Below are 224,910 nucleotides of genomic sequence, written 5' to 3' on the forward strand. Positions count from 1 at the left end.
CCTCGTCATCCGCCGCCCCTCCTCGCGGGTCGCCTCGATGTCGTCGATCCATCCCTCATCGAGGCCGGTCGCCAGCAGCTCGACGCGGACGAGCAGGGCGTTGAGCGGATTGCGGAGCTCATGCGAGGCGTTCAGGGCGAACTCCCGCTGGCGGGAGAGCGCCCGCTCGATCTCCTCGGCCATACTGTTGAAGATCAGGATCATCCGGCGCAGCTCCGGTGGCCCGGTGTCGTCGGCGATCCGCGCTTCCATGTCGCCCTTCTCGATCGCCTCCATCGCCAGATCCACCCGCTGCACGGGCCTGAGCACCCAGCCCGCCAGCCGGTTGACGACGAAGAGGCCGAGAAGGGCGGCGAGGCCGGCGATCACCACGAGCAGCACCCAGTGCCGGATGATCGCGACGCGCGGGGCCTCCACGCTCGCCGAGATGATCACCGCGCCGATGACGTCGCCGTCGTCGAAGACGGGTTCGACCAGTACCGCATCGGTGAACAGCCACGGCAGCGCCGCCGGCGGCAGCTCGCTGCGCCGGCCTGACAGCGCGAGCGCCGCCTGCGCGGAGACGGCCTCTTCGAGGACGACCGGAGGCTCTCCGCCGTGCGCCCAGGGCTCGCCCGAGCGATCGACGACGACGACCCGGATGTCGTAGAGCTGCTCGAAACGCGCCGCCTCGCTGTCGACGACGGCGGGATTGCCCGCTCGCAGCGCCTGCCGGGCGCTCGTGACGAAGTAGCTGAGATCCCCGAGCTGCTCGGCGTAGAACTCCTGCTGGATGCTGCGTGCCGCCGACCATGCGTAGGCACCCCCGAGGACGACGAGAACCCCGACGAGCGGCACCAGGAAGACGATCATCAGGCGTGTGCGCATGCCTCAGGCTCCCGCCAGCCGATAGCCGACACCTCGCACCGTCTCGATGGGCGCACCGGGGCCGATCTTGCGGCGGATCGAGCCCACATGCACTTCCAGGGAGCGGCTGAACGAATGCCAGTCGGAGTTCCACACCTCGCGGATGATGCGCTCCCGCGGCACGACGACGCCCGGGTAGCGCACCAGCACCGCGACGATGTCGAACTCCTTGCGCGTCAGCTCCACCGCGACCCCGTCGACCAGCACCTGCCGGGCGACCAGATCGAACCGGACACCGCCGATGTCGACGCTCTGCTCACGCTCGACGTCGGTGGGCATGGTGCGCGAACGCCGCGTGACGGCCTCGATGCGGGCGACCAGCTCCCGGACGTCGTAGGGCTTGACGAGGAAGTCGTCGGCGCCCGCCCGCAGGCCTGTGATCCGGTCCCGCACCTCGTTGCGCGCGGTCGCGATGATGATCGGCACGCCCGTGCGCGCCCTGATCCGTCGGCAGAGATCGATCCCGTCGATGTCGGGCAGACCGAGATCGAGCAGGACGACCTCGGTGTCCGAGCCGAGCGCCTCCAGTGCGCCGGCCCGTGCGCGGCCCGTGCCGTCGCGTAGCCGGACTTCCGCAGGAACGCACCGAGCGCGTCGGCGACGCGATCGTCGTCTTCCACAATCAGAATCTTCATCGAGCCTGTTCCTCGGGTGAACGGCGCTGCCAGGGGCACAGCCCATACAAACTACCAGTGAAGCCGCGCGGTGCCGCGCCGCGCCGTCAGCCTCGACGGGCGGCGTGCTGGGCGAAGGCGCTCTCGTAGAGGCATACACTCGCGGCCGTGGCGAGGTTCAGCGACTCGGCCCGCCCGAAGATCGGCAGCTTCAGCACGTGATCGGCGAGGTTCAGCGACCACTCCTCCAGTCCGTGCGCCTCATTGCCGAACAGCCAGGCGGTCGGCCCCTCCAGAGTTCCGGAGGAGCGCGCCTCGATGAAGTCGTCGCCCTTCACGTCCGCGGCGAGCACGGTGAGCCCGGCCTCGCGGGCCCCCTCGAGCACGAGCGGGAGCTCCCCGCCTACCGCGATCGGCAGGTGGAAGAGCGATCCGGTCGTGGAACGGACGACCTTGGGGTTGTAGGGGTCGACCGTGCGACCGGTGAGGATGACGGCGTCGGCCCCCGCGGCATCCGATGCCCGGATGATCGTGCCGAGATTGCCGGGATCGCGGATCTCCTGACAGATCGTCACGAGCATGGGCGAGCTCGCCAGGATGTCCTTCACCGCGGTGGGCGTCTGCCGTGCCACCGCGAGCAGGCCCTGCGGGGTCACGGTGTCGGCCATCGCCGCCAGCACGCCCTCGGAGACGTACTGCACCTCGACCTGCGCCTCGACGGCCGCCGCGCGGATGTCGGCGTGCTTCTCCCAGCCGGTGGGCGTCGCGAACAGCTCGGCGATCGCATCGGGCTTGTAGGCCAGTGCCTCGCGCACCGCCTGCGGCCCCTCCAGGAGGAAGAGGCCGGTGTCGCTGCGGGCGCTGCGCTTGGTGAGCTTGGCCACCGCGCGGACGCGAGGGGATCGGGGATTCTCCAGCACGCTCTCAGTCTAGAGAGATCGGATGCCGCACCGCCTCCCGAAAACGCAGAACGGGCGCTCCCCCGCAGGGAAGCGCCCGTTCGACGAAGAAGTCGCTCAGGCGGCGGTCTTCGGTGCGTTCACGTCCGAGGGCAGCGCCTTCTTCGCAGTCTCGACGAGCGAGGCGAAGGTGGCGGGCTCGTTCACGGCGAGCTCGGCGAGCATGCGGCGGTCGACCTGAACGCCGGCAAGACCCAGACCCTGGATGAAGCGGTTGTAGGTGAGGCCGTTCTGGCGGCTCGCCGCGTTGATGCGCTGGATCCACAGACGACGGAAGTCGCCCTTGCGCTTGCGACGGTCGCGGTACGCGTAGACGAGCGAGTGCGTGACCTGCTCCTTGGCCTTCCGGTACAGGCGCGAACGCTGCCCGCGGTAACCGGAGGCGCGCTCGAGGATGACGCGACGCTTCTTGTGGGCGTTGACAGCCCGCTTGACTCTAGCCATTTCTCTGTATTCCTATCGTGCGATCGGGCGCGTCAGCCGCGGCCGAGGAGCTTGTTGGCGACCTTGGTGTCGGCCTTGGAGAGCACCTGGTCCTGGTTCAGGCGGCGGGTGCGACGGCTCGACTTGTGCTCGAGGTTGTGACGCATGCCGGCCTGCTGCTTCTTCAGCTTTCCGGAACCGGTGATCTTGAAGCGCTTCTTGGCACCCGAGTGGGTCTTCTGCTTCGGCATCTTCTCTTCTTTCGTGTGGCGCCTTCTCAGGCGACGGTGTCAGCCCGCCGGAGCGGGAGGTCGGGGCGGGAGTTACTCCGCGGTGTCCTTCGCGGCCGTCTTCGCCTCGCGGGCGGCCTGCTTGTTGGCGGCGCGCTGAGCGTTCTGCTCGGCCTTGGCGTCGGACTTGTTCTTCAGTGGTGCGATGACCATCACCATGTTGCGGCCGTCGATCGTCGGGTTCGACTCGACCGTGCCGAACTCGGCCACGTCTTCGGCGAACTTGCGCAGCAGACGCACACCCTGCTCGGGACGCGATTGCTCGCGACCGCGGAACAGGATCATCGCCTTGACCTTGTCGCCGGCCTTCAGGAAGCCCTCGGCGCGCTTGAGCTTGGTCGTGTAGTCGTGCGCCTCGATCTTCAGGCGGAAGCGCACCTCTTTGAGGATCGTGTTCGCCTGATTGCGGCGGGCTTCCTTCGCCTTCTGCGCGGCCTCGTACTTGAACTTGCCGTAGTCCATGATCTTGACCACGGGCGGCTTCGAGTTCGGTGCGACCTCGACGAGGTCGAGATCTGCCTCCTGCGCGAGGCGCAGCGCGGCCTCGATGCGGACAACGCCGATCTGCTCACCCGCGGGGCCGACGAGGCGGACCTCGGGCACGCGGATGCGCTCATTGGTGCGGGGATCGCTGATGCGGAACTCCTTCAGTGGGTGAATAGGTCTTCTCGAGACACTCATCCCCACCCGGCCGACTTACAGACGTCGGCGCCCCCTGTCTACCGACGTGAATCGGCGGAGTGCAAGACCCGGTAGCCTGGAACGGCAAGCGCGGGTGGGAAGTGAATCCTCTTTCGTGCCGGAGCGCAATGCTCCGGAGCCAATCAAGTCTAACAGAAGGCATGCCACAGTGACGATTCCGGGTCAGGACGAGCAGGAACACGAGCGCCAGGAGCGCTGGGAGCAGCAGGAGGAGGCCGCGGCATCCGCCACCCGGGACATCGCCGACGTCCCCGCCGTCGAGGTCATCACCACGACCGCCGTGCACCTCATGAGCGCCGCCGCCGTCAAGGTGGGCCTGGCCCACGATCCGGATGCCGAGCAGGACCTCGACGAGGCCCGCAAGCTCATCAACGCCCTCGCCGGTCTCATCACCGCCGGCGCCCCCGAGATCAGCGACATGCATGCGCGCTCGCTGCGCGACGGCCTGCGCTCCCTGCAGCTGGCCTTCCGCGAGGCCTCGGTCATCCCCGATCCGATCGGCAAGGGTCCGGGCGAGAAGTGGACGGGTCCGGTCACGTAGGTGCTGGGCAGGCTCCGGACTGCTCTGGTCGGGCTCCAGGAGACCCCCGTTTCGCGCAGAGCGGGCTCCTTCCCCGCTGCGCGGGGCCCCTCCCGATGCGCGAAACGGGGGTCTCCCTGCGCCCTCGGCAGAACACTCCTGCGCCCTGGTCGTTCCATGAATGCCGGGGAGGGTAAGAGAGCGAGAGGCGTTGCGCGATTCTCGCTGACTCTCACTCGGAGGCGCGGAGCTTCACCGTGAGGGAGTCGACGAGGACGGCGATGCGGTCGTCGGCGGACCATCGCTGAGCGAGGCGGGTCAGGACCGCGTCCAGTGCCTCACGCTCCAGCCCCTGCACGAGCTCGAGTTCGACGATGAGCTCCGGTCCGCGCAAGCGCGCATCGGGATCACCCGGGGCCACGGCGACGTCGATCACGGCGAGCTCGGTCGCCACCGACTCCTGGAGTCCGGTGAACACCTCGTGCGAGAGGAAGCTCGGATCCCACGGCTCCCCCTGCGCGACCGCCCAGACCGCGGGGCGACGCAGGATGAACTCCGTCTCGGATGCCGGGTCCAGCACGATCAGGTCGGTGTCGTCGGCGGATGCCGCCAGCGCCGCACGCACGGCCTCCACCGGGATCGGACGCGCCGTGGCATCCCACCGCCGCATCGCGTCGACCGAGCTGAACACCGGCTGCACGCGGCGCCCGTCGGGAGCGGCGACCGTGACGATCGACAGCTCCTGGGTCTTGTCGACGGACAGGCCGGTCGGGCCGATCCCCTCGTCGCCCTTCTCGGCGATCAGCGGGATGAGCACTCGGGCGGAGCGGAACGCATCGACGACCTCGCTCTGGGAGCCCTCCCCGCCCGGAACCGCAGGAGTGCGGCCAGCAGCGCGGGATCGGCCGTTCCGTCATCGGCCGCGTGCGGATTCTCCTGGAAGCTGCGACCCTCCCACGGGACCCGGCGGAGTCGGCGTGGTTGCAGGAGTCCTGCGGGTCAGTGCCCTGCGACATCCAGTGCCTCGACGAGGGTGAAGGCACCGGCGTACAGGGCTTTGCCCACGATCGCGCCCTCGACGCCCAGCGGCACGAGCTCGCGCAGGGCCGCGATGTCGTCGAGGCTCGAGACGCCGCCCGAGGCGATCACCGGCTTGGGCGTGCGCGAGGCGACCTCGCGCAGCAGGTCGAGGTTCGGACCGCGCAACGTGCCGTCCTTGGTGACGTCGGTGACGACGTAGCGGCTGCATCCGGCATCCTCGAGACGCTGGAGCACCTCCCAGAGATCCCCGCCGTCCTCGGTCCAGCCGCGGGCGGCCAAGGTCGTGCCGCGCACATCGAGTCCGACCGCGACGGCCTCGCCGTAGCGGGCGATGACGTCGGCGGCCCACTCGGGTTCTCCAGGGCGGCGGTGCCGAGGTTGACCCGGGTCGCGCCGCTCTCCAGCGCCGCCTCCAGGCTCGCGTCGTCACGGATGCCGCCGGACAGCTCGATGCTGACGTTGCGGTACTGCTTGATGACGCGGCGCAGGATGGCGGTGTTGCTGCCACGCCCGAAGGCGGCGTCGAGATCGACCAGGTGGATCCACTCGGCGCCCTGATCGACCCATTCGCCGGCGGCGTCGACCGGATCCCCATAACTGGTCTCGGTGCCGGCCTCGCCCTGGGTGAGGCGCACGGCCTGTCCGCCGGCGACGTCCACGGCGGGCAGCAGGATGAGTTCGGGCGTGGATGCGAAATCGTTCATGGTTCCTCGTTGGTGGCGATCGCCTCGGGTGGGCACGATCTCAGAGCGTATCGGCGCGGAGAGAGCCGATCCAATTCGACAGGAGCCGGATGCCGGCCTCCCCGACTTCTCGGGATGGAACTGGGTCGCCGACAGCGGCCCGTTCTCGACCGCTGCCAGGAAGGGCGCACCGTATTCGGTCCAGGTCAGCCGTGGTTTCGGGAACGGCGGGATGACGTCGAGCTCCCAGGTGTGGGCGGCGTAGGAGTGCACGAAGTAGAAGCGCTCGTCCTCGATCCCGTGGAAGAGCACGCTGCCGTCATCCGGCGTCACAGTGTTCCAGCCCATGTGCGGCAGGATCGGGGCATCGAGCTCGGTGACGGCCCCCGGCCATTCGCCGAGCCCCTCGGTCGCGTGTCCGCCTTCGACGCCGTGCGCGAAGAGCACCTGCATGCCGACGCAGATGCCGAGCACCGGTCGGCCCCCGGCCAGGCGCCGGTCGATGATCTCGTCGCCGCCGCGGGCGCGCAGCGCCTCCCGCACCGCGGCGAAGGCGCCGACGCCGGGCACGACGAGGCCGTCGGACTCGAGGGCGGTCTTCCGGTCGGAGGTGAGGACGGCATCCGCCCCGCCGCGATGAGCGCCTTGACGGCCGAGTGGACGTTGCCCGACTCGTAGTCGAAGACCGCGACGCGAGGACGGCTCGTCACAGAGCACCCTTCGTGGACGGGATACCGACCACGAGCGGGTCGAGACTCTTGGCCTGACGGAACGCGCGGGCGAACGCCTTGTACTCCGCCTCGGCGATGTGGTGCGGGTCGCGCCCGCCGAGCACGCGCACGTGCACGGTGAGGCCGGCGTGGAAGGTGATCGCCTCGAAGGAGTGGCGCACGAGCGAGCCGGTGAAGTGGCCGCCGATGAGGTGGTGCTCGAAGCCGGCGGGTTCGCCGTCGTGCACGAGATAGGGGCGGCCCGAGATGTCGACGACGGCCTGCGCGAGCGCCTCGTCGAGGGCACGAGCGCGTCGCCGTAGCGGGAGATGCCCGCCTTGTCGCCGAGCGCCTCGGCGATCGCCTGGCCGAGCACGATCGAGACGTCTTCGACGGTGTGGTGCGCGTCGATGTGCGTGTCGCCGGAGGCGCGGACGGTCAGGTCGGTCAGCGAGTGCTTCGCGAAGGCGGTGAGCATGTGATCGAAGAACGGCACCGAGGTGTCGATGTGGCTCGCGCCCGTGCCGTCGAGGTTCAGTTCGAGCTCGACGGTCGATTCGGAGGTCGAACGGGTGCGGCGCGCGGTGCGATCGGTCATGAGGCCGATTCTATCGACGCCAGGGCGTCGAGGAACGCCGTGGTCTCCTCCTCGGTGCCTGCCGTGACCCGGAGGTGTCCGGGAATGCCCACGTCGCGGATCAGGATGCCGCGGTCGTGGAGCGCCCGCCAGGTCGCCGCGGGATCGTCGACCCCGCCGAAGAGCACGAAGTTGGCCGCCGACTCGTGCGGCTCGTAGCCGAGGGCCTCCAGCGTCGCCGAGATGCGATCGCGCTGTGTGACGATCTCGTCGACCATCGCGAGCATGGTCGGGGCGTACCGCAGCGCCGCGGTCGCCGCTGCCTGCGTGAGCGCGCTCAGGTGGTAGGGCAGACGCACCAGGCGCAGGGCGTCGGTGAAGGCGGGGTCGGCCGCGAGGTAGCCGACGCGTGCGCCGGCGAAGGCGAAGGCCTTGCTCATGGTCCGGGAGACGGCCAGGCGCGGGCGTCCGTCGAGCAGCGTCAGCGCGGAGGGAGACTCCTTCGGCGCGAACTCCTGGTAGGCCTCGTCGACGACGACCACGCCGCGAGCGGCGTCGTACACGGCTTCGACAACGTCGAGGCCGAGCGCGGTGCCGGTCGGGTTGTTCGGGGAGCAGAGCAGGACGACATCGGGATCGGCCTCGGCGACCTGGCGCGCAGCGCTCTCTGCGGTCACGGTGTAGTCGGGCTCGCGCGTGCCGGCGACCCACGTGGCACCCGTGCCCTGAGTGAGCAGCGGGTACATCGAGTAGGTCGGCGCGAAGCCGAAGACCGTGCGGCCCGGCCCGGCGAAGGCCTGGAGGATCTGCTGGAGCACCTCGTTGGAGCCGTTTCCGGCCCAGATGTTCTCCGGGCGCAGCCCGTGGCCGAGATAGTCGGCGAAGCCCTCGCGGAGCGCGGTGAACTCCCGGTCGGGGTAGCGGTTGACCTGCTGCAGCGCGACGGCGATGTCGTCGAGGATGCTGCTTCCGACCTCATCGGGGACCGGATGCGTGTTCTCGTTGACGTTCAGCGCCACCGGCAGCGCCGCCTGCGGCGCGCCATAAGGGGTGAGTCCGCGCAGATCGTCACGGAGAGGGAGGTCTTCGAGAGAAGCAGTCACATGTTCCATGCTAGAGCGCGCGCGAGCTGTTGACGCGATGCGGGGAAGGCGAGGTGCGGGCGTCGTCGGGTCACCGACCGAGGGCTCAGGGGGCGGGGTCGCGTACTCCAGCGGGATCGCGAGCTCCTGACCAGCGAAGATCTCGCCCCCGCCAAGCATGTTCAGCCGGATGATCGCGTCGACGACATCGCGGGGGTCGGATGCCGGCGCGATCTCGCCCGCGAGGGACCACAGCGTGTCACCGGGAAGCACCGTCACGGTGGTGAAGGTCACCGACTCGGACGCGTCGGAGGAGGCGATCGCCGCCGCACCATTGAGGGCGGCGACGGCGAGGAACGCGGCCAGCGGCAGCGCGACGAGTGCAGCGAGGGCCCGACGGCCCCGAGCGGTGATGCGCAGGCGCGTGGCCGGGCCTACGGCGGGGAACGCCGGTGCGGTCGTGACGCTGATGCTGCTCATCTCTGCCTCCTGTGTGGTGGAGCTTTCGCATCCGGCCCTCGGCCGGGAGAGCCGAATGCGAAGCTTCGTACCGAAGATATCTTCGATCTCGAATATTTGTCAAGCTTTCTTCGAGAACCGATTCGACGCCTTGGGAGACACGCTCGAACAAATCTTCCGTTTCGCCCTGATTATCGGATACGGTTTCGATATCGGAAGCTCATCATGAACCTCCGACATTCGAAGACGAGAGCCCAGGAGCACCATGAGCGACACCGCCGCACCAGAGCCCGAGGCCCCGCGCACCCGGCGTCGGAAGAGCCTGAGTCCCAAGCAGATGGCGATCCTGGAGGTCATCCAGACGTCCATCGCACAGCAGGGCTATCCGCCGAGCATGCGCGAGATCGGCGATGCCGTCGGCCTGAAGTCGCTCTCCAGCGTCACCCACCAGCTCGGCCAGCTCGAGCTCAGCGGCTACCTGCGGCGCGACCCGGGCAAGACCCGGGCGATGGAGGTCCTCATCGACCTCCCGGGCCAGAGCACCGAGAACCCTGCCGACACGCAGACGCCCGTCGGCGATGCCGCTCTCGTGCCGCTGGTCGGTCAGATCGCCGCCGGTGTGCCGATCACCGCCGATCAGCAGGTGGAGGAGATCTTCCCGCTCCCCGCCAGCTCGTCGGCAAGGGCGAGCTGTTCATGCTCAAGGTGTCGGGCGACTCCATGATCGATGCGGCCATCTGCGACGGCGACTGGGTCGTCGTGCGCACGCAGAACACCGCCGAGAACGGCGAGATCGTCGCGGCGATGCTCGACGGCGAGGCGACGGTCAAGACCTTCCGCCAGCGCGACGGTCACACCTGGCTGCTCCCCGCAACTCCGCCTTCGAGCCGATCCCCGGCGACGACGCCACGGTGCTGGGCAAGGTCGTCGCCGTGCTCCGCGCCGTCTGAAACACGACGAAAGCGCCGGTCCTCCCCTTCGACAGGCTCAGGGAGCGGATCGGCGCTTTCGCGTTCTTGGCATCGGGTGAGAAGCCTCAGGCGCCGACGGAGATGTCCTCCCGCACCCGCTGCGTGGCCTCGACGATGTTGCGCAGCGACGCGACCGTCTCGTCGTAGCCGCGGGTCTTCAGACCGCAGTCGGGGTTGACCCACAGCTGTCGGTTCGGGATCTCCTCCGCGGCGCGGCGCAGGAGGCCCTCGACCTCCGCGGCCGTGGGCACCCGCGGCGAATGGATGTCGTAGACACCCGGGCCGATCCCGTGATCGAAGCCGGAGGCGGAGATGTCGGCGACGACCTCCATCCGGCTGCGCGCCGCCTCGATCGAGGTGACGTCGGCATCCAGCGCCCGGATCGCATCGATGACGACGCCGAACTCCGAGTAACACAGGTGCGTGTGCACCTGCGTGGCGGATGCCGCACCGCCGGTGGCCAGGCGGAAGGAGTTCACCGACCATTCCAAGTATGCGGGCTGATCGGCCTTCTTGAGCGGGAGGAGTTCCCGCAGCGCCGGCTCGTCGACCTGGATGACGCCGATGCCGGCCGCCTCGAGGTCGGCGATCTCATCGCGCAGGGCCAGGGCGACCTGGTCGGCCGTCTCGCCCAGCGGCTGGTCATCGCGGACGAACGACCAGGCGAGGATCGTGACGGGACCGGTGAGCATGCCCTTGACGGGCTTGACCGTCAGCGACTGCGCATAGGTCGACCAGGGCACCGTGATCGGTGCCGGGCGCGAGACGTCGCCCCAGAGGATCGAGGGGCGCGTGGCGCGCGAGCCGTAGGATTGCACCCACCCGTGCTCAGTCACCGCGAAACCGTCGAGGTTCTCGGCGAAGTACTGCACCATGTCGTTGCGCTCCGGCTCGCCGTGCACGAGCACGTCCAGGCCCAGGTCCTCCTGGAGGACGATCACGCGGTCGATCTCGGCGCGGAGGAAGTCCTCGTAGTCGGATGCCGGGATCACGCCCTTCGTGAACTGCGCACGGGCGCGACGGATGTCACCGGTCTGCGGGAAGGAGCCGATCGTCGTGAGCGGCAGCGCGGGAAGGCGCAACGCCTCCGCCTGTGCCGATTCGCGCTCCGCATAGGGCGCGCGGGAGAAGTCGGCCTCGCCGAGGGCTGCGGCGCGGGCGCGCACCGCGCCGTCCTGGACCCCGGGCGCCGAGAGGCGGTCGGCGAGGGCGTCGGATGCCGCCGACAACTCCTCTTCGATCGCGACGCGTCCTTCGGCGAGGCCGCGGGCGAGGGTCACGATCTGTCCGACCTTCTGGTCGGCGAAGGCGAGCCAGGAGACCAGACGCGCGTCGAGCGTCGACTCGTCCTCGACATCGTGCGGCACGTGCAGCAGCGAGGTCGAGGTGGTCGCGGCGACCGCGCGGGCGCCGAGTCCCCGCAGCGCTTCGAGGTTGGCGAACGCGCCGGCGAGGTCGCCGCGCCAGATGTTGTGGCCGTCGATCACGCCGCCGACGAGCACCTTGTCCGCGAGACCCGTAGCCGCGGCGGGCACGTCGCCGCGCACGAGATCCACCGCGATCGCCTCGATGGGCGCGGCGGCGAGCACCGGGAAGGCGGCGCCCAGCGAGGCGTAGGGCGCGGCGACGAGGATCGCGGGGCGATCGGCGGTGTCCCGAGCACCGCGAGGGCCCGCTCCGCGGCGGCGGCGAGCTCCGCCGCATCCGTCGGCAGCGACTCGCTCACCAGAGCCGGCTCGTCCAGCTGCACCCACTCCGCACCGGCGGACTTCAGCCGAGCGAGCAGGTCGACGTAGACGGGCAGCAGATCCTCGAGACGGCTGAGCGGCGAGAAGCCCTCGAGCGCGGCATCCGATGCCTTGGCCAGAGCGAGGAGCGTGACCGGGCCCACGATGACCGGGCGCGTGCGGAAGCCGGCGGCGACGGACTCCTCGGTCTCGCGCACGAGCCGGTCGCTCGCGAGCGAGAACGACGTCTCGGGGCCGATCTCGGGCACGAGGTAGTGATAGTTCGAGTCGAACCACTTGGTCATCTCCAGCGGGGCGCGGTCGCCCTCGCCGCGCGCGATCGTGAAGTAGGCGGGAGCCGCACCGTGCCATCGGCCTCGCGAAGGTCCTCGAAGCGCTCCGGGATCGCGCCGACCGTGACGGCGGCGTCGAGCACCTGGTCGTAGTAGGAGAAGGACTCGGGGATCGAGGAGTCGTCGCGTCCGAGACCGAGCTCCGCGAGACGTTCGCGGTTCGCAGCCCGCAGCGCGGCGGCCGCGGCCTCGAGCTCCGTCTCATCGATGCGTCCGGCCCAGAACGACTCGACGGCGCGCTTGAGCTCGCGCCGGCGGCCGATGCGGGGTATCCGAGAATCGTGCCCTCGGGGAATGCGGTCATGATCGGTCCTTTCGTGCGGGTGCGGTCAGCCGCGCAGGGACGGCGCGGGAAGGATTCCGGCCTCGGCGAGGACGGAGAGGACGGTGCGGTGCTGGTTGAAGGCGTAGAGGTGCACGCCGGGCGCACCGCCGGCGACGACCTCACGCGAGAGGCGCGCGGCCCACTCGATGCCGATCTCCTCGCGACCCTCGGGGTCGGCTCGACCTCGAGCGCCACGGCGAGCTCGTTCGGCAGCTCTTCGCCGGTGAGCTCGAGCACCCGGCGCAGTCGTGCCGGTGAGGTGATGGGCATGATGCCCGGGTGGATCGGGATCGTCACCCCCGCCTGGCGGGCGCGTTCGACGAAGACGAGATAGTCGTCGGCGTGGAAGAAGAGCTGTGTGAGCGCGAAGGTGGCACCGGCCGCCTGCTTGGCCAGCAGCGCCTCGATGTCCTGGTTCCGATGCGCCGCGCGGGGGTGCCCCTTGGGGAAGGCCGCGACGGCGATGTTCGTCTTGCGCCGCCGGACGACGCGCACGGCACCGGGAATGCCCGGAACCGGCTCCTCCCCGTAGGGTGCCCGCTCGGCCTGGACCCGGTCGATGAGCTGCACGAGCTGGGCCGCGCTCTCCAGGTCGCCGAGGAACGGCGAGCTGCCGTCTGCGGGAGGGTCGCCGCGGAGGGCGAGGAAGCTCAGGATGCCGGCATCCAGGAACTCCCGGATGAGCGCGGCCGCGCCGGCATAGGTGTTTCCGACGCAGGTGAGGTGCGCGAGCGGCTCGACATCCGTCTGCTCACGGATGAACCGCAGAACCTCGAGGGAACGGCCTCCCGTGGAGCCCCGGCTCCGTAGGTGACGGAGAGGAAGCTCGGCCCCGCCGCGGCGAGACGCCGCACGGTCTCGTGCAGGGCGGCCTCCGAGGCCGAGGTGCGCGGCGGATACAGCTCGAAGGAGAAGGGAACGGCGGGCAGGGCGCGACAGTCCTCGTCCGAGGTCTGAGGAGTGTCGTGGGACATCGTGCTCCCTGGTGGATAGTCGTTCTGCCGGGCATCCGCGCACGACGCACAGGCGTCGTCTGCGGGCGGGTGCCGGGCTCGGCTGTCGCACCACGCCCGGGACGAACCGGGCGTTCCCTTCACGGTAGGACAGGCCGGCGCCGCATGCCAGAGCCCTCGTCATCCGGTGTCACATTCCCCGGGCTAGGCTCGAAGAGAACCGACCGCAGAAGGAGACCCATGCCCCTGCCCTACGGCTCCTGGCCCTCGCCGCTGACCGCCTCGTCGATCGCCTCCGACTCGCCCCGCATCGAGGGGGCGCGCTTCGTCGGCGACGAGGTCTGGTGGGGAGAGTCGGTTCCCGCCGAGGGCGGCCGGATCGCGGTCCGCCGCTCGGGCGGCCCCGAGACGCCGGTGCTGCCGGATCCGTGGAACGCGCGCTCGCGCGTGCACGAGTACGGCGGAGGGTCCTGGACGACGGACCCTTCGACCGGGCTCAGGGGAACTGCCGCGGGCACGCTGTACTTCGTCGAGAACGCCGACCAACGCGTCTACCGTCTGAGCCCGGGCGGGCAGCCGCAGCCGCTCACCGCCGAAGGCCCCGGCACGGCGGCCTGACCTTCCAGCATGGGCGGCTGCTCGCGGTGCGCGAGACGCACGACGGCGACGGCATCACCCGCTCGATCGTGGAGGTGCCGACGGACGGCTCCGCGGCATCCGATCTCGGCGCCGTGCGCACGCTCGCCGACAGCAGCACCTTCCTCGCCCACCCCGCACTCTCCCCGACGGCGCCCATCTCGCGTGGGTCGCGTGGGATCACCCCCACATGCCCTGGGAGAAGGCGGCTCTGCGCATCGCGCGGACCGACGGCACCGGCGAGGTCGTCGAGATCGCCACCACCGCCGCGCTGCAGCCCGAGTGGACCGGAACCGGCGAGCTGCTCTTCGCCGACGATCCGAGCGGCCGCTGGAACCTCTTCCGTCTGCGCCTGGGCGAGGGGAACCCGATTCCGGTGGCCCCGGCCGACGCCGACACGGGCGGCGGGCTGTGGGTCCTCGGCAACCGCTGGTACCGCCCGCTCGAGGACGGCCGCATCGTCGCGGTGCGCACGAACGGCACCGATGAGCTCGTCGTGATCGAACCGGACGGCACGGAGCGCACCCTGGATCTGCCGCTGAGCGCCGGGCTCAGCATCGACGACGCCCGCGGCAGCCGGGTGCTCGTCTCCGGGCCGGGGCGACGCGCCCGGCCGGCCTGTGGCTCATCGACATCGACGGCGACGCCCAGCTCCTCCGCGGCGGGGTGGCCGCCGCGTCCGGCTGGACGCCGGCCGTACGACAGATCACCGTCGACGGCCCGCACGGCCCCGTACACGCCTTCGACTACCCGCCGACGCATCCCGAGGCGGCCGCCCCGACGACGAGCTGCCGCCGTACCTCGTCCTCGTCCACGGCGGCCCCACCGCGCATGTCTCGGGACAGGCATCCGCCGCGATCACCTACTTCACGAGCCGCGGCATCGGCGTGCTCGACGTCAACTACGGCGGTTCCAGCGGCTACGGCCGCGCCTACCGCGAGCGCCTGGCCGGGCAGTGGGGCATCGTCGATGTCGACGACGTGCTCGCGGCGGCCGCGGGGCTGGCGGATGCCGGACTCGCCGACCCCGCACGCCTCGCGATCCGAGGCGGCTCGGCGGGCGGCTGGACGGTGCTGTCGTGCCTCGTGCGCGGCGGCGTGTTCGGTGCCGGCATCAGCCGCTACGGCGTGAGCGATCTGCGCGCGCTGGCCGCCGACACGCACGACTTCGAGAAGCACTACCTCGACGGGCTCGTCGGCCCGCTTCCCGAGACAGAGAGCGTCTACATCCAGCGCTCACCGCTGACGCACGCCGACCGGATCGACGTACCGGTGCTGCTGCTGCAGGGCGCGGAGGACGCGGTCGTGCCGCCCTCGCAGTCCGAGAGCATCCGTGACGCTCTCGCCGCCCGCGGCGTACCCCACGAGTACGTCCTCTTCGAGGGCGAGGGGCACGGCTTCCGGCGCGCCGAGACGATCGTGCAGGCGCTGGAGACCGAGCTCGCCTTCCTCGGACGCGTCTTCGGCTTCGAGCCGCGGTTCTGACTCACTGCTCCCAGGTGTGCACGGGCTCGCCCTCGTGCATGAGCACGAGGTAGTCGCGCATCATGCCCCGCAGCGCCGCGCGACGCCGCTCGCCGGCGCGTTCACGGGCCGCGACGGCCTCGCGCTGCCAGGTGGCGCCGTTGCGCCCGGCGAGGCAGCGCGCCTCGATCACTCCGAGGTAGCGATCGCGCACCTCGGCGGCAACGCCGTAGTCGGCGAGACCTTCCTCCGCCAGCGGCAGCAGGCGGCGCAGCACGAGCTCCCGCGGCCCCACCCAGCCGACCTCCGGCCAGTACAATCGCGCCTCGAGGCCGTCGCGGGCGGCGGCGTGCAGGTTCTCCTCCGCCGCATCGAAGGTCATCTGCGTCCACAGCGGCCGCTCGGAGCGCGCCAGGGCATGCACGAGCCCGTAGTAGAACGCGGCATCCGCCAGCACGTCGACGATGCTCGGCCCCGCCGGGAGCACGCGGTTCTCCAGGCGCAGGTGGTATCCGCCGTCGGCGCAGTCGTAGATCGGACGATTCCAGCGATACACGGTGCCGTTGTGCATGGTCAGCTCCGAGAGCAGCGGGGGCCGACCGCTCTCCAGCGCCTCTCGCGGATCCTCCTCGGAGCACACCGGGAGCAGCGAGGGAAGTAGCGGGAGTTCTCCTCGAAGAGATCGAAGATCGAGGTGATCCACCGCTCCCCGAACCAGACCCGGGCCGCACGCCCTGGTTCTGCATCTCCGGCGATCGCGTGTCGGTCGCCTGCTCGAACAGCGGGATGCGGGTCTCGTGCCAGAGCGCCCGGCCCGCGAAGAACGGCGAGTTCGCCGCGAGCGCCACCTGCACGCCGGAGATCGTCTGGGCGGCGTTCCAGTAGACGGCGAACTCCTCGGGCACGACCTGCAGATGCAGCTGCACAGAGGTGCAGGCCGCTTCGGGGAGGATCGTGTCGGTGATGATGCCGAGCCGCTCCCGCCGGATCTTGCCGGGGAGGGCGACGCCGTCGATGCGCAGCTCGATGTCCTCTCCGCGCGCCGCGAGGATCTGCTGGCTGAGCAGATCGTAGCGGGGATCCTCGGAGAGCCACTTGGCGTCGAAGTGATGCTCGGTGAGGGTCGGCAGCATCCCGATCATGGCGAGGCCGCTGCCGACCGAGCGGGCCTGCGCATCCGCCTCGTTCAGCGCACTGCGCAGCGCCTCCTCGAGCTCGGCGACATGCGTTCCGCGCAGCGGCCTCGGTGCGACGTTGATCTCGACGTTGAACTGCCCGAGCTCGGTCTGGAATGCCGGGTCGGCGACGGCGTCGAGCACCTCGGCGTTGGACATCGCCGGGTCGCCGTTCTCGTCGACGAGGTTCAGTTCGATCTCCAGGCCGAGCCGGGGCTCGGACACCTGGAAGTGGCCGTCGGCCAGGAGCCTGGCCAGCACGTCCAGGCAGTCGGTGACCTTGGCACGGAACCGCTGCCGGTCCTGCCGGGTGAACGTGCGCTGTTCGACCTGTGCTCCCATGGCCAGACGCTACCGCGTGATGGCCCGGAAGGGAACTACTCCCCAACCGGTTGCGGGTGCGCATGGCGCGCTCGGCCTCGCGCTTGTCCTCGCGCTCGCGGATCGTCTGCCGCTTCTCGTACTCGCGCTTTCCCTTCGCGACGGCGATCTCGACCTTCGCACGCCCGTCGGAGAAGTAGAGCTTGAGCGGCACGAGCGTGTACCCGCCGGCGGAGATCGCGTGCGAGAGCTTGACGATCTCGTCCTTGTGCAGGAGGAGCTTGCGGATGCGCTTGGCGGAGTGGTTCGTCCAGTGCCCCTGCGAGTACTCGGGATGTGCACGGCGTCGAGGAAGGCTTCGCCGTCCTTGATGTAGGCGTAGCCGTCGGAGAGGTTAGCCCGGCCCTGACGGAGCGACTTCACCTCGGTCCCGGTCAGCACCAGCCCGCCTCGTACGTCTTCTCGATCGAGTATTCGTGACGAGCGCGTCGGTTGGTCGCGACGACCGTCTCCCGCGTTCCCTGGGCATGGTGCTCTCCTGTGCGATGAATGCTCGGGGCCGGATGCCGTCGAGCAGCCCGCCAGCTTATCAGGCCCGCAGCCACCGCCGGATCGCGAAGCCGGCCGAGAGCGCGGCCAGCAGCACGCCGATCCCGATGAGCACGGGACGACCACATAGGCGTCTTCGACGCCCACCCAGGTCACGATGAACGGCACCCGCTGAGCGAGGTACTGCTTGACGCCGAAGTGCACGCCGGCGATGACGGCGCCGCTGGCCAGGAGCGAGCCGATGAACGCGGCGAAGACCCCTCCAGCACGAAGGGTGTCTGGATGAACCTGTTCGACGCGCCCACGAGGCGCATGATGCCGATCTCGCGTCTGCGGGCGTAGGCGGACAGCCGGATGGTCGTGGCGATCAGCAGCACGGCGGCGATGAGCATGAGCACCGCGATCCCCACCGCGATGTAGGTGGCGATCGTCAGCGCGGAGAAGAGGGGGTCGAGATACTGCATCTCGTCCTTGACCTGTTCGACTCCGGCGACCCCGCCGAAGGCCTCGGCGATGACGTCGACGTCGCCCGGGTCGGTGAGACTGACCCAGAACACCTCGTACATCTGGTCGACCGTGAGGATGTCGCCGAGGTCTTCGCCCGCCACCTCGAGGACCTTGGCGTAGGTCTCCTCCTTGGTGTCGAAGTTCACGTTCGTGATGAGGGGGGAGAGCGTCGGGCCCTCCAGCTCGGCGCGCACGGCCTCGACCTGATCCTCGGTGGCGGCGCCGTCGGCGCAGGTCTCGGTGACGGCGAGCGCCGAGCACATGTAGATCCCCACCTGGGCGCGATCGACCCAGAAGGCGCGCATCGTGCTGATCTGCGCCTGCATGAGGATCGCCGCGCCCACGAAGGTGAGCGAGACGAAGGTGACGAGCACGACGGAGATGACCATGGAGGCGTTGCGGCGCAGGCCCGTGAGCGCCTCGCCGAGGATGAGGCCGAATCTCATGAGGTCGGCCCCACTTCGTCGTCTTCGTCGGTATGGGACAGTCCGAGGCTGTCGGCGAGTCCGAGCTCGGCGACGTCCACCTCCGGCAGCACGATCGGATGCGTGCGCGGCGCGGGCGGGTCCGCGGGAACGGATGCCGGCGCCTCCTGTTCGCCCGGATCGGCCTGCTCGACGACGTCGCCCGGCTCCGCGGCGTCCGCGTCGCCCGGCTCGCTCAGCTGTTCCTGCGCTTCGGGTGCGTCGGGCTCGCCCGCATCCGCGCTCTCGATCGTCTCGCGGTGCACCTCCTGCACGGCGGTGAGGGCCGCGGCCGCGGCCGCCCCGCGCACCGCCTCGGGCGTCAGTCGCGGAAGACTCGAGGTGTCGCCGTAGCCGCCGTGCACCTCGTCGCGGACGAGCTCGCCGTCGCGCAGTTCGATCACGCGACGCTGCATCTGGTCGACGAAGGCGGCCTCGTGCGTGGCCATGACCACGGTCGTGCCGCCCGCGTTGATGCGGGCCAGCAGCTGCATGATGTCGATGGAGGTCGCGGGTCCAGGTTGCCGGTCGGCTCATCGGCCAGCAGCACCTGCGGGCGGTTGACGAGCGCACGGGCGATCGCGACGCGCTGCTGCTCGCCGCCGGAGAGCTCGTGCGGCATCCGCTTCTGCTTGCCGTCCAGGCCCACGAGAGCCAGCACCTCGGGCACGGCCTGCTGGATGAACGCCCGTGAGGATCCGGTCACCTGCAGCGTGAAGGCGACGTTCTGGGAGACGGTCTTCGACGGCAGCAGCCGGAAGTCCTGGAACACCGAGCCGATGTGCCGGCGGAAATAGGGCACCTTGCGGTTCGCGAGGGTGCGCAGGTCGCGGCCGAGAACGGCGATGCGCCCCGAGGAGGGGACGTCTTCGCGAAGGATCAGCCGGAGGCACGAGGATTTGCCCGAGCCGGACGCCCCACGAGGAACACGAACTCACCGCGGGCGATCTCGAAGTCGACACCCGAGAGCGCGGGTCTCTGGGTGCCCCGGTAGCGTTTGGTGACGTTCTCGAACCGAATCATGGCGCATCGAGCCTATGCGCGGGCCGCCGCCCTCACGTCGAGCGACACCCAGCGGTCTCTGAATGACGTTTACAGGGCGAGCGTGCCGACCGTCTCGCCGAAGAGCTCGCCGGTCTTCTCGAAGCCCGCCTTGAGATAGAACCCTTCGGGGCCGTCCTCGGCCGGATCCCAGAGCACGGTGATCTGCGAGTATCCGCGGCGCCGTGCCTCGTGCACCACCTGCTCGACGGCGAAGCGGCCGACCCCTCGTCCCTTCGCCTCGTCGGCGACGTTGAGGCGCCAGATTCCGCCGCGGAACTCCGGGATCTCGTTCTCGGGGTCCCAGTTGGCCATCACGAATCCCACGACCTCGTCATCCTCGAGGATGACGCGCGGCCATGCGGTGGGTGTCACATACGCCTCGGCGATCGAGACCAGGACCGGGGCGACGTAGGCCTTCTCCCCATCGCCGGCGGGATGCGGATGACCGCGGGCAGGTTCTCGGGGTCAGCTCGGCCAGTCTGAGTTCGCTCATGCGGCGAGGTTAGTGCGAGCTTCCGACATCCGCTCAGTCCTCGTCGCTGCGCTTGCGCCAGCGGATGCCGGCCGAGATGAAGCCGTCGAGGTCGCCGTCGAAGACGGACTGCGGGTTGCCGGACTCGTAGCCGGTGCGCAGATCCTTGACGAGCTGCTGGCCGTAGAGGAAGTAGGAGCGCATCTGGTCGCCCCAGCTCGCGGTGATGTTGCCGGCGAGCTCCTTCTTCTTCGCGGCCTCCTCCTCCTTCTGCAGCAGGAGGAGGCGGGTCTGGAGGACGCGCATGGCGGCGGCGCGGTTCTGGATCTGCGACTTCTCGTTCTGCATCGAGACGACGATCCCGGTCGGCAGGTGCGTGATGCGCACGGCCGAGTCGGTCGTGTTGACCGACTGCCCGCCGGGGCCCGAGGAGCGGAAGACGTCGACGCGGATGTCGTTCTCCGGGATCTCGACCTCGGTGGCCTCCTCCATCAGAGGGATGACCTCGACGGCGGCGAAGCTCGTCTGGCGCTTGTCGGCGGAGCCGAAGGGGCTGATGCGGGCGAGGCGGTGCGTGCCCGCCTCGACGCTCAGCGTGCCGAAGGCGTAGGGGGCGTCGATCTCGAACGTGGCCGACTTGATGCCCGCGCCCTCGGCGTAGGAGGTGTCCATGACCTTGACCGGGTACTTGTGCTGCTCGGCCCAGCGCAGGTACATGCGCATGAGCATCTCGGCGAAGTCGGTGGCGTCGTCGCCGCCGGCGCCGGAGCGGATGGTGATGATGGCGGGCCGGTCGTCGTACTCGCCGTCCAGCAGCGTCTGCACCTCGAGCTGGCTGATGACCTCGGTGAGGGCGGCGAGCTCGGCACGGGCCTCGTTCGCGGAATCCTCATCGTCCATCTCCTGGGCGAGCTCGACGAGCACCTCCAGGTCGTCGAGGCGGCGGGCGACGCCCTCGATGCGGGCGAGCTCGGACTGGCGGTGGCTGAGCGCGCTCGTCACCTTCTGGGCATTCTCGGTGTCGTCCCACAGGTCGGGGGCGCCGGCGGCCTCGCTGAGGCGGGCGATGTCCGCGCGCACGGCGTCGACGTCGACGACCGCGCTGATGTCGCCAAAGGTCTGGCGGAGGGCGGCGATTTCTGCGGAGATATCCAGTTCGAGCATGACACTTCAGCCTAACGTGCCCGCCGCTCCCTGCCGACCGGGTGCGACGCGCTCCCGGCAGGGAGGCAGCGGTAGCGTGGAGGGATGGCAGTGAACGCGGCGACCGTCCTCCGGCAGTTCGGGCCGATGGTGTACGCCCCACCGTCCTCTTCGCGCTCGGCGAGGGCGCCGTGATCCCGCTCATCCCGGTCATCGCCGTCGGCATGGGGGCGAGCCTGGCCACGGCCGCCCTCGTCGCCTCGGCGCTCGTGGTCGGGCAACTCTGCGGCAACCTCCCGGCCGGGTGGGCTGTGGCGAGGTTCGGCGAGCGCGCGACGATGATCATCGCCGGATGCGTCGCACTGCTCTCGGCGGTGGCGATCCTGCTCTCCCCCACGCTCGCGGCGCTGGCGGCATCCGTCTTCCTGCTCGGCTTCTGTGCCGCCGCCTTCGGGCTCGCCCGTCACGCGTTCATGACCACGCGCGTGCCGCTGGAGATCCGCGCCCGCTCGCTCGCGCTGCTGGGCGGTTCGTTCCGCCTCGGGATCTTCGTAGGCCCCTTCGTCTCGGCGGCGCTGCTGCAGTTCTTCCACGACGAGAGCGCGGCGATCTGGTTCTTCCTCGGGTGCCTGGTGGCGATGATCCTGCTCGTCGCCTTCGGACCGGACCCGGAGAAGACGCATCCGATCGTGCGCAACGGCGCGGCTGCACGGTTGGTGGAGGACACGGGTGAGCCGGTCACCGGCTCCATTCCCACGCATGAGCGCTTGGGTGTGTTCCGCACGATGTGGCGGTATCGCGACGTCCTCTCGCGCCTGGGACTGGCCGCGGCATCCTTGTCGGCGCTGCGCTCGGCCCGTCAGGTCGTCCTGCCGCTGTGGGGTGTGTCGCTCGGCCTCGACGCCCAGTCGATCGCGCTGGTCGTCGGCGTCTCGGGCGCGATCGACTTCGCCCTCTTCTACGCGAGCGGCCAGGTGATGGACCGCTTCGGCAGGCTCTGGGCAGCGATGCCGGCGATGCTCCTGATGGGCGGGGCCTTCTTCGTGCTCGCCTTCACCCACGATGGCGACGCCGCGCTGCTCTGGTACGGGATGCTGGCGGCGGTGCTGGGTGTCGGCAACGGGCTCTCCAGCGGCATCCTGATGACCCTGGGCGCCGACACCGCACCGCAGCATGATCCGGCGCCGTTCCTCGGCTCGTGGCGCACGCTCAACGATGCCGGCGGGGCTGCGGCACCGCTCATCGTCTCGGGCATCGCGGCGGCCGCCTCGCTCTCGGTGGCGACCGGCGCCCTGGGCGTGATCGGCTTGCTCGGCGCCGCCGCGTTCCTCCGCTGGATCCCGAGATTCGTCCCCCGTCCCGACAAGTGACCACCCGAGGAAAGGTCTCGCGCCGATGAAGACGCATGAGGTGACCAACCAGCCGCCCGCACGCACCGGGCTCGACGAGTACGGCACGAACACCGCCCTCGTCGAGGGCGTGGAGCGGCACGACGCCGCGTGGGCGCACGAGCGCCTGCACGCGACCGGGCAGCGCGTGGGCACCGCGGAGTTCCAGGCGGATGCCGCGGCGGCGAACACTCGCGAGCCGGTCCTGCGCACACACGACCGCTACGGGAACCGCATCGACGAGGTCGACTACGACGAGTCGTACCACCGCATCATCGCCGCGGCGGTCTCCGATGGCGCCCATACCTCCGCCTACGTCGATCCGCGCCCGGGAGCGAACGTCGCGCGGGCGGCGACCTTCATGCTGTACGCGCAGGTGGAGCCGGGGCACGCCTGCCCGGTATCGATGACGCACTCGGTCGTCCCCGTGCTGCAGCAGCATCCGGATGCCGGTGCCGACTGGCTGCCGCGCGTGCTCAGCACCTCCTACGACCCCGCGCTGCGTCCCGGAAAGGGCAGCGCCCTGTTCGGCATGGCGATGACCGAGAAGCAGGGCGGCTCGGATGTGCGTGCGAACACGACGAGCGCCCAGCCCTTGGGCGAGGGCCGCTACGCGCTCACCGGGCACAAGTGGTTCTGCTCGGCGCCGATGTCGGATGCCTTCCTCGTGCTCGCGCAGGCGCCGGCGGGATTGAGCTGCTTCCTGCTCCCCGGCTGCGCGAGGGCGGTGAACGCAACGGCATCCGCATCCAGCGCCTCAAGGACAAGCTCGGCAACCGGGCCAACGCCTCCAGCGAGGTCGAGTATGAGGGCGCCGAGGCGGTGCTCGTCGGCGAGGAGGGGCGCGGGGTGCGCACGATCATCGACATGGTTGCCCGCACGCGCCTGGACTGCATCTACGGCTCGACCGCGGGCATGCGGCAGGCCGTCGCCGAGGCCGCCTGGCATGCCCGGCACCGTTCGGCGTTCGGTGCGCTGCTGGTCGATCAGCCGGCGATGACCGCCGTGCTCGCCGACCTGCAGTTGGAGACGGAGGCCGCGACCGCCACGGCGCTCAGACTCGCCCGCGCCCACGACGACGACGCCTCGGATGCCGACCGCGCCTTCGCGCGCCTGGGCACCGCCGTGGCCAAATACTGGATCTGCAAGCGCGGTCCCGGCCATGCTTACGAGGCGCTGGAGTGCCTGGGCGGCAACGGGTATACCGAGGCGTTCCCGCTGGCGATGCGCTATTGCGAGCAGCCGGTGATGGCCGTCTGGGAGGGCTCGGGCAACGTGATCGCGCTCGATGTGCTGCGGGCGCTGCAGCGCGAACCGGACTCGCTGGAGGCCTTCGACGCGGAGATCTCGCGCGCTTTGGGCGCCGACCGGCATCTCGATGCGCACTGGGAGCGCACACGCAGGCTCGCCGGCGAGATCCTCAGGTCTCCGGACGCCGCGGCCCGCGCCCGGGAGCTCACGGCCTCCCTCGCGCTCGCGCTGCAGGCCGCGCTCCTTTTGCAGCATGCTCCGGCATCCGTCGCCGACGCCTTCGCCGCCAGCCGTCTCGGTGACGACTGGCGCGGGGGTGCGCTCTACGGCGCGCTTCCGGCTGGAACGGATGCCGCGGCGATCGTGGCACGGATCTGACTGCAGGGCCTCTGAACGGCGAGGGCTGCTCCTCGTTTCGTGCCTACTCCGCCTGTTCGGCCTTTTTCGAGCCCGCGACTCGTTCCGCACAGCTGTGGGTTACGGCGATGTTGTTCACAATCGGCCCGTTTGGCCGATACACGCCTCTCCGCCGCTGGCACCCTGAGTGCACCCCAGGAGACAATGGAGGCATGGAGCCCATGAACGACCCGCAGATCTGGACGCTGATCGGCATCTTCACCGCGATCATGCTCGGCGGCATGACGCTCATGACCACGCTCACCCAGCGCACGATGAAAGCGGGCTTTGACGGCCTCCGCGGCGAGATGACCGCCCGCTTCGAGGCCGTCGATGCCCGCTTCGAAGCCGTTGACGCGCGCTTCGAAGTCGTCGATGCCAAGTTCGAGACCCTCGAAGCGCGCCTGGGCGCCAAGATCGAACTCCTCGACAAAGACGTCCAGGCACTCACCCGCCACGTCTTCGGCCAAGACCGCAGCTGAACCCTGCGTCTCCTTGCCGCCGGTCTGATCCGGCGAACAACAGCTGCGGCTGAGACACCGATCGGCGAGACTAGGCGAATGAGCCGAGACCTCGCGCGTCGCCTGTTCGTCACCCTCAGCCAGGCGCTGTGCCTGTGGGGCTTCCTCATTGGGTCTGGGTTTCTCGGGGATCCAGTCGAGGAGCAGGCCGGTGGGAGCTTCAGCGCCGAGGCGACGGTGCTCGCGCCGGCGGGGCCCGCCTTCTCGATCTGGAGCGTCGTCTACCTGGGCCTGCTCGCCTACACCGTCTGGCAGTGGTTCCCCTCGCAGGCGCGACAGCCCCGGCACCGCGCGATCGGCTGGCTCGCGGGAGCGTCGATGATCCTGAATGCGCTATGGCTGCTGGTCACTCAGCAGGGGTGGGTGTGGGTCAGCGTGCTCGTGATCACGCTGCTGGTCGTCTGTCTGGGTCTGGTGCTCGTGCGACTCCACGCGACAGCGCCGACCGGCCGCGCCGACATCGTCGTCACGGATGTCACGTTCGGTCTGTATCTGGGCTGGGCGACGGTCGCCACGTGCGCGAACGTCGCCGCCGCCGGCGCCGCCACCGGAGGGGATCTGGGCGCGACGGGCAACCGCTGGGTCGCGGTCGCGGTGATCGCCGTCGCCGCGCTGGTCAATCTCCTCCTCGCGCAGCGATACGGAGCACGGTTGTCGATCGCCCTGGCTGCGGCGTGGGGCCTCGCGTGGATCGCCGTCGGCCGGCTCACCGGCGAACCTCGGGACGCCGTCGTGGGTGTCGCCGCGATCGTGGCTGCGGCCGCGGTGCTCGCAGGAGCCGTCGTCCTCCGCGTGCGGCGCGGGCCCTCAGCCCGAACCATCCGACCGCTTCCGGTCGTTGAGCGAGGACCCGAGACGCGGGACCGAGTCGAAACGTGGCGAGATCACCGGGAAAGGGACGTCATCGCCACCTGCGTCCGCAGGCGCGCTCCGGGTCCGGGAACGGATGCCGTCTCCCGCACCGCCACCGCATGCCCTTCAGCGCATTCGACGACGGCCCGCAGCGGCGCGTCGCAGTCACGGTGGACGACCTCGAGCGCCGGCCCGCGGGGTCGGCACGGTGCTTGTCACCCCACTGCAGGAGCGCGATCAGCACCGGGTACAGGTCGAGGCCCTTCTCGGTGAGCCGGTACTCATACCGGGTGCGCGCGCCCGGCTCCTTATAGGGCACGGCGGCGAGCACCCCCTGATCGACGAGAGTGCGCAGACGCGCGGAGAGCACGGCATCCGACATCCCGGTGTGATCGCGGATCTGATCGAAGCGGCGCACGCCGTTGAAGGCCTCGCGCAGCACGAGGATCGTCCACTTCTCGCCGATCACCTCGAGCGTGCGCTGCACCGAGCAGTTGCCGGTGTCGTAGTCGAGCCATTCCATGGGCCGCTCCCCTGCTTGACGTCTGCGCCTCTGCGAGCTAGCTTCATCTTACATAGCCAGGTGTCCATGCGCGAGAGATCGGACGACGATGACCACCACCTCCCCGACCACGAGAGAGACCACGGTCCGCTGGGCCGACCCGCAGCCGGCACTCGCGCAGCTGCCGAAGCTCCCCGGCATCGAGTACCTGCGCAGGATGATGGCCGGCGAGCTGCCGGGCGCGCCGATCGCCTCGCACGTCAACATGCGCCCGATCGCGGTGGACGAGGGCACCGTGACCTTCGAGAGCCACCCCGACGAGTCGCACTTCAACCCGCTCGGCATGGTGCACGGCGGACTCGTCTGCACGCTGCTGGACTCCGCCCTCGGCTGCGCGGCGCACACGCTGCTGCCCGCCGGCGTCGGCTACACCTCGATCGAGCTGAAGGTGAACTACCTGCGCCCGGTGCATCCCTCCAGCGCTCCCCTGACCGCGGTCGGCCGCGTCGTGAAGGCCGGGCGCCGCGTGAGCTTCGCCGAGGGAGAGGTGACGGATGCCGCGGGCAAGACCGTCGCCACGGCATCCGGTTCGCTGCTGATCTTCCCCGTGGGCGAGTGACCAGGCGCTATCGAGGCGCTGTGCGGCTCGTCGCCGCCGGGGCCCCTGCTCGCGGGATCGGAGCGCCGCCCGGCGCGTGGAACGCCGCCGAGGTCCGCCACCACCGACCGGGAGTTGCGCCGGTGAGAGCCTTGCACTCTCGGACGTAGTGGGACTGGTCGGTGAACTCCCCAGCGAACGATGACGCCCCGCCGTGATGTCCGCTGCCAGCTGCGCGGACAATCGCAGCTGGCGCCGGATGGCCGTGGGAGTCTGGCCGGCATAACGACGACAGAGACGTTCCTCCTGCCGCTGCACGCTGGCCCCTGCGGAGGTCTTCCTGCCCATGAGCGACTGCCACAGCGCATCGAACTGACTCTCGTCGCCGGTGACATCCACCGACCCGCGGAGGTCGTCCAGCAGCATCGGCCACCGCGACGGAGGGCGTTCCTCGAAGGTGCGCAGGAGGGGGACGTCGCCGGTCGAGACGAGGTCGCCCACGAAGAGTCGCGGGTGCCCCGCGAAGGCCTTGATCACGCTCGGAGTGCAGGACATCAGCGCGTCGACCCCGCGGAGACGACGCATCCCGTTGTGAGGCCCGAGGAGCCGCACCGCGCCGTCGACCCGCAGCAGCGTCGCGTAGGGCGACGGCAGCAGCAGGCGCTCATCATCCGGCGCGCAGTCGATCAGTCGGTGCAGATAGTTCATTCGCGGAGAGAGTGCTGGGGCGGTCGCTTCGGTGTCTCCCGGAGGTCGAGGACGTGGCGGAAACGTGTCGGCGGCATCCTATCGGGCGCGATCACCGCATGCCTACGCTGGAGCGAGCATATCCCGGATCGGTGAGGAGACGACATGGCACTGGGGCCGAAGGCGATGGGTGAGGCCATCGCCCACAACCTGAAGACGAAGACCGGCAAGACGCTCGAGGAATGGCTGGCCGCGCTCGACGGCGCCGGTGCCGCGGACCGCGCCACCTCGCTGGCATGGCTCAAGGAACAGGGACTGGGGCACTTCCAGGCGCAGCTCGTCGTCGACCGACGCGAAGGTCAGCCGCTCTACGACGATCGAGACGGCCTCGTCGACAGTCTGTTCGCCCGACATCCTGAACAGCGAGCCCTCTACGAGCAGGTCGCCGCCGAAGCACAGGAGCAGCACGACCTCACCGCGAACCCCTGCAAGGGCTATGTGCCGCTCTACTCGCCCCGCAAACGCATCGTGGTCTCGTTCACCCCACGGACGAGGGGCTCTACATCGGCCTCATCGGCGACACCTTCACATTTCCGGTCATCGCCCACAGGAAGGCCCTCGGCGGCTCGGAGCGCATGACCCGCGGCGTCTACGTGCAGGATGCGCAGACCGCTCTCACCGCCATCTCACAGTCCGCCGCACACGACGCGGAGGTCGCGAAGGCGTGAAGATGCGGCGCAGCCGGGGAACCGACACCGGCCGCTACCGGAACGCCGTCCGGCTCGTGGCGGTCGACTCCAGCCGGACCCCGTCGGGGACGAACGGGGAGAACAGCGGCGGATGCCACGTTGCCGCGACCGTGATTCGGGCCGAGACACCATCGGGGGTGCGCGCCGAGACCAGCACAGCGGTCGTGCGCGAGGCGTCGATGATCGTCTCCGCCTGTTCAGCGATGGCCACGTCGCTGAGTTCGGCGCGGACGTTCCCGCCGCTGGCCGAGAGCGTGAACCCGTCGGCCCCGGCGAGCGCTGCGGCATCCGCCAGCGAGTCCAGGCGCTTCTGCGCGATGTGGAGGTCGGTCGCGCAGACACAGACGAAGATCACCGCGAGCGCGAGCACGGCATAGCCGAGGGTGAGCAGCAGAGTACTGCCGTCCTCGTCGTGCATGGATCGGATGCCGCGCCTCATCCGTCGCTCCACACCCGGGAGATTTTCTGCACGGCCGCGGCCTCGATGGGGATCGTCGCGAGCTCGTTCAGGCCGAACAGCGCGGGCACGAAGGGCAGGGCGACGCGCGTGGTGACCGTGACGTGCACCGTGGCGCCGGCGGCGGGGCAGACCGAGCCCGCCGGCGTGCAGGCGAGGGCGACGCCGACGGCGTCCGGCGGCATCCGATACTCGCGGACGACCGCGGCGAGCACGGCGTCGGCGCGGGCCGTGGCCGACGCGGCATCCGATGCCTGGGAGATCGCCCGCGCAGTGTGGCGGGCGGCGGCTTCGGCACCCAGGGTCTGCTGCTGGATCGCGCCGAGGGCGATCACGAGGTAGACGAGCGGGACGAGCAGGATGAGGCCGACACCGATGAACTCCAGCGGCGCCGAGCCGCGCTCGTCGCGGGCGCTTTCCGACATCATGCGTTCAGTCATCGAAGGACTCCTGCGGGGCATGGGCGCTCACCTCCAGCGCGCCGGGAACTCCGAGAAGACCGAGGAGGGGCAGCGTCGTGCGCACCCGGATCTCGACCGTCGGATGTCCGAGTGCGGTCGAGGCACGCGCCGTCACGTCCTCGGCGTACTGCGCACCGATCGCGCGGGTGATCACGAGACCTGCGCGTTCCGCGCCATCGGCCAGAGTGGTGTCGGCGAGCGCCGCATGGTGTGCGCCCTCGACGGCGGCGTCGTGGACGATGTTGCGCACGTACACCACGAACCCGAGCTGCAGCACGCCGAGCGTGAGCGCCGTCAGGAGCGTGCCGACGAGCACGAAGTCCACCGTGCTCGAGCCTCTCTCCTCGGCGAGCACGCGCGGCCGGCGCACGTCAGAGTCCGGTCACGCTCTGCAGGGCCTGCTCGAACAGGCCCACCAGCGCGGGGCCCGCGAAGGCCCAGAGAACGACGACGAGGCCGGCGGTCATCAAGGTGACGAGCACCCAGCCCGGGACATCGCCCTGCTCGTCCCGGGCGAGGTCCACGGCGAAGGCGCGGGAGCGCTGGAGTGCGGTGCGAAGGTGATTCATGATGGGTCCTTTCATCGACGGTCAGCTCAGATCAGCGCAGGCCGACCTGGAGGAGGAAGAGGCCGGGGAAGACGGCGAAGAGCACGGACAGCGGCAGGATCAGGAAGACGAGCGGGAGCATCATCGCGATCTCCTTGCGCCCGGCCTGCTCGATCAGCACGCGCTTGGCGTCTTCACGGGCATCGTGCGCCTGCGACTGGAGCACCCCGGCCAGGGGCGCGCCGCGCTCGAGAGCGGCGACGATCTGGTCGATCGCGCGAGCGACGGCCGGCGACTCCAGGCGGGACGACAGCGCGGTCAGCGCCTGCGCCAGCGGCTCGCCGGTGTTGACCGCGAGCACGACGCGCTGGATCTCACGGGTGAGCTCGCCGGAGCCGACGGAGGCCACGCGTCGCAGGCTGTCGAAGAGGCCCTCCCCGCGGACAGGCACAGCGCGAGGAACTCGAGCGTCGTCGGCAGCTCGTCATGGAGCCGTTGCACGCGCGCCCGAGCGCGGGCGGTCAGATGCGCATCGACGGCGAGCGCGCCCCCGACCGCGCCGAGGAAGGGCAGGATCACGACCGGCGCGCTCAGCCGCGAACCCAGCGCGAGCAGAACGACCAGTGCGGCGCCCGCGAGGAGGCCGAGCAGGGCCGCGAGGAGCTGACGCCCGCGGAACGCCGTCACGTCCGCCTCCTGACCCGCCTGGCTCAGCCGGAGGGCGATCGTGCCATCGCCGCCGAGGATCCGACCCAGCAGTTCCGGCATCCGACGCCATCCCGAACGGGCGCGAGCAGGAAGGGTGCCGACCACCGGGAGCACACCGGCCGGAAGCAGCTCGTCCAGCACCACCGAACGCACGTACGGCGCGATGCGCACGCTCAGCGAGGCGGTGCGCCAGCGCGGCAGCGACGCCAGGACGAGCAGCATGCCGCCGGAGATGCCACCGCCGAGCAGGACCGCGATCGCGACATCGGTGAGGGCCGTCATCCGAACCACCGCCGCGGCTCCGGAAGTCGCCCGATGCGGAGCATGATGCGGAACGCCACGACCGAGACGGCGGCTCCCACGCAGATCACGACGAATCCGCCCGGAGTCGCGTAGGCGTGCGCACCCTCCGGACGCATGGCGAGAAGGGCGAGGATCACCCAGGGCGCCACGACCCCCAGCACGGCCGCGCCGCGCACCCAGGACTGCCGCGCCTCGACCTCGGCGCGCAGGAGGGCGTCGGCACGCACCGACTGCGACAGGGCCCGCAGCACCCCGCTGAGCTCGGTGCCCCCGACCTGCCGCGCCATCCGCAGCGTCTCGACGATGCGGTCGGCGATCGGATCGGCGAGCGTGCCCTTGAGCCGATCGAGACTGTGCTCGAAGCGCCCGGTGGCCCGGACGTCCTGCGCGAACGCGGCGAAGGCCGGACGCACCATCGGCGGCGCCGATCCGCCCAGGCTCGCCACGGCATCCGGCAACGACATCCCGACGCGGATCGACGCGATCAGCAGCTCGCACACATCCGGCCAGAGCTGGCGACGCTGGGCGCGAAGGCGCAGCCTCCGTCCGCGCAGCATCGCGATCGGCGCCCATCCCGCGGCGACCGCCGCCAGCACGGCGAGCGTCGGCAACTGTGTGAGGAGCCAGACGAGTGCGGCAGCCACGAGTGCCGCCGCGACGATGATGCTGCGCAGGGCGCGCGGTGCCACGTGGGCGTACCCCGCCTCCTCCAGGAGCCGCACGAGGACGCCACGGCGCGACGGCGTCGACCGCTGCTCACCGGCGGGCCACAACCACGGTGACACGGTCAGGAGCACGCCTGCGGCGAGCATCGCACCGATCAGGAGAGTCATCGGATGCCGACGCCTCCTCCGCCCGAACCGGCCGCGCGATACACCGGCCGGGTGCTGATCCGGCCGCCGGCGACCTCCCCGGTCGACGCCAGAACCTCCTCGACGCGACGCGCACCGCCCTGATCGCGCGCGCAATGGACGACATAGGACACGGACATCGCGATCGCGGGGGCGATGAACGCGCGGTCGATGTTGCGCCCCGCCAGGAGCGGAAGCATGGAGAGCTTGTCGAGCGCCTCGGCCGCGGAGTTGGCGTGGATCGTGGCAGCCCCGGGACGCCGGTGTTCAACGCCAGCACCAGATCGAGCGCCTCGGCATCGCGCACCTCACCGATGACGAGGCGGTCCGGGCGCATCCGCAGCGCCTCCTTCACCAGCCGGCGCAGGGTGATCTCGCCCGTGCCCTCCAGGCTCGCCTGGCGCCCTTGCAGCGCGACGAGGTCGGCGGCCTCGAAGGCCAGCTCGAAGGTCTCCTCGGCGGTCACGATGCGCTGCGTCGCCGCACAACTGGCCAGAAGTGCGCTCAGCATCGTCGTCTTGCCGGCGTGGGTCGCTCCGGAGACGAGGATGCTCTTCCCTTCTCGCATCGCCTCGGCGAGCGTGTGTGCGAGATCGGCGGGCAGCGCACCCTGGGCCACGAGGGCGTCGAGGGTTCGATACTGCGGAAGGAACTTCCGGATGTTGACCGCCCACGAGCCACGCACGACGTCCGCGATCGCGACGTGCAGACGCGACCCGTCGGGCAAGGACGCGTCGACGAAGGGCTGGCTGAGATCGACGCGACGGCCGGAGGAGTGCAGCATCCGCTCGACGAGGTCGCGCACCACGGCTTCGGTGAGGCGCAGCCCCGTGCGCTCGGCCACGCCGCCGCGGGCGACGAAGACGTGCTCCGGGGAGTTCAGCCAGATCTCCTCGATCGTGGGGTCGTCGAGCAAGGGCTGGAGCGCGCCGAAACCGCTCACGGCGGCGAGCACGTCGCGCACGCAACCGGCTTCGTCGTCGATCATCGCGCCGCCCCGTGCGAGCGTCACGTCGTTGTGGCGCCGCACCTCGTCCTGAGCGATGCGCAGCGACTCGCCGGGAGCGGCGGCCGGATCGATCTGCTCGAGGCGCAGCCGGTGCCGGACGCGCTCTGCGACGAGAAGGGAGGGCTGGGTCACGCAACGATCCTGCCAAGGCGCCGCGAAACGGTCCGAAAGTTATCCACAACACGACGGATGACCCCCGCCGAGATGTCGGGATAACCCGCATCCGCGGGCCTGTTCCCGGCCGATAGACTGAGACCTCCCGCGGGAGTGGTGAAATTGGCAGACACGCAGGATTTAGGTTCCTGTGCCTTCGGGCGTGGGGTTCAAGTCCCCCTTCCGCACGAGGGACGAGGGGTCGGTCCGTAGGATCGGCCGCGTCGTCGCTCATCCGGACGGTTGGCCCTTGTACGCCTGGGCCCCACCGGCCAGAGGCTCCATGCGCCGCGCAGCGGCGGGTGGAGGGGCCGGAGGGACTCAAGTCCCCCTTCCGCACACGGTTCCCGAACCCATCGACAGGCTCACATGCACCCGCTCAACCTCATCCCCTGGCTGGATCCGCAGAACATCATCGACGCGGCCGGCCCGTGGGCCCTGCTCGTCGTGTGCGGCATCGTCTTCGCCGAGACGGGTCTGCTCGTGGGCTTCCTCTTCCCCGGAGACACCCTGCTGGTGATCTCGGGCCTGCTCACCCACACGAGCAACGTTTTCGGGGTGAACGTCTGGATCGTCGCGAGCCTCATCGCCCTCTCCGCGATCGTCGGCGGTGAGGTCGGCTATCAGATCGGGCACAAGGGCGGCCCGGCGATCTTCGAGCGCAAGGATTCCGGGATCTTCAGCACCGAGAACGTGCGGCGCACGAATGCGTTCTTCGAGCGCTTCGGCGGCATCACGATCATCCTGGCGCGCTTCGTGCCGATCGTGCGCACCTTCGCTCCGGTCGCGGCGGGCATCGGTCATATGCCTCGTCGCACATACTCCTTCTACAACATCGTCGGTGCGGTGATCTGGGTTACGGGTTGACCCTGCTCGGTTATGTCATCGCGTACATCCCTGGATCCGCGATCTCGTCACCGCCTACATCGACCTCATCCTCCTCGCGGCCGTCGGCGGCACGGCACTGTTCGTGCTGATCCACTACCTGCAGGAGCGCCGCAAGGTCAAGCGCGCCCAGGCAGCGGCGCACGAGGGCGAAACGCCTCTCGCCTGACGCCGGCTCAGGACGCCGTCTTCTTCGCGGCCTTCTTCTTCGTACCTCCCTCGCGCTGGGCGCGCGATCGTTCGACGCTGGCGCGGAGCGCCTCCATGAGGTCGATGACCTCGCCGCCGGCATCCGCCTCCTGCTCGCCGAAGGTCTCCACCGTGTCGACCGCATCGCCCTTCTCGAGCTTCGCCTCGATGAGGGTGCGCAGCTCCTGCTGGTACTCGTCGACGTAGTTCTCGGGGTCGAAGTCGCTCGCGAAACTCTCCACGAGCGCCGCCGACAGCTCGAGCTCCTTGGCCGAGACCCGCACCGGCTCCTCCAGCGCCGGGAAGGTCGCCTCGCGCACCTCGTCGGCCCACAGCAGCGTCTGCAGCACCAGCACGTCGTCGCGGACGCGCAGGGCGGCGAGCCTCGTCTTCTGCCGCAGCGAGAACCGCACGATCGCGGTGCGCTCGGTCTGCTCGAGGGTCTTGCGCAGTAGCACGTAGGCCTTGGGCGAGGTGGAGTCCGGCTCCAGATAGTAGGCGCGGTCGAGGGTGAGCAGATCCACCTGCTCGCTCGGCACGAACTCGACGACCTCGATCTCTCGGCTGCGCTCGGAGGGCAGCGACTTCAGGTCGTCCTTCGTGAGGATCACGGTCCGTTCGCCGTCGTCGTAGGCCCGATCGATCTCCTTGTAGGGCACGACCTCGCCGTCGAGCTCGCACACGCGCTGGTAGCGGATGCGGCCGCCGTCCTTCTCGTGCACCTGGTGCAGCGGCACGTCGTGGTCCTCGGTCGCCGAGTACACCTTCACGGGCACGTTCACGAGACCGAACGTGAGCGCCCCCTTCCAGATCGCTCTCATAGCGTTAGCAGACACCATTTCGCGCCCGATTTCCAGGGGGATGTACGGCGCGCGCCCGCCATGGTAGGGATGGGCTATGCCGAAGGAGCAGACGGTGCGGGTCGCGGGCGGATGCTGCGCGTCACGAATCTCGACAAGGTGCTGTACCCGGCGACCGGCACCACCAAGGGCGAGGTGATCGACTACGTCACCCGCATCGCCTCTGTCATGATCCCTCACCTCACCGGGCGCCCGGTCACCCGCAAGCGCTGGCCCGACGGCGTCGGCACGGCCGAGAACCCGGGAAAGTCCTTCTTCACGAAGGACCTCGAGCGCGGCACCCCTGAATGGATCCATCGGATGCCGATCGAGCACGCCACCGGCGTCAAGGAGTATCCGCTCGCCGATGATCTCCCCACTCTCGTGCACCTCGCGCAGATGGCAGCGCTGGAGTTGCACGTGCCACAATGGCGTTTCCAGGCCGACGGCGGTAGGCGCCCGCCCGACCGTCTCGTGCTCGACCTCGATCCCGGGCCGGGCGCCGGGCTCACCGAGTGCGCCGAGGTGGCTCGCCTGGTTCGCGAGATCCTCGCCGGCATGGGCCTGGATCCGGTACCGGTGACCAGCGGCAGCAAGGGCATCCACCTGTACGCGGCGCTCCCAGGCACGCAGACGAGCGAAGAGGTCGCCGCCGTCGCCAAGGCGCTCGCGCAGGCGCTGGAGGCCGATCACCCCGATCTCGTCGTGAGTTCGATGAAACGGGCGCTGCGGGAGGGCAAGGTGCTCCTCGACTGGAGCCAGAACAACGGCTCCAAGACGACGGTGGCCCCCTACTCGCTGCGCGGGCGCCTGGAGCCGTGGGTCGCCGCGCCGCGCACCTGGGAGGAGCTGGACGACCCCGATCTGCGCCAGCTGCTTTTCGCCGAGGTGCTCGAGCGGGTCGAGGACAGCGGCGACCCCATGGCCGCGCTGGGCTTCCATGCCGGAGGGCGCGGTGCCGACAGCGGACCGCTGGCCGCCTACATCGCCAAGCGCACGGCGGGCAGGACTCCGGAACCGGTCCCCGCGGATGCCCATCCCGAGGTGGCCCTGCCTCCCGGCGAGCTCCCGCGGTTCGTCGTCCAGGAGCACCACGCGACCCGCCTGCACTGGGATCTGCGCCTCGAACGCGACGGCGTGCTGGTCAGCTGGGCGGTGCCGCGGGGCATCCCCGAGACCGCGACGCGCAACAACCTCGCGATCATGACCGAGGATCACCCCCTGGAGTACGCCGAGTTCGCCGGCACCATCCCGAAGGGCCAGTACGGCGCGGGCACCATGACGATCTGGGACGAGGGCCGCTACGAACTCGAGAAGTGGCGCGACGACGAGGTCATCTTCACGCTCGAAGGGCAGCCCGGCGGGCCGCTGGGCCGGGTGCGGCTCGCCCTCATCCGCACGCAGGGCGAGGGCGAGAAGTCGCAGTGGCTGCTGCACCGGATGAAGTCGGACCCTTCGACCCGGCTCAGGGGACTGCCGCGGGCGCCCCCAGCGCGACGGCGGGCCCGTCGCGGCATCCGTGCAGGCCGATGGACCGCCGCTTCTGCCGATGCTCAGCACACCCGCGACTCCGGGCCTGGCGCGTGCAGCCTCGAAGCGTTGGGCGGACGATGGCGCGGCCTGGGCGGAGATGAAGTGGGACGGTATGCGTGCGCTCGGCGTCTGGGACGGCTCCCGGCTGCGGTTGCGGGCGCGCACCGGAAGCGACGTCACCGCGAAGTACCCTGAGCTGACGGCAGTCCCCCTCAGCCGGGTCGAAGGGTCCGACCCGGGATTCGGTGAGCCCTGCATCGTCGATGGCGAGATCGTCGCGCTCGACGCCCGCGGGCGGCCGAGCTTCCCGCTGCTGCAGAAACGGATGAACCTCACCAAGAAGGAGGAGATCGCACGCGAGATGCCGCAGACACCCGTGCGTTATCTCCTCTTCGACGCGCTCTCCCGCAATGGCGAGGATCTCCGCCCGCTCCCCCTTGCCGAGCGGCGCGTGGCCCTGGAGGAGATCGGTGCGCACCTGGGGCCGCCGTTCGCCGTTCCCCCGGTCTTCGAAGACGTGGACGATGCGATCGAGGAGAGCCGTCGCCTCGGCCTGGAGGGCGTCGTCGTGAAGGATCCGCGCTCCGCCTATGCCGACGGCGAGCGCAGTGAGAACTGGCTCAAGGTGAAGTTCCTGCAGACGCAGGAGGTCGTCGTGGGCGGAATGCGGCCGGGCAAGGAGAGCCGGGCGTCGACCTTCGGCTCCCTCCTGCTCGGCATCCCCGACGACGGCGGCCTGCGGTATGTCGGGCGGGTCGGCACCGGTTTCTCCGACCGAGCGCTCGCCGACCTCCACACACGCCTGGACGCCCGTCGGCGGAAGACGAGCCCCTTCGTCGAGGTGCCGGACGACGTCGCCCGCGACGCGGTGTGGGTCCGTCCCGATCTCGTCGGCGAGGTCGAGTTCGCCGAGTTCACCCCGGACGGCGTCCTGCGGCACGCCCGCTGGCGCGGCATCCGCTCCGACAAGCGACCCGAGGATGTGCGACGCGAGACCACGTGACGATCACACCCGCGTGAGGATCCCCCCGACAGCGTCTCGGAGGATCGCGTCGGCCTCGTCGTGCGTGAGGCGTTCCTCGCCCGGCGACATGAGACCGATCCCCACACCGTCGATCAGCGCCAGCAGCAGACGGACGTGTCGCGGGACGCGAGCGCGCTCCACGACCCCTCCTCGGCGAGTTGCTCTAACCAGAGGGTGGCCCGATGCCTTCCGCGACTCACGAGCAGCGCCCAGACATGCAGGACCTCTGGGGAGGCGTCGGGCTGCAGCACGGCCGTGACTTGGGCGACCCACTGGGCGAGGGAGAGTTCGTCCGCACCGCGCGGGGAAGAAACTGCCACAGGCACTCGACGAGCCGGTCTTCGGCGGAGACCGCGGTCTCGGCGATGCGCAGGTCACGGAGGTTCGCGTCGAACGTGGCGCCGAGCACCGCATCGTGCAGCTCCTGCTGCGTCGGGAAGTAGTGCCGCAGCGTGCTCGCCCCGATGCCGGCCCGCGTCGCGACGGATCGCACGCTCACCGCGGCCAGACCCCCGGTTGCGGCGAGCTCACGTGCGGCGGCGAGAATCTGCTTGCGTCGATCGACCACTGCCCCGTCCTTTCGATTAGCACATCGTACTAGTACGGTGTGCTAACATCAATCCTGCCCATTGGCACAGTGTACGAGAACGTGAGATCCAGATGACCGAGGCCCTCCAGAGCTTCACCGAGTCCCTCCCGACAGCGCTCCAGTGGCTGGGGCTCATCCTGCTGGGGGCGATCCCCTTCGTCGAGTCCTACCTCGGCTCGATCATCGGTGTCTTCGCCGGCGTGCCGCCGGTCATCGCGATCGCCGCGGCGGTCATCGGCAACGTCCTCTCGATGCTCGTCTTCGTGCTGGCCGCCCACGGCATCCGCTCCCGCGCCACCCGCGACCGCGATCCGCAGGAGCTCTCGCCCCGCCGCCAGAAGCTCAAGCAGCGCTTCGACCGCTACGGCGTCGCCGGAGTCAGCCTGCTCGGCCAGCTGGTTCTGGCAAGCCAGCTCACCTCGGTGGCCCTCGTGTCCTTCGGCGCTTCGCGCAACGCGGTGATCTTCTGGCAGACGGTGTCGATCACCCTGTGGGGCATCGCCTGCGGACTGCTCGCGGTCGGCGGCATCAACCTCTTCGCGGGGCGCTGACGTCCGCCTCGGGGGTGACCGCGGTCTCCCCCGGGGCGATGCCGCGCGCTCTCCCGTACCAGACCACGAGAGCGGCCAACGCCGCGATCAGCACCGCGATTCCGACGATGTAGCCGGCGACGCCCAGGTACCCGCCCGGCACCTGGTGCGGATCGAGGAACGGATAGGGATACCACCACGGGTCGCCCGTGAGGGCGCTGTGATGAGCGGGCCGCGGACGAGCGTGTACACAGCCCAGACGATCGGGTAGCCGACGATGATCAGGATCGCTCCCCAGCCCAGCCGCCTGCGGCGAGGAGCGACGAAGAGATCGATCGCGAGGTAGACGGGCGCGATCACGTGCAAGACCTCGTTCGACCAGGGGACGGTAGCGCCCTGCGGCAGCTCGATCCCGCGCAGCAGGGTGTTGTAGACGATCCCCGTCGTGAGCATGTAGGTCGTGGCGGCCGCGAGCAGCACGGCGAACCAGCGCGGCTCGGGCACCGTCAGATCGCGCGTGCGCAGGAGCAGCACGCCGCCGATCAGCAGCGCCGCGCAGGCGATCAGATTCGACTGGATCGTGAAGAAGCTGAAGAAGTTCGCCGCCGCCGTGGGGACCACGGGGGCCGGTCCGCGTAGAAGGCCATCGTGACCTGCAGTTGCGCCCCGATGGCTGCGGCGATGAGCACAGCGGTGCCGAGCCTCATCACAATGAAAACCCCGCGCATTCGGATCCCTCTCTCCTCGGACTCGCCGCTCCCTACGCTAGCGGCTCCCCGCCGCGACCGAGAAGTGATGAGGGCTCAGGCGTGCGCGTCCTCGCATTCGGCGCGGCCGGCGGGTTCGAGTTGGAAGGTCGAGTGCTCGACGTCGAAGTGCTCGGCCAGGCACTCCTGCAACTGCTCGAGGAGTCCGGCGGCACCGCCCTGCGCGAGCACAGCGGGGTCGACGGCGACATGGGCGGTGAAGACGGGCGCACCGCGGGTGAGCTGCCAGACGTGCACATCGTGGACGCTCTCCACGCCCGCAAGGCCCAGGATGTGCTCGCGGATCTCGCCGACGTGCGTGCCCTTCGGCGCCGATTCGGCGAGCACGGAGAAGACCTCGCGCAGCAGCGAGAGCGCGCGGGGATGATGAGCACGGCGATCACGAGCGAGGCGATCGCATCCGCCGGCATCCATCCGGTCGCGACGATGACGACGGCGGCGACGATGACCATCGCCGAGCCGATCAGGTCGCCCAGCACCTCCAGGTAGGCGCCGCGCACGTTGATGCTGCGCTTCTGCGCCGAACTCAGCAGCCACAGCGCGAAGGCATTGGCGAGCAGACCGATCACGGCGACCACGAGCATGGGCCCGCCGAGGACCTCGACCTCTTCGGGGCTCACGAGCCGTCCGATGCCCTCGATACCCACCCATGTCGCGAGCGCGAGCAGGATCGTGCCGTTGATGAGCGCGCCGAACACCTCCGCGCGCTGGTAGCCGAAGGTGCGCCGGTCATCGGCGGGCCGCGAGGCGACCGTGCTCGCGATGAGGGCGATCACCAAGGCCGAGGAGTCGGCGAACATATGCGCGGCATCCGCCAGCAGCGCGAGCGACCCCGTGAGGATCGCCCCGACGACCTGCACGACCATGACAGTCGCCGTGACGGCGAGCGAGATCGCGAGGAGGCGGCGGTTGCCCGCCGATCGGATGCCTGCGGCAGGCGCGTGATCGTGCATGCCACCAGGCTAGGCCGGTTCCGCACGCGAGAGGCCGGTCAGGGGCCGTTTCCGCCTAGTCGGGAAGGGTAACGATTCTCAGTAGCGCGGAAGGTCTTCCAGCAACGGCACGAGCGCCTCGAAAGCGCGGGCGCGGTGCGACTGGGTCTGCTTCTCCTCGGCGGTGAACTCCCCACCGTGCGCTCGGCGGCATCCGTCTGTCCGTCCGGGATGAAGATCGGGTCGTAGCCGAAGCCGCCCTCCCCGGAGCGCTCGGTCGCCAGGCGCCCGGGCCACCTTCCCTCCACCGTGTGCTCGGTGCCGTCGGGGGCCACCAGCGCGATCGTCGAGACGAACTGCGCCGCGCGGTGGGGGTCTGCGATGTCCGAGAGCTGGTCGAGCAGCAGCTCGAGGTTCGCCGTGGCGTCCTTGGCATGGCCCGCCCAGTACGCCGAGAACACACCGGGTGACCCGCCGAGCACGTCGACGCAGATCCCCGAGTCGTCGGCGAGCGCGGGAAGACCGGTGTGAGCGGATGCCGCACGCGCCTTGATCAACGCGTTCTCGGCGAAGGTGACGCCGTCTTCGACCGGCTCGGGGCCGTCGTAGCCGACGACCTCCAGGTCCGGGCGCACCCGTGCGACGATCTGGGCGAACTCGGCGACCTTGTGCGGATTGTGGGTCGCCAGGACGACGCGCGCGCTCACCGAGCGGCCTCCAGTGCCGCCAGTTGGTGCGCACGCAGGTCGGCGCAGCCGTTCACGCCGAGCTCCAGCAGCGCATCGAGCTCGCGCTTGTCGAAGGGCGCGCCCTCAGCGGTGCCCTGCACCTCGACGAAGAGGCCGCGGCCCGTGACGACGACGTTCATGTCGGTCTCGGCGCGCACGTCCTCGACGTAGGCGAGGTCGAGCATGGGCTCGCCGTCGATGATGCCGACCGAGACGGCGGCGACGGAGTCGTGCAGCACCTGCGCCTTCTGGGGATGAACTTCTTCGCCCGGCCCCACTCGATCGCATCCGCGAGTGCGACGTAGGCGCCGGTGATCGCCGCGGTGCGCGTGCCGCCGTCGGCCTGCAGCACATCGCAGTCGATCACGATCGTGTTCTCGCCGAGGCTCTTGGTGTCGACGACGGCGCGCAGCGCGCGGCCGATCAGTCGCGAGATCTCGTGCGTGCGCCCGCCCAGGCGGCCCTTGACGCTCTCGCGGTCGTTGCGGCTGTTCGTGGCCCGCGGCAGCATCGCGTACTCGGCCGTCACCCAGCCCTTGCCCTTGCCGGTGAGCCAGCGCGGCACGCCGTTGGTGAACGACGCCGTGCACAGCACCTTCGTGCCGCCGAAGCTGATGAGCGCCGAGCCCTCGGCGTGCGCGCTCCAGCCGCGCTCGATCGTGATGGGGCGGAGCTGGTCGGTGGTGCGGCCGTCCGCGCGGACGATGTCGGTCATGGGGATCCTTCGGGTGTGTTCAGTCCAGAGCGGGCAGGTCGATGACACCGGTCTGCACGAGCTGCACCTCGCGCACCTCCCCGCCCATGAGGCGGTTGGCGAGACCGGTGAAGTCCGCGGCGGAGTCGCCGGTGGCTTCGTAGACGATCGTGGGCCGGGCATCCGGCGGCGCGAGCAGGCCACCGCGCACGAGCTGACGGTAGACGCTGTTCGCCGTCTCGTCGTCGCTGGAGACGAGGGTGACGCCCTCCCCATGACGTAGCTGATGGCGCCGCGCAGGAAGGGGTAGTGCGTGCAGCCGAGCACGAGCGTGTCGACGCCGGCGTCCTTGAGCGGGGCGAGGTAGCCCTCGGCGGTGGCGAGCACCTCGGGTGTACCGGTGATCCCGGCCTCGACGAACTCGACGAAGCGCGGGCAGGCGGCGGTGAACACCTCGAGCCTCTCGTCGACCTCGAGCATGTCCTGATAGGCGCGGGAGGCGATCGTGCCGACCGTGCCGATGACACCGATGCGGCCGTTGCGGGTCGTGGAGATCGCGCTGCGCACGGCGGGCCCGATCACCTCGACGACGGGAACGCTGTAGCGCTCGCGTGCATCGCGCAGAAGAGCGGCGGATGCCGTGTTGCAGGCGATCACGAGCATCTTCACACCCTGATCGACGAGGGTGTCGAGCACCTCGAGCCCGTAGCGGCGGACGTCGGCGATGGGCTTGGGACCGTAGGGAGAATGGGCGGTGTCGCCGATGTAGACGATCGACTCTCGCGGCAGCTGGGCGCGGATCGCGCGGGCCACCGTGAGCCCGCCGACGCCCGAGTCGAAGATGCCGATCGGTGCGTCGTTCACCTTCCCAGCCTACCCGGCCGGATGCCGGTCGCTCACTAGACTGACGCCATGCGATGCACTGAGCGACGGCAGGAGTCGAAGTGACCGCCTCCACGGCCCTGCTGACCGACCGCTACGAACTGACGATGCTGAGCGCGGCACTGCGCGATGGCACGGCGTCCCGCCCCTGCGTCTTCGAGCTCTTCTCCCGCCGACTCTCCGGCGGACGTCGCTTCGGCGTCGTCGCCGGCACCGGCCGCCTGCTCTCGCTGCTGCGCGACTTTCGCTTCGGCGACGACGAACTGCGGTTCCTGCGCGATGAGGGAGTGGCGGATGCCGAGACCCTCCGCTATCTGGAGGACTACCGCTTCACGGGGTCGATCCAGGGCTACCACGAGGGCGAGATCTACTTCCCCGGTTCCCCGATCCTCACCGTCGAGGGCAGCTTCGGCGATGCCGTCGTGCTCGAGACCCTCGCGCTGAGCGTGCTCAACCACGACTCGGCGGTCGCGACCGCCGCGAGCCGGATGAGCATCGCCGCCGGCGACCGCCCACTGGCCGAGATGGGCTCGCGCCGGGCCGCCGAGCAGTCCGCCGTCGCCGCCGCCCGCGCCGCCTACATCGCCGGCTTCGACGCGACGAGCAACCTGGAGGCGGGCCGCACCTGGGGCATCCCGACCATGGGCACCGCCGCCCACTCCTGGACGCTCCTGCACGACTCCGAGGAAGACGCCTTCCGCGCACAGGTCGCCGAGCTCGGCGTCGACACGACCCTCCTCGTCGACACCTACGACACCGCCGAAGGCGTGCGCACCGCGATCCGGGTCGCCGGCACCGAGCTGGGCGGCGTGCGCATCGACTCGGGCGACCTGCCGCTGGTCGCCGCCGAGGTGCGCGAGCTCCTCGACTCGCTGGGCGCCACAAGCACGAAGATCACGGTGACCAGCGATCTCGACGAGTACGCGATCGCAGCCCTCGCCGCATCCCCCGTCGACTCCTACGGCGTGGGCACCTCGGTCGTCACCGGCTCCGGCTACCCGACCGCCTCGATGGTGTACAAGCTCGTCGCCCGGCAGGATGCCGCAGGTTCCTGGGTCGGCGTCGCCAAGGCCTCCGCCGACAAGGGATCCCAGGGCGGCCGCAAGGCCGCGTTCCGGTCGCTGTCGAACGGGACGGCCACGGCCGAGACGATCACGGTCTCGGACGGCTTCGAGCCGCTGGGCGCGGCAGTTCCCCTGAGCCTGGTCGAAGGGTCCGACTTCCCCGATGCCCGCCCGCTGCAGGTGACGCTCGTCGAGGCCGGCGAGATCGACACCGCGTACGAGGGCGCAGCCGGCACCGAGCGCGCGCGTGCGCACCACCTGCAGGCGCGCGAGGAGCTTCCCGTGCGGGCGCTCGCGCTCAGCAAGTCGGATCCGGCGATCCCGACTGTCTTTCTCGACGTCGAGTGAATCCGCGCGTCACTTCGTGAGCGACTCGTAGATCTCTTTGCACGTCGGGCACACGGGGAACTTCTCGGGGTCGCGCCCCGGCGTCCACTTCTTGCCGCACAGCGCGCGCACGGGCTTTCCCGTGATCGCCGATTCGAGGATCTTGTCCTTCTTCACGTAGTGCGAGAACCGCTCGTGGTCACCGGGCTCGATGGTCTCCTCGCGCAGGAGTTCTTCGAGTTCGCGATCGAGGATGGCGGTGCCGCCCTCTCCGGGGCTGTCCAGCGGAGTACTCATAGCCCAGATTCTAACCGCGCCCCGGCGCTCGCGGGTGGCGTCAGTTGGTTTCGACGAACTCCATGAGCCGCTCGCCGCGGCGGGAGTAGATGAACGAGCCGAGAAGGAGGCCGATCACGAGCACGCCGCCACCGGTCACGATGCCCGTCCAGAAGGTCTGAGTGGCGTGTCCGCCCCGGGTGATCTCCAGATACAGGAACCACAGCGTCGGAAGACTCAGCGCCAGCGCCCCCAGCAGAGCCGTGGCGTGCCCGAAGGCGCCGTGGCCGGAGGAGCGCTGCGGCTGCTGGAAGGGGCTGTCTCCGGGCCGGGAGACCGCATAGGGGGCGCTGACCGACACGATGCTGGACAGACCGAGCCCGCACAGGAACAGGCAGGCGACCGTGGCGATGAGCGACGGCAGCAGGCTCCAGTCCCCCATGATCGTCAGCGTGACCGAGAGCGCGATCGCGAGCGTCGGAACCGAGACCAGCACGATGGGCACGAGCCTGCCCAGCCGATCCGCGACGCCGCCGACGCCGCTGGCGACGTGGATCCAGAAGGCGGTCGAGTCGTAGGCGACGTCGTTGTGCGGCAGCCATCCGAAGAAGAGCGCCATCACCAGCACCGGCACGACCATCACGAGCCGCTCCGGGAAGCCCGCGACCAGAAGGGGCAGCACGGCGAGCACCCCGGCGACTGGGACGACCAACATGTTCACGATGTAGCGACGGTCGCGCAGCCAGTAGATGAGGCTGCGTGCCGCGATCGCGCCGAAGGCGTTCGAGGGCAGCACCGCGAACCAGCCGAGACCCGAGCGCTCCTTGACCGTGGTCGGGCGTTCGGTCGAGGTGAGCAGGAACCGTGCGACCCACGACCACAGCGCCCACAGTGCCCGAGAGTGACGACCGCGATGGTCCCGCTCATCCAGGCGACCACGGGGTCGCCTGCGGCGATGGCGAAGACGGATGCCGCAGCAGGTGCGAGCGGTGTGAAGCCGAGGGCGAGGGTGGCCGCCGCGACGGCGTCCGGGATCCTGCTGCCCCACTCCTGGGAGGCGAGGAAGATCGCGACCGGGAAGGCGATCACCGTCACCCCGAGCGCGAAGAGCGTCGTCAGCTCGCGCGGCCGGCGCTCCGGCAGCAGGATCGCCCCCACGCCCATCCCGATCCGGGCGGCGAGGAGAACCGACGCGGTGCCGATCGCTCCGAGGAGCGCCGCGAGCGGCCAGGGCGTGCCGTGCGCCACGGCAACGATCGACGCGCACACGGCGGTCGCGAGGAGCGCGGCGGCCGGGACGCTGATCAGCCCGGCGAAGGCGAGGAGCAGCGGCATCCGACGCTCGTCGGCGCCGAAGACGATGAAGCGGCGCGGGTCGAGGGGATCGCGTGCGCCGGTGAGGATCGGCACGAGGAAGAACGCGAGGAAGAGGACGACCGACCCGAGGACGATGACCGTGCCCGCCACGGCGGTGGGCGCATCGCGCAGCGAGAGCACGCCGTGGCAGACCGCGACCGTGCCGGCGACGACGGCGATGAGTCCGAAGATCGTGCGCGTGCGTCGTTCGCCGTGCAGCGCGCCGATGAGCAGGTCGAACCTCAGTCGGAGAACGTGTGCAACCACTCGAGCCCTCGACCTCTCCGATTCCGCCGGCCAGTTCCAGGAAGCGCGATTCGAGCGACTGGCCGTCGCTGATCTCCTCGACGGTGCCCTCGGCGAGCAGCTCGCCGTCGACGATCACGGCGATGCGCGAGCACACGCGTTCGACGAGGTCCATGCCGTGACTGGAGAGGATCACCGTGCCGCCGTGGTCGACATAGGCGCGCAGGATGTCGAGGATGACCCCCGAGGCGACCGGGTCGACCGACTCGAAGGGCTCATCGAGGACGAGCACGCGCGGCGAGTGGATCATGGCGCCCGCGAGCATGAGCTTCTTGGTCATGCCCGCCGAGAAGTCGGAGACGATCCGGCCGAGCGAGTCGCTCAGGTCGAAGGCCCGGGCGAGGTCGGCCGTGCGGCGGTCGATGACCTCGGCGTCGAGTCCGCGGAGAAGACCGTAGTAGCGCAGCAGCTGACGCCCCGTGAGACGGTCGAAGGTGCGCAGGCGGTCGGGCAGGATGCCCATGATGCGCTTGGCGCCCTGGGGATCGGTGGCCTGGTCGATGCCGACGACCTCGACGGTGCCGGCATCCGCCCGGAGGAATCCGGAGATGATCGAGAGCGTCGTGGTCTTGCCGGCGCCGTTCGGGCCGACGATGCCGTAGAAGCTGCCCGCCGGGACGGTCAGATCGATGCCGCTGAGCGCGGTGAAGTCGCCGAAGCGCTTGACGAGACCGCGCGCGATGAGCGCGGGGGTGCGTCGGGATCGATGACGGATGCCGCAGCAGATGCCGCAGGCGCCCGAAAGATCTCGGGCTCGGGCTCGGGCTCGGGCTCGGGCTCGGGCTCGGGAGCAGTGTCCGACTCCTCCTCCGCGAGCGGGACTTCGTCGATGAGAGGGACCTCTTCGATGAGAGGTGCCTCCTCTACGGGAGGCGCTTCGTCGACGGGTGCTTCCTCTGCGACCGGCGTCTCGTCGACCACCGGCACCTCATCGATCGGCCCCTCTTCGACGACAACGTCGTCCTCCGCCACGGATTCGAGCACGTCTTCGGCGGCCGGCTCGTCCTTGACGGCCGGAACGGTCGCCGGCAGCGGAGGCGGCACGAGCGCGTCATAGTCGATCGGCCCGGCCGCCGGCGCGGTCGTCGCCTCCGGCTCCTCCGACGGTTCCTCGACGGCCTTCGCCGCGGGCTTGCGTGCGGCGGCGGGCTTGCGTGCAGGGGTCTTCCGGGGCGCGCGCTTGCGCGCCGGCTTCTTCGTCGCCGGCTTCTCAGCCGCGAACGGCTGGTCGATGATCTCGGCGGCGTCAGCCTGGTCCTGCAGCGAATCCGTCACACATCCAAAGGTAGCAACGCCCGGCCTGTTCCTCCCCTGGTCGCCGTGACTATTCGTCATCCTCACAGGAAACGCATTGCGGCATCCGATTCCTGAGTGTTCCCCGTGCACTCGATCACAAAACGGCAACGCCGGCACACCTTCTCCCTGCCCTCCCAGCCTGAATCGCTAACATGGCGACGGCACGATGAGGTGTCCCGCTCATGAATGGGCGGTGAATTCCACCTCTTACAAGGAGCTTCTTCGTGACACTTCAGACCGTGATCCTCGCTGCGGGCATGGGCTCGCGCCTCGGGCGCGCCCTGCCGAAGCCCCTCACCGAACTCAGCGACGGCCGCACGATCATGCAGCAGCAGCACGACAACATCCGTGCCGCCTTCGGCACCGATGCGCGCATCACGACGGTGGTCGGCTACCGCGCCGAGACCATCATCGACGCCTTCCCCAAGGTCTCGTACGTGCACAACGAGCGCTACGACCAGACGAACACCTCGAAGAGCCTGCTGCGTGCGCTGAGCACGACGGGCCGCGGCGGCGTGCTCTGGATGAACGGCGACGTCGTCTTCGACCCGATGATCCTCGGCCGCGCGATCGAGCTCATCGAGCGCGACCAGTCGTTCGTGACGGTCAACACCGCCAAGGTGAGCGACGAAGAGGTCAAGTACACCGTGACCGCCGAGGGCTTCATCGACGAGCTCTCCAAGACCGTCGAAGGCGGGATCGGGGAGGCCGTCGGCATCAACTACATCTCCTCGTCCGACAAGCGGGCGTTCATGCGGCAGCTTCAGCGCGTCGACGACCAGGACTACTTCGAGCGCGGCCTGGAGCTCGCGATCGCCGAGGACGGCCTGCTCGTCGAGCCGATGGACATCTCCGACCTGTACGCGGTCGAGGTCGACTTCGCCGAGGATCTCGAGCGCGCCAACCAGTTCGTCTGAGCGACCCGCGTTCACCGGGCGAGTCGAAGGCGAGTCGGCACGCAGCGCAAGCACGCTGTGGGCAACTTTCCGGCATCCGTCTCTAGACTTCCTCTTGATGGCCAAGAAGGTGCACACGATCCACTCCCTCCCCGGCGACGCGCCGTGGGACAAGGGCGTGCCTCCGCACGGCTCCCCCGAGCATCCGCTGACGATCCGCGGACTCGATCGGGTGCTGGCGATCCAGCGACCGCTCGTGCTGGCGCACATCCGCAGCATCCGTCTCCGGCATCCGGATGCGACACCCGCCCAGATCGTGCGCATCCTCGAGCGTCGCTATCTGGCCGCGGTGACCACGGGCGGTGCCGCGGTCGGCGCCACGGCGGTGATCCCCGGCATCGGCACGGGCGTGACGCTCGCCCTGTCGGGCGTCGAGACGGTCGGCTTCGTCGAATCGACGACGCTGTTCGCGCAGTCGGTCGCCGAGGTGCACGGCATCCCCGTGAACAACCCCGACCGCGCCCGGGCCCTCGTGATGACCCTCATGCTCGGCAAGGAGGGCGTCGACCTCGTCGCGCAGCTCGCGAAGCAGGCCGCCGGCAAGGGCGCGGTGCGCTCCTCCTACTGGGGTGAGATCGTCACCTCATCGCTGCCGCGCGCGGCGGTCGGGCCGCTGGCCGATCAGCTCAAGAAGAGCTTCATCCGCCAGTTCGCCGGCAAGGGCGGGGCCTCCTTCATCGGCAAGGCGCTGCCCTTCGGCGTGGGTGCGGCGATCGGCGGCGCGGGCAACAACATCCTGGGCCGCCGCGTGCTGACGAGTTCGCGGCGCGCGTTCGGACAGGCGCCGGCCGAGCTTCCCGCCGACCTCGAACCGGTGCCGGGCACCCTGCGTCTGGAGTATCGGATGCTGAACGGCGCCCGATTCGTCGGAGGCGCCGTCGCCGGTGCCGCCGGGGTCGCGGCGCGCGGTGTGGGTGCGGCGGCGCGCGGTGTCGGATCCGCAGCGCGGAAGGTCGGCAGGCGCGGTTCGCACGACGAACTCACCGCGGAGGCCGAGGAACACGGGTCCTTCCGGGTGCCCCGCGACGGCACCGATGACCGGGACTCCTCCCGGTCGTCGGACGAGACCACCCGCGACCAGACTCTTCCCGGTCGTTGAGCGAGGACGCCGCAGGCGACCGAGCGGTGTACTGAGCAAGCGCAGCGCGTCGAAGTGACGAAACGCGGTGAGAACGCCGCGAGAGGTCCCGACGTCCTCTCCACCATCGCGGCTTTCGCCGAGTATTCCCCAGGTCCCGGCGGCGGGTCTCCTCTCGCTGTAAGAGCTGTCGGTGCCCGCTCATAGCGTCGCGGCATGCTGAGACCTCTTGACCCCTTCGAGTCCCCCGCTCCCCTCGCCTATCGCGTGCCGTGGCGCGTCGATCGCGGCGACGAAGCGCATCCGATCGTCCACAACGATGGCGCCGAGCCGGCCGATTTCGTGCGCGTCACCTACGACGATGCGCGATGCGTCGGCGACACCGACCTGCTCGGGCAGCTCGCGCCCGGCGAGTCCTTCGAACTGTGTCTCTGCGGCGCCGACCTCGACTCGATCGTGGTGGCGGTCGCGTGGTTCCGGCCGTCGGACGGGCTTGAGTATGTGTGGCGGTTCGTGGTGTGAGATCCAATTGACTTCGTATTTATCTTCGATGAATGTCGGAGGACCCTGTCATCATTGACGCATGGATAAACGAGGCTACTCCGACAGCAGCGGTGGCTGTGCCGCAGAGGTCGAGCGCGACCGGCAGCTGAGCGCGTGGGCCACCAAGCGCGCCGAGATCGCGCGGCTCGAGGCCGAGTGCGCAGAGATCCTCGCCTCCGCGCTCGACGCCGCGATCGACGAGTCGAGCCAGCTCACCGGCGGGTCGGAAGCCCGAGAGATCCCGATCCGCTCGATGACGGCGGAGTTCGCCGCGACCGCCCAGATGCCGCAGCGCACGGTCGAGGCGATGGCCTACGAATCGCACCATCTCGTGAACCGCCTGCCGCAGACGCATCAGGCACTCGCCGACGGCGAGATCTCCATCCAACACGCACGCGAGATCGCGCAGGTGCCCCTGCCGCCTGACGCTCCCGAGCAGAAGGTCGCCGAGTTCGAGGCCTTGGTGCTCGATCGCGCCTCCCTGACAACTGCGCGCCGCACCCGCGCCCACGCACGCGCGCTCGCACAGAAGATGTTCCCCGTCGATCTGCCCACCCGACACCGCAAGGCCCGTGAAGAGCGCGGAGTCCGCATCGTCGACTTCGACGACGGGATGAGCGATCTCACCCTCACGCTGCCCACCCTCCTCGCCCACGCGGCCGTCGACCGCGTCACGCAACTCGCCAAGCACGTCCAGAAGGCCGCGGCCGATGCTTTCGGCACGACAGTCGGCGACGACGGCAACCGCGATCGCGACCGGCGCACGCTCGACCAGATCCGTGCAGACATCGCCGCCGACATCCTGCTCACGGTCGACCCGAGCACGATCGACAGCACGGCGATCGAGGCGATCCGTCCTCGCGTGCAGGTGACGATCCCGATCCGCTCCCTCGCCGGCCTCACGGGCGATGACGAGGTCGCTGTCGCCGAGCTCGACGGCGTGGGGCTCATCGATCCCGAACTCGTCCGCGAACTCGCCGCTCAGGCCACGGGCTGGGATCGGCTCTTCATCGATCCGACCGTGGATGCCGTGGTCAGCACCGATCGCTATCGTCCGACCGAGGAGATGCGAAGACTCCTCCGCGCCCGCGACCAGCACTGCAGATTCCCCGGATGCCGGTTGGCGGCCGTCCGCTGCGAAATCGACCACAATCACGACCACGCACGAGGCGGACCGACAGCGGTATGCAATCTCTGTCACCTCTGCAAAGGGCACCACACGCTCAAGCATCCGGATCTGCCCGACCGACATCGATGGTCGGTTCGACAACTCTCCCACGGCGTGCTCGAGTGGATCAGCCCTGCCGGCAGGATCTACATCGACGAACCGCCCGCGCGCGTCGTCTTCGCCTGAGAGCCGAAGTCATGCTCCGCGCCGACACGTGATTCTGCGTGCCCGGTGGCGGCTTCCCCGTGGTGCGCGGCGCGATCTCGGCGCACGGCGCTATCCCGGCGCGCGCCGGTACAGCACTTCGGGACGCCCCCGCCTGCCGTAGCGATGCGAGATGTCCACGGCACCGATCTGCACGAGGTGGTCGAGGTAGCGACGAGCCGTCGCCCGCGACAGACCCGCACGCGCGGCGAGGTCCAGCACCGTGACCGGGCTCACCGGATCCAGCTGCGCGACCACCTGCGCGAGCGTCACCTCCGACAGTCCCTTCGGCAGCGGGGACCCGGATGCGGCGGACGATTCGGCACCAGACGACGCTGCACCAGACGCCGCCCCAGACCGCGCAGCACCAGACCGAGATATCGCACCACCGACCGCCGATTCCGGAGCGCGTCCCCCGATCAGCCGATCGATCTCCCCCTGTCCCAGGGCAAGATCCCGCTCCTCCTCGGCACGCGACCGCCGCGACTCCCGATACTCCTCCAGACGCGCCAGGAGCGCCTCCCGCGTGAACGGCTTCACGAGGTATCCGAAGACATGCGCCGACGCCACCTGACGTACCGTGACCCGGTCCCGCGCAGAGCTCACCACGATCACGTCCACGGCTCCCCCGCGCACCGCCCGCAGCCTGTTGAGCACCTCCACGCCGCTGTAGTCGGGCAGCTGGATGTCCAGCAGCACCAGGTCCACGTCCGCCCGGGACGCCTCCCGCACCGCCGTCTCACCGCGCCCGGCGGTGCCCACGACCACGAAGCCCTCGGCATCCGACACGAACCGTGAGTGCAGCCGCCGCGCCGCAGGATCGTCGTCGACGATGAGCGTGCGGATCTCCGAGGCATCGTGGACCGCGCTCATGCCGCACCCCAGGCGGCGGCAGCTCGACCGTGAAGCGCGCCCCGCCCAGCGACGACCGCCCCACCTCGATCGTGCCGCCACGCGCCGACACGGCGCTGTGCACGGCATCCAGCCCCACCCGCGACCCATCCCGGTCGCATCGGCCTTGGTGCTCACGCCCCGCTGGAAGATACTCGTGCCGAGCTCCGCCGGCACGCCCGGGCCGTTGTCGTCCACGACGACACGCACGCCGCCCACCGCGCGCTCCAGCGTCACCCGCACGCTGGTCGCCCCGGCCTCTCCCGCATTGCGGCACAGATTCGCAACGACCACCATCCCGTCGTCACCGAGGTCGGCATGCCCAGATCGTCGGGGACATCCGCCTGCATCCGCGCACCCCACTCGGACAGCTCCGTCGCCAACGCCCCGAACAGCGCCCGCAGACGCGCATCCGCGATCGGCAGACTGCGTTCGACGCCGTCATCGATCGGTACAGTAGAGGCGATGTACTCCAGCGCCTCCTCCCGCTCACCTGCGGAGACGAGACCGTGCACGATGTGCATGCGGGTGCGGAATTCATGCGTCTGCTCCCGCAGCGCCTCCGCGATCCGGCGCTGCACCCCCAGCTCCTGCACCTGCCTCTCCAGGCCCGCGATGCGCCGGTTCAGCACCGCGCTCAGGATGCCGCTGAGCAGCGCTCCGAGCAACGCCGAGGCGATCACCCAGGGCATCAGGCTCGACCACGCCTGCGTGAACTGCGCCGCGATCTCCGACTCGAGGATGCCGACGGATGCCGCCCCCACGATCTCCCCGCCGACGACCACCGGCACCTTCGCACGCAGGGTCGGACCGAGCGTCCCCTCCTCGGTGCCGACGAACACCTCGCCGGCCAGCACCTCGGCAGGGTCCGTCGAGACGACCTCTCCGCGCTGCGCGGGAACCGGATGCGTGAGGCGCACCCCCTCGACGTCGGCGATCACGACATAGTCGACGCCCGCCGCCTCCTCGATGAGCGTCGCCAGCGGTTGCAACTGCGCCGTCGCCTCGGCACGCTCGAGACCGATCGCCTCGTGCACCTGATCGAGCTCGGCAAGGCTGTAGGCCACATCGAGCACCCGCTCCGCCGTCGCCGATCGGATGCTGCGCTCCTGCACGTTCACGGCGATCGCGGTCGTGACGCCGACGCAGGCCAGCACGATGAGGCACTGCAGCAGGACGACGACCGCGCTGCGCGTCCGCCCTCGTCGTCCCGACGTCATCGTCTCTCCCGTGAGCATCAAAGAGCACAACTCGGAATCGCATTGCCGCCCTCCGATGTGACTGCAATCCTACTTCGCACACAAGCGGTCACACCGTCGTCCCGCAAGGAGGATCATGACGCGTCGCAGGGTCATCGCCATCAGCACGGCAGTCGCCGCCGCTGCCGTCTTCGCGCTCGCCGCCGTGAACGCGAGCACATCCGGCGGCGCGGAGAGCCCGCGCACCAAGCTCACGCTCATCGCCCCGGCCGCTCCCGGCGGCGGCTGGGACTCCTTCGCGAGAGAGGCCCAGCAGGGTCTCCGTGCGAACGGCATCGTCGGCGGGGCACAGGTCATCAACATCCCCGGCGCCGCCGGCACGATCGGCCTCGCGCAGCTGGCGACCATGGGCGACCGGCACGACGTGATGATGGTCACCGGCGGCGTGATGGTCGGCGGCGTCATCCTCAACGAGTCCGCCGTCACGCTGGACCAGACCGTGCCGATCGCCCGGCTCGCCGACGACTTCAACGTGCTCGTCGTCCCCGGCGACTCTCCGCTCGAGACGCTCGACGACTTCATGGAGGCACTCGCCACCGATCCGGGCGGCACGGCGATCGCCGGCGGTTCGCTCGGCGGCATCGACCAGCTGCTCTCGGGCATGCTCGCCCAGGCCGCCGACATCGACGCCCGCCGGCTCAACTACATCGCCTATCCGGGCGGGGGCGAGGTCGTCACCTCGCTCCTCTCCCACACCGCCAAGGCGGGGATGTCGGGCTACAACGAGTTCCGCGACCAGATCGACTCGGGCAACCTCCGGGCACTGGCGATCTCCGCCGCCGAACCGATCGACGGGATCGACGTGCCCACGTTCATCGAGCAGGGCGTGGATGTGGCCATGTCGAATTGGCGCGGCTACGTCGCCCCTCCCGGGATCAGCGACGAGGTCCGCACCGAGCTCATCGAGATCGTCACCGAACTGCGCGACACCGAGGAATGGCAGGACACGCTCGAGCGCAACAACTGGGTCGACAGCTTCATGACCGGAGACGAGTTCGCCGCGTTCATCGACAGCGAGAACGCCCTCACTGCACAACTGATGAAGGAGCTGGGACTGTGACCGATACGACAGAGCTCTCGACCTCGGCGCTGCGCGTCCAGCGCATGCCCCGGTGGTTCACCGGCCGCAGCGAGCTGATCGTCGCCGGCGGCGTCCTCGCCCTCGCCGCGGTGCTCGCCTACGGCACGATCACGATGCAGGTCCCCGAGGGCACCGCCGCCCCGGGCCCGCAGTTCTTCCCGGCGATCGTGACCGGGTTCCTCGCCCTCGTCGGCATCGCGCTCGTGGTCGAGGTCCTGCGGTCCACACGGCGAGCGCATGTCGCCGACGACCCGACCGAGATCTCGCATGAGCTGCTCGGCGACCTGGGAGCGCTGGATGCCACCGGCGAACTGCGGGTCGTCGGTCCCGAGGCCTCGATCGCCGCCGCCGCGCAGCGCGAGACCGACGGCATCGACTGGAAGACCCTCGCCGTCCTGGTCGCGGGGCTCGCCGGATTCATCGTCCTGCTGCCCTTCCTGGGTGGCTGATCGCCTCGACGGCGCTCTTCTGGGTCGTCGCCCGGGCGTTCGGAAGCACGCGCCCGCTCTTCGACATCGCCGTCTCGGCACTCTTCGCCGGTCTCACGCAGCTGGCGTTCTCGGCGGGCCTGGGCCTGACCCTGCCCTCGGGCATCCTGGAAGGAGCGTTCCCGTGGATCAGCTGAGCAACCTGGCCGAGGGCTTCGCCGTCGCGTTCACCCCGTCCAACCTCCTCTTCCTCGTCATCGGCGCCGTCCTCGGCACCGCCGTCGGGTCCTCCCCGGCCTCGGCTCCGCGATGGCGGTGGCGCTTCTGCTTCCGGTCACCTTCAGCCTCGACCCGACCGGCGCGTTCATCATGTTCGCCAGCATCTACTTCGGCGGCCTGTTCGGAGACTCCACCGCTGGCATCCTGCTGAACACCCCCGGCAACTCCTCCGCGATCGCCACGACCTTCGAGGGCCATCGCATGGCCAAATCGGGGTACGCGGCCAAGGCCCTGGGAACCTCGGCGATCGGCGCCTTCATCGGCGGCATGATCGCCTGCACCCTGGTCGTCTTCTTCTCCCCTACATCGTGGAGCTGGCGAAGATCTTCGGCCCGGCCGAGTACTTCGCCCTCACCGTCTTTGCCTTCGTCGCGATCTCCGCCGTCGTGGCCGAGTCGATCGTGCGCGGCCTCATCGCCCTGGGCATCGGCTTCGCCCTGGCCCTCGTCGGCATCGACGGGATGAGCGGCGCCGAGCGCTTCACCTTCGGCTCGGTGATCCTGTTCGACGGGATCTCGATCATCGTCATCACCGTGGGACTCCTCGCGATCGGCGAGGTGCTGCACGTGGGCACCTACATCCGCCGCCGCGGCGGCGTGGCCGTACCGCTGGACGCGCACGGCTCGCCCTTCCTCACCCGCAGCGACTGGCGCAAGGCCCTGCCCGCGTTCCTCCGCGGCACCGGATACGGCGTGCCGTTCGGGGCGATCCCGGTCGGCGGCTCCGAGGTGCCCACCTTCCTCGCCTACGGCACCGAGAAGCGCCTCGCCCAGCGCCGCAAGGACCCCGACTTCGGCGGACGCGGCGCGATCCAGGGGTGGCCGCCCCAGAAGCGGCCGGCAACGCGACGGCAGGCACGGCGATGGGCGCCCTTCTGGCCCTCGGCCTTCCGACCTCGGCGACCGCGGCCATGATGATCGCCGCCTTCCAGCAGTACGGCATGCAGCCCGGCCCGCTGCTCTTCGAGCGCGGTGCGCACCTGGTCTGGCCGCTCATGGCGAGCTTCTTCCTGGGGCTGGTGATCCTGCTCATCATCAACCTGCCCTTCGCCGCGCTCTGGGCGAAGCTCCTGGTCATCCCGCGCCACTACCTCTACGCGGGGATCACGGTCGTCGCGATGCTCGGCGTCTACGCGATCGCCTCGCGCATCGCCGATCTGTGGATGGCCCTGATCATCGGCGTGGTCGGGCTCGTCATGCGGCACTTCTCGATCCCGCTCGCCCCGTGCTGATCGCGGCGATCCTGGGGCCGGTGGCGGAGACCCAGCTGCGCCGCGCCCTGGCCGTCTCCGAGGGGAACCTGTCGATCCTGGTGTCGTCGCCCGTGCCGGTCGTGCTCTACGTGATCCTCGCGATCGCCGTGACGTTCAGCGTCGTGCAGCACATGCGGCGGGCGCGGGCGAAGCGCCGCGAGCTCGCGCTGCACGTCTGAGGCGGATGACTCAGGGGCGGCGGATGCCTACAGCTCCACGATCGGCACGTCGGACTCCTCCGCGGCCGCCTCGGCGTCGTCGTCCTGATCGATGACGACGGCGGGCATGAGCGCGTACCACTTGTCCCATTCGGCCAGGAGCTGTTCGATCGCCGCATGGAACTTCTCCGTCGCGACGCCCTGCGTCGTGTCGCCGAAGTAGTGCTGCGACCAGGTCGCGAGCCGCTCGGTGGCCGCGGCATCCGTCCGCACGCGCTCGATCTCCGCGAGGGAGTCGCGCGCGGCCTCCGCCGTGAGCCATTCGCACACCGACAGATAGCCGGTCTCGTCGACCGTGGCCTCCGGATCGGCGGGCGGGTCACCATGAGCGGCCTGCCCGTGGCCAGACGGTCGTAGATCATCGCCGAGATGTCGAGGACCGCGACATCGGCCGCGGCGAGCTGCCAGCCCACCTCCGGGCCGTCGTCGTACACATGGTGCGCCGAGGGGTCGGCCGCATTCGCCTCCGCGATCGCGCGGATGATGTCCTTGTTCGCCGCACCGTACTCCGGGTCGATCACGCCGCTGCGCGGATGCGGGCGGTAGATCAGGCGATGACCGGGGCTCGCAAGCACCTGTCGCACGAGCTCGGTGCCGTGCGTGCGGATCGAGCCGTAGCTCATCGAGGCGCGATCGCCCTCCCAGGTCGGCGCGTACAGCACGACCGTGCGGTCGTCGTCGGGATACGGCACCGTCGCGGAGAAGTGGTCGGCCTGCGGCCGCCCGATCTGGATCGTCCGGGTGTCGACGTCGTAGTTCCACAGCGCCTTCGAGAGGCGCGCACGCGCCGCCTCCCCGGCGATGAAGGCGTAGTCGTAGGAGCGGAACTGATTGCTGACCATGTAGACCTTGTCGGACTCGCCATGGTTGATGAAGACGTGCCAGCGATGCCCGTAGCGGAACATCTGGAAGTTGCGGGTGTTCTGGTTCACATACAGGACGATCCGGATGTCCTGGGTGGCGATGTACGCCTCCAGATCACGGATGGTCGGCAGGTGCACGACCGGCAGTTCGCCGTCATCGAGCAGCGCCTCGGCACCCACCGCGGAGCGGGCCAGCACGACGACCTCGTGGGTGTGGGAGAGCTCCTGCAACGGCCGGTACCACTGGCGGATCTGGTACATGTTCACCGAGGAATCGGCGAAGTACACCGCGATCCGGAATCGACCCGGCGCGTGCGGCTCCTGATCGGCGAACCGCTGCCGGATACGCTGCGCCGAAGCCCGCGCTGCGACGGCCCTCTTCAGCAGCCGATAGCCTTTGCGCGCATCCGACACGAATCCCATCCCTCCAGCCTACTCAGGCTGCGAGGCGCTCCACGTGACATGATCGACGGGTGCACGATGGCGAGAATCCCCACCCCGGAGGCGTGTCCTTCGTGATGCCCGTGCTCAACGAGCGCGACTACCTGGAGCACGCGGTCGCCTCCGTGCTCTCGCAGGAGGTCGACGGCCCGACCGAGCTCGTCCTCGCGCTCGGCCCCTCCACCGACGGCACGACCGAGCTCGCCCATGAACTCGCGGAATCGGATGCCCGCATCGTGCTCGTCGACAACCCCGCCGCGCACATCCCGGTCGGGCTCAACGCCGCGATCCGCACCAGCCGTCACCCGACGATCATCCGCGTCGACGCGCACTCCGAGCTGTCGCCCGGCTACGCCCGGCGCGGGCTCGAGACGCTCGCGCGCACGGGCGCCGCCAACGTCGGCGGCATCATGCGCGCCGACGGCAGATCGGCCTTCCAGCGCGCCGTCGCCCGCGCCTACAACTCCCCGCCGGCCTCGGGGCGGCGCCTATCACGGCGGTGCCCGCGAGGGTGAGGCCGAGTCGGCCTATCTCGGCATCATGCGCCGGGAGGTTCTCGACGAGGTCGGGCTCTTCGACGAGACGATCCGCCGCGGTGAGGACTGGGAGCTCAACCTTCGCATCCGACAGGCCGGCCACCGCGTCTGGTTCGACCCGACACTGGCGGTCACCTACTGGCCCGCGAGAGCTGGTGGCGCCTGGCGCGCCAGTTCCGGGCCACCGGCACCTGGCGCGGCGAGCTCGTCCGCCGCTACGGCCGGCGCAACGGCATCCGGTTCTTCGCACCACCCGCCCTCGTGCTGAACCTCGCCGTCGCCCTCGTCATCGCCGTGCTGCAGATCACCGGCGTGCTGAGCGGACTGACCGGAATCCTCACGAGCGCCGCCTATATCCCCTCGTGGCATATGTCGCCCTGGTCCTGGTGATGGCGGCCGTGCCCGCCCGTCGCGGAGACCCGCCGCGCACCCCCTCGAGAGAGCGTGGACACTCGTGGTGCTGCCCACGATGCATCTGGCGTGGGGAGCGGGATTCCTCGTCGGGGTGCTGCGCGGTGCAGACGACACGGTCGACACCTCGCGCCTGGGCACCCGCAACACACCCCTCCCTGAGCAGGTCGGGCGCGTTCCCGACCCGCGCTCTCACGCGGCCGATTCGCTCCTCGTGCAGGAGAACGTCATGCGATACGCGGTCGGGTGGTGCCGAGCACGCGCGCGAAGTTCTGCCGGAGCACCGCGGCCGAGCCGAACCCGCACTCCACCGCGATCGCGTCCAACCCGAGATCGGTCTGCTCCAGCATCCGCTGGGCCTGGATGATGCGCTGACGCGCGAGCCACGCCGCCGGAGTCGCCCCGTGCTCGGCCTTGAACCGACGCGCGAAGGTTCGCGGGACATGTGGGCATGCGCTGCCAGGCTCTCGACGGTCAGATCCTCGCGCAGGTGCTCGATCGCCCAATCGGTGACGACCGAGAGAGAGTCGCCCTGCCCCTCCGGAAGGGGCCGGTCGATGTACTGCGCCTGGCCCCGTCGCGCTGCGGCGGCACGACCATGCGCCGGGCCACACGATTGGTGAGTTCGGCGCCGATCTCCTGGCGCAGCAGGTGCAGGCAGGCGTCGAGGCCGGCCGCCGTACCCGCACTGGTGATGATGCGCCCGTCCTGCACGAAGAGGACGTCGGGATCGACCGCGATCTGCGGATGCATCCTCGCCATCGCGTCGGCGTACTTCCAGTGGGTCGTCGCCCGCCGTCCGTTCAGCACGCCCGCGGCGGCGAGGACGAAGGAGCCGCTGCACACGCTGAGCAGCCAGGCGTCGCGGGCGGCCGCATGCCGGACGACATCGAGGACGCGCGGATCGCTCGACGCCCACTTGGTGCGCGGCAGCGGGCACACCACGACGAGATCGGCCTCGTAGGCGAAGGACAGATCATCCTCGACGTTGACGGAGAAGCCCACGTTCGACGCTACCGCCCCGGGCTCGGCGGTCACGACGCGGAAGTCGAAGTTCGGCACGCCGTCGTCGGAGCGGTCAAGGCCGAACGCCTCGCAGGCGACGCCGAACTCGAACGGGGCGAACCCCTCCTGAAGGATGCACGCGACGGTCTTCATGGTTCCCCGTTCCTCAGTCACCAAGCTGGCAGTTTTCCTACGGACTATGTCCAGTCTGCCACTTTTGGCACGATTTGTTCAAGCGTAGCGTTTCTGCCATGTTCATTGTCATCCTCATCGCCGCCCTCGCACTCTGGGGCGCCATCGCCACCGTCGTCGAGCTGGGACGCGACGGATTCCGTGCCGTGCCGACCGACTGGTCGCGCGTGGCGGAGAAGAGTTAACCCAGCATCCCCTGGTCGATGATCCGATCGACCACGCGCTCCGCCGACCTTCCGTCGTCGTGCGCGTTGAACTGGCGTCGCCAGGCGGCGTAGCGCTCCGCGTACGCGTCTTCCAGCCCTCTCTGACCCAGCGCCTCGACGAGCTCGGACTGCGAGCGAACGAGCGGACCGGGGGCGCGTTCGGCCAGATCGAAGTAGAACCCGCGCAGCTTCCCGCGGTAGTGCTCCAGATCGGGAACGAGGAAGTACATGGGCTTGCCCGTCACACTGAAGTCGAACATGACCGAGGAGTAGTCGGTCACGAGCGCATCGGCCGCGAGCAGCAGCAGGGAGGTCTCGGGGAAGCCGGTCACATCGATCACCCGCGCCCCGTCGCATCCCGCCCGGGCAGGAGCGTCCGCGAGTGCCCGCGCACGAGCACGACGGCGTCGGCCTGCTCGGCGAGCTCCTCCGGATCCACGAAGTCGACGATCTCCTCGCGGTCGTCGCGCCAGGTGGGCGCGTACAGGATCACCCGCTCGTCGGATCGGATGCCGAGAGACGCCCGCACCGCGGCGGCGTCCCCCGTGACGAGCGCATCATTGCGCGGGTACCCTTCGACCCAGATCGGCTTGCTCCCCACGCCGAGCAGTCCGAGGAACGCGTAGGCCCTGCCCAGCACCCGCGCACCGTAGACGTTCTGCGCGAGCAGCACGTCCCAGCGGCGCGACTCCTTCACGACGGCCGCCATCCGGCGCGGATCGAACCCCGGCCGGTGCAGGCCCAGGCGTTTGAGCGGCGTGCCGTGCCAGGTCTGCAGCACCTTCTGGCCGGGCTTGCGCGTGAAACGGCGCCGCAGCCACTCGTTGACGACGAGAAGGCGTGCCGCCCCCGCGCCCGCCACCACTCCGGCGTCCCCTCGACGATCGCGATCGCCCCTCGGGCACCGGAACCGACAGGTCCACGACGCTCCAGTAGCGGGTGACCTCCGGCATCCGCCTAGCGATCTCGCGGTCGATCGCCAGCGGATTGCACCCCACCGAACGCCCGTAGAACGTCTCGAAGAACACCGCGTTCTCCGTACCCCCGGATGCGGCCGCATAGCGCAGCTCGAGCGTGGACTGCCCTTCGGGCGACTCGTACTCGACGGCGATCGGCGGCGCGATCATGACGGCGGCACCCTCGACCGCGACGCGCAGGCCCGTCAGGAGCGTCGGCGGCGCCGAGAGCTCATCCAGCGCCTCGCCCTCGATCGACAGCTCGTAGACGCCTGCCGGCAACGGCAGCTCGGGTCCGCCCCAGCGCGATGCGACGAGAGGGAACGTCGCCTTCCAGGTCTTTCCGCCGCCGGTCACCCGCGCGGTGACGCGGGCCCGCGGCCCGTCGAGCGCCGCCGAGGCCGGCTTGGGCCCGAGGCCGGAGACGACCAGGGTCTCAGCGGTCTCGTCGATGTGAACGGCGGTCATCGTGCTCCCTCCGGTGCGAGGCCGCTGCGGCGCAGCGCCACCTCGTACACCCGCTCAGCGCCTCGTCCATCACGATACGCATGCATCTGTTCGCTGAGCGTACGCGATCGCGCGGAACGGGCCGTGAAGACTTTCGGGTGACCGAGCAGTCGCTCCAGCTCGGCGACGACCTCCGGCCAGGCCCCGCGGCATCCGACCCCGCGACATCCTCGAAACGGCCGTAGAAGCCGCGTGTCCGCGCGTACTCGGCCGCGTCCGGCGCGAGAAGCACGACCGGCATCGCCAGCAGGCCGACATCGAAGACGAGCGAGGAGTAGTCGGTCACGAGCACGTCGATCGCCGGCAGGAGCGGAGCGACATCGGCGACGATGTCCGAGGTGAGCATGCGCACGCGCCGGGTCGGGAACGGCGGCGTGTACGCCCCGGCACCGAGCGGATGCGGCCGCACGAGGAGCACGGCCTCCCGACGCTCCAACAGCGAGACGATCTGCACCCATTCCGCCGCGCTCGGCACCGCCGGATCGGGTGCGCCATCGCGCCAGGTCGGCGCGTACAGGATATGGCGGGTGTTCCTACCCGCGGGCCGGTGTCTCCGAGCACAGCGTGCAGGCGATCGGATGCCGCCTTCCGCCGCTGTGCGGGAGCCCCGGCCGAGAGCACGTCCACGCGCGGCTCCCCGTGACCACGACGCGCCCGGCGGAAGCCCGAACGCCGACTCCAGGCGCCCGCGGGACCGGTGCGAGGCGGCCGGCAGGACCTGGATCCGCTGCGCGGCGCGGCGGTACAGCGCCCGCAGCAGCCGCTCGCCGAAGCGCGACCCCGGGAAGGCGGGGAGCCGCGTGGTCTCGGGCGAATCCAGTCCGATGCGCTTGAGCGGGATGCCGTGCCACAGCTGCACGACGAAGGCATCGGCCGTCGCGTAGCGGTTGACGTCTCCGAAGCCGTGCGTGACCACGACGACCCCGGCACGGGCGGTGGCCCACCAGCCCCGCAGCCCGTTCTTGGGAGGGTCCGGATGCCGAGTGCCGCGGCATCCGACTCCTCCTGATCCGAACCCGTCAACCACACCGCGTCGTGCCCGTGGGCGCGGACGACGTTCCAGAGCGCGAGCGCACCATCACCGATGCCGGCCCGCAGCCGAAGACCCACACACGCCCTCTCGGGACCAGCAGCACACCGATGCGGCCCGCGAGGTACAACGGGATGCGCAGGAGCTTGCCGAGGTTGCCCGCGCCGAAAGAGAAGGACGCCACCCGCGAGCCTATCGCGGAGGGCGCCCTTGCTCAGGGAACGCGGGTGCTCATAGCTCCAGCGTGCCGAGGGTCACCTCGACCTCGAGGCTGCGGCCATCGCGCACATAGGTCACGGTCGCCTCGCTGCCCGCGGCGACGGCCCGCACCTGGGCGGTCAGGTCGTTCGCGCTCGTGATCGGCACGCCGTTGAAGTGCGTCACGATGTCGCCCGTGCGCAGGCCCACCCCTGCCGCAGGACCCTCCGGGTGACATCGGCGATGTAGGCGCCGGCCACGGTCGTGCCGTCGACGGTCGACGCGGACTGCACCACCGCGCCCAGCAGGCCGTGCGTGGCCTGGCCGGTCTCGATGATCTCGGCGGCGACGCGCTGGGCGATGTCGGAGGGGATCGCGAAGCCGAGGCCGATGGAGCCCGCCTCGGTCGAGTTTCCGCTCGCCGTCGCGATCGCCACGTTGATGCCGATGAGCCTGCCCTCGCTGTCCACGAGCGCACCGCCGGAGTTCCCGGGGTTGATGGCGGCATCCGTCTGGATCACGGCGATCGAGATCCGCTCGCCCGAGCTGCCCTGCTGCCCCGGGAAGCGGAACTCGAAGAGGTCGTCCTCCTCCGTCGCGTCGCTCTCGTCCTCCGAGGTGCCGCGGTCGGGAAGCGCCGAGGAGGCGATGGAGATGCTGCGGTTCAGGGCGCTGACGATGCCGGTGGTGACCGAATTGGACAGACCCAGCGGGGCGCCGATGGCCACGGCGGTGGAACCGACGTTGAGCGCGGAGGAGTCGGCGAACTCGATCGGGGTGAGGTCGCTGACGCCCTCGACCTTGATGACGGCGAGGTCGTAGACGGGGTCGGTGCCGACGATCGTCGCCTCGAGGATGCGCCCGTCGGAGGTCGTGACGCGGATGCGGGGGTCGGCCGCGGCGCCGTCGAGGGTCACCACGTGGGTGTTCGTGACGATGTAGCCGTCCTCGCTGAGGATGACGCCCGAACCGCTGCCGCCGGAGGAGCGCCCCGACACCTCGATCGTCACGACCGAGGGCAGCACCCGCGCGGCGATCGCGGTGGTCTCGTTGACCGAGCCGGGGTTGTTGACGGTGACCGTGCCGGGGCCGCTCACCACGCTCGAGCCGGGCGTCGGGTTCAGCGCCTGGCCGAGATAGCTGCCGCCGAGGCCGGCGGCACCGCCGACGAGCGCGGCCGCGACGAGCAGCGCCGTCGCCTTGCCCGCCCGGAGGGCTTCTTCGGCTCGGCCTGAGCAGCAGCGGGCGTGGAGCCGAAGGTCGCCGGGATCCGGTGCCCGGGATACTCGGGATTCAGCGGAACCGTGGGCTGGCTCTGGAAGTCAGGCTGCGGGCTGGTCTCGTTCATGTGTGCTCCTTACGATGCCCTCTCAGACTGACGGGTCAGGCTGTGTGTTTCTTATGCCGGTGGTGAAATTCTCCTATGGCCATACCCTGGATCGCATGAGTGAGATTCCGGGAGCCTGGCGCCGCACCGCCGCGGGAGCAGGACTGCTTTCCGCCGATGGCAGCATCGCGCCCACCATCTTCGCAGAGATGTCCGCCCTCGCGGCCCGCACGGGCGCGATCAATCTCGGGCAGGGGTTCCCCGACGAGGACGGCCCGGCCGAGGTGCTCGAGGCGGCCCGGGAGGCGATCTCACGCGGCGTCAACCAGTACCCGCCCGGGCGCGGCATCCCCGACCTTCTGGACGCCATCAGCGAGCATCAGCGGCGCTTCTACGGCCTGGACGTGGATCCGGCCACCGAGGTCATCGTCACGGCCGGGGCGACCGAGGCGCTGACGGCGACGCTCCTCGCCCTCATCGACTCCCCGACGATGAGATCGTCGTCTTCGAGCCCTACTACGACTCCTACGCCGCGGCCGTCGCCCTGGCCGGCGCGCGGCTGCGGCCCGTGCCGCTGCGGCGTCCGGACTTCCAGCCGGACCTGAACGCGCTGGCGGATGCGGTGACCGACCGCACCCGCATCATCCTCGTCAACGACCCGCACAATCCCACCGGCGTGGTCTTCTCGCCGGAGGCCCGGGCGGAGATCGTGCGCCTGGCCGCGCTCCACGACGCCGTGATCGTCACCGACGAGGTCTACGAGCATCTGACCTTCGCAGAACCTCACGTGCCGATCGCGACGATCCCGGGGGCCGCCGAGCGCACGCTGACGATCTCCTCCGGCGGCAAGACCTTCAACACGACGGGGTGGAAGATCGGCTGGGTGCACGGCCCGGCGGAGCTCATCACCGCGGTGCTGACCGTCAAGCAGTACCTGACCTATGTGAACGGCTCGGCCTTCCAACCGGCCATCGCCGTGGGCCTGCGGCTGGGCGACGAGTACTTCGCAGAGGCCGCCCAGACCCTCGCCCGCAAGCACGAGGTGCTCGGCGAGGGACTGCGGGCGGCCGGATTCGAGGTCGTGCCCCCGCGGGGCGGCTACTTCACCGTCGCCGACGCCTCCGCGGTCGGAGGATCGGATGCCGCCGCATTCTGCCGCACCCTCCCCGAACGGGCGGGCGTCGCGGCCATTCCGCTCACGGCGTTCGTGGGTGCGCCGCGGCAGGCCGAGTACGCCGGACTCGTGCGCTTCGCCGCCTGCAAACGCGTCGAGGTGCTCGAGGACGCGGCCGAGCGACTCGCCGGGCTCAGGGTCGCCCCCGGTCGTTGAGCGAAGCCCGAGAGGGCGTCGTCGAAACGCACGGCAAACGGGTCGCGAAGCGACCTCAAGACCCTCAGCCCGGAACGACCTTGTACCGTCTCAGCCTGAGCGCCGGATTGACCTCCCGCACCCGCTCGATCACCGTCCGATCGAGCGCCGCGACCGCGATCCCCTCCTCGGTCCCCACCGAGGCGGTCTTCACGCCCTGCGGATCCACGACCATCGAGTGCCCCACTCCCACCGGGCCGGGTGATCGGCCGCGACCGCGTACACGGTGTTCTCGATCGCACGCGCGGTGAGCAGCGTCTCCCAGTGGTGCTCCTTGAGCGGACCGCGCACCCACTCGGCCGGCACGACGAGGACGTCGACGCCGGCATCCACGAGCGTCCGTGCCACCTCGGGGAAGCGCAGGTCGTAGCAGGTCATGAGCCCGATGCGGAGCCCGTCGAACTCGAACGTCTCGGGCGCGGTGAGCTCTCCCGGCTCCACCCAGTCCGACTCGGTCTGCCCGAAGGCGTCGTAGAGGTGCTGCTTGCGGTAGGAGGCGCGGATGCCGCTCGCATCGACGGCGACGACGGTGTTGCGCACGCGGCCGACCGCCGCCTCCTCGACGAGGCCGGCGACGATCGTCACGGAGTGCTCGGCGGCCAGCGCCTGCAGCGCCTGCGTGAACGGGCCGTCCACCGGCTCGGCGTTCTCGGCGAGCGTCTCGTCCATGGTCGCGACGAAGTAGCTGGAGTACTCGGGGAAGACCAGGAGCGTCGCCCCACGCGCGGCCGCCTCCGCGGTCAGTTCCGCGATGCGCGCACGGTTCTGGTCCCTCGAGGCGGTGGGCGCGAACTGGCAGACGGCGACGGTGGGCATGGCACCATCCTGCCAACAAAAAGACCCGGCCTCATACGAGACCGGGTCTTTCCCTTGGTTGCGGGGCAGGATTTGAAGCACCACAGCGCCCTCCCCGTGTCGCTTCGCGCCACGCGGAGCCTCTCGGCGCTGCGGGCCCAGCATCCCCAAAGCGACACCCACGAGCCAAAAGGCGAAGGCCCGATCCTTGCGGACCGGGCCTTCGCCTTTTCGTTGCGGGGGCAGGATTTGAACCTACGACCTCCGGGTTATGAGCCCGGCGAGCTACCGAACTGCTCCACCCCGCGGCACAAGAATTAACTCTAGCATGCGAAACGAGATGCAGCATCTCGGGGCCGCTCTCAGCCGAAGAAACCCCACTCTCAGCCGTAGAAGCCGCAGTGCATCCGGATCGGATTCTCCGAGTCCGCCATGAGCTCCTCCGTCTGGAATCCGAAGAACCGCTGCCCGCCGGCCGTCAGGAGAGGCGCCTCGGGCAGTTCGTAGAGCCCGACGGTCTCGCTCGCGTCCACGACCACGGGAGCGGATGCCGCGGCAGCCGCCCGGATGTCGAATCCCTCATCGAGGATGCCGTCGAGCCACTCGCTGCGCGGGCAGACGCCTCCCCAGGCCTCGAGAGGCGCCACCTGGATCGGGTAGGGATCCCCGTCGATCTCGGAGACGACGACGTCACGCGTCTGCTCCCCCGTTCCCCCGCTCGCACAGTCGCGGCCGGCGTCGGTGTGCGGCATCCAGAGCGTCTGCTCGATGCGGAAGCCGACGTCCAGCGCGGTGACCTCGTGCACGGTGTCGCCGCAGCGACTCATGCGTGCGATCGGGTAGACGAGCTGGTCGGCGGGCTGCTCCCCCGAGGCCGCGTCGTCCCGGCCGAGCCAGACGTACCAGAGCACGTGCATGGCGTTGCCGTCGAGCTGGGTGATCGGGATCACGACGTCGACCACGCCGTCGCCATCGGCATCGCCTTCCACGGCCTCGCCGAGCGTGTAGGTGCGCAGGTACTCGTCGTCACCCTCGCCGTCCTGCAGCGCGACCGTCTCGGGCTCCCAGAGGCCGTCGGCGGCGAAAGACCACTCTGCGTTCTCCGCCCATGCGACGATCGTCGCCTTCGTCACGACCGGTTCCTCGACGGGTGCCTCCGGTGCCGCAGTGACGGTGGGTTCCTCGATGGGCGTCTCCGGCACGGATCCGCCGGCACATCCCACGAACAGAAGCGCCAGCGCGCACGTGCCGGCGACCACGGGCGCGACGGCGGCCCGCATCAGCGCGTCTCCGCGGGACCGATCGCGTGTGCGGCGACGGCCGCGCCCACGGCGCCCGCACTCGCCGTCCCCAGCGCCGCGCCCAGCGCCGAGGGGAAGGCCGCCGGCAGAAGCTCCAGAGGCGCCGCCTCCCCGATGCGCATGTGCGTGGCGATCATGGCGTTGCGGCCGATCGTCGTCCCGGAAAGCAGGACCTCGTCGCGGTCCTCGTAAGGACGTGCGGCGAGCGCCTTCAGCCGGTCCGTCGCGTAGGAGACGTCCTGCGGGCCGTAGTTCTGGGTCAGAGTCGGCACCCAGGCGGCCACGACGCCGCCGGAGTGCGTCGCCTGCCCGCCGTAGTACTCCGAGACGGCGGTGATCATCTCTGCCATCCAGTCGCGTACGCCCGGCGCCGACATGGACACGACCCGATAGGTGTCGTTGCCGTCCACCTCGAAGACGGCGAAGAGCGCATCACCCATGAGATTGGCGCGGGTCGTCTGACTGAGGGAGAGATTGGCGATCGTCGTCCCGCTGAGACTGCCCGAGGTCGTCGACACGCTCGTGCCGAAGCTGCGCGCCGTGTCATCGCCTGTCGCATACGTGCTCGACGACGATGCCCCGAAGGAGGTGGCGAACATCCTCATGCTCGTCTCCATCGCTCCGGTGATGGCGCCCTCGGTCTGCTGATCGAAGTGCCGCTCGATCTCGATGATCCGGGCACCGCTGACGCTCACATCATCCGGAACGCTGTACATGACCTGACGCGGAGTCTGCGCGAACTCCACGAGCCGGTGGTGCAGCGCGTTCGCCTGAGCGATGTCGCGGCGATTGAACCGGCTCGCCTTGAGCTCGGCGAAGAACCCGATGAGGAACAGGATGAGCCCGAGCAGGAAGAAGATGAACCCGATCGTCTGACCGAACACGAACCCCGAGAGGAAGTCCGCTCCGGTCTGAACCATCAGCGCGGCGAACCCGAGCGAGCACGCCAGCCAGATGAGGAGGATGATGATCCCCCAGACGAGCATTCCGCGTTTGCGCATGGAGCGCGCCGCCGACGATACCCCCGAGACGATACTGGACATGCTCTCCCCTAGACAGGCTGTCGGCGTTGTCCTTCACACTACAAAAGACACCGCCGACAGGGGAAGTACCGTCCGATCAGTCCGCGAGCTCCAAAAGGATCGTCACCGCCTCCGTCAGGCGCTTGTCGGCCTCGGCGAAGGCTTCCAGGTCTCCCTGGCGCAGGGCCGCGTCGCGGTCCATCATCGCCTGCTGCGCCTGCTGGAGCGCGGCGTCCCAGTCCGTCGCCGGAACCGTCGGCTCCGTCGGCTCGGTGGGGTCGGTGGGTTCGGTCGGCGTCTCGGGATCCGTCGGCTCCTCCGGGTCGGAGGGCTCGATGTCGCCATCGCCGGCCGAGGCTCCCGAGTCTCCGCCGAAGAGCACGTCGAGCGCCTCGGTGAGGGTGTCCTCGAAGGCGATCCTGTCGCCGAAGGCGACGAGGATCTTCTGCAGACGCGGAAGCTGCGTGCCCTCGGAGGACTGCACGTAGACGGGCTGGACGTAGAGCAGTCCGCCGCCGACGGGCAGGGTCAGCAGGTTGCCGTAGAGCACCTCGGACTGGCCGAGCTGGAGGACGTTCAGCTGCTGGGCGATCGCCGTGTCGGAGTCGAAGGTGTTCTGCACCTGACCGGGACCGGGCACGGTCGTGTCGGCGTCGATCTCCAGCATGTGCAGTTGACCATAGCCGTTGGCCTTCTCCCCCGGAGTGGAGCCGGCATCCGAATCCGCCGCGAGGTAGCCCATGAGCACGTTCCGGCTCTGTGCGCCCTGCGACGCCGGAATGAACGTCGAGAACATCGAGAAGCGCGGCGAGTCCTGGCCGGGCATCTGCATCGACAGGTAATACGGCGGCTGCAGATTCTGCTCGCTGCGCGGATCGTTCGGCGTCTGCCAGCGGTTGTCCTGCTGGGCGAAGGAGCGCGCGTCGTCGATGTGGTACACGCCCAGGATGTTGCGCTGCACCTTGAACAGGTCGGTCGGGTAGCGCACGTGGCTCATGAGCTCGCCGGACATCTCCGACATCGGCTTGATCGTGCCGGGGTACACCTTCTGCCAGGCCTGGAGGATCGGGTCCTCGTCGTCCCAGGCGTACAGCGTCACCGCGCCGTCATAGGCGTCGACGGTGGCCTTGACGGAGTTGCGGATGTAGTTGATGTCGTCGATCGTGAAGCTCGGCTGCGGCATGTTCGAGTCCGAGATCGCCTCCGACAGGCTCACGCTCGTCGAGTAGGGGTAGGTCGAGGCCAGCGTGTAGCCGTCGACGATCCAGACGATCCGCCCGTCCACGACGCTCGGGTACGGGTCCTTGTCGAGCTCGAGGTAGGGGGCGACCTTCTGCACACGGGTGAGCGGGTCGCGGTCGTAGAGGATCTGCGACTCCTCGTTGACGAGGTCGGAGAAGAGGATCTGCTCGGACTGGAACTTCAGCGCGTAGAGCATCTTCACGAAGGTGTTGCCGATGCGAGGACCGCCGTCGCCGGTGAAGGTCGTCTTGGTCTCGCTGGCGCCGTCCTGACCGCGCGGGAAGTCGATCTCGACGTGCTCCGAGCCCTCCGGCGCACCGACGATCGAGTAGAGCGGCGAGGCCTCGCCGAAGTAGACGCGCGGCTCGAAGTTCTCGCTCGAGGTGAGGAAGCCCGCGGTCGGGATGCCGCGCTCGAGGAAGACCGGCTCGCCGTCGCTCGTGCGCTGGTTGCCCGCGGCGACGACGAGGCCGTATCCGTGGGTGTACACCGCGGCGCGGTTGTTCCAGCTGTCGCCGTCGCCGAGCTGGTTGAGGTTGAGCTCGCGCACGGCGACGACCGTGTCCTGGATCTCGCCGTCGATCTCGTAGCGGTCGACGTCGAGGTTGTTCTGGAACTGGTAGTAGGCGCGGTACTGCTCGAGCTGGCGCACGGTCGGGCTGATGATCGCCGGGTCGATGATGCGGATCGACGCGGTGGTCTCGGCGTCCTCGCGCAGCTGACCCGCCTCGGCCTCGGTGGCGGCCTGGAACGGGGTCTTGGTCAGCCCGTCGATGCCGTAGGCGTTCTTGGTGCCGTCGATGTTGCGCTGGTAGAACTCCGCCTGCACGCTGTTCTGGTTCGGACGCACCGTGAAGGTGTTGACGACCCAGGGGTAGCCGACGCCGACGACGAGGGCGACGACGATGAGCAGACCCGTCCCGACCAGCGGGAAGCGCCAACGACCGATGACGGCCGTGACGAAGAAGAGGATCGCGACGACGGCGGCCAGGACCGTGAGGATCGCCAGACCCGGAATCGTCGCGTTCACGCTCGTGTACGCGGCACCGGTGATGCGGTCCTCGGGGGTCACGAGGGTCTTGTAGCGGTCGAGCCACAGGCTTGCGGCCTGCACGATCAGGTAGAGACCTGCCAGCACCGCGAGCTGGATGCGGGCGGCCTTGGAGATGCGCAGCTCACCCTGGCCGATGCGCACCGAGCCGTAGAGGTAGGAGACGAAGGCCGTGATCAGCAGGCTCAGCAGGAGCACCGCCGAGATAAAGGCGAGCAGGCTCGAGTAGAAGGGCATCGCGAACAGGTAGAACCCCGTGTCCATGCCGAACTGCGGGTCGAGATCGGATGTCGCGACGCCGTTGAACCAGAGCCACACCGTCTGCCAGTTGCCGGCGGCGGCGAAGCCCGCGAACAGGCCGAAGAAGATCGGCATGCCCCACATCGCCAGGCGCCGCAGCGGCTCGACGACCTCCTGATAGCGGTCCAGCTGCGAGCTCAGACGCGCGTAGACCGGGCGCAGCCGGTAGGCGAGCTGGATCGCGACGAAGAGCGGGATCGCCATTCCGAGGAAGCCGATCACGAACATGACGGCCGTGGCGATCCACTGCGTCGTCAGGACCCGCTCGAAGCCGAGCTGGTCGAACCAGAGGTACTCGGTGAAGAGCGAGGCGAACGTGAAGAACGCCACGATCAGGGCGGCGATGATCGCCAGCGAGATCGTGAGGATACGTCGGGAGGGCTGGGGCGTGGCCGTGTTCGGCGCTGAGGTCGTGGTCACGGTTCCATCCTATGCGTGATCAGTATGCGTCGGCTGTGGAGCAGGAGGGAAGCGCCTCGACGTCGCCGTCGTTCGCGATGACCTCGAGCGCCTCGAGCGCCTCTTCGAGCGTGGCCGTGCGGATCACCTGCAGACCGTCCGGGACGTGCCCGACGACCTCGCCGCAGTTGGATTCGGGGGCGAAGAAGAACTCGGCGCCGGCATCCCGTGCCCCGTAGAGCTTCTGTCGGATGCCGCCGATGGGCCCCACGGCGCCGTCGGAGTCGATCGTGCCGGTCCCGGCGAAGTCCTCGCCTCCGGTGAGCTCGCCCGGGGTCAGCTGATCGATGATGCCCAGGGCGAACATGAGCCCGGCGCTGGGGCCGCCGACGTTGTCGAGCTGGATCGTCACGTCGATCGGGAACTCGTAGTGGGTCAGCGGGTAGACGCCGATGACCCAGGAGGTCTCCCCGGCCTGGGTCGCCTGCTCCGGCACGACCTCGACGGAGATCTCCTCGCCGCCGCGGGCGACCGCGAAGGTCAGGCGCTCTCCCCCGTGCTCCTGGATCTGGGCGCGCAGGTCCGACGACGAGGTCAAGGGGAGGCCGTTGAGCGACCGCAGCAGGTCGCCCTCCTCCAGCAGCCCTCGGACGGCGAACCCTCGGCGAGACCCAGGACCTCGACCTCGGCGGGACCTCGAAGCCCAGCTCGCGCAGCGCCGCGGCGGTCGCCTCGTTCTGCGACTCGTCCATGAGCGCCGCGTTGCGCTCGTTGCGCTGCTCGGAGGTGACGCCCTCCGGGAAGATCGTGTCGATCGGGACGACGGCACGGGAGGAGTCGACCCAGGCGAGCGCGAGCTCGAACCACGACGGCGGCCGCTCGCGGTTGCCGACGACCTCGATCGTCGTCAGGCGCAGGGCGCCGCCGGTCTCGAAGGTCTCGGCGCCGTCGACCTGGATGAGCGGGATCTCGGAACCATCGCTCGCCCTGGCGGCGCCCAGGGTGTCGTACACGGGACCGGGGCGCTGGATCACGTACGGCGTCGGCAGGAAGGTCAGCACGACCAAGCCCACCAAGGCCACGACGAGCGCCCACATGCCGATGCCGAACCGACGGGCGGGGGTTGCGCCAAGAGTCCTCCTCGGATGCCGTTCGCGAGCGGCGTACACGGATCTGCGCACTGTCGGGCCGCACCCAGAAACCTGCAACTAGCGTAGTTCCCACAGCTGTTCGCGTGCTGAGAGGGCGGTCCACATGGCAGAGAACGGTCCGAACCCGGACGATTTCCAGGAGTTCCTGCGGCGCATGCTCGGCGGTGAGGGCGGAGAGCTCCCCGATATGCCCGGCTTCCCGGACATGTCCGACCTCCCCGACATGTCCGGCCTCGGCATCGACCCTCGATGCTCGGCGCGCTCTTCCAGCAGCTCCAGGGCGCCACCGCCGGCGACCCCTGGGAGCAGTCGCTACGTCAGGCCCTGCACGTCGCCAACAAGGACGGCCAGGGCCTCACCGCCGGTTCACGCACCTCGCTGGCCGACGCCTTCGGCCTGGCGAACCTCTGGCTGAGCGAGGCGACGACGATCTCCGAGCTCGCCGAGGTGCCCACGCCGATGACGCGCGGCGAATGGGTGGAGAAGACGATGCCCGCCTGGCAGGAGATCGCCACGCCCGTCTCCACGAGCATCGCCGATGCCCTGCTGAGCTCCCTCGACGGCCACGTCCCCGAAGAGATGCGCGGCGTGGTCGACGGGGCGGGGCGGTTCATGCGGACCCTGAGCACTTCGCTCTTCGCCGCGCAGCTGGGCCAGGTCATCGGCAACCTGTCGCTCGAGGTCGTCACGGGCGGCGACGTGGGTATCCCCGTACTGCCGGCGGGCACCGTCGCCGTCATCCCGCAGAACATCGCGGCCTTCGGCGAAGGGCTCGAGATCCCCGAAGACCAGATCGCGCTGTACCTGGCGGCCCGCGAGCTCGCCTACGCGCGTCTCTACCGGCACGCGAAGTGGCTGCGTCTGCACGTCATGACGCAGATCACCGAGTTCGCCCGGGGCGTCTCCATCGACATGGAGGCGCTCGAAGAGGTCGCCGAGCGCCTCGACCCCTCCAACCCCGAGGAACTGCGCGCCGCCATCGAGGGCGGGGCCCTCCTGCCGGAGCAGAGCGAGACCCAGAAGGAGGCGCTCGCGCGCCTGGAGAATCTCGTGGCGACGATCGACGGCTGGGTCGATGTCGTGACCGCGCAGGCGACCGAGCGGCTTCCGGATGGCATCCGACTCTCCGAGGCGGCCCGGCGCCGTCGTGCGGCGGGAGGCCCGGCGGAGGATGCGCTCGGGCACTGGTCGGGCTGAAACTGCGCCCCAAGCGCCTGCGCGAGGCCGCGGCGATGTGGCAGGCGGTCACGGATGCCGTCGGCGTCGCCGCCCGCGACGCCCTCTGGGACTACCCCGACCTCATGCCGCAGGCCTCCGACATCGACGACCCTTCCGCTCTCGTCGCGCGTCTGCAGGCCCGCGCCCGCGGCGAGGAGCCCCAGCCGGACGAGATCGACGAGGCGCTCGCGCGCCTCCTGGAGGGCGAGGAGGACGCCGGGGAGAACCCGGGAGACAGCCCTCCGGCGGCATGCCCGTCTAGTCCTCCACAGGGGTCGGATCCTGCCGGGTTTTCCACGATCGCGGGATTCCGGCCGCAGAGGGGCGCGCCGGCGACCACAATCGCAGCATGAGACCCGTTCGCTCGGCATCCGTCCTCCGGCTCGATCCCGCGCACCAGCCGCTGTGGCGCGACGATGAGACGCTCCAGTTCGGCCTCGACCGGCGCGCCGAGGTCGCTCTGCGCGAGCCCTGGAGCGAGCCGCTTCTGGCAGAGCTGCGCCGCGGCATCCGCGAGGAGTCCTTCGATGTCGTCGCACATAGGCTCGGTGCACCGCGCGCCTCGGCGCGCGAGTTCCTGGCCGCCCTCGACCCGGTTCTGCACCTGGCGCCACTGCTGCCGCCTCCCGTGCACGTGCAGGCGCAGGACCCTCCGATGGAGCGGGGCGCTGTGGCTGACCGAGCTGCTCCGCGAAGCGGGGTTCCCGATATCGGATGCGCACAGGCCCGAGACGGTGGCGCTCCGTGTCGTCCGCGGCACCGCCGTCTCCGCCCAGTTCGCCGCAGACCTCACCGCCGACCGCGCGCATCTGCCGATCGCCTTCGATGCCGGCGGCGCGGTGATCGGCCCGCTCGTCGTCCCCGGGCGCACCCCTGCCTGGCCTGCCGCGACGCGCAGGAGACGGCGGCCGACGCCGCGTGGCCGCGCCTGCAGGCGCAGCTGATCGGCCGCGCCGGAGGGCGATCTCCTCCGTGCGCGCCGCCCACGCCGCCCCGCTCGTCGCCGAGCTGCTCCGCGAGAAGACCCCCGGATTCCGGTATGTGCGACTCAGCGCGGACGGGACGCGGGCGTGGCACCCGGTCGCGTTTCACGAAGAATGCCGGTGCCGCGGGCGGTGGTCCCGATCTCCGCGAGGAAGCGCGACGGCACCCGATCCCGCGGCCCGAGGTCCGCGACCACGACACCGCGAGAGTGCGCGCTGCCCGCGTGATGCCGACGTAGGCCAGGCGCCGCTCCTCGTCGACCGCCTCGAAGGTCGTCGCGTAGCTGATCGGCAGCGCGCCCTCGTTCCACCCGCCAGGTGGACATGGGGCCACTCGAGGCCCTTCGCGGCGTGCAGCGTCGAGAGCGTCACGGTCTGCAGGGTCGGCTCGTGCTTGTCCTTCGCGCGCGCCATGAGCGCGTCGGCGAAGGAGCGGAGGGTGGCATCCGGGCCCGACTCCTCGGCGAGGGTCAGGATCGCCCGCCGCGCCTCCCAGCCGTCACGGAGCGCGCCGCCGGCATCCGGAGCCTCGTCGGTGTAGCCGATGCTGCGCAGGACGTCGCGCACCGCGTCCAGGAACCCGGCACTCGTCGGTGACACGGCGGCCCCGCGCAGCGCGAGGATCGCCTGGCGCACCTCGGGCATGTCGAAGAAGCGGGTGCCGCCGAGCACGCTCGTGGCGACGCCCTCGGCGGCGAGCGCCTGCTGGATGACCGCGGACTGCGAGTGCGCCCGGTACAGCACGGCGATGTCGGAGGGCGAGACGCCGTCTGCGATGCGCGCGGCGATCGCGGCCGCGATTCCCGCGGCCTCTTCGTGCTCACTCGCATAGGCGGTCACCACGGGGTCTCGGCGTCTGCGGAGTCGGATGCCGGCGAGAGCTCCAGCGCTCCGGGGCGCCCGCGCATGAGCGCGTTGGCGACGGCGAGGATCGGCGCTCGGGAGCGGTAGTTGGTCTCGAGGCGCACGAGCCGGGCTCCCGGATGCCGGCGTTCGAACTCCAGGAGGAAACGCTGATCGGCTCCCGCGAAGGAGTAGATCGTCTGGCTCGCGTCGCCCACGACGCACAGATCGTGGCGCTCCCCCAGCCAGAGCTCGAGGAGACGGTTCTGGAGCGGCGAGACGTCCTGGTACTCGTCGACCGTGAAATGCCGGTACTGCTCGCGGACGGCGGCGGCCACGCGCGGCTCCGCCTCGATCATGCCGGCGCAGGCGAGCAGCACGTCCTCGAAGTCGAGCTGATGCCGCGCGTCCTTGAGCGCCTCGTAGGAGCGCATCAGCGCGGCGAGCTGCTCGGCGCCGACCCGGCCGACGGCACGGCCGAGGGCGGCATGCTGGTCGATCGAGAGCATCGAGACCTTGCGCCACTCGATCTCGGCGGCGATGTCGCGCAGCGTCGCCTTGTCCAGGCGCAGACGCTGGGCATCGGCCGCCTGCCCCAGCAGACGCACCTTGTTGTCGACGATCGAGGGGCAGGAGACCCCGCCAGCGTCGGCCAGAAGAAGTTCAGCTGGGCGAGGGCGGCGGAGTGGAAGGTGCGCGCGGCGACGCCCTCGACGCCGAGGGCGCGCAGCCGGCCGCGCAGCTCACCGGCGGCGCGCGTGGTGAAGGTGAGGGCCATGACGCGCTGCGGCGAGTAGGCGCCCACGTCGACGCCGTGCGCGATGCGGTGGGTGATCACCCGGGTCTTGCCCGTACCCGCACCGGCGAGCACGGCGACGGGACCGCGGAGGACGGATGCCGCCTCACGCTGTCGTTCGTCGAGTCCGTCGAGCGCGCTCACGCCCCGCTCTCCCGTCCGTCCTCGTTCTCCAGCCAGTCCACGATGAGGCGCCGGGCGATCGAGGCGGGACCGGGAAGCCCCACGGGACCCTCGCCGGCGAGCGCCGAGGCGATCTCGGCGCGGGTGAACCAGCGCACCTCGACGATCTCCTCGCCGTCGGGGTGGGCCAGATCATCATCCGTCGCCGTGGCATGGAAGCCGATCATGAGCGAACGGGGGTACGGCCAGGGCTGAGAGCCGAAGAAACGCACCGCGCTCAGACGCACGCCGGCCTCCTCCTCGATCTCGCGATGCACGCTCTGCTCGAGCGACTCGCCCGCCTCGACGAAACCGGCGAAGCAGGAGAACATCCTCCCTTCCAGAGCGCGTTCGCCCCCAGCAGCAGCCGCTCGCCATCGCGGCTGGCGATCGCGACGATCACGGCCGGGTCGGTGCGCGGGAAGTGCTCCCGACCGCAGCCCGTGCAGCAACGGGACCAGCCGGCGGCGCGCAGCTCGGTCGTCGCCCCGCATCGCGGGCAGAAGGGGGCGTCGCGGATCCAGGCGGCAAGGGCCACACCCGAGGTGAGCAGCTCCGCGCTCTCCGCGTCCAGGCTCGTGGCCGCCTCGCGCACCCCTGCCCACTGCCCGCCCTCCCAGTCGGTGTCCTCGGCCTGCTCGGCCACCGCCGCGAGCAGCACGGGCGTCTCGTCCGCGCGCGCGCCGAGGAGCGCCCACGCGGCATCCGACGGCACGTCGTCGGGGCCCACGAGTACGAGCGCGCCGCCGGTGACGCGGGCGCGGCCCTCGTGCACGAGCAGCACGCGCGTGGCGGGATCGGCCCGCAGCGCCTCCAGCAGACCCGGCTCGCTGCGCCGTGCGTTCCAGCGATCGAGCAGTGCAGGCTGTGCGGGGAGGATGGTCATCGACTCCCTCTTTCGGGGCGTGGCGTGGGCGGGAGCATGGAGGACCCACCCTAACCTGGGGTCATGGCACGCTCACCCTTCACTCTAGCGGCGGCGGTCACCGCGGCTCTGCCCGGTGCGGAGGTCGCGGGGGCACGAGCCCTCAGCGCCGGCGGCGACGGCCGTTTCGACTCGGCGGTCGCGACGCTCCGCGACGGCCGCGAGCTCGCGATCCGCGTCGCCGACGAGGACGAGACGGCCCGAGAACTGGCCGCGGAGGCCCTCGCGCTGCGCGCGCTCACCCCCGGCGCCCGCGCCATGCTGCCCTTCCAGGCCCCGAGTACGTGGGAGAGACCACCGTCGGCGAGGGACGTGCCCTCGTGACCGAGCTCGTCCCCGGATTCCAGGTCGAAGCCGCCCACCTGCCCGCGGGGCCGGGCGCCGCCCACTCCGCCGGGGCCGCGATCGCCGCCGTTCACGGGCTGCCCGCCGCGGTCGTGCGCAACGCCGGGCTCCCCGAGCGCACCGCCGCCGAGGCCCGCGCCGAGCTGCGCACCCTCGTCGACCGGGCAGCGGCCACAGGACGCGTGCCCGCCCGGCTCATCGTCCGCTGGCGCGAGGCGCTCGACGAAGAGGCGCTGTGGCGCTTCGAGTCCACCGTGACCCTGGGCGGGACGCAGTCCACGTCCTTCCTCTTCGAGGATGACCCCGCCGCCGGCCCGGTCGTCGTGGGCATCGTCGGCTGGCACGGTCTCTCCATCGGCGACCCCGCCGTCGACTTCTCGTGGCTCTCGAGCGCGCCGGATGCCGCATCCGACGTCCGCAGCGCCTATGCGGTCGCCGCGGACCGCACGCCCGACGAGGCGATCGGCGCCCGCGGCAGGCTCCGCGCCGAGCTGGAGTTCGCCCGATGGCTCGTCCACGGCGAGGATCTGCGCCGGGACGACATCATCGACGACGCCGCCTCCCTGCTGGAGGCCCTCGCCGAATCCGTCCGCGAGAACGACCTCGCCGAGATCGCCGACGACGGAGCGGATGCCGCGCTCCAGTCGGCCCTGGGCGCCGCCGAGCGTCTGCCCACCGGTGAGGCGCCATCGATCGACACGTCCATGCAGACCGACACCTACTCCCCGAGGAGCTGGCCTGGGTCGCGGAGGCCGAGGCGCCGGAGTCGGAGCGGCCGGAACCCGCCCCGTCGGCGGACGGCGAGAAGGCGGGCGAGGTCGACCCCGAGGAGACCGAGGCTCAGCGGGCCGCCCGCGCGGCGCTCCAGCGCTGGACCAGCTCCTCCTCCGAGTAGACCCGATCGTCGCGGATCACCAGATCGTCGGCGACGTAGTACAGGGCGACGTCGATCTCCTCCAGCGGCACCCCGTGACGGCGGTGATAGGCCAGCCGGTAGAGGGCCAGCTGCAGCATCCGTTCCTCGCGCTCGGCGGCGTTCCGCGGCGGACGACCCGTCTTCCAGTCCACGATCTCGAGGCGCCCGCCGCGATCGGTCCGACGGTAGACGGCGTCGAGCTTGCAGATCACGATGTGATCGGGCGCCCCGGCCGCCCGGGGAGGGCGAAGTCGATCTCGGTCTCGACCTCCACCGGGGAGAGCTGTGCCCACTCGCTCCTCTCGAAGATCTCCTGCAGGCGTGAGAGGTCCGCTTCGTCGTCTGCGGAGATCGCGGCCGAGTGATCCGCCGCACTCGGTTCCTCCTCATCGATCTCCCACAGCGCCGCATCCGGCGCGGCGCCCGTCCCACGAGGCCGGAGCGATGCTCCACCCAGGCGTGGAAGAGCGTGCCCAGTCGTGTCTGACGATACGGGCGCTCGGGCATGGGCCGGACGAGGCTGCGCACCGTGCCGGCGTAGTCGGCGACGTAGTCCTTGAAACGAGAGGCCGGCACACGCGTCGGCGCGTCGGCGACGACGCCGGCCCGGCGGGCGGCGCGCTCGGCGAGCAGGCGGGACAGCTCCGGTGTGGCAGCGGCGGCGGGTTCGGCCTGCGCGCGCCGCACGGCCTCCGCCGCCCGGGTGACGACTGCGCGACGCGCGCCCAGCGGGTCCTGCGGCCAGAGCAGGGTCTTCTCGGCGCCCTCGTAGGGGTTCTCTTCGCCGTCGACCTCGGCGATCGGCTCGGCGCCGAGCACGTCGATCGCCTCGAGCAGGAACGGGCTCGCCGAACGGGGCTTCTTCTGCCCGGCCCAGTGCGAGCCTGTGAGCAGAAGATCCTCGCGGGCGCGCGTGACCGCGACATAGGCCAGCCGTCGCTCCTCTTGCTGCTGATAGTCCCGGTAGTCGTTCTTGAACCGCGTGAGTGCGCCCGGGCCGAGGCGCTCCTGCTCGTCAGAGAGGCCACGAAGGCCTTCTGCCGCTTGGCGGGGTCGGTCTCGGTGTCGTCGGGAGGGATCCACTCGAAGGTTGGCAGGGCGTCGCGATCGCCGCGGAGCGGGAAGGGCAGCACGCCGAAGCCGAACCAGCCCGAGGTGTCGGTGGGCCGGGAGGGAAGCTCGTCCGCGACCATCCGTACGACGGCGACCGCGTCCCACTCTAGCCCTTTGGAGCCGTGGATGGTCAGCAGCTGCACGACACCGGGTTCGGGCGGCTCCGCGCGAGGCATGAGCTCGTCGCTGCTCTCGGCCTTCTCCAGCCATGCCAGCAGGCTCCCGATCGTGCCGCGCTCGTCGGCGGCGAGGAAGGCGCGCACCTCGTCGGCGAAGGCACGCAGCTGCGTGGAGGCGACCCGCGCCGGTCCGCGCGTCTCGTTCGCCGCCAGCTCGATGTCCAGGCGCAGTTCGAGCTCGATGAGCCGGATCAGCTCGGGAAGCGGCTGGGTGATCGCATGACGCAGCCGCTCGAGCATCTCTCCCGCCGCCCGGATGCGCGCCCGCCCTCGGGCGTGATGCGCTCGATCAGCCGATAGCCGTCGCGGAGCCCGCGCAGCACGTCGACGGCGTCGATGATCGACACGGCCTCATCGGCGCCGCGCGAGGAACGCACGCGCGCCCGCAGCTCCTCGGGAAGCGGCAGCAGCCCCGCGTCGCGCTTGGAAAGCTCTCGGGCCAGATCGTGCAGCGCCGCCATGTCTGCCACCCCGACGCCGAAGCGCGGGCCGACCAACAGCCGGATCAGCGCCGAGCCCGCGGTCGGATCATGGATCACCCGGAGCGTCGAGACGACGTCGACGACCTCCGGCGTGGCGAGCAGTCCGCCGAGCCCGAGGATGCGGTGCGGGATGCCGCGTGCGGCCAGCGCCGCGGCGAAGGTCTGCATGTGCCGCTTGGAGCGGAACAGGATCGCCCCGTGTGCGGGCGCGGCGCATCGGGGTGCGCCCCTCGTGCGCGGCGCGCCGCTGGGCGAACCACTCTGCGACCGCCTCGGCCTCGTCGTCGACGGTGAGCGCGTAACGGATCTCGGCCCTGCCCTCCCCGGCGCCGGGCCGCGGCTCGAGCGGGGGCACGTCGAGCCCGGGCGCTGCAGCGGCACGAGCAGCCGGTTGGCGACGTCGAGGATGCGCCGCTCGTTGCGCCAGCTCGTCATCAGGTTGTGCGTCTGTGCGGGCAGCGCCTCGGCGAACGACCGGGAGAACGCGTAGAGGTTGTCGGCGCTCGCGCCGCGCCAGCCGTAGATCGACTGATGCGGGTCGCCCACGGCCATCACGGCGCTGTCGCGGAAGAGCTCCGCGAGGAAGCGCGTCTGGATCACCGAGGTGTCCTGGTACTCGTCCAGCAGCACGACCCGGTGCTGCTCGCGCAATTCCTCGCGCACATCCGGCGAGGACTCCACGATGTCGTAGGCGCCGGCGACCTGGTCGGCGAAGTCGAGCACCCCGCGGCGCTGCTTCTCGACGAGGTACTCGCGCACGAGCGCGGTGAGCGCCGGAAGCGCCTGCAGGTTGCCCGCCGCCTTGTCGACGTCGCCGTTGCTGCGCCCGGGGCGAACGCCGCCGCCTGCTCCACGGCGATCCGATCCGCGCGGTCCAGGTCGGCGCGATGATCAAGAGCGTCGCCGGCCAGACGCTGCACCGCATCGACCACAGTGCCCACGGCCAGGTCGATGTCCTCCAGCCCCGGAAGATCCGCCCGGAGCACGACGTCGCGCGCGAGCATCCATGAGGCCGCCTGGCTCAGCATCGCGGCATCCGGATCCCGCCCGATCCGGGCGGCATGCTCGCGCACGATCCCGTCGGCGAAGGCGTTGTACGTCGAGACCCGCGGACGGATCAGCACGTCTTCGGCCGCGGGCGTCGACGCCGGATCCCACCCTGTGTCGAAACGGACCGCGAGCTCATCGAGCACGTGTCGGCGCACAAGGGCGCGCTGGCGACCGGGGGCGGCGTCGTCGACCCTCGTGAGCGCCCCGGATGCCACGATCTCCGGCAGATGGGCGAGGAGCCCTCGCCGCCCGTACTCGTCGATGACCGCCAGCCGCGCCCCGATGCGTTCGGCCAGCTCCCCCGCCGCTTTGCGCGTGAACGTCAGCCCGAGGATCTCATCGCGACGCACGTGCCCGTTCGCGACCAGCCAGACGACCCTCCCCGACATCGTCTCGGTCTTGCCGCTGCCGGCCCCGGCGACGACGAGCGCGGGCGACGGCGGCGCCTCGATCACGCTCTGCTGCGCCGGCGTGGGCGAAGGCAGTCCGAGCGCTGCGGCGACGTCGGTCGCGCTGATCCCCGCGAACCCTCCCAGGCGGTCATGCGCTCACCGCGGGGATCGTGTGGATCCGGCAGGGCTTGCCGCGTCCCTGCATGTCGGCGCAGTGCGCCTCGACGTGCGCGGTGAAGCTGCTCGCGGACATCCCGCGCGCCGCATCCGCGACCCGCCGCAGGAAGGCGGTGCGGGCGTCGTCGTCGAGCCGGTGCTGATGGGCGATGCGGAAGTCGCTCCTGCTGAGCGTCTTGGCGACCAGCAGCAGGCGGGCGCCGGCGAGCGCCGCCGGGTCGGCGCCGTCGATCAGCCCGTGCCGGACGGCGATCTGATAGGCGGCCAACTGCGCGTTCTCGGCGACCTTGGCGTCGGTCTCGGGCTCGTACTTGCCGGTCTTCAGGTCGACGACGACCACGCGCTCCCCGTCGCCGCCCATGCCCGTCCATCCGTTGCCGCGGGCGTCGGGGAACTCGCCGGCCCCGGACGGATAGGCCTCCACCCGGTCGATGAAGCCGTGGATGATCGCCTCCTGCGCCGCGGCGGCGTCACCCTCTCCGATCGCGCGCACGGAGTTCTCCCCCTCGGGGTCCGCCTCTTCGAGCGCCACGGCGAAGCGGAACTCGACCTCGCCGGCGATGAGCCTGCCGCCCTGGCGCGCGGCATCGCCCAGGTAGCCGTGGAGACGGTCGATGTAGGTGTCGGCGCGGCGGCGTTCCTTCCGCCCGATCCACTCGGCCTCGAAGTCGAGCTCGGGCCAGTGCTCGGCGAGGATCGCCCGCATCCGCTCCAGGTCGCCGTCGGGCACCCTCTCCATCGCCTCGTGCACGATCGTGCCGATGCCGGCCGACGGCGGCAGCACGGTGTCTCCGCCGAGGGCGGAGACCGCCCAGTTCAGGCCGCACTCCTCGAAGGACTCCATGCGCGAGGGCGACACATGCGCCGCCTCGGCCGTGAGGTCGCGCAGGGGCGCCTGCGTCGACGGCGCGGCCATGCCGTACCACTCCTCGGGATCCGCGCCGGGCACGCCCTCGCGCGCCAGCACGGCGAGCTGCTGGGCGGCCTCGCTCCTCTCCTGCTCGGACGAGGACGTCGTCAGCGTGCGCCGGTGCCGCATGACGAGCCCGCGCAGCGTCAGCGGATGCTCCGCCGAGGGATGGTCGGATGCCGGAGGCGGCTCGGGCAGGAAGGAGAAGAACGGGCTCGGGCCCGTGTCGTCATCGTCGACGGCGGTGACGACCAAGAGGCGACGCGCCCGCGTCAGCGCGCGGACGAACAGCCGCAGTTCATCGTGCAGCGCGGCCCTGCGACGGTCCAGTAGGGCGGCATCCGGGCCCGACAGTCGCCAGGCCGAGAGCATGCCTCCGCGCAGTCGAACGTTCGGCCACACCCCCTCTTGCACGCCGGCGATGACGACGGCCTCGTACTCCGTGCCGAGCGCCGACGCCGGGGTGAGAAGCGTCACGACGCCGGGCCTGTCGGGGCGGAGAGGCTGTCTTCGGGGACCTCGCTGCCGAGGATGTCGTGGATGAACACCGCCGGGCGCTCGTCGGGCGTGCGCTCCACGAAGCGCTTGGCCGCATCGAACAGCGCCACGAGACTGTCGAGCGCGCGGGCGATCTCCGCGCCCCGGGTTGCTCGGCGGCCGCCCGCCACCTGTTCTGGAGTCCTGACCGCTCCCACACCCGCCACAGCAGGTCATGGGCCGTCTCTCCCGCCGCCGCGGCGGCGGCGGTCTCGGCGAGGGTCGTCGCGAAGCGCCCCGCGACGCGCGCCTCCGGAGCGTCGATCAGGGTGAGATGAGCGGGATGCTCCATGGCCTGGCGCAGCAGTTCCATGGCGGGTGTCGTCCCCCCGTCGGCGAGCTCCCGGTGCCGCAGCCGGGCGCGCAGCCGGCGCAGCCCCACCGCGTCCAGGCCGCCGAAGGGCGAGCACAGCGCCTCGGCGAGCTCCTGCGCCGTGCGCTCCCCCGCGGGCTTCAGCGCGAGGGCCACGATGCGCACGATGTCGCGCACGGCGTTCTCGCTCGCCAGTGGGCGCTGCACGCCGGCGGATCGTGTGGGCACCTCACGCGCCGCCAGCTCCGCCTCCAGTGCGAGGATCTGGCGCGTGTCATGGGCGATGACCGCCATGTCGCCCCAGGCGATGCCGCCGCTGAGGTGCCAGTCGCGCAGGACGCCCGCGACCCGGTCGGCCTCTTCGTAGGTGGAGGCCGCGAGGAAGGTGGAGACGGCCGCATCCTCGTCGTCGGATGCGGGCGCCGGCGGCCTCCGGTGCTCGACCCGGCCGGCGACGCCGATGGCCTGCGTGAGCGTGCGGGTGAGCGCCGTCAGCGCCGGGACCTGACGGTGGGCTCTTCCAGCACGAACACCCGCTCGAGGGAGGTGACGAGCTCGTCGAACAGCTGCGGGCTCGCGCCGCGGAAGGTTCCGGAGGAGATGTCGGGGTCGCCGAAGGCGAGCACCGCGATCCCGCGTGCGCGAAGCGCCCGCACGAGGGACACGCCGCCGGGGGTCAGCTCCTGCGCGTCGTCGATGAGCACGATGCGCAGGTCGGACAGTGGGCCGAGGGTCGCATCGTCGACCCGGCGCAGGAGTGCCGCGGCCTCGCTGACGAGGTCGGGGATGTCGCGGTGCGCGGAGCGCATGTGCTCCTGGACGGCCCGGTACTCGGTGAGGAAGTCACCCACAGAACGCCACGTCTCGTTGTCGGAGGCGCGCAGCTCGGCGGCGGTCACGCCACGCTCCGTGCACTCGGCGAGGAAGGCCCGCAGCTCGGAGCGGAAGCCCGTCGAGGCCCGCACGGCGGGGCTGAGCTGCGCCGGCCAGCGACTCGGCGCGCCGTCGGCCTCGTCGTCGGCATCCCCGGCGAGCAGGTCGGCGATGATGCGATCCTGGTCGGCGCCGGTGAGCAGTGCGGGAGGCTCCTCGCCGGCACGCACCGCCGCCGCGCGCACCACCTGGAACGCGAAGGACGCCAGCGAACGCGCCAACGGCCCCGGCGTCGCCTGGCCGATGCGCACACCGATCGCGTCGCGCAGGTGCGTCGCGGCCTGCCTGCTCGGCGTCAGCACGAGGAGCGCCTCGGGCGGGAGCGCATGGACCTCCAGCAGGGCGATCACCCGCGCGACGAGCGTCGTCGTCTTCCCCGTTCCCGGTGCCCCGATCACGACGCCGGATGCCGAGACGGCCGCATCGATCACGTGTCTCTGCGCGGCATCCGGTGTCATGCTCTCCACGCTATCGGGCGGCGCCGACACTCCCGGACGGGCGGTAGAGTTGGGGCATCCCGATCTACGCGAGGAGCACGAGTGGAAATCCGCATCGGCATCATCAACAGCGGCCGTGAGCTGAACTTCGAGACCGGCGCCACCTCTGCCGAGGTGCAGAAGCAGGTCGCCGACGCTCTCGACCAGAACGCCACGCACATCACGCTGAGCGATGTGAAGGGCAACTCCTACATCGTCCCGACCGCCAACCTCGGCTACATCGAGCTGGGCACCGAAGAGTCCCGCCGCGTCGGCTTCGTCGCCTGATCGCGCATGTACATCCTCATCGCGCTCGTCCTGGCCTGCTCGGTCGGCATCGCCGCGCACTACTCGCTTCCCGGCCGTGATCTGCGCGGGTCGTCGTGAGCCCGGCGATCGCCACGGTCGCCGCCGGGGCGATCTACACGGGCCTGCAGTGGGCCGGCGTCGCCGAGAACAACTTCTGGCTGTGGCTGGCCAGCGTCGGCGGCGGCATCGCGATCGGCGTCGGCGCCACGATCGCCCTCACCCGCTCGCGCGAGCAGCGCGACGCCGCCCGTGCCGAGGAGCTCGGACTCACTCCCCGCTGAGACGGCATGTGGCCCTCCGCGGGCGCGCCGGCGCATCGGTTAGGCTCGCGTCATGAACGCCTCTCGACGCACGCTCGCCCTGCTCGCCGTCGGCCTGCTCGCGCTCTCGAGCTGCGCCTCCGAGCCCGCCAATCCCGTCGCCACCTTCGAGGTCGCGGGCTCTGAGACCTTCAAAGTCGAGCTGGTCACCCCGGAGTTGGTCGAGCACGCCGAGAGGCTCCTTGCCGGCGACGACGTCGCCGCCATCCCCAACGGAATCGTGGTGCGCGGCGAAGCGAGCGTCAACGAACCGTGGTCGTGGCACATCGACCCGCGCAGTTCGAGTTCGCGCGCGCGACGACCGAGGTCTGCGACGGGCTCCCCTCCTTCGTAGAGGACGAGACCGTGACCAGCCCTACTACTGCCCCTGGAGCGCGGTCCTCGTCTCGATCGACTAGCTGGCCAGTCCGAGTCCGTCCATCCGGCGCGCGTGCGCGGACATGAGCTCGGTGTAGACGGGCTCCACGCGCTCCTCGTCCGCGAGGGCGAGCCGCTCTGCCCGCAGCGCGCCCGCGCGACGAGGATCGTGTCGCCGACGAGGCGCCTCGCCCACATCGACAGGAGCGAGCGCCACTCCGGGTCGGAGTCGATCGTCGCGCGCAGGATCCGCACGACGTCCTGGTGGGCATCGTCCTCGCTGAGGATCTCCGCGACCCGCTCCCCCGTGTCGCCGTAGCTGGAGGCCAGGGCGAGATAGAAGTCGTCGAGGATCCCGGCGGTGATGTAGACGGCCAGCAGCGTCTCGCGCTGGCGAGCGCCGATCGTCTTCCGGCGGAAGGCGTCGAGCCCCTCCTGGAAGGGAAGCATGAGCTCGGTCGGATCCGCTCCGCGCTCCCGCATGACCTCCACGATCTGACGGTGCTTGTCCAGGGCCGCCGCGGCGGCACGCGAGATCGATTCCTTCTCGACGAGGTCGGGAGTGGCCCGGATCATGCGCGAGAGCGTCTCGAAGTAGCCCAGCTGGAGATACGCGGCCTGTCCGAGGAAGCGATCCAGCTCCGGGGCGAGCTCGGCGAAATCGACACGGGTCGCGTCGCCCAGCTCGCCGCGCGAACGCAGTTTGAGAGCACGCCGCGGCTTCTTGCGCTGCCAGAACCAGGTGACCACGTGTTCAGACTACTCGGCCACCGGGCGGCCTCGGGTAGGCTTGTCACGCCCTGCCATCGGAGCAGGGCCCCGCGCCTGAGAATCCATGAACGGCGTGGAACTTCATTTCGAGGCGGCGCGGCCGCCGGACAGGCACGTGAACTGCAGTGACAACTTTCGCTGATCTCGGTATCGATCAGGACATCATCGACGCGCTCGCCTCCCGCGGGATCGTGGACGCCTTCCCCATCCAGGAGCAGACCATCCCCCTGGGGCTTCCCGGGCAGGACATCATCGGACAGGCCAAGACCGGCACCGGAAAGACGTTCGGCTTCGGCATCCCGGTCGTCCAGCGTCTGGGTCAGGACCCGGAGCCCGGCGTCAAGGCGCTCATCGTCGTGCCGACCCGTGAACTGGCCGTGCAGGTCTACGAAGACATCGACCTGCTCACGAGCAACCGCTCCACGAGCGTGGTCGCGATCTACGGCGGCAAGGCCTACGAAGGGCAGATCGAGCAGCTCAAGGCCGGCGCGCAGATCGTCGTGGGTACGCCCGGACGACTCATCGACCTGGCCGGTCAGCGCCTGCTCGACCTCTCGAACGCGACCGAGGTCGTCCTCGACGAGGCCGACAAGATGCTCGACCTCGGCTTCCTCGCCGACATCGAGAAGATCTTCCAGAAGGTGCCGGCCATCCGCCACACCCAGCTGTTCTCCGCGACGATGCCCGGCCCGATCGTCGCCCTGGCGCGCCGCTTCATGAGCAACCCGATCCACATCCGGGCCACCGATCCCGATGAGGGTCTGACCCAGGCCAACATCAACCACCTGGTCTACCGGGCCCACTCGCTCGACAAGGACGAGGTGATCGCCCGCATCCTGCAGGCGAACGGCCGCGGCAAGACGGTCATCTTCACGCGCACCAAGCGCGCCGCCCAGCGGCTGGTCGACGAACTGGGCGACCGCGGCTTCAACGTCGGCGGCGTGCACGGAGACATGGGTCAGGAGCAGCGCGAGCGCTCGATGGCCGCGTTCAAGGCCGGCAAGCGCGACGTCCTCGTCGCCACCGACGTCGCCGCCCGCGGCATCGATGTCGACGACGTCACCCACGTGATCAATCACACGATCCCCGACGACGAGAAGACCTACCTGCACCGCGCCGGCCGCACCGGCCGCGCCGGCAAGACCGGCATCGCCGTGACCTTCGTCGACTGGGACGACCTGCACAAGTGGGCTCTCATCAACCGCGCCCTCGAGTTCGGCCAGCCCGAGCCCATCGAGACCTACTCCTCGAGCCCGCACCTGTACACCGACCTCGACATCCCCGAGGGCACCAAGGGCCGCCTGACGACGGCTCCCAAGGCCCAGCGCGACGGTCAGCGAGGCTCGCAGCGTCCGTCCAAGGCATCGGATGCCGCGGAGCAGGGCACCGACGACGGCACGACCCGCCGGCGCCGCCGGCGGCGGCGCGCCTCGGGAACCGGCGACACCTTCGCCCAGGGAACGGATGCCGTCGCCGACACCTCCTCCACCGCCGCTCCTGTGGCGACCGTCGACCGCGACTCCGACGGCGCGGGCACGCACGACGGCGCCGGCAAGGAGCACCACGACGGGCGCCCCGCGCCCTCGCGCCGGCGTCGCCGTCGCCGCGGCGGCTCAGGCGGTGCGGGCGGCGGTGCTCCGGTCCAGAGCGCGTGACGGCGGGTACACCCACGCCACGAGCACGACCGAGATGATCATCAGCAGGAACCACGAGCTCAGCTTCGAGAGCGAGACGAGTTCCCAGCCGTCGGCCTGATTCGGGTACAGCCAGGCCCCGGCCCAGGTGCCGATGTTCTCGGCGAGGTAGATGAACACCGCGACGCCGGCGAACACCGCCAGCAGCGGAAGCCTCAGCACCCGCCGCCAGACGCGCGCGTGCATGACGGTCGGCAGCCACAGGACCACGACGGCGATGAGCAGCACCCACCGCGCATCCCACCAGAAGTGGTGCGTGAAGAAGTTCACGTAGATCAAGGCGGCGACGATCGCGGTCAGCCAGCGCTTCGGATAGCGATCGAAGCGCAGGTCGTGCAGCCGGTAGACGCGCACCATGTACGAGCCGACCGCCGCGTACATGAACCCGCTGAACAGCGGCACGCCGCCGATCCTCAGTATGCCGTCGGCGGCATAGGCCCAGGAGCCGACATCCGTCTTGAAGATCTCCATCACGGTCCCGGTCACGTGGAAGAGCACGATCACCCACAGTTCGCGCCCGGTCTCCAGGCGCCCGGCGATCATCGCGACCTGGATGAGCACGGCCACGATCGTCAGGAAGTCGTTGCGCGCCAGCAGGGCGTCGTCGGGGTACCAGAGCCGCGCGGCGATGATGGCCACAAGCAGTGCGGCCCCGAAGATGCACGCCCACGCCTGTTTGAGCACGAAGACGCCGAACTCGATCAGCCCCGCCCGCACGCCCCGGTCCGAGGCATCGCGCAGGAGGCGATGGGCGACGGCGTCGATGCGTCGCTCAAGGGCGGTGGATTGCTGCACCCCTCGACGCTAGCCGACGACCAGTCGATCACCCTCCCAGGCGACCGGCCGCGGGTCGGTCACGCCGCCGACGAATCGCCCCTCGTCATCGAGATGCCGGAAAGCGATGAACAACCACTTCTCCTCGTCGCGGCGGCGCACGAGACGGCCCACGTAGAGTTCATCGTCCGCAATCGGATGGGCCGCTCCGACGTCGAACGGGCCCGTCAGCGAGTTCGACGGCACCGCCCACACCGCGCCCTTAGGGAATCGTGCCCTCCGGGTCGGCGAGGAGTGCTCGCCGAGGCAGGAGAACAACAGCACGGGCCTGCCGTCGACGATCTCGCTCTGCATGACTTCGAGCTGGCCGAACCCCGCATCCGACGGCGAGCTGAGAGGTTCACGGAGCCTCCAGGTCTCAAGATCGTCCGAAACGGCGTGTCCGACGACACCGCGTCCGTGCACCGGACCTTCGTTCGCGCGCGCGGTCACGAACATGTGCCAGCCTTCGCCGTCCGGATCGGCGAACACCCAGGGATCGCGGAAGGCCTCGTCGTGCCACTGGGAGGAGTCGATGCGCTCGTACCACCGGCCGTCGGCCTCGAGCACGGAATCCGGCGACTTGGTCCAGGTGTGGAGGTCGTGCGAGATCGCGTAGCCGATGCGCTGGACGTTGCGTCCGCCCGACTCCAGTCGCGCGCCCGTATAGAACATGAACCAGCGTCCGTCGGGGTGGCGCACCACCGAGCCGGTCCAGGTGGCGAGCTCGTCGAAGGCGGGGGCGTCTCCCCTGACGAGCGCGTCGGCGACGCGTGTCCACGACACGAGGTCGTCTGACACGGCATGCCCGATCGAGGCGCGATGATGCCGCGCATCCGGATCGTGCAGCGCCCGTGAGGCATAGAGGAAGAAGAGGTGGTACCGCGTCCCGTCGTCGGCGAACCAGAAGTCCCATACCCAGGAGTCGGGGAGGTCGAACACGTCAGAGATGTCCTTTCGATCGAACGAGGTCGGCGAGGTCGGCGCGTCGCGGGGGATCCATCCCGGCCCGCGACACCGTGACGGCCGCGGCGGCCACGCCGCGGGAGAGAAGCCCGTCGAGATCGTCCGCGGTGAATGCCGCGAGCGCCCGCCGGATCTCGTCGGCATCGTCGCCGAGAGCGAGCAGAGCGTCGATGATGGCACCCATGAAGGTGTCGCCCGCACCGACGGTGTCGACCACGTGCACGCGCGAAGCCCTCACGCGCACGATCGCCGAGCCGTGCGCCGCCAGGGCGCCCTCGGCGCCCTCCGTGACGACGACGAGCGTCGCGCCGAGCCCGAGCCACAGGCGCGCGACCCGCTCCGACGTGAGACCGGGATACAGCCATGCTGTGTCGTCCGCGCTCGCCTTGACGACGTCGGCGACGCGCACGAGACGCTCGACCCGTGTGCGCGCAGCGACGAGGTCCTCCGCCAGTGCCGGACGGATATTGGGGTCGAAGGTCACGAGGGTCTCTGCAGCGACCGTCTCGACGACGTCGGCGACGACGTCCGCTCCGGGCGGGAGCGATGCCGCGACGGAGCCCGTGTGCGCGATGCGCGCCGGAGGCAGGGCGAGCGCGGCGGGCAGATTCCACTCGACGTCGAAGGAGTACTCCGCATCCCCCGTCCTGCCGATGAGTGCATCCGCGGTCCCCGTCCTTCCGGGCACCGAGGCCAGCACGGTCTCGACGCCGGATGCCGCGAGCCACTCGCCGACGCGCCTTCCGCGCTCATCGGCGGCGAGGGTCGTGACGAGTACGACGCGGCGATCGAGGCGTCCGAGGGCGACGGCGACGTTCGCGGGGCTCCCGCCGGGGCTCTCGGCCGCCCCGGCGGGAGTTCTGACGATGTCGACGAGTGCTTCTCCGAGCACGACGACATCGAGCATGGTGCCGGTCATCCCTTGACCCCGCTGGCAGCGATACTGCTGACGAAGGCTCGCTGGAAGACCAGGAAGACGATGAGAACGGGGATCGTGATGAGCGAGGTGTAGGCCATGACCTCGCCCCACGCCGTGTTCAGCTGGAAGAAGTACTGCATGCCGACCATCACCGGCCGCAACTCCTCACGCTGCACGACCATGAGCGGCCACAGATACTGGTTCCACGCGGGCAGGAAGGTCAGGATCGCGACCGTCGCGAAGGCCGGTCCCGACAGGGGCACGATGATCCTGCGGTAGATCGCGAACCAGCTCGCGCCGTCGATGCGGGCGGCCTCGTCGAGCGACTTGGGGATCGTCGAGAAGTACTGCGCGAACAGGAAGATCGAGAAGGCGTTCGCGATGAACGGCACGATCTGCACCTCGTAGGTGTTCAGCCAGCCGAAGTCGTACTTGAGCATGCCGCCCTCCAGCACGAGCGTCGGCAACTGGTTGACCCAGTAGACCATCGGCACCGCGATGGTCTCGAAGGGAACGATGAGTGTGGCGATGACGACGGCGAGGACGACGACGCGCCCCTTCCACTCCAGCCGCGACAGGGCGAAGCCGGCCATGGAGTTGACCACGAGCCCCAGCCCCACCGTCAGCACGGTCACGAGCACGGAGTTGAACAGGAACTGCGCGACGGGCACGCGGTCGAAGACGCCGAAGTAGTTGTCGAGACTGATGTCGCCCACCGGCAGGAACGCCGCCGGAGAGCCGATGTCCCGGAGGATCTGGCTGTCGGGTTTGAGACTCGAGACGAACATGAACACGAGCGGGAACAGGAACACGAGCGCGAGCAGCGACATGGCGAGGTAGGTGAGCACCTTGCTGCGCAGGCGCCGCCTGCTCTCTGTGGCGGTGGCCATGGCGGTCATGTCAGTCCTTCTCCCTGGTCAGGCGCCGCTGGACGAGGGCGATGATGAGGACCGCGACGAAGAAGATCAGCGAGATCGCGGCGGCATAGCCGATCTCCTGCTGCGCATAGCCCTTGCGGACCGCGTGGTACACGATCGTCGAGGTCGAGCCCACAGGTCCTCCCTGCGTCATGACGTCGATCTGCACGAACAGCCCGAGTGCGGCGATCGTGATGGTCACGAGCACGAAGACCATCGTCGGGCGCAGTCCCGGCCAGGTGACGTTCGTGAACTGCCGCCAGGGACTGGCTCCGTCCATGCGGGCCGCCTCGTACAGCTCCTCCGGGATCGTCTGCAGGCCCGAGAGCCAGATGATCATGTGGAACCCGACCGCCTGCCAGATCGAGACGACGATGATCGCGCCGAGAGCGGTCCGCGGATCGTTCAACCAGTCCATCCCGCCCCACAGCCCGAAGGTGAGGGTGTCGATCATCGAGTTGATGAGGCCGTCGGCCTGGAACATGAACCGCCACAGGATCGAGACGACGACGATCGAGGTGACGACCGGGACGAAGAAGATGACGCGGAACGCCGTCGTGCCGCGCAGGCGCCTGTTCACCAGGACGGCCAGCACGAGGCCGAGTCCGGCCTGCACCGGCACGACCACGAGCGCGAAGAGGAAGGTGTTCCAGGCCGACTGGAGGAAGATCGGATCCGCGGTGAACGCCCGAAGGAAGTTGTCGAACCCGACGAAGCGGGGCGGGTTGGGCGAGATCAGCCGCGCGTTCGTGAACGAGAGCGTGAACGCGAGGAGCACGGGAATGATCAGGAACAGGATCAGGAGGACGGCGGCCGGGGCGATCATCCCCAGGCCGGCCCACGTCTGCCTGCCCTTCGAGGAGCGGAAGCGACGGAGCGCGCGCCGGGGCTTCTCCGCCGCCACCGTCGGCGGTGTGACTGTCATGGACGTCTGCTTTCTCGGAGGATGGTGGGGGCGTGTGCCCCCACCATCCGGAGGATCACTGGAATCCGTAGCCGTCGTTCGACGCGATGTTCGTGTCGATCTCGGTGACGGCGTTGTCGAGGACCGTCTGGACGTCGGCGCCGTTCATGATGTCCTTCGCGGCCGTCTCGAACGTCGAGGAGATCACGGCGTAGGCGGGCGTCTCCGGCCGCAGCACCGCGAACTGCTGTGAGAACTCCGCGAAGGGGCGCAGCGCGCCGTCTTGACCGAAGTGCTCGGATGCCGCCGCAGCCGCCTCGGTGGCCGGGATCACGACCTGCTTGTCGGCGAACTCGGTGATGTACTCGTCCTTGAACGAGAACTCGAGGTAGGCACGAGCGCCGTCCGCGTCGTTGCAGCCCGAGGAGATGCCCCACTGCCAGGAGCCGCCACCGATCTTGGGACCGTGGCCGAGGTCCGGCGGAGGCAGGATGAGCAGGTCGTCGCCGACCGCGTCGACGGCGTCGAGGCCGTTCCATACGCCCGTGTAACTGAGTGCGACCTCGTCGTCGATGAACTCCTGGTTGCCGATCGTGCCGCTGTTGTTCGCGAATCCCTCGGCGAACAGGCTCTGGAACCACTCGCCCCATGCGACCGCTTCCGGGCCGTTGAGGGCCCCGTCAGCCGACAGCATCGTCGAACGGTCGATGAGATCGCCGCCGAAGCTCTGCAGGAAGGGAGAGTATGCGTAGGGCCACCACTCGCCGGTGTCCTCGGCACCGATGTCGATCGGCGTGTCGTATCCGGCGTCCTGGAGCGTGGACAGCACCGAGGTGAACTCGTCCTCGGTCCAGGGCGCGTCCACCGTCGGGATGCGGATCCCGTTCTCGTCCAGCACCGATTCGCGGGCGAAGATGCCCAGCGCGGCGTCCCAGTAGCCGGCCGAGTAGATCTCACCATCCCAGACGCCGACGGCGGTGGGAAGGAGGGAATCGGTGATCGCCGGCGAGAGGCCGAGCGGCTGCAGATAGCCCGCCCACGCCCAGTTGGGCATGATCGGACCGTCGAGGTCCAGGAGGCAGGGCAGGTCGCCGGATGCTGCGGCGGCGACGATCGCGTCGTTGTACGCGCCCTGCGGGAAGGACTCGTGGACGACCTGATAGGCCTCCTGGGAGGCGTTGAAGTCGGAGATGATCCGTTCGTACACCTCCAGCTCGGCGGGGTTTCCCGCCGAATGGGTCCACATCGAGATGACGGTGCGACCGTCTTCGGTCGTCGTGCCCTGACCGGCCTGACCGCATGCGGTCAGCACCAGCGCGGCAGCCACGCCGGTCGCGGCCAGCGGGATGAAGGAGCGCTTCATCGGTATTCCTTTCGGTGCGGGAGCGACGTCTACGTCGCTCCGGGAGGGGTGACCGCCGGGGCGGTCGTCGTCCGCGGGGCCGGGCCGGGCACGCTGCCGAGGGGTGCCGGTGGACCCACGGAGGCCCGACGGATGATCGGGCAGTCCATGAGGTGGGGTGGGAGTCGGATGCGTCGCGGATGCCGAGGGCGACCTCCATCGCCCAGCGGCCCATCGCGGCGTGCGGAAGCGCGACCGTCGTCAGAGGCGGGTCGAGTTCGGCGGCGATGAGCTGCTGGTCGTCGTAGCCGACGACCGAGAGGTCGTCGGGCACGCGCAGTCCGGCGCGGTTCGCCCAGGAGTACACGCCCGCTGCGATGCGGTCGTTGAAGACGAAGACGCCGGTGGGGCGGCGGTCAGGCGGCAGTGCCCAGAGCGCTTCGGCCGCAGCCCGGCCGCCCGCCGCGGAGGTGGGCACGCTCACGTGTAGATCGGGGTCCGGATCGATGCCGGCTTCGGTGAGCACGTCGACATACGCGCGATAGCGCAGCTCCGCGGCGACGGGGCGCTCCTCGTCCGTGTCGATGAAGGCGACGCGCCGGTGCCCGAACTCCACGAGCTCGCGGACCGCGGCCCGGCCGCCGGCGTAGTCGTGCGGCACGACCGCGGGGAAGCCGCCGTCCTCGGGGCGGCAGTCCAGGAACACCGCGCCGGGGGAAGACCTGCGGGAGCGCGGAGCACACGATGCCACATGCTCGCGTAGATGATGCCGTCCACCTGATGGTTCACGAGCGTCCGGATCGCGTCGGCCTCCACCTCGGGATGGCCGTCGGTGTCGACGAGGATGACGAGGTGGCCGTGCTCGCGAGCCACTTCCTGGGCCCCCGCCAGCATGCGTCCGGCGAAGGGGGTCGTCGCGATGCGGTCGGAGACGAGACCGATGGTGCGCGTGCTACGCGTGCGCAGACTCCGGGCGATGGGATTGGGCACATAGCCGATCTCTTCGGCTATGCGTCGCACGCGCTCACGGGTGTCGGGAGAGATCCGCGCCTCGGCACCGTTGAGCACGAGCGACACTGTCGCCGAGGATACGCCCGCCGCCTTCGCGACGTCTGCGATCCGCACTCTCGCCATTCTTCTGCTCCATTGCGTCGGATGAGATGACTAATCGATTTATCTAGATGCTTAATCGATTTATCATTGTGTGTGAGATTCTGCCGGACCGCCGGAGCGATTGTCAACCCCGGCTTCTGCAGGAGAGAGCCGGCAGCCCTAGGGGAAGGAGGGCGCGTTCCCCGTCGCCCGCTCCACGATCCGCGCGAGCGCGGCATCCGTCGTCGTGTTCTCCCCCGGCCGATTGGGCTTGCCGGCGCCGTGATAGTCGCTCGAACCGGTGACGATCAGATCGCGCCGGTCGGCGATCTTCTGCAGCGCCTTCTTGCCGCGCTCGGTGTTCTCGCGATGCCCGATCTCCAGCCCCGCGAGCCCCGCGTCGACGAGCTCGTCGATCACGGCGACCGGCAGCATGTGGTCGCGGCTGACGGTCGCGGGATGCGCCATGACCGGCACCCCGCCCGCGCCCAGGATCAGCTCGATCGCGGTGAAGGGGTCGGGCGCATAGTGCGGCTCGTAGTAGCCGGTGCGCGGATGCAGGATGCCCTCGAACGCCTCGGTGCGGTCGCGCACGATCCCCTGCGCGATGAGCGCATCGGCGATGTGCGGGCGCCCGACGGTCGCATCCCCGGTGGTCTGGGCGAGCACGTGATCCCAGTGCAGATCGAAGTCGCGGGCGATGTTGCGCACGATCCTCTCGGCGCGCCCGATCCGGTCGTCGCGGATACGCGCGCACTCGGCCAGGAGCGCGGCATCCGACGGGTCCACGAGGTAGGCAAGCATGTGGACGCTGCGCCAGCCGTGCTTGGCCGACAGCTCCATGCCCGGGACGAAGGTCATGCCCAGATCGGATGCCGCCTCCGCCGCCTCCGCCCAGCCCGAAGTCGTGTCGTGGTCGGTGAGGGCCGCGGTGCGCACCCCGTACGCGTGCGCCTGCCGCATGACCTCTGCGGGTGCCTCGGTGCCGTCGGAGTGGTTCGAATGCAGGTGGAGGTCGATCGGCCCCGTGAATCGCGCCATGCTTCCTCCTCGACTCTCGAGCCTACCGACAGCCCGCGCACAGCAGGCTCGCCTAGGCTCGTGGTGTGTTCCGACTCCTGGGTGTTCTGCTGACGGTCCTGTTCGCGATCGCCACCGCGATCGTCGTCTGGCCGCAGTTCTTCCGGGTCGAGCAGCTCTTCCCCGTCGCCCAGCTCGTGGCGATGCGGGGCGTGCTCATCGCGGGCTATCTCGCTCTCGCCGTCCTCATGCTGCTGCTCCTGCTCGCCCGCCCGCTGCGCGGCTTCGCGGCATCCATCCTCGTCGTCGCCCTCCTCGGCGCCCTCGCCCACGGCACCGTGCTGTACCTGCGGGGCGTCGGCCCGGGCGCGCTGCCGGAGAAGTCGGACGGCAGCATCCGGGTCATGACTTGGAACACCAACGGCGAGGCGGTCTCTGCCGCCGAGATCGCCGCGACCATCGTGGAGCAGGACGCCGACGTGGTCGCCCTGCCGGAGACGGCCGACTCGGTCGGACGCGAGATCGCCCTCATGCTGCGCGAGAGCGGCCACCGGATGTGGGTGCACCACGTCGACTTCTATCCGGATGTCGTCAACGGCCCTCAGGCCTGGCAGACGACGATCCTCATCTCGCCGGACCTGGGCGACTACTCGGTCATCGACTCCTCGCTCGACCGCACGAGCAACACCGGGCAGGTGCCCAGCGCCGTCGTCATGCCGGTCGACGGCACGGGTCCGACGATCGTCGCCGTGCACGCCGTCGCACCCCGGCAGTCGGCCATGGATCAGTGGCGGGCCGACCTGCAGTGGGTCGCCGATCAGTGCCCGTCGGGCGATGTGATCCTCGCAGGCGACTTCAACGCGACGATCGACCACACCGCCTCGCTCGGCACGCGCGGCGGCGACATGGGTGCCTGCTTCGACGTCGCCGCACGCACCGGCACCGGGCAGGCCGGCACCTGGCCCACGACGCTCCCCTCGCTCCTGGGCGCCCCCATCGACCGGATCCTCGCGACCGCGAACTGGCATCCGGAGGGCTCGCTGGTCCTGGGAGACGACGGCGGCAGCGACCACCGCGCCCTGGTCGTGCAGCTCTCCCCCGCCGAATGATCCGGAGGCGTGGAAGAATCGAAGGATGAGCACCGCAGAGCACGACACCGCCACCGAAGAGGCCCCCGCCGAGGTCACGAACCGCAAGCAGCCCTTCCCCCGCGGCTTTCTCGACACGATCTCCGAAGGGTGGGCCGAGCGCCCCGAGTCGCTGCCGACTCCCCGCGCCCAGGCTCCCTTCGCCGCCGCGCGCCGCGCGACGGTCTCCGAGGCGTTCCCAGGCAAGCGCCTGGTGATCCCGGCCGGATCCCTCAAGCAGCGCAGCAACGACACCGACTACCCGTTCCGCGCGCACTCGGCCTTCGCGCATCTCACCGGCTGGGCGAGCGATGCCGAGCCCGACTCGATGCTCGTCTTCGAGCCGACGGATGCCGGACACGACGTCACCCTGTACTTCCGCGAGCGCGCCGACCGCACCACGAGCGAGTTCTACTCCGACGCCACGATCGGCGAGTTCTGGATCGGACCGCGTCCGTCGCTGGCCGGGGTCGCGGCCGACCTGGGCGTGGCGACCGCGCACCTGGAGGAGTTCGCGGCATCCGATGAGGATGTGACCCTCGACGCCGACGAGGATCTCACCCGCTTCGTCTCGGAGCTGCGCCTGGTCAAGGACGAGTACGAGATCGCCGAGCTGCGCCACGCGGTCGAGGTCACCGCGCGCGGCTTCGACGACATCGTGCGGGCGCTGCCGGATGCCGTCGCCCACTCCCGCGGCGAGCGCGTCGTGGAGGGCGTCTTCCACCGCCGCGCCCGCGAGGACGGCAACGGCGAGGGCTACGACACGATCTCGGCATCCGGACCCCACGCCTGCTACCTGCACTGGACCCGCAACGACGGCGCGGTCGTCCCCGGCGACCTGATCCTCGTCGACGCCGGTGTCGAGGCCGACAGCCTCTACACCGCCGACATCACCCGCACGCTCCCGGTCACGGGCACCTTCACCGAGGTGCAGCGCCGGGTGTACGAGACCGTGCGCGAGGCGGCGGACGCGGCCTTCGCGGCCGCTCGTCCCGGGGTGAAGTTCCGCGCCGTGCACGAGGCGGCCATGGAGGTCATCGCCGCGCGCACCGCCGAGTGGGGGCTGTTGCCGGTCACCGCCGAGGAGGCGCTCGACGCCGACCACGGCGGCCAGCACCGCCGCTACATGGTGCACGGCACCTCGCACCACCTCGGCATCGACGTGCACGACTGCGCGCAGGCGCGGCGCGAGATGTACTACGACGGCGTCCTGGAGGCCGGCATGGTCTTCACGATCGAGCCCGGCCTGTACTTCCAGATCGACGATCTGACCGTCCCCGAGGAGTACCGCGGCATCGGCGTGCGCATCGAGGACGACATCCTCATGACCGAGGACGGGCCGGTGAACCTCTCGGCCGACATCCCGCGGACGGCGGACGAGGTCGAGGCCTGGATCGCACGACTGCAGGGCTGAGCGCGGCGAGACGACGCGCAGCATGGCGGAGAAGAAGGTCACGCCGGGCGATGGGAGCGCTCTGAGGCCCTACCGCCGATGGCACTCGCTGTGGCGCAGCCTCTTCCGGATCGAGCTGTGCCGCCCCGAAGGCGGCACAGACACCTACGCCGTCGACGTCGACTTCTTCGCCTGGGAGGAGGAGCTGCGGCTGTACCGCAACGGGGAGCAGGTGGCCAGGGCGGGCTCGCCCGCGTCCTTCCCGATCCCCGGCGGCGCGATCGAAGCGGCGACGAGCACCTACGGGGTGCGGCGGATGCACGCGGTGCGCGATGACGGCGCCGAGCGACAGCTGACGCCGCATCCGCTGACCGGAGAGGCGTGGCGCGCGCGGCTGGCGCAGAGGCGTCCGATGCTCAGCCGTGTCCTCGCCGGGGCGTCGTTCACGGTGCTCGCCGTGTCGCTGGTGGTGCTCGCACCGCAGGTCGCCGAGTGGGTCAGCCGGTTGCCGATCATCGCCGACAGCATCGGAACCTTCACTTCGCCCATCGCCCTGCCTCCGGAGGCGAACATCGCGCTCACCGTGGCGGGAGTGCTCGCCGGGATCGAGCGCGCCCAGCGCCTGCGCCACCACTGGCTGCTCGACATGGACACCTGGTGGATGGGTGAGTGATGTCGGATCCTCTGGATAGACCCCGGCGACGCCGAGCACACGTGATCATTCCGTGATCTTCTTTCATCTCGCAGCCTTCGTATTTCTGTTCGAATGTCGGAGGTCGGTGCCAGAGTAGAAGTATGGCGATCATCACCGAACTTCACGAGCAGCTCACCGCTGTGGCTGCCGTGCTCGGCGATGATGTCACGACCACCACACTCGCGCAGGCGATCGAATCCTTCGACGACGAGCAGGTCCTCGCGCTGCTGTCGTCCTCCGATGCGCTCGCCCGGGGCGCCGAGCGGCTGCGCATCGCCGCCGCGGGGTCGTGGCGGCCCGATCGACGAGAGACGCGGGCACACAGGGCTCGCCCAGTCGCGCGGGCACAGCACGCCCCTCTCGCTCCTGCAGGAGATGACGGGCGTGACCCGCGCCGAGGCGCAAAAGCAGCTTCGGATCGGGGAGGCGATGCACGAGGCGCCGGCCCTGACCGCCGACACGCCCTCCGCAGACACCTCCTCCGCGGTTGCCGACGCACCGGCAGAGGCCGGCGCAGAGCGCCCTGGCATGCGCCGCTCTCCGACGCCCTGCTGCACGGGACCCTCACCGCCGCGCAACACGATGCGATCCTGCGCGGGCTCGGCGAACCCCCTGTCGTGAGAGATCCGGAAGCGCCGGATGCGACCGAGGCAGACGCCGCCGAAGCCGCCCGCGTCTGCCGCGAGGCCTGGTCACTGGCCGCGATCGAGCTGATCGCAGAAGCCCCCGACCTGAAGGTCGAGGCACTCGGAAAGCTTGCCCGCACGGTGCGCGATCGACTCGATCCCGAGGGCGCCGAGCGCCGCTTCGACCCGCGGTTCGAGGCGCGATCATTCCAGATGTGGACCGATGGCGACGGGATCCACCACGGCCATCTCGTCTTCGACGACCACGGCGCCGCCTGGGTGCGGTCGATCATCGACGCCACCCTGCGTCCACGCCGCGGCGGACCGCGCTTCGTCGATCCTGAAGAGAAGGAGCGAGCCGACGAACTCGCTGAGGATCCCCGCACCAACAAGCAGCTCAGCTACGACCTCATCCTGGACGTGCTGCGGGCAGGGTCGCTCGCCGAGACCGAGAAGGTCTTCGGAGCGCGACAGCCCGGTGTTCGCCTCGTGCAGGTGGTGGATGCCGAGAGCACCACCGCCGGCCCGGCGCACACAGAAGACGGCCTCCACGCGCTCCCCGGCTGGATCGCCGAGCAGCACCGTTGCGAGAGCGGCACCCTGCCGTGCCGACTCGACGCCTTCGGCAATCCGCTCGACGTCGGCCGCGAACATCGCCTCTTCACCCCGCGCCAGCGCATCGCCCTGGCCCTTCGCGACGGCGGCTGCCGCTGGCGCGGCTGTGACAGGCCCGCGTCCTACTGCGAGGCGCATCACATCGACCCCTACTCCGAAGGCGGTCGCACCGATATCGATCGCGGGATCCTGCTGTGCCGCTACCACCACATGGCCCTCCACAACGGCGGCTGGCGAATCACCCGCGAGGGCAGGGCGAGTTCCTGCTGCATCCGCCCGGCGGCAGGGAGCCCCTACCGCTCAGACCTCCCTCGCCCTCACCTACGCCTGGGCCGGGATCGATCCACCTCCGCGAAGATTCTTCTTGGCGGCGTAGGCGTCGAGTCGACGTTCCTCACGGATGCGCAGATACCGCGCGTCGGTCGCTGCGGCCCACATCACAGTGAGCCTTCCGGAAGGGCGGACTCAAGGTGCGTTCAAGGAACGCCTGGTCCGCGTGAAGGTGTGAACCTCGCCCGCCATCATGCCGGAGGCGTGTCCGACCCCGGCTGTCGCGTATAGGCGGCCGGGTCGGCGCCCGGCGGGATCCGCTCGCCGAACTGCGGCGGCTCGTCGAGGTTCACCGGCGGCGGTGCCGGAGCCCGGTTCTGGCCGAGCACACCACGAGCCTTGCCCAGCGAAGACGACTGCACCCGCACCTCGTAGTGATCGGCCGCCAGCTGCATGACGCTGGCGAAGTCACGGCGACGACGCAGGATCGTGTAGCTGATCAGGGCGAAGCACATGCCGATCGCGATTCCGATGAAGAGGAAGCCGACGAACAGCTGCATCGGCGCCTCGGGCATGGTCAGCACGAGGATCGCCGAGAGGAAGAGCCCGATGAGGATGCCGTTGATCGCGCCGGTGCGCGCCGCCGTCGCATAGCCGAGCCGGCCGGTGACCTTCTCGATCGTGCGCACGCCGAGACCGACGATCGCGATCTCCTTGGCGGGCACCTCGCCGGCGATGAGCTTCGAGACCGCCTTCTGCGCCGCCTCGTACTCGGTCACCGACAGCACGGTCTCGCCCGTGTCGGCGGCGCCCATCGGCCTGTTCATCATGCTCATCACCCCATTGTCCCACGCACCTCCCGGACGAGCGGGGACTACGCTGAGAGCGTGAGCACACAACGGGTATTCGTCGCGCGCCTGACCGGCTGCGCCGTCTTCGACCCGGCTGGCGACCGGCTGGGCAGAGTCCGCGATGTCGTCGTCGTGTTCCGAAGTAGCGGCTCGCCCCGGGTCATCGGGCTCGTGTGCGAGATTCCCGGGCGTCGACAGGTGTTCCTCTCCATCGGGCGCGTCACCTCGATCCGGTCCGGCCAGGTCATCACCACCGGACTCATGAACGTGCGCCGCTTCCAGCCGCGCGCGGGCGAGGTGCGCGTGATCGCCGAGCTCCTCGGCCGCAAGGTCGAACTCACCGACGGCAGCGGCTCGGCGATCATCGAGGACGTGTCCATCGAGCCCAACCGCCTGGGCGAATGGTCGATCTCGCAGCTGTTCCTGCGCAAGCCCAAGACGAGCGCCTCACCGTTCGCGAAGGGTCCGACCGCCTTCGCCAACTGGAACGAGGTGCGCCAGCAACACACGCCCGGAGAGGCGCAGTCGGCAGAGCAGCTCGTGGCGAGCATGTCGGAGATGCATCCGGCCGACCTCGCCAACACCCTCCTCGATCTCCCCCAGCAGCGGATGATCGAGGTCGCCGCAGAGCTTCCCGACGAGCGCCTCGCCGACGCGCTCGAGGAGATGCCCGAAGACGACCAGGCGCACATCCTCGAGCGCCTGGGCGACGAGCGCGCCGCCGACATCCTCGACCAGATGGATCCGGACGACGCCGCCGACCTGCTGGCACAGCTCCCGAAGAACCGCCTCGAGCACCTGCTGGACCTCATGGAGCCCGAAGAGGCCGACGACGTGCGCAACCTGCTGCGCTACGACCCCGACACCGCGGGCGGACTCATGACGCCCGAACCCATCATCCTGTCGGCGGATGCGACGGTCGCCGAGGCCCTCGCGCTGATCCGGCGGCATGAGCTGCATCCGGCGCTCGCGGCATCCGTCTTCGTGACCCTCCCCCGTTCGAGACGCCCACCGGACGTCTGCTGGGCGTGGTGCACTTCCAGCGCATGCTGCGCTACCCCCGCACGAACGCCTGGGGCGATCATCGACGAGACGCTCGAACCGGTGCCCGTCAACGCCTCGGCCGCCGAGGTCTCGCGGCTGCTGGCCAGCTACGACCTCGTCTCGCTCCCGGTCGTGGACCAGGCCCATCGCCTGGTCGGCGCGGTGAGCGTCGACGACGTTCTCGACTACCTGCTGCCCGAGGACTGGCGCTCCCTCGACAATCCGACGACCGCGACCGGTGCGATCCCGACCATTCCCACGATCGCATCCCCCAGGGAGGTGAGCGCTGATGGCCCGCCGCGACAATTTCGACGCGCCGCGCACCGGCACCCGCCCGAAGAGGCAGGACGACAGCGACCGCTTCGGCCGCTTCACCGAGTGGATCGCCCGCGCCATGGGCACGCCGATGTTCCTCGGGATCCTGACGGTCTTCTGCGTCGCCTGGCTCAGCTGGAACACCTGGGGCCCGGAGGAATGGCGCTTCGACTCGGCCGCCTTCGGTTTCACCGCGCTGACCCTCATGCTGTCCCTGCAGGCGTCCTACGCGGCGCCCCTCATCCTGCTCGCGCAGAACCGTCAGGACGACCGCGACCGCGTCCAGATCGAGCAGGACCGCCAACGCGCCGAGCGCAACCTCGCCGACACCGAGTACCTGGCACGCGAGATCGTCGCCCTGCGCATGGCGCTGGAGGAGCGCAACACCCAGCAGCTGACCCGCGACACCCTCCGCGAGGAGCTGAAGGCGCTGCTGGTCGAGATGACGCCGCCCGAGGGCGACGACACGAAGGAGACCGCGGAGAGGCCATGACCCTGTCGGATGCCGTGCGCTCCGCGGTCGGCGCCGTCACCGACCCGGAGTTGCGTCGACCGCTGTCCGAGCTCGACATGGTGCGCGACGTCTCGGTCGAGGGCGCCACGGCGCACGTCGCGATCGCCCTGACGATCGTGGGATGCCCCGCCGCGGACAGGATCGAACGCGATGTGCGGGCGGCCGCGGCATCCGTCGAGGGGATCTCCGAGGTCGCGCTGAGGATCGGCGTCATGACGCCCGCGGAGCGGAAGGCTCTCACCGAGCGCCTGCGCGGCGGACGCGCAGGCCGGCAGATGCCCTTCGGCCCAGACTCACTCACCCGTGTCATCCTCGTCTCCAGCGGCAAGGGCGGTGTCGGCAAGTCGACCGTGACGGCGAACCTCGCCGTGGCCCTGGCCGCGCAAGGGCTGGCCGTGGGCCTGGTCGACGCCGACGTGCACGGCTTCTCGATCCCGGGACTGCTCGGCATCCCCGCCGGCACGCAGCCGACCCGCGTCGACGACCTCATGCTCCCGCCGGTCGCCCACGAGGTCAAGACCATCTCGATCGGGATGTTCCTGGAAGACCCGGAGGCCGCGGTCGCCTGGCGCGGCCCGATGCTGCACCGGACCGTGCAACAGTTCCTCACGGACGTCTTCTTCGGCGACCTGGACGTCCTCCTCATCGACATGCCGCCCGGCACCGGCGACATCGCCATCTCGATCGGGCAGCTCCTCCCCACGCCGAGGTGCTCGTCATCACGACGCCGCAGCCGGCGGCATCCGATGTCGCGATCCGCAGCGGCAAGGTCGCCCGCCAGACCGGGCAGCGCGTGATCGGCGTCGTCGAGAACATGGCGGCGTTCGCGCTGCCCGACGGCACCGTCATGGATCTGTTCGGCTCGGGCGGCGGCGCGCGCGTCGCCGAGGCGCTGTCCTCAAGCGGCGACGAGGTGCCACTTCTGGCGTCGATCCCGCTGAGCCCGGCGCTGCGCACCGGCGGCGACACCGGCGTCCCGGTCGTGATCGGAGAGCCGTCGGATGCCGCGGCCCAGGCGATCGCGCAGTTGGCCACTCACCTCGCCGCCCGAGGTCGCGGGCTCGCCGGCAGGTCGCTTCCGGTCACCCTGCGATGAGGACAGCTCCTGCTACGTCGCCTCGTCGTCGTAGGGTGGGGGCTCCTCGGCGCTGAACTCCTGCGGACCGCGCGGAACCGCGTGCTTCGACATGCGCTCCGCCGCCCCGGCGCGGATGCGGCTGCCGCAGCGGCGACACCGGCAGCAGCGCCCCGGCGCCGGCCGGCGCGATGGTCGGCTCCTCGAAGAGCGCATCGCGGATGATCCGCCGCGGATCGTACTGACGCGGATCGAGCTTGCGCCAGTCGACCTCGTCGATCTCCGGCCCATCTCCTCACGCATCCGGTCGCGCGCACCCCGCAGATACTGACCGCCGCGATGCACGATCCTCGCGAAGGACTCCGCCATGCGCGGAAGCCGCTCGGGGCCGATGATGACGGCGGCGAGCAGACCGATGAGGAGCAGCTTCTCCCACGTCAGCCCGAAGATCATGTCTCCAGGCTACCCGCCGCGCCTTGCTCCGACGGGCGGCGCGAGCGCTTACCCTGGAAAGCAGCACTTCAGGAGGAACCGTGAGCGAGCAGGCCGCAGACGAGAGGTACGTCCGCGAGGCGACCGTGGAGCCCGACGCGATCGTCCGGGCGCGCGCCCACGCGGTAGAGATCGGCGCCCAGCCGGTGAGCCCGGCGATCGGTGCCCAGCTCGCCGTCCTCGCCGCCGCCGTCGAGGCGAAGTCCATCGTCGAGATCGGCACGGGCGCCGGCGTCTCGGGCCTGTGGCTGCTGCGCGGCGCCCCGGCGCCGTGCTCACGAGCATCGACAAGGAGCCCGAGCATCTCGCCGCGGCGCGCAAGGCCTTCGCCGAGGCGAAGATCCCCTCGACCCGCGCCCGCTTCATCACGGGCCGCGCCACCGAGGTGCTCCCGCGCATGAACGAGGCCGCCTACGACATCGTGCTCGTCGACGCCGATCCCGAGAACGTCATCGAGTACGTCGAGCACGGGCTGCGCCTGGCCCGCACCGGCGGCCTCGTGCTTGTGCCGCGCATCCTCGGCGGGGGAAAGGTCGCCGACCCCGTCCAGCGCGACGACGTCACCAAGGCCTACCGCTCGCTCATCCAGGAGACCCAGCAGTCCCCCGCCGTCCTGGCGTCCCTGTCGAACACGGGCGAAGGACTGCTGCAGCTGGTCAGCATCGCGGCATCCGACTGAGTCTCTCCGGATACGCGAGAGGGCGGCGGATCCGAAGATCGCGCCGCCCTCTCGGTGTCGTTGCTCAGGCTGCGTTCACCACGGCGTCGAGCACGCTGTGAAGCTCCTTCGCCTCGTCGTCGTTCACCGACACGACCAGTCGACCGCCGCCTTCGAGCGGAACTCGCACGATGATGAGTCGCCCCTCTTTCACAGCCTCCATGGGTCCGTCTCCGGTCCTCGGCTTCATCGCTGCCATCGTGGCTCCTTTTCCTCGGTAGTATGCAACCAGTTTATCGGTTCGGAGAGGGCGGCCGCCGTTTCGTGTGGATGAAGGGTCTGCTACGGCACCTGCCAGAAGGTGTTGCCGAGGCCGTACATCTGGTGGATCCACACCCACTGCCCGAGCAGGCACAGCCCCAGCACGCACAGCCGGTACACGCGCGATCGCGGCACGGCGACCGCGCCCCACAGCGGCGACAGCGGCACGAGAAGCCGGAACGTGCTCGACTGCGGGAAGAAGACCGCCAGCAGGTACAGCAGGTAGGAGGCGCTCCACAGCCTCACCTCGCGCCCCAGCACCTTCACCTGCGGCAGGAACAGCAGCGCGGATGCCGCGGCTCCCACGAGCACCGCCAGCGCCACGAATCCGAGCCAGACCGGAAGCCCCCAGAACGCGAACCAGAACTCCCCCGCACGCACCCAGCCGTCGAAGGGCACGAAGCCCTCGTGCGCGATCCCCCAGTTGCGCCGCCAGGCGAGCTCGGTCGCGAGATAGGCGTCGGGCTGCCCGGTCACGGCGCCGGCGATGACCTGCCAGCCGAAGCCGCTCACGGTGCACAGCGCGCCGAGGGCGATGATGTGGACGACATCGGATGCCGGCAGCTCCTCTTCGCGCCTGCGCACCCATCGCGCGATCCCGTAGAGGCCCAGGAGCAGCGCGAAGGCGAGGATGCCCGGACGGGTGAACGCCATGACGGTCAGCAACGGGTACAGCAGCCAGAACCGGCGCCGGGCGAGCGCGTCGAGCGCGAGGAAGAGCAGCAGCAGGAAGAGCGACTCGGCGTAGCCGATCTGGAAGAGGGCGGCCAGCGGGCCCGAGGAGAAGAAGATCACGGCCCAGAGCGCGGCATCCGACCCGATCCTCGGGCGGAGGAGGCGATGCAGCGCGAGGCAGGCCAGGTACCCCGACACGAGCGAGACGACGAGCGCCCCGGCGCCCCAGGCGCCGAGGGCAGGCCCACCCACTCGGCGAGATATGCGTACACCGGCATGAAGGCCCAGGCGTTCTCGGCGACGTGCCCAGCATCCGTCAGAGGGAGTTCGCGCGGATAGCCGGCGAACGCGACGAGCCAGTACCACTGGGCGTCCCATCCCAGTACGAAGTCGGCGAGATCGGGGTGGCGCCGAAGCGCGACGCTGGCGTCGACAGCTGCGCCGCCAGCAGGAAGAACCCGGTGGTGACGATGCGCGCGACGAGGTAGATCACGCCGATGCGCACGACCAGGGGACGCGCCCCCGCGGCGCGAGACGCGCGTCAGGCGCGCGTCAGCCACGCCCGCAGTCCGTGCTCGACGGCCTCGATCTGGGCGAGCGGCACACGCTCCTCGTCATGGTGGGCCAGGTGCGGGTCGCCGGGGCCGTAGTTGACCGCCGGGATGCCGAGCGCCGAGAAGCGGGCGACATCGGTCCACCCGTACTTCGGGCGCGGCTCGGCGCCGACCGCCTCGACGAAGTGCTTCGCGATCGGGGCGTCCAGGCCCGGGCGGGCACCGGGGCGGCATCCGTGATCTCGACGTCGAAACCGGCGAACACCGAGCGCACGTGGGCCTCGGCCTCCTCGGGCGACTTGCTCGGCGCGAAGCGGTAGTTGACCTCGATCTCGCAGGCGTCGGGGATGACGTTGCCGGCCACTCCTCCGCTGATGAAGACCGCGTTGAGACCCTCGCGATAGGCGAGCCCTTCGACGACGACCTCCGCGGGCGGTACTCGGCCAGCCGCTGCAGCACGGGGCCGGCGGCATGGATCGCGTTCTCGCCGATCCAGGAGCGCGCGCTGTGCGCCCGGACACCTGTCGTCCGCACGACCGCACGCAGGGTGCCGTTGCATCCGCCCTCGACCTCGCCGTTCGAGGGCTCTCCGAGGATCGCGAAGTCGCCGACGAAGAGATCCGGGCGGGCCGCGGCCAAGAGGGTCAGCCCGTTGAGCGCCGCCTCGACCTCTTCGTTGTCGTACCACATCCAGGTGATGTCGATCGCGGGGTCGGTGAGCTCGGCGGCGAGTTTGAGCTGCACGGCGACACCGGCCTTCATGTCGACGGTGCCCCGTCCCCACAGATAGTCGTCACCGTCGATCTCGACGGGGCGCGTGGGCACGTTGCCGTTGATCGGGACCGTGTCGATGTGCCCGGCGATGACCACGCGCTGCGCGCGGCCGAGGTCGGTGCGGGCGACGACGGTGTTCCCGTGCCGGATCACCTCGAGGTGAGGCAGGCCCGCCAGCGAATCCTCGATCAGATCGGCCAGCACCTGCTCGTCACCCGACACGCTGGGATGTCGCAGATGATGCGCGTGAGTTCGGCCGAGGACTGGGACAGATCGATCGTCATCCTGTCAGCTTAGAACGACTTCTCCTCGGTTCCTGAGCTTGTCGAAGGACGGTACCGTTGAGGGCATGGACGCGCGATGGATCACCGGCGACGGGCTCACGACGATCACGACCGACGGCACGGTGCTCGATGCCTGGTTCCCCGAGCCGGTGCCCGGGAAGGACGTCGAGGTCGACCCGTCGCCGACCTGGCTCGACGCCGCCGGCGTCGACGAGATCCGCGATGTGCGCGTCGAGCGGGTCACGCTCCGCATCGATGCGGATGCCGCGCCCGCCTCCACCGCAGACGCCTACCTGCGCCTGCACGCGCTCTCGCACCTGCTCGTGCGCCCCAACGAGATCAACCTGGACGGCATCTTCGGCCTTCTGCCGACGGTCGCCTGGACCGACACCGGCCCCATGGATCCCGCCACCGCGGCGATCCGGCGTCCGTTCCTCAAGCGCGCCGGCATCCAGGTGCAGGGCGTCGACAAGTTCCCGCGCCTGACCGACTACGTCACCCCGTGGGCGTGCGGATCGCGGATGCCGCGCGCGTGCGCCTGGGCGCACATCTCGCCCCCGGCACGACCGTGATGCACGAGGGCTTCGTGAACTTCAACGCCGGCACCCTCGGCGCCTCCATGGTCGAGGGCCGCATCTCGCAGGGGGTCGTCGTCGGCGACGGCAGCGACATCGGCGGCGGGCCTCGATCATGGGCACCCTCTCCGGCGGCGGCACGCACAAGGTGTCGATCGGCGCCCGCTGCCTGCTCGGCGCGAACTCCGGCATCGGCATCTCCCTCGGCGACGACTGCATCGTCGAGGCGGGCCTCTACGTGACCGCGGGCTCGAAGGTGCGCCTGGCCGACAACCCGCAGACCGCCGACGCCGCCAAGCGCACCGTCAAGGGCGGCGAGCTCTCCGGGCGCGACGGCCTGCTGTTCCGCCGCAACTCGCTCTCCGGCGCCATCGAGGCCGTGCCGAGGGAGGGCGTCGGCGTGACCCTCAACGAGGCGCTGCACGCCTAAACACGCCCGGTACGGCTGCGCATTCAGCTTCCGGCATACGCGGCGTGCTAGTCTCGATCGACGCCACACTCCTGTGATGCGTCTGCGTCGTCGATACGCTCTTGCACCGGCATCCGGTTCTTTATCTTCTCGAACGGCGAAACGATGCGGGATCCCCCGCCGTCGCCCACCTTCCCGCTCTCGCACGCCTGTCGTGCTGTGCGCCCACGGAGAACATCCATGACTTCATTCACCGACCTCGGTGTGCCCTCTGCCCTCGCTTCCGTCCTCGCCGCCTCCGGCAAGACGGAGCCCTTCCCGATCCAGCGCGACACGCTGCCCGACTCCCTCGCGGGACGCGACCTCCTCGGTCGTGGCCGCACGGGCAGCGGCAAGACCATCGCCTTCTCCGTGCCGCTCGTGGCCCGCCTCGCGGCCACGCCCAAGCGCACGCGTCCCGGCCACCCCGCGCACTCGTGCTCGCTCCCACCCGTGAGCTGGCCACCCAGATCTCCGAGGTCCTCGCGCCGCTGGCCGGTGCCGTGGGCATGAAGGTCACGACGATCTTCGGCGGCGTGAGCCAGCGCCCCCAGGAGCGCGCGCTGCACTCCGGCGTCGACATCGTCGTCGCCTGCCCCGGCCGGCTCGAAGACCTCATGAAGCAGCAGATCGCGCACCTCGACGCGATCGAGGTCACGGTGCTCGACGAGGCCGACCACATGGCCGATCTCGGGTTCCTCCCCGGTGTCACCCGCATCCTCAACGCCACGCCCGGCACCGGCCAGCGCCTGCTGTTCAGCGCGACGCTCGACCGCGGTGTCGACACGCTCGTGCGCCGCTTCCTGAAGGACCCGGTCAGCCACGAGGTCGATGAGGCGAGCGTCCCCGTCGGCGAGATGACCCACCGTGTGCTCACGGTCGACTCCCCCGCCGGCAAGACCACGCTCGTGCGCGAGCTCGCCTCCGGAACCGGGCGCCGCATCCTCTTCACCCGCACGAAGCACCAGGCCAAGAAGCTCGCCAAGCAGCTCACCGCCGCGGGGATCCCCGCCGTCGACCTGCACGGCAACCTCTCGCAGAACGCCCGTGAGCGCAACCTCAGCGCCTTCTCCGCCGACCCCGCCGACGGCGGCGTGCGCGTCCTCGTGGCGACCGACGTCGCCGCCCGTGGCGTGCACGTGGACGCGGTCGACCTCGTCGTGCACGTGGACCCGCCCTCGAGCACAAGGCCTACCTGCACCGCTCGGGCCGTACGGCCCGTGCCGGCGCAGCCGGGACGGTCGTCACGATCGTCCTCCCGAGCAGCGTCAGGACGTGAAGGGACTGCTCCGCAAGGCGCAGATCACCGCGTCGCTGGAGCCTTCGACATCGGATGCCGTGAGCACCCTCGTCGGCGAGCGCGCCCCGCACGTGAAGCCGGCTCCGCCCACGCAGCCGGCGCAGCGTCAGCAGGCGAAGCAGCGCCCCTCGGGCGGCCGTACGAGCGGCTCCGGCAACGGCTCGGCGTCGAACAACCGTCGCCGTCGCCGCCCGCGCCCCAGGGCGCACGCGCCGCAACCCGCTGAACGACCGGCTCCAGTCGCTGACCGGGCCGCTCGGTCTCACTGACCGGGCGGCTCCTCGGTCGGCACCGAGAGCGGGTCGCCGTGCGCCTGTGCTCCCGCCCGAGAACGACGCGCGGACCAGACGACGAGGACCGCGATCACGGCCGCCACGGCGACCCCGATGACGATGAGAACGATCAGCATCAGGCCCGAGAGCAGGCCGAAGAGGATTGCCATGGGGTAGACGCTACCCTCTGCGCGCCCTCTGCGCGGCAGTGTTCAGGCTCCCGGGTAGCGACGCTCGTCGGGACCGACGTAGAGCTGCTGCGGGCGCCCGATCTTCGTCTGGGGGTCGTTCACGGCCTCACGCCACTGCGCGAGCCACCCGGGCAGGCGGCCGATCGCGAAGAGCACCGTGAACATACGCGTGGGGAAGCCCATCGCCTTGTAGATGACGCCGGTGTAGAAGTCGACGTTCGGGTAGAGGCGGCGCTGGATGAAGTAGTCGTCGGCCAGGGCGATCTCTTCGAGCTCCTTGGCGAGGTCGAGAAGCGGGTCGTGCACACCGAGCTCGGAGAGCACCTCATCGGCCGACTCCTTCACGAGCTTGGCGCGCGGGTCGTAGTTCTTGTAGACGCGGTGACCGAAGCCCATGAGCTTCACGCCGTCTTCCTTGTTCTTGACCCGCTCGACGAAGCGTGCGACCGACTCACCCGACTCGCGGATGCGGCCGAGCATGTCGAGCACGGCCTCGTTGGCTCCGCCGTGCAGCGGGCCGTAGAGCGCGTTGATGCCCGCCGAGATCGAGGAGAACTGGTTGGCCCCGGTGGAACCGACCAGCCGCACGGTCGAGGTCGAGGCGTTCTGCTCGTGGTCCTCGTGGAGGATGAGCAGTCGCTCGAGCGCTCGCACGACGACCGGGTTGATCTCGTAGTCCTCGCTCATGACGCCGAAGTTGAGCTTGAGGAAGTTCTCGACGAAGCCCAGCGAGTTGTCGGGGTACAGGAAGGCCTGCCCGATCGACTTCTTGTGCGCGTAGGCGGCGATCACGGGGAGCTTGGCCAGCATCCGCACCGTGTTCAGCTCGACGTGCTCGGGGTTGTGCGGGTCGGACTGGTCTTCGTAATAGGTCGACAGCGCCGAGACCGCCGACGACAGCACCGACATGGGGTGCGCGGTGGGGGGAAGCGCCGAGAAGAAGCGCTTGAGGTCCTCGTGCAGGAGCGTGTGACGGCGGACGCGCTCGTCGAAGGCGGCAAGTTCGACGGCGGTGGGCAGCTCGCCGTAGATGAGGAGCCAGGCGACCTCGAGATAGGAGCTGTGGGAGGCGAGCTGCTCAATGGGATACCCGCGATAGCGGAGGATGCCCTTGTCGCCGTCGATGAACGTGATCTCCGACTTCGTCGACGCGGTGTTCACGAAGCCGTAGTCGAGTCCGGTCAGACCCGTCTGGCGGGTCAAGGTCGAGAAGTCGATGCTGCTGGCGCCGTCGACGCTCCGCAGCACCGGGAACTCTGCGGCCTGGCCGTTGATCGTCAGAGTCGCCTTGGTCGGCTGGTCTCCCGCTGCGCTCACGCGGACCTCCTTGCACCGTAGTTGAGTCGGGGGGCGATGTGCCTGCGCAGAGCGCGGGAGCCATACGGCCGGATCGCCCTTACAGCCTACTGGCCACACAGGCCTACTGTGACAACCACCAAGGGATCGCGGGTTTTCCTCGTCGGATGCTACAGAACCTGCGCATCGAGCCGACGGGCGGCTTCCGCGATCCGCTCGCTCGGCGCGGTCAGGGCGAGGCGCACGTGGCGGGCGCCGGACTCACCGTAGAAGGGCCCGGCCCGGCCAGGATCCCGATCTCGGCCAGTCGTCCGATCGAGTCCCAAGCGTCGCGCCCCTCGGTCGCCCACAGGTAGAGCCCCGCCTCGGAGCGGTCGACGGAGAACCCCGCGTTCTGCACCGCGGGGAGCAGGACCCGTCGCCGCTGCCGGTACAGCTCCTTCTGCTCCTCGACGTGCGCGTCGTCGCCGAGAGCGGCGACCATGGCCGCCTGGACGGGCGTGGGCGTCATGAGGCCGAAGTGCTTGCGGGCGTTGCCGATCGACGCGATCAGCTGCTCGTCACCGGCGAGGAAAGCCGCGCGATAGCCGGCGAGATTGGATTGCTTGCTGAGCGAGTAGGCCGCGAGGACACCGGTGGCGTCGCCGCCGGTCACGCGCGGGTCCAGCAGCGAGGGGATCGGCTCGGCGTCCCAGGGCGCCTCCCAACCGAGCTCGGCGTAGCACTCGTCGCCGGCGATCACCGCGCCGAGCTCTCGCGCCCGGGCGACGGCGCGGGCCAGCTCCTCGGCGCTCCACACCCGTCCGTCGGGGTTGCCGGGCGAGTTGATCCAGACGAGCCGGGTGCCCTCCGGCCATTCGGCGGGGTCGTCGCTCGCGAAGGGGGTGGCGTCGACCATGCGCGCGCCCACCTCATAGGTCGGGTAGGCCGTGCGCGGGAAGACGACCGTGTCGCCCTCGCCGATGCCGAGGAGGAACGGCAGGAGCGCGACGAGCTCCTTCGATCCGATCGTCGGCACGACCTGGGCGGGACAAGGCCCGGGACGCCGCGGCGGCGGGCGAACCACGCCACGATGGCCTCGCGCAGCGCGGGGGTGCCGATCGTGGCGGGATAGGAGTGTGCGTCCGTCGCCGCGGCGAGCGCCTCGCGCACGAGCTTCGGGGTGGGATCGACGGGAGAGCCGACGGAGAGGTCGACGATGCCGTCCGGATGCCGACGGGCCTGTTCCGCGAACGGTGCCAGCGCATCCCACGGGTAGGGCGGGAGGTCGGTGACACCCATCACTCGGCCTGCGGCGGAAGCTCGGCGACGATCGGGTGATCGTGGTGGATCACCCCGACCTTCGCCGCACCGCCGGGAGAGCCGACCTCTTCGAAGAACTCGACGTTGGCCTTGTAGTAGTCGGCCCATTCCTCGGGCAGATCGTCCTCGTAGTAGATCGCCTCGACCGGGCACACCGGCTCGCAGGCTCCGCAGTCGACGCACTCGTCGGGGTGGATGTACAGCATCCGATCCCCCTCGTAGATGCAGTCGACGGGGCACTCGTCGATGCAGGCGCGATCCTTGACATCGACGCACGGCAGGGCAATCACATACGTCACGGGTTCAGTCTACTTCCGCCCGCGGCGTCGTCGGCTCCGGATGCGGGCGGTTCGGTCGACGGCGGCGCGACGGCCGGCGGCGCGAATCTCGACACGGCGGGCCACGCTACCACGAGCAGCACGGAGCCGGCGACCACCCACAGCCACACCTGCGCGAGCGGGGTGTCGGGAACGATCACCGAGCCGCCGGGTCCGGGACCGGAGATCAGGATCAGCATGCCCATCATGCCCAGCCCCGTGGCCAGCGTCGCGCCCCGGTCGTGCGTGAGCGCGCGGATCGCCACCAGGAGTGCGAGGCAGGCGGTCCCGGCGACGATGAGCCCGATCGGCACAGGACCCCACATCACGCTGTGCGCGACCGTGCCGGCGACGCCGTAGAACCCGCCGACGAGCATCGCGGCGATCCAGGAGAGGCCGCGGATGAGCCAGCCAGAGCGCATCGCGTTCCTCATCTCACGGGCAGTCGAACATGGAGCCGGCCCGTCCGGAATCGAGCCGTCCGCCAATTCTAGACGTGTGAGACCGACGCTCTTCGTGGGCGAAACTGAGATTCACGAGTAATGAATCTCAGTTTCATCACGAAACCTCGACAGCGCCGTTCTTGTGGATAGGTTTGTCGCACGTGATCACAGTGCAGTGACCAGTCGAAGGGGACCCATGACCCTCGCCGTACACAACGTCGAAGTCGTCTACGAAGACGTCATGCTCGTCGTCAAGGGCGCCAGCATCCGCATCCCGCGCGACTCGATCGTCGCGCTCCTCGGCGCCAACGGCGCGGGGAAGACCTCTCTGCTACGCGCGATGTCCGGTCTGCTCGACGTGCACCGCGGCCGCATCACCCGCGGGCACATCTCGATCGACGAGGCGCCGTTGAACACGAAGCGCGCCGCCGACGTCGTGCGCGCCGGGGTCTCCCAGGTCATGGAGGGCCGACGCGTCTTCGTCGAGTTCACCGTCGACGAGAATCTCCGTGTCGGCGCCTACACGCGCACGCGCGCCGACCTCGCCGAGAAGCTCGATCGCATCTACACGATGTTCCCGTGCTCGGGGAGCGCCGGGGCCAGCGGGCGGGCTACCTCTCCGGCGGCGAGCAGCAGATGCTCGCCATCGGCCGCGCCCTCATGGCCGAGCCGAAGTACATCCTCCTCGACGAACCGAGCCTCGGACTGGCCCCGCAGATCGTCGAGCAGATCCGCGATCTCATCGTCGACATCCGTCGGAGCGGCACCGGAGTGCTGCTGGTCGAGCAGAACGCCGCGATGGCGCTGTCCATCGCCGATCACGGCTACGTCATGGAGAACGGGAAGGTCGTGATGGACGCCCCGCCCAGGCGCTGCGCGACGACGAGGACATCCGGGAGTTCTACCTCGGCACGGGTGCGGCGGCGACGAGCCTGCGCGACGTCAAACACTACAAGCGACGGAAGAGGTGGCTGTCATGACCGCGCTCCTGGAGGCCCAGGGACTCACGCTGCGTTTCGGCGGGGCGACCACGCTCGACGGCATCTCCTTCGACGTGCAGCGCGGCGAGCTGTTCGCGATCATCGGTCCGAACGGCGCGGGGAAGACCTCGACCTTCAACTGCATCTCCGGCGTCTACCGCCCGCAGGAGGGGAGCCTGGCGCTGGAGGGGAGTCCCTGCTCGGCCACTCCCCGACGAGATCGCCCGCCGCGGTGTCGCCCGCACATTCCAGAACGTCGAGCTCTTCGACAACCTGTCGGTGCTCGACAACCTCCTCCTCGGCCGCCATCAGAAGACCTCCTACTCCTGGCCCGAGGCGCTGCTGTGGATCGGCCGCTCCCGGAAGCAGGAGCTGGCCGCCCGCCGGCACATCGAGGACCTCATCGAGTTCCTCGGCCTCGCCTCGGTCCGGCACCTCCCGGTCGGCATCCTCCCCTACGGGATGAAGAAGCGCGTCGAGCTCGGTCGCGCGCTGGCCATGGACCCGCTCCTGCTCCTGCTGGACGAGCCGGTCGCGGGGATGAACTCCGAGGAGACCGAGGACATGGCCCGGTTCATCCTCGACATCCGCACCGAGCTCGGCACCTCGATGATCATGGTCGAGCACGACATGCGCCTGGTGATGGACCTCGCCGACCGCATCATGGTCATCGACTTCGGCAAGCGCATCGCCCTGGGAACGCCCGAGGAGGTGCAGCGCGACCCCGCTGTCATCGCCGCCTACCTGGGCGGAGCCAGCGAGAGCGTGACCGCCGAGGTCGCCGCCGACCTCGACGTGGCCGTCGAAGACCTGGAGATCGGGGTGGAGGAGAAGTGAGCGAGACCACCTACCTGACCCGCCTCCTGCGCGCCTCCGCCGCCGAGGTCCCGAACGACACCGCCTGCGGGTCAAGCAGTCCGGGATCTGGCAGGACATCACCTGGAGCGAGTACCTGGCCTCCGTGGAGGCCGTCGCCTTCGGCCTGGCGGCGCTGGGCGTCACGCCCGGCGACCGCGTGGCCATCCAGTCGGAGAACCGGCCGGAGTGGCTCTTCGCCGACCTCGCCGCGACAAGCCTGCGTGCGGCCATCGTGGGCTTCTACCCGACCAACCCGGTCTCCGAGATCACCTACCTGCTCACCGACAGCGGCGCGCGCGTGCTCATCGCGGAGGATCAGGAGCAGGTCGACAAGGCGCTCGAGGCGCAGGCCGCAGCGCCGCATCTGGACTGGATCGTCTACCTCGACGGCAGAGGGATGGCCTCCTACGACGATCCGAAGCTGCTCTCCATCGACGAGCTGATCGATCGGGGCGCCGCCCACCGCCAAGCCCACCCGCGACTCCTCGAAGAGCTCGACGCCGAGCGCAGCCCGGACGACATCGTCACGCTCATCTACACCTCGGGCACCACCGGCCCACCCAAGGGCGTCATGCTCAGCGCCCGCAACGTCTCCTTCGCCTCGGAGATCCTCGCGATCGACGACGGGATCCTCGGCACGCGCCCGAGCCCGCAGGACACCCTGCTGAGCTATCTGCCCCTCTCCCACGTCGTCGAACGCGGCATCTCGATCTGGGCGAACCTCGCCACGCGCACCGTCGTGCACTTCGCCGAGTCGATCGACACCGTCTCGGCCGACCTCGCCGAGGTGCAGCCGACGATCCTGTTCGCCGTGCCCCGCATCTGGGAGAAGATCCAGGCGACGGTCGCGATCAAGATGGCCGGCGCCTCGCGCCTGAAGCGGGGCGTCTTCGCCCTCGGGATGCGGTGGAGCCAGCGCATCAGCGCCGACCGCATCGCCAACGCCGGACGATTCACGCCGCGGGCGCGCCTCCTCTACGCCCTGGGGTACCTGCCGCTGTACCGCCCGCTGCGCAAGCGCCTGGGTCTCCTCCACGTGCGCCACGCGGTCTCGGGGGCGGCGCCCATCGCCCGGAGGTGCTGTCGTTCTTCCTGGGGATCGGCGTCTCGCTCTTCGAGGCCTACGGCATGACCGAGAACTCGGCGATCGCGACCACGAACCGTCGCGGAAGGATGATCGTCGGCACCGTGGGCGAGCCCCAGCCCCACGCCGAGGTGCGCCTCGACGAGCAGACCGGAGAGGTGCTCACCCGGCATCCGGGAGTCTTCGCCGGTTACTGGGACAAGCCCGAGGCCACCGCCGACACGATGCTCGATGACGGCTGGCTGCGCACCGGCGACGTCGGCGAATGGGTCGAGGGCACGCATCTGCGCATCATCGACCGCATCAAGGACATCATCATCACCGCCGGAGGCAAGAACATCTCCCCAGCGAGATCGAGAACGCCCTGAAGGCCTCGCCCTATGTGAAAGAGGCGGTCGTCATCGGCGACAAGCGCCCGTACCTCACCGCGCTCATCGGCATCGAGTACGACACCGTCGCCGACTGGGCCTCCCGGAAGAAGATCGAGTTCACCACCTACCGCGACCTGTCGACCAAAGACGAGGTGATCGCCCTCGTGAAGGGCATCGTGCACGAGGTGAACACCCGATTCGCCCGGGTCGAGTCGATCCGCAAGTTCCGGATGTTGACGAAGGAGCTCGATCATGAGGACGGTGAGCTGACGGCCACGCAGAAGCTCAAGAGAGCGGCCTTCGCGGCGACGGTGCCGCACCTGGTCGACGACATGTACGCCGATACCACCGCCTACGCCGGCGCCGACCTCGGGAGGAACGGATGACGACGCTGCTCTCGTCCCTCATCACCGGCCTCGGCCAGGGCGCCGTGTACGCCCTGATCGCCGTGAGCTTCGTGATCATCTATCGCGCCACGGGCGTGCTCAACTTCGCCCAGCCGGCGCTGATGATCCTCGGCGCCTTCGCGACGAGCGTCTTCGCCACGCAGGTCGGGCTCCCCTTCTTCGCCGCGGTGCTGCTGGCGATGCTCGTGATCGCCGCGCTGGCGGTGGGCATCGAGCGCGTCGCGATCCGCCCGATGGTCGGCCGTCCTCCCTTCGCCGCGGCGATCGTCACGGTGGGCCTGTTCATCATCCTGCTCATCCTCGCCTTCCGTCTGTTCAACTCCCAGCCGCGCACGGTCGCCGACCCCTGGCAGCTGAGCAGCTTCTGCCTCGGCGGCGAGGCGGGCGAGTTCGGCGGATGCGGCGGCGGCATCCAGGTGTACGAGAACGCGGTCGCACGCTTCGTCATCGCCCTCGCGGTCATCGGGCTCCTCGGCTGGTGGCTGGCCCGCTCCAAGCTCGGCCTCGCCATGCGGGCGACGGCGCTCGACCAGGAGACGGCGCTCGCGCAGGGCATCGACGTCGGCCGGATGTTCTCGGCGGCCTGGGGCATCTCGGGGGCGATGGTCGCCCTCGCCGGGGCGCTCATGGCCGCGAACGGCTCGGTCATCCAGGCCACCGATGCCCTCTTCGCCCTCGTCGCGCTGCCGGCGATCATCATCGGCGGTCTCGACTCGCTCAAGGGCGCGGTCGTCGGCGGGCTCATCGTCGGCGTCTCGATGGCCCTGACCAAGAGCTATCAGCCTCTGTTCGCGCCGTGGCTCGGCACGAACTTCGATCTGGTCGTCCCCTACGTGATCATGGTGGTCGTGCTGCTGATCAGGCCCTATGGGATCTTCGGCACACGGGAGGTGCAGCGAGTATGAGCCTCATCGACAAGCCGCAGCAGGCGGCGCGACTGACCGGCCAGTCCCGGCGATTGAACTTCGAGGACGTCCGCGGGCACGTGCACCGCAAGGTCCGGCGCGGCCGGGCCGGCCTCTACACCAGCTATGCCGCAGACCAGGCGATCTGGAACACGCCGGCCAAGCGCTGGTGGGCGGGCGTGCTGGTGGTGACGGCCGTGGCCGCACCCTTCCTCATCGCCGCCGATCTGACCTACCTGCTGACGATGGCGGTGGTCTACGCGATCGGCGGGATCGGCCTCAACCTGCTGACCGGTTACGCCGGCCAGGTGTCGCTCGGCCATGCCTTCTTCCTGGGGATCGGCGCGTACACCGCCGCGATCGTCGGCGGCAACGCCGGGCCGACCACCTGGGGACTGGGGCTGGACCTGGCCCTCGCCCTCCCCGCCGCCGCGATCGTGGCCGGACTCATCGGCCTCATCGTCGCGCCCCTGGCCACGCGGGTGCGCGGCCTGTACCTGGCGGTGCTGACGCTGGGCCTGCTGATCCTCGGCGAGCACCTCTTCAAGACGCTCACCCCGATCACCGGCGGTCAGGGCGTGGGGCGCAGCGTCGCGAACCGCACGCTCTTCGGCGTCGATCTCACCGCGACCTATGCGATCGGCCCGCTGCACGTGCCGCCGCACATCTCGCTCTACCTGCTCGCCCTCGCTCTGCTGGTGGTCCTCGGGATCGGAGCCCGCAACCTCGTCCGCGGACGCTACGGGCGCGCCTTCGCGGCTGTGCGCGACCGCGACATCGCCGCCGAGGTCATGGGCGTCAACCTTCTGCGGACCAAGACGCTCGCCTTCACGCTGTCGTCGGCCTACGCCGGGATCGCCGGTGCGCTCTTCTCGATCCTGGTGGGCCGGATCAACCCCGAGGCATGGAACCTGTTCCTGTCGATCGACTTCCTCGCCGTCGTCGTCATCGGCGGCATCGCGACGATCTCCGGCACGATCATCGGCGCCTGCTTCGTGGTACTGCTCCCCGGCTCCTGGAGCAGCTGACCGACGTGATCCCTGGATCAGCGTCTCCAGCGGTGGGATCCTGAACGTCTTCCAGCTGCAGACCATCATCTTCGGCGTGCTGATCATCCTGTTCATCACGCTGGAACCCCGAGGACTGTACGGGCTGTGGGTGCGCGTGCGCAACTACTTCAAGGCCTGGCCGTTCTCGTACTGACCGAAAAACTGAACACCGACACACCGATCCAAGGAGCACGAAATGACTCTGCGTCGACGAAGCCGCGCGGCCATCGCGCTATCCGCGGCAGCCCTGCTGGCACTCACCGCGTGCAGCACAGTGGAACCCACCGAACCCGGCGATCCAGCGGATCCCGGTGACGACACGATCACGACCGGTGCCGGCGTGACCAGCGACCCTGCCCGGATGCCGTCAACGCCGACAACGGCTGCATCTACCTGGGGGTCCTCTCCGATCTCACCGAGGGGCCGTTCGCGGCGCTCGCGGTGCCGATCACCGACGGCCAGCGCGCCTTCTGGCAGCAGGTCAACGAGTCAGGCGGCATCGGCGGCTTCGACATCGACATCGACACCTACACCCGCGACACGAAGTACCAGGCGGCCGAGCACGCCGCCCAGTACCAGCAGATCGCCGGCAACATCGCCGGCATCGCGCAGTCGCTGGGAACGGTCAACACCGAGTCGGTGCTTCCGGACATGATCCAGCGGAGCCTGGTGACCGTGCCCGCCTCGTGGTGGTCGGGCTACGCCTTCGACGACTACGACAACGGCATCGTCATGGAGACGGGCTACTCCTACTGCACCGAGGCGCTCGTGGGTCTGGACTGGTTCGCGATCGAGCACGGCGAGCCCGCCACTGTGCAGGCGGTCGGCTACCCCGGCGACTACGGCGGGGACTCCGCCGAGGGCGTGCGGCGCTGGGCCGAGGTCAACGGCGCCACGGCGCTCGACGCGATCGGCACCGGCCCGAACCAGGTGGTCGGCAACCAGGACGCCGTGGTCGCGGCCGTCCTCTCCGGCGGGGCCGACGTCGTCGTGCTCGCGGTCGGTCCCGCCGAGACGGCGGAGATCGTCGGCAAGCTCGCCGCGGGCGGCTTCCAGGGCCGGTTCCTCGGATCGCTCCCGACGTGGAACCCCGCTCTGCTGGGCTCGGCGGCGGCTCCGGCGCTCATCGGCCTCTACAACCACCTGAGCCCCTATGAGAACTGGGACGGCTCGAGCGCCGCGATCGAGAACCTCAAAGCCTCGCTCGGCGGCGGGCTGCCCGACAACGGCGGCTACATCATCGGCTGGGCGCTCAACTACCCGCTGAAGGCGGCGCTGGAGGCCGCGGCCGCCAGTGGCGACCTCACCCCGCAGGGCATCGCCGCCGTGGTCGACGGCCTGACCGTCGACTTCGAGGGCATGCTGCAGCCGCACACCTACGGCGGCGACCCGCAGGCGAACGCCAACCAGTCCGTCAACGTCGGATCGCCCGATCCCGATGTCGAGCTCGGCATGCGCACGATCGAGAGCTTCTTCACCGGCTCCTCCTTCGACCAGACCGACTACTCCTCGGCCTGCGTCGCATCCGGCTGATCGGCTCTGAACGGTGAGAAGGGGCGTCCGCGAGGGCGCCCCTTCTTCGTGCCCCGCTTCCGCGCCTCAGACCGCCCAGCCGAGCAGCCGCAGAAGCGCCGCGACGAGGGCGGCGGCGAAGACCACCACGAGGAACGACTGCCGCAGCCAGAGAAGTCCGGCGGCGACGAGGACGGCCGGGACCCGGGCGTCGACCGTCACGGCCTGTCCGTCACCGAGCGACTGCACCGCGACGAGAGCCGCCAGCAGCGCCACGGTGAGCAGATCGGCGATGCGCGCCGGGCGCGGCGCCTCCAGCAGGCTCGGGGGCACGAGGTACCCGAAGGCCTTCCAGGCGACGCAGATGGTCGCGGCGAGGAGGATCGCCGTCCAGAGGCTCATGCGCCGGCCTCCGCTTCCCGCAGCCGCTCGTCGCGCCCGAACCAGTTGAACCAGCCGACGATCAGGGCGACGGATGCCGCGATCAGCACCGGCATGCCGGGCATCACGAGGGGCATGACCGCCGTGGCCACGACCGCGGCGGCGATGCCCACGACGATCGCCTGGCGCTGCTTCAGGCGCGGCCACAGCAGCGCGAGGAAGGCGGCGGCCGCGGCGGCATCCAGTCCGTAGGTCTTCGGGTCGCCGAGGACGTCGCCGAGGAGCGCCCCAGGAGCGTGGTGAGATTCCACCCCAGGAACACGCCGAGCCCCGTCACCCAGAAGCCCAGCCGCTTCAGGTGCAGTTCGGGCTGGGCGAGCGCGACGGCGGTGGATTCGTCGATCGTGAGGTGGGCGGCTGCGGCGCGGCGGGCGATGCCGCGCCCGATGATCGGCGACATCCGGATGCCGTAGGCCATGTTCCGCACCCCCAGCAGCGCCGCCGAGGTGACGGCGGCCGGGAGCGCCGCCAGTCCCCGGAGCCGAGCACGCCGATGAAGGCGAACTGCGAGCCGCCGGTGAACATGAGCAGGCTCAGCACGCAGGTCTGCCAGATGTCGAGTCCGGATGCGACGGCGAGGGCGCCGAAGGAGACGCCGTAGGCGCTCGTGGCGAAGGCGACGGCGAGGCCCTCCTTCCAGACCGCACGGCGGGCGGGGTCGGGAGCGGACGCGGCATCCGTTCGTTGTACTGAACGCATGCTGATCAGTCTGAACACTGCACGAGTGTTTGTCAAAGTGAACATATGTTTGCGAGAATGAACGAATGGACGATCTCGGCGCACACATCGCCCGTTCGCTGCGTCGCGAACGGGAGTCGGCGGGGCTGTCGGTCTCCGAACTCGCGCGGCGTGCCGGCATCTCGAAGGCGACCGTCTCCCAGCTCGAGAACGGCTCGGGCAATCCCAGCGTCGAGACGCTGTGGGCCCTGGGCGTGGCGCTGGGCATCCCCTTCTCCGCGCTCGTGGATCAGCCCGCGAGCGGCCCGACGCTCATCCGCCTCGAGGACCTGCCCTCGGTGCCCGCCGCGGCCGCGCCCTACAGCGCCACGCTGCTCTCGGCCAGCCCTCCCGGAGCCCGCCGCGACCTCTACCTCATCCAGGCCGATCCCGGCAGCCCGCGCCTCTCCGACCCGCATCACCCCGGAACCACCGAGCACATCGTGCTCCTCAGCGGTGGGGCGCTCGTCGGCCCGGTCGACACGCCCGTGGCGCTCCGGCCCGGCGACTACCTCTCCTACCCCGGCGACGCCCCGCACACCTTCGAGGCGACCGAGCCCGGCACGCGGGCGGTGCTCATCTCCGAGCTGCGCTGACAGACGCGCTGCGGCGCGAGGTCACGCCGTGCTCAGGCGTTGGCGTCCTGACGCTTCAGGCGCGAGGTCTCGCGGGCGCGGATCGTCTGATCGAGGATGACCTTGCGGATGCGCACCTTCTCGGGGTCACCTCGACGCACTCGTCCTCACGGGCGAACTCGAGGCTCTCCTCGAGCGAGAGCTGACGCGGCGGCGTCATCGACTCGAAGGCATCGGCCGTGGAGGAGCGCATGTTGGTGAGCTTCTTCTCCTTGGTGATGTTCACGTCCATGTCCTCGCCGCGCGAGTTCTCGCCGATGACCATGCCCTCGTAGACCTCTTCGGTCGGCTGGACGAAGAAGCTCATGCGCTCCTGCAGCGCGATCATCGCGAAGGGCGTGGCGACGCCCGCACGGTCGGCGACGATCGACCCGGATGCGCGGGCGACGATCTGCCCGGCCCAGTCGTCGTAGCCGTGCGAGATCGCGTTCGCGATGCCCGTACCGCGGGTCACCGACATGAACTCGGTGCGGAAGCCGATGAGACCGCGCGAGGGCACGACGAACTCCATGCGCACCCAGCCGGTGCCGTGGTTGGTCATGCCGTCCATGCGGCCCTTGCGGGCGGCGAGCAGCTGCGTGATCGCGCCCAGGTACTCCTCGGGGGCATCGATCGTCAGGTGCTCGAAGGGCTCCTTGACCTTGCCGTCCTCGCCCTTGCGCGTGACGACCTGCGGCTTGCCGACGGTCAGCTCGAAGCCCTCGCGGCGCATGTTCTCCACGAGGATCGCCAGGGCCAGCTCGCCGCGGCCCTGCACCTCCCAGGCGTCCGGACGCCCGATGTCGACGACCTTGAGCGAGACGTTTCCGATGAGCTCGCGGTCCAGGCGGTCCTTCACCATGCGCGCGGTGAGCTTGTGCCCCTTGACCTTGCCGACCAGCGGCGAGGTGTTCGTGCCGATGGTCATCGAGATCGCGGGCTCGTCGACCGTGATGGCCGGAAGCGGACGCACGTCCTCGGGGTCGGCGATGGTCTCGCCGATGGTGATCTCCTCGATGCCGGCGATCGCGACGATGTCGCCGGGGCCGGCGGACTCGGCCGGATAGCGCTCGAGGGCGCGGGTCTTGAGCAGCTCGGTGATCCGGGCGTTGGAGTGCGAGCCGTCGTGGCGCACCCAGGCGACGGTCTGGCCCTTCTTGAGCGTGCCGTTGAAGACGCGAAGGAGCGCGAGGCGACCGAGGAACGGGCTCGAGTCGAGGTTGGTGACCCAGGCCTGCAGCGGCGCCTCGTCGTCGTAGGAGGGCGCCGGCACGTGCGTGAGGATCGCGTCGAAGAGCGGCTCGAGGTCGTCGTTGTCGGGCAGCTCGCCGTTGGCGGGGCGGTTGCGCGAGGCAGCGCCGGCGCGGCCGGAGGCGTAGACGACGGGGACGTCGAGGAGCGCGTCCACATCGAGGTCGGGAACGTCGTCGACGAGGTCGGAGGCCAGACCCAGCAGCAGGTCGTGCGCCTCCTCCTCGACCTCGGGGATGCGGGCGTCCGGACGGTCGGTCTTGTTGACCGCGAGGATGACGGGGAGCTTGGCCTCCAGCGCCTTGCGCAGCACGAAGCGGGTCTGCGGCAGCGGCCCCTCGGACGCGTCGACGAGCAGGACGACGCCGTCGACCATCGACAGGCCGCGCTCGACCTCGCCGCCGAAGTCGGCGTGGCCGGGGGTGTCGATCACGTTGATCGTGACCGGGACGTCGGTGTGGGCGCCGTTGTAGGTGATCGCGGTGTTCTTCGCGAGGATCGTGATGCCCTTCTCGCGCTCCAGGTCGTTGGAGTCCATCGCGCGCTCCTCGACGTGCGAGTGCTCGCCGAAGGAGCCGGTCTGGCGGAGCATCGCATCGACGAGCGTGGTCTTGCCGTGATCGACGTGGGCGACGATTGCGACGTTGCGGAGGTCAGAGCGAAGGGCGTGCGCCATGGAGGGTGTCCTCGAGGGATTGTGGGGAAAAGGGACTGTGGTCCCTGAGCTCGTCGAAGGGCCGACGTTCCATTCTACAAGTGCAGCGCCGTCGCTCTCTCAGCGGCTACGCAGGTGCGCGTTCGGAGAGGTGGCCGTCGTGGATCTCCAGCACTCGATCGGCCCGCTCCAGGATCGACGGATCGTGCGTCGACAGCAGCACCGCCAGTCCGTCCTCATGGGCGAGCTGGGCGATCAGGTCGGTCATCGCCGCCGCCGTCGCCGAGTCGAGCTGGCCCGTCGGTTCATCGGCGAGGAGGATTCGCGGGCTCCCCGCGAGCGCCCGCGCGATGCCGACGCGCTGCTGCTGCCCGCCCGAGAGCTCGCCCGGCCGCTGCGAGGCGTGATCGCCCAGGCCCACGCGCTCGAGCAGATGCGTGACCTTTTCGTCGCGCTCGGCGGGCGTCGCCCCTGGATCCGCAACGGGATCTCGACGTTCTCCCGGGCCGAGAGGGCACTGATGAGGCCGAAGGACTGGAAGACGTATCCGATCCGATCGCGGCGCACCACGTCGATCTCGCTCTCCTTCGCGGTCGTGAGCTCGGTCCCGCCCACGCGCACGGTTCCGGTCGTCGGCGGCTGGATGCCGCCGAGCACATGCAGAAGGGTCGTCTTGCCGGCGCCCGAAGGGCCGACCAGCACCACGAACTCCCCCGGCCGCAGCGACAGGGTCGCCTCGGCGAGGGCGGTGACCTCTCCCGCCGGCGTCTTGTGCACGACCGAGAGGCCGGTCGCCTCCAGAACCGTGTCCACCGTGGTCTCGGTCACTGTCCCATCTCCCTCAACTGGCGGCGGGTGAGCGGTTGCCCGTCGGCATCCGTCTCGGTCGCCGGGGCATCGGATGCCGGTGCGGCACCCGGTTCCGGCGCAGCACCTGCTTCCGGCGCCTTCTGCCGCGTCGCCCGGTCGCCCGGCCACACGCCCACATGGTCCTCTTCGAGGCGCAGACGCACCCGCTCGCGGAGCGAGAGCTGGTCCATGTACTCGGTGGGCAGCTGCAGGCGGCCGACGCGATCGAGCACCGCGAACTCCTCGGCCATCGCGTGCTCGCGGCCCTCGTCGTCGGTGTGGGTCCACCGCAGCACCTCGGTCGAGGTGCGCCCGTCACGGATCTGCACCGTGCGCTGGACGTGCTCGGAGACCGTGGGGTCGTGCGTGACGATGAGCGCCGTCGTGCCGAGCTCGCGGTTGGCGGCCTCGAAGGTGCGCAGCACCTCCTCGGAGGCGTGCTCGTCCAGGTCGCCCGTCGGCTCATCCGCCAGGAGCACCCGCGGGTTGTTGGCCAGCGCCACCGCGATCGCGACGCGCTGCTGCTGGCCGCCGGAGAGCTCCGCGGGCCGGCGGTCGGCGAAGTCGGCCGCACCGACGAGATCGAGGAGCTCCGTCGCCCGCTCGGGGTGGGTGCGATCACCGCCGATCGCCCGAGCCAGCTGCACGTTCTCCAGCGCCGACAGGTAGGGCAGGAGATTGCGGCCGGTCTGCTGCCAGACGAAGCCCACGACCTCACGACGGTAGGTCACCCGCTCCCGGGAGGACAGCGCCGGCAGGTCACGGCCGGCCACGGTCGCCTGGCCCGCCGTGGGCACGTCCAGCGCCGACAGGATCGACAGCAGTGTGGACTTGCCCGAGCCCGAGGCGCCGATGAGGGCGACGAGCTCCCCCTGCTCGACGACGAGGTCGAGGCCCTGCAGCGCCTGCACCTCGATGTCGGCGACGGTGAAGATGCGCACGAGGCCGCGGCATTCGATGTCGGGGCCCGTGTCCGCCCGCGCGTGCGCGGGGGCGGGGGTGGCTGTGGTGTTCATCGGTCCTCCTCTGTGCGGAGCACGGTCACGAGGGATGTCGTTCTGGCCGTCAGCACGCCGCCGATCACCGCGATCACGAGCGCGATCACGACAGCGGCGATGAGCCCGGCCGTGAGGACGGGGTCGACGGTGAGCCCCGGTTGTCGGATGCCGCCGGTGAACGGCCGCAGGTCGATCGAGACGAGCACGAGAAGCGGCAGCACGACGCCCAGGATGAGCCCGCCCACGAGGGCGGAGAGTCCGAGCGGCGCGAACTCCCACGCCACGATCCCGCGACCCTGGCGCCTGCTCATGCCCATCGTGCGCAGCAGCGCGATCACACGCGAGCGCGCGTCGCGCGAGACGCCGGCGACGAGCAGCACCGCGACGACCGACAGCGCGACGGCGAGCACCAGGGCGATCAGCAGCGCTGTGCGCAGGGCGCTCACCGCCGGCGAGGACTGGATCGCCGCGGTACGGGCGTCCAGGCTCTGCACCGTGTGCGGTCCGCCGACCTGCGCGCTGACGGCCTCGGAGACGTCGGCGATGTCGGCATCCGACGCGACATCGATCACGAGCGTACGGGGGAAGAAGCCCTTGTCGGTGAGCGCGGCGTAGTCGGCGGCGTCCATCACGATGTAGCTCGCCCCGCGGTCGCGCCGGGAAGCGAGGCGATCTCGCCGACGATCTCGACACCGGAGTAGGGCTCGGATGCCGCGCCCAGTCCGACCGCCTCGACGACGTCCGGCGAGGCGAGCACCTGCGGCGGGTCCTGATCGGTGGCCAACGCCCCGGCGGAGAAGCCCTCTGCCAGCCCGGACTGGATCGCGGCGAGTTCGTCCACGTCCGTCACCAGGAGTGCCGCGACGACACGACCCTGCGCGGTCGCCACGGAGACGCGATCGGCGACGAAGAAGCCGGTGACATGATCGACGCCGTCGAGGTCGCCGATCGCCTCGATCGTCTCGGCGTCGAAGAACGGGCCGGACACGCTGAGGTCGCCTCCCACCGAGCGCTCCGCCGCGGCGACCGCGCCGCGATCCACGGTCGCCAGCACAAGGGACGAGAACACGGCGATCGCGACGGCGACGAGCATCGCCAGCACGGCGGTGGTCCCGGCGGCGGGGTCGCGCAGGCTCCGTGCGGAGCCGACGAGGCTCACCAGCCCCTTGCCCTTCTGGGATCCGCGCAGCACGAGGGCCAGCCACAGCGGGTGCAGGCGCACCGCCAACAGTCCCAGGGCGACGGTGGCGAGCATGGGGGCGACGATGACGAGCGGATCGGCGGATGCCGAGGCACGCCCGATGCCGCGGAAGACGAGCAGCCCCACGGCGATGCCGGCGAGCACGAGGACGAGCAGCTCCGCCAGGCGTGCCCAGCGGTTGCGCACCGGCGCATCGAGATCGGCGCGCCCGCCCGCGAGCGTCTGCGGGCGGAGCACGAGGGCGAGCGCGAGGGCGGGGACGAGCCCCACGGCGACGGCGAGCACCGTCGGCAGCGCTCCGGCGCTCTGCGGAACGAGCGCGATCGCGGCGGCGGTCGCCACGACCGCCGGGATGGCGCCCAGCAACAGCCCCTCGAGGAGCAGGAGCCCGCGCAGTCGGGCGAGGGACGTGCCGCGCGCGGACAGCAGCAGCAGGTCGCCACGACGCCGTCGGATGATGAGGCTCGCGGCCAGCACGATGAGCGCGACGCTCACCGCGATCGGACCGACGGCCGCGACCGCGAGCGTCGCGCTGGTCGAGTTCGAGCGCGCGAGCGCCGTGCTGAGCACCGCGGTCACCTCCGTGCCGAAGCGGGCGCGGGTGTCGAACTCGCTGTTGACGGACAGCGACTGCGCCGTGACCTCGCGCAGGCCCGCGAGCAGTTCGTCGGGATCCTGGGTGGATGCGGCCTGCGCGTCGATCGGGTACCAGATCAGCATCTCCGCAGAGACGTCCTGCGCGCGCCCGCCGCCGTCCGGGTCACGCGGATTCGGATACTGGAGGAATGCCGTCGCTGAACGGATCGCCGGCCAGGATCCGGGATCGACATAGGCACCGCCCGTGGCGCTCGGGCGCCTGTTGCCGTCGTCGAAGAACGTGCCCGTCAGCGTGGAGGGGACGTGGTGGCTCCAGCGGTCGTCCTCCGGATCCGTCGCCTCGACGAGCCCCACGAGGACGACGTCGTGCTCGGTGCCCGCCGCGCGCACCTCCCGACCTCCCAGGCGATGAGCTCTGCGGACTGCCGGGTCAGTACGAGCTCGATCGGCTCGCCGTCATCCCCTGCCACGGCGCGGGCCAGTCTCCCTCGACCAGGGTGAGGTGCTGCTGATAGACGGGGTCCGCGAGCAACTGGACCTGCCCGGTCGGCGATGTGGGCGGAAACTCCTCCGGAACGACCTCGAAGGCATCCGTGTAGGCGTAGAAGGACGGGGGCGAGGTGATCGCCTGCACCGCGTCACTCGCGTCCGAGCGGATGTCGCCCAGCCGCTTCTCCAGCGCTCCGAAGACCTCGTCCGCGCCCTCCGTCCAGCCCTCGGTGAGCGACGGATCGGGACTCGGGCCGAAACTCGGCGGCGCGTTGCGCACCGGTGCGGTCAGGTCACGCGACGGAGTCGAGAGCTGATCGATCTGGAAGGCCACCTCGTCCTGGACGACGCCGGCGAGCACCCGCGGCGGCGGCGATGAGGAAGGCCGCGAGCAGGGTCAGCACGATGATGACCAGCGCGGCGCTGCGCGGGGTCGCCACGCGTCGGCGCGTCAGCGCGACAAGGCCCGGAGAGCGGCTCATTCCGCCTCCCTCATCACGGCTGCCAGAAGTCGCGGCGCGCGCACGCTCGCCGCGATCGCGATGAAGGCGGCCGCAGCGACCAGGACGGCTGCGGTCAAGAGCACCGGCGGCACGACGAGCGCGATCGGATACGTCTCGGCCATGCCCGCATAGGCGGCACGCGCCAGGCTCGGCACGATGAGCCAGGCCGTCAGGAGCCCGGCGAGGACACCCCCAGGACGCCGAGCGCGATCGCGAAGGCGTCCTCGGTCGCACGCACGCGCACCGCTCCCCGACGGCCGGTGCCGAGGACCGCCAGGATTCCCAGCTCCCGGGCGGACCCGTCACCCCGGGAGCGACGCAGCACCAGCACGACGATGGCGAGGAGCACCGCTCCCGCGGCGGCGAGGAGGAAGGCCAGGGCCGTCTCGAAGGCCTTGGCGGCTGCCCGCGGATCGGTGATCGCCACCCGGACGCCGCCGATGGCGGCATCCGCCTCCTCCGCCACCAGGACGGGGTCGACCGTCGCCAGCCACAGCTCGTTGTCGAGGAACGCCTCGGCGGTGCTGAGAGCGACGGAGGTGAGGTCGGCGAGGATGCCCGAGCCGTTCGGTGCGCCGGGGAGCATCGGGACGACCTCGACGATCTCGACGTCGAGGGTGAAGGCGAAGGAAGACATGCGGAGGGAGACGTGCGATCCTTCCTGGACGTTCATCGACGCGGCCACGGACTCCGTGATCACCGCGGGCGTGCGGGCGGGCACGTCACCGGCGACAGCGCGTGTGGCATCCGGCTTGGTGGCGTTCCACGCGGGTGCCCGTGTCTCCATTCTCAGACCTTCCTCGGTCTGCTCGATCGCGCCGCCCATGCCGCGGAAGCCGTCGAAGTCGAGCCGCTCGCCGGAGGCCGCCACGCCGACATCCACGGTGCTGTCGTACCATCCCCGGTCGACATCGATGGCGGCGTCCACGGCGACGACCCGCCAGGGCCCGCGCCGGGGAGCTCGACCTCGACGGTCCGCTCGGAGTACGTCTCGTAACTGACGAAGACGTCGCCGCCCTCTTCGTCCCGGTCCAGGATCTCGAGGTTCGTCGCCTGTGCGCGGACGAGTGCTCCGTCACCCGCGACCAGGTGCACCGTCGCCGTCACCGCTTGTGCCGGCTCCTGCCAGACGTTCCCTCCTCATCCTCGTACGTTCCGCCCTCGGGAACACGGAGCATGATCTCCAGAGAGGTGGCGTCATCCGGGAGGGCTACCCCCGCGGCGGGGAAGGCCAGCCGTTCGCCGAGCGCCGCGGGATCGATGAGCCCGTCTCCGTCCAGCATCGTCGCACCGAGCTGAGACGACTGCGCGGCGAGGATCGGTATCTGGCCGTCGGCGCCGCGTGCCATCACCGTCCGGACGCGCATCGAGGCGTCGACGCCCTCCACCCCGTGATCGCGCTCCGATCCGCGTCCTCGGGCACCGAGGTCACCCGCACGTCCGCCCCCACCCGGATCTCCTCGGGGGTGTCGCCCAGAGCGCTGAGGCTGCCGAAGTACGCCAGCGACAGCGCGATCGTCGCGGCGGCGAAGGCCACCGTCCCCGTCGTCAGCGCGTGCCGTCCCGTGCGCCGGGCGGCAAGGCGCAGCGGCAGTACGGGATGAGTCCGCGGCTGCGGGAGGTCAGCGCGGCGGCGAGGGCGGCCAGCGGCCCGGCCAGCACGACGGCGATCAACGCGAACAGCGCCAGGACGAGCGCGGGCGCCACGGCGATGAGCGGATCGATCGCGCTCTGCCCGTTGCCCTGGACGATCACGGGGTGCCCGCCTGCCAGAACTGCCAGGCCGCCAGGCCCGTCACGATCGTCAGGAACAGCACCGCCGAGATCCCCGTCAGCACGTCCCCGCGCACCGAGCGGCGATCGACGCCGCGCAGGGTCGAGATCGTGATCGTGAGCAGCCCCACGAGCGCGAGCGCCGCGGCGGCCGCGGCGACCGTGAGCAGCGGCATGATCGTGCCGCTCCACAGCCAGGTCAGCAGCATCCCCGCCGCCGCGCCCACGGCGCTGCCCGCCACCAGCACGGGAAGCGCCTCGGCCACGGCGATCCGCGTCAGACGACCCTTGGACATCCCGCGCGCACGAAGCAGCGCCCGCTCCTCCAGCCGGGTGCGGACGGGCTCGACGGATGCCGCGGCGACGACCACGAGCGCCAGCAGCCCGACCACCCCGATCGCCACGGATGTCGGCCCTCGCCGCGTCTCGATGCCCTCGCTGAGCGCGCGCAGCGTCGTGCGCAGCCCACCGGAGACCTGCACCGTCTCGCCCGACGCCGCCCGCACCTCCCGCGGCAGATCGGGAAGCGTCGCGGACAGGACGGCGGCCGAGTCGCCCGAGAACCGCGCCGGATCCGGCCGGAGGACGAACACGCCCTCGCCCTCGTCCTCGGCGCGAAGCGCCCCCGCGGCCCCATCTCGGCCAGGGCACGGTCGATCGCGGCGAGGCGTTCCGCGGAGTCACCCGCTCCCGACTCGAAGCGCACCACGACCCGGTCCCGATCGCCGGATGCCTCGTCGATCGCCTCCAGCGCTGCCGCCGACTCGAAAGCGCGCACGGCGCCGACGATGCCGGTCACGAGCATCGCCGCGATCGCCGCGATCAGCGCAAGGGCCAGCAGCGAACCGGCGCCGGAGCGCGCCCGCTCGCGAAGAAAGCCGAGCCGCTGCGTCATCAGCGCGACGAGGAGGGAGGTCTCGGTGTCATATGGTCAGAGGCCGAGGGTTTCCTGCCGCAGGCGACGGCGTTCGCGCTGCTCCGACGGATCCGGCACCGGAACGGCGGAGATCAGTCGCTGAGTGTAAGGATGCTGCGGGTTGCGCAGGATCTGGTCGCGCGTTCCCGTCTCGACGAGCTTGCCGTTGTGCATCACCGAGATCCGGTCGGCGAGCTGGTCCACGACCGCGAGGTCGTGCGTGACGAAGAGGCAGCCGAACCCGAGATCGCGCTGCAGCTCCTTGAAGATGTCCAGCACGCGGGCCTGCACCGACACGTCCAGGGCGCTCGTGGGCTCGTCGGCGACGAGCAGCTTCGGCTTGAGGGCCAGTGCGCGGGCGATGCCGACGCGCTGGCGCTGACCGCCGGAGAGCTCATGCGGATAGCGGTTGCGCATCGAGCGGTGCAGCTCCACGGCATCCAGCAGCTCCTCGACCCGCGTGTTCATCTCCTTCTGCGAGTACTCCCCCGCCAGCAGCAGCGGCTCGGCGATCGACTCGCCGATCGGGATGCGCGGGTTCAGCGACGACCCCGGGTCCTGGAAGACGATGCCGATGTCGCGGCGGATCTTGCGCAGGTCGCCCGCGGAGACGCCGACCATGTTGCGGCCGGCGACCTCCAGAGTCCCCGAGTGCGCCGGGAGCAGGCCGATCGCCGCCCGGCCGATCGTCGTCTTGCCCGAGCCCGATTCGCCCACCAGGCCCATGACCTCGCCGCTGCGGATCTCCAGGTCGACGCCGTCGACGGCACGGAACGCCGGAACCCGGCCGCGCTTGGGGTACTCGATGACCAGATCGGTCATCTTCAGCACCGCATCGGACTCGATGCGCTCGGCGGCCTCTGCGGCATCCGTCACCCCGGTGCCCAGGTGCGGCACCGCCGCCAGCAGCGCCTGCGTGTAGGGGTGCGTGGGTGCGGTGAAGATGTCGTTGACGCTGCCGTGCTCGACGACCGCGCCGTCCTTCATGACGATGACCTGGTCGGCGAGGTCGGCCACGACGCCCATGTCGTGCGTGATCAGGACGATCGCCGAACCCATCTCGGTGTGCAGACGCCGCATGAGATCGAGGATCTCGGCCTGCACCGTCACGTCGAGCGCCGTGGTCGGCTCGTCCGCGATGAGCAGCTTCGGGTCGTTCGCCATCGACTGCGCGATCATCGCGCGCTGGCGCTGTCCGCCCGAGAGCTGATGCGGGAAGGAGTCGAACGCCTTTCGCGGGTTGGGCATCTCGACCTGCGTGAGCAGCTCGATCGCCCGCTCGGTCGCCTGTTTGCGACGCATGTTCGGGTGGTGCACCTGCAGCGCCTCGACGATCTGGAACCCGATCGTGTAGACGGGGTTCAGCGCCGTCATCGGCTCCTGGAAGATCACCGAGATGCCCTGGCCCCGCACCTTGCGCAGCTTGCTGACGGGCGCGCCGATGAGCTCGTCGCCACTGAGCTTCGCGCTGCCGGTCGCCCGGCCGTTGGCGGGGAGCAGCCCCAGGATGCCCATCGAGCTCGTGCTCTTGCCCGATCCCGACTCGCCCACGACGGCGAGCACGTCTCCCGGGTTGAGCGTGTAGTTGATGCCGCGCGCGGCGGAGACCCATTCGCCGTCGACCCAGAAGTCGACCGCGAGATCGCGCACTTCGAGGACCGGTGCGGTACCCGTCTGTGTGTTCGTCACTGGCTTCGGCCTTTCAGAAAAGTTCACGCCGCGTCTGCGACGATGGGGGATGTCCGATGCTCTCGTACTCCGTCCCCGGTTCGGTCGTATTCTGGCGGTCGTCGTCGGCGCGCTGTGCGCCGTGGCCGCGGTGATGATCGTCGTGCAGTCGCCCGCTGACGCGTGGCGCGTGCTGCCGCTGCCCGCCCTGTTCGCCTTCGTGACGTGGGCGGCGTACTGGCAGCCCAGCGTCCGCGTCGCCGACGACGGCGTGACGGTCGGAAACGTCTTCCACACCGAGCACGTGCCGTGGGGGCAGATCGCCCGCATCGACACGCGCTACGCGCTGACGCTGTACACCTCGAACGGCCGTGTGACCGCGTGGGCGGCTCCGGCGCCCGGCCGCCACTCGATCCTCTTCGCCGACCGCAAGCAGGGCGAGCACCTGCCCGAATCCAGCTACGTCGCCGGATCCGTCCGTCCGGGAGATCTCGTGAACAGCGAGTCGGGCGCCGCCGCCTACGTCGTGCGCCGGCAGTGGGAGAAGCTGCGCGACGCCGACCGGCTGGTCGACGACGGCTCGCCCCGTCGGATCCGCGTGCACACCCTGACGATCGCGATCACCGTGGTGCTCGTGACCGCCGTCGCGCTGGGAGCGTTGCTCTAGCCGCATCCGGATCACGTCCTGCTGGGTGTCTCTGACGCAGCAGTCGAGTCGGCCGTGCCGCGGCCGGCCTTGCGGTTCTGCCACCAGGTGCGCAGCTCCTGCATCGGGCCGTCGAAGTTCGGCACGCGCTTCTGGCGCGGGTCGAAGGCATCTCGTAGACCGTCGCCGACGAAGTTGATGCACAGCGCGATGACGACGATGAAGATGCCCGGCCACCAGAACAGCCACGGCCGCGTGGAGAACGCGCCCTGGTACTCGTTGATGAGCTGCCCCAGGGAGATGTCCGGCGTGCGGATGCCGAAGCCCAGGAAGCTCAGCGACACCTCGATGATGATCGCCGCACTCATCAGCAGCGTCGAGTTCACGACGATCACGCCGACCGCGTTGGGGAGGATGTGCTTGAAGATGATGCGCGCATCACTGGCTCCGGCCACCCTCGCCGCATCGACGAACTCGCGTTCTCGCAGCGCGAGGAACTCGGCACGCACAAGACGGGCCAGACCCGTCCATGCCAGTGCCCCCAGGAGCACGCCGATCGTGAAGGCGTTGCCGCCGAAGGTGAGAGCGAGCACCGCGGCGAGGACGAGGATCGGGATGATGATGACGACATCGGTGAAGCGCATGAGCGCCGAGTCGATGAAGCCGCGGTAGAAGCCCGAGATCGCGCCGATCACGGTGCCCAGCACCGTGGCGATGATGCCCGCGAGGAACAGAACCAGCAGGGACTGCTGTGCACCGCGCATCGTGCGGGCGAACATGTCTCGACCCAGGTCGTCCTGACCGAAGGGGTGCTCCCCGCCGACAGCGGCCACAGCGTCATCGTGGGCTGGCGTCCGTTGACGATGTCGTAGCGCGACCACCAGTCCTTGGGCCACCAACCGTGGATGCGGAAGCCGTCCATGACCAGGACGCCCGCGGCCGGATCGACCACGAGTCGCCCGTCGCCACCGATGACGACTCCGACGGAGGTGTAGGCCAGGAGCACCACCAATCCGAAGACGATCAGGGAGACGATCGCCGCACGGTGGCCGAAGAAACGTTTGCGGACGATCTTGCCCTGGCTCAGGCCCGCGACCTGCCGCTGCTCGATCGACAGCTCACTGCCGCGTGACTCGTGTACGTCCTCGCCGGGAAGCGTGCCGATCGGGTTCGGGTCGAACTCTGGTTCGTTGTTCGGTTCAGTAGGAGTGCTCATGTCAGCTCACCCGGATTCGCGGATCGAGTGCCGAGTACAGCAGGTCGGCGATGATGTTGAAGATGACGGCGAGGGCACCGGTGACGAGGAAGAAGCCCATCATCAGGTTGACGTCGGTTCTGCCCAGGGCGTCGGTGAAGACCGCACCCATGCCCTTCCAGGCGAAGACCGTCTCGGTGATCACCGCCCCGCCGATGAGTCCGCCGAAGTCGAAGGCGACGATCGTCGCGATCGGGATCATGGCGTTGCGGAAGGCGTGGCGCATGACCACGACGCGCTCGGAGAGGCCCTTGGCCCGCGCCGTGCGCACGTAGTCCTGGTTCATGACCTCCAGCAGGCTCGCCCGCGAGTAGCGCGTGTAGGCGGCCAGCGAGATGATCATCAGCGTCAGCGTCGGCAGGATCAGGTGCGTCGCCGAGTCCAACATCTGCAGCCAGTAGTCGTCGCGTCGGTCGATCGCCGGCGTCGTCGCGCCGATCGTGGAGATCACTCCGCTGGAGAGCGGGATGATTGAAGTGAACGTCGACCAGCGCTGGAACATCTGATCCAGCACGAGCGGCAGGACGCCGAGTGCGCCGGCGAAGGCGGCGAGGCGGGCCAGATTCATCTTCCGGTCGCCGCCCAGGGCGAAGCCGATGACCCCTCCGATGACGGCGAGGATGAGGGCGGCCACGGCGATCGTCCACCACGCGTTGCCGAGGAAGAACAGGTACTGGAACGGGAAGTACAGCGCGAGCGGCGCCACCACGCCGGCCAGCCCGAAGGCGACCAGCGCAGGACGATCGCGCAGCCCTGTGGTCAGGCTCGCCACGATCAGCGAGGCCGCGATCGCGAACAGCGCGATGCCCACCAGCCCCATCGAGGGCTCCTTGAACCAGTTCGTCAGGTCCAGCAGCAGGAGGAGGAGTCCGGCGCCGATGCCGGTGAAGATGAACGTGCGGATCCGGGTTTCCAGCCCCCGCCGACGATCGACATGAAGACGAAGCCGGAGGCGAGTGCTATGACGATGAACATCCACCAGGGGATGTAGGGGTCGCCGAGGAACTGGTTGAAGGCGATCGCCCCGTACTGCTTGAGCAGCACCGCGACCCAGAACACGGGAAGCGAGTAGAAGACGAAGGTCGCGAAGGTGACTGTGTAGTCGTAGCCGCTGTACTGGCGAAGCGCCGTGGTCATGCCGATGGCCACACCGAAGAGGATGGCGAGGACGGTCGCGGCGGTGACCAGCTGGAGCGTGGAGCCCATCGCGGTCGCGATGACGGCGGTGACGGGAAGTTCACCGCGGGCGACGGAGATCCCGAGATCGCACTGCCCGATGAAGCACCCGGCAGCGCCGCCGAGCCACGAGAAGTAGCGAAGTACAGGAGGGGTTTCGAGTTGAAGCTTTTCGGTCAGGTCGGCGATGAGGAACTGCGCGTTCGGATCGCGACTCTGTCGGAGTTCGAGAAGTGGGTCGCCCGAATTGGCCGTCAGCACGTACACGATGAACGATGCGACGAACAGGACGATGAGGGTGGCGACGAGTCGCCGTGCGACGAAGGAGAGCACCTGGGGTCCTTAGAACAAGAGCTACCGGCATGGCCGGTGGGCCGGATGCAGGGGCATCCGACCCACCGGTGTGATGCAGGATCCGCCTTACTCGGTGGCCGCTCCGGCGACCGGAGCCCACTCCCAGAAGTTCCAGAAGTAGTACGGCGACAGCGGTGCCGGGGAGATGCCCTCGACGCCCTTGTCCCACGCGGTCAGGCCCGGGAACTGGAAGATGGTGATGCCGTAGGCGTCGGCCCACAGGTGCTGCTCCACCTCCAGCTGGATCTGGGTCTGGTTCGCCGGGTCGAGCTCGGTCTCCAGGTCGGCCAGCAGACGGTCGACCTCGGTGTTCGAGTAGCCACCGAAGTTCGACGGCTTGTCGGTGCCGAACATCTGGTCGCTGCCGGTGAGGGCGAGGCTCGTCGAGGCCCAGGCGAAGATCACGGCGTCGTGCGGGTTGATCGGGTTGGCCGCGGTGTCGGTGAACTCCCAGTTGGGCTCGGAGTCGTCGATCACGTTGAAGCCGGCGAGGGCGGCAGACGTCGCGATGAGCTCGTACTGAGCGGCGCGACGGGCGTTGCCCTCGGGGTACCAGAATCGAACGTCGATCGGACCCTCGACACCGGCCTCCTCGAGGAGGGCCTTGGCGCCGTCGATGTCGACCTCGGCGAACTCGGCCGAGCCGTTCTCCGCGACGATCGGCGCGTAGGAGGGCGAGCCCGGGATCGTGAGGAGCGAGTTGCGCACCTCGGCGTTCGGGTTCAGCGGCTGGATGAGCTTCTCGACGATCTCGTCGCGCGGGATCGTCTTGAGGAACGCGGTGCGAACGGCGAGAGCCGTGGCCTCGTCGCCACCGTAGGTGGCCGGGTCGAAGGGACCGCCGTTGTTGAACGTCAGGTCGACGTGCTCGTAGGTGGCCTCGTCACCGGTGTGGTAGTCGGCGCTGGCGGTGCCCTGAACGAGCTCGAGAACGTCGGGCGTCGGCTGGCCGGAGGCGACCTGGACGTCCTGGTTCTGCAGCGCCTGGACCTGAGCGGTCGGGTCGGCGATCTGACGCACCGTGATGCGCTCGTACTTGGGCGACTCGCCCCAGGCGAAGGCGTCGTTCGCGACGAGGGTGACGTAGTCCTCCTCGACGAGCTCCTCGACGATGTACGGGCCGTAGGAGAGCGTCACCAGCGGGTTCTCCGGGGTGTTCGCGTGCTGGAAGTCGGCCTCCCATGCCGCGGCGACCGGGGTCAGCCACTCGATGTCGCCGTTCTGGATGGCCTCGACCAGCTGGTCCTTGGCCTCCTGCGGGTCCTCGATCTCGGGGTAGGCCAGCTGCACGACCGCGTGTGCCGCGTTGCTGCCGACGCCGAACTGGATCTCCCAGTCGACGTATGCCTTGTCGTAGACGAGGGTCAGCTTCTTGTCGTCGATCTCCGGCAGGGCCGAGGCCAGGTCGGGACGCGGGTTCGCGTAGTTGAACAGCGGAGCGCCGTCGGCGTTCTTGACGCCGGCGAAGATGTACGCCCACGACAGCAGCATGTCGGCCTCGTCGACGGGGACACCGTCCGACCAGACGACCTCGTCGTTGATCGTGTACTCGACGGTGAGCGGCTCGTCGCTCGTCTTCTCGTAAGAGCCGAAAGCGGTGTTCTGGATGAGAGCCGGCGAGTCGTCGTAGTAGTTGAAGCCGCTGGTCGTCATGTGGGTGATGATGCCGTTGGCGACGTTGTTACCCGACGTGCTGTTCGAGTTGAAGTTGTCGATGATGTCGTTCCAGGACACCGTGATCTCGGTGTTCTCGATGACTTCCGACTCATACGGGTTCGAGCATCCGGCGAGGACCAAGGCCCCAGCCGCAACGATGCCCACGCCCGCAGTCAGACGTGTGATTTTCACGCTATTTCCTCCTGTGCAGGGTGGTGCGCCCACGCATCTGGATAGAGTGCGTCGGCGCGGATAGACACACCTTATGCACGCTGGCCGCCCTGATCCAACACCCTGTGGAAAACGTTACAGAGCCTTAACTCGGAGCAACAAGAGTGTGACATTCTGACAAGATGCACGCGTCGGATGCCGCCAACATGCCCCCTCTGCCCCGGTTCGGGGAAGGTTCGGCATCCGACGGTCTGCGCCGTCGGCGGCGCCTGTGGTGGGAGATCGCGATCGTCCTCGCGCTGTCTGTGGGGCGCTCTGCGGTGTACTCGGTGCTCGCTCTCGTGCAAGCGCTTACGCGGGAGGAGTCTCTCGGATCGCAGTCGACGGCGCTGAACCCGGGCGCGAACGCGCAGGAGTTCTGGGACGTGCTCTACCAGTTCCTCGGGCACTTCTTCGCGCTGGCGCCGATCGCACTGGCGGTCTACCTGCTGTGGGAGCCCGGCCGCAACGCCTTCCGCGCGATCGGGCTGGACTTCCGCCGCTTCGGGCGCAACCTCGGCGGCGGCGTGCTGCTCGTGCTCGTGATCGGCATCCCCGGCCTGGGGCTGTACGCGGCAGGGCGCGCGCTCGGGCTCACCGTGCAGGTGAGCGCCTCGCCGCTGGACCCCTCCTGGTGGACGATCCCGCTGCTGGTGATCGCCGCCCTCCGCGCCGGCCTGACCGAAGAGGTCATCATGATCGGCTACCTCTTCGACCGCCTCCGCCGGCTCGGCTGGAGCTGGTGGTCGATCATCCTTGCCTCCGCGGCGCTGCGCGCCGGCTACCACGCGTACCAGGGCATCGGCCCGATCATCGGCAACTTCGCGATGGGCATCGTCTTCGGGTGGGTATACAAGAGGTGGGGTCGGGTGATGCCGCTCGTGATCGCGCACGCGCTCATCGACATCGTCGCCTTCGTCGGCTACCCGCTGGCCGCCGGCTGGTGGCCCGCCCTCTTCGGCCTCCCCGGTTGACGCGGCGCTAGGCCGTGTTGATCAAGAGGTTTCGGCTTTCGGTGGGCGAGTCTTGAGCGGTGACGCGACACGAGATCTCTGACGCTGTGTGGGCGGTGATGGAGCCGTTGATGCCGACGGTGTCGGGCCGTTCGCGGCCGTGGACGGATCACCGGCTCGCTGTCGAGGGGATGGCGTGGAAGTACCGCACCGGCGCACCTTGGCGTGACGTGCCGGAGCGGTTCGGGAAGTGGAACTCGATCTACAAGCGGTTCAATCGGTGGGCTGAGGACGGCACGTGGGAGAAACTGCTCGCCGAGGTGCAGAAGCAGGCTGATGCGGCGGGGAAGATCGACTGGGTCGTCTCGATCGACTCCACGATCGCGCGTGTTCATCAGCACGGCGCGACCCTCAGCCGGGACACAGGGGCTCTGTCGAATCACAAGAATTCGCGGGTCGAGCCGCCTGACCACGCGATCGGACGCTCCCGCGGCGGGCTGACAACCAAGCTGCACCTGGTTGCCGATGGGCGAGGCAGACCGCTGGGCATGATGATCACCGGCGGCAACGTGAACGACACCACGATGATGACCGCCGTCCTTGAGGACATCCGCGTCCCACGCGTGGGGAAGGGTCGGCCGCGGACTCGCCCGGACAGGGTGCTCGCCGACAAGGGCTATCCGTCGAGGGCGAACCGGGCGTGGCTGCGCGAGCGCGGGATCGCCGCGACCATCCCCGAACGTGACGACCAGATCGCGCACCGCCGCAAGAAGCCGGGCCGGCCGATCGACTTCGGTGACCAGCAGCAGGAACGATACAAGGGCCGCAACGTCGTCGAGCGTTGCTTCAACCGACTCAAGCAGTGGCGCGGGATCGCGATGCGATCAGACAAGCTCGCTCGCAACTACCGTGCCGCGATCTGCCTCGCCGCCACCCTGATCTGGATCAAGACCGACTTGATCAACACGGCCTAGGACGCGAACGCCTCGGGCGGCGGGCAGGCGCAGACGAGGTTGCGGTCGCCGTAGGCCTGGTCGATGCGTCGCACGGGCGGCCAGTACTTGCCCGCGATCAGCGAGGGCACCGGATACGCCGCCTGCTCGCGCGTGTACGCGTGCGACCACTCCCCGCGAAGGAGCGAGGCCGCGGTGTGCGGCGCGTTCACGAGCGGGTTGTCGTGGGCCGGCCAGGTACCGGATGCGACGGCATCCGCCTCCGCCTTGATCTGGATCATGGCCTCGATGAAGCGCTCGATCTCGCCGAGGTCCTCCGACTCGGTGGGCTCGACCATGAGCGTCCCCGGCACGGGGAACGACATCGTCGGCGCGTGGAAGCCGTAGTCGATGAGCCGCTTGGCGACATCGTCGACGGTCACGCCGGTGGCCTCCTTGAGCGGCCTCAGGTCCAGGATGCACTCATGCGCCACCCGCCCCGACTCCCCCGTGTACAGCACCGGATAGTGATCGCCCAGGCGCGCGGCGATGTAATTCGCCGAGAGCACCGCCGCGGCGGTGGCGTCGCGCAGGCCCGCGGCGCCCATCATGCGCACATAGGCCCAGGAGATCGGCAGGATGCTCGCCGAGCCGTAGGGCGCGGCCGAGATCGGCCCGCCCGCGAACTCGAACCCGCCCGCGTGCTCCGAGCGCTGCGCCAGCGGATGCGAGGGAAGATAGGGCGCGAGATGCGCCTTCGCCGCGACGGGGCCCACACCCGGGCCGCCGCCGCCGTGCGGGATCGCGAACGTCTTGTGCAGGTTCAGGTGCGAGACGTCGCCGCCGAGATCGCCGAAGCGCGCATAGCCGAGCAGCGCGTTGAGGTTCGCGCCGTCGACGTACACCTGCCCGCCGGCCCCATGGACGGCGGCGGTGATCTCGACCACGTCCTGCTCGTAGACGCCGTGCGTCGACGGGTAGGTGATCATGAGCGCCGCGAGCGCAGCGGCATGCTGCGCGACCTTGGCCCGCAGATCGTCGAGATCGACGTTGCCGAGCTCGTCGCAGGCGACGACGACGACCTTCATGCCCGCGAGGACGGCCGACGCCGCGTTCGTCCCGTGCGCGGACGAGGGGATCAGGCACACATCGCGACCGGTGTCGCCGTTCGCGCGATGGTAGCCGCGGATCGCGAGGAGCCCGGCGAGCTCGCCCTGCGAGCCGGCGTTCGGCTGCAGCGAGACGGCGTCGTACCCGGTGACCTCCGCCAGCCAGGTCTCGAGCTGCTCGATCAGATCGAGGTAGCCGGCGACGTCGGATGCCGGTGCGAACGGGTGGATCTGCGCGAACTCGGGCCACGTGACCGCTGCCATCTCGGTCGCGGCGTTGAGCTTCATCGTGCAGGAGCCGAGCGGGATCATGCCGCGGTCGAGGGCGTAGTCGCGATCGGCGAGCGTCTTCAGATACCGCATCATGGCGGTCTCGGAGCGGTGGCTGTGGAAGACCGGATGGGTGAGGTACTCGTCGGTGCGGAGCAGGTCAGCGGGAAGCGCGTTCCCCGCGCCGGCGACGAAGCCGAAGGCGCGCTCGGACGGCCCGCCGAAGAGCTGCGCGACGCGGTGCAGATCGGTGACCGTGGTCGTCTCGTCGACCGCGATGCCGACCGTCTCGTCGTCTGCGAGGTGCAGCAGGATGCCGGCATCGTCATGGGCGCGGGAGACGAGGGTCGCGGCATCCGGGGTCCGCACGCGCAGCGTGTCGAAGAAGGCGTCGTGGACGACATCCGCCCCCGCCTCGACGAGCCAGTCGCGCAGCAGCGAGGCCTTCGAGGCGACCTGCGCGGCGATCGCGCGCAGCCCGTCGGGCCCGTGATACACCGCGTACATCGAGGCCATGACCGCCAGCAGCACCTGGGCGGTGCAGATGTTCGACGTCGCCTTCTCCCGGCGGATGTGCTGCTCGCGCGTCTGCAGCGCGAGACGGTAGGCGGGGTAGCCCTCGGCGTCCTGGGAGACGCCGACGAGGCGCCCGGGGAGCTGACGCTCGAGCCCGGCGCGCACTGCCATGTAGCCGGCGTGCGGGCCGCCGAAGCCCATCGGCACGCCGAAGCGCTGCGTGGTGCCGACCGCGACGTCGGCGCCGAGCGACCCCGGCGAGCGCAGCAGCGTGAGGGCGAGCAGGTCTGCGGCGACGACGGCGAGGCCGCCCTGCTCCTTGACCGCGGCGATGACCTCGGAAGGATCCCAGACGCGCCCTGAAGCGCCGGGGTACTGGATGAAGGCGCCGAACGCCTCGACGTCGGATGCCGCGGAGTAGTCGGTCTCGTGCAGCTCGATGCCCAGCGCCTCGGCCCGGTGCGCGAGCAGCGCCTTGGTCTGCGGCAGTGCGTCGGCGTCGACGAGGAACACGGTGCTCTTCGATTTCGAGGCGCGGCGGGCGACCAGCATGCCCTCGACCACCGCGGTGGACTCGTCGAGCATCGAGGAGTTCGCCGTCTCGAGCCCGGTGAGGTCGGAGACCATCGTCTGGAAGTTGATGAGCGCCTCCAGGCGGCCCTGGGAGATCTCGGGCTGGTACGGGGTGTACGCGGTGTACCAGGAGGGTTCTCCAGGACATTGCGCTGGATCACCGAGGGGTGATCGTGCCGTAGTAGCCGAGGCCGAGCATCGTCGTGTTCACCCGGTTGCGCGAGGCGAGCAGGCGCAGCTCCGCCAGCGCCTCCGACTCGGATGCCGCGGGGGAATGCTCGAGGCCGACGAAGGGGCGGTGAAGATCGAGCCGGGCACGGCCTGGCGCATGAGCGCCTCGACGGGCCGCTCGGCCGTCGAGGTCTCGATGCCCAGCGCGTCGAGCATCTGACGCTGGGTCTGGTCCGTGGTCCCGATGTGACGATCGGCGAACCCTTCGACGGGCTCAGGGCGGCGTGCGGAACTCAACTCCTAGCCCTCCGTGTGCGCGATGTAGGCGTCGCGGTCGAGCAGGCCGTCGGTCGCACCCTCGGCGACGGCGACCTTGATGAGCCAGGCGTCCTCGAACGGCGAGGAGTTCACCAGGGCGGGGTCGTCGACGACGGCGTCGTTGATCTCGGTGACGGTCCCGGCGACGGGAGCGTAGAGCTCGGAGACCGACTTCGTCGACTCGATCTCGCCGAAGATCGCCCCCTTCTCGACCTCGGTGCCGACGGCGGGGAGCTCGACGAAGACGATGTCGCCCAGCTCGTCAGCGGCGAAGTCGGTGATGCCGACGGTCGCGATCGCCGTGGCCCCGCGGTCCCTGAGCCTGTCGAAGGGCCCGCGGGCGCCACGGCGACCCACTCGTGCTCCTCGCTGTAGTGCAGCGCGTTCAGATCAGTCATTTCTTCCTCCGGTAGAAAGGCAGTGCGGTCACGGTCGCGGGGATCTTCGTTCCGCGTACATCAAGGAATACCGAGGTTCCGACCTCGGCAGAAGAGGGTGCGAGGTAGGCCATCGCGATGGGGTGGCCGAGTGTCGGGCTGAGTGCGCCGCTGGTGATCATGCCGAGCGCGTGCCCGTCGGCGTCGACGACGGCGTAGCCGGCGCGCCCGGCACGGCGACCCTCGGCCTCCAGGCCCACGAGCACGGGAGCGTCGGACCCTTCGCCCGGTTGCTGAGCCTGTCGAAGCACAGGGACCGAAGACTTGCCGACGAACTCCTCCTTGTCAGATGCCACGACCCGCCCCAGTCCTGCCTGCGCCGGACGGGTGTCGACCGAGAGCTCGTTGCCGTAAAGCGGCATGCCCGCCTCCAGGCGCAGCGTGTCGCGGGCGGCCAGGCCCGCCGGGACGAGTCCGTGCGGCTCGCCGGCGGCGAGGAGGGCGTCCCAGAGGGCGCCGGCATCCGCTGTCCGCACGAGAAGCTCGAATCCGTCCTCACCGGTGTAGCCGGTGCGGGCGAGGAGCAGGGCGTTGCCGGCGAACGTCGCGGAGGCCCAGGCGTAGTACTTCTGCTCGGCCCAGGGGATGCTGACGTCCTCGATGCCGGCGGTGGCGGCCACGATCGCCTCGGCCGCCGGGCCCTGAACGGCCAGGAGCGCGTAGTCGTCGGAGACATCGGAGACGACGACATCGACGTCCCGGGTGCGCGAGGCGAGCGCGGCGGAGGCGGCGTCGCGGTTGCCTGCGTTCGCGATGATCAGGTAGCGCTCCTCGCCGAGTCGATAGACGATGACGTCGTCGACGATGCCGCCGGCCTCGGTGAGGATCAGCGAGTACTTCGCCTTGCCCACCGCCATGGTCGACAGGCGTCCGGCGAGGGCGTAGTCGAGGTAGGCGGCGGCATCCGCTCCCTCGATCCGGAACTCGGCCATGTGCGAGATGTCGAAGAGACCGGCGGCCTGACGCACGGCATGGTGCTCGGCGAGATCGGAGGAGTAGCGGACGGGCATCTGCCAGCCGCCGAAGTCGGTGAAGGAGGCGCCGAGGGCCTCGTGGCGCTCGCGCAGCACGGTGTAGCGCGGTGCGGCGGACGGATCTGACATGGAGTTCTCCCGGATGGAATCGGGTGGGATCACGCGCTGGACAGCACGCTACCCGTGGAACTCCCCCTCTGTCATCGGCCTGAGAGTTTCACCCCAAGAGGTTTTCACCGTCGGCAGATCTTCGCTCGAAGATCGTTTTTCAGAGCGGCCGGGGTGGGCGGTACGCGGTACCTGAGAGATTGGCGGGGAGGCTTGCTCCTTCGGTGCCCGGCTGCGATCGCCGAGGCTCTCCCGCACACACCATGCGGCCTGTCTTGAATTGTCGGATCCATCCTACCGCTTCATCCGTCACACGATTTCCCCTTCTGGTCAGTTGCACCCTAAGATGGTCCGGAGGTTAGAGTCATGATGACACGAACTGAGGAGATCCGCGTCGCGGTGTCGACGGTGATCCTCACCCTGCGCCGCAGGGGTGCCGGTGAGCTCCCGGTGCTGCACCTCCCCTCGTGCGCCGCACGCGCGACCCCTTCAAAGACCAGTGGGCGCTGCCGGGCGGCTGGCTCACGGCGACCGAGAGCCTGGAGGACGCCTCCGCGCGCACGCTCGCCGAGACGACCGGCCTCGCCCCAGCTACCTCGAGCAGCTCTACGCGTTCGGCGCCGTCGACCGCTCCCCACCCGCGTCGTCTCGATCGTGAACTGGGCGCTGCTGCGCTCAGACGAGGTCGACGCACAGATCGCCGTCCACCGGGCCTCCGGGCAGGCACCCGAGAACGTGCAGTGGTTCGATGCGGCCGACCTCCCCGCGCTCGCCTTCGACCACAACCAGATCATCGACTACGCCCTGTGGCGCCTGCGCAACAAAGTCGGCTACAGCCGCGTCGCCCACGGCTTCCTTCCCGCCGAGTTCACGCTCGCCGACCTCCGCGAGGCCTACGAGGCGATCCTCGCCCGGCGCCTGGATCCGGCGAACTTCCGGCGCCAGGTGGAGGCCTCCGGCACGGTGCTGCCCACCGACCACTTCCGCACCGGCAGCCACCGCCCCGCACGCCTGTACCGCTACAACACCGCCGTCGAGCTCGCCGACCACGGCCCGCTCTCCCGCCCGGAAACGAGGACGCCATGACCCCTCTCACTCTCACCGACCCCTCGGTCGACCACGCCATCCAGGCGATCGTCTCGGGGACGTCGACGGATGCCACGTGCAGCACCGATCTGGCCGCCGGCCCTGGACCTTCGACGCGCGCCCCGGCTACGGCCCCGGCTCGTCGATGGGAGACGTGATCCCGACCGGCGCGCCGCGCCAGGGCGAGCTTCCGGCCGAGTACCGCGAGGCGGGCGAGGAGGAGCTGCACACCCGCATCCGCACGGCGAAGGAGACGCTCGCGGGCCGCGTGGTCGTCCTCGGGCACTTCTACCAGCGCGAAGAGGTCGTGCAGCACGCCGACTACGTGGGCGACTCCTTCCAGCTCGCCAACGCCGCGCTGGAGCACCCCGATGCCGAGGCGATCGTCTTCTGCGGCGTGCACTTCATGGCCGAGACCGCCGACCTCCTCTCGCAGCCGGAGCAGTCGGTCATCCTGCCCAACCTCGCCGCGGGCTGTTCGATGGCCGACATGGCCGACATCGACCAGGTCGAGGAGTGCTGGGAGCAGCTCGCGGAGGTCTACGGCGACCTCTCCGCGAAGGACGCCGAGGGGCGCGTTCCCGTCATCCCCGTCACCTACATGAACTCCTCCGCCGCGATCAAGGGGTTCGTCGGCCGCCACGGCGGGATCGTCTGCACCTCGTCGAACGCGCAGACGGTGCTGGAGTGGGCCTTCGAGCGCGGGCGGCGCGTGCTGTTCTTCCCCGACCAGCACCTCGGCCGCAACACGGCCAAGGCCATGGGCGTGCCGCTCGAACAGATGCCGATGTGGAATCCGCGCCGGCCGCTGGGCGGCTCCTCCGAGGCCGAGCTGGCCGAGGCCCGCGTCATCCTCTGGCACGGCTTCTGCTCGGTGCACCGCCGCTTCACGGTCGCCCAGATCGACCAGGCGCGCGCCGAGCAGCCGGGAGTGCGCGTGATCGTGCACCCGGAGTGCCCGATGGAGGTCGTCGACGCCGCCGATGAGGCGGGTTCCACCGACTACATCCGCCGCGCGATCGACGCCGCGACCGAGCCCACGACCTTCGCGATCGGCACCGAGATCAACCTCGTACGGCGCCTCGCCGCCCAGTACCCGCAGCACGAGATCTTCTGCCTCGACCCCGTCGTGTGCCCCTGCTCGACGATGTACCGGATCCACCCGGGCTACCTCGCCTGGGTGCTCGAGGAGCTCGTCGCCGGGCGCACGCCGAACCGGATCCAGGTGACATCGGATGTCGCCGAGCCCGCCCGTGTCGCCCTGGAGCGGATGCTGGCGGCGAAGCCCCGGTGGCCGGCTGATGAGCATCCTCGTCGTCGGCAGCGGCATCGCGGGCCTCACCGCGGCGCTGCACGCGCACGAGGCGGGCCACGAGGTCACGCTCGTGACCAAGGGGGCGCTCGGCGAGGGCTGCACGCCTCTCGCGCAGGGCGGGGTGGCCGGCATCTACGGCCCCGGCGACTCGCCGGAGAGCCATGCCGCCGACACGCTGGTCGCCGGTTCCGGGCTCTCCGATCCCGCCACCGTCGAGGTCCTCGTCGCAGAGGGCGCCACCCGCATCGCCGAGCTCATCGCTCGCGGGGTCGCCTTCGACCGCGACGCCGACGGCACCCTCCTCCTCGGCCGCGAGGCCGCGCACAGCCACGCCCGGATCGTGCATGCCGGCGGCGACCAGACGGGTGCCGCGATCTCCTCGGCGCTGATCGCGGCGGTCCGCGCCTCGGGCGTGGTGCTTCGCGAACACGCCTTCCTCAGCGACCTGCTCGTCACGGACGGGGTGGTGCACGGCATCCGCCTGCTCATCGATGGACGCGCGGAGGTCTGGGAGGCGGATGCCGTGATCCTCGCCACCGGCGGCGCCGGCCGGCTCCACGCGCGCACGACGAACCCGGATGGCGCCACGGGCGACGGCATCGCCGCGGCGCTGCGGGCGGGGCCGAGGTCGCGGATCTGGAGTTCCTGCAGTTCCATCCGACCATCCTCGCGGCCCCCGGAGCACCTTTCCTGGTCTCGGAGGCCGTGCGCGGCGAAGGCGCCGTACTGCGCGATGCCGAGGGACGCCGCTTCATGCTCGACAAGCACCCGGACGCCGAGCTCGCTCCCCGCGACGTCGTCGCCCGCGCGATCGCCCGGAAGGCCGCGGCGCAGGGCGCGCCGGTGCTGCTGGATGCGACCGCGCTGGGCGCGGAGCGCCTGGCCGCACGCTTCCCGGAGATCTCCCGTGTCACCCGCGAGCGCGGCTTCGACTGGGCCCGCGAGCCGATCCCGGTGACGCCCGCCGCGCACTACCTCATGGGCGGAGTCGTCACCGACCTCGACGGACGCACGTCGCTTCCGGCCCTCTTCGCCGTCGGCGAGTGCGCCCGCACCGGCGTGCACGGCGCCAACCGCCTCGCGTCGAACTCACTGCTGGAGGCGGCCGTCTTCGGGGCGCGCGCCGCGGCGGCCCTGGGGAGTCGCCCCGACGTGGCGTCGGTCCGTGCGAACGCCCACCCCCGGTCGCCCCGCGAGGAGCGCAGCGACGAGACGAAACGTGGTGACCTTTCCGGTCAGCGCAACCGCGTTTCGACTCGCTTCGTTCGCGAGGCGACCGGAAGGGGTGCCCTCCAGCACCTCATGTGGGAGAACGTCGGCCTGCTCCGCACGGATGACGGGCTGTCTGCCGCCGTGGCGCAGCTCGACGCCTGGCAGGCGGAGGCGCGGCATCCGCTCACCGTCCGCGAGCACGAGGATGCGAACCTGCTGCTGCTCGCGGCGGCGTCCGCCCGGGCGGCCCTCGCCCGCACGGAATCGGCGGGGGCGCACTACCGCGCCCTTCACCCGGCTGCTGAGCCCGTCGAAGCACAGGGACCGACTCCTCACGAATCGCAACTGATCGGAGCCCGATGATGCTGACTCCCGCCACCATCGACCGCGTCGTCGCGGCGGCCCTGGAAGAGGACGCGCCCTGGGGCGACATCACGAGCGAGTACCTCATCCCGGAGAACGCCACCGCCGAGGCCGAGCTCGTCGCGCGCGAGGCGGGCGTCTTCAGCGGCGGCGCGGTGTTCACCGCCGCCTTCCGGCTGACCGATCCCGCGGTGAAGGTCGATGTGCTCGCCGAGGACGGCGAGTTCTTCCGGCCGGGTGCCGTGCTCGCCGTCGTGACCGGCCCTGCCCGACCGGTGCTGACCGCCGAGCGCATCGGGCTGAACTTCGTCCAGCGCATGAGCGGGATCGCGACCCTGACGAACCTCTACGTCGCCGAGGTCGCACACACCGGCGCCCGCATCGCCGACACGCGCAAGACCACGCCGGGTCTGCGCGCCTTCGAGCGCCATGCCGTCGCGAACGGGGGCGGACACAACCACCGCTTCTCGCTGTCGGATGCTGTGATGGCCAAGGACAACCACCTCGCCGTGCTCGCGCAGAAGGGCGTCTCGGTGACGGCGGCGCTGCAGGCCGCGATCGCGCGCCTCCCCCACACCACGCATGTCGAGGTGGAGGTCGACCGGCTCGATCAGCTCGAGGCCGTGCTCGCCGCCGGCGTGGGCACCGTGATGCTCGACAACTTCTCTCTGGAGGATCTGCGCCGCGGCGTCGAGCAGGTCGCTGGCCGTGCGACGGTGGAGGCCTCCGGCGGCGTGACGCTCGAGACCGTCCGCGACATCGCCGAGACCGGGGTCGACGTGATCTCGGTCGGGGCGCTGACCCACTCGGTGCGCAGCATCGACCTGGGCCTGGACGTGCGCATCACCCGGCGGGACTGAGCGTGCTCTATCTCGACAACGCCGCGACGACCCCGGTGCGCCCGGAGGTCCTGGCGGCGATGGCACCGTTCCTCGGGCGCGCCTTCGGCAATCCCTCGAGCCACCACACCGTGGGCGAGGAGGCCCTGGCCGCGCTGGAGGATGCGCGCTCGCGCGTCGCCCGGGTGCTCGGCATGCGGGCAGGCGATGTCGTGTTCACCTCCGGAGGCACCGAGGCCAACAACCTCGCGGTCAAGGGCATCCTGCTGGCCTCCGGACGCTCGCACCTGGTCACGACGCCGGTCGAGCACGAGTCGATCCTGCGATCGGCCGACTATCTCCAGCGCCTGCACGGGGTCGCGGTCACCTATATTCCGGTCGACACATACGGTCGGGCGACACCGGATGCCGTGGCCGCCGCGCTCCGGGAGGACACCGCGCTCGTGAGCCTCGGACACGCCAACAACGAGATCGGGACGGTGCAGGACATCGCCGCGATCGCGGCGGTCACCCGGGAGGCGGGAGTGCCGCTGCATGTCGACGCCGTGCAGTCGGCGGGGTGGCTCCCGCTTACAGGGCTCGGCGCCGACGCCCTCTCGCTCGCCGGGCACAAGCTCGGCGCCCCCAAGGGCACGGGCGTGCTCGCCGTGCGCGGGCGTGTGCCGCTCGAACCCCTGTTGCACGGCGGCGGGCAGGAGCGCGGGCGCCGATCCGGCACGCAGGACGTCGCCGGCGCCGTCGGCTTCGCGGTAGCGCTCGAGCTCGCCGAGAGTGAACGCGTCGCGGCATCCGATCACCTCACCGCGGTGCGCGACCGGTTCATCGCCGGCGTGCTCGACGCCGTCCCCCAGGCGACGCTGACCGGGCACCCGAGCGAGCGCCTGCCGGGAACGGCGAGCTTCACCTTCGCGGGCGTCAGCGGCGAGGCCGTGCTGCTGGAGCTGGAGCGGCGCGGGATCATCTCGTCGAGCGGATCGGCATGCGCCGCCGGCAGCGACGAGCCCTCGCACGTGCTCGTGGCGCTCGGCATCGCCCCCGAGATCGCCCAGACCTCGGTGCGCTTCACCTTCGGCCGCACGCCGGTGCCCGACGACCTCGCCGCACACGTCGCGGCGGCCGTCGCCGCCGTCACCGGGGTCTGAGCGCCGTAGACTCGCCCCATGCCCACCGCTCCGCTCGTGACGATAATCGTGCCCGGACGCGATATCGCCGCCTTCGCGCCCGACGCGATCGCGTCCCTGCGGACGCAGACCGAGCCGCGCTGGCGGGCGATCCTGGTCGACGACGGCTCGACGGATGCCACGGGCGCGGTGTTCGCAGACGCCGCGGCATCCGATCCCCGCTTCACCGTGCTCACCCACGAGGCCTCGCGAGGCCTGGGCGCCGCCCGCAATGCCGGGCTCGCCCTCGTCGACACCCCGTTCCTGGGGTTCCTCGACGGAGACGACGAGCTCACGCCCCGGGCCCTCGAACGGCTTCTCACCACGCTGCAGTCCAGTAGCAGCGACTTCGCCGTCGGCGCCTATGTGCGCTCGCGCCTGAACGGCGGCCGCTACGAACCCGGACGCGTCCAGCCCTGGGTGGCCGCGAGCACCGCTCCCGCGCGCCTCGGCACGACCGTCCATGCGCACCCCGCCGCATCCGGGAACATCGTCGCCTGGTCCAAGCTCAGCCGCAGCGACTTCTGGAGGGAACGTCGCTTCCCGGAGGGCGTCGCCTACGAGGACCAGATCGTCGCGCAGGAGATGTACACGCAGGCGCGCGCCTTCGACGTGATCCCGGACGTGGTCGTGCACTGGCGCGTGCGCGAGGACGGCACCTCGATCACCCAGGGCAAGGGCAGGCTCCCCGTGCTGTGCGACTACCTCGCGGCGCTCCGGGGCGGCATCGACGTGCTGCACGAGGCGGGGGCATCGGATGCCGTGGCCGCCCGCATCGCCCTGATCCTCGCGATGGACGTGCCACCGCTGGAGGAGATCGCCGCGGCGCATCCCGACCCCGCCTACGCCCAGACCCTCGAGGCGTTCCTCCAGGACCTGCGCGCGCTCCCCGAGTCCGCCGCCGTACGCCCCGATCCCACCCTGCGCACCGCGCTCAGCTGGTGACAGCCTCCGGAGACCCATGAACGCCTATCTCGAAGAACTCTTCTCGCTCGACGGTCGCACCGCCGTGGTCACCGGCGGCAGTTCGGGCATCGGTCGCGGGATCGCCACGGCGCTCGCTCAGGCGGGCGCGCGCACGGTCGTGCTCGCCCGCGGCGCGGACCGCGTCGGCACAACGGTCCACGAGCTGCGGGCCGTCTCCGGCGAGGCCTCCGGCGTGGTCGGCGATCTCAGTACCCGCGAGGGCATCCGCGCCGCCGCCGAGGCGGTCTGCGAGCCCTACGGCGAGCCGGACATCCTGGTCAACTCCGCGGGCATCAACGTCCGCCCGCCCTTCGCCGAGATCACCGAAGGCGATTGGGACGCCACGATGACCGTCAACGCCCTGGCGCCCTTCCTCCTGGGGCAGCGCTTCGCGCCGCGGATGGCGGCACGCGGCTATGGGCGACTGATCCACATCAGCTCGCAGCAGGCGCACCGGGCCTTCGTCGGCAGCGGCGTCTACGGGGTCTCCAAGGGCGCCCTGGAGTCGCTCATGCGATCGGAGGCGGAGGCCTGGGGCGGGACCGGTGTGACGAGCAACACCCTCGTGCCGGGGTTCGTGCTCACCCCGCTCAACGCGCGCCTCCAGGATGACCCCGAGAAGGTCTCCGCCCTCGCCGCACGCACGATGATCGGGCGCAACGGGGTTCCCGGCGACTTCGCCGCGGCCGCCGTGTTCCTCGCCGGTGCCGGGTCGGCCTACGTCACGGGCCAGTCCCTCTTCGTCGACGGAGGACTCTCCGTCCACTGAGGCGGATGCCGCGGCTCACCCCTCGTCGGGATACACCCGCGCATCGGGCCGCGGCGCGGCGAGGAAGGTCACGGCGGCGGTCATGGTCGACACCGCGTCCTCCACCGCCGAACCGGCCGGCGCCTTGTCCGCGCGGCGATCCGGCAGCGGGGCCGGCTCCTGCCCTTCCTCCATGCCCTCGATGCGCGAGGCGGCCATCTGCTGCGCGGCGAGCTCCGCGTAGAGCCCGCCCGCCGCCAGCAGCTCGGCGTGCGTGCCGGACTCGACGATCTGGCCGGCCTCGATGACGTGGATGGTGTCGGCGCCGATCACCGTCGAGAGCCGGTGGGCGATCGACAGCGTCGTGCGCCCGCGGGCCGCGGCGTCCAGCGCCTCCTGCACGACGCGCTCGGAGACGGTGTCGAGGGCGGAGGTCGCCTCGTCCAGCAGCAGTACCGGCGGATCCTTCAACAGCACCCGCGCGATCGCGATGCGCTGCTTCTCGCCGCCGGAGAGCCGGTATCCGCGCTCGCCCACGATCGTGTCGTAGCCGTCTTCGAAGCCCGCGATGATGTGGTGGATGTTCGCCGAGGTGCACGCCGCGATCATCTCCTCCTCCGTGGCCTCGGGCTTCGCGTACAGCAGGTTCTCCCGGATCGTCGCGTGGAAGAGGTAGGTCTCCTGCGACACGATGCCGACGTGGTCGATGATCGACTCCTGGGTGAGCGTGCGCACATCGGCGCCGGAGAAGAGCACCGCGCCGTCAGAGGCCTCGTACAGCCGCGGCGCGAGATACAGCACCGTGGTCTTGCCCGCACCCGAGGGGCCGACGAAGGCGACGTGCTCCCCGGGCGCGCCACGAACGACACCCCCTGCAGGGTCGCCCGCGCCTCGGGCGAGGCGTCCGGGTACCGGAAGACGACGTCCTGGAACTCGATCTGCCCGACCGGGCCGGGCGCGTCCTGGACCGTGGCGGCATCCGGGGCGTCCTGGATCTCGGGCACCATGTCCAGGTACTCGAAGATGCGGGCGAACAGCGCCGCCGAGGTCTGCAGGTCCAGCGCGACGCGCATGAGCCCCATGAGCGGTTGCAGCAGTCGCGCCTGCACCGTCGTGAAGGCGACGATCGTCCCCGCGGTGATCGCCCCGGCACCCCGGCGATGAGATACCCGGAGACGAGGTAGATGACCGCGGGAACGGATGCCATGAGCACCTGCACGACGGCGAAGAAGCCCTGGCCGCTCATCGCCCGGCGCACCTGGAGCTTGACCTGGTTGCGGTTCTCCTGCTGGTAACGCGCGGACTCGGTGCGCTGCCGGTTGAACGCCTTCGAGAGCAGCATGCCCGAGACGCTCAGGGTCTCCTGCGTGATCGCGGTCAACTCGGACAGCGACTCCTGGGTCTCCCCCGCGATGCGCGCCCGCACCTGACCGACGCGGCGCTGCACGAAGATGAGGAAGGGCATGAGCACGATCGCGATGATCGTCAGACGCCAGTCGATGAGGATCATCGCCACGAGCGAGGCGATGACGGTGACGACGTTGCCGAGGATGCTCGTGACCGTGTTCGTCAGCACGCCCGAGACGCCGCCGACGTCGTTCTGCAGACGCGATTGGATGACTCCGGTCTTCGTGCGGGTGAAGAAGCCGAGCTCCATCGCCTGCAGGTGCTCGAAGAGCTTCACACGCAGATCGCCCGTGACGCTGTTGCCGACCGTGGAGGTCAACCACGTCTGACCGACGCCGAGGATCGCCGAGAAGAGGAAGAGGCCCACCATCGCCAGCACGAGCTGAAGCAGCAGCGTGAGATCGGGCGAGCCCCCGTCGACGGGGAACAGCGCGTCGTCGAAGATGCGCTGGACGATCAGCGGCGGGATCACGGCGACGGCCGCCCCCACCATGACGATGAGACCGGTGAGGATGATGCGGCCCTTATAGGCGGAGAACAGCCCCACGACACGCTTACCGAGGTTCTCGACCTTCGGGGCCTGTGCGTTGGCCTTCCGCTGCGCGGCCTCATCGATGCCGCGCATCCCGCGTCCGCCGCCCATTCCACCCATGCTCATGCCCGCCAGCCTAACGACCGGTGGCATCCGTTTTCCCGGATCCGGGAATCGGACGCCGCATCCGCACGTTATGCTGTGAGGCTTGCCCTCGTGCACTCCGGTCGATGCGCGCTCTCCGATCCGCGCTGCGGTGCTCACCCCGACCACGAACCTGCCGGGCCATCCGCCGACACGACGATCCGCTGAGGAGAACCCATGACCACCGATACCGGATCGACTCCCGTTCAAGGCCGCCCCGCGGCATCCGACGCCCACCCCAGACGGGCTCGACGGGTCTCACCTCCGGCGAGACCCGCGTGATCTGGTTGCTCCTGGCGGCCGCCTTCGTCGCGATCCTCAACGAGACGACGATGGGGATCGCGATCCCGCACCTCATCGGCGACCTCGGGATCACGGCGGACGCCGCGCAGTGGATCACGACCGCGTTCATGCTGACCATGGCGGTGGTCATCCCGATCACGGGATTCCTGCTCAAGCGTTTCACCACGCGGCAGATCTTCATCGCCGCGATGACGCTGTTCTCCGCCGGGACGCTCATCGCGATGCTCGCACCCGGCTTCCCCGTGCTCCTGGTCGCCCGTGTCGTACAGGCCTCGGGCACGGCGATCATGATGCCGCTGCTGATGACGACGCTCATGACGGTCGTGCCTCCGCACGCGCGCGGGCGCATGATGGGACGCGTCAGCATCGTGATGGCGCTCGCCCCGGCGATCGGCCCGACGCTGTCCGGGCTTCTCCTGGACACGGTCGGCTGGCGCTGGATCTTCGGCGTCGTGCTGCCGATCGCCCTCTTCTCGCTCGCGGCCGGGGCGAAGTGGATCCAGAACCTCGGCGAGACGACGCATGCGCCGATCGACGTGCTCTCCGTGATCCTCTCGGCCTTCGGCTTCGGCGGGATCGTGTACGGTCTCAGCCAGATCGGCGGCGCGGCCGCGCACGGTGCTGCGGGTGCCGCGTCGGATGTCGGGAACGGCGCCGTGGTGGGCCTGATCGTCTCGCTCAGCATCGGGCTCGTGGCGCTGGGGCTGTTCCTGTGGCGGCAGGTGCTGCTGCAGCGCGTCGATGACGCCCTGCTGGATCTGCGCGTCTTCCGCTCACGCAACTTCTCGCTGTCGGTCGCGCAGCTGGCGCTCATGTCGCTGGCGTTCTTCGGTGCGATCACCGTGCTGCCGCTCTACATGCAGAACGTCCTGGAGTTCACGGCGCTCGATGCAGGGCTGGCGGTGCTGCCCGGTTCTCTCCTCATGGGTCTGCTCGGCCCCGTGATCGGCCGCATCTACGACGCGCGCGGCACGCAGATCCTGCTCGTGCCGGGCGCGATCATCGTGGTGGGCATGCTGTGGTTCTACACGACCTTCGGCGAGAACACCTCGATCTGGCTCGTCGCCGGAGCGCAGACGATCCTGTCGATCGGGCTCGCCCTGTCGTTCACCCCGCTGTTCACGGCGGCGCTCGGGTCGCTCGAGCCGCGCTTCTACTCCTATGGCAGCGCGGTGGTCGGCACCGTGCAGCAGGTCGCCGGGGCCGCGGGCGTGGCCCTCATGATCACGGTGATGTCGGCGGTGCAGACCCGCGCCGAGGCCTCCGGCGCCTCCGCTCTCACGGCGGGGACCCTGGGCGCCCAGGCGGCGTTCACGATCGCGGCGGTCATCGCCATCCCGCTCATCGTCGGCGCGGTGCTGATCCGCAAGCCCGCCGACAGCATCGGCGCGCCGCCCGCGCACTGACCCGGAAGGAGCAGCCATGCCCGCATCCGATTCCGCCTGGCGTCCGGTGTTCGCCGCGCTCGCGAACGAGGCGACCCGTCGCGTCTATGCCGAGATCGTGCTGGGGTCGGATGCCGCGGGCTCAGACCTCAGCCCGTCGCGCCGCCGGCACGCGCTGGATGCTCTCGCCAAGGCGGGACTCATCGTCGCCGAGAGCGACGGCTGGATCGTCGGCGAGGTGTTCACCGAGGTGCTCGCCTCCGCGCCGAGACCGCCGCGGCGGACGGGCGTGGAGAGATTCCTCACCGCCGAAGGCCGCATCGACCGCTATCCGGCGAACCTCGGCGAGCGCGAAGAACTACTGCGACATGTGGTCGCGCAGGCGCTCGAGCCGGGTGAGGTGCTGGACGAGGCGGAGATCAACGAGCGGCTGTCGCGCTTCAGCGACGACACCGCAGTGCTGCGGCGCTACCTCGTGGACGCCGAACTGCTCGAGAGGACGGCGTCCGGCTCGCAGTATGCGAGGGTCCGGACGCCGTAGGCCGTGGCCGGGGTCAGCCGCAGCTGGTTCCGCCGCAGCAGCTCGCGCCCTCGGCGGGGCGAGGAGGTTCTTGTCGTCGCTGACCGGCTGGAGCGGCTGGACGGGGGTGGTCGAAGTCGAAGTCGTCATGCCCCCATGTTACGCCTGGTCGCTGACGTACGGCGCGCAACCCCCTTTCCCGCACCGCGCATCGCGCGCAGACTCGAAGGCATGAACGACACCGATCATGCGGCCCGCCCTGAAGACGGCCGCGACGAGACTCCGAACGAACGCGCGGACCGCAACTGGGACGAACTCATGCAGGAGCTTCGGGTCATGCAGACGGGCACACAGGTGCTCACAGGATTTCTGCTCGCGGTGGCCTTCCAGCCGCGCTTCGCCGAGATGGACGAACTGCAGCGCACGATCTACATCGTCCTCGTCGTTCTGGCGGCGGTTGCGACCGTCCTGTCGCTGACGCCGGTCGGCCTGCACCGGATGCTCTTCGGCACCCGGCGCAAGCCCGAACTCGTGCGCTTCGCCTCGCGGATCGTGACGATCGCGCTCGTCGCGGTCGGCGTGCTGAGCATCGGGGTGACGACCCTCATCGTCGACTTCACGCTCAGCCGTCCCGCAGCGGTGGTCACGGTCGTCCTCGGCGCGGTGACCGTCGGGGCGCTGTGGGTCGCGCTCCCCCAGATCGTGCGCCGGGTGGGCCGGTGAGGAGGCGTCAGCCCAGCCGCACGAACGACCGCAGCGGCGCGGGTTTCACCTCGTGCACCTCGACGAAGCCGCGCGACTCGTAGAAGGCGCGCTGGCCGCCTTCCGCATCGGTGAGGAGGACCAGCTGGCGGATGCCGGCGGCATCCGAGATCACCCGGTCCAGCAGCGCTCCGCCGACCCCCGACCTCTGCGCGTCGGGGTGGACCAGGATGTCCTGGAGGTAGACGATCGTGTGGCCGTCGGAGATCGTGCGTGCGAGTCCGACGAGCCCACCCGCATCGTCTCGGGCGGTGAAGACCGCGTACGATCCCCGCAGAGAGGCCATCAGGCGATCGGCGTCGTCGGTGTACGCGCCCCAGCCGACCGCCGCGTACAGCGCGAGCACCTCCTCGCGGGAGGGCAGCTCGCCGGCGATCGTCACGGTCACGCCGACGATTCTTTCACGCTCGCGATGGGCGGCGGTTCGGACGCCGCTGGCGGCACGCTCTCGCCCTGCAGCCGCGCCAGACGCCGCTCGAGACGCACATCGCCCCACTTGATGAAGACGATGCCGGCGATGATCACCGCCCCACCGATCAGCTGCCGCGGACCCAGCTCCTCCGAGAGGATGATCCAGGCCGCGATCACTGAGAAGGGCACCTCGAAGAGGTTGACGAACGAGCCGACGGTCGCACCGATGAGGCGCAGCCCCACGATCCCGCACACGTAGGCGCCCACCGTGAAGACGATCAGCAGCACGGTGGGGACGAGCCAGGAGACCCGGATGCCGGCGAAGTCGAGGCCATCGAACACGACCCGGGTCGGCATGACCTGCATCAGATTGATCACCGCGATCGCGAGCGCCCCGATCCCCATCCCCAGGCCCGTCAGCCCGATCGGCGGCAGAGCGATCGTCTGGTTCGCCGACACCAGGAAGTAACCGGCCAGGCATGCCGCCGCGGCGAGCGCCAGGGCGACGCCCCACCAGCTGAGGGTTCCCCGCCCACCCGAGCACGAGGACGACGCCGACCACCGAGATGAGGATCCCGAGGAAGGTCAGCGTCGCCGGTCGGATGCGGGTGCGCCACCACAGCCAGAGGACGATGAGCACCGGCGCCCCCATCATCTCCAGCATGATCGCCACCGCGACGCTGAGATGCTCGACGGCGAGGAAGAAGAACGCCTGCACACCGGCCATCGATACGACGCCGTAGGCGACGACCGTCTTCCAGCCTCGTCGGACCTCGCCCCAGCGACCGCGCAGGGCGATGAGGCTGGGGATCAGCAGGATGAGCGAGGCGCCCGTGAGCCGGACGAGCACGACGGCTCCGGGCGTCCACCCGATCGAGTAGAGCGCCTTGGCGACCGGCCCGGAGACGGCGAAGAAGAACGCCGACAGGACGACGAAGGCGAAGCCGATGACGGCGCCGAAACGTAGTCGCATGCTCTCTCTCCGTACCCTTTCATAGCGAATTAGCTCATGTCTTTGGCAACCGTAAGACATGATTGTCACTGCTTAACGCACTTTAGCCCATGTCTCGCTAGAATGGGAGTCATGGATCTCAGCTACGACGTGCGCACGAACCTGCTCGCTCTGGTCGATCTGCTCAACTCCTCCCCCGACGTGAGCGGCGAGGACTCCTTGGCAAGCCCTCAGGACCTCGTCGATTTCGCCGCCCGCCACGGATTCAGCGGCGACATGCACGCCACGCCGCTCGACGTGGCCGCGATCGGCACCCTGCGGGAGCGCTTCGAGGTCGCTCTGGACGACGAGATTCCCCCCGTCGCCGACGCCATCAATCAGACCTTCGAAGAAATCCGCACCTTCCCCCAGCTCGTGCGGCACGAGCCCTGGGATTGGCACATCCACTTCACGCGCGGCAACGCACCGCTGAGCGAGCGGATCGCCGCCGACATCGTGCTCGTGCTCATCGATCTGATCCGCGCCGGAGACCTCTCCCGACTGCGCCGCTGCGCGGCATCCGACTGCACGGCCGCCCTCGCCGACCTCACCCGCAACCGCTCCAAGCGCTACTGCGATGTGCGCAACTGCGCGAACCGCACCAACGTCGCCGCCTACCGAGCCCGCCGCGACGCCGGAGCCTGACGCGCCGGGGCACTCGGACCGCCGAAGGTGTGAACTCCCTCCGAATCACCCCCTCCGGGTTGAAGCACGCGCACAGGTCGTGAATCGTGGCCCGGACATGTTCCGACCGGGACGTGTCCGCCAGCGAAAGGAGAGCCTCGTGCTCACCCTGACCGACAATGCACGCGCCGTCGTGGCCTCTCTCGTCCACAACGAGGAGAAGGGGTCGGATGCCGGACTCCGCATCGAATCGTCGATGGCCACCGCCCCGAGACCGAGCAGCGATTCGCGGTGAACATCGTCGCCGCTCCCGAGCCCGCCGACGAGGTGATCGAGACGCCGGAGGCGCGGGTGTTCCTGGAGAAGCACGCCGCCGAAGCCCTCACCGACAAGGTGCTCGACGCCGGCGTCGACGATGCGGGCGCGGTGAACTTCACCCTGCTGCCGCAGCCCTGAGCGCTCGGAGCATCACCCCTGCGCCGAGTGGGCCACACGCGCGGCCCACTCGGCCAGCAGCGTCCGGACGACCACGGGCTGGTCGAGATGGACGTTGTGCCCCGCGTGATCAAGCACCGCGAAGGTGGCATGCGGGAAACGGACGGCGAGCGCCCGCTGATCCTCGAATCCGACGACGGCATCCTGCCGCCCGGCGACGATCAGCACGGGGCGGTCGTAGCCGTCGAGCCGTTCGTCGGGGAGCTCCGCCAGCGCGTAGCGCGCGGAAAGACGTTCCGCGGCATCCGGATCACCGGCGCGCAGGCCGGGCAGCACCGCCTCCTGGAACGCGGCCCAGTTCGCCTCGGACTGCACGACCGCGATCTCCTCATAGGCCGCGCGGTCGACCGGATCGAGACGGGCGAGCAGCACCGGGTCTTCGACGAGCACGAGCGGGTCCGGCAGGATGCGATTCTCGCGCACCGAGTCGACGACCGGTGCGAGGAGGGCGAACCCGAGCACCTGAGCGGGGCGGCGTGCGGCGAGGTCGCGTGCGAGCAGCCCGCCGAGCGAGTTTCCGACGATGGCGAACGGCGTCGCCCCCAGCACCTCCTCGACGAGGGCGTCCAGCCAGCCGGCGATCTCGGGCAGTCCTCCCGGGTCGGTGAGGGCGGGAGTCCTGCCGAACCCCGGAAGGTCCGGGTAGATGCGCTCCCATCCGTCGAACAGGTCATCGAGGCCGAGCAGGTACCGGTGGTCGACCGCGTTGCCGTGCACGAACAGCAGCGGGGTACCGGTGCCGCGTCGGAGAATGTGCGCTGTACGCGTGTCCGCCTGCTCGGTCATGTCAACGAGGTTAGCCCCGCGGCCGATCCGTGAGGCGCCCCGGTGAGGGCGTCGTCGCGATGTACAGCCAGGCGCGCCCGGGCGCATAGTCGATATCGCGGACGTCGTGCACCGCGAAGCCCGCGTCCTGCAGCGCCGCCTCGATCGCCTCACGCGAACGGAACCTGAGCGTCGAGACGGAGTCGTATCGTGCACCGTCCTCGTAGAAGACGACCGGCACGGCATGCGTCGTGAGCTCGCCGTCGACGCTTCGCAGTTCGGCCCAGGTCTCCACGAGCCCCGCTCCGGGGACCTCGACGGTTCCGCGCGTCCGTTCGGGCGTCCATCGCTCCCACCCCCGGTCTTCGGGTCGACGCGCCTCGAAGACGATGACCCTCCCGGGCGCAGCGCGGCATGAGCTGCACGGAGGACCTCGCCGAAGGCTTCGTCGGTGAGGAAGACCTGCGCCACGTTCGCCGTCATGGTGACGGCATCCACCTGCATGCGCGGGAGATCCGCCGCGGTGCCGACGATCCAGGTGACGTCGTCGGCTCCCGGCTTGCTGCGCGCGACCTCCACCGAGGCCTCAGCCGGGTCGAGGCCGGTCACACGGAGACCCCGCTCGGCGAGCCGCAGCGCGAACACTCCGGTGCCGCATCCGATGTCGAGGACGGATGCCGCCCCGAACTCGTCCCGGACGACGCGATCGTACATGTCGAGGTCCACGCGTTCCGCGTCCAGCGCGTCGTACACAGCCGCCAGCCGCGGCACGCGGAACTCGCCGTCGATGATCTCGGTCGTCATGTCACCGCTCCTCGCTCCCCCGGTCCCCGTCGATGTCGCCGTCGATATAGAACCAGCGCCCGCCCTCCCGGACGAAGCGCGACCTCTCGTGCAGAATGCCGATGCCCCCGCCGTCCTCGAGATAGGTCGCACGGAACTCGACGACGCCCGCGTGGTCGTCCGGACCGCCATCGACGGTGTCGACGATCTGAAGACCACGCCAGCGCGGATTGTCGGCGAGGTCGAGGTGTGTGGGCCGTGTAGACGGATGCCACGTGCGCAGCAGCCATGCGGCATCCGCTCTCCGGAACGCCTCGAACCGTGAGCGCATGAGCTCTTCTGCGGTCTCGGGTTCGGCGCTCATCGGATCAGTGGTGGATGACGGCCTTGAGCAGCACGATGACCCCGCCGAACGTGGCGGTGATCAGCGCGCTGAGCAGCCGATGCCAGACATTGCGCGTCCAGCGCGCGACCGCGAGCCAGCCGAGAGCACCGAGCAGCACCGTGTCGACGATCAGAGCGGTCCAGATCGCGGTCTCATCGCTGAACACGCGGATGACGCCGAGGAACAGGATCAGCAGCGGGGCGACCGAGGCGAAGAGCATGCCCTGGGAGTGGTGGGCGGCAGCTCGTATGCTGGCGCGCAGGTTGCCGTCGGCGCCGTCCTTCGCCAAGCGTGCGAGTGTGCCCGCGTAGACGTGAGCGGCGAAGAAGACGATGACCGTGACCACCACCGTCAGCAGCGCGTTCATCGAAGTGCCGACGAGGCTGTTGCTGACCACGATCATGCCCGAGACCAGGATGAGGCCGTACACGGCTTCCTCCGTGATCAGGACGCGGCCCACGCGGCGGGCGACGTCTTCGCTCTCGGTCATCCTCCCATGCTAGAGCGAACGCGGGTCGGATCAGGAACGTTCGTCGAGCGCGAGCGCATCGATCGCGGCGACGTACACCCACGCCTCTGCTCCCGATGCGAGCCTCGCCCGCACGCGCACGTAGTCGTCGACCTCGTACTCGTCGGCGCGGGCGAGCTGGGCGTCGTCGAGCACGAGACACGCTCCGGGCACGGCGTCGCCGGGCACACCGGGCCGGAGGATCGGATGCCGGTCAGAGCCGCTCGTGGAGATGACGGCCGGATCCGTGATCGTCACCCAGTCCAGACGCCACCCCGGCAGCGCGTCGTCGGTGGTCGGGACCGGCCCGCCGAACAGCTCGCGCTGCACCTCCGCCTGTCGCAGCGTGCCGTAGGAGAACAGATGATGGGCCACGCCGATCAGTCCCAGTCGAGGTATTCCTCGATGATGACGGCGGCATCGATCGGATGGGTCACCGGGAACAGGTGATCCGCGCCCTCGAGCGTCTTGATGCTCGCGCGTTCGGGTGCGGTCGCCTGGAGACGCTCCGCGTGGCCGGCGGGCGTGACCTCGTCGGCGGTGCCCTGGATGATCAGCACCGGGATGAGCGGCGCGAGTGCGATCTGCTCATCCTCGACGCCGAGCAGCAGGAGCCCGTTGACACGATCGGTGTGGTCTGCGGCGAAGACCCGTGCGGCGGTGCCGCCCGCACCGTGGCCGCCGATCCAGCTGTCGGCAATGCCGAGGTCGTCGATCACCGCGAGCGCGTCGTCGGCGCGTTCCTGAGCGGTGTCGGCGCCCGGACGCGCCCCGACCCGCACGACGCGGAAACCGGCCTCTTCGGCCAGATAGTGCGAGATGACGCCGAGCCCGTCGGCTTCGAGGCTGCGCGCCGAGATCAGCGCCAGAGTGACGGGGCCTTCGCCCTCATCCACATAGGGGATCGCGCGGCCGTCGGGGTCAGAAGTCTGGATCTCTGTCACGGCTTCCAGCCTAACGGGGACTCGTCGTACTCACGGCGAAGATATCTCGGCGCCTGCACCCGCCAGGCCTCGATCACGAGCTCGCGGAGATGGTCGGCGTCGATCGCCGCCATGCGGAAGGCGACCTTGGGCTCGCCCCACCGCGTCGTCGAACGCAGGAAGACTCCTGGCTCCATCTCGACGAGCGCGAGCGCATCGTCGGGTTCGGCGACCTTCACCCCGACGACGAGTTCGCGGGCGATGATCTCTCGCATGTCCTCCGCGATGCTCGGCCACGGGTGACACTCCCAGGCGAAGAGCTTGCGTCGTACGAACCAGGCCGCACCGCCCGTCATCGCGCGCTCCTCGCTGCCGGGCAGCTCTGCGGTGATACGGCGCAGGTCATCGAGGGTGGGCATGACCCGAGACTAAGTCACCCCTCCGACACCGAGTCCCTACGGATGTCAGGAGATCTGACGGATGCCGGATGGCGCGCCGGAGAATCGTCCGACAGACGTAGGGACTCCCGACATCCGTGGCTCACGCGATCTCCGCTTCGATGTAGCGCGCCGCGGCGGCAGCGCCGTCTTCGTCGCGGAACGCCTGCGCCACGCGGGCGGCCGCGGCATGGACGCTCTCGTCGGCGAGGATGCGCTCGACGGCATCCGTCAGATGACGAGTGCCTGCCTGCTTCGGCGAGAGCGCGATCGCATTGCCCTGTGCGACGCACTGGTCGATGTTCCAGACCTGCTCGGGCTGCAGCCCCATCCCCACGAAGGGGATGCCGGTCGCGCATGCCGTCTGGACGGTGCCCTGCCCGCCGTGCAGCACGGCCGCGTCCACGAGACCGCCCAGGCGGTGCGCGGGGAGGAGGTCTGTCACGTGGACGTTCGCGGGCAGCCGGTCTTCGGGATCGAGATAGTGCCGGATCGGCGCCACGACGTTCACCGGCAGCTCACTCAGCCTCCTCGCCGCGGCCAGGGCGAGGTCGCGGTGCGCCGACGAGCCGAGGCCCAGGTAGACGAGCGGCTTCTCCTCGGCCGCGAGCTCCGCGACGACCGACGGGAGCTCGCCGTCGAGGTGCGCGAAGATCGGGCCCACCCGGGCGTAGCCCGGTGGGAGCGAGAAACCCTCCAGCTCCCACGGCATGACCGTGAGCAGGTTGTGGTCGGCCTCGAGCAGCGACACGACGGTGCGCAGCGGGGGCACGCCGTTCGCGGCGGCGACGCGAGCGAAGGCCTTCGGGGCGAGCGGCGCGTGGTTGTACGCCCAGCGCAGCAGGCGTGTTGCCACCGCGTCGGCGGCGCGGGCAACGCCGTTCGTCCCGCGCACGAGGCCGAGCCGGCCGGCCTGTTCCACCTGCGGGCGGGTCAGGGCGAAGGGAACGGGGTAGAACAGGGGCACGCCTTCGGCACGCGCTGAGATCATCGACGTCGGATTCGTGCCGATGACCACGGCCGCGGCATCCACCTCGCGAATCAGGCGCCGCTCGGCGTCGACCCGCGCCGCCACGAGCTCGTCGGTGAAAGGGCTCCGAAGCGTCTTTCCCTGGTCGAAGCGCAGCGCCTGCACACGCTCCGCCTCGGTGAAAGCCGGTTCGCTCGGGCGGTACTCGAAGCCCGCCTCGGTGATGAGATGCGCGAAGTCAAACTCGTAGCCCTGGAACACGGCACGATGCCGGGGGTCCAATGCCCGGGCGACCTCGATCATGCGCGTCACCTCGGCGAGGTTGAACGTGATCGGGCAGAAGACGATCGTGCTCACGACATCTCCTCGCTCCCCTGGGCTCGGATCCGTCCGGTCGCCGGGCCTCGGGTCACGCCTCCGCGGGGCGCCCCGGGTCCAGGTCGTCCAGATCGAGCGGCGGCGGCGGGAATCGGTGCACCTCCTGGGGCCAGTCGAGCGCGACGGCAAGGCGCCCGGCCCAGTACCGGGCGGCCTCATCGTCGGCGACGTCCACGACAGTGAAGCCGCCGAGGTGCTCCTTGGTCTCGACGTACGGACCGTCGGAGAACACCGGTTCGCCCTCTTCCGCCTCGACGCTGCAGATCGCAGTGGACTCGTCGAGTGCTCCGTTGCCGTACACGAAGACGCCGGCGGCCTTCATCTCCTCGATCACGGCCAAGCTGGCCACGGCCTTCTTGCGCAGCAGTTCGAGCGTGTGGGTCGGCACCCACTCGTCGTTGAACGCGATCAGGTATTCCGCCATCGTCGTCTCCCTTCCGTCCTGACCAGGGTCATCACGGCTCCGGACGCGCAGCAGCCCCGGCGGCTCCTGCTCATCCACTCCACGAACGCCGATGCCTTGATACGACATCATCTCGGAGATTCTCTCCAGAATCGAGACGGACTCATCGCCGACGCCGCGGCAGGTCTTGGTCACCCGCGACGGGACATCGCGCACCGCTTCGGCCGCGGCGTCCGCCCAGGTCTTACACGTTGAAACGGAGCTCGACCGAGTTACGTCACGGATAGGCATCACGGCCTCCCGATCGCCCCTTAGAACACGAGCGGGACAGTGAACCCGCCCGAGAAGAGAACTGCCCCCAGACCGACGACCGCCAGTCCAACGAGCACGATGTGCGAGAGAGCGCGCATCCACCCCCACTGCTGCCCGGCGCGCGCCGTGAGAATCAAGACCATCGTCGGCACGATCATCAGACCGCCGAACAGCAAGGCGGGCGAGACACGCACATCAGGAGCAGGGCACGGATTCGCCAGCGCGCATAGCGTCGGAATGCCCTGCGACAGCCACATCAGCAGCCACGTCGCGAGCAGGATGACAATTGCCGGCAGCCACCTCGCTGTCAGTCCCAGACGCTGTGCTTCGACATGCTCCACATCGCCACTCTGGCAGAAGCGAAACGAATGGGCTACACGTTAAATCTGAACTCCACCGTGTCCCGTTGCGAAAGGCATCACGGGCGTCCGTGCTGGTCATGTGGCCGGGTCACACTACTCGCACCGGCTTAGGAGAACTCCGAAACCCGGACGAGCGGGGGCAGTGCCACTCCCCGTGAGAACGCTGGGCTTGGGCGCATAGAGGCGGAGCGTCATACCGAGCAGCCCGAGCGGGGAGGGCAGCCAGTTCGTTTCCTTCCCCGGTCCCGGGTTCCGGTGTTGGATGTAGATGTCGAGCGAACCGTCGGCGTTGTACACGAGCGGATCGCGGTCGCCGATCGCGAAGCGGTTCAGTTCGTTGGCCACCTGGAACCCTTCCGCGTCATACATGGTCAGCGACCAGAACGCATCGACCGGGGGCAGGTGTTCTGCCTCGAAGTGGATGACGTAGTCGTTCTCGCCCACGGGGAGCTCACCCGCGGCGTCCCGCACGTTCACCGGGTACACCGCATCCTCTGGCTGGTTCGCACCGAGCCCGACGAATGCCGTGACGGCGCGCTTGAGGTAGTCGTTGCCGTAGACCCCGATGCCGGTCGTATAGAGTGCCCAGCCGTTGTCCATCTTGCCGAGCAGCGGCACATACTTCGGGTACGACTGCAAGGTCGCGCGCACGCCCTCACCGAGCGCGACGAGCTCGTCCTCGCTGAACCTCGAAGGGTCGAAGTCTTCGCCGGGCGTGATGCCGATCCGGCGGATGCGGGCGAGCACCGAGCCGTCAGTGAGGTGCGGGGGTGGACCTTCAGCAGCCGCATCGCGTAGGCGAAGAAGTCGACCGCACTGAGCGTGTTGACGATCGTGAGCGGCTCCTGCGTCATGTCGATTCCCGAGGGCAGGTCGGCAATGTCTGCGTGCACTCGAGCATCCCCGCCATCGATCCGCTCGATGCGCAGGTCGTCCTGGAAAGCGTTCACCGCGGCGAAGTCCGCCGGCCCATTGGTCTGGGTGCGCCCGATCGCCCAGACATACACCGTCGGTGCGGGGATGTGCACGCATTCGTCGGGGACCTCGCCCGCCCATCCCGGAGGGGTGAGTACGAGCGACTGGGCCCCGGTGCCGGTCGTGCGCGCACCCGGCGCGGAGAAGACGTCGGTCCACATGTCCAGCAGCGGCAGAAGGTAATACCGTCCCCCGAGTCAGGCACGCGGATGATGACAGGCCCATCAGTCAGATCGAACCACGCTGACGAGTACAGCGTGTCGAAATTCGGCCGCACGACATCGCGGAACTCAGCGGCCGGAAACGTCCGCACATGCGCGAACGCGTTCGGGTCACCGTGCATGTCCTTCGGCTGCCCGTCAGTGAGCTGCGCGCGTGTGATGTCCATCGTCACGAGCGGATACAGGTACGTGAATGCCTCGCCGGCGAGAGCGTGGATCTCACTACGGGAAAGGCTGCTGCTCATTCGCGCTGCTCCTAATGTCGATGTGGGTCGTACACAGCATTCTCGCCCACCGGTGGAACATAACACGCCCACCGCCCGCCCCATGTGAGAGCGCCGCACTCCGCCCAGGGCGTCACACGTTGAAGCGGAACTCCACCACGTCGCCGTCCTGCATGACGTAGTCCTTGCCCTCCATGCGGGCCTTGCCCTTCGCACGCGCCTCGGCGACCGAGCCGGTCTCGACGAGATCGTCGAAGGAGATGACCTCGGCCTTGATGAAGCCCTTCTCGAAGTCGGTGTGGATGACGCCGGCGGCCTGCGGGGCCTTCCACCCCTTCCCGATCGTCCAGGCGCGGGCCTCCTTGGGCCCGGCGGTCAGGTAGGTCTGCAGGCCGAGCGTGTCGAAGCCGATGCGGGCGAGCTGATCCAGACCCGATTCGTCCTGGCCGGTCGAGGCCAGCAGCTCCGCGGCATCCTCCGGGTCGAGATCGATGAGCTCGGACTCGATCTTGGCGTCGAGGAAGATCGCCTGCGCCGGGGCGACGAGGGCGGCCAGCTCGGCCTTGCGCTCGGCATCCGTCAGCACCTCCTCGTCGACGTTGAAGACGAAGATCACGGGCTTGAAGGTCAGCAGCCCCAGCTCGCGGATCGGCTCCAGGTCGATGCCCGACACCGAGAGCAGCTCACCGCGCTCGAGCGCCTCCTTCGCGGCGTGCGCCGCGTCAAGCACGGCAGGCTCGAGCTTCTTTCCGCGCACTTCCTTCTCGTAACGCGGCAGGGCCTTCTCGATCGTCTGGAGATCGGCGAGCATGAGCTCGGCGTTGATCGTCTCCATGTCGGATGCCGGATTCACATCGCCGTCGACGTGCACCACGTCGCCGTCGGAGAAGCCGCGCACGACCTGGGCGATCGCATCCGCCTCACGGATGTTCGCCAAGAACTGGTTGCCCAGCCCCTCCCCTCGCTGGCACCGCGCACGATGCCGGCGATGTCGACGAACGACACCGTTGCCGGGAGGATGCGTTCGCTTCCGAAGATCTCGGCGAGCACCTTCAGCCGGGGTCGGGCAGGTTCACCACGCCGACGTTCGGCTCGATCGTCGCGAACGGATAGTTCGCCGCGAGCACGTCGTTCTTGGTGAGTGCGTTGAAGAGGGTGGACTTGCCGACGTTGGGCAGGCCGACGATGCCGATAGTGAGAGCCACGGGATGACAGTCTACCGGCGCGGTGGCGTACGGTTGTCTGATGCTCCGACGCCTCATCGCCCGCATCTACTGGGCCTTCAGCCGCTGGTCGCTCGTCGGCGACGAGGTACCCGCGCGGCCCACGGTGCTCATCGGCGCCCCGCACACCTCGAACTGGGACTTCGTGCTCATGCTCGGCATCGCCTGGCGACTGGGCATCGACGTGCACTGGCTGGGCAAGAAGAGCCTGTTCCGCGGCTGGCGCGGACCGCTCATGCGGCGGCTCGGCGGCATCCCGGTCGACCGCTCCGACCCCAGCCGCGTCGTCGGCGAGGTCATCTCGCAGGTGGAGTCCGGCGACGTCTTCGGGCTCGTGGTCACCCCGACGGCACGCGCGGCGACAACACGCACTGGAAGTCGGGCTTCTACCGCATCGCCCGCGAGACCGGCATGCCCGTCACCCTCGGCTACGTCGACCGCACGACGATGACGACCGGGCTCGGCCCCACCATCGAGCTGACCGGCGACGTCGCCGCCGACATGGATCGCATCCGCGCCTTCTACGCCGACAAGGCGGGCCTGCGGCCGGAGCTGCGCACCGAGCCGCGGCTGCGCGAGGAGTAGCGAGCCGTCTGCAGGAGGGTGACGGCTGTCTGCAGGAGCGATCGATCCACAGAGCCTCCACAGCCGCCGTAGAAGCGCTGAAAGCGGCGACGCTCCTGCATACGGCGACACTGCTCCTGCATACGGCGCGCCTCGGGCGGAAGACGACAGGAGCAGGAGAGGGTGGGAACGTGGCCCTGGACTTCACCGCGATCGACTTCGAGACGGCGAACTCCTCCCGTGCGTCCGCCTGCTCCGTCGGGCTCGTGCGCGTCCGCGCCGGCCAGGTCGTCGCGACCGCGGGCTGGCTGATCAAGCCCCCGCCGGGGCATGACGAGTTCCACACCTGGAACACCCGGATCCACGGCATCCACGCCGAAGACGTCGAGCACGCCGCGACCTGGGAGGAGCAGTTCGACCGGCTGACCTCGTTCGCCGGCGCCGATGTGCTCGTCGCACACAACGCCGGCTTCGACCTGAGCGTCCTGCGCCTCGCCTCGGAGGTCACCGGTCTCGCCTGTCCGCCCTATCGGTCCCTCTGCAGCCTCCAGGTCGCCCGCAAGGCGTACGATCTCGATTCCTACAAGCTGCCGTCCGCCGCGGCCGCCGCCGGCTTCGGTGAGTTCGCACACCATGACGCGCTCGCCGACTCCCGCGCCTGCGCCCAGATCGTCATCGACGCAGCACGCCGTGCCCGGGCGCAGGACGTCGACTCCCTCGCGCTTGCCCTGGGGATCCGGGTGTCGGATGCTGCAACATCCGACAGAATGGTTGCATGACGGCATCCGACCAGGGCTTCAGCGACGAGGTCATCGAGGGAACCTTCGACCTCGCTCGGCAGGGCAGACCGGTCCGCTCGGCGAGATGATCGACGCCGGTGTCCCGGTGGACCTGCGCAACCCGCGCGGCGACACCTTCCTCATCGTGGCGACGTACGCCGAACGCGCCGAGACAGTCACCGAGCTGCTGCGTCGCGGCGCCGACACGGATGCGGTCAACCTCAACGGCCAGACGGCGGTCGCGTGCGCGGTGTTCCGCAAGAACGAGCAGCTGCTGCGGCTGCTTCTGGACGCCGGAGCCGATCCGGATGCCGGAGGCAGCACCGCCGCCCAGATCGCCGATCAGTTCCAGCTCACCGGCATGCGCGCGGTGCTGGACGAGTACGCCGCCCGGTAGACGACCTCGACGGCATCCGTCAGGCGTCGCCGGGAACCCAGCCCAGAAGCAGGATCACGAGCGCGGAGATCACGAAGAAGGCCCCACGCCCACCAGGTACTCGCCTCCTGACCGTGCTCGCGGCGCACGCGGAACAGCACGTCCTTGCGCCGGGCCGGGTCGGCGTGCACGGCCGGAGCGGACTCGGGGATGACGGGTGCGGCGTTCGCGGCATCGACACGCAGAATCCGCCCGGTGTCGGTGGTGACGAAGGTCGGCTTCTTCTTGTCACCTGCTGCCGGTTGCGTCATGCGCTGCGCTCCTCGCGGTCTGCCCCCACGGGATGGGTCGGGGTCCGGCACCTATTGTGCCAGACCTCCCCCGTGAATCCACCGCGACCGGCGGCTCACAGCCACTTCGAGACGAGGTGCTCGGAGGAGATGCGGCGCAGCGTCCCGGAGGCGCCGCGCAGCACGACGCTCTCGGTGAACAGGTATCCGCCCTCGCGGCGCACGCCCTTCACGAGCTGGCCGTCGGTGACCCCGGTCGCCACGAAGATCGTGTTGCTGCCCTTGACCAGGTCGTCGGCCTCGTAGACCTTGTCGATGTCGAGTCCGGCGTCGATGCCGCGCTGACGCTCTTCGTCGTCGCGGGGCCAGAGCCGGCCCTGGATGTGTCCGCCGAGCGCCTTGATCGCGCAGGCGGTGACGATGCCCTCGGGGCTCCCGCCGACGCCGATGCACATGTCGGTGCGTGCCGCGTGGCTGGCCGCGTTGATGCCGCCGGCGACGTCGCCGTCGCTCATGAGGCGGGTCCCGGCGCCGGCCTCCCGGATCTCGGCGATCAGCTTCTCGTGCCGGGCCGGTTGAGCACCGAGACCACCATCTCCTCGACGGGCTTGCCGAGGGCCTTCGCCAGCCGTTCGATGTTCTCCTTGACGGGGAGGCGGATGTCGACGACCCCGACTCCGGCGGGCCCGGTCACGAGCTTGTCCATGTAGAAGACGCTCGAGGCGTCGAGCATCGTGCCGCGATCGGAGACGGCGATGACCGCGAGGGCGTTCTGGCGCCCGGCTGCGGTCAGCGAGGTGCCGTCGATGGGGTCGACGGCGATGTCGCAGAGCGGGCCGCGGCCGGTGCCGACCTCTTCGCCGTTGAACAGCATGGGGGCGTTGTCCTTCTCGCCCTCGCCGATGACGACCTTGCCCTGGAAGTGGACGGTGCCGAGGAACGCGCGCATCGCGTCGACGGCGGCGCCGTCGGCGGCCTCCTTGTCGCCGCGTCCGATGAACGGCACGGCCCGGATCGCGGCGGCCTCGGTCGCGCGCACCAGCTCGAGTGCGAGGTTGCGGTCGGGATGCAGCGGGCTCAATTCGGCCGTCAGACTCACCATGCCCTCAGGCTACTCGGCACGAGTTCAAACCAGGGGCAGTTTCCGTTCGGATACCGCGAAAGATCCGCGATTCTTAACCGTGCGCAAGAGGGCCCTCGCTCTGCGGCGCCCTCCCGTGTCGGCGAGAAGGGCGCCCGGTAGAGTGACTGCGTATCCCCTTCACCCTGAACACCACAGGAGACGCCATGCCCGTTGCCACACCGGATCAGTACGCCGACATGCTCGACCGCGCCAAGGCGGGCGGCTTCGCCTACCCGGCGCTGAACGTCTCGAGCTCGCAGACCATCAACGCCGTGCTGCAGGGACTGACCGAGGCCGGCTCCGACGGCATCATCCAGGTCACCACCGGCGGCGCCGACTACTTCGCCGGCCACACCGTCAAGGGCCGTGCGACCGGTGCGCTCGCCTTCGCCCGCTACGTGCACGAGGTCGCCGCGAACTACCCCATCACCGTGGCGCTGCACACCGACCACTGCCCGAAGGATGCGCTGGAGGGCTTCGTGCTGCCGCTGATCGCGGCATCCGAAGAGGAGGTCAAGGCCGGCCGCGACCCGATCTTCCAGTCGCACATGTGGGACGGCTCGGCCGTGCCGCTCGCCGAGAACATCGAGATCGCCGCCGAGCTGCTCCCCGGATGAAGAACATCAACGCGATCCTCGAGGTCGAGATCGGCGTCGTCGGCGGCGAAGAGGACGGCGTCACGCACGAGGGCTCCAACGACGCGCTCTACACGACGCTGGGCGATGTGACCCAGGCCGTCGAGGCCCTGGGCCTGGGCGAGAAGGGCCGCTACATCTCGGCGCTGACCTTCGGCAACGTCCACGGCGTCTACAAGCCCGGCAACGTCAAGCTCCGCCCGGAGCTGCTCGGCGAGATCCAGGAGGGCATCGCCGCGAAGTACGGCACCGGCCCGAAGCCCCTCGACCTCGTCTTCCACGGCGGCAGCGGCTCGACCGATGAAGAGATCGCCACAGCGGTCGCCAACGGCGTCATCAAGATGAACATCGACACCGACACCCAGTACGCCTTCACCCGCTCGATCGCCGACTACATGTTCCGCAACTACGACGGCGTGCTGAAGGTTGACGGCGAGGTCGGCAACAAGAAGCAGTACGACCCGCGCGCCTGGGGCAAGATCGCCGAGTCGGCGATGGCCGCCCGCGTCGTCGAGGCCACCCGCCAGCTGGGCTCGTACGGCAAGTCGCAGAGCTGACCCGCTCGCACACGCGCACGGCGGCCCCTCACCGGTCACGGTGAGGGCCGCTTCGTCTGGGTCGGATGCCGCGTCAGTACCTGCGGCGCGCACGCGCCCAGAGCACGGCCAGATCTCCGGTCGCGTCGGCGATGAGCGCGATGCCGAGCGCCTTCCATCCGCCGCGCAGCACCGCGGTGAGCACCAGGCCCACGGCGAGCTCGGCCACAGAGATCGCAAGACCCAGAGCGGGGTTCTTCCGCACCGCACGCACGGCGCGCGCAAGCGGACGCTCACGCCGGGTCAGCGGGATCGTCTCGTACAGCCCGCCGACGAGGATGTCGCCGAGCGTGTGCAGCCAGCGCTTCGGGGCGAAACGGCGTGCGTCCGCGAGAACGCTGGTGCCGGCATCCGACATCGCCGCGTCGATCAGCGGCGCCGGCACGCCGAAGGCGCGCAGGAACGCTCGGATGCGGGCATCGGCCCCTTCCACACCGCCCAGTGCCTCCGCGCGCAGCGCCGCGTGCGCGGCGTCCACGTCGAGGGCGCAGCGCTCGGCAAGGGCGATGAGCTCATCGCGGGTGCCGTCGCCCTCGGCGAGAAGCATGCGATAGGTCTCGGCGGCCGCCGGGACCGTGATCGCGTCGATGTCGAGCACGGGCCGGGTGTCACGCTCGGCGTTCGGCCAGAAGTACCCGGAGTTCGCGAGCACTCCGGGAGGCGTGACCTCGACCCAGGGGTCACCGTCCTCGGGCAGATTCAGCACGATGACCGGACCCTCCGCCTTCGCGGGAGGCCACACCGATGTCGACTCGCTCGAGGCGAAGGCGTACAGCGACCACTCTCCGACCTCGGCGTAGTCGACCTCCGCCGCCGCGAGCGTCGCGCGCACGCGCGCCTCCATCGGGCCACGGTGCGAGAACTCGCGCACCCGCACGGGAGTCGGCGCGAACAGCTCCTCGAGGTCGGTCTCGTCGAGCAGCTCGCCGGCATCCGGATCCTCGTCGAACACCGCCTCCTCCTCGAGCAGCGCCTCACTCTCCTGCGCCGCCGCGGCGAGCACCGCGTCCGCGTCGCCGAACAGGGCGTCCTCGCCCCCGTCGGCGGGATCGTCCAGCCACAGCGTCAGCCCTGCCGCGGCGAACCGTTCCCGCAGCTCCGCCACGCGCAGCCCTCGCGTGATCGTGTCGTCCGCGGTCAGCGTGAGCACGCCGCCGTCGTCGCTCACGGCGATGAGTAGAGCGGACTCCTCGTCGGCGTCCGTCCACTCCGCGCTCGCATCGCGCAGTGCCGCCAGCACCCGCAGCTCGCGCAGCAGCGCCAGCGAGTCGGGACGCGGATCAGTGCCGTCGCCGCGATCGACGCCGGCGTAGGAGACGTGAACGGAGAACTCGAGTTCAGGCATCCGACGATGCTACCGGGCTACGGCAGCGCCGCCTGACGGATGTGCTCGAGGAAGGCCGGGTCGCCCAGCAGCGGCACGATCAGGCATGTCGAGGCGACGATCATCGTCACCGCGCCGCCGACGATCGGAACCCACCAGGTGAGCCTCTCAGAACGCAGGCGTCGTACCGACAGGATCGCCGTGAGCGTCCACCCGGTCACGAGCATGATCGTCGCGATCATGCCCCACGTTCGGCCGGCGGCGTAGTTGGTGAACTCGCCCTCGATGCCGGCGATCGCCATCGCCTCGCTCATGACGGGGCGATGTTCATGTACGAGATGCCGGCGGAGATGACAGTGATCAGCCCGTAGGCGAGCAGCGCGAAGGTCAGGAAGCGATCCCAGCGACGGCGGGGCTTCGGCGGAGCGGATGCCGCGCCATCCGACGGCGCGACGGGCTCGGGCGCGAGGGCCGGCGCGGGTGCGACCGTCTCGGGCGGCAGGCCCATCGCCGCACGCTGCTGCTCGGGCGTGGCGTACTCCCCGAACTGCGGACGGGGCCGGGTGTCGCTCATGCGCTTGCTCCCCCGGTGCGGACCCGGCCGCCGAGGCCGCGCGCGTCGCGCTTGCCCGCGGCATCCTGGCGCAGCTCCTTCGGCAGGGAGAACATGAGGTCCTCCTCGGCCGTGCGCACCTCATCGACGTCGTTGTAGCCGGCATGGCCGAGCGCCTCGAGCACCTCCTGCACGAGCACCTCGGGCACCGAGGCGCCGCTGGTGACGCCGACGGTCTGCACGCCGTCGAGCCACTCCTGCTTGACCTCTTCGGCGTAGTCGACGCGGTAGGCCGCCTTCGCCCCGTACTCGAGCGCGACCTCGACCAGGCGCACGCTGTTGGAGCTGTTGGCCGAGCCCACGACGATCACGAGATCGGCGTCCTTCGCGACCTTCTTGATGGCGACCTGGCGGTTCTGGGTCGCGTAGCAGATGTCGTCCGAGGGCGGATTCTGCAGCTCGGAGAACCGCGTGCGCAGCCGGTTCACCGTCTCCATCGTCTCGTCGACCGAGAGCGTCGTCTGCGACAGCCACACGACCTTCGACGGGTCCTTCACCTCGACGGTGTCGGCCTCCTCGGGGTTGTTCACGATCGTCACGCGCTCCGGCGCATGGCCGGCGGTGCCCTCGACCTCTTCGTGGCCGTCGTGGCCGATGAGGAGGATCTCGAAGTCGTCGCGGGCGAAGCGCACCGCCTCGCGATGCACCTTGGTCACGAGCGGACAGGTCGCATCGATCGCGTGGAGTCCGCGGTCATCGGCGGCCTGGACGACCGCCGGAGAGACCCCGTGCGCGCTGAAGACGATATGCGCGCCCTCGGGCACCTCTTCGACCTCCTCGACGAAGATCGCGCCCTTCTGCTCGAGCTCGGTGACCACGTGGATGTTGTGCACGATCTGCTTGCGCACGTACACCGGCGCCCCGTAGCGCTCGAGCGCCTTCTCGACGGCGACGACGGCGCGATCGACGCCGGCGCAGTAGCCGCGGGGAGCCGCCAGCAGCACCCGCTTGGGTCCGCCCACGGGGATATCCTGGAGACGCGCGGCCTCCGAGGTCGCCCGGGATCGAGGGATCCGGGGAGCCGGGAGATGCACGGTCGTGGAAGTCACGTCCTGATTCTACCGGCGCGCACCTCAGCACGGCCTGGGTGCGGCTGCACCCGCCCGACACGACGGAGACCATGGCAGCCTTCGAACCGCCCGCCGGCGACACCCCGCCCGCCGATTCCGTCGCGCCCGGCGAATCGACACCGGATGCGCCGACATCCGTCACCCGCCTGAATGCCACGATCAACGGTGCGATCTCGAAGTGGGGCATGGTGTGGGTCGAGGGCGAGGTCGTCGGGTGGAACGTGCGCGGCGGCAACATCTTCGGACGCCTCAAGGACACGGCATCCGACGCCCACATCTCGATCAACGTGTGGTCGAGCTCGCGCTCGCGCGTGCCCGCCGATATCGCCGTGGGCGACCACGTGATCGCCGGCGTCAAGGCCGACTACTTCACCAAGGCCGGCAGCTTCAGCTTCGTCGTCTCGGCCATGAAGCACGTCGGGCTCGGCGACCAGCTCGCCCGTCTGGAGAAGCTGCGCGCCGACCTCCGCGCCGAGGGGCTCTTCGAGCAGGCGCGCAAGAAGCCCCTGCCGTTCCTCCCCACCTGATCGGTCTGATCACGGGCGAGAGATCGGATGCCGAGAAGGACGTCCATCGCAATGCGGAACTGCGCTGGCCACAGGTGCGGTTCCGGACCGAGAACGTCTCGGTGCAGGGCGAGCGCAGCGTGCCCGAGATCCTCGCCGCCCTCGCCCGGCTCGACGCCGACCCCGAGGTCGACGTCATCATCATCGCCCGCGGCGGCGGCGACCCTCAGACACTCCTCGGCTTCAGCGACGAGCGGCTCGTGCGCGCCGTGGCCGCAGCCACCACACCCGTCGTCAGCGCGATCGGCCACGAGAACGACCACCCGATCCTCGACGACGTCGCCGACCTTCGCGCCTCGACGCCGACGGATGCGGCCAAACGCGTCGTCCCGGATGTCGGCGAGCAGCGCGCGATCGTCGCCCAGTTGCGCTCGCGCGCGACATCGACCGTCACCCGGCGCCTCGCCCACGACATCGCCCAGCTCGAGCAGATGCGCTCGCGCCCGGCGCTGCGCTCCCCCGAGCCGATCATCACCCAGCGGGCGCAGGAGGTGTGGCTGCTCGTCTCGCGCGGGCGCGACACCGTCGACCGCGCCGTGGAGACGGCCGGACGCCGCACCGCCGAGCTGCGCGCCTCGCTGCGTGCCCTGTCGCCGGCGTCGACGCTCGCCCGCGGCTACGCGATCGTGCAGACCGGCGACCGGATCCTCCGCGACGCGGCCGACGCCCCTGCCGGGGCGCGCCTGGCCATCACGGTCGACCGCGGGTCGCTCACGGCGGTCTCCGAGGGCGAGCTCCCGGAAACGACCGAGGGAACGAGCGCCTAGACTGGAGGGGTGACTGTCTCCGGCGAAGCCCCTGCCCCGTCGAGTCGCTCTCCTTCGAAGCCGCCCGCGACGAGCTCGTCCGCGTCGTCGCCGAGCTCGAGCAGGGCGCACCGACCCTGGAGGAGTCCCTCGCCCTCTGGGAGCGCGGCGAAGCCCTCGCCGCCCGCTGCGAGGAGTGGCTGCTGGGCGCCAAGCGCCGCCTGGAGGAAGCGCGACCCGCGGCATCCGACGCCGAGGACGACGCATGAACAAGCACGCCCCCGTCGTCGCCGAACTCGGCCGCCCCGAGACCCCGGAGGAGACCGCCGCCCGCAAGGCCGCGTCCTCCAAGGCCTACCGCTCCAGCCAGACCTTCCGCAACCTCATCGCCGCTCTCGTCGTCACGATCGGCGCCCTCGCCGTGATCATGTTCGCCGTCCCGCGCGGGCAGATCACCGAGCCGCCGCCCGTCGACCTCGCCGGCATCGCCGCCGAGGCCTCCACCGCGATGGACCGCCCGGTCCTCGTCCCCGAGGTCACCGCGCAGTGGATCGTCAACCGCGCCGAGCTCGAGGGCGGCCCCGTCGCCGTCTGGGACGTCACCCTGGCCCGGCCGCGCAGGAGGATCGCGGATTCCTGCGCATCGCCCAGGCCTTCGATGCGGATGCCGCCTGGGCCCCGCTGCGCCTGTCCAGCACCGCCTCCACGGGAACCGTCACGATCGACGGACGCGCCTGGGACGAGTACGTGCTGCGCAACCCCGAGCAGTCCGCCAACATCTCCTATGCGCTGGGGACCCAGGCGGGCCCCGACTACGTGCTCGTCTACGGCGCCCTCACCGCCGAGGAGACCGCCGCCTTCGCCGCCACCCTGGAACCCCAGATCGACGCACTCACGGAGACGCCATGACCGGCAAGGACCTCACGCCCACCCAGGCCTGGCAGCTGATGCTCGCGGGCAACGGCCGCTTCGTCGCCGGTGAGCCGCAGCATCCGAACCAGAACGTCGAGACGCGTCACGATCTGGCCGGCTCGCAGCATCCGGTCGCCACGCTGTTCGGCTGCTCCGACTCGCGCCTGGCCGCCGAGATCATCTTCGACCTCGGGCTCGGCGACCTCTTCGTCGTGCGCAACGCCGGCCAGGTGATCGGCGAGTCGATCGTGGGAAGCCTGGAGTACGCGGTCGAGATCCTCCGCGTGCCGCTCATCGTCGTGCTCGCGCACGACTCCTGCGGTGCCGTGCGCGCGGCGATCGACGGCACCGCGATCGATGCCGCCCCGCTCCCACCGCACATCTGGAAGCTCATCGCCCCCATCATCCCCGCTGCCCGCAAGGTGCTGGCCGCGAACGGCGGCACCTCGCCCGCCGACATCGACGCCGAGCTCGTCGGCCGCGAGCACCTGCGCAACACGGTCGACAACCTGCTGCAGTCGTCCGAGCTCATCAGCGCCGCCGTCGCCGAAGGGCGCCTGGGCATCGTGGGCGCCAACTATCGTCTCGCCGAGGGCACGGCCGTGCCCGTCATCACCGTGGGAATCGACGATGTTCCCGAAGCCGCATCTCAGGAGGGATCGCAGTGACCGACACACACCAGCGCAGCGGCGAAAGCGCGCAGGACTACCGCATCGAGCACGACACCATGGGTGAGGTGCGCGTGCCCAAGAACGCGCTCTACAGCGCCCAGACGCAGCGTGCCGTGGAGAACTTCCCGATCTCGGGCAAGGGGCTGGAGTCAACGCAGATCGCCGCCCTCGCCCGCATCAAGAAGGCCGCCGCCCTCGCCAACAAGGAGCTCGGCACCCTCGACGGCGCCATCGCCGACGCGATCGCCGCCGCGGCCGACGAGGTCGCCTCGGGCGCGCATGACGGCGAGTTCCCCGTCGACACGTACCAGACGGGCTCCGGCACCTCCTCGAACATGAACATGAACGAGGTGCTCGCGACCCTGGCCACGCGCATCCTCGGGGCTCCGGTGCACCCCAACGACCATGTCAACGCCTCGCAGTCGTCGAACGACGTGTTCCCGACCTCCGTGCACATCGCCGTCACGCAGGCGCTCATCGACACGCTCATCCCTCGCTCGACCACCTCGCCGTCTCCCTCGAGTCGAAGGCCGAGCTGTGGAAGGACGCCGTCAAGTCCGGCCGCACCCACCTCATGGACGCCACCCCCGTCACCCTCGGCCAGGAGTTCGGCGGCTACGCCCGCCAGGTGCGCCTGGGCATCGAGCGCGTGCAGTCGGCACTCCCCCGCGTCGCGGAGGTGCCCCTGGGCGGCACCGCCGTCGGCACCGGCATCAACACGCCGCTCGGCTTCCCGCAGAAGGTCATCGCGCTGCTGGCGGCCGAGACCGAGCTGCCGATCACCGAGGCCAAGGACCACTTCGAGGCGCAGGCCAACCGCGACGGTCTCGTCGAGGCATCCGGCGCCCTCCGCACCATCGCCGTGTCGCTCACCAAGATCAACAACGACCTGCGCTGGATGGGCTCGGGCCCCAACACCGGGCTCGGCGAGCTCCACATCCCCGACCTGCAGCCCGGCTCCTCGATCATGCCGGGCAAGGTCAACCCGGTCGTCCCCGAGGCCGTGCTCATGGTGTGCGCGCGCGTCATCGGCAACGACGCGACCGTCGCCTGGGCGGGCGCCTCGGGCTCCTTCGAGCTGAACGTGGCGATCCCGGTCATGGGCACCGCCCTCCTGGAGTCGATCCGCCTGCTGTCGAACGCCTCGCGGGTGCTCGCCGACAAGACGATCGACGGTCTGCAGGCCAACCTCGAGCGGGCCGCCGCCTTCGCGGGCATGTCGCCCTCGATCGTCACGCCGCTGAACAAGGTCATCGGCTACGAGGCCGCCGCGAAGATCGCCAAGCACTCCGTCGCCAAGGGCATCACGGTGCGCGACGCGGTCATCGACCTCGGCTACGTCGAGCGCGGCGAGATCACCCTGGAGCAGCTGGACGAGAAGCTCGACCTGCTCTCCATGACCCACCCCGGATAACCTTTCGACAGGCTCAGGATGCCGCGGGGACGGGTTCCTCGCGGCATCCGTCGTCTCCGGCATCCGGTGTTCGCCCTTTCGCCGGTGACTGTTGCAGATGTCGGACCCATCTGCGGAATCCATCCGACATCTGCAACACTCTCCGACGGATGACGCCACGACTCGTTCTCCACAGTTCCCCCTTTCTCCACAGTCGGATGCAACGACCCCGCCTCACCCTCGGAGTTCCGGCACGCTGAACGCATGCTCGACCCCATACAGACCCTCACCCGTCTCGGCGGCGTCGCCCGCGGATCCCGCCTGCAGAAGCTGGGTTTCACCCGTACCGAGCTTTCCCGCCTGGTCCGGGCCGGCACGATCCGTCGCATCCGTACCGGGGTCTTCGCGATCCCTGAACTGCCTCCCGCGCTCGAAGAAGCGATCGCGCACGGCGGTGCGATCACCTGCGGGTCCGCCCTTCGTGCCCACGGAATCTGGGTTCTGCCCGGTGATGCCGCTCTGCATGTCTGGGTCGGCGCCAAGGGCCGGGTACACGATCATCCCGGTTGCACCTGCGTCACGCACTTCTTCTCCGGCGTCCCGCCGCTCGGCTCCGCAAGCATCGACACGGCGCTCCTGCACCTTCGACGCTGCGCCGGCGATGAGGCCTTCTTCGCCGCGTTCGAATCGGCATGGAACCAGCGGTCGCTCTCGCGAGCGGCGCGTGCGCGGATCCGGGCGCGGCTTCCGGCCTCCGCTCGTTGGCTCGTCGACTTCGCCCGCGGCGATGCCGAGAGCGGTCTGGAATCGCTTCTGCGTCTCAGGCTGCACATTCTGGGCCTCCACCTCGACTGCCAGGTGCGCCTCCCCGGCGTCGGCCGTGTGGACTTCGTGGTGGCAGGCGCCCTCATCCTCGAAGCCGACGGCAAGGAGAACCACGAGGGCGCGGCGAACCGCCACAAAGACCTGAAGCGGGATGCTGCGGCATCCGCCCTCGGATACGAGACGCTCCACTTCGACTATGCACAGATCATCCACGACTGGCCGACCGTGCAGGCCGCCGTCCTCGCCGCGCTGCATCGCCTCGGCGCCCGCCGGTGAGCCGGATGCAGGGCGTTGTTGCATCCGTCGGACTGTCACCCGGAATTCGTCCGACATCTGCAACACTCACCGTCGCGCGGCGCACGGCGAAGGGCGGCCACCCTTTCGGATGGCCGCCCTTCGTGCGGTGTCGTCGCGCTCCCGCTAGGCGAGGACGCGGCGGCGACGGATCAGCAGCGCGCTGCCGGCTGCGAACAGCAGGGCACTCAGCGCGCCGAGCGCGATCAGCGGCGTCGCGTCACCACCCGTCTCGGCGATCTCCTCCACGTAGGTGCCGCTCAGCACACCGGAGACGGGCGTGCCGTCGAGCAGCCAGCCCTCCCAGTTCACCGGGGTGAGATCACCCAGGAAGCAGCCCGCCGGGGTGAAGGTCACCACGCCGGTCTCCGGATCGAGGCGCCACGTGCCCTCTCCGTCGACCACGATCTCGGTGACGTGCTCACCGGCCCCGTCGACGAGCGTCACGCTGCGCGGGTCGAGTCCGTCGACGTCGGCCGCCAGGTCGAACACCATCGGGGTCGTGCAGACGAGGGTCTGGGCGAGATCCTCGTCGCCCACCGGACCGCGGACGAACGGCTGGTACTCCGCCTCGGCGGGAGTTCCGTTGGCGTCGAGCACACGGTACTCCACCGCGGTCGGGATGCCGGTGAACCCACGGTTCGGCGTGAACACGATCAGCGGTGCATCCGGGTCGCTGCGATCGATCGTGTAGACGCCCTCGGGCACCGTCACGGTCTCGACCTCATTGCCCTCGGCATCGAGCAGCGTCAGCGACTCCGGCACGAGCGGCACGTCGGGGTGACCCGGCGCGTCGTTCAGCAGCGGGTTCACCGACTGCGGGGTGTTCCACCACCCGTCGAGGTGTCGTCGTCGGCGACCGGGGTCACCGCGAAGATCGACGGCGTGTACTCGCCGAAGGCCTGCTGACCCCCTCGTCCGAGATCCGGAAGTCGACCGTCGGCGCCTCGCCGATGAAACCGGGCTCCGGCGTGAAGACGATCTCCTGTCCCACCACCTCGTAGCGGCCCACGCCGTCGACGACGATCTCGTCGGTCGGGTCACCCGCGGAGTCCAGCAGCGTCAGCGTGCTCCAGTCGACGGGGAAGTCCTCGCCCGGAACAGGCTCGGGAGTCCACGACTGAGGAAGCCCCTGCGGGCCGGTCGTCGCACCGTCGTTCACCGCGATCGGGTCGGTCACGACGTCGGGCTGGTACTGAGCACCGGTCGGGGTGCCGTTCTCATCCTCGACGGTGTAGTCGACCGGAGTCGGGGTGCCGAAGTAGTTCTCGTTCGGCGTGAACACGATCCGCGGCGCATCGGGATCCGTGCGATCGATCGTGTAGACGCCCTCCGGAACCGTCACCGACTCTGCAGGGTCGCCCGTCTCCGGGTCGACCAGAGCCAGCGACTCCGGCACCAGCGGCACCTCCGGGTGACCCGGCGCGTCGTTCGCGAGCGGATCCACCGACTGCGGCTGGTTCGGGCTGCCGACCGAGAAGTCCGGTGCAGCGGCCGGCTCGACCGGGGTCACCGTCGGAGTGTACTCACCGACCGCGTGCTGACCGGCCTCATCCGAGATCCGGTACTCGACCGTCGGTGCCTCTCCGGTGAAGGTCGGCTCCGGGTGAAGACGATCTCCTCGCCCACCACCTCGTAGCGACCCACGCCGTCGACGACGATCTCGTCGGTCGGGTCACCGGCCGCATCCAGCAGCGTCAGCGTCTCCCCGTCGATCGGGAAGTCGGCGCCGGGTGTCGGCGTCGGCTGCCACTGCTGCGTCTGGCCCTGCAGACCCGTGGTCTCGCCACTGTTGGTCACCGGCGCCTCTGCGGGCACGTCGGGCTGGTACTGAGCGCCCGAGGGGTGCCGTTCTCATCCTCGACCGTGTACTCGACCGGAGTCGGGGTGCCGAAGTAGTTCTCGTTCGGCGTGAACACGATCCGCGGCGCATCGGGATCCGTGCGATCGATCGTGTAGACACCCTCCGGAACCGTCACCGACTCTGCAGGGTCGCCCGTCTCCGGGTCGACCAGAGCCAGCGACTCCGGCACCAGCGGCACCTCCGGGTGACCCGGCTCGTCGTTCGCGAGCGGATCCACCGACTGCGGCGCGTTCGGGCTGCCCGTCGACGCATCGTCCTCGGCGACCGGCTCGACCGGGGTCACCGTCGGCGTGTATTCGCCCGTCGCGTGCTGGCCGGCCTCATCCGAGATCCGGTACTCGACGGTCGGTGCCTCTCCGGTGAAGGTCGGCTCCGGGGTGAAGACGATCTCCTGTCCCACCACTTCGTAGCGGCCCACGCCGTCGACGACGATCTCGTCGGTCGGGTCACCCGCGGAGTCCAGCAGCGTCAGCGTGTCCCAGGCGATCGGGAAGTCCTCACCGGCGACCGGCGTCGGCTCCCAGGACTGCGCCACACCCTGCGGACCGGTGCTGGTGCCGTCGTCGGTCGTCGGCGCCTCAGCGATCACCTCGGGCTGATACTCGGCGCCGGTCGGAGTACCGTTCGCATCCTCGACCGTGTACTCGACCGGGGTCGGCGTGCCGAAGTAGTTCTCGTTCGGCGTGAACACGATCCGCGGCGCATCGGGATCCGTGCGATCGATCGTGTAGACGCCCTCGGGCACCGTCACGGTCTCGGCCTCGTTGCCCTCGGCATCGAGCAGCGTCAGCGACTCCGGCACCAGCGGCACCTCCGGGTCCCCGGCTCGTCGTTCGCGAGCGGGTCCACCGACTGCGGCTGGTTCGGGCCGCCCGTCGACGCGTCGTCCTCGGCGACCGGCTCGACCGCCGTCACCGTCGGCGTGTACTCGCCCGTCGCGTGATGACCGGCCTCGTCCGAGATCCGGTAGCCGACGGTCGGCGCCTCACCCGTGAAGGTCGGCTCCGGCGTGAAGACGATCTCCTCGCCCACCACCTCGTAGCGGCCCACACCGTCGATGACGATCTCCGAGACGGGCTCGCCCGCGGCATCCACGAGCGTCAAGGTGTCCCCGTCGATCGGGAAGGTTCCGGGGGTCGACTCCGGCTGCCAGCGCTGCTGCTGACCCTGCAGACCCGTCGTCGTTCCGCTGTCGGTCACCGGCAGATCGATGGGGTCGCTGTGATGGTGCACTCGACGTCCGTGCCGCTCGTGACCGTCGGGAAGACGACGTTCCACGCCGGCGACGTGCCGGTCACCTCGACGGGCGCGCCCGAGACGTCGACGCATTCGATCGAAGTGATGTAGTTCGACAGATCGGTGCTGCCGGCCGGTGACGTCGAGACTTCGTATGTCCCGCCCGGAGATGCGACCACCGGACCGGCATATTCGTCCTGCACACCCGGTGAGTTCCCGCTCGTCGTGGCTTCGCCGCCGACGAGATCGCCCTCACCGACGAGATCGAAGTCGAACTGATCGCCATCGGCGAATCGGCCTTCGGGAAGGTCGATCCTGATCGTCAGCGTGTTCACGAAGTGACGGCTCGCCAGATCGACGAAGTTGTTGCCATCGGAGCTGATGGTCTGCTGCTGGACGAAGGAGTCGCGCGCCATGTCGTACTCGATGAGATACGTGGTGTTACCGCTCGTCGTCGTGCCGTACACGTTGCCGTTGCCGCCGAAGGCGATGCCGTTCGCACCCTGCGCGGACAGATCGGTGAACGCCGTGACGTCGGCGACCAGCTTCATCGGCCACGCATCAGAGCTCGCGCTGGTCGGCAGAGCCGAGGCCGGCGTCTCGTAGAGGTTCGCTGCGACGAAGGTGTAGAGCGCCCCGTTGCGGCCGAACGCGAAGTCGCCGTTGGACGTGGCATTGCCCGCCGGAAGACTGCCCGCCGCGAAGATCTCATCGGTGGCCGGGTCGAAGGCGTACACCGCGTTGGCACCGGAGAAGTAGAAGATCCCCGTCACCGGCGAGACAGCGCCGCGAAGCGCCGTGACGCCGAACCCTGTGGGCACGGTGAAAGTGTTCGTCTCCCCGGTCTCGGTGTTGTGCTGACGCAGCTGCACGGCGCCTGCGGGCTGCGCAGCCCTGTGAGGCCGTTGTCGACGGTGTACACGTAGACACCGTCGGCCGAGACACCGAGCGCGTTCGAGCTGCGGTTCCCGTTTCGCTGATCTGTGACCTCGGCGGGGTGACCACCTGCATGGTGTCGGTGTCGATACGGAACACCCCGCCGTTCAGGCTCGTGCTCGCCGGTCCCCGAACGCCGTAGATGCTGTTCTCGTTGTCGCTGAGCGGCGCCGCGTGGGCCGCACCCGCTCCGAGACCGCCGACGACGAGTGCGGTGGCGACGATCGACCCCGAGCCGAGGATGCCGGTGAACTTCCTCAGACTTCGGCGAAGCCCTCCCGGTTCTCGAGATCTTCTTTGTGATACGCGGTGCTCTGACATAGTTCCCTCCACTTTTCAGTCGCGTGTTCCGAGGAGGGGCGAGTGCGCGCCGGAGCACCCGGAACCCGGCATGACGGGGAGTCCGATCAGGCCTCCGGTTCCGGGAGAACGACGCTCACGTCGCAGCGCGAGCATCACCTCCCCTAAAGGGAGAGTGCGAGTGGTCTCAGAAGTGACGCGAGAGGAAGGAAATTGTCATGTGCGGTTTGCTGCGAACCGATCGAGAGGATCGGGTCGGATGCCGCAAGCCCCCGCATCCGACCCGATACCCCTCAGCTCAGCTCAGTTCGTGCCCCTCCAGGAGCTCGGTCACCAGTGCCGCGATCGCGGAGCGCTCGGAACGGGTGAGGGTGACATGCGCGAACAGGTCGTGGCCCTTGAGCGTCTCGATGACGGAGGCGATGCCGTCGTGGCGGCCGACGCGGAGGTTGTCGCGCTGGCCGACGTCGTGGGTGAGCACCACCCGGGAGTTCTGGCCCATGCGGCTGAGCACCGTCAGCAGCACGTTGCGCTCAAGCGACTGGGCCTCGTCGACGATGACGAAGGCGTCGTGCAGCGATCGCCGCGGATGTGGGTCAACGGCAGCACCTCCAGGAGGCCGCGCTCGACCACCTCCTCGAGCACATTGCCGGAGACGACCGAGCCGAGCGTGTCGAAGACCGCCTGTCCCCAAGGGTTCATCTTCTCGCCCTGGTCTCCGGGAGGTAACCGAGTTCCTGCCCGCCGACGGCGAACAGCGGACGGAAGACGATGATCTTCTTCTGCTGCTGGCGCTCCAGCACCGCCTCGAGCCCGGCGCAGAGCGCGAGCGCCGACTTGCCGGTGCCGGCCCTGCCGCCGAGGGAGACGATGCCGACATCCGGATCCAGGAGCAGATCGATCGCGATCCGCTGCTCGGCCGAGCGGCCGTGCATGCCGAAGAGCTCACGGTCGCCGCGGACGAGCCGGAACTCACCGTCGCCGGTCGCCCGGCCGAGGGCCGATCCCGCTCGGACTGGATGATCAGCCCGGTGTTCGCGGGGAGCCCCGTACGTCTTCGCTGATCCCGACCTCGGTCTCGTACAGATCGCTCATCTCGTCGCCCGACAGCGCGAGGGTCGTGATCCCGGTCCAGCCCGAGTCCACCGCCTGCTCGGCGAGGTACTCCTCGGCGCGAAGGCCGAGGGAGGCCGCCTTGACCCGCATCGGCAGATCCTTCGAGACGATCGTCACCTCCTGGCCGCCCTCGGCCAGATGCATGGCCACCGAGAGGATCCTGCTGTCGTTGTCGGCGAGTCGGATGCCGGAGGGGAGAATTCCGGTGTCGGTGTTCGCCAGTTCCACCCGGAGCGTGCCGCCCTGGCCGATCGGCACCGGGAAGTCGAGGCGCCCGTGCTCGATGCGCAGTTCGTCGAGATGGCGGAGCGCCTGACGGGCGAAGTAGCCGAGCTCAGGATCATGTCGCTTGCCCTCGAGTTCGGAGATCACCACGACCGGCAGCACGATCGAGTGCTCCGCGAAGCGGAAGAACGCCTGCGGATCCGAGAGGAGGACGGATGTGTCGAGCACGTAGGTGCGAAGGTCCGTCTCCGGCTTCTTCGCGGTGGTGCGACGGGTGGACTGCTGCGTTGTAGGTGAGGTCACGACCCACTCCCGACCCGGGTTGTTCCCGGCTTTACCGCGAGTCGACCAGGGCCACGAGTCGCGATCCAGAAGGCCGACTCGACCGGGCACGGTGCCCGATGCCTCGACGGTACGACGCGTGCCCGGCAGAATCGCGACACGACACGCCACGGGTGTGTTACCCGGAGATGAACGTCTCCTGACCGACGGAGGTGATCGCCTGGTCGAGCATCGCCAACGTCTCGGGCTCGGTGCCCACGTGCGGGGCGACCCGGATCGTCGCGCCCCGCGTCGTGGCCGAGATCCCGACGTTGGCGAGCATCGCCGCCAGCACCGCGGGCTCCGCCGGGGCGAGGGCGACGATTCCCGCCCGCCGCTCGGGCTCGGCCGGAGTCAGCACGGGCACGCCGTGCCGTGCGGCGACCTCGAGGATCGTGTCCACGTGGCCCGGATGGCCTCCTCGATCGCGGGCACGCCCGCGTCGCGGACGTCGCGCAGCGCCGTGGCGAGTCGCGCGACGGCCAGAGAGTCGGGGAAGTTGACCGTGTACGCCTGGGCGGATGCCGCGGGCGGCGCGATCTCGTCGAGCACGAGCTCGCCGCCCTCGACCCCGCCGAATCCGGACAGCACCGGTTCGATGCGCTCGCGCGCCCGCGCCGAGAACCAGGCGAACCCCGTTCCGCGCCCGGCGCGCAGCCACTTGTACCCGTGCCCGGCGACCACGTCGGCGACCAGGTAGTCGGCGTCGACGACCCCGAAGGACTGCGCGGCGTCGACGATGAGCAGCCGGTCCGGGCCCAGCACGTCGCGGAGCGCGGCAAGATCGGTGCGGTAGCCGGTGCGGAAGTCGACATGGCTCACGGCGAGCGCGGTGACCTCGTCATCGAGCGCCTCGGCGACCGCCTCGGGCGTGACGAAGGTGTGCGCGGGCTCGATCCATCGCGGGGTGAGCCCGCCTGCGGAGGCCTTGGCCGCCCGGTCCAGCGTGTGACTCACGCTGGGGAACTCGGCAGGCGACGCGAGCACCGTCCCCCGCAGCCCGTAGAAGGCGTGCATGAGCCCGTGCGTGGTCGATGGCTGCAGGGTCACGTCGTCGAGGCGTGCCGGCGCGCCCAGGAGCTCGGCCACGAGACCCCGTGCCTCCTGGATCCGCTCCCGGCTGAGCGTGAAGGCCGCCGGCCTGCCGGTGCTGAGCATCTCCGCGTCGGCAGCGACCTCGGACAACACCGATGCGGACAACGGGGCGAAGGACGCCCAGTTCAGGAATCCTGGATTGCTGCCGAAGGCGGCGGCATAGTCAGAGAAGCTCCCCATGGCGACATTCTGGCATGGACCGGAGCCGCCCGGACCACGAGTCACGGCCGCCGGCGCTCAGCGACCGAAGCGGCGGTCGCGGTCGGCGTAGTCGCGGATGGCGCGGAGGAAGTCGACGTGACGCAGATCGGGCCCCAGCGCCTCGACGAAGTAGAACTCGCTGTGCGCGCTCTGCCACAGCAGGAAGTCGCTCAGGCGCTGCTCGCCGCTCGTGCGGATGACGAGATCGGGGTCGGGCTGCCCGCCGGTGTAGAGGTGCTCGCCGATCATCTCGGGCGTGAGGTGGGCGGCCAGATCCTCCAGCGAGCCTCCGGAGGCCTCATGCGCCGCGACGATGCTGCGCACCGCGTCGACGATCTCGTTGCGGCCGCCGTAGCCGACGGCGAGGTTCACATGAAGCCCGGTGTTGCCGGCGGTGCGGGCCTCGGCATCCGAGAGCACGCGGGCTAGTTCCGGCGGAAGGATCTCACTGCGCCCACGTGCTTGACCCGCCAGTCGCCCTCGTGGGAGAGCGCGTCGGCGAGCTCGGCGATGATCTCGATGAGGTCGGAGAGCTCCCCGGCCTCACGCTTGAGGAGATTGTCGCTGGAGAGCAGGTAGAGCGAGACGACGCCCACGCCGAGGTCGTCGCACCAGCCGAGGAACTCGCGCATCTTCGCCGCGCCGGCTCGGTGCCCGTCGGCCGCGGAGTCGTAGCCGAGCTGGCGCGCCCAGCGCCGGTTGCCGTCGATCATCATCGCGACGTGATCGGGGACGGAGGCCGCATCGATACGTCGCCGGAGGCGATTGCCGTAGAGGCGGTACAGCAGCCCCCGCCCCGTGCTCGATCGTGCGTTCACACGCATACGCTACCGCGCTGCAGCCAGGAGCTTGCTGAGGCTCCGCCGGGCGGATACGTACGCCGGAGGGAATGCGCGGACGCCTAGAGTGAGACTGTGAGCGCAGAGAACCCGTCCCCGCAGACAGACTCGGTCGAGATGCCGCAGCTGCCGCTGCTGGATGCGGCGCGCCGCGACGCCGAGGTCGAGCTGAAGCCCAGCTGGCGCGGCTGGATCCACGCCGGCACCTTCCCCGTCGCGATCGCCTGCGGCGTGCTGCTGATCGTGTTCGCCGAGGGCGCGGCGGCCAAGTGGGCCGCGGCGGTCTTCATGGCCAGCTCCCTGCTGCTGTTCGGCAACTCGGCCGTGTACCACCGCTTCAACTGGGGCCCGAAGGTCAAGAAGACCCTCAAGCGCATCGATCACGCCAACATCATGTTGCTGATCGCGGGCACCTACACCCCGATCTCGGTGCTGGCGCTGCCGCCGCAGAAGGGCGCGCTGCTGCTCGGCCTGGTGTGGGGCGGCGCGCTGCTGGGCATCCTGTTCCGGGTCTTCTGGCTGAACGCCCCTCGTTGGCTGTACGTCGCGCTGTACCTGCTGCTGGGATGGGCCGCGGTCATGTACCTCGTCGACCTCCTCAACGCGAACGTCGCGATGATGGTGCTCGTCGTCGTCGGCGGACTGCTCTACACGCTGGGCGCGATCATCTATGCGATCAAGAAGCCCAACCCCTGGCCGAACCACTTCGGCTTCCACGAGATCTTCCACGTGTGCACGGTGCTCGCGTTCCTGTGCCACTGGACGGCATGCCTGCTGATCGCGCTGAACCCGCTCTCCCCGTCGCTGGGAGCGTGAACGGGCGCTACGCGCGCGGTGTCGGGTCCCCGGGCTCGTCCTCGGACTCGACCGGACCGTCCTGCGCCTCCTGCGCGGCGATTTCGGCGTCGAGTGCCTCGGCGACCTCGGCCCGGTAGCGGACCCGGCGTACGCGTCGCAGCAGATCCCAGATGAGGAAGACGACGATGACGGCCAGCAGCGCGATCGCCACGAAGCCGACCGGCCCCGGCGTGACGCTCTCGGGGTCGACGGTCATCGTCGGGATCGGCACCGGTGTCGCTTCCGCGAGGATCCAGGGCATGTGTCCGCCTTTCGTGCGCAGAGCGCGTAGCCTTGTAAGACCAGCCTAACGATCGGATGCCGCTGACGTGACCACCCGCAAGAGCTCGACGAGCGCTACGGCCGTCGCGCGCCGCGCCGTTGGATCGCCGTGCTCGGCGGTGCGACGGCCGTCGCGATCGTCGCCGTCGGACTCTGGTGGATGCGCGGCTCCACGATCGAGTCGGTCGACGCGAACGATCTCGGTTACGTCGTCGTCGACGATCACGCGGTGGAACTGCGTTTCGCGGTGACCGCGCCGCGCGGTCGTGAGGTGCACTGCGCGCTCGAAGCCCTCGACGAGGAGTTCGGGATCGTCGGATGGAAGATCATCCGCCTGCCCGCCAGCGACGAGCACACACGAGGGTTCACCGAGCGCATCCCGACGGTCGCACTGGCCACGACAGGTTTGGTGAACACCTGCTGGGTCTCCTAGACTTGTGCGCAGATGACCGACGCCCTGGCCGACTGCCAGGGCGTTTTGACATATCCCCGCGCTGCGGCGCCGGGGTCCGATCCAAGGAGAATCGCCGTGTCCGATGACACCCAGGTTCCGTTCCTCACGCAGGAGGCGCACGATCGCCTCACCGCCGAGCTCGAGCACCTCTCGACCGTGGGCCGTGACGAGATCGCCAAGCGCATCGAGGCCGCTCGCGAAGAGGGCGACCTCAAGGAGAACGGCGGCTACCACGCCGCCAAAGACGAGCAGGGCAAGCAGGAGGCCCGCATCCGGACCCTTCAGGAGCTCCTGAAGAACGCCCGCGTCGGCGAGGCTCCGGAGAGCCGCGGCATCGTCGAGCCCGGCACGGTCGTCACCGCGACCGTCGCCGGCGGCGAGGAGGTCTTCCTCCTCGGCAGCCGCGAGATCGCCGCCGGCTCCGACCTCGACGTGTACAGCGAGGCGAGCCCGCTCGGTCAGGCCATCCTCGGCCTGAAGGTCGGCGGCACGGCCTCCTACGAGGCCCCCAACGGCCGTTCCATCGCCGTCGAGGTCCTCAAGGTCGAGACGTACAAGGGATAGGGTTTCGACTCGCGCGCTGCGCGGGCTCGCTCACCCTGGACACGCCCTCGCGTCAACGCCGCTGCGCGGCATCGACCCGAGTCGTGTCTAATCCGGCACGACCTCCGGGTCGAAGCCCGCGCGGCGGAGCGTGTCGAGCGTGAGCTCGGTGTGCTCGGCCCCGCGCGTCTCGATGCTCAGCTGCAGGATCACCTCGCTGATCTGCAGACCCTGCCCGTGGCGGGTGTGCATGACTTCCATGACGTTGGCGCCGGCCTGCGAGACGAGGGCGGAGACGCGCGCGAGCTGTCCGGGGCGGTCGGGCAGCGGGATGCGCACCGTGAGGTAGCGCCCGGATGCGGCGAGTCCGTGGGCGACGACGCGCTGCAGCAGCAGCGGGTCGATGTTGCCGCCCGAGAGCACGCAGAGGGTGTTGCCGGAGTCCTTCACCTTGCCGGCGAGGATCGCGGCGACGCCGACGGCGCCGGCGGGCTCCACCACGACGCGCGACTGCTCCAGGAGTGTCAGGATCGCCCGGGCGATGTCGTCGTCGGTGACCGTGACGACCTCGTCGACGAGTTCCTTGATCAGGTCGAACGGCACATCGCCGGGGCGGGCGACGAGGATGCCGTCGGCGATCGTCGGCTGGGTCTCGATCTCCACCGGATGCCCGGCCTCGAGCGAGGGCGGGATGGCGGCGGCGTTCTCCGCCTGGACGCCGATGATGCGGATGCGACGTCCGGCGGCCTGGGCTCTGGCCTTCGCCGCGGCGGCGAGACCCGCGATGAGCCCGCCGCCGCCGATCCCGACGAGGATCGTGTCGACATCCGGAGCGTCGTCGATGAGCTCGAGACCGAGCGTGCCCTGCCCCACCACGATGTCGCGGTGGTCGAAGGGTGGATGAGGACGGCGCCGGTGCGCTCGGCGAAGTCGGCGGCGAGCCGCAGCGAGGTGGCGACCGTCTCGCCCTCGAGCACGACCTCGGCACCGTAGTCGCGCGTGGCCAGGAGCTTGGGCACGGGAACCCCGAGCGGCATGAAGATCGTCGCGGGGATGCCGAGGGCCTGCGCGGCCAGCGCGACGCCCTGGGCGTGGTTGCCCGCCGAGGCGGCCACGACGCCGCGGGCGCGCTCCTCCTCGGTCAGACGCGACAGCCGGTGCGCGGCGCCGCGGATCTTGAAGGATCCCGTGCGCTGAAGATTCTCCATCTTCAGCAGCACGGGCGACCCAGAAGATCGGACAGGGCGCGCGAGGGCAGCGTCGGGGTGTGCAGGATCACTCCCGCCAGCCCTCGCGCCGCTTCCTCGAACTCGCCGAGCTCGGGCGCTGTGGTCATGGATGCCTCCGTCGGACCTGGCGGGGAACGGTGCTCCATATGAGCTCCGCATCGGGTTGTCGCCCGGTGCGCCAGGAGCCCGAGGAGAGGGTCGCGGCGACGACGTTGACGAAAGCGGCCAGCGGCACGGCGAAGAGGGCCCAGCGATGCCGGCGACCATCGCGCCGCCGGTCACGACGAGGACGATGGCCAGCGGGTGCACCTTGACGGCCGAGCCCATGATGAGCGGCTGCAGGACCTGCCCTCCAGCTGCTGCACGCCGAGCACGACCACCAGCATCCAGAACGCGATCCAGGGTCCGTTGTAGACGAGGGCGAGGAAGACGGCGAGGGCGCCCGTGACGACGGCACCGACGAAGGGGATGAACGAGCCCAGGAACACCAGCACCGCGATGGGGATGGCCAGCGGGACGCCCAGCAGGAACGCACCGAGCCCGATGCCGATCGCGTCGATCGTGGCGACCAGGAGCTGGGTGCGGGCGTAGTTGATGACCGTGGCCCAGCCGTTCAGGGCTGCCGTGTGGACGGCGGGCCGGGCTGCGCGCGGGAACAGCTTGACCGTCCAGCGCCAGATGCCGGCGCCGTCGGCGAGGAGGCAGATCAGGATGAACAGCGCCAGGAGGGCTCCGGTCGCGATCTGCCCGGCCGTCGAGCCGATCGCCAGTGCGCCGGTCCACAGCAGCTGGGACTGCTCCTGGATGAGCGCCACCATCTCGTCGAGGAAGGCGCTGATCTGCTCGGGCGAGATGTGCAGCGGACCCTCGATGAGGAACGTCCGGAAGTCCTCGTAGGCCTCGATCGAGCGCTCGCGCACGGAGGGCCACTCCACCGCGATCTGCCAGCCGACCAGCCACAGCAGGCCCGTCACGATCGCGATCGTCCCGAGGATCGCCAGCACGACCGCGAGCCAGCGCGGGAAGTGGGCACGCAGCATGAGCTCGAAGATCGGCCAGAGCAGGGCCGTGAGCAGGATCGCCAGCAGCAGCGGAATGACCAGAAGGCTCAGCTGCATCACGATCCAGACGAGGATCGCGGCCGCCGCGGCGATCACGATGAAACGCCAGGCGAAGCTCGCCGTCAACTGCAGCGCGGGGGAACGCCCCGGTCGGTCTCGGCGGTGAAGATGCGGCGTTGGATGAGATCCCGCATCCGGGGTCGCTTCTCGTCGCTCATGACGCAAGTCTACGGGGCGGGCCGGGAGTCTCCTGTGTCGTACCCGCCGGGTACGCTGGCCGTCGTGACCGAATCCCTCAGCGCCGCCGCAGCTCGTCGCATGACGCTCGGCGCGCAGGGGTTCACCCGCCGGCGCCCCGCGCGCGTCGCACCGCGGCACCTGCACGGCATGATGGATCGGCTCGGGGTCCTGCAGATCGACTCGGTGAACGTCTTCGCGCGCTCGCACTACATGCCGGCCTTCGCCCGGCTGGGGGCGTACGACCCGACGCTCCTGGACCGGTCCTTCCTCGCCCGCACCACCCGCTACGTCGAGTACGTCGCACACGAGGCGACCTTCATCCCCGTGGACGACTGGCCGCTGTGGCGCTTCCGCATGGAGCAGTTCCGCAAGAAATGGCTCGCCGACGACCAGTCCTGGTTCGCGCACAACGCCCGCACGATGAACTGGGTGCTCGATGAGCTGCGCGATCGCGGCCCTTTGCGCCCCGCCGAGATCCGGGCCGATGCGCCGCGCGTCCGTGGCACCTGGTGGGACTGGGACGACGTCAAGCTGGCCCTCGAGCATCTCTGGCGCACCGGCGACGTCGCGGTGGCAGGGCGCAACGGATTCGAGCGCCGCTACGGCCTGGCCGAGCACGTGATCCCCGCCGAGATCCTCGCGGCGGAGGTGCCCGAGACGGTTGCCGTGCACGAGCTCGTCCGCCGCGCCACCCGCGCCTACGGCGTGGGCACGGCCTCCGATCTCGCCGACTACCACCGGCTGCGGCACGCGCAGACCAAGCCCGCGATCGCCGCTCTCGTCGAGGAGGGCGAACTCGTGCCGGTGCGCGTGCGCGGCTGGGAGGCCGACGGGCGACCGATTCCGGCCTGGCGGCACCGCGACGCGGCGCGGCCGCGGCGGGTGGAGACGGCGGCGATCCTCTCCCCCTTCGATCCGGTCGTGTGGTTCCGCGAGCGGGCGCTGCGCGCCTTCGACCTCGATTACCGCATCGAGATCTACACGCCGGCCGCGAAGCGCCGCTACGGCTACTACTCGCTCCCCGTGCTCGTGGGCGACCGCATCGCCGCCCGTGTCGACCTCAAGGCCGACCGCGCCTCCTCGACCCTGCTCGTGCAGTCGGCGTGGTGGGAGCCCTCCGCCGCACCCGGCGACGCGGTGCACATCGCCGCCGAGCTCGCCCACGCCGCCGATTGGCAGCAGCTGGAAGACATCTCGGTGTCGGGTTGGGGCACGGCCACGGATGCCGTCGCCGACGCCCTGCGCGCGACTCGTGCGGTCGGTCGCCATGAGCAGGGGCCGGGCGCATGATGAGCGAGACGCGGCAGACGCGAAAGCGATGGTGGGTGCTCGCCGGGGTCTGCGCCGTGGCGATCGGAGCCGGCGCCGCCTGGTGGTCCGCGTCGCGCACCCTGACGGCCGAAGACACCGCTCATGTACTCCTCCTGGCACTGGAGACCGGTGACACCGACCTCCTCGCCGCGACGGGTGTCGAGGTGTCGGATGCCGCGCGCACCGCCTTCGCCCACGCCGACGAGTATCTCTCCTCCTCTGCCGTCACCGGCTCGGAGGCCTCGGACTCGGCCACGATCGTCACGGTCGTCTACGAGCTCGGCGGGCAGGAGCACCGGGCGGACGTGCGGTTCCACCGGGGCGACGACGGGTGGATCGCGGCATCCGACACCCTTCTGGGCACCGTCACCGTCGAGGCCGACTGGGGCGCGGATGCCGCCGTCGGCGCATCGCTCATCCCGCTCGGTGTGCCAACAGCACTCCTGCCTGCGCGCTACGAGGTGCACGCCTCGCCCCGCATGCTGCTCGACGAGGTCCCCACCGTCGCCGTGCTCGCCGGCCGGGCGCACACCGTCACACTCGAGTCGCCGGTGAACGAGACGTTGATCGCGGCGGCCCAGGCCCAGCTGGACGCGCATCTGCAGGCGTGCACGGTGAGCGCCCGGGAGGTCCCCGCGAACTGCGGCATCCGCATCCCCTGGGGCGCGGATCTCGTGGTGGCCGAGCAGTTCCGCCATCGGATCGAGCAGTACCCGGCCGTGGCGCTCGATCCGGAGCGGTTCCATGCGACCGGAGGCACGCTCGTGACGACGGTGTCCGGCATCGATCATGCCGGCGACGCCGCCTCGTTCACCTACCGCGCGAGCGAGTGGGGCGTGCGCGGCGATGTGCTGCTGACCCCGAGGAGGTCGTGCTGCAGGTGTGGTGACCCTTCGACAGGCTCAGGGACCGTCGGACGATGAGGTTTCTCGCCTGCGGCGCGGGAACGGCCTGAGGTTTCGACTCGCCTACGGCTCGCTCAACCTTGACACGCAGAAGCCTCAACGCGCCTGCGGCGCGGGATCGGCCTGAGGTTTCGACTCGCCTACGGCTCGCTCAACCTTGACACGCAGAAGCCTCAACGCGCCTGCGGCGCATTGAGGCTTCTCGTGTCAAAACTGCACGCGGGCGGCTCGGAGATCGCCGCACCATCGGCGACCTCGAAGAACTCGCGTTCGGTGAAACCGAGCCCCCGGGCGAACAGGTTGTTCGGGAACACCTTGATCTTGGTGTTGAGCTCGCGCACGCCGCCGTTGTAGAAACGGCGGGCCGCCTGGATCTTGTCTTCGGCGTCGACGATCGAGTGCTGCAGCTGAAGGAAGTTCTGGCTGGCCTGCAGCTGCGGATACGCCTCGGCGACGGCGAAGAGGCTGCGCAGCGCCTGCTGCAGATGCCCCTCGGCGATGCCGGCCTCAGCCGGTCCGGAGGCGTTCAGCGTCTCGGCCCGGGCGCGCGTCACGTTCTCGAAGACCGACTTTTCGTGCGCCGCGTAGCCCTTGACCGACTCGATGAGGTTCGGAATGAGATCGGCACGACGCTTGAGCTGCACCGTGATGCCGCTCCACGCCTCGTCGACGCGGACGTTCAGCTGCACGAGGGAGTTGTAGGTCGCCCAGAGATAGATTCCGAGCAGGACGAGCACCCCGACGACGATCAGTACCGGTACAAGCCACTCCATGGTCGGAGACCCCCTTCAGCCTTTCGTCCATCCTAGCCGTGCGCCCGACACGCATCGCTGGGCAGTGCCTGCGAATCGGCGTCAGTCGCCGAGCACCCGCTCGAGATAGCGGTTGGCGAACCGTCGCTCGGGGTCGAGGCGGTCGCGCACGGCGAGGAAGTCGTCGAAGCGCGGATGGCGTTCACGCAGATCCTCGGCGGTGAGCGTGTGCATCTTGCCCCAGTGCGGCCGGCCGCCGTGGGCGAGCATGATCTGCTCGACTTCTCGGAAGTACTCCGAGGGATCGACGCGCCAATAGCGATGCACGGCGATGTAGCCGCTCGTCCGCCCGTGCGCAGTGGAGAGCCAGAGATCGTCGGATGCGGCGAAGCGCACCTCGATCGGGAACTCGATGCGCCACCCGCGCCGCTCGATCAGCGCCCGCACTTCGTCGAAGGCGGCGAGGGTGTGCTCGACGGGCAGCGCGTACTCCATCTCCCGGAAGCGCACCGTGCGCGATTGGGTGAACACGCGGTGCGACCGCTCGGTGTATTCACGGTCGCCGGTGAGCGTCACGGCGAGCCGGTTGAACGGCGGCGTGATCGCGGGGATGAATCGCGATGCCCCGCACACGGCCCGGTACACACCGTTGGAGAGCAGCGTCTCGTCGATCCACTTCCCGACCGCCGGGAGGGGCTGCAGGGCCGCATCCGCGGCGAGCCTCTGCTGCCGCTTCGTGAGCGCGACGTCGGTGTGGGCGAACCAGTAGAACTCGAAGTGATCGGATGCCGCCACCCGCTCGTCGAGGCTCTCGCGCAGCTCCTCCAGGGCGACCGGTTCGTCGATCGCGTGCAGGACGAAAGCGGGGACGCACTGCAGCGTCACCTCGACCAGGATGCCCAACGCGCCCAGGCTCAGTGCGACCGCGGGGAGCAGCTCGGGGTTGTTGTCCTCATCGATGCGGAGGAAGTCGCCGGCCGCCGTGATGAGGGTGACCCCGACGACCTGGGCGGCGATGCCGCCGAATCCCGCTCCGGTGCCGTGCGTCCCGGTGGAGATCGCCCCGGAGATCGACTGCCGGTCGATGTCGCCGAGGTTCTCCATCGCGAGTCCGTGGGGCGCGAGGAGTGCGGGGATGCGGTGCAGACGCGTCCCGGCCAGGAGTGTGACCCGGCCGGTGGCGGCATCCGCCGAGACGAGCCCCTGGAGGTCGTCGAGCTCGAGCAGCACGTCGGGTGCCGCGGCGATGCCGGTGAAGCTGTGCCCGGCGCCGACGGCCTTGACCCGCAGCCCTTGCCCGCGGCGGCGCGCACCGCCCGCTGCACGCCTTCGGGACTGCGGGGTCGCTCGACGCGGATCGGGCGGATCGAGGCCGAGCGGGCCCAGTTGCGCCAAGTGCCGCCGGGCCTGGTCACAGGAAGGCCTTCCCTTCGCCGCGATAGGTCGGAAGCTCGTCGACGACCCGGTCACCGGCGACGAGGTGGTAGCTGTTGACCCGTTCGGCGGGCTCCCCGCTCTTCGCGTGGCGGAACCAGACGCGATCGCCTGGCCGGAGCGCCGCGGCGGCCAGGCCCTGCAGCGGCGTCTGCACCTCGCCCGCGCCCTCGCGCGGCAGCGCGCGCAGCCCTGCGGCCAGACCGGCCGCGGCTGACGCGACTGCTCCGCCGGTCCGGAGGCGATCCAGCCGCCGCCGAGCACGGTGGCGATGTCGCCCGTGGGACGGCGGACGACGTCGAAGGCGAAGGCGGACGCCGGGGCCAGCTGGAAGGAGCGGTATCCGTCGAAGAGGTGACCGGCCAGCAGCCCGCTGCCGGCGGTCGCCTCGGTGACCGCTTCGTCGCTGCCGGTGAACTCCAGCGATCCGGTGCCGCCGCCGTTGAGGAACTCCAGCGGGGCGAGGGCGGTCAGCGCGTCGGCGATCTCCGCCCGCCGCACGCGCAGTTCCTCGCGGGAGCGCTTCTGCAGCATCCGGATCACCGGCGCATCGCTGCCCGCGTCGTCGCCGACGCCCGCGAGCTGCGCCTCGTACATCTGCAGGCCCACGAGCCGGAAGCCGTCGCGCTCGTGCACAGAGCGCGCGAAGCGCGCGACATCGGATGCCGTGAACAGCGGCGAGCGGCGCACCCCGACATGTCCGACGATCGGCGCGCGCAGGGAGGCGTCGGCGTCGATCGCGACGCGGATCCTCGGGCGCTTTCCCGGCGGGGCGATCTCGTCGATCAGGTCGAGCTGGGAGTGGTCGTCCACCATGAGGGTGATGCGGGCGGCGGCGACCTCGTCGCGCACGAGCCGCTCCAGGCTCGCGCGATCGACGGTCGGATAGCCGAGCACGATGTCGTCGTAGGTCTCGGCCAGCCACAGGGCCTCGGAGAGCTGGAAGGCCAGGAGGCCGCGGTAGCCGGGGATCTGCAGCACCGCATCGAGGACGGCGCGCACGCGCACCGACTTCGTCGCGACGCGGATCGGCACGCCGCCGGCGCGCACGAGCAGGTCCATCGCGTTGTGCCGGAGGGCGTCGAGGTCGATCACCGCGACCGGCGCGGCGAGGTGCGACGTCGCCGCGGTCAGGCGCGGCCACCACCGTGAGGGGTCGTTCCAGCCCTGATGCGGTGCGGTCGGTTCGGCGATGAGATCGAGCACTCCCCCACCATACGACGGCTACGCTGAAGTTACCTTCGTGGTGCGCCCCTGTAGCCCAACCGGCAGAGGCAGGCGACTTAAAATCGCTTCAGTCGGGGTTCGAATCCCCGCAGGGGCACTGAAGACCTCATCCGGTGGTTGAGCGTTCGCGAAGCGAACCGGTCGAGACCACACCACCCGATGGTTGAGCGTTCGCGAAGCGAACCGGTCGAAACCACGACCGTCAGGTTTCGACCAGGCGGCTGCGCCGCCGCTCAACCAGCAGGGCAGACAGGCGGCTACGCCGCCGCTCAACCAGCGGCCGACCGGCCACCCGGTTATCCACACCCCATCCTGGGCGAGGCGTCGACCGGCTACATTCGCCCGCATGACCACAGCCTGGATGTACATCCTCGAATGCGCCGACGGGAGCTACTACGTCGGCAGCACTCGCGACCTGGAGCGGAGACTTCGCCAGCACGCCGACGGCGAGGGCGCCGCCTATACTCGACGCCGCCGCCCGGTGCGTGTGGTCTTCTCGCAGCCGTTCGAACGCGTCGATGAGGCGTACTACTTCGAGAAGCAGGTCCAGGGATGGTCGCGAGCGAAACGCAAGGCACTCGTCGAAGGACGCTTCTCCTTGCTGCCCGAACTCTCCCGCAACGCACGAAACCGCGACCAGTCATCCGATGGTTGAGCGTTCGCGAAGCGAACCGGTCGAAACCACACCACCCGGTGGTTGAGCGTTCGCGAAGCGAACTGGTCGAAACCACGACCGTCAGGTTTCGACCAGGCGGCTGCGCCGCCGCTCAACCAGCAGGGCGGACAGGCGGCTGCGCCGCCGCTCAACCCGCGGCCGACGACAAAGCGGTGCCGCTCAACCAGCGAGGCGGGCGGGAACGCTAGGAGGCGACGCTCTCCTTGACGGGCTCCTTCTCGGCCTTGGCCGGCTTCGGCGCGGCAGCAGCGGCGCTGGCCGGACGCGGACGCGCCGCGAACTCCTCGAAGACGTACCGCGGGTGCTGCACGCGCTGGAGGTTGACCAGGTCGCGACCCAGCCAGAGGTTGTTCCACCAGCCCCACAGCACGCGCCACTTGCGCTCCCACGTCGGCATGGCCAGGCCGTGGTAGCCGCGGTGGGCGACCCAGGCGATGAAGCCCTTGAGTGCGAGCCTGCCGGACTGGAAGACGCCGTTGTAGAGGCCGAGACCGGCGACGGCACCCATGTTCTTGTGGAAGTACTCCCGGGGCTCCTCGCCGCGGAGCACCGCCACGAGGTTCTTCGCGAGGAGCTTCGCCTGGCGCACGGCGTGCTGCGCGTTGGGCACGCAGTAGCCGCCCACGCCGCCGCCCGAGAGATCGGGAACGGCCGAGACGTCGCCGGCGGCCCAGGCGCCCTCGACGATCTCGTCTTCGGTGCCCACGCGCAGGTCGGCACGGGTCTGGATGCGGCCGCGCTCCTCGACGAGGAGATCGCTGCCGCGCACGACGGTGGGGTTGGCCATGACCCCGGCGGTCCAGATGATCAGGTCGGTCGGGATGACCTCGCCCGTGGAGAGCTCGACGTTGCCGTCGATGGCGCCGGTGACCTGCGTGTCCAGGTGCACGTAGGCACCGCGCTTGGCGAGGTCCTTGAGCACCCACTCGCTCGTCTTGAGTGACACCTCGGGCATGATGCGCCCCATCGCCTCGATGAGGTGGAAGTGGGTGTCGTCGAAGGTCAGCTGCGGGTACTTGCCCACGAGCGCCGAGGCGAGCGAGCGCAGCTCGGCGAAGACCTCGATGCCGGCGAAGCCGCCGCCGACGACCACGACCGACAGCAGGCGGTCGCGCTCGGGACCGGCGGGGAGCGACGCCGCGCGGTCGAAGTTCGACATCAGGCGGTCACGGATCGCGACGGCCTCCTCGATCGTCTTCAGGCCGATCGCGTTGTCGGCGATGCCCGGAATCGGGAAGGTGCGCGAGACCGCACCGGCGGTCACGACGATCTGGTCGTACTCGAGCTCGAAGGGGTCTCCGACCGAAGGGGTGATCGTGGCGACCTTGTTCGCGTGATCGATGCCGGTGACCTTCGCGGTGATGACGTTCGTGCGCTTGAGGTGCCGACGATGCGCGACGACGGAGTGACGCGCCTCGATCGAGCCTGCCGCGACCTCCGGCAGGAACGGCTGGTAGGTCATGTACGGAAGCGGGTCGACCAGCGTCACATCGGCTTCGCCCTTGCGAAGGTGCTTCTCGAGCTTCCATGCGGTGTAGAAGCCGGCGTAGCCGCCACCGACGATCAGGATCTTGGGCACGGGGATAACAACTCCTCAGTTGTCGGTGAGCGAAGGCGTGCGCGAGCGCGCCAGACGAATGCGTCGGGCAGCTGCAGTGACGCCGAGCGCAACTAGAATACCAGGGACGGTGAGCGCAACCAGCGGAAGCGTACCGTACAGCAGCGTCTCTTCGCTCGGCAGCAGCGGAGAAGCAGGCTCCGCCGGGGGTTCTGCCGCCGGCAGCGGAGGCAGTTCGACGGTCGTCTCCTCGGGTTCCATGCTCGGCGGGGTGGCCTCCGCACGCCGATAGAGCCGGATCCACTCCTTCAGATCCCCCATCGGATTCTTCGCGACGGGAGCGACGGATGCCGACACCGCCGCCGCCGCGTCCAGGAGCCCCTGCCCGTAGAGAACGCGGGACCTCGCCCCGCCCGGCACGGGGATCGCGGTCTTCAGGATCCGGTTGATGACGTTGGCCGCGTCCAGCTCCGGGTGGGCGGCGCGCACGAGCGCCGCGGCCCCCGCGACGATGGGTGCCGCACCGCTCGTGCCGCGCCAGGACACCAGCTCGCCGTTGGCGGAGACCCCAGAAGCCCTTCGCTGGGCGCCGAGATGCCGATCGTGATGCCCTGGGTGGAGGCGGCCTCGCTCGCCTGGCCGGTCTGGTCGACGCCGGCGACGGTGAGCACGCCCGGGATCGTGGCGGGGGCGCCGACGATCGTGGTGCCGCTCTCGCGGTTCCCGGCGGCGACGACCACCACGACGTCGTTCTCGAAGGCGTACAGGAAGGCGTCGTCCCAACTGGGATCCCAGTCGAGCGTGTTGGTCGTGAACGAGAGGTTGATGACATCGGCGCCGTTGTCGACGGCCCAGACCATGGCCTCGGCGATCTGGTCCACGAAGGGCACCGCCGCCGAGGCGCCGAAGCCGACCGAGATCGACAGCAGATCCGCCTCGGGGGCCACCCCGATCATCCCGGTCCCGTCAGGGCGACCCCGTGCCGCCGCGAGCGAGGCGACCCAGGAGCCGTGATCGCCGTCGACCGCGCCGAGGGGCGTGCGCCCGTCGGGCGTGCCGATCCCCGACACGTCCGTGCCGCCGATGACGGCGTTGCCGAAGGCTTCAGGGACGTTCCCCACGCCCGTGTCGATGATCGCGATCGTCACGCCCTTGCCGCGCGTGACCTCCCAGGCCTCCGTGATGCGGGCGCCGTCGAGCCAGTACTGCGCCGCGCGGACCGGATCCATGGGCTCTTCGAGCTCCTCGTCCTCCGACGGGGCGGCGGCGGTCAGCAGAACGGATGCCGCGACCGCCGCTGCGGCCACGAACCCCGGAACGCCCCCGACGTGCCGTCATACGTGGCCCGCCCCGGACTCTCCGCGGGACGCAGGGCCGCGCCGGGGTCGTCGCAGGCGCAGCGCTCGGGCGACCAGGCCGATCGCGCCAGTGCGGCGTCGCCGATCGGGTTGACGCCGGCTCCGGCGGCCAGGGCATGTCCGACGAGTGCGTGCAGGCACTTCACGCGGGTGGGCATGCCCCCGCGGAGATCCCCTCGATCTCGGGGACGTCGCCGAACTGCGCGCGATCGGCGAGGAAGGCCTCGTGCGCGCGCAGATACGCCGCCGCAATGTCCTCGTCGTCGAGCGTGGCCGCGAGCTCCGGCATCACCTGGTTCGCCTCGAGCCGGGACATCTCCGCGGTCGCCGCGGGGTGGGTGAGGTAGTAGAAGGTGGGGAAGGGCGTGCCGTCGGGGAGGCGCGGGGTCGTGGCGACCACGGTGGGGTTGCCGCACGTGCACCGGGCGGCGATCCCCACGACGCCGCGCGCGGGGCGTCCGAGCTGTGCGGAGACGACCGCGATGTCAGCGTCGGTGGGCACGGCGAAAGGCGGAGTGGTCACTCATCCAGCGTACCGATCGAGTCTGAGGATCAGCCGTCCTCGGCGGGCACGGCCGTACGCGCCAGGCCCGCCGCGGTGACGCTGCGCAGCAGCTGCGGCATCCACTCCGACGCCTTGGCCTCGAGCTCGTCGCTGACCGGCTCCTGCTCCCTCGGCAGATCCGAGGGGTCCAGGTCGTTCTCGACGAGGTAGACGACCTCGCCCGGCCGCACATAGTACAGCCGCTCCCGCGCCTGCGTCGTGATGTACGCGGGGTCCTGCCAGCGCTCGCGCTCGCGCTCCAGCGCCGCGATCTCCTCGAGGCTGACCTGCACCGACTCCTCCAGCGCCGCGATCTTCTGACGCTGATCGATGTAGGTGCCGAATGTGGGCACGAGCACCCAGGCGGCGAGGATCACCAGCGACAGCATGATCACCGAGAAGGTGGACAGGCGGATGCCGCTGGTCCACTCCCCCACGTCGACCCTGCGCGCCTCGCGCCGCGGCGCCCTCGGGCGGCCTGCGGCATCCGATGTCGACGCCGTCGGGGACGACGAAGGGGGAGCCGGGCGCTTGACCATGACTCCCCTTCTCAGAACTGTGCGTCAGCCGTTGAAGCGCGGGAACGCCGAGCGGCCCGCGAAGACGGCGGCATCGCCGAGTTCCTCTTCGATGCGCAGAAGCTGATTGTACTTCGCGACGCGCTCGCTGCGAGCAGGCGCACCGGCCTTGATCTGGCCCGCGTTGGTGGCCACGACGAGGTCGGCGATCGTGGTGTCCTCGGTCTCGCCCGAGCGGTGCGAGAGCATCGCCGTGTAGCCGGAGCGCTGGGCGAGGCTGACCGCGTCGAAGGTCTCGGTGAGCGTGCCGATCTGGTTGACCTTCACCAGCAGCGAGTTGCCGACGCCGCGGGCGATGCCGTCTGCCAGGCGCTGCGGGTTGGTGACGAACAAATCGTCGCCGACGAGCTGTACCTTCGTGCCGAGCGTGTCGGTGAGGGCCTTCCAGGCGTCCCAGTCGTCCTCGGCGAGCGCGTCCTCGATGGTGACGATCGGGTAGTCGGCGACGAGGCCGGCGTAGTACTCGATGAGCTGGTCGGCCGACCAGTCCTTGTTCTCGAGGCGGTAGACGCCGCCTTCGAAGAACTCGGTCGCGGCGACGTCCAGGCCCAGCGCGATGTCGGTGCCGGGCGTGAAGCCGGCCTTCTCGATCGCGGTGATCAGGAAGTCCAGGCCCTCGCGGTTGCTGGGCAGGTCGGGGGCGAAGCCGCCCTCGTCGCCCAGGCCCGTGGCGTATCCGGCGGCCTTCAGCTCGCTCTTGAGCACGTGGTAGGTCTCGGTGCCCCAGCGCAGCGACTCGGAGTAGGTCTCGGCACCGATCGGCGCGAGGAAGAACTCCTGCATGTCGATGCCGTTGTCGGCGTGCTCGCCGCCGTTGATGACGTTGAACAGCGGAACGGGCAGCAGGTGCGCGTTCGGGCCGCCGAGGTAGCGGAACAGCGGCAGGTCGGCGCTGTCGGCGGCGGCCTTGGCGACGGCGAGGCTGACGCCCAGGATCGCGTTCGCGCCGGCACGGCTCTTGTTCTCGGTGCCGTCGGTGTCGATGAGGATCTCGTCGACGATGCGCTGCTCGCTCGCCTCGACGCCCTCGATGGCCGGGCCGAGCTCGTCGATGACGGCCTCGACCGCCTTGAGCACGCCCTTGCCGCCGTAGCGGCTCTTGTCTCCGTCGCGGAGCTCATACGCCTCGAAGGCACCTGTGGAGGCACCGGAGGGGACAGCGGCGCGCTGGACGATGCCGTCGTCGAGCAGCACCTCCACCTCGACGGTCGGGTTTCCGCGCGAGTCGAGAATCTCGCGCGCGCCTACAGCCTCGATCAATGCCACAGGAGGACTCCTTCTTCAAAGGGGGATGTGGAGTGGAGCGACGTCGGTCCGCCCTCAGTCTAGTCAGGCGCCCCGCTCCGCCACAGGCCGGGCGTCAGCGCACGAGCGCGATCGCGACGCCGTCCCAGCCCTTCACGCCGACCGTCTGGAGGGCGGTCGCCTCGAAGCGCGGGTCCTCCCCAGCATCCGCAGGGCGTTCTGCGTGCCGATGACCATGTCGTCATCGGTGTCGTCTCGGACGATCTCGCCGTCGCGCACGACGTTGTCGAGGACGATCACCGTCCCCGGCCGGCCGAGGCGCGCGGCGTGGTCGAGGTAGATCGTGTTGGACTGCTTGTCGGCATCGATGAAGACCAGGTCGAAGGGCCCGTCCAGCGTCGGCAGCACGTCCGCGCCCCGCCCGACGAGGATCTCCACCCGGTCGCCGAGGCCGGCGGCGTCGATGTTCGCCCGGGCGACGGCGGCGTTGGCCGGCTCCGCCTCGATCGAGGTCACGCCTCCGCCCTCGCCGACGGCGCGGGCGAGCCAGATCGTCGAGTAGCCGCCGAGCGTGCCGATCTCCAGCACGCGGCGCGCCCCGGACATCCGGGCCAGCAGGTGCAGGAGCTTTCCGGCGACGGGGGCGACCTCGATCGCCGGCAGTCCTGCCGCCTCCTGCGCCGCCAGCGCCGCCTGGAGAGCCTCGTCGTTCCCGACGAGCGTCTCCGCCAGGAACGCATCGACGGCTCGCCAGTTCTCACGCGTGGAATCGACCATGCCTTCAGCCAACCCCGCCGGGAGGCGGCCCGTCAAGAGGCGCCGCCGGCGCCGCGAGCCCGGGCTGCCTCCGCAGTTGCCCGGTCAGCGCCAGGACGACGACGATGACGGCGATCACGCCCCAGGAGACGAGACCGAGCGGGCCGGCCAGGGCGAGGTCGATCGCCTCGCCGGGTGCGGCGAACAGCAGCACCATTCCGGCTGCGGCGTTGAGCGCCCCATGCGCGAAGACCGCGGGCCAGACCGAGCCCGTCCGCAGGCGCAGCCATCCGAACAGCACGCCCCAGGCCACGCAGCCGCCGGTCATCAGCAGAACGCCGACGACATCCGTGCGCCCGAAGTTGTAGCCGAGCAGGATGATCGGCGAGTGCCACAGACCCCAGATCGCACCGCTGAGCAGGAGAGCGGGCCAGGTGCCGAGCGGCCGCAGCGCCGGCACGAGCCAGCCGCGCCATCCGATCTCCTCACCGAAGGCGAGGACGCTGTTGAGGATCGCCCCGAACGGGATCAGCAGAAGCTGGAGCGCGACGACGAGCTCGACCGGCGGGAACGGCATGCCCGGGGCCGCGGCTTCGAGTTCGGCGGCGAGGGCGCCGAAAGTGAGATCGAGGGTCACGAGCCCGAGCGCCGCGGCCGCGAACATGGTCGTGGCGACGATCACGGGCGGGCCGAAGATGGCGAGCACGCTCATCCAGACCACGCGCTTGGCCGGACGCAGCGGCCACATCCCCAGGAACCGCAGGCGGCCGTCCGGCGGCGTCCGCAGTGCGAAGACGACGAGCAGAGTGGCCAGCAGCGGCGTGAACATCATCGCCGGGAGGATCAGAGCGGCCCAGGGCTCGGCGAGGCCGTCGCCCAGCCAGAGCGGGAGCACCACGAGCCAGGCCAGCGCGCAGGCGGTGACGATGAAGACGATGACCGCGCGCCAGGGCACGGCGGGTGCGGTGGTCATTCGGCGGGCTCTCCCTTCTTCACGGCGGCGGCGAGGACGGATGCCGCGGTGGCGGCGTCATCGACGGTGACGACGAACACCGTGCCGTTCCGGCGCGTGACCTCCAGCGCCTCGCCCTTGCGGAGCACGACACCGCGACGACCGTCGAGAGCGTAGCGCCAGCCCCATCCGCCGAACTCCGCGAAGGGGTCGATCTCGGTGGCACGGACGGAGGCGACCTCCCCGCCGGGATCCGGGTGCGCGGCCAGCCGACCGCAGAACGAACGAGGAGCCCGTCAGCGGTGATGCGCACACGGAAGACGAGCATGGTCGCCACGAGCACGGCGACGAGGATCAGCACGATCGCCGTGATCCAGCCGGCCTCCCCGCCGGCGGCGAAGGAGAAGACGGTCGCCAGCGCGAGGACGAACAGGCTCACGCCGAGCACGATCATCCCGCTGCGGGCCATCGCCGCGGTGCCGACCCACACCGCGCGCTCCCCGTCGCGGAGCGCGAGCGGGATGGCGTCGACCGCGGTCTCCCGCGGAACGCCCGCCGCCTTCGGCTGCAGGAACCAGCCGAGCACGGTCACTCCGACCAGCAGCGCGAGTCCGCCCAGCGCCCACGGTGTGATGCTCGCGGCGTCGGCGGCGTCGTCGAGGCCCCGTTGGATCCCCACCGCCGCGAGCGTGAGGAACGACAGGTACGCGGAGAGGCCGAGGGCGCTCGCGCCCAGCAGGCGGGCGGTGCCCGACCACTGCGGACGCGCGGCATCCGTCCCCGCGTCGCGCGATGCGCGAGAAGCGTGATGGTCGCGAAGAGCGCGACGATCCCTCCGCCGGCGCCCGCGAGCAGGACGGGGTGCACCCAGGGCGGACCGAAATCGTCGGGATGGCCGCCCGACCAGTGCGTCGCCGAGGGATCGGGGATCTGCGGCAGCCAGGCCAGCACGATCGCGGTCGCGAGCGCGATGACCGCGAGCGGCACGATCACCCCACCCAGAGGAACGCGGTGCGGGCGCGGCGGACGTCGGGGGTCATAGGGAGGTCTCCTTCACGAGGGCGGCGAGAGTGGTCGGTGAGATGCCGAGGGCGGCGGCCTGGGCGACGAGCACGTGGATGTCGCGGGCGAGCTCGGTGACCCTGGCTGCGGAGGCGGTCACGACGGCTCCGCGACCGCGGCGAAGCTCGATGAGACCCTCGTCGCGCAGCGTCTGATAGGCGCGCAGCACCGTATGCAGGTTGATCTCGAGCAGATCGGCGATCTCCCGGGCGGTGGGGAGCCGGTCGCCGGGACCGAGGCGCCCGTCCAGGATCGCGATGTGCACCGAGGCGGCGACCTGCTCGTAGAGCGGATCCGGGCTCTCCGGGTCGATCCTGATGAGCATGGCACCTCCTTCGCGAACACGCTATTCACTAGTTCTAATGAAACTAGAATAATAGAAACACGCGGGGAATGTCACCTGCCGTTCACCTGACGGTGCCACGATCCGGGAATGTCTCTCGCCCGGCGCCTCACGCAGCGCGACGCGGTAGCGATCGGCCTCGGCTCGATGCTCGGCGCCGGCGTCTTCGCCGTGTGGGCTCCGGCGATCGGCGTGGCCGGCTCCGGCATCCTGATCGCGCTCGCCATCGCCGCGCTCGTGGCCTACTGCAACGCGACCGCCTCGGCCCAGCTGGCCGCCGTGCACCCCGTCGCCGGAGGCACCTACGCCTATGCGCGCGCCGAGATCGGGCCCTGGTGGGGCTTCGTCGCCGGGTGGTGCTTCGTGATCGGCAAGCTCGCCAGCTGTGCCGCGATGGCGATGACCTTCGCCGCCTACGCCGCTCCCGCGGGCTGGGAGACCCCGTCGCCGTGGGCGCGGTCGCCGCGCTGGCCCTCGTGAACTGCTTCGGCGTGACACGCACGGCCCTGGCGACCCGTCTCCTCGTGGTCGTGACGCTGCTCGGACTCGCGGTCGTGGTCGCGGCGGGCATGGCGGCGGCCCCGGATGCCGCGGCACCCCCGCTCCCCGACCCGACGGTCTACGGGGTGCTGCAGGGTGCGGGCCTGCTGTTCTTCGCCTTCGCCGGCTACGCGCGCATCGCGACCATGGGCGAGGAGGTGCAGGACCCCGCCCGCACGATCCCCCGCGCGATCGTCTTCGCCCTGGCCGGCACGCTCCTGGTGTACGTCTTCGTCTGCGCGGCGGTCGTCGTGACCCTCGGAGCGGATGCCGCCACCCACCCCGCACCGCTCGTCGGCGTGGTCGAGGCCGCCGGCTGGACGGCGGCGGGCCCGCTCGTGCGGATCGCGGCCGCGGCCGCCTCGCTCGGGGCGCTCCTGGCACTGCTGACCGGCATCGGACGCACGACGCTCGCCATGGCCCGCGAGTCGGATGTGCCGCGCTTCCTCAGCGTGATCGACGAGCGCTGGCAGGTGCCGCGCCGGGCGGAGGTCACGATCGCCGCGATCGTCGTCCTCATCGTCCTCCTGGCGGATCTGCGCGGCGCGATCGGGTTCTCCTCCTTCGGGGTGCTGCTGTACTACTTGATCGCGAACGCGTCGGCGTTCCGGCAGCGGGGCGCGGCACGCCGATACCCACGGCTGCTGCAGATCATCGGCGCCGTCGGATGCCTGGTGCTCGTCAGCACGCTGCCGGCGGTCGCGTCCCTCGTGGGCATCGTCGTGGTGCTCATCGGCATCGGGTATCGGATGCTGCGCCTGCGCCTCCCGCAGCGATAGCCGCACTCCTCGACTCAGCGGTCAGGCGTCCGCAGTGCCGCCACGAGCGCGGGCAGGAGCGCCTCGGCCATGCGCCGGTATCCGAGGGCGCTGGGGTGGAAGCGGTCCATGCTGAACATCTCGTTGGGCTGAGCGAGGAAAAGGGGCCCGACGCTGCGACGGAGGTCGACCGCGGTCGCACCCTCCCGGGCGACGGCGATCGCCTGCGCGGCGGCGAGCTGGCGGGACCACCGTGCCGCGAGGCTCCGGAGGGGCTGCGGCACGGGCCGGAGCGCGCGCAGATCCGGGCAGGTCCCCACCACGACCTCCGTGCCGCGCGAGCGCAGCTGCGCGATCGTCTCCTGCAGGTGCGCCACCGAGGCGGAGAGGGGAACCCGATGGGTGACGTCGTTCCCGCCGACGACGATGACGGCCACATCGGCCGCGTACTCGTCGGCGAGGGTCGCGAGCTGCGCGGGCAGGTCACCGGACTCGGCGCCGACGACCGCGGCCGTGCGCAGGCGCACGGGGCGCCGCATCCGACGGGCGAGCTTGCGCGCCAGCCGGCCGCCCAGGGTGTCCTTGCGGCGCGTGGCCCCAGGCCCGCGGCGAGCGAGTCGCCCAGGAGCAGCAAGTCGATCGGATCCCCTCGAGCGCGCGCCGCCAGATGCGATCGGCGGGGATCGCATCCTCGCCGAGCGGTTTGCCGATGCGACGCCGGGCGATCGCCGCCTGCCGGCCGAGCCCGATCCGCACTCCGAGCAGCAGCACGGCCAGCGCCGCGACCAGGAGAGCGACCGCCCGCGCAAACCTCATGCCTCGATGACACCGTCTCCGCGTGAACGCGGGGTGAACCGCGGTCGGAACGATCAGGACAGCGGCTTGGTCTCCAGGTCTCCGGGGGCGGTGCCCGCAGACAGCGTGGCGAAGGCCGTGTAGCCATCGGATGCCGCGCGCTCCAGTAGCGCCTTCATGTTCTTGGCGCGCCGCTCCAGCCGCACGCGGGCGCCCGGACCGAGCGCGCCCAGCAGCGCCGTCTTGTGCGCAGCGAGCTCCGCGAGGGGCACATCGGCGTCGTGGACGAGGACGACGGCATCCGCCCCGGCATCCTCGCCGAGGGCGACGAGGTCGACGAGACGCTCGAAGCCGAGGGAGAATCCGACCGCGGGCACCCCTGCGCTGAGCGCCGCCGAAGCGTCCTGCCCGAGGAAGCGACCGATCATGCCGTCATAGCGGCCGCCGCCGCCGAGCGAGTAGTCGACGCTCGGGTGGGCGACCTCGAAGATCGTGCCGGTGTAGTAGCCCATCCCCGCACGAGGAAGGGATCGAAGGCGAGCGGGATGTCGAACTCGACCCCGCGCTCGTCGCGGTCCCTGAGCTTGTCGAAGGGCGTGCCGCGCGCACCGCCTCGCCGAGCGCGACCAGGTGCGCGACGATCTCCTCCGGCGCGCCCTCCGGGAGCGCCTTGCGGATCTGACCCTCGCCGTAGGGACGGTACTCGAGGGTCTGCGGGCGGCGCAGGAACGCGCCGAAGGCCTCCACCGCGGATGCCGTGGCCCGCGCTCGGCGAGCTCGGCGACCACGCCGTCGGGGCCGATCTTGTCGAGCTTGTCGATCGTGATGAGCACGCCCGGCCGCTCGGAGGCGGCGAAGCCGAAGGAGTCGAGCATCCAGTCCAGCACCCGCCGGTCGTTGATGCGGATGCTGCCGCCGTCCAGGCCGAGCGCGTCCAACGCGTCCAACGAGGCGACCAACAGCTCGGCCTCGGCGCGCGCCGAGTCGTCGCCGATGATGTCGATGTCGCACTGGACGAACTGGCGGTAACGGCCCTTCTGCGGGCGCTCCGCGCGCCAGACCGGACCGATCTGGATCGCCCGGAAGACGCCCGGCAGCTGCCCGCGGTTGCTCGCGTAGAAGCGCGCCAACGGCACGGTCAGGTCGTAGCGCAGGCCCAGATCGGAGAGGGCGGCCGGGTCGTCGGCCGCCGCGCGGATCTTGTCGGCGTCGAGCCCGCGGCGCAGCACGTTGTAGGCGAGCTTCTCGTTGTCGCCGCCGATCCCCGCGTGCAGACGCGAGTACTCCTCCAGCACGGGCGCCTCGATCTCGTCGAAGCCGTGGGCGCGGTAACGGTCGCGGATGACGGCGAGCACGCGCTCGCGACGGGACTTGTCACCGGGGAGGATGTCGCGCATGCCGCGCGGCGGGTTCACGTTTGCCACGGGTCCATCATTCCAGGTCGGAGCTTCGCTCCGCCGCACGCACCTCGTCCTCCAGGGCGCGCAGGCGCTCGCGGAGGGCGCGCTCGGCGTCCCAGCCCCGGGTGCGCGCCTCGGCGACGAGCGCGAGCAGGGCGTCGCCCAGCTCTGCCTCGGACTGCGGTCCGGCGGCCGGCTCACGAGAGACGCCGACCGACGCCGCCCTGCCCAGCAGCTTCTGCGCGAGGGCGAGTGCCGGCATCCCCCGGGGCACTCCGTCCAGGGCGCTGCGGCGCTCGCGCTTCTCGGCCGCCTTCGCCGCATTCCAGTGCACGAGCACCTCTTCGGGGGTGCGGGCGACCTCGCCGGCGAAGACGTGCGGATGCCGGCGCACCATCTTCTCGGTCAGTGTGCGGGCGACATCGTCGATGTCGAAGGGGTCGTCCGGGTCCTGTGCGGCGACGGCGGCATGGAACAGCACCTGCCACAGCAGGTCGCCGAGCTCCTCGCGCAGATCGGCGCGGGAGCCGTCCTCCACCGCGTCGATGAGCTCGTGCGCCTCCTCGATGAGATAGGGCACGAGGTCGCGATGCGTGATCTGCTGCGACCAGACGCACCTCTCTCTCACAGCCCGCATGGTCTCGGCCGCTTCCCGGAGCGGATCGCGATCCCCGGTCATGAGCTCGCCTCCGCGCGTCGCCGGTAGGAGGCCGCCCGCGCCGAGACGAGCGCGGCGCACAGCATCAGGGCGATGAGGGAGCCGGCGAGGACGCCGAGGATCGCCTGATCGCGCGTGGCGGCATCCGTGGCGAACGCCAGGTTGGCCAGCAGGAGCGAGACGGTGAACCCGATCCCGCCGAGGGCGCCCGCCGCGAGCAGGTCCGGGAACACGAGCGCGGGCGGCGTGCCGCGCGGACGGATGCGCATCGCGATCCAGCCGAAGCCCGCGATCCCGATGATCTTTCCGAGCGGGAGCGCCACGGTGATCGCCCAGAACGCCGGAGACAGATCGCCGAGCGAGACCTGCGGGACCACGACGAAGGCCGCGGAGAAGGCGAAGACCGGCAGGATCGCTCCGTTCACCCAGGGCTCCAGCGCGAATCGCGTGCGCATCGCCGGGGACTGCGCCATCGCCAGGCCCAGGAGCACCCCGGCGATCGTCGCGTGCACGCCGGAGCTCACGATGAGACCCCAGGTCACGACGCCGAGGATGAGCATTGCCGTGACCACGAGCGGCCGGCGCCGCTCCCCCAGCATCCGGCTGAGCACGCCGAAGGCGATTGTGGTCAGCACCCCCAGGCCCAACGCGATCGCGTTCAGATCCTGGGCGAACAGGATCGCGATGAACACGATGCCGACGATGTCGTCGAGGATCGCGAGCGCAAGCAGGAAGATGCGCACGCCCGAGGGAAGACCCTTGCCGAAGACGGCGAGCACGCCGAGGGCGAAGGCGATGTCGGTGGCCGTCGGGATGGGCCAGCCGTGCGCGGTCTCAGCGCCCCCGGCGAGGAAGAGATAGACCGCGATCGGGACGATCACGCCGCCGGCCGCGGCGATCGCCGGCTGCAGGGCCCGGCGCATGCTGTTCAGCTCGCCCCGGGTGAGCTCGTACACGAGCTCCATCGCCACGACGAAGAAGAAGATCGCCAGCAGCCCGTCGGAGATCCAGTGCGCGACCGACAGATCGATCCCGGTGCCGGGGACCGCAATGTGCGCATCGAGGACGCCGGCGATGGGGGCGTGCAGCGGCGTGTTCGCGGCGAGGAGACCGAGCCCGGCGGCCACCAGCAGCAGGATCGCGGGGAACTGCTGCGTGCGAAGAGGGTTCTGCGTAGGGCTCACCCCGCCCATGCTAGGCCGCGCAGGCGTGCGGTAGTGGCATCGGATCCCACTACTCTCGAAGGGTGACCAGCGATCCCACCCCACGGAAGCCATCCGCGTCATCGCCCGCCACGAAGCCGGCCGAGACACCCCCGAGGCCATGCGCGACGATGTGCGCATGCTCGGCGCGCTCCTCGGCCAGGTCCTGCGCGAATCGGGGAGCCCCGGCCTGTTCGACGACGTCGAGCGCCTGCGCCTGGCGACGATCCAGGCCTACGACGTCGAGACGCCGGAAGCCTTCGACCGGGCCGTGCAGATCGCCGAGTCCTTCACGATCGCCCGCGCCGACGAGGTCGCCCGCGCCTTCACCTGCTACTTCCACCTGGCCAACCTCGCCGAGGAGCACCACCGGGTGCGGATCCTGCGCGAGCGCGCCGGCAAGCCCGGCCGCGAGAACGCGACAGACACGGTCGAGGCGGCCTACGCGCAGCTGCGCGCCGAGATCGGCGAGGAGGCGGCCGTCCAGCGCCTGGGCGCACTGCGCTTCCATCCCGTCTTCACCGCGCATCCGACCGAGGCCCGCCGCCGGGCGGTGTCCACGAGCATCCGGCGCCTGTCGGAGCTGCTGACCGAGCACGATGCCGCGAGCGAGGGCGGGGCGGCCGAACGCCGTGCGACGCGACGGATGCTGGAGGAGATCGACACCCTCTGGCGCACCGCGCCTCTCCGCGCGCAGAAACCCTCGCCGACCGATGAGGTCCGCACGGTCATGTCGGTCTTCGACGAGACCCTGTTCACGGCCGTCCCCACGTCTACCGTCGCATCGACGACGCGCTGCGGGGCGAGGAGTCGGGCGCGAGCGCGCCGATCGTGCCCGCGTTCGTCCGCGTCGGCTCATGGGTGGGCGGCGACCGCGACGGGAACCCCTTCGTGACCAGCGACCTCACCCGTGAGGCGGCCGACATCGCCGCCGAGCACGTGCTGCGCGGGCTCGAGCGCGCCCTCGAGCGCATCGGCCGGACGCTCACCCTCGACGAGGAGGCCACGCCTCCGAGCGCCGGGGTGCAGGAGATCTGGGCGCGGTTCTCCGCCGCGGCGCCGGACGCCGCCGGAGAGCTCGCCTCGCGCTCCCCCGGAGAACCGCATCGCCGGGTGGTGCTCGCCGCGGCACAGCGCGTGGCCGCCACACGGCGCGGTGATGCGGCGCTCGCCTACGCCGGCCCCGAGGAGCTGCTCTCCGACCTGCGTCACGTGCAGGACTCCCTGTCGGATGCCGGAGCCCGCCGCCACGCCTTCGGTGGTCTCCAGCACCTGATGTGGCAGGTGGAGACCTACGGGTTCCATCTGACGGAGCTCGAGGTGCGCCAACACTCGCAGGTGCACGCCCGCGCCCTCGCCGAGCTCGAGAACGGCGGCGAGCGCAGCGCCGAGACGGAGGAGGTGCTGGAGGTCTTCCGCGCGATCGCACATATCCAGCGCACCTACGGCCCGCGGGCGGCGGGACGCTACGTCGTCTCCTTCACCCAGTCGGCCGACGATCTCACGACCGTGCACCGCCTCGCCGCCTTCGCCTTCCCCGACGGCGACGGTCCGGTGCTCGACGTCGTCCCCCTGTTCGAGACCTTCGCCGATCTGCAGGCGGCGCCCGCCATCCTCGCCGAGGTCGTCACGCGCCCCGAGTACGCCGTGCGTCTGGAGGCCACGGGCGGGCAGCTGGAGGTCATGCTCGGCTACTCCGACTCCTCCAAGGACGTCGGACCGGTCGCGGCGAACCTCGCGCTGTACGAGGCGCAGGCACAGATCGCGCAGTGGGCGGCGGATGCCGGCATCCGACTGACCCTCTTCCACGGCCGCGGCGGCGCGCTGGGCCGCGGCGGGGGCCCGGCGAACTCGGCGATCCTCGCCCAGCCGCCGCACTCGGTCGACGGCAGGTTCAAGCTCACCGAGCAGGGCGAGGTCATCTTCGCCCGCTACGGCGAGCCTGCCATCGCGATGCGGCACATCGAGCAGGTGGCGGCCGCGACGCTGCTGGCCTCCGCTCCGTCGTCGGAGGCGCGCACGAGTGGCGCCGCCGCGCGGTACGCGGATGTCGCCACCACGATGGACGCGGCCTCCCGCGAACGCTTCTTCTCGCTCGTGAAGGCCGAGGGGTTCGCCCCGTGGTTCGCCACGGTCACCCCCATGGAGGAGCTGGGCATGCTCGCCCTCGGTTCGCGCCCCGCCCGCCGCGGTCTCTCCGTCGAGTCGCTCGAGGACCTCCGCGCCATCCCATGGGTGTTCGCGTGGACGCAGGCGCGCATCAACCTCGCCGGCTGGTTCGGCCTGGGCACCGCGCTCGAGGCGGTCGGCGACGAGGAGCTGCTCAGCGAGGCCTACGCGCAGTGGCCGCTGCTGCGCACCATGGTCGACAACGTCGCGATGAGCCTCGCCAAGACCGACGAGCGCATCGCCGCCCGCTATCTCGCCCTCGGCGACCGCCCCGACCTCGCACAGCTCGTCCTCGACGAGCTCGCGCTCACCCGCACCTGGGTGATCCGTCTCACCGGGGGCGGCGACCTCCTCGGCGACAAGCCCGTCCTGCAGCGGGCCGTGCACCTGCGCAGCCCCTACGTCGACGCGCTCTCGCTGCTGCAGCTGCGCGCCCTGCGCGCGCTCCGTGCCGGCGAGGCAGGGGCGGACGCCGATCCCGAACTGCAGCGGCTCCTGCTGCTGTCGGTCTCCGGCGTCGCGGCGGGCCTTCAGAACACCGGCTGAATCCGCCCTGCGCCGACGACCGGTAGAGTGAAAATCCCCGCCCGAACCGGCGTATCCGCGCGCGACACGATCGCCTCGCACCTCTCCTTCGTCAGAAAGCCGCTTCCGCGTGACCGAGACCACCGCCTTCCCCCGCTCGCCGAAGCCGCCCAGCCGGTCTTCGAATCCGTCCTCGCCCGCAGCCCTCACGAGCCCGAGTTCCATCAGGCCGTGCACGAGGTCCTGCACTCCATCTCGCCGGTGCTCGAGCAGCACCCCGAGTACGTCGAGGGCGGCATCCTGGAGCGCCTGGTGGAGCCCGAGCGTCAGATCATGTTCCGGGTGCCCTGGGTCGACGACGAGGGGCGTCTGCACGTCAATCGCGGCTACCGCATCCAGTTCTCCTCGGTGCTCGGCCCTACAAGGGCGGCCTGCGCTTCCACCCCTCGGTGAACCTGTCGATCATCAAGTTCCTCGGCTTCGAGCAGATCTTCAAGAACGCGCTCACCGGCCAGGGCATCGGCGGCGGCAAGGGCGGCAGCGACTTCGATCCGCACGGACGCTCGGATGCCGAGGTCATGCGCTTCTGCCAGTCGTTCATGAACGAGCTGTACCGCCATCTCGGCGAGCACACCGACGTTCCTGCCGGCGACATCGGCGTCGGCGCCCGTGAGATCGGCTACCTGTTCGGCCAGTACCGCAAGGTCACCAACCGCCACGAGTCCGGCATGTTCACCGGCAAGGGCACCGGGTGGGCGGCGCCGAGGTGCGCACCGAAGCGACCGGGTACGGCGCGGTGTTCTTCGCGCAGGAGATGCTCGCCGTGCACGGCGAGTCGCTCGAGGGGAAGCGGGTCGGCGTCTCCGGCTCCGGAAACGTCGCGATCTACGCGATCGAGAAGGCCACGCAGCTGGGGGCGAAGGCCGTGACGGCATCCGACTCCTCCGGCTACGTCGTCGACGATGCCGGCATCGACCTGGCGCTGCTCCGGCAGATCAAGGAGGTCGAGCGCGCCCGCATCGTCGAGTACGCGAACCGCCGGTCCGGCGCCCGCTTCGTCGAGGGCGGCCGGGTCTGGGAGGTTCCGGTCGACATCGCCGTCCCCTCGGCGACCCAGAACGAGCTCAACGGCGACGATGCCGAGGCGCTCATCGCCGGCGGCGTGCGCGCCGTGTCCGAGGGCGCGAACATGCCCTGCACGCCGGATGCGATCCATGCCTTCCAGAAGGCGGGCGTGCTCTTCGCCCCCGGCAAGGCGGCCAACGCCGGCGGCGTGGCGACCTCCGCGCTGGAGATGAGCCAGAACGCCTCCCGGCAGCGCTGGAGCTTCGCCGACAGCGAGCAGCGCCTGCGCGACATCATGGCCGACGTGCACGAGGCCTCGTTCCAGGCCGCCGAGCGCTTCGGCTCCCCCGGCGACTACGTCGTCGGCGCGAACTGCGCCGGCTTCGAGCGGGTCGCCGCGGCGATGCTCGCCCAGGGCGTCATCTGATCGCACGGCGCATCCGCAGGATCCTGTCACGGATGTCGGAGGAATCCGCGTGATCCCTCCGGCATCTGCAACCGCATCCGACATCTGCAACGGGCCGGATGCCGGATGCGAGCGGTGACTAGTCGATCCGGCGGTCGTCGGCGTGACGGGCCAGCGACTGCGCGTAGCGCTCGGTGAGCTGCACCATGAGATCGGGCGTCTCGCGGTCGACCCCGAAGACGTAGCCGGGGAAGTCGAGCTCGGGCTGTGCCTGGGCGATCTCCTCGGCGCGGTCGGGCGAGAGGAGCTGGACCGGATCCCCACCGCGACCCAGCCGATCGGGACCACGGTCGCCTCCGGCAGTGCGGCGCGCCGGTGCACGATCGCGTTCACGCGGATCTCGCTGCGCGCGCCGACGCGGGCGCCGTTGAAGACGCGGGCGCCGGATGCCAGGAAGCACTCCTCGCCGATGTCGGCGCCGGCGACCGAGGACAGCGTGCCCAGCAGCGAGTTGCGGCCGATGTGCACGGCGTTGGCGGCCGTCGCCCGAACCAGGGCGTTCTCCATGACGATCACATGCTCGCCGAGCACGATCGGCCCGCCTTCGGCGGTGATCACGGCGCCGTGCAGCACCTGGCAGCCCGGTCCGATCTCGACGTCGCCCGAGATGACGGCGGTGGGCGCGACGACGGCGGTGTCGTGGATGCGGGGCCGGGCCCCGAGGTGCTCGAACTGCATGCCGCCAGGCTAGCGCGTCACGCGCCGGAGGTGTCGGATGCCGCGGCGACCGGCTCCGGCCACAGCGCCGTGAAGAGCTGGCCGACCCAGGCGATGAGGTCTGCGTCGGACAGCGGCTCGCCGTGCGGGCGGGGAATCGGCACCACGAGCGCCTCACCGGCGGCGAGCAGCTTCGCGTTCGGATACAGACGCTGCAGGCGCACCTTCATCGAGTCGGGCAGGCGCGCCGGTGCCAGCCGCAGGTTCTGCCCCATCGCGACGACGTCGCTGAGCCCGGCTTTCGCGGCGCGGCGACGCAGCCGGGCGACGGCCACGAGGCCGGCGACCTCGGCCGGCGGTGCCCCGTAGCGGTCGGTCAGCTCTTCGACGACGAGATCGATCGCGTCGTCGGTCGCGGTCGCGGCAGCGGCCGCCGAGAGCTTCTGGTACGCCTCCAGGCGCAGTCTCTCGCTGTCGATGTAGTCCTCGGGGATGCGCGCATCCACCGGAAGCTCGAGCCGGAGCTCCGTGCCGGTCTCGGTCTCCTCGCCGCGGAAGGTCGCCACCGCCTCCCCGATCATCCGGAGATACAGATCGAAGCCGACGCCGGCGATGTGCCCGGCCTGTTCGGCGCCCAGCAGGTTCCCGGCGCCGCGCAGCTCGAGGTCCTTGAGCGCGACCTGCATTCCCGAGCCGAGATCGTTGTTGACGGCGATCGTCTGCAGCCGGTCGGCAGCGGTCTCGCTCAGCGGCTTGACGTCGTCGTAGAGGAAGTACGCATAGGCGCGCTCGCGCCCGCGGCCCACACGTCCGCGCAGCTGGTGGAGCTGGCTGAGTCCGTAGCGGTCGGCACGGTCGATGATGATCGTGTTGGCGTTGGAGATGTCCAGGCCCGTCTCGACGATCGTCGTGCACACCAGCACATCGAACTTGCGCTCCCAGAAGTCGTCGACGACCTGCTCGAGCTGGTGCTCGCCCATCTGCCCGTGCGCGACGGCGACCCGCGCCTCCGGCACGAGCTCGGCGATCTCGCTCGCGACCCGCTGGATCGACTTCACCCGGTTGTGCACGTAGAAGACCTGCCCCTCGCGCAGGATCTCGCGCCGGATCGCCGCGGCGACCTGCTTGTCGTTCTTGGGGCCCACGAAGGAGAGGATCGGATGCCGGTCCTCCGGCGGTGTCGCCAGCGTCGACATCTCGCGGATGCCGGTGACCGCCATCTCCAGCGTCCGCGGGATCGGGGTCGCGCTCATCGCGAGGATGTCGACGTTGGTCTTGAGCTTCTTCAGCGCATCCTTGTGCTCGACGCCGAAGCGCTGCTCCTCGTCGATGATGAGGAGCCCGAGGTCTTTGAACAGGACCTGGTCGGTGAGGATGCGATGCGTGCCGATGACCATGTCGATCGAGCCGTCGAGGAGCCCCTGCAGCGTCAGGCGCGCCTCCTTGTCGGTCTGGAAACGCGAGAGCGGACGCACCTTGACGGGGAATCCGGCGAAGCGCTCGGTGAACGTCTCCAGGTGCTGCTTGACCAGGAGCGTCGTCGGCACGAGCATCGCGACCTGCTTGCCGTCCTGGATCGCCTTGAACGCCGCGCGCACCGCGACCTCGGTCTTGCCGAAGCCGACGTCGCCCGACAGCAGTCGATCCATGGGCACCTGCCGCTCCATGTCGGCCTTGATCTCGTCGATCGTCTGGAGCTGATCCGGGGTCTCGGCGAAGGGGAAGGCCTCCTCGAGCTCACGCTGCCACGGGGTGTCGGGGCCGAAGGCGTGGCCCTTGGCCGCCATCCGCGCCGAGTAGAGCTTCACGAGCTCGACAGCGATGTCGCGCACGGCGCGGCGCGCCTTGCCCTTGGCCGCGGCCCAGTCGCTGCCGCCCATCTTCGACAGCGTCGGCGCCTCACCGCCGACGTACTTCGACAACAGGTCGAGCTGGTCAGTGGGCACGTACAGCTTGTCGCCCGGGTACCCGCGCTTGGAGGGCGAGTACTCGAGCACGAGGTAGTCGCGAGTGGACTTCGTCGCGTTGCGACCGCCCGTGGACACCTCGCGCTGGGTCAGCTCGACGAAGCGTCCGATACCGTGCGTGGCATGGACGACGTGGTCGCCGTTCTTCAGCTGCAGAGGGTCGACGACGTTGCGACGGCGCGAGGCGAGCTTGCGCACGACCCGCTGGTCGCCGCCGATCGTGCGCCCGTAGAACTCGTTCTCGGTGAGCACGGCGAGCCCGGCCTCGTCGAAGCGGAACCCCGACTCGAGCGTGCCGAGGACGAGCGTGGCGATGCCGGCATCCGGAGCCTCATCGAGGGAGTCCACGATCCGCGCCGCCACCTCCCGCTCGGACAGCACGTCGCGCGCACGGTCGACGAGGCCGGTGCCGGATGCGACGACCACGACCCGCCAGCCCTCACGGAGCAGGTCGGCGACGTAGGCGATCGCGCCATCGACGTTGCCGTGGAACGAAGGGATGACTCCCGCGGGGATGCTCGGGGTGTCGTCGTCGCCGGCGTCGAAGGCGCTGAGATTCCACCAGACGCCCTCGCGGCCGTGCACGACCTCGCGCAGCTCCGGGATCGTGAGGAAGTCGCCCGCATCCAGACCCGCGGAGCTCAACGAGTCCCGGTCGATGGGCGCCTCGGCACCGGAGGTGGCCGCGCTCCAGGCGGCGTCGAGGAACTCGCGGTTCGTCTCGCCGAGCGTGGCGGCACGGGCCGTGGACCGCTCCGGGTCCAGGAGCGCGACCGCGGATCGCATGGGGAGATACTCGACCAGCGACACGAGCGGGCCCGCCACGAGGGGCAGGAGCGACTCCATGCCCTCGACCGGGATCCCCTCGGCCATCTTCTCGAGCATCCCGGCGAGGGCGGGGAGCTTCGGGACGAGACCGCGTGCGCGCTCGCGCACCTCGCCGGTCAGCAGCAGCTCCCGGCTCGGCGGCAGGGCGACCTCGGTGACCTCCTCGGGCAGCGAACGCTGATCGGCGACGGAGAAGGCACGGATCTGCTCGACCTCGTCGCCGAAGAACTCCACCCGGGAGGGGTGCTCGGCCACGGGAGGGAAGACGTCCAGGATGCCGCCGCGCAGGGCGAACTCGCCACGCCGGGAGACCATGTCCACCCGCGTGTAGGCGAGCTCGACCAGACGCTCGGCGATCTCGGCGAGGTCGAAGCCTCGTGCGCCCGCGGCCAGTACGATCGGCTCGGCGTCGCCGAGGCCTGCGGCGATCGGCTGCAGCGCCGCGCGCACGGATGCCACGACCACGAGCGGCCTGCTCCGATCCCGTGCCGCGATCCGTCGCAGCGTCTGCAGCCGCTGACCGACCGTGTCGGGGCTCGGGCTCAGTCGTTCATGGGGCAGGGTCTCCCAGGCGGGGAAGGTGAGGATCTCGGCATCCGGGACGATGTCGCCGAGTGCGCCGGCCAGGGACTCGGCCCGGCGACCCGTGGGCACGATGGCGAGCAGCGCGGCGGGAAGACCGGCCTCCGCACGCCGTTCGAGGAGCCCGGCGAGGGTGGGCGCGTCGAGGCCGTCGACGAGTGTGAGATCTCCGTCGGTGCGGGCCCAGGTGAGGGCGTCGCGGAACGAGTCCGCCTCTTTCAGGGCGCGCAGGATCCCGGGCACAGTCACCGCACGAGTCTACTGGGGGACGCCGCGCATAGGATGGGGGCGTGAGCGATCCCCAGCTGCCCCCGCCCGTCCCGCAGGCGCCCTATCCGCCGTTCGGCCAGTCGAGCGCTCCCTCGGGCGGCCAGCACGCGCTGCCGCCGCAGGGCTTCCCGCAGCCGCCGCAAGGACAGCCGCCCGTCTATTCG

At 70.0% G+C, this 224,910-nt stretch carries 199 protein-coding genes, 3 tRNA genes, 67 pseudogenes and 1 riboswitch (2 of these 270 running past the window's edge); of the genes and pseudogenes, 98 read left to right on the forward strand and 171 right to left on the reverse strand.

The window, feature by feature from the left end:
- The 6 genes from KAE78_RS00325 to infC all read right to left on the reverse strand — a co-directional run.
- Window positions 1-867, reverse strand: the 5' portion of a protein-coding gene (locus tag KAE78_RS00325) for a sensor histidine kinase (RefSeq protein ID WP_223171324.1). It extends 510 nt beyond the left edge of the window; 867 of the gene's 1,377 nt are visible here — the first part of the coding sequence; its start codon is at window positions 865-867; its stop codon lies beyond the left edge, outside the window.
- A 3-nt stretch (window positions 868-870) separates the two neighbouring features.
- On the reverse strand, window positions 871-1,587 hold the full coding sequence (locus KAE78_RS00330) for a response regulator transcription factor (protein WP_223171325.1): 717 nt from the start codon (window positions 1,585-1,587) through the stop codon (window positions 871-873).
- A 40-nt stretch (window positions 1,588-1,627) separates the two neighbouring features.
- Complete coding sequence (locus KAE78_RS00335) at window positions 1,628-2,440, reverse strand: TrmH family RNA methyltransferase (RefSeq protein WP_223171326.1); 813 nt, start codon at window positions 2,438-2,440, stop codon at window positions 1,628-1,630.
- A 96-nt stretch (window positions 2,441-2,536) separates the two neighbouring features.
- A complete protein-coding gene (gene rplT, locus KAE78_RS00340; RefSeq protein ID WP_223171327.1) occupies window positions 2,537-2,923 on the reverse strand; it encodes a 50S ribosomal protein L20 in 387 nt (128 codons plus the stop codon).
- A gap of 32 nt (window positions 2,924-2,955) precedes the next feature.
- A complete protein-coding gene (rpmI, locus tag KAE78_RS00345; RefSeq protein ID WP_087133207.1) occupies window positions 2,956-3,153 on the reverse strand; it encodes a 50S ribosomal protein L35 in 198 nt (65 codons plus the stop codon).
- Window positions 3,154-3,225: 72 nt separating this feature from the next.
- Window positions 3,226-3,873 carry a translation initiation factor IF-3 gene (gene infC, locus KAE78_RS00350; protein WP_223172348.1) on the reverse strand — a complete coding sequence of 216 codons (648 nt, stop codon included), beginning with the start codon at window positions 3,871-3,873 and terminating at the stop codon, window positions 3,226-3,228.
- Window positions 3,874-4,048: 175 nt separating this feature from the next.
- Here infC and KAE78_RS00355 point away from each other — a divergent pair, with 175 nt between their 5' ends.
- A complete protein-coding gene (locus KAE78_RS00355; RefSeq protein WP_411156004.1) occupies window positions 4,049-4,435 on the forward strand; it encodes a DUF1844 domain-containing protein in 387 nt (128 codons plus the stop codon).
- Window positions 4,436-4,646: 211 nt separating this feature from the next.
- On the opposite strand, the pseudogene KAE78_RS00360 reads toward KAE78_RS00355, so the two are convergent.
- The 5 genes and pseudogenes from KAE78_RS00360 to KAE78_RS00380 form a co-directional block, all read right to left on the reverse strand.
- Window positions 4,647-5,430: pseudogene (locus tag KAE78_RS00360) on the reverse strand (SseB family protein).
- Window positions 5,414-6,159: pseudogene (gene priA, locus KAE78_RS00365) on the reverse strand (bifunctional 1-(5-phosphoribosyl)-5-((5-phosphoribosylamino)methylideneamino)imidazole-4-carboxamide isomerase/phosphoribosylanthranilate isomerase PriA). The pseudogenes KAE78_RS00360 and priA overlap by 17 nt, the downstream one beginning before the upstream one ends.
- Window positions 6,160-6,199: 40 nt before the next feature.
- Window positions 6,200-6,848 (reverse strand): annotated as a pseudogene (hisH, locus tag KAE78_RS00370) (imidazole glycerol phosphate synthase subunit HisH).
- A pseudogene (gene hisB / locus KAE78_RS00375) lies at window positions 6,845-7,446 on the reverse strand (imidazoleglycerol-phosphate dehydratase HisB). Before hisB ends, hisH begins: the two co-directional pseudogenes overlap by 4 nt.
- Complete coding sequence (locus KAE78_RS00380) at window positions 7,443-8,537, reverse strand: histidinol-phosphate transaminase (protein ID WP_223172349.1); 1,095 nt, start codon at window positions 8,535-8,537, stop codon at window positions 7,443-7,445. The pseudogene hisB and the gene KAE78_RS00380 overlap by 4 nt, the downstream one beginning before the upstream one ends.
- Window positions 8,538-8,967: 430 nt before the next feature.
- Between KAE78_RS00380 and KAE78_RS00390 the strand changes: the two genes are divergently transcribed.
- Window positions 8,968-9,195, forward strand: a complete 228-nt coding sequence (locus KAE78_RS00390; protein ID WP_223171329.1) for a hypothetical protein — start codon at window positions 8,968-8,970, stop codon at window positions 9,193-9,195.
- 36 nt (window positions 9,196-9,231) lie between these two features.
- A pseudogene (gene lexA / locus KAE78_RS00395) lies at window positions 9,232-9,916 on the forward strand (transcriptional repressor LexA).
- Between the two features lie 86 nt (window positions 9,917-10,002).
- On the opposite strand, the pseudogene metE reads toward lexA, so the two are convergent.
- A pseudogene (gene metE / locus KAE78_RS00400) lies at window positions 10,003-12,321 on the reverse strand (5-methyltetrahydropteroyltriglutamate--homocysteine S-methyltransferase).
- On the opposite strand from metE, the gene KAE78_RS17020 reads away from it, so the two are divergent.
- Window positions 12,320-12,676: a hypothetical protein gene (locus KAE78_RS17020; RefSeq protein WP_262927881.1), complete on the forward strand. Its 357-nt coding sequence runs from the start codon at window positions 12,320-12,322 to the stop codon at window positions 12,674-12,676. The pseudogene metE and the gene KAE78_RS17020 overlap by 2 nt on opposite strands.
- On the opposite strand, the pseudogene KAE78_RS17025 reads toward KAE78_RS17020, so the two are convergent.
- A pseudogene (locus KAE78_RS17025) lies at window positions 12,571-13,208 on the reverse strand (methylenetetrahydrofolate reductase); the annotation flags it as partial. The gene KAE78_RS17020 and the pseudogene KAE78_RS17025 sit on opposite strands and share 106 nt — an antisense overlap.
- Here KAE78_RS17025 and KAE78_RS17035 point away from each other — a divergent pair.
- Both KAE78_RS17035 and KAE78_RS18115 read left to right on the forward strand, forming a co-directional pair.
- Window positions 13,153-13,299 (forward strand): hypothetical protein, encoded by a 147-nt coding sequence (locus tag KAE78_RS17035; RefSeq protein WP_262927882.1) that lies wholly within the window; start codon window positions 13,153-13,155, stop codon window positions 13,297-13,299. The pseudogene KAE78_RS17025 and the gene KAE78_RS17035 overlap by 56 nt on opposite strands.
- A gap of 236 nt (window positions 13,300-13,535) precedes the next feature.
- Complete coding sequence (locus KAE78_RS18115) at window positions 13,536-13,913, forward strand: hypothetical protein (protein WP_317451796.1); 378 nt, start codon at window positions 13,536-13,538, stop codon at window positions 13,911-13,913.
- A gap of 198 nt (window positions 13,914-14,111) precedes the next feature.
- Here the strand turns inward: KAE78_RS18115 and KAE78_RS18120 are convergent, their stop codons facing one another.
- Window positions 14,112-14,669 carry a hypothetical protein gene (locus KAE78_RS18120; protein ID WP_317451797.1) on the reverse strand — a complete coding sequence of 186 codons (558 nt, stop codon included), beginning with the start codon at window positions 14,667-14,669 and terminating at the stop codon, window positions 14,112-14,114.
- Between the two features lie 149 nt (window positions 14,670-14,818).
- On the opposite strand from KAE78_RS18120, the gene KAE78_RS18125 reads away from it, so the two are divergent.
- Window positions 14,819-15,415 (forward strand): prolyl oligopeptidase family serine peptidase, encoded by a 597-nt coding sequence (locus KAE78_RS18125; protein WP_317451798.1) that lies wholly within the window; start codon window positions 14,819-14,821, stop codon window positions 15,413-15,415.
- A gap of 1 nt (window position 15,416) precedes the next feature.
- Here KAE78_RS18125 and KAE78_RS18130 read toward each other — a convergent pair whose 3' ends face one another.
- From KAE78_RS18130 to prfB, 7 genes and pseudogenes are all read right to left on the reverse strand, one after another.
- Window positions 15,417-15,965, reverse strand: coding sequence for a hypothetical protein (locus KAE78_RS18130; RefSeq protein ID WP_317451933.1), 549 nt, complete (start codon window positions 15,963-15,965; stop codon window positions 15,417-15,419).
- 235 nt (window positions 15,966-16,200) lie between these two features.
- Window positions 16,201-16,911 (reverse strand): annotated as a pseudogene (locus KAE78_RS18135) (glutamate-cysteine ligase family protein); the annotation flags it as partial.
- A 118-nt stretch (window positions 16,912-17,029) separates the two neighbouring features.
- A pseudogene (smpB, locus tag KAE78_RS19145) lies at window positions 17,030-17,331 on the reverse strand (SsrA-binding protein SmpB); the annotation flags it as partial.
- A 148-nt stretch (window positions 17,332-17,479) separates the two neighbouring features.
- Window positions 17,480-18,392 (reverse strand): annotated as a pseudogene (gene ftsX, locus KAE78_RS00425) (permease-like cell division protein FtsX).
- Window positions 18,389-19,433, reverse strand: a pseudogene (ftsE, locus tag KAE78_RS00430) (cell division ATP-binding protein FtsE). The pseudogenes ftsX and ftsE overlap by 4 nt, the downstream one beginning before the upstream one ends.
- A gap of 69 nt (window positions 19,434-19,502) precedes the next feature.
- Window positions 19,503-19,826, reverse strand: a complete 324-nt coding sequence (locus KAE78_RS00435) for a GNAT family N-acetyltransferase (RefSeq protein ID WP_223171330.1) — start codon at window positions 19,824-19,826, stop codon at window positions 19,503-19,505.
- A gap of 154 nt (window positions 19,827-19,980) precedes the next feature.
- Window positions 19,981-21,090 (reverse strand): peptide chain release factor 2, encoded by a 1,110-nt coding sequence (gene prfB, locus KAE78_RS00440; RefSeq protein ID WP_223171331.1) that lies wholly within the window; start codon window positions 21,088-21,090, stop codon window positions 19,981-19,983.
- An 84-nt stretch (window positions 21,091-21,174) separates the two neighbouring features.
- Here prfB and KAE78_RS00445 point away from each other — a divergent pair.
- The 4 genes and pseudogenes from KAE78_RS00445 to KAE78_RS00460 all read left to right on the forward strand — a co-directional run bounded on the left by KAE78_RS00445 (window position 21,175) and on the right by KAE78_RS00460 (window position 24,586).
- Window positions 21,175-22,439: pseudogene (locus KAE78_RS00445) on the forward strand (MFS transporter).
- A 25-nt stretch (window positions 22,440-22,464) separates the two neighbouring features.
- Window positions 22,465-23,457, forward strand: coding sequence for an acyl-CoA dehydrogenase family protein (locus KAE78_RS00450; RefSeq protein WP_223171332.1), 993 nt, complete (start codon window positions 22,465-22,467; stop codon window positions 23,455-23,457).
- Window positions 23,352-24,086, forward strand: a complete 735-nt coding sequence (locus tag KAE78_RS00455; protein WP_223172350.1) for an acyl-CoA dehydrogenase family protein — start codon at window positions 23,352-23,354, stop codon at window positions 24,084-24,086. The genes KAE78_RS00450 and KAE78_RS00455 overlap by 106 nt, the downstream gene beginning before the upstream one ends.
- A 200-nt stretch (window positions 24,087-24,286) precedes the next feature.
- The gene (locus KAE78_RS00460) at window positions 24,287-24,586 is read left to right on the forward strand and encodes a hypothetical protein (protein WP_223171333.1); all 300 of its coding nucleotides are present in this window, start codon (window positions 24,287-24,289) and stop codon (window positions 24,584-24,586) included.
- 389 nt (window positions 24,587-24,975) lie between these two features.
- On the opposite strand, the gene KAE78_RS00465 is transcribed toward KAE78_RS00460, so the two are convergent.
- Window positions 24,976-25,335, reverse strand: a complete 360-nt coding sequence (locus KAE78_RS00465; protein ID WP_223171334.1) for a hypothetical protein — start codon at window positions 25,333-25,335, stop codon at window positions 24,976-24,978.
- A 191-nt stretch (window positions 25,336-25,526) separates the two neighbouring features.
- Window positions 25,527-26,000: a winged helix-turn-helix transcriptional regulator gene (locus KAE78_RS00470; protein ID WP_223171335.1), complete on the reverse strand. Its 474-nt coding sequence runs from the start codon at window positions 25,998-26,000 to the stop codon at window positions 25,527-25,529.
- Window positions 26,001-26,088: 88 nt separating this feature from the next.
- Here KAE78_RS00470 and KAE78_RS00475 point away from each other — a divergent pair, with 88 nt between their 5' ends.
- Window positions 26,089-26,598 (forward strand): PaaI family thioesterase, encoded by a 510-nt coding sequence (locus KAE78_RS00475; RefSeq protein ID WP_223171336.1) that lies wholly within the window; start codon window positions 26,089-26,091, stop codon window positions 26,596-26,598.
- 831 nt (window positions 26,599-27,429) lie between these two features.
- Window positions 27,430-27,903, forward strand: coding sequence for a DUF4287 domain-containing protein (locus KAE78_RS00480; RefSeq protein ID WP_223171337.1), 474 nt, complete (start codon window positions 27,430-27,432; stop codon window positions 27,901-27,903).
- A gap of 123 nt (window positions 27,904-28,026) precedes the next feature.
- Here KAE78_RS00480 and KAE78_RS00485 read toward each other — a convergent pair whose 3' ends face one another.
- The 8 genes from KAE78_RS00485 to KAE78_RS00520 are packed head-to-tail and all read right to left on the reverse strand — an operon-like array spanning window position 28,027 to window position 32,482.
- On the reverse strand, window positions 28,027-28,452 hold the full coding sequence (locus tag KAE78_RS00485; RefSeq protein ID WP_223171338.1) for a pilus assembly protein TadG-related protein: 426 nt from the start codon (window positions 28,450-28,452) through the stop codon (window positions 28,027-28,029).
- Complete coding sequence (locus tag KAE78_RS00490; RefSeq protein ID WP_223171339.1) at window positions 28,449-28,910, reverse strand: TadE family protein; 462 nt, start codon at window positions 28,908-28,910, stop codon at window positions 28,449-28,451. Before KAE78_RS00490 ends, KAE78_RS00485 begins: the two co-directional genes overlap by 4 nt.
- Window positions 28,903-29,301, reverse strand: a complete 399-nt coding sequence (locus KAE78_RS00495; protein WP_223171340.1) for a TadE family protein — start codon at window positions 29,299-29,301, stop codon at window positions 28,903-28,905. Before KAE78_RS00495 ends, KAE78_RS00490 begins: the two co-directional genes overlap by 8 nt.
- 1 nt (window position 29,302) lies before the next feature.
- On the reverse strand, window positions 29,303-29,500 hold the full coding sequence (locus tag KAE78_RS00500; RefSeq protein WP_223171341.1) for a hypothetical protein: 198 nt from the start codon (window positions 29,498-29,500) through the stop codon (window positions 29,303-29,305).
- 31 nt (window positions 29,501-29,531) lie between these two features.
- Entirely contained in the window at window positions 29,532-29,888 is a 357-nt protein-coding gene (locus KAE78_RS00505) for a type II secretion system F family protein (protein ID WP_262927688.1), read from the reverse strand.
- Window positions 29,798-30,469 carry a hypothetical protein gene (locus KAE78_RS00510; protein ID WP_223171342.1) on the reverse strand — a complete coding sequence of 224 codons (672 nt, stop codon included), beginning with the start codon at window positions 30,467-30,469 and terminating at the stop codon, window positions 29,798-29,800. The genes KAE78_RS00505 and KAE78_RS00510 overlap by 91 nt, the downstream gene beginning before the upstream one ends.
- Window positions 30,466-31,323: a type II secretion system F family protein gene (locus KAE78_RS00515; protein WP_223171343.1), complete on the reverse strand. Its 858-nt coding sequence runs from the start codon at window positions 31,321-31,323 to the stop codon at window positions 30,466-30,468. The genes KAE78_RS00510 and KAE78_RS00515 overlap by 4 nt, the downstream gene beginning before the upstream one ends.
- The gene (locus tag KAE78_RS00520) at window positions 31,247-32,482 is read right to left on the reverse strand and encodes a CpaF family protein (RefSeq protein ID WP_317451799.1); all 1,236 of its coding nucleotides are present in this window, start codon (window positions 32,480-32,482) and stop codon (window positions 31,247-31,249) included. The genes KAE78_RS00515 and KAE78_RS00520 overlap by 77 nt, the downstream gene beginning before the upstream one ends.
- Before the next feature lie 129 nt (window positions 32,483-32,611).
- On the opposite strand from KAE78_RS00520, the gene KAE78_RS00525 reads away from it, so the two are divergent.
- Window positions 32,612-32,691 (forward strand) — tRNA-Leu (locus KAE78_RS00525).
- Window positions 32,692-32,872: 181 nt separating this feature from the next.
- Window positions 32,873-33,557, forward strand: a pseudogene (locus KAE78_RS00530) (DedA family protein).
- Window positions 33,558-33,564: 7 nt separating this feature from the next.
- On the opposite strand, the gene KAE78_RS00535 reads toward KAE78_RS00530, so the two are convergent.
- Entirely contained in the window at window positions 33,565-34,398 is an 834-nt protein-coding gene (locus KAE78_RS00535) for a Ku protein (RefSeq protein WP_223171344.1), read from the reverse strand.
- A gap of 69 nt (window positions 34,399-34,467) precedes the next feature.
- Between KAE78_RS00535 and ligD (KAE78_RS00540) the strand changes: the two genes are divergently transcribed.
- Both ligD (KAE78_RS00540) and ligD (KAE78_RS00545) read left to right on the forward strand, forming a co-directional pair.
- On the forward strand, window positions 34,468-36,144 hold the full coding sequence (gene ligD / locus KAE78_RS00540) for a non-homologous end-joining DNA ligase (RefSeq protein ID WP_411155964.1): 1,677 nt from the start codon (window positions 34,468-34,470) through the stop codon (window positions 36,142-36,144).
- Window positions 36,062-36,952 (forward strand): non-homologous end-joining DNA ligase, encoded by an 891-nt coding sequence (gene ligD / locus KAE78_RS00545; RefSeq protein WP_411155965.1) that lies wholly within the window; start codon window positions 36,062-36,064, stop codon window positions 36,950-36,952. The genes ligD (KAE78_RS00540) and ligD (KAE78_RS00545) overlap by 83 nt, the downstream gene beginning before the upstream one ends.
- Before the next feature lie 3 nt (window positions 36,953-36,955).
- Here the strand turns inward: ligD (KAE78_RS00545) and KAE78_RS00550 are convergent, their stop codons facing one another.
- Together KAE78_RS00550 and KAE78_RS00555 are read right to left on the reverse strand one after the other, a co-directional pair.
- Window positions 36,956-37,114 (reverse strand): hypothetical protein, encoded by a 159-nt coding sequence (locus tag KAE78_RS00550; RefSeq protein WP_223171346.1) that lies wholly within the window; start codon window positions 37,112-37,114, stop codon window positions 36,956-36,958.
- Between the two features lie 55 nt (window positions 37,115-37,169).
- Window positions 37,170-37,541, reverse strand: a complete 372-nt coding sequence (locus tag KAE78_RS00555) for a TetR/AcrR family transcriptional regulator (protein WP_223171347.1) — start codon at window positions 37,539-37,541, stop codon at window positions 37,170-37,172.
- A 92-nt stretch (window positions 37,542-37,633) separates the two neighbouring features.
- Here KAE78_RS00555 and KAE78_RS00560 point away from each other — a divergent pair, with 92 nt between their 5' ends.
- The gene (locus KAE78_RS00560; RefSeq protein WP_223171348.1) at window positions 37,634-38,113 is read left to right on the forward strand and encodes a hypothetical protein; all 480 of its coding nucleotides are present in this window, start codon (window positions 37,634-37,636) and stop codon (window positions 38,111-38,113) included.
- Window positions 38,114-38,200: 87 nt separating this feature from the next.
- On the opposite strand, the gene KAE78_RS00565 is transcribed toward KAE78_RS00560, so the two are convergent.
- From KAE78_RS00565 to murI, 5 genes and pseudogenes are all read right to left on the reverse strand, one after another.
- The gene (locus KAE78_RS00565) at window positions 38,201-38,713 is read right to left on the reverse strand and encodes a Pr6Pr family membrane protein (protein WP_223171349.1); all 513 of its coding nucleotides are present in this window, start codon (window positions 38,711-38,713) and stop codon (window positions 38,201-38,203) included.
- A gap of 182 nt (window positions 38,714-38,895) precedes the next feature.
- A pseudogene (locus KAE78_RS00570) lies at window positions 38,896-39,812 on the reverse strand (cation diffusion facilitator family transporter).
- Window positions 39,813-39,890: 78 nt separating this feature from the next.
- Window positions 39,891-40,498 (reverse strand): annotated as a pseudogene (gene rdgB, locus KAE78_RS00575) (RdgB/HAM1 family non-canonical purine NTP pyrophosphatase).
- Window positions 40,495-41,234, reverse strand: a pseudogene (gene rph / locus KAE78_RS00580) (ribonuclease PH). The pseudogenes rdgB and rph overlap by 4 nt, the downstream one beginning before the upstream one ends.
- A 19-nt stretch (window positions 41,235-41,253) precedes the next feature.
- Window positions 41,254-42,077 (reverse strand): annotated as a pseudogene (gene murI, locus KAE78_RS00585) (glutamate racemase).
- An 80-nt stretch (window positions 42,078-42,157) separates the two neighbouring features.
- On the opposite strand from murI, the gene KAE78_RS00590 reads away from it, so the two are divergent.
- On the forward strand, window positions 42,158-43,507 hold the full coding sequence (locus tag KAE78_RS00590) for a nicotinate phosphoribosyltransferase (protein WP_223171350.1): 1,350 nt from the start codon (window positions 42,158-42,160) through the stop codon (window positions 43,505-43,507).
- A 9-nt stretch (window positions 43,508-43,516) separates the two neighbouring features.
- Here the strand turns inward: KAE78_RS00590 and KAE78_RS00595 are convergent, their stop codons facing one another.
- From KAE78_RS00595 to KAE78_RS00615, 5 genes and pseudogenes are all read right to left on the reverse strand, one after another.
- The gene (locus KAE78_RS00595; RefSeq protein WP_223171351.1) at window positions 43,517-43,783 is read right to left on the reverse strand and encodes a DUF3039 domain-containing protein; all 267 of its coding nucleotides are present in this window, start codon (window positions 43,781-43,783) and stop codon (window positions 43,517-43,519) included.
- Between the two features lie 40 nt (window positions 43,784-43,823).
- Window positions 43,824-44,558 (reverse strand): hypothetical protein, encoded by a 735-nt coding sequence (locus KAE78_RS00600; RefSeq protein WP_223171352.1) that lies wholly within the window; start codon window positions 44,556-44,558, stop codon window positions 43,824-43,826.
- A complete protein-coding gene (locus KAE78_RS00605) occupies window positions 44,480-45,385 on the reverse strand; it encodes a hypothetical protein (RefSeq protein WP_223171353.1) in 906 nt (301 codons plus the stop codon). Before KAE78_RS00605 ends, KAE78_RS00600 begins: the two co-directional genes overlap by 79 nt.
- A gap of 307 nt (window positions 45,386-45,692) precedes the next feature.
- Window positions 45,693-46,151, reverse strand: a pseudogene (locus KAE78_RS00610) (ATP-binding cassette domain-containing protein); the annotation flags it as partial.
- Entirely contained in the window at window positions 46,046-46,699 is a 654-nt protein-coding gene (locus KAE78_RS00615; RefSeq protein ID WP_223171354.1) for a hypothetical protein, read from the reverse strand. The gene KAE78_RS00615 and the pseudogene KAE78_RS00610, both read right to left, overlap by 106 nt.
- A 245-nt stretch (window positions 46,700-46,944) precedes the next feature.
- Between KAE78_RS00615 and KAE78_RS00620 the strand changes: the two genes are divergently transcribed.
- The 4 genes from KAE78_RS00620 (at window position 46,945) to KAE78_RS00635 (ending at window position 50,651) form a co-directional block, all read left to right on the forward strand.
- Window positions 46,945-47,637 (forward strand): NTP transferase domain-containing protein, encoded by a 693-nt coding sequence (locus KAE78_RS00620; protein ID WP_223171355.1) that lies wholly within the window; start codon window positions 46,945-46,947, stop codon window positions 47,635-47,637.
- 97 nt (window positions 47,638-47,734) lie between these two features.
- Entirely contained in the window at window positions 47,735-48,775 is a 1,041-nt protein-coding gene (locus tag KAE78_RS00625) for a hypothetical protein (RefSeq protein ID WP_223171356.1), read from the forward strand.
- Between the two features lie 246 nt (window positions 48,776-49,021).
- Window positions 49,022-49,276, forward strand: coding sequence for a hypothetical protein (locus KAE78_RS00630; protein WP_223171357.1), 255 nt, complete (start codon window positions 49,022-49,024; stop codon window positions 49,274-49,276).
- Window positions 49,277-49,337: 61 nt separating this feature from the next.
- Window positions 49,338-50,651: an HNH endonuclease gene (locus tag KAE78_RS00635; RefSeq protein WP_223171358.1), complete on the forward strand. Its 1,314-nt coding sequence runs from the start codon at window positions 49,338-49,340 to the stop codon at window positions 50,649-50,651.
- 90 nt (window positions 50,652-50,741) lie between these two features.
- Here the strand turns inward: KAE78_RS00635 and KAE78_RS00640 are convergent, their stop codons facing one another.
- On the reverse strand, window positions 50,742-51,857 hold the full coding sequence (locus tag KAE78_RS00640; protein ID WP_223171359.1) for a response regulator: 1,116 nt from the start codon (window positions 51,855-51,857) through the stop codon (window positions 50,742-50,744).
- The gene (locus KAE78_RS00645) at window positions 51,794-52,798 is read right to left on the reverse strand and encodes a histidine kinase (RefSeq protein ID WP_223171360.1); all 1,005 of its coding nucleotides are present in this window, start codon (window positions 52,796-52,798) and stop codon (window positions 51,794-51,796) included. The genes KAE78_RS00640 and KAE78_RS00645 overlap by 64 nt, the downstream gene beginning before the upstream one ends.
- A gap of 97 nt (window positions 52,799-52,895) precedes the next feature.
- On the opposite strand from KAE78_RS00645, the gene KAE78_RS00650 reads away from it, so the two are divergent.
- The 3 genes and pseudogenes from KAE78_RS00650 to KAE78_RS00660 all read left to right on the forward strand — a co-directional run bounded on the left by KAE78_RS00650 (window position 52,896) and on the right by KAE78_RS00660 (window position 56,038).
- Window positions 52,896-53,879, forward strand: a complete 984-nt coding sequence (locus tag KAE78_RS00650; RefSeq protein ID WP_223171361.1) for a Bug family tripartite tricarboxylate transporter substrate binding protein — start codon at window positions 52,896-52,898, stop codon at window positions 53,877-53,879.
- Window positions 53,876-54,349 carry a tripartite tricarboxylate transporter TctB family protein gene (locus tag KAE78_RS00655; RefSeq protein ID WP_223171362.1) on the forward strand — a complete coding sequence of 158 codons (474 nt, stop codon included), beginning with the start codon at window positions 53,876-53,878 and terminating at the stop codon, window positions 54,347-54,349. Before KAE78_RS00650 ends, KAE78_RS00655 begins: the two co-directional genes overlap by 4 nt.
- A 163-nt stretch (window positions 54,350-54,512) precedes the next feature.
- Window positions 54,513-56,038, forward strand: a pseudogene (locus KAE78_RS00660) (tripartite tricarboxylate transporter permease).
- Here KAE78_RS00660 and KAE78_RS00665 read toward each other — a convergent pair.
- Window positions 55,945-57,363, reverse strand: coding sequence for a CDP-glycerol glycerophosphotransferase family protein (locus KAE78_RS00665; RefSeq protein ID WP_317451800.1), 1,419 nt, complete (start codon window positions 57,361-57,363; stop codon window positions 55,945-55,947). The pseudogene KAE78_RS00660 and the gene KAE78_RS00665 sit on opposite strands and share 94 nt — an antisense overlap.
- Before the next feature lie 95 nt (window positions 57,364-57,458).
- Here KAE78_RS00665 and KAE78_RS19150 point away from each other — a divergent pair.
- Window positions 57,459-58,488 (forward strand): annotated as a pseudogene (locus KAE78_RS19150) (glycosyltransferase family 2 protein); the annotation flags it as partial.
- Window positions 58,489-58,520: 32 nt separating this feature from the next.
- On the opposite strand, the pseudogene KAE78_RS00680 reads toward KAE78_RS19150, so the two are convergent.
- Window positions 58,521-59,486, reverse strand: a pseudogene (locus KAE78_RS00680) (GlxA family transcriptional regulator).
- Between the two features lie 98 nt (window positions 59,487-59,584).
- On the opposite strand from KAE78_RS00680, the gene KAE78_RS17045 reads away from it, so the two are divergent.
- A complete protein-coding gene (locus tag KAE78_RS17045) occupies window positions 59,585-59,710 on the forward strand; it encodes a hypothetical protein (RefSeq protein ID WP_262927690.1) in 126 nt (41 codons plus the stop codon).
- Here KAE78_RS17045 and KAE78_RS18140 read toward each other — a convergent pair.
- Together KAE78_RS18140 and KAE78_RS18145 are read right to left on the reverse strand one after the other, a co-directional pair.
- Window positions 59,707-60,072, reverse strand: coding sequence for a CDP-glycerol glycerophosphotransferase family protein (locus KAE78_RS18140; protein WP_317451801.1), 366 nt, complete (start codon window positions 60,070-60,072; stop codon window positions 59,707-59,709). The two genes, KAE78_RS17045 and KAE78_RS18140, sit on opposite strands and share 4 nt — an antisense overlap.
- Window positions 60,069-60,593 carry a CDP-glycerol glycerophosphotransferase family protein gene (locus KAE78_RS18145; protein WP_317451802.1) on the reverse strand — a complete coding sequence of 175 codons (525 nt, stop codon included), beginning with the start codon at window positions 60,591-60,593 and terminating at the stop codon, window positions 60,069-60,071. The genes KAE78_RS18140 and KAE78_RS18145 overlap by 4 nt, the downstream gene beginning before the upstream one ends.
- Window positions 60,594-60,805: 212 nt before the next feature.
- Here KAE78_RS18145 and KAE78_RS18150 point away from each other — a divergent pair, with 212 nt between their 5' ends.
- Complete coding sequence (locus KAE78_RS18150; protein ID WP_317451803.1) at window positions 60,806-60,955, forward strand: hypothetical protein; 150 nt, start codon at window positions 60,806-60,808, stop codon at window positions 60,953-60,955.
- A gap of 168 nt (window positions 60,956-61,123) precedes the next feature.
- On the opposite strand, the gene KAE78_RS00690 is transcribed toward KAE78_RS18150, so the two are convergent.
- Genes KAE78_RS00690 through KAE78_RS00710 form a run of 5 tightly spaced genes read right to left on the reverse strand, consistent with a single transcriptional unit; the run spans window position 61,124 to window position 63,770 of the window.
- The gene (locus tag KAE78_RS00690; RefSeq protein ID WP_223171365.1) at window positions 61,124-62,221 is read right to left on the reverse strand and encodes a CDP-glycerol glycerophosphotransferase family protein; all 1,098 of its coding nucleotides are present in this window, start codon (window positions 62,219-62,221) and stop codon (window positions 61,124-61,126) included.
- Window positions 62,214-62,408 carry a hypothetical protein gene (locus tag KAE78_RS00695; RefSeq protein ID WP_223171366.1) on the reverse strand — a complete coding sequence of 65 codons (195 nt, stop codon included), beginning with the start codon at window positions 62,406-62,408 and terminating at the stop codon, window positions 62,214-62,216. Before KAE78_RS00695 ends, KAE78_RS00690 begins: the two co-directional genes overlap by 8 nt.
- A gap of 47 nt (window positions 62,409-62,455) precedes the next feature.
- Window positions 62,456-62,632: a PDZ domain-containing protein gene (locus KAE78_RS00700; protein WP_223171367.1), complete on the reverse strand. Its 177-nt coding sequence runs from the start codon at window positions 62,630-62,632 to the stop codon at window positions 62,456-62,458.
- Window positions 62,605-63,522 carry a S1C family serine protease gene (locus KAE78_RS00705; protein ID WP_223171368.1) on the reverse strand — a complete coding sequence of 306 codons (918 nt, stop codon included), beginning with the start codon at window positions 63,520-63,522 and terminating at the stop codon, window positions 62,605-62,607. The genes KAE78_RS00700 and KAE78_RS00705 overlap by 28 nt, the downstream gene beginning before the upstream one ends.
- Window positions 63,523-63,542: 20 nt before the next feature.
- The gene (locus tag KAE78_RS00710) at window positions 63,543-63,770 is read right to left on the reverse strand and encodes a hypothetical protein (protein ID WP_223171369.1); all 228 of its coding nucleotides are present in this window, start codon (window positions 63,768-63,770) and stop codon (window positions 63,543-63,545) included.
- Window positions 63,771-63,865: 95 nt separating this feature from the next.
- Between KAE78_RS00710 and KAE78_RS00715 the strand changes: the two are divergent.
- Window positions 63,866-65,079: pseudogene (locus KAE78_RS00715) on the forward strand (aminotransferase class I/II-fold pyridoxal phosphate-dependent enzyme).
- A 64-nt stretch (window positions 65,080-65,143) separates the two neighbouring features.
- On the opposite strand, the pseudogene KAE78_RS00720 reads toward KAE78_RS00715, so the two are convergent.
- From KAE78_RS00720 to KAE78_RS18155, 6 genes and pseudogenes are all read right to left on the reverse strand, one after another.
- Window positions 65,144-65,934 (reverse strand): annotated as a pseudogene (locus KAE78_RS00720) (carbon-nitrogen hydrolase family protein).
- Window positions 65,935-66,147: 213 nt separating this feature from the next.
- A tRNA-Met gene (locus tag KAE78_RS00725) sits at window positions 66,148-66,221 on the reverse strand.
- Between the two features lie 75 nt (window positions 66,222-66,296).
- Window positions 66,297-67,193, reverse strand: coding sequence for a hypothetical protein (locus KAE78_RS00730; protein WP_223171370.1), 897 nt, complete (start codon window positions 67,191-67,193; stop codon window positions 66,297-66,299).
- Window positions 67,193-68,215 (reverse strand): hypothetical protein, encoded by a 1,023-nt coding sequence (locus KAE78_RS00735; RefSeq protein WP_223171371.1) that lies wholly within the window; start codon window positions 68,213-68,215, stop codon window positions 67,193-67,195. The genes KAE78_RS00730 and KAE78_RS00735 overlap by 1 nt, the downstream gene beginning before the upstream one ends.
- Window positions 68,216-68,333: 118 nt before the next feature.
- Complete coding sequence (locus KAE78_RS00740; RefSeq protein WP_223171372.1) at window positions 68,334-71,249, reverse strand: UPF0182 family protein; 2,916 nt, start codon at window positions 71,247-71,249, stop codon at window positions 68,334-68,336.
- Window positions 71,250-71,268: 19 nt separating this feature from the next.
- Entirely contained in the window at window positions 71,269-71,826 is a 558-nt protein-coding gene (locus tag KAE78_RS18155) for a S16 family serine protease (protein ID WP_317451804.1), read from the reverse strand.
- A gap of 152 nt (window positions 71,827-71,978) precedes the next feature.
- On the opposite strand from KAE78_RS18155, the gene KAE78_RS00750 reads away from it, so the two are divergent.
- From KAE78_RS00750 to KAE78_RS00760, 3 genes and pseudogenes are all read left to right on the forward strand, one after another.
- Entirely contained in the window at window positions 71,979-72,440 is a 462-nt protein-coding gene (locus KAE78_RS00750) for a hypothetical protein (RefSeq protein WP_223171373.1), read from the forward strand.
- Window positions 72,441-72,482: 42 nt separating this feature from the next.
- Window positions 72,483-73,950 (forward strand): annotated as a pseudogene (locus KAE78_RS00755) (zinc-dependent metalloprotease).
- 174 nt (window positions 73,951-74,124) lie between these two features.
- Complete coding sequence (locus KAE78_RS00760) at window positions 74,125-74,541, forward strand: hypothetical protein (protein WP_223171374.1); 417 nt, start codon at window positions 74,125-74,127, stop codon at window positions 74,539-74,541.
- A gap of 104 nt (window positions 74,542-74,645) precedes the next feature.
- Here the strand turns inward: KAE78_RS00760 and KAE78_RS00765 are convergent.
- From KAE78_RS00765 to KAE78_RS00775, 3 genes and pseudogenes are all read right to left on the reverse strand, one after another.
- Window positions 74,646-76,363: pseudogene (locus tag KAE78_RS00765) on the reverse strand (ATP-dependent helicase).
- Window positions 76,360-76,713, reverse strand: a complete 354-nt coding sequence (locus KAE78_RS00770; RefSeq protein WP_223171375.1) for an NAD(+) diphosphatase — start codon at window positions 76,711-76,713, stop codon at window positions 76,360-76,362. The pseudogene KAE78_RS00765 and the gene KAE78_RS00770 overlap by 4 nt, the downstream one beginning before the upstream one ends.
- The gene (locus KAE78_RS00775) at window positions 76,620-77,267 is read right to left on the reverse strand and encodes an NADH pyrophosphatase zinc ribbon domain-containing protein (RefSeq protein ID WP_223171376.1); all 648 of its coding nucleotides are present in this window, start codon (window positions 77,265-77,267) and stop codon (window positions 76,620-76,622) included. Before KAE78_RS00775 ends, KAE78_RS00770 begins: the two co-directional genes overlap by 94 nt.
- 63 nt (window positions 77,268-77,330) lie before the next feature.
- Between KAE78_RS00775 and KAE78_RS00780 the strand changes: the two genes are divergently transcribed.
- Complete coding sequence (locus tag KAE78_RS00780) at window positions 77,331-77,630, forward strand: hypothetical protein (protein WP_223171377.1); 300 nt, start codon at window positions 77,331-77,333, stop codon at window positions 77,628-77,630.
- A 445-nt stretch (window positions 77,631-78,075) separates the two neighbouring features.
- Here the strand turns inward: KAE78_RS00780 and KAE78_RS00785 are convergent, their stop codons facing one another.
- The 7 genes and pseudogenes from KAE78_RS00785 to KAE78_RS00820 all read right to left on the reverse strand — a co-directional run bounded on the left by KAE78_RS00785 (window position 78,076) and on the right by KAE78_RS00820 (window position 84,014).
- Window positions 78,076-78,351 (reverse strand): hypothetical protein, encoded by a 276-nt coding sequence (locus tag KAE78_RS00785; protein ID WP_223171378.1) that lies wholly within the window; start codon window positions 78,349-78,351, stop codon window positions 78,076-78,078.
- A 140-nt stretch (window positions 78,352-78,491) separates the two neighbouring features.
- Window positions 78,492-78,860, reverse strand: a complete 369-nt coding sequence (locus KAE78_RS18160) for a PD-(D/E)XK nuclease family protein (protein ID WP_317451805.1) — start codon at window positions 78,858-78,860, stop codon at window positions 78,492-78,494.
- A 93-nt stretch (window positions 78,861-78,953) separates the two neighbouring features.
- Window positions 78,954-80,099, reverse strand: a complete 1,146-nt coding sequence (locus tag KAE78_RS00795) for a 3'-5' exonuclease (RefSeq protein WP_223171380.1) — start codon at window positions 80,097-80,099, stop codon at window positions 78,954-78,956.
- Window positions 80,051-81,052: pseudogene (locus KAE78_RS00800) on the reverse strand (UvrD-helicase domain-containing protein); the annotation flags it as partial. The pseudogene KAE78_RS00800 and the gene KAE78_RS00795, both read right to left, overlap by 49 nt.
- Window positions 80,938-81,927, reverse strand: coding sequence for a UvrD-helicase domain-containing protein (locus KAE78_RS19155; protein ID WP_411156005.1), 990 nt, complete (start codon window positions 81,925-81,927; stop codon window positions 80,938-80,940). The gene KAE78_RS19155 and the pseudogene KAE78_RS00800, both read right to left, overlap by 115 nt.
- A gap of 4 nt (window positions 81,928-81,931) precedes the next feature.
- Complete coding sequence (locus tag KAE78_RS00815) at window positions 81,932-83,242, reverse strand: PD-(D/E)XK nuclease family protein (RefSeq protein ID WP_317451806.1); 1,311 nt, start codon at window positions 83,240-83,242, stop codon at window positions 81,932-81,934.
- Window positions 83,169-84,014, reverse strand: coding sequence for a hypothetical protein (locus KAE78_RS00820; protein WP_223171381.1), 846 nt, complete (start codon window positions 84,012-84,014; stop codon window positions 83,169-83,171). Before KAE78_RS00820 ends, KAE78_RS00815 begins: the two co-directional genes overlap by 74 nt.
- Window positions 84,015-84,105: 91 nt before the next feature.
- On the opposite strand from KAE78_RS00820, the gene KAE78_RS17055 reads away from it, so the two are divergent.
- The gene (locus tag KAE78_RS17055; RefSeq protein WP_262927692.1) at window positions 84,106-84,228 is read left to right on the forward strand and encodes a hypothetical protein; all 123 of its coding nucleotides are present in this window, start codon (window positions 84,106-84,108) and stop codon (window positions 84,226-84,228) included.
- On the opposite strand, the gene KAE78_RS00825 is transcribed toward KAE78_RS17055, so the two are convergent.
- Window positions 84,212-85,111 (reverse strand): UvrD-helicase domain-containing protein, encoded by a 900-nt coding sequence (locus tag KAE78_RS00825; protein ID WP_223172355.1) that lies wholly within the window; start codon window positions 85,109-85,111, stop codon window positions 84,212-84,214. The two genes, KAE78_RS17055 and KAE78_RS00825, sit on opposite strands and share 17 nt — an antisense overlap.
- 81 nt (window positions 85,112-85,192) lie before the next feature.
- On the opposite strand from KAE78_RS00825, the gene KAE78_RS00830 reads away from it, so the two are divergent.
- Both KAE78_RS00830 and KAE78_RS00835 read left to right on the forward strand, forming a co-directional pair.
- Window positions 85,193-85,417, forward strand: coding sequence for a DUF3107 domain-containing protein (locus tag KAE78_RS00830; protein WP_223171382.1), 225 nt, complete (start codon window positions 85,193-85,195; stop codon window positions 85,415-85,417).
- 95 nt (window positions 85,418-85,512) lie between these two features.
- Entirely contained in the window at window positions 85,513-85,719 is a 207-nt protein-coding gene (locus tag KAE78_RS00835; RefSeq protein WP_223171383.1) for a hypothetical protein, read from the forward strand.
- Between the two features lie 39 nt (window positions 85,720-85,758).
- Here the strand turns inward: KAE78_RS00835 and KAE78_RS00840 are convergent, their stop codons facing one another.
- Window positions 85,759-86,865: a ferritin-like fold-containing protein gene (locus KAE78_RS00840; RefSeq protein ID WP_223171384.1), complete on the reverse strand. Its 1,107-nt coding sequence runs from the start codon at window positions 86,863-86,865 to the stop codon at window positions 85,759-85,761.
- Window positions 86,866-87,011: 146 nt separating this feature from the next.
- Here KAE78_RS00840 and KAE78_RS00845 point away from each other — a divergent pair, with 146 nt between their 5' ends.
- A complete protein-coding gene (locus KAE78_RS00845) occupies window positions 87,012-88,541 on the forward strand; it encodes a DEAD/DEAH box helicase (protein ID WP_223171385.1) in 1,530 nt (509 codons plus the stop codon).
- Here KAE78_RS00845 and KAE78_RS00850 read toward each other — a convergent pair.
- The 9 genes and pseudogenes from KAE78_RS00850 to KAE78_RS00885 form a co-directional block, all read right to left on the reverse strand.
- Window positions 88,500-89,375: a DUF817 domain-containing protein gene (locus KAE78_RS00850; RefSeq protein WP_223171386.1), complete on the reverse strand. Its 876-nt coding sequence runs from the start codon at window positions 89,373-89,375 to the stop codon at window positions 88,500-88,502. The two genes, KAE78_RS00845 and KAE78_RS00850, sit on opposite strands and share 42 nt — an antisense overlap.
- Before the next feature lie 9 nt (window positions 89,376-89,384).
- Window positions 89,385-90,335, reverse strand: a complete 951-nt coding sequence (locus KAE78_RS00855; protein ID WP_223171387.1) for a family 43 glycosylhydrolase — start codon at window positions 90,333-90,335, stop codon at window positions 89,385-89,387.
- Window position 90,336: 1 nt separating this feature from the next.
- Window positions 90,337-91,278, reverse strand: a complete 942-nt coding sequence (locus tag KAE78_RS00860) for a PfkB family carbohydrate kinase (protein ID WP_223171388.1) — start codon at window positions 91,276-91,278, stop codon at window positions 90,337-90,339.
- Window positions 91,275-92,177, reverse strand: coding sequence for a carbohydrate ABC transporter permease (locus KAE78_RS00865; RefSeq protein WP_411155966.1), 903 nt, complete (start codon window positions 92,175-92,177; stop codon window positions 91,275-91,277). The genes KAE78_RS00860 and KAE78_RS00865 overlap by 4 nt, the downstream gene beginning before the upstream one ends.
- Before the next feature lies 1 nt (window position 92,178).
- Complete coding sequence (locus KAE78_RS00870) at window positions 92,179-93,120, reverse strand: carbohydrate ABC transporter permease (protein ID WP_223171389.1); 942 nt, start codon at window positions 93,118-93,120, stop codon at window positions 92,179-92,181.
- 55 nt (window positions 93,121-93,175) lie between these two features.
- On the reverse strand, window positions 93,176-94,462 hold the full coding sequence (locus KAE78_RS00875; protein WP_223171390.1) for an extracellular solute-binding protein: 1,287 nt from the start codon (window positions 94,460-94,462) through the stop codon (window positions 93,176-93,178).
- A 238-nt stretch (window positions 94,463-94,700) separates the two neighbouring features.
- Window positions 94,701-95,192 (reverse strand): annotated as a pseudogene (locus KAE78_RS17060) (substrate-binding domain-containing protein); the annotation flags it as partial.
- A 50-nt stretch (window positions 95,193-95,242) separates the two neighbouring features.
- Window positions 95,243-95,575 (reverse strand): annotated as a pseudogene (locus KAE78_RS17065) (LacI family DNA-binding transcriptional regulator); the annotation flags it as partial.
- A 138-nt stretch (window positions 95,576-95,713) separates the two neighbouring features.
- On the reverse strand, window positions 95,714-96,574 hold the full coding sequence (locus KAE78_RS00885; RefSeq protein ID WP_223171391.1) for a PHP domain-containing protein: 861 nt from the start codon (window positions 96,572-96,574) through the stop codon (window positions 95,714-95,716).
- Window positions 96,575-96,639: 65 nt separating this feature from the next.
- On the opposite strand from KAE78_RS00885, the gene KAE78_RS00890 reads away from it, so the two are divergent.
- The 4 genes from KAE78_RS00890 to KAE78_RS00905 all read left to right on the forward strand — a co-directional run bounded on the left by KAE78_RS00890 (window position 96,640) and on the right by KAE78_RS00905 (window position 101,569).
- Window positions 96,640-97,662: an endonuclease/exonuclease/phosphatase family protein gene (locus tag KAE78_RS00890; protein WP_223171392.1), complete on the forward strand. Its 1,023-nt coding sequence runs from the start codon at window positions 96,640-96,642 to the stop codon at window positions 97,660-97,662.
- Window positions 97,663-97,687: 25 nt separating this feature from the next.
- Window positions 97,688-99,094 (forward strand): aminopeptidase P family protein, encoded by a 1,407-nt coding sequence (locus KAE78_RS00895; RefSeq protein ID WP_223171393.1) that lies wholly within the window; start codon window positions 97,688-97,690, stop codon window positions 99,092-99,094.
- 22 nt (window positions 99,095-99,116) lie between these two features.
- On the forward strand, window positions 99,117-99,746 hold the full coding sequence (locus KAE78_RS00900; RefSeq protein ID WP_223171394.1) for a hypothetical protein: 630 nt from the start codon (window positions 99,117-99,119) through the stop codon (window positions 99,744-99,746).
- A 122-nt stretch (window positions 99,747-99,868) separates the two neighbouring features.
- Window positions 99,869-101,569 (forward strand): HNH endonuclease signature motif containing protein, encoded by a 1,701-nt coding sequence (locus KAE78_RS00905; RefSeq protein WP_223171395.1) that lies wholly within the window; start codon window positions 99,869-99,871, stop codon window positions 101,567-101,569.
- Here the strand turns inward: KAE78_RS00905 and KAE78_RS00910 are convergent.
- Entirely contained in the window at window positions 101,530-102,114 is a 585-nt protein-coding gene (locus KAE78_RS00910; protein ID WP_223171396.1) for a general stress protein, read from the reverse strand. The two genes, KAE78_RS00905 and KAE78_RS00910, sit on opposite strands and share 40 nt — an antisense overlap.
- A gap of 51 nt (window positions 102,115-102,165) precedes the next feature.
- Between KAE78_RS00910 and KAE78_RS00915 the strand changes: the two are divergent.
- The 3 genes and pseudogenes from KAE78_RS00915 to KAE78_RS00925 all read left to right on the forward strand — a co-directional run.
- A pseudogene (locus tag KAE78_RS00915) lies at window positions 102,166-103,413 on the forward strand (magnesium transporter); the annotation flags it as partial.
- A gap of 49 nt (window positions 103,414-103,462) precedes the next feature.
- On the forward strand, window positions 103,463-103,981 hold the full coding sequence (locus KAE78_RS00920; RefSeq protein WP_223172357.1) for a DUF1003 domain-containing protein: 519 nt from the start codon (window positions 103,463-103,465) through the stop codon (window positions 103,979-103,981).
- Window positions 103,978-105,098, forward strand: a pseudogene (locus KAE78_RS00925) (Mrp/NBP35 family ATP-binding protein). Before KAE78_RS00920 ends, KAE78_RS00925 begins: the two are co-directional and overlap by 4 nt.
- Before the next feature lie 12 nt (window positions 105,099-105,110).
- On the opposite strand, the gene KAE78_RS00930 reads toward KAE78_RS00925, so the two are convergent.
- On the reverse strand, window positions 105,111-105,530 hold the full coding sequence (locus tag KAE78_RS00930) for a Sec-independent protein translocase TatB (protein WP_223171397.1): 420 nt from the start codon (window positions 105,528-105,530) through the stop codon (window positions 105,111-105,113).
- A gap of 80 nt (window positions 105,531-105,610) precedes the next feature.
- Between KAE78_RS00930 and KAE78_RS00935 the strand changes: the two are divergent.
- Window positions 105,611-106,248 (forward strand): annotated as a pseudogene (locus KAE78_RS00935) (O-methyltransferase).
- A gap of 64 nt (window positions 106,249-106,312) precedes the next feature.
- On the opposite strand, the gene KAE78_RS00940 reads toward KAE78_RS00935, so the two are convergent.
- The 4 genes and pseudogenes from KAE78_RS00940 to dapE all read right to left on the reverse strand — a co-directional run bounded on the left by KAE78_RS00940 (window position 106,313) and on the right by dapE (window position 108,835).
- A complete protein-coding gene (locus tag KAE78_RS00940) occupies window positions 106,313-106,486 on the reverse strand; it encodes a DUF3117 domain-containing protein (protein WP_223171398.1) in 174 nt (57 codons plus the stop codon).
- 83 nt (window positions 106,487-106,569) lie between these two features.
- Window positions 106,570-107,475: a hypothetical protein gene (locus tag KAE78_RS00945; protein ID WP_223171399.1), complete on the reverse strand. Its 906-nt coding sequence runs from the start codon at window positions 107,473-107,475 to the stop codon at window positions 106,570-106,572.
- 64 nt (window positions 107,476-107,539) lie between these two features.
- Entirely contained in the window at window positions 107,540-107,728 is a 189-nt protein-coding gene (locus KAE78_RS00950; protein WP_223171400.1) for a hypothetical protein, read from the reverse strand.
- Between the two features lie 36 nt (window positions 107,729-107,764).
- A pseudogene (dapE, locus tag KAE78_RS00955) lies at window positions 107,765-108,835 on the reverse strand (succinyl-diaminopimelate desuccinylase).
- 65 nt (window positions 108,836-108,900) lie between these two features.
- Here dapE and dapD point away from each other — a divergent pair.
- Window positions 108,901-109,840, forward strand: a pseudogene (gene dapD / locus KAE78_RS00960) (2,3,4,5-tetrahydropyridine-2,6-dicarboxylate N-succinyltransferase).
- Window positions 109,841-110,059: 219 nt separating this feature from the next.
- A pseudogene (locus KAE78_RS00965) lies at window positions 110,060-111,427 on the forward strand (DEAD/DEAH box helicase).
- Here the strand turns inward: KAE78_RS00965 and KAE78_RS00970 are convergent.
- The 5 genes and pseudogenes from KAE78_RS00970 to KAE78_RS00990 all read right to left on the reverse strand — a co-directional run bounded on the left by KAE78_RS00970 (window position 111,421) and on the right by KAE78_RS00990 (window position 114,958).
- The gene (locus KAE78_RS00970) at window positions 111,421-111,600 is read right to left on the reverse strand and encodes a hypothetical protein (RefSeq protein ID WP_223171401.1); all 180 of its coding nucleotides are present in this window, start codon (window positions 111,598-111,600) and stop codon (window positions 111,421-111,423) included. The pseudogene KAE78_RS00965 and the gene KAE78_RS00970 sit on opposite strands and share 7 nt — an antisense overlap.
- 42 nt (window positions 111,601-111,642) lie before the next feature.
- A complete protein-coding gene (locus KAE78_RS00975; RefSeq protein ID WP_223171402.1) occupies window positions 111,643-112,938 on the reverse strand; it encodes a citrate synthase in 1,296 nt (431 codons plus the stop codon).
- A gap of 149 nt (window positions 112,939-113,087) precedes the next feature.
- Window positions 113,088-114,198: pseudogene (gene dapC / locus KAE78_RS00980) on the reverse strand (succinyldiaminopimelate transaminase).
- On the reverse strand, window positions 114,198-114,518 hold the full coding sequence (gene fdxA, locus KAE78_RS00985; RefSeq protein ID WP_223171403.1) for a ferredoxin: 321 nt from the start codon (window positions 114,516-114,518) through the stop codon (window positions 114,198-114,200). The pseudogene dapC and the gene fdxA overlap by 1 nt, the downstream one beginning before the upstream one ends.
- Window positions 114,515-114,958: a histidinol dehydrogenase gene (locus KAE78_RS00990; protein WP_223171404.1), complete on the reverse strand. Its 444-nt coding sequence runs from the start codon at window positions 114,956-114,958 to the stop codon at window positions 114,515-114,517. The genes fdxA and KAE78_RS00990 overlap by 4 nt, the downstream gene beginning before the upstream one ends.
- Window positions 114,959-115,220: 262 nt before the next feature.
- Here KAE78_RS00990 and KAE78_RS19160 point away from each other — a divergent pair.
- The 9 genes and pseudogenes from KAE78_RS19160 to KAE78_RS01030 all read left to right on the forward strand — a co-directional run.
- A pseudogene (locus tag KAE78_RS19160) lies at window positions 115,221-115,448 on the forward strand (ATP-binding cassette domain-containing protein); the annotation flags it as partial.
- Window positions 115,449-115,558: 110 nt separating this feature from the next.
- Window positions 115,559-115,618, forward strand: a pseudogene (locus KAE78_RS19165) (hypothetical protein); the annotation flags it as partial.
- A gap of 337 nt (window positions 115,619-115,955) precedes the next feature.
- Window positions 115,956-116,075 (forward strand): annotated as a pseudogene (locus tag KAE78_RS17070) (ABC transporter ATP-binding protein); the annotation flags it as partial.
- 103 nt (window positions 116,076-116,178) lie between these two features.
- Window positions 116,179-116,796: an ABC transporter ATP-binding protein gene (locus KAE78_RS17075; protein WP_262927816.1), complete on the forward strand. Its 618-nt coding sequence runs from the start codon at window positions 116,179-116,181 to the stop codon at window positions 116,794-116,796.
- A 124-nt stretch (window positions 116,797-116,920) separates the two neighbouring features.
- Window positions 116,921-118,269: pseudogene (locus tag KAE78_RS01010) on the forward strand (AMP-dependent synthetase/ligase).
- Between the two features lie 14 nt (window positions 118,270-118,283).
- Window positions 118,284-118,658 (forward strand): hypothetical protein, encoded by a 375-nt coding sequence (locus KAE78_RS01015; protein ID WP_223171405.1) that lies wholly within the window; start codon window positions 118,284-118,286, stop codon window positions 118,656-118,658.
- Window positions 118,655-119,584, forward strand: coding sequence for a branched-chain amino acid ABC transporter permease (locus KAE78_RS01020; RefSeq protein ID WP_223171406.1), 930 nt, complete (start codon window positions 118,655-118,657; stop codon window positions 119,582-119,584). Before KAE78_RS01015 ends, KAE78_RS01020 begins: the two co-directional genes overlap by 4 nt.
- Window positions 119,581-120,612 carry a branched-chain amino acid ABC transporter permease gene (locus tag KAE78_RS01025; protein WP_223171407.1) on the forward strand — a complete coding sequence of 344 codons (1,032 nt, stop codon included), beginning with the start codon at window positions 119,581-119,583 and terminating at the stop codon, window positions 120,610-120,612. The genes KAE78_RS01020 and KAE78_RS01025 overlap by 4 nt, the downstream gene beginning before the upstream one ends.
- Before the next feature lie 462 nt (window positions 120,613-121,074).
- Window positions 121,075-122,166, forward strand: a complete 1,092-nt coding sequence (locus KAE78_RS01030) for an ABC transporter substrate-binding protein (protein WP_262927696.1) — start codon at window positions 121,075-121,077, stop codon at window positions 122,164-122,166.
- Window positions 122,167-122,232: 66 nt separating this feature from the next.
- Here the strand turns inward: KAE78_RS01030 and KAE78_RS01035 are convergent, their stop codons facing one another.
- Together KAE78_RS01035 and KAE78_RS01040 are read right to left on the reverse strand one after the other, a co-directional pair.
- A complete protein-coding gene (locus tag KAE78_RS01035; protein WP_223171408.1) occupies window positions 122,233-122,547 on the reverse strand; it encodes an AzlD domain-containing protein in 315 nt (104 codons plus the stop codon).
- Window positions 122,544-123,285 (reverse strand): annotated as a pseudogene (locus tag KAE78_RS01040) (AzlC family ABC transporter permease). Before KAE78_RS01040 ends, KAE78_RS01035 begins: the two are co-directional and overlap by 4 nt.
- A gap of 65 nt (window positions 123,286-123,350) precedes the next feature.
- Here KAE78_RS01040 and KAE78_RS01045 point away from each other — a divergent pair.
- Window positions 123,351-123,899, forward strand: a complete 549-nt coding sequence (locus tag KAE78_RS01045; protein ID WP_223171409.1) for a helix-turn-helix domain-containing protein — start codon at window positions 123,351-123,353, stop codon at window positions 123,897-123,899.
- 32 nt (window positions 123,900-123,931) lie between these two features.
- Here the strand turns inward: KAE78_RS01045 and typA are convergent.
- From typA to KAE78_RS01115, 14 genes and pseudogenes are all read right to left on the reverse strand, one after another.
- Window positions 123,932-125,844 (reverse strand): annotated as a pseudogene (typA, locus tag KAE78_RS01050) (translational GTPase TypA).
- 106 nt (window positions 125,845-125,950) lie between these two features.
- Window positions 125,951-126,091 carry a hypothetical protein gene (locus KAE78_RS01055; protein WP_223172528.1) on the reverse strand — a complete coding sequence of 47 codons (141 nt, stop codon included), beginning with the start codon at window positions 126,089-126,091 and terminating at the stop codon, window positions 125,951-125,953.
- 90 nt (window positions 126,092-126,181) lie between these two features.
- Window positions 126,182-126,651 (reverse strand): annotated as a pseudogene (locus KAE78_RS18165) (ABC transporter ATP-binding protein); the annotation flags it as partial.
- Window positions 126,648-127,688: an ABC transporter ATP-binding protein gene (locus tag KAE78_RS01065; protein ID WP_223171410.1), complete on the reverse strand. Its 1,041-nt coding sequence runs from the start codon at window positions 127,686-127,688 to the stop codon at window positions 126,648-126,650. The gene KAE78_RS01065 and the pseudogene KAE78_RS18165, both read right to left, overlap by 4 nt.
- Window positions 127,685-128,299: an FtsX-like permease family protein gene (locus KAE78_RS01070; protein WP_317451902.1), complete on the reverse strand. Its 615-nt coding sequence runs from the start codon at window positions 128,297-128,299 to the stop codon at window positions 127,685-127,687. The genes KAE78_RS01065 and KAE78_RS01070 overlap by 4 nt, the downstream gene beginning before the upstream one ends.
- Window positions 128,299-129,858, reverse strand: coding sequence for a hypothetical protein (locus tag KAE78_RS01075; RefSeq protein WP_223171412.1), 1,560 nt, complete (start codon window positions 129,856-129,858; stop codon window positions 128,299-128,301). The genes KAE78_RS01070 and KAE78_RS01075 overlap by 1 nt, the downstream gene beginning before the upstream one ends.
- 40 nt (window positions 129,859-129,898) lie before the next feature.
- Window positions 129,899-130,318 carry a hypothetical protein gene (locus KAE78_RS01080; RefSeq protein WP_223171413.1) on the reverse strand — a complete coding sequence of 140 codons (420 nt, stop codon included), beginning with the start codon at window positions 130,316-130,318 and terminating at the stop codon, window positions 129,899-129,901.
- A gap of 117 nt (window positions 130,319-130,435) precedes the next feature.
- Window positions 130,436-130,615, reverse strand: a complete 180-nt coding sequence (locus KAE78_RS01085; protein WP_223171414.1) for a hypothetical protein — start codon at window positions 130,613-130,615, stop codon at window positions 130,436-130,438.
- Between the two features lie 14 nt (window positions 130,616-130,629).
- Window positions 130,630-131,388, reverse strand: coding sequence for a hypothetical protein (locus tag KAE78_RS01090; protein WP_223171415.1), 759 nt, complete (start codon window positions 131,386-131,388; stop codon window positions 130,630-130,632).
- Window positions 131,389-131,563: 175 nt separating this feature from the next.
- Window positions 131,564-131,812 carry a hypothetical protein gene (locus KAE78_RS01095; RefSeq protein ID WP_223171416.1) on the reverse strand — a complete coding sequence of 83 codons (249 nt, stop codon included), beginning with the start codon at window positions 131,810-131,812 and terminating at the stop codon, window positions 131,564-131,566.
- The gene (locus KAE78_RS01100; protein WP_223171417.1) at window positions 131,809-131,997 is read right to left on the reverse strand and encodes a hypothetical protein; all 189 of its coding nucleotides are present in this window, start codon (window positions 131,995-131,997) and stop codon (window positions 131,809-131,811) included. The genes KAE78_RS01095 and KAE78_RS01100 overlap by 4 nt, the downstream gene beginning before the upstream one ends.
- 11 nt (window positions 131,998-132,008) lie before the next feature.
- Complete coding sequence (locus tag KAE78_RS01105) at window positions 132,009-132,215, reverse strand: hypothetical protein (RefSeq protein WP_223171418.1); 207 nt, start codon at window positions 132,213-132,215, stop codon at window positions 132,009-132,011.
- Entirely contained in the window at window positions 132,212-132,826 is a 615-nt protein-coding gene (locus KAE78_RS01110) for an FtsX-like permease family protein (RefSeq protein ID WP_223171419.1), read from the reverse strand. Before KAE78_RS01110 ends, KAE78_RS01105 begins: the two co-directional genes overlap by 4 nt.
- 338 nt (window positions 132,827-133,164) lie before the next feature.
- The gene (locus KAE78_RS01115) at window positions 133,165-134,838 is read right to left on the reverse strand and encodes an ABC transporter ATP-binding protein (RefSeq protein ID WP_223171420.1); all 1,674 of its coding nucleotides are present in this window, start codon (window positions 134,836-134,838) and stop codon (window positions 133,165-133,167) included.
- A 49-nt stretch (window positions 134,839-134,887) separates the two neighbouring features.
- Here KAE78_RS01115 and KAE78_RS01120 point away from each other — a divergent pair, with 49 nt between their 5' ends.
- Window positions 134,888-135,484 (forward strand): PH domain-containing protein, encoded by a 597-nt coding sequence (locus KAE78_RS01120; protein ID WP_223171421.1) that lies wholly within the window; start codon window positions 134,888-134,890, stop codon window positions 135,482-135,484.
- 11 nt (window positions 135,485-135,495) lie between these two features.
- Here KAE78_RS01120 and KAE78_RS01125 read toward each other — a convergent pair.
- From KAE78_RS01125 to KAE78_RS01135, 4 genes and pseudogenes are all read right to left on the reverse strand, one after another.
- Window positions 135,496-136,679, reverse strand: a pseudogene (locus KAE78_RS01125) (ABC transporter permease).
- A gap of 1 nt (window position 136,680) precedes the next feature.
- Window positions 136,681-137,538, reverse strand: a complete 858-nt coding sequence (locus tag KAE78_RS18170) for an ABC transporter permease (protein WP_317451807.1) — start codon at window positions 137,536-137,538, stop codon at window positions 136,681-136,683.
- Window positions 137,539-137,561: 23 nt separating this feature from the next.
- Window positions 137,562-138,227 carry an ABC transporter permease gene (locus tag KAE78_RS18175; protein ID WP_317451808.1) on the reverse strand — a complete coding sequence of 222 codons (666 nt, stop codon included), beginning with the start codon at window positions 138,225-138,227 and terminating at the stop codon, window positions 137,562-137,564.
- 87 nt (window positions 138,228-138,314) lie between these two features.
- On the reverse strand, window positions 138,315-140,096 hold the full coding sequence (locus tag KAE78_RS01135; RefSeq protein WP_223171422.1) for an ABC transporter family substrate-binding protein: 1,782 nt from the start codon (window positions 140,094-140,096) through the stop codon (window positions 138,315-138,317).
- Window positions 140,097-140,281: 185 nt separating this feature from the next.
- On the opposite strand from KAE78_RS01135, the gene KAE78_RS01140 reads away from it, so the two are divergent.
- On the forward strand, window positions 140,282-141,088 hold the full coding sequence (locus tag KAE78_RS01140; RefSeq protein WP_223171423.1) for a CPBP family intramembrane glutamic endopeptidase: 807 nt from the start codon (window positions 140,282-140,284) through the stop codon (window positions 141,086-141,088).
- A gap of 110 nt (window positions 141,089-141,198) precedes the next feature.
- On the forward strand, window positions 141,199-142,041 hold the full coding sequence (locus KAE78_RS01145) for an IS5 family transposase (RefSeq protein WP_262927697.1): 843 nt from the start codon (window positions 141,199-141,201) through the stop codon (window positions 142,039-142,041).
- Here KAE78_RS01145 and gcvP read toward each other — a convergent pair.
- The gene (gcvP, locus tag KAE78_RS01150) at window positions 142,038-144,563 is read right to left on the reverse strand and encodes an aminomethyl-transferring glycine dehydrogenase (RefSeq protein WP_411156006.1); all 2,526 of its coding nucleotides are present in this window, start codon (window positions 144,561-144,563) and stop codon (window positions 142,038-142,040) included. The genes KAE78_RS01145 and gcvP overlap by 4 nt on opposite strands.
- On the opposite strand from gcvP, the gene KAE78_RS19170 reads away from it, so the two are divergent.
- Window positions 144,535-144,858 (forward strand): hypothetical protein, encoded by a 324-nt coding sequence (locus KAE78_RS19170; RefSeq protein WP_411155967.1) that lies wholly within the window; start codon window positions 144,535-144,537, stop codon window positions 144,856-144,858. The two genes, gcvP and KAE78_RS19170, sit on opposite strands and share 29 nt — an antisense overlap.
- Window positions 144,859-144,938: 80 nt before the next feature.
- On the opposite strand, the gene gcvH is transcribed toward KAE78_RS19170, so the two are convergent.
- Entirely contained in the window at window positions 144,939-145,313 is a 375-nt protein-coding gene (gene gcvH / locus KAE78_RS01155; protein ID WP_411155968.1) for a glycine cleavage system protein GcvH, read from the reverse strand.
- A 37-nt stretch (window positions 145,314-145,350) separates the two neighbouring features.
- A complete protein-coding gene (gcvT, locus tag KAE78_RS01160; RefSeq protein ID WP_223171425.1) occupies window positions 145,351-146,496 on the reverse strand; it encodes a glycine cleavage system aminomethyltransferase GcvT in 1,146 nt (381 codons plus the stop codon).
- Between the two features lie 148 nt (window positions 146,497-146,644).
- Window positions 146,645-146,740: riboswitch (glycine riboswitch) on the reverse strand.
- A gap of 104 nt (window positions 146,741-146,844) precedes the next feature.
- Between gcvT and KAE78_RS01165 the strand changes: the two are divergent.
- The 8 genes and pseudogenes from KAE78_RS01165 to KAE78_RS01200 all read left to right on the forward strand — a co-directional run bounded on the left by KAE78_RS01165 (window position 146,845) and on the right by KAE78_RS01200 (window position 154,185).
- Window positions 146,845-147,561 (forward strand): annotated as a pseudogene (locus KAE78_RS01165) (NUDIX hydrolase).
- A pseudogene (gene nadA / locus KAE78_RS01170) lies at window positions 147,558-148,849 on the forward strand (quinolinate synthase NadA); the annotation flags it as partial. The pseudogenes KAE78_RS01165 and nadA, both read left to right, overlap by 4 nt.
- Window positions 148,850-148,862: 13 nt before the next feature.
- A pseudogene (locus KAE78_RS18180) lies at window positions 148,863-149,911 on the forward strand (L-aspartate oxidase); the annotation flags it as partial.
- A 267-nt stretch (window positions 149,912-150,178) separates the two neighbouring features.
- Window positions 150,179-150,451 (forward strand): hypothetical protein, encoded by a 273-nt coding sequence (locus KAE78_RS18185; protein ID WP_223172360.1) that lies wholly within the window; start codon window positions 150,179-150,181, stop codon window positions 150,449-150,451.
- A complete protein-coding gene (gene nadC / locus KAE78_RS01185) occupies window positions 150,451-151,311 on the forward strand; it encodes a carboxylating nicotinate-nucleotide diphosphorylase (protein WP_223172361.1) in 861 nt (286 codons plus the stop codon). The genes KAE78_RS18185 and nadC overlap by 1 nt, the downstream gene beginning before the upstream one ends.
- 2 nt (window positions 151,312-151,313) lie before the next feature.
- Window positions 151,314-152,432 carry a cysteine desulfurase family protein gene (locus KAE78_RS01190; protein ID WP_223171426.1) on the forward strand — a complete coding sequence of 373 codons (1,119 nt, stop codon included), beginning with the start codon at window positions 151,314-151,316 and terminating at the stop codon, window positions 152,430-152,432.
- A gap of 18 nt (window positions 152,433-152,450) precedes the next feature.
- Complete coding sequence (locus KAE78_RS01195) at window positions 152,451-153,395, forward strand: glycosyltransferase family 2 protein (RefSeq protein ID WP_223171427.1); 945 nt, start codon at window positions 152,451-152,453, stop codon at window positions 153,393-153,395.
- A gap of 16 nt (window positions 153,396-153,411) precedes the next feature.
- Window positions 153,412-154,185: an SDR family NAD(P)-dependent oxidoreductase gene (locus tag KAE78_RS01200; RefSeq protein WP_223171428.1), complete on the forward strand. Its 774-nt coding sequence runs from the start codon at window positions 153,412-153,414 to the stop codon at window positions 154,183-154,185.
- Window positions 154,186-154,200: 15 nt separating this feature from the next.
- Here the strand turns inward: KAE78_RS01200 and KAE78_RS01205 are convergent.
- Window positions 154,201-156,223: pseudogene (locus KAE78_RS01205) on the reverse strand (ABC transporter ATP-binding protein).
- A 248-nt stretch (window positions 156,224-156,471) separates the two neighbouring features.
- Between KAE78_RS01205 and KAE78_RS01210 the strand changes: the two are divergent.
- The 3 genes from KAE78_RS01210 (at window position 156,472) to KAE78_RS01220 (ending at window position 159,178) form a co-directional block, all read left to right on the forward strand.
- Window positions 156,472-157,956 carry a DHA2 family efflux MFS transporter permease subunit gene (locus KAE78_RS01210; RefSeq protein ID WP_223172362.1) on the forward strand — a complete coding sequence of 495 codons (1,485 nt, stop codon included), beginning with the start codon at window positions 156,472-156,474 and terminating at the stop codon, window positions 157,954-157,956.
- A 16-nt stretch (window positions 157,957-157,972) separates the two neighbouring features.
- Window positions 157,973-158,476: a DUF2087 domain-containing protein gene (locus KAE78_RS01215; protein ID WP_223171429.1), complete on the forward strand. Its 504-nt coding sequence runs from the start codon at window positions 157,973-157,975 to the stop codon at window positions 158,474-158,476.
- Between the two features lie 210 nt (window positions 158,477-158,686).
- Window positions 158,687-159,178 carry a DUF6328 family protein gene (locus tag KAE78_RS01220; protein WP_223171430.1) on the forward strand — a complete coding sequence of 164 codons (492 nt, stop codon included), beginning with the start codon at window positions 158,687-158,689 and terminating at the stop codon, window positions 159,176-159,178.
- A gap of 7 nt (window positions 159,179-159,185) precedes the next feature.
- Here the strand turns inward: KAE78_RS01220 and KAE78_RS01225 are convergent, their stop codons facing one another.
- The 3 genes and pseudogenes from KAE78_RS01225 to KAE78_RS01235 all read right to left on the reverse strand — a co-directional run.
- On the reverse strand, window positions 159,186-159,605 hold the full coding sequence (locus KAE78_RS01225) for a GNAT family N-acetyltransferase (RefSeq protein ID WP_223172363.1): 420 nt from the start codon (window positions 159,603-159,605) through the stop codon (window positions 159,186-159,188).
- The gene (locus tag KAE78_RS01230; protein ID WP_262927698.1) at window positions 159,602-160,087 is read right to left on the reverse strand and encodes an EamA family transporter; all 486 of its coding nucleotides are present in this window, start codon (window positions 160,085-160,087) and stop codon (window positions 159,602-159,604) included. Before KAE78_RS01230 ends, KAE78_RS01225 begins: the two co-directional genes overlap by 4 nt.
- A 139-nt stretch (window positions 160,088-160,226) precedes the next feature.
- A pseudogene (locus KAE78_RS01235) lies at window positions 160,227-160,661 on the reverse strand (EamA family transporter); the annotation flags it as partial.
- Between the two features lie 51 nt (window positions 160,662-160,712).
- On the opposite strand from KAE78_RS01235, the gene KAE78_RS01240 reads away from it, so the two are divergent.
- The 3 genes from KAE78_RS01240 to KAE78_RS01245 all read left to right on the forward strand — a co-directional run bounded on the left by KAE78_RS01240 (window position 160,713) and on the right by KAE78_RS01245 (window position 161,699).
- Complete coding sequence (locus KAE78_RS01240) at window positions 160,713-161,264, forward strand: CGNR zinc finger domain-containing protein (protein WP_223171431.1); 552 nt, start codon at window positions 160,713-160,715, stop codon at window positions 161,262-161,264.
- Between the two features lie 139 nt (window positions 161,265-161,403).
- Complete coding sequence (locus KAE78_RS17095; RefSeq protein ID WP_262927699.1) at window positions 161,404-161,538, forward strand: hypothetical protein; 135 nt, start codon at window positions 161,404-161,406, stop codon at window positions 161,536-161,538.
- On the forward strand, window positions 161,535-161,699 hold the full coding sequence (locus KAE78_RS01245) for a hypothetical protein (RefSeq protein WP_223171432.1): 165 nt from the start codon (window positions 161,535-161,537) through the stop codon (window positions 161,697-161,699). Before KAE78_RS17095 ends, KAE78_RS01245 begins: the two co-directional genes overlap by 4 nt.
- A 12-nt stretch (window positions 161,700-161,711) precedes the next feature.
- Here KAE78_RS01245 and KAE78_RS01250 read toward each other — a convergent pair whose 3' ends face one another.
- The 12 genes and pseudogenes from KAE78_RS01250 to ychF form a co-directional block, all read right to left on the reverse strand.
- Entirely contained in the window at window positions 161,712-163,307 is a 1,596-nt protein-coding gene (locus tag KAE78_RS01250; protein ID WP_223171433.1) for an alpha/beta fold hydrolase, read from the reverse strand.
- Between the two features lies 1 nt (window position 163,308).
- Complete coding sequence (locus KAE78_RS01255) at window positions 163,309-163,650, reverse strand: YchJ family protein (RefSeq protein WP_223171434.1); 342 nt, start codon at window positions 163,648-163,650, stop codon at window positions 163,309-163,311.
- A gap of 4 nt (window positions 163,651-163,654) precedes the next feature.
- Window positions 163,655-164,161 (reverse strand): hypothetical protein, encoded by a 507-nt coding sequence (locus KAE78_RS01260; RefSeq protein ID WP_223171435.1) that lies wholly within the window; start codon window positions 164,159-164,161, stop codon window positions 163,655-163,657.
- 30 nt (window positions 164,162-164,191) lie between these two features.
- The gene (locus KAE78_RS01265; RefSeq protein WP_223171436.1) at window positions 164,192-164,554 is read right to left on the reverse strand and encodes a gamma-glutamylcyclotransferase family protein; all 363 of its coding nucleotides are present in this window, start codon (window positions 164,552-164,554) and stop codon (window positions 164,192-164,194) included.
- A 5-nt stretch (window positions 164,555-164,559) separates the two neighbouring features.
- The gene (locus KAE78_RS01270; RefSeq protein WP_223171437.1) at window positions 164,560-165,123 is read right to left on the reverse strand and encodes an alpha/beta fold hydrolase; all 564 of its coding nucleotides are present in this window, start codon (window positions 165,121-165,123) and stop codon (window positions 164,560-164,562) included.
- A complete protein-coding gene (locus KAE78_RS01275; protein WP_223171438.1) occupies window positions 165,120-165,521 on the reverse strand; it encodes an MmcQ/YjbR family DNA-binding protein in 402 nt (133 codons plus the stop codon). Before KAE78_RS01275 ends, KAE78_RS01270 begins: the two co-directional genes overlap by 4 nt.
- Window positions 165,522-165,642: 121 nt before the next feature.
- A complete protein-coding gene (locus KAE78_RS01280; RefSeq protein ID WP_223171439.1) occupies window positions 165,643-166,866 on the reverse strand; it encodes a glycosyltransferase in 1,224 nt (407 codons plus the stop codon).
- 52 nt (window positions 166,867-166,918) lie between these two features.
- Complete coding sequence (locus KAE78_RS01285) at window positions 166,919-167,311, reverse strand: YciI family protein (protein WP_223171440.1); 393 nt, start codon at window positions 167,309-167,311, stop codon at window positions 166,919-166,921.
- Window positions 167,312-167,601: 290 nt separating this feature from the next.
- Window positions 167,602-167,943, reverse strand: coding sequence for a hypothetical protein (locus tag KAE78_RS01290; protein WP_223171441.1), 342 nt, complete (start codon window positions 167,941-167,943; stop codon window positions 167,602-167,604).
- Window positions 167,944-168,057: 114 nt separating this feature from the next.
- Complete coding sequence (locus KAE78_RS01295) at window positions 168,058-168,711, reverse strand: DUF1214 domain-containing protein (RefSeq protein WP_223171442.1); 654 nt, start codon at window positions 168,709-168,711, stop codon at window positions 168,058-168,060.
- Window positions 168,712-168,941: 230 nt separating this feature from the next.
- Window positions 168,942-169,489, reverse strand: a pseudogene (locus KAE78_RS19175) (DUF1254 domain-containing protein); the annotation flags it as partial.
- A 28-nt stretch (window positions 169,490-169,517) separates the two neighbouring features.
- Window positions 169,518-170,589: pseudogene (gene ychF / locus KAE78_RS01305) on the reverse strand (redox-regulated ATPase YchF).
- A gap of 40 nt (window positions 170,590-170,629) precedes the next feature.
- Between ychF and KAE78_RS01310 the strand changes: the two are divergent.
- The 3 genes and pseudogenes from KAE78_RS01310 to KAE78_RS01320 all read left to right on the forward strand — a co-directional run bounded on the left by KAE78_RS01310 (window position 170,630) and on the right by KAE78_RS01320 (window position 172,347).
- A pseudogene (locus KAE78_RS01310) lies at window positions 170,630-171,192 on the forward strand (1-acyl-sn-glycerol-3-phosphate acyltransferase).
- A gap of 170 nt (window positions 171,193-171,362) precedes the next feature.
- The gene (locus KAE78_RS01315; RefSeq protein ID WP_223171443.1) at window positions 171,363-171,950 is read left to right on the forward strand and encodes a 3'-5' exonuclease; all 588 of its coding nucleotides are present in this window, start codon (window positions 171,363-171,365) and stop codon (window positions 171,948-171,950) included.
- 85 nt (window positions 171,951-172,035) lie between these two features.
- Complete coding sequence (locus KAE78_RS01320) at window positions 172,036-172,347, forward strand: ankyrin repeat domain-containing protein (protein WP_223171444.1); 312 nt, start codon at window positions 172,036-172,038, stop codon at window positions 172,345-172,347.
- Here KAE78_RS01320 and KAE78_RS01325 read toward each other — a convergent pair.
- Window positions 172,293-172,637 (reverse strand): hypothetical protein, encoded by a 345-nt coding sequence (locus tag KAE78_RS01325; RefSeq protein ID WP_223171445.1) that lies wholly within the window; start codon window positions 172,635-172,637, stop codon window positions 172,293-172,295. The two genes, KAE78_RS01320 and KAE78_RS01325, sit on opposite strands and share 55 nt — an antisense overlap.
- Window positions 172,638-172,732: 95 nt before the next feature.
- A pseudogene (gene glpX, locus KAE78_RS01330) lies at window positions 172,733-173,718 on the reverse strand (class II fructose-bisphosphatase).
- Between the two features lie 185 nt (window positions 173,719-173,903).
- On the opposite strand from glpX, the pseudogene fbaA reads away from it, so the two are divergent.
- Window positions 173,904-174,931: pseudogene (gene fbaA, locus KAE78_RS01335) on the forward strand (class II fructose-bisphosphate aldolase).
- Window positions 174,932-175,004: 73 nt separating this feature from the next.
- Here the strand turns inward: fbaA and KAE78_RS01340 are convergent.
- The 3 genes and pseudogenes from KAE78_RS01340 to KAE78_RS01350 all read right to left on the reverse strand — a co-directional run bounded on the left by KAE78_RS01340 (window position 175,005) and on the right by KAE78_RS01350 (window position 177,920).
- Window positions 175,005-176,315, reverse strand: coding sequence for a hypothetical protein (locus tag KAE78_RS01340; protein WP_223171446.1), 1,311 nt, complete (start codon window positions 176,313-176,315; stop codon window positions 175,005-175,007).
- Window positions 176,316-176,332: 17 nt separating this feature from the next.
- Window positions 176,333-176,868: pseudogene (locus tag KAE78_RS19180) on the reverse strand (DUF6264 family protein).
- The gene (locus tag KAE78_RS01350) at window positions 176,865-177,920 is read right to left on the reverse strand and encodes a 4-hydroxy-3-methylbut-2-enyl diphosphate reductase (RefSeq protein ID WP_411156007.1); all 1,056 of its coding nucleotides are present in this window, start codon (window positions 177,918-177,920) and stop codon (window positions 176,865-176,867) included. The pseudogene KAE78_RS19180 and the gene KAE78_RS01350 overlap by 4 nt, the downstream one beginning before the upstream one ends.
- 107 nt (window positions 177,921-178,027) lie before the next feature.
- Between KAE78_RS01350 and xseA the strand changes: the two are divergent.
- The 6 genes and pseudogenes from xseA to KAE78_RS01380 all read left to right on the forward strand — a co-directional run bounded on the left by xseA (window position 178,028) and on the right by KAE78_RS01380 (window position 183,366).
- Window positions 178,028-179,310: pseudogene (gene xseA / locus KAE78_RS01355) on the forward strand (exodeoxyribonuclease VII large subunit).
- 38 nt (window positions 179,311-179,348) lie between these two features.
- A pseudogene (locus KAE78_RS01360) lies at window positions 179,349-179,558 on the forward strand (exodeoxyribonuclease VII small subunit); the annotation flags it as partial.
- Window positions 179,555-180,271: a DUF4245 family protein gene (locus tag KAE78_RS01365; RefSeq protein ID WP_223171447.1), complete on the forward strand. Its 717-nt coding sequence runs from the start codon at window positions 179,555-179,557 to the stop codon at window positions 180,269-180,271. The pseudogene KAE78_RS01360 and the gene KAE78_RS01365, both read left to right, overlap by 4 nt.
- A complete protein-coding gene (locus tag KAE78_RS01370; protein WP_223171448.1) occupies window positions 180,195-180,869 on the forward strand; it encodes a carbonic anhydrase in 675 nt (224 codons plus the stop codon). The genes KAE78_RS01365 and KAE78_RS01370 overlap by 77 nt, the downstream gene beginning before the upstream one ends.
- Before the next feature lie 59 nt (window positions 180,870-180,928).
- Window positions 180,929-182,286 (forward strand): annotated as a pseudogene (locus KAE78_RS01375) (class II fumarate hydratase).
- Window positions 182,287-182,529: 243 nt separating this feature from the next.
- Window positions 182,530-183,366 carry a DUF559 domain-containing protein gene (locus KAE78_RS01380; protein WP_223171449.1) on the forward strand — a complete coding sequence of 279 codons (837 nt, stop codon included), beginning with the start codon at window positions 182,530-182,532 and terminating at the stop codon, window positions 183,364-183,366.
- A 144-nt stretch (window positions 183,367-183,510) separates the two neighbouring features.
- On the opposite strand, the gene KAE78_RS01385 is transcribed toward KAE78_RS01380, so the two are convergent.
- From KAE78_RS01385 to KAE78_RS01430, 10 genes and pseudogenes are all read right to left on the reverse strand, one after another.
- Window positions 183,511-184,197 (reverse strand): LPXTG cell wall anchor domain-containing protein, encoded by a 687-nt coding sequence (locus tag KAE78_RS01385; protein ID WP_223171450.1) that lies wholly within the window; start codon window positions 184,195-184,197, stop codon window positions 183,511-183,513.
- A 52-nt stretch (window positions 184,198-184,249) separates the two neighbouring features.
- On the reverse strand, window positions 184,250-184,897 hold the full coding sequence (locus KAE78_RS01390) for an Ig-like domain-containing protein (protein ID WP_223171451.1): 648 nt from the start codon (window positions 184,895-184,897) through the stop codon (window positions 184,250-184,252).
- Complete coding sequence (locus KAE78_RS01395; RefSeq protein WP_262927702.1) at window positions 184,894-185,184, reverse strand: hypothetical protein; 291 nt, start codon at window positions 185,182-185,184, stop codon at window positions 184,894-184,896. Before KAE78_RS01395 ends, KAE78_RS01390 begins: the two co-directional genes overlap by 4 nt.
- Complete coding sequence (locus KAE78_RS01400; protein WP_262927703.1) at window positions 185,181-186,050, reverse strand: Ig-like domain-containing protein; 870 nt, start codon at window positions 186,048-186,050, stop codon at window positions 185,181-185,183. The genes KAE78_RS01395 and KAE78_RS01400 overlap by 4 nt, the downstream gene beginning before the upstream one ends.
- Complete coding sequence (locus KAE78_RS01405; RefSeq protein WP_262927704.1) at window positions 186,035-186,448, reverse strand: Ig-like domain-containing protein; 414 nt, start codon at window positions 186,446-186,448, stop codon at window positions 186,035-186,037. Before KAE78_RS01405 ends, KAE78_RS01400 begins: the two co-directional genes overlap by 16 nt.
- Window positions 186,445-187,356, reverse strand: coding sequence for a hypothetical protein (locus KAE78_RS01410; RefSeq protein WP_223171455.1), 912 nt, complete (start codon window positions 187,354-187,356; stop codon window positions 186,445-186,447). Before KAE78_RS01410 ends, KAE78_RS01405 begins: the two co-directional genes overlap by 4 nt.
- 662 nt (window positions 187,357-188,018) lie before the next feature.
- Window positions 188,019-189,364: pseudogene (locus tag KAE78_RS01415) on the reverse strand (PhoH family protein).
- A 157-nt stretch (window positions 189,365-189,521) separates the two neighbouring features.
- The gene (locus KAE78_RS01420; protein WP_223171456.1) at window positions 189,522-189,785 is read right to left on the reverse strand and encodes a hypothetical protein; all 264 of its coding nucleotides are present in this window, start codon (window positions 189,783-189,785) and stop codon (window positions 189,522-189,524) included.
- Window positions 189,737-190,657, reverse strand: coding sequence for an aminotransferase class V-fold PLP-dependent enzyme (locus KAE78_RS01425; RefSeq protein ID WP_223171457.1), 921 nt, complete (start codon window positions 190,655-190,657; stop codon window positions 189,737-189,739). Before KAE78_RS01425 ends, KAE78_RS01420 begins: the two co-directional genes overlap by 49 nt.
- Window positions 190,658-190,714: 57 nt before the next feature.
- Window positions 190,715-191,502, reverse strand: a pseudogene (locus KAE78_RS01430) (isoprenyl transferase).
- Window positions 191,503-191,634: 132 nt separating this feature from the next.
- On the opposite strand from KAE78_RS01430, the gene trhA reads away from it, so the two are divergent.
- Window positions 191,635-192,333: a PAQR family membrane homeostasis protein TrhA gene (trhA, locus tag KAE78_RS01435; protein WP_223172366.1), complete on the forward strand. Its 699-nt coding sequence runs from the start codon at window positions 191,635-191,637 to the stop codon at window positions 192,331-192,333.
- A 7-nt stretch (window positions 192,334-192,340) separates the two neighbouring features.
- Here the strand turns inward: trhA and KAE78_RS01440 are convergent, their stop codons facing one another.
- Window positions 192,341-192,616: a hypothetical protein gene (locus KAE78_RS01440; protein WP_223171458.1), complete on the reverse strand. Its 276-nt coding sequence runs from the start codon at window positions 192,614-192,616 to the stop codon at window positions 192,341-192,343.
- A 123-nt stretch (window positions 192,617-192,739) separates the two neighbouring features.
- Between KAE78_RS01440 and KAE78_RS01445 the strand changes: the two genes are divergently transcribed.
- Window positions 192,740-193,069 (forward strand): DUF4307 domain-containing protein, encoded by a 330-nt coding sequence (locus tag KAE78_RS01445; protein WP_262927817.1) that lies wholly within the window; start codon window positions 192,740-192,742, stop codon window positions 193,067-193,069.
- A gap of 96 nt (window positions 193,070-193,165) precedes the next feature.
- Window positions 193,166-193,654, forward strand: a complete 489-nt coding sequence (gene greA / locus KAE78_RS01450) for a transcription elongation factor GreA (RefSeq protein WP_223171460.1) — start codon at window positions 193,166-193,168, stop codon at window positions 193,652-193,654.
- A gap of 87 nt (window positions 193,655-193,741) precedes the next feature.
- Here greA and ilvA read toward each other — a convergent pair.
- From ilvA to KAE78_RS01460, 4 genes and pseudogenes are all read right to left on the reverse strand, one after another.
- Window positions 193,742-194,841, reverse strand: a pseudogene (gene ilvA, locus KAE78_RS01455) (threonine ammonia-lyase).
- A 2-nt stretch (window positions 194,842-194,843) separates the two neighbouring features.
- Window positions 194,844-194,969: a hypothetical protein gene (locus KAE78_RS19185; RefSeq protein WP_411155969.1), complete on the reverse strand. Its 126-nt coding sequence runs from the start codon at window positions 194,967-194,969 to the stop codon at window positions 194,844-194,846.
- Window positions 194,966-195,097, reverse strand: a complete 132-nt coding sequence (locus tag KAE78_RS17110) for a hypothetical protein (RefSeq protein ID WP_262927705.1) — start codon at window positions 195,095-195,097, stop codon at window positions 194,966-194,968. The genes KAE78_RS19185 and KAE78_RS17110 overlap by 4 nt, the downstream gene beginning before the upstream one ends.
- Before the next feature lie 43 nt (window positions 195,098-195,140).
- Window positions 195,141-196,049, reverse strand: a complete 909-nt coding sequence (locus tag KAE78_RS01460) for an AI-2E family transporter (RefSeq protein ID WP_223171461.1) — start codon at window positions 196,047-196,049, stop codon at window positions 195,141-195,143.
- A gap of 156 nt (window positions 196,050-196,205) precedes the next feature.
- On the opposite strand from KAE78_RS01460, the gene KAE78_RS01465 reads away from it, so the two are divergent.
- Window positions 196,206-197,453: a winged helix-turn-helix domain-containing protein gene (locus tag KAE78_RS01465; protein ID WP_223172367.1), complete on the forward strand. Its 1,248-nt coding sequence runs from the start codon at window positions 196,206-196,208 to the stop codon at window positions 197,451-197,453.
- A complete protein-coding gene (locus tag KAE78_RS01470) occupies window positions 197,450-198,397 on the forward strand; it encodes a hypothetical protein (protein ID WP_223171462.1) in 948 nt (315 codons plus the stop codon). The genes KAE78_RS01465 and KAE78_RS01470 overlap by 4 nt, the downstream gene beginning before the upstream one ends.
- A gap of 155 nt (window positions 198,398-198,552) precedes the next feature.
- Here KAE78_RS01470 and KAE78_RS01475 read toward each other — a convergent pair whose 3' ends face one another.
- The 3 genes and pseudogenes from KAE78_RS01475 to KAE78_RS01485 all read right to left on the reverse strand — a co-directional run bounded on the left by KAE78_RS01475 (window position 198,553) and on the right by KAE78_RS01485 (window position 201,771).
- Window positions 198,553-199,152 (reverse strand): LemA family protein, encoded by a 600-nt coding sequence (locus KAE78_RS01475; RefSeq protein ID WP_223171463.1) that lies wholly within the window; start codon window positions 199,150-199,152, stop codon window positions 198,553-198,555.
- A gap of 81 nt (window positions 199,153-199,233) precedes the next feature.
- Window positions 199,234-200,546: pseudogene (locus KAE78_RS01480) on the reverse strand (D-arabinono-1,4-lactone oxidase).
- A pseudogene (locus KAE78_RS01485) lies at window positions 200,543-201,771 on the reverse strand (alanine racemase). Before KAE78_RS01485 ends, KAE78_RS01480 begins: the two co-directional pseudogenes overlap by 4 nt.
- Window positions 201,772-201,815: 44 nt before the next feature.
- Between KAE78_RS01485 and KAE78_RS01490 the strand changes: the two are divergent.
- Window positions 201,816-201,889: transfer RNA gene (locus KAE78_RS01490), tRNA-Leu, on the forward strand.
- A 249-nt stretch (window positions 201,890-202,138) separates the two neighbouring features.
- On the forward strand, window positions 202,139-202,447 hold the full coding sequence (locus KAE78_RS01495) for a GIY-YIG nuclease family protein (RefSeq protein ID WP_223171464.1): 309 nt from the start codon (window positions 202,139-202,141) through the stop codon (window positions 202,445-202,447).
- Between the two features lie 205 nt (window positions 202,448-202,652).
- On the opposite strand, the gene KAE78_RS01500 is transcribed toward KAE78_RS01495, so the two are convergent.
- The 11 genes and pseudogenes from KAE78_RS01500 to KAE78_RS01545 form a co-directional block, all read right to left on the reverse strand.
- Entirely contained in the window at window positions 202,653-204,047 is a 1,395-nt protein-coding gene (locus KAE78_RS01500; protein WP_223171465.1) for an NAD(P)/FAD-dependent oxidoreductase, read from the reverse strand.
- Between the two features lie 15 nt (window positions 204,048-204,062).
- The gene (locus KAE78_RS18190; protein WP_317451813.1) at window positions 204,063-204,572 is read right to left on the reverse strand and encodes a S8 family serine peptidase; all 510 of its coding nucleotides are present in this window, start codon (window positions 204,570-204,572) and stop codon (window positions 204,063-204,065) included.
- On the reverse strand, window positions 204,461-205,333 hold the full coding sequence (locus KAE78_RS18195) for a S8 family peptidase (RefSeq protein ID WP_317451814.1): 873 nt from the start codon (window positions 205,331-205,333) through the stop codon (window positions 204,461-204,463). Before KAE78_RS18195 ends, KAE78_RS18190 begins: the two co-directional genes overlap by 112 nt.
- Before the next feature lie 65 nt (window positions 205,334-205,398).
- Window positions 205,399-205,907 (reverse strand): annotated as a pseudogene (locus KAE78_RS01510) (DUF501 domain-containing protein); the annotation flags it as partial.
- A 29-nt stretch (window positions 205,908-205,936) separates the two neighbouring features.
- Window positions 205,937-206,467: an FtsB family cell division protein gene (locus tag KAE78_RS01515; RefSeq protein WP_223171466.1), complete on the reverse strand. Its 531-nt coding sequence runs from the start codon at window positions 206,465-206,467 to the stop codon at window positions 205,937-205,939.
- 24 nt (window positions 206,468-206,491) lie between these two features.
- A complete protein-coding gene (gene eno, locus KAE78_RS01520) occupies window positions 206,492-207,772 on the reverse strand; it encodes a phosphopyruvate hydratase (RefSeq protein ID WP_223171467.1) in 1,281 nt (426 codons plus the stop codon).
- 94 nt (window positions 207,773-207,866) lie between these two features.
- Window positions 207,867-208,528 (reverse strand): annotated as a pseudogene (locus KAE78_RS01525) (O-methyltransferase).
- Between the two features lie 4 nt (window positions 208,529-208,532).
- The gene (locus KAE78_RS01530) at window positions 208,533-209,480 is read right to left on the reverse strand and encodes a CPBP family intramembrane glutamic endopeptidase (RefSeq protein WP_223171468.1); all 948 of its coding nucleotides are present in this window, start codon (window positions 209,478-209,480) and stop codon (window positions 208,533-208,535) included.
- 19 nt (window positions 209,481-209,499) lie between these two features.
- The gene (locus KAE78_RS01535) at window positions 209,500-210,138 is read right to left on the reverse strand and encodes an EbsA family protein (protein ID WP_223171469.1); all 639 of its coding nucleotides are present in this window, start codon (window positions 210,136-210,138) and stop codon (window positions 209,500-209,502) included.
- On the reverse strand, window positions 210,048-210,452 hold the full coding sequence (locus KAE78_RS01540; protein WP_223171470.1) for a DUF1648 domain-containing protein: 405 nt from the start codon (window positions 210,450-210,452) through the stop codon (window positions 210,048-210,050). The genes KAE78_RS01535 and KAE78_RS01540 overlap by 91 nt, the downstream gene beginning before the upstream one ends.
- 43 nt (window positions 210,453-210,495) lie before the next feature.
- The gene (locus KAE78_RS01545; protein WP_223171471.1) at window positions 210,496-210,846 is read right to left on the reverse strand and encodes a GntR family transcriptional regulator; all 351 of its coding nucleotides are present in this window, start codon (window positions 210,844-210,846) and stop codon (window positions 210,496-210,498) included.
- 108 nt (window positions 210,847-210,954) lie between these two features.
- Here KAE78_RS01545 and KAE78_RS01550 point away from each other — a divergent pair.
- Window positions 210,955-212,183, forward strand: a pseudogene (locus tag KAE78_RS01550) (APC family permease).
- A 14-nt stretch (window positions 212,184-212,197) separates the two neighbouring features.
- Here KAE78_RS01550 and KAE78_RS01555 read toward each other — a convergent pair.
- The 4 genes from KAE78_RS01555 to nhaA form a co-directional block, all read right to left on the reverse strand.
- Window positions 212,198-212,851, reverse strand: coding sequence for an SGNH/GDSL hydrolase family protein (locus tag KAE78_RS01555; RefSeq protein WP_223171472.1), 654 nt, complete (start codon window positions 212,849-212,851; stop codon window positions 212,198-212,200).
- Window positions 212,852-213,031: 180 nt separating this feature from the next.
- Window positions 213,032-214,381 (reverse strand): histidine--tRNA ligase, encoded by a 1,350-nt coding sequence (locus KAE78_RS01560; protein WP_223171473.1) that lies wholly within the window; start codon window positions 214,379-214,381, stop codon window positions 213,032-213,034.
- Window positions 214,382-214,388: 7 nt separating this feature from the next.
- The gene (locus KAE78_RS01565) at window positions 214,389-215,036 is read right to left on the reverse strand and encodes a MazG family protein (RefSeq protein ID WP_317451815.1); all 648 of its coding nucleotides are present in this window, start codon (window positions 215,034-215,036) and stop codon (window positions 214,389-214,391) included.
- The gene (gene nhaA / locus KAE78_RS01570; protein WP_223171475.1) at window positions 215,033-216,208 is read right to left on the reverse strand and encodes a Na+/H+ antiporter NhaA; all 1,176 of its coding nucleotides are present in this window, start codon (window positions 216,206-216,208) and stop codon (window positions 215,033-215,035) included. Before nhaA ends, KAE78_RS01565 begins: the two co-directional genes overlap by 4 nt.
- A gap of 130 nt (window positions 216,209-216,338) precedes the next feature.
- On the opposite strand from nhaA, the pseudogene KAE78_RS01575 reads away from it, so the two are divergent.
- From KAE78_RS01575 to KAE78_RS18200, 3 genes and pseudogenes are all read left to right on the forward strand, one after another.
- Window positions 216,339-218,932, forward strand: a pseudogene (locus tag KAE78_RS01575) (phosphoenolpyruvate carboxylase).
- Between the two features lie 69 nt (window positions 218,933-219,001).
- Window positions 219,002-220,403: pseudogene (gene gdhA, locus KAE78_RS01580) on the forward strand (NADP-specific glutamate dehydrogenase).
- A gap of 142 nt (window positions 220,404-220,545) precedes the next feature.
- The gene (locus KAE78_RS18200; protein ID WP_317451816.1) at window positions 220,546-221,133 is read left to right on the forward strand and encodes a hypothetical protein; all 588 of its coding nucleotides are present in this window, start codon (window positions 220,546-220,548) and stop codon (window positions 221,131-221,133) included.
- Window positions 221,134-221,137: 4 nt separating this feature from the next.
- On the opposite strand, the gene mfd is transcribed toward KAE78_RS18200, so the two are convergent.
- A complete protein-coding gene (gene mfd / locus KAE78_RS01590) occupies window positions 221,138-224,725 on the reverse strand; it encodes a transcription-repair coupling factor (protein ID WP_223171476.1) in 3,588 nt (1,195 codons plus the stop codon).
- Window positions 224,726-224,766: 41 nt separating this feature from the next.
- On the opposite strand from mfd, the gene KAE78_RS01595 reads away from it, so the two are divergent.
- Window positions 224,767-224,910 carry the 5' portion of a hypothetical protein gene (locus KAE78_RS01595; RefSeq protein WP_223171477.1) on the forward strand. Its footprint extends 384 nt past the window's final position, so the window shows 144 of its 528 coding nt (coding positions 1-144); the start codon lies at window positions 224,767-224,769; its stop codon lies off the right edge, out of view.

Source organism: Microbacterium sp. NIBRBAC000506063 (genome assembly GCF_017968845.1).
In the GTDB taxonomy this organism is placed as follows: Bacteria; Actinomycetota; Actinomycetes; order Actinomycetales; family Microbacteriaceae; genus Microbacterium.

Excerpts from the sequence above, each read along its gene's own strand:
- KAE78_RS00330 (WP_223171325.1), bottom strand. The coding sequence starts at position 1,587 with ATGGGCTGTGCCCCTGGCAGCGCCGTTCACCCGAGGAACAGGCTCGAT.
- rplT (WP_223171327.1), bottom strand. The coding sequence starts at position 2,923 with ATGGCTAGAGTCAAGCGGGCTGTCAACGCCCACAAGAAGCGTCGCGTC.
- rpmI (WP_087133207.1), bottom strand. The coding sequence starts at position 3,153 with ATGCCGAAGCAGAAGACCCACTCGGGTGCCAAGAAGCGCTTCAAGATC.
- infC (WP_223172348.1), bottom strand. The coding sequence starts at position 3,873 with ATGAGTGTCTCGAGAAGACCTATTCACCCACTGAAGGAGTTCCGCATC.
- KAE78_RS00380 (WP_223172349.1), bottom strand. The coding sequence starts at position 8,537 with ATGGAACATGTGACTGCTTCTCTCGAAGACCTCCCTCTCCGTGACGAT.
- KAE78_RS17020 (WP_262927881.1), top strand. The coding sequence starts at position 12,320 with ATGATCGGTCCTTTCGTGCGGGTGCGGTCAGCCGCGCAGGGACGGCGC.
- KAE78_RS18115 (WP_317451796.1), top strand. The coding sequence starts at position 13,536 with ATGCCCCTGCCCTACGGCTCCTGGCCCTCGCCGCTGACCGCCTCGTCG.
- KAE78_RS18130 (WP_317451933.1), bottom strand. The coding sequence starts at position 15,965 with ATGCACAACGGCACCGTGTATCGCTGGAATCGTCCGATCTACGACTGC.
- prfB (WP_223171331.1), bottom strand. The coding sequence starts at position 21,090 with ATGCTCGAACTGGATATCTCCGCAGAAATCGCCGCCCTCCGCCAGACC.
- KAE78_RS00450 (WP_223171332.1), top strand. The coding sequence starts at position 22,465 with ATGAAGACGCATGAGGTGACCAACCAGCCGCCCGCACGCACCGGGCTC.
- KAE78_RS00460 (WP_223171333.1), top strand. The coding sequence starts at position 24,287 with ATGAACGACCCGCAGATCTGGACGCTGATCGGCATCTTCACCGCGATC.
- KAE78_RS00470 (WP_223171335.1), bottom strand. The coding sequence starts at position 26,000 with ATGGAATGGCTCGACTACGACACCGGCAACTGCTCGGTGCAGCGCACG.
- KAE78_RS00475 (WP_223171336.1), top strand. The coding sequence starts at position 26,089 with ATGACCACCACCTCCCCGACCACGAGAGAGACCACGGTCCGCTGGGCC.
- KAE78_RS00480 (WP_223171337.1), top strand. The coding sequence starts at position 27,430 with ATGGCACTGGGGCCGAAGGCGATGGGTGAGGCCATCGCCCACAACCTG.
- KAE78_RS00485 (WP_223171338.1), bottom strand. The coding sequence starts at position 28,452 with ATGAGGCGCGGCATCCGATCCATGCACGACGAGGACGGCAGTACTCTG.
- KAE78_RS00490 (WP_223171339.1), bottom strand. The coding sequence starts at position 28,910 with ATGACTGAACGCATGATGTCGGAAAGCGCCCGCGACGAGCGCGGCTCG.
- KAE78_RS00500 (WP_223171341.1), bottom strand. The coding sequence starts at position 29,500 with ATGAATCACCTTCGCACCGCACTCCAGCGCTCCCGCGCCTTCGCCGTG.
- KAE78_RS00510 (WP_223171342.1), bottom strand. The coding sequence starts at position 30,469 with ATGACGGCCCTCACCGATGTCGCGATCGCGGTCCTGCTCGGCGGTGGC.
- KAE78_RS00515 (WP_223171343.1), bottom strand. The coding sequence starts at position 31,323 with ATGACTCTCCTGATCGGTGCGATGCTCGCCGCAGGCGTGCTCCTGACC.
- KAE78_RS00535 (WP_223171344.1), bottom strand. The coding sequence starts at position 34,398 with ATGAGAGCGATCTGGAAGGGGGCGCTCACGTTCGGTCTCGTGAACGTG.
- ligD (WP_411155964.1), top strand. The coding sequence starts at position 34,468 with ATGGGCTATGCCGAAGGAGCAGACGGTGCGGGTCGCGGGCGGATGCTG.
- ligD (WP_411155965.1), top strand. The coding sequence starts at position 36,062 with ATGCGTGCGCTCGGCGTCTGGGACGGCTCCCGGCTGCGGTTGCGGGCG.
- KAE78_RS00560 (WP_223171348.1), top strand. The coding sequence starts at position 37,634 with ATGACCGAGGCCCTCCAGAGCTTCACCGAGTCCCTCCCGACAGCGCTC.
- KAE78_RS00595 (WP_223171351.1), bottom strand. The coding sequence starts at position 43,783 with ATGAGTACTCCGCTGGACAGCCCCGGAGAGGGCGGCACCGCCATCCTC.
- KAE78_RS00625 (WP_223171356.1), top strand. The coding sequence starts at position 47,735 with ATGGCCAAGAAGGTGCACACGATCCACTCCCTCCCCGGCGACGCGCCG.
- KAE78_RS00635 (WP_223171358.1), top strand. The coding sequence starts at position 49,338 with ATGGATAAACGAGGCTACTCCGACAGCAGCGGTGGCTGTGCCGCAGAG.
- KAE78_RS00640 (WP_223171359.1), bottom strand. The coding sequence starts at position 51,857 with ATGGTGGTCGTTGCGAATCTGTGCCGCAATGCGGGAGAGGCCGGGGCG.
- KAE78_RS00645 (WP_223171360.1), bottom strand. The coding sequence starts at position 52,798 with ATGCTCACGGGAGAGACGATGACGTCGGGACGACGAGGGCGGACGCGC.
- KAE78_RS00650 (WP_223171361.1), top strand. The coding sequence starts at position 52,896 with ATGACGCGTCGCAGGGTCATCGCCATCAGCACGGCAGTCGCCGCCGCT.
- KAE78_RS00665 (WP_317451800.1), bottom strand. The coding sequence starts at position 57,363 with ATGGGATTCGTGTCGGATGCGCGCAAAGGCTATCGGCTGCTGAAGAGG.
- KAE78_RS17045 (WP_262927690.1), top strand. The coding sequence starts at position 59,585 with ATGTTCATTGTCATCCTCATCGCCGCCCTCGCACTCTGGGGCGCCATC.
- KAE78_RS00710 (WP_223171369.1), bottom strand. The coding sequence starts at position 63,770 with ATGAACGAGACCAGCCCGCAGCCTGACTTCCAGAGCCAGCCCACGGTT.
- KAE78_RS00730 (WP_223171370.1), bottom strand. The coding sequence starts at position 67,193 with ATGCGGGCCGCCGTCGCGCCCGTGGTCGCCGGCACGTGCGCGCTGGCG.
- KAE78_RS00735 (WP_223171371.1), bottom strand. The coding sequence starts at position 68,215 with ATGCGCAAACGCGGAATGCTCGTCTGGGGGATCATCATCCTCCTCATC.
- KAE78_RS00750 (WP_223171373.1), top strand. The coding sequence starts at position 71,979 with ATGAGCGCCGCGTTGCGCTCGTTGCGCTGCTCGGAGGTGACGCCCTCC.
- KAE78_RS00760 (WP_223171374.1), top strand. The coding sequence starts at position 74,125 with ATGTCGTCGCACATAGGCTCGGTGCACCGCGCGCCTCGGCGCGCGAGT.
- KAE78_RS00770 (WP_223171375.1), bottom strand. The coding sequence starts at position 76,713 with ATGTTCTCCTGCTTCGCCGGTTTCGTCGAGGCGGGCGAGTCGCTCGAG.
- KAE78_RS00775 (WP_223171376.1), bottom strand. The coding sequence starts at position 77,267 with ATGACCATCCTCCCCGCACAGCCTGCACTGCTCGATCGCTGGAACGCA.
- KAE78_RS00780 (WP_223171377.1), top strand. The coding sequence starts at position 77,331 with ATGGCACGCTCACCCTTCACTCTAGCGGCGGCGGTCACCGCGGCTCTG.
- KAE78_RS00795 (WP_223171380.1), bottom strand. The coding sequence starts at position 80,099 with ATGCTCGAGCGGCTGCGTCATGCGATCACCCAGCCGCTTCCCGAGCTG.
- KAE78_RS00815 (WP_317451806.1), bottom strand. The coding sequence starts at position 83,242 with ATGCTCTCGGCCTGGCGACTGTCGGGCCCGGATGCCGCCCTACTGGAC.
- KAE78_RS00820 (WP_223171381.1), bottom strand. The coding sequence starts at position 84,014 with ATGGCGGTCATCGCCCATGACACGCGCCAGATCCTCGCACTGGAGGCG.
- KAE78_RS00825 (WP_223172355.1), bottom strand. The coding sequence starts at position 85,111 with ATGACACCGGATGCCGCGCAGAGACACGTGATCGATGCGGCCGTCTCG.
- KAE78_RS00860 (WP_223171388.1), bottom strand. The coding sequence starts at position 91,278 with ATGACCGGCACCATGCTCGATGTCGTCGTGCTCGGAGAAGCACTCGTC.
- KAE78_RS00865 (WP_411155966.1), bottom strand. The coding sequence starts at position 92,177 with ATGACCGCCATGGCCACCGCCACAGAGAGCAGGCGGCGCCTGCGCAGC.
- KAE78_RS00870 (WP_223171389.1), bottom strand. The coding sequence starts at position 93,120 with ATGACAGTCACACCGCCGACGGTGGCGGCGGAGAAGCCCCGGCGCGCG.
- KAE78_RS00875 (WP_223171390.1), bottom strand. The coding sequence starts at position 94,462 with ATGAAGCGCTCCTTCATCCCGCTGGCCGCGACCGGCGTGGCTGCCGCG.
- KAE78_RS00885 (WP_223171391.1), bottom strand. The coding sequence starts at position 96,574 with ATGGCGCGATTCACGGGGCCGATCGACCTCCACCTGCATTCGAACCAC.
- KAE78_RS00895 (WP_223171393.1), top strand. The coding sequence starts at position 97,688 with ATGAGCACCGCAGAGCACGACACCGCCACCGAAGAGGCCCCCGCCGAG.
- KAE78_RS00900 (WP_223171394.1), top strand. The coding sequence starts at position 99,117 with ATGGCGGAGAAGAAGGTCACGCCGGGCGATGGGAGCGCTCTGAGGCCC.
- KAE78_RS00905 (WP_223171395.1), top strand. The coding sequence starts at position 99,869 with ATGGCGATCATCACCGAACTTCACGAGCAGCTCACCGCTGTGGCTGCC.
- KAE78_RS00910 (WP_223171396.1), bottom strand. The coding sequence starts at position 102,114 with ATGAGCATGATGAACAGGCCGATGGGCGCCGCCGACACGGGCGAGACC.
- KAE78_RS00920 (WP_223172357.1), top strand. The coding sequence starts at position 103,463 with ATGGCCCGCCGCGACAATTTCGACGCGCCGCGCACCGGCACCCGCCCG.
- KAE78_RS00930 (WP_223171397.1), bottom strand. The coding sequence starts at position 105,530 with ATGATCTTCGGGCTGACGTGGGAGAAGCTGCTCCTCATCGGTCTGCTC.
- KAE78_RS00940 (WP_223171398.1), bottom strand. The coding sequence starts at position 106,486 with ATGGCAGCGATGAAGCCGAGGACCGGAGACGGACCCATGGAGGCTGTG.
- KAE78_RS00970 (WP_223171401.1), bottom strand. The coding sequence starts at position 111,600 with ATGGCAATCCTCTTCGGCCTGCTCTCGGGCCTGATGCTGATCGTTCTC.
- KAE78_RS00990 (WP_223171404.1), bottom strand. The coding sequence starts at position 114,958 with ATGCGCTCTGGCTGGCTCATCCGCGGCCTCTCCTGGATCGCCGCGATG.
- KAE78_RS01020 (WP_223171406.1), top strand. The coding sequence starts at position 118,655 with ATGACGACGCTGCTCTCGTCCCTCATCACCGGCCTCGGCCAGGGCGCC.
- KAE78_RS01025 (WP_223171407.1), top strand. The coding sequence starts at position 119,581 with ATGAGCCTCATCGACAAGCCGCAGCAGGCGGCGCGACTGACCGGCCAG.
- KAE78_RS01035 (WP_223171408.1), bottom strand. The coding sequence starts at position 122,547 with ATGAGCCTCTGGACGGCGATCCTCCTCGCCGCGACCATCTGCGTCGCC.
- KAE78_RS01045 (WP_223171409.1), top strand. The coding sequence starts at position 123,351 with ATGGACGATCTCGGCGCACACATCGCCCGTTCGCTGCGTCGCGAACGG.
- KAE78_RS01055 (WP_223172528.1), bottom strand. The coding sequence starts at position 126,091 with ATGACCGACCTGATCGCCCAGCTCGCCCATGAGGACGGACTGGCGGTG.
- KAE78_RS01065 (WP_223171410.1), bottom strand. The coding sequence starts at position 127,688 with ATGAACACCACAGCCACCCCCGCCCCCGCGCACGCGCGGGCGGACACG.
- KAE78_RS01070 (WP_317451902.1), bottom strand. The coding sequence starts at position 128,299 with ATGGACGCCGCCGACTACGCCGCGCTCACCGACAAGGGCTTCTTCCCC.
- KAE78_RS01120 (WP_223171421.1), top strand. The coding sequence starts at position 134,888 with ATGTCCGATGCTCTCGTACTCCGTCCCCGGTTCGGTCGTATTCTGGCG.
- KAE78_RS18170 (WP_317451807.1), bottom strand. The coding sequence starts at position 137,538 with ATGGGGCTGGTGGGCATCGCGCTGTTCGCGATCGCGGCCTCGCTGATC.
- KAE78_RS01140 (WP_223171423.1), top strand. The coding sequence starts at position 140,282 with ATGCCCCCTCTGCCCCGGTTCGGGGAAGGTTCGGCATCCGACGGTCTG.
- KAE78_RS01145 (WP_262927697.1), top strand. The coding sequence starts at position 141,199 with ATGCCGACGGTGTCGGGCCGTTCGCGGCCGTGGACGGATCACCGGCTC.
- KAE78_RS19170 (WP_411155967.1), top strand. The coding sequence starts at position 144,535 with ATGAGCGCCTCCAGGCGGCCCTGGGAGATCTCGGGCTGGTACGGGGTG.
- gcvT (WP_223171425.1), bottom strand. The coding sequence starts at position 146,496 with ATGTCAGATCCGTCCGCCGCACCGCGCTACACCGTGCTGCGCGAGCGC.
- KAE78_RS18185 (WP_223172360.1), top strand. The coding sequence starts at position 150,179 with ATGTGGGAGAACGTCGGCCTGCTCCGCACGGATGACGGGCTGTCTGCC.
- nadC (WP_223172361.1), top strand. The coding sequence starts at position 150,451 with ATGCTGACTCCCGCCACCATCGACCGCGTCGTCGCGGCGGCCCTGGAA.
- KAE78_RS01195 (WP_223171427.1), top strand. The coding sequence starts at position 152,451 with ATGCCCACCGCTCCGCTCGTGACGATAATCGTGCCCGGACGCGATATC.
- KAE78_RS01200 (WP_223171428.1), top strand. The coding sequence starts at position 153,412 with ATGAACGCCTATCTCGAAGAACTCTTCTCGCTCGACGGTCGCACCGCC.
- KAE78_RS01215 (WP_223171429.1), top strand. The coding sequence starts at position 157,973 with ATGCCCGCATCCGATTCCGCCTGGCGTCCGGTGTTCGCCGCGCTCGCG.
- KAE78_RS01220 (WP_223171430.1), top strand. The coding sequence starts at position 158,687 with ATGAACGACACCGATCATGCGGCCCGCCCTGAAGACGGCCGCGACGAG.
- KAE78_RS01240 (WP_223171431.1), top strand. The coding sequence starts at position 160,713 with ATGGATCTCAGCTACGACGTGCGCACGAACCTGCTCGCTCTGGTCGAT.
- KAE78_RS01250 (WP_223171433.1), bottom strand. The coding sequence starts at position 163,307 with ATGACGACCGAGATCATCGACGGCGAGTTCCGCGTGCCGCGGCTGGCG.
- KAE78_RS01255 (WP_223171434.1), bottom strand. The coding sequence starts at position 163,650 with ATGAGCGCCGAACCCGAGACCGCAGAAGAGCTCATGCGCTCACGGTTC.
- KAE78_RS01260 (WP_223171435.1), bottom strand. The coding sequence starts at position 164,161 with ATGACCGAGAGCGAAGACGTCGCCCGCCGCGTGGGCCGCGTCCTGATC.
- KAE78_RS01275 (WP_223171438.1), bottom strand. The coding sequence starts at position 165,521 with ATGCCCACCCTCGATGACCTGCGCCGTATCACCGCAGAGCTGCCCGGC.
- KAE78_RS01285 (WP_223171440.1), bottom strand. The coding sequence starts at position 167,311 with ATGGCGGAATACCTGATCGCGTTCAACGACGAGTGGGTGCCGACCCAC.
- KAE78_RS01320 (WP_223171444.1), top strand. The coding sequence starts at position 172,036 with ATGATCGACGCCGGTGTCCCGGTGGACCTGCGCAACCCGCGCGGCGAC.
- KAE78_RS01325 (WP_223171445.1), bottom strand. The coding sequence starts at position 172,637 with ATGACGCAACCGGCAGCAGGTGACAAGAAGAAGCCGACCTTCGTCACC.
- KAE78_RS01340 (WP_223171446.1), bottom strand. The coding sequence starts at position 176,315 with ATGCCTGAACTCGAGTTCTCCGTTCACGTCTCCTACGCCGGCGTCGAT.
- KAE78_RS01365 (WP_223171447.1), top strand. The coding sequence starts at position 179,555 with ATGAACAAGCACGCCCCCGTCGTCGCCGAACTCGGCCGCCCCGAGACC.
- KAE78_RS01370 (WP_223171448.1), top strand. The coding sequence starts at position 180,195 with ATGACCGGCAAGGACCTCACGCCCACCCAGGCCTGGCAGCTGATGCTC.
- KAE78_RS01380 (WP_223171449.1), top strand. The coding sequence starts at position 182,530 with ATGCTCGACCCCATACAGACCCTCACCCGTCTCGGCGGCGTCGCCCGC.
- KAE78_RS01425 (WP_223171457.1), bottom strand. The coding sequence starts at position 190,657 with ATGGGGAGCTTCTCTGACTATGCCGCCGCCTTCGGCAGCAATCCAGGA.
- trhA (WP_223172366.1), top strand. The coding sequence starts at position 191,635 with ATGCCGCAGCTGCCGCTGCTGGATGCGGCGCGCCGCGACGCCGAGGTC.
- KAE78_RS01440 (WP_223171458.1), bottom strand. The coding sequence starts at position 192,616 with ATGCCCTGGATCCTCGCGGAAGCGACACCGGTGCCGATCCCGACGATG.
- KAE78_RS19185 (WP_411155969.1), bottom strand. The coding sequence starts at position 194,969 with ATGACCACAGCGCCCGAGCTCGGCGAGTTCGAGGAAGCGGCGCGAGGG.
- KAE78_RS01470 (WP_223171462.1), top strand. The coding sequence starts at position 197,450 with ATGATGAGCGAGACGCGGCAGACGCGAAAGCGATGGTGGGTGCTCGCC.
- KAE78_RS01475 (WP_223171463.1), bottom strand. The coding sequence starts at position 199,152 with ATGGAGTGGCTTGTACCGGTACTGATCGTCGTCGGGGTGCTCGTCCTG.
- KAE78_RS01495 (WP_223171464.1), top strand. The coding sequence starts at position 202,139 with ATGACCACAGCCTGGATGTACATCCTCGAATGCGCCGACGGGAGCTAC.
- KAE78_RS01515 (WP_223171466.1), bottom strand. The coding sequence starts at position 206,467 with ATGGTCAAGCGCCCGGCTCCCCCTTCGTCGTCCCCGACGGCGTCGACA.
- KAE78_RS01530 (WP_223171468.1), bottom strand. The coding sequence starts at position 209,480 with ATGACCACCGCACCCGCCGTGCCCTGGCGCGCGGTCATCGTCTTCATC.
- KAE78_RS01545 (WP_223171471.1), bottom strand. The coding sequence starts at position 210,846 with ATGCTCATCAGGATCGACCCGGAGAGCCCGGATCCGCTCTACGAGCAG.
- KAE78_RS01555 (WP_223171472.1), bottom strand. The coding sequence starts at position 212,851 with ATGCGATCCCCGCCGATCGCATCTGGCGGCGCGCGCTCGAGGGGATCC.
- KAE78_RS01565 (WP_317451815.1), bottom strand. The coding sequence starts at position 215,036 with ATGACCGGGGATCGCGATCCGCTCCGGGAAGCGGCCGAGACCATGCGG.
- nhaA (WP_223171475.1), bottom strand. The coding sequence starts at position 216,208 with ATGGGCGGGGTGAGCCCTACGCAGAACCCTCTTCGCACGCAGCAGTTC.